Here is a 230686-nt window from a genome sequence, read left to right on the forward strand (position 1 = left end):
GCTGGCCGGCCCGCTTGTTAGCGGCGGCGAGAATACGTACTCATGGAGTGGCACCTATCGCGAAGGTTTGGGACGCTTCGCGGCGTGGAGCTTTTCATGGCTCAACGAGGGGCATCCGCCCGGCCACCATCGTGACGGGCAGGCCCTGCAAGCGTGGGGACGCCAGCCCTTATGGGACGATCGGCTCGAACTCTCGGCAGGAGCCGGTCCATACCGATACTTCGATACCACCGTGGCAAGCGCCGGAGGCGATTATTCGAACACACACGGTTGGGGCGTCGTGGGAAGCGTGCGGGCCGCCTATTATTTCGATCGACGCTGGATCGGCATTGCGCAACTGAACCACGTCCATGCGTTCGGCGGCCCGAACACAACCGCACTCATGTTCGGCGTTGGTTATCAACTGGAAGTGTCGAACGAGCGCGGCCCGCGCGAGCGGCCCCTGCCGCGTGCATCGAACGTCACGAACAACGAGCTGACTGTGATGTTGGGCAAGACGATTCTCAACAGCAACGAGTCAGAGTCGGCCAAGGCAGTGAGCCTCGAATACCGGCGCGGGCTGTGGCGCTATGTCGACGTGAGCGCGTCTTACCTTCACGAAGGCGGGCACATGCAATCGCGCCGCGACGGCCTTGCGGCACAACTGTGGGCGACGCGCGCATTTTTCGACGACAGCCTGACCTTATCGGCTGGCATTGGTCCCTATGTGGCGATCAATCAGACCGACCAACTCCCGCAAGACCGCATGGGCGACGGCCGCGTTTCCGGACTCTTCGCGGTATCGGCAAGCTATCGCTTTGGCTCCCGCTGGCTCGCCCGCGTTACGTGGAATCGCGTAGTAACGCGCTACGACCGCGACACGGACGTGATAGAAGGCGGAATCGGCGTGCGGTTCTAGAGGGCGTGCTGGTGTTGTGATTGCCCGCGAGCGGGCAACCGGTTGGCAGCAGTAGCTCGCCCTCTTGCAAACGTTGTTAACGGGACATCATGTTCATGCTGACGTTATGCATGACCCACACCGTGCCGCCAATCAAAAAGAGCGCGGCCAATGCAGTGTAAGCGAGCGCCATGACATTCCAGCGTTGCCCGGCCGACATGTCGATGTGCAGGAAGAACACGAGGTGCACGACAATCTGCACGAAGGCGAGAACGGACAAGGCGATCATTGCGGTCTGCGCGGGAAGCGCGCCGCGCATGACCAGCCAGAACGCCGCCGCGGTCAGCACGACCGAGAGCACGAAGCCGCAGACATAGCCGCCTGTGCTGCCGTGTCCCGACTCCGCGGAAAGTGATTGCATGTGAGCCATTACAGCACGCTCCCGAGATAAACGAACGAGAAAACGCAAATCCAGACAATGTCGAGGAAATGCCAGAAGAGACTCAGGCACGCGAGGCGCGTGAGCTCGCGCTCCGACAACTTGGGAGCACGCACCACCTGAACCGCCAGCACGGCCATCCACACCAGTCCCACGGTGACGTGCAGCCCGTGCGTACCCACCAGGGTGAAGAACGCCGACAGGAACGCGCTGCGGCCGGGCCCGGCGCCTTCTGCAATCAGATGCGAGAATTCGCGCATTTCCAGCACCAGAAACGCGAGCCCAAGTGCGAACGTAACGGCGAGCCAGCCGAGCACCGCTGCTGATTTGCCGCGCCTTGCGGCCAGCATGGCGAAACCATACGTAATACTGCTCAGCAGCAGTGCAGCCGTTTCCACCGCGACACCGCCGATGTCGAACAGCTCCTTACCCGAAGGGCCGCCCGCGAACTGATTCGACATCACCGCGAATACCGCGAAGAGCGAGGCGAACAGCACGCAGTCGGTCATCAGATACAGCCAGAAGCCGAACACCGTGTCCGACGAACCGTGATTGCCGTGCCCGCCGTCGAGCGGAACGGAAAGTGTTTTGTGCGACATCGATCAGGCCTCCACCGCTTCCAGTTCGCGGTTGTTCACCGCAGCGGCCGCAGGACCGCGCTTACTTTCGATTTCCCGCACGGTATCGGCGGAAATGTAATAGCCGTCGTTATTGCCGAAGCTGCGCGCAATCAGCGTGGCCGCGATAGCGAGGAGCGCCGCGACGGCCAGCCACGTGATGTGCCAGACACCGGCAAATCCAAGCGCGAGGCTGAACACGCCAATGAAGAGACCCGCGCTGGTATTCGACGGCATGTGAATGTCGCTATACGCCGGCGCTTTGGCCTCGGTCCTTGCGGTTTCTTTCATGTACGCATATGCGTCGAGCTCATGCACCGTCGGAATGATTGCGAAGTTGTAGGCCGGCGGCGGCGACGAGGTCGCCCACTCGAGCGTGCGGCCGTCCCACGGGTCGCCGGTCACGTCCCGATACTGCGGTTTGTTGCGGTTGACCACGCTGACCCATACCTGCGCCACCTGGAACACCACGCCGAGCGCGATCAACGCGACACCGCATGCCGCCGCAATCAGCCACGGATGCCACGCCGGATTGTCATAGTGGTTCAGGCGCCGCGTCATACCCATGAAGCCGAGCACGTAGAGCGGCATGAACGAAGCATAGAAGCCCACGAACCAGCACCAGAACGCGCACTTGCCGAGCTTTTCATTGAGCTTGAAACCGAATGCCTTCGGGAACCAGTAGTGGAACCCTGCGAGATAGCCGAACACCACACCGCCAATGATCGCGTTATGGAAATGCGCAATCAGGAAGAGGCTGTTGTGCAGCACGAAGTCGGCGCCGGGAATTGCCATCATCACACCGGTCATGCCGCCAATCGTGAAGGTGATCATGAAGCCGATCGTCCACAGAACGGGCGCGGAAAATTCAAGGCGTCCGCGATAGATCGTGAACAGCCAGTTGAATATCTTCACGCCTGTGGGAATGGCAATGACCATTGTCATGATGCCGAAAAACGCGTTGACGTCCGCACCCGATCCCATCGTGAAGAAGTGATGCAGCCAGACGAGGAATGCCAGCACCATGATCGCGCAGGTTGCATAAACCATGGTCCGGTAACCGAACAGCGGCTTCTTCGAGAACGTTGCAATCACTTCCGAATAGATGCCGAACGCCGGCAGCACGAGGATGTACACCTCCGGATGCCCCCACGCCCAGATCAGGTTCAGATAGAGCATCGCGTTGCCGCCCGCTTCATTCGTGAAGAAATGCATGCCCATGTAACGGTCGAGGCCGAGCAGCGCAAGCGCCACCGTCAGGATCGGGAACGTGGCCATGATCAGCACGTTCGAGCAGAGCGCGGTCCACGTGAACACGGGCATTTTCATCAGCGTCATGCCGGGCGCGCGCATGCGCACGATGGTCACGAAGAAGTTGATTGCAGTTATCAGCGTGCCGACGCCGGACAACTGCAGGCTCCATATGTAGTAGTCGACGCCGACGCCCGGACTGAACTGCAACTCCGAGAGCGGCGGATACGCGAGCCAGCCGACCTGTGCAAATTCGCCGATCACGAGCGACAGATTCATGAGAATCGCGCTGATCGCGGTCATCCAGAAACTGAGCGAGTTCAGGAACGGGAACGCGACGTCGCGCGCGCCGATCTGCAACGGCACCACCAGGTTGAACAAGCCGACCATCAACGCCATGGCCATGAAGAAGATCATGATGACGCCGTGCGCCGTGAAGATCTGGTCGTAATGGTGCGGCGGCAGATAGCCCGGCGAGTGGTATGCGAGCGCGAGTTGCAGGCGCATCATCACCGCATCGACGAAGCCGCGCACCAGCATCAGCACTGCAACGACGATATACATCACGCCAATCTTCTTGTGGTCCACGCTTGTGAGCCACTCGTGCCACAGCCACTTCCATTTATGAAGCCGCGTTAGTGTGGCCACCACGGCCAGCACCATGACCAGCATGAGCGCGCCCGCCCCCATGATGATGGGCTGATCGAACGGGATCGCGGAGAGTGTCAGATTTCCGAGCATGTGCTAACCCTTTGTACGGCAATTGCTGTTCTGCAGATCAAGGACATTGCCGTTGTTGTACTTCGCAATAACGTTGTTGAAGAGCTTGGAATCGACCGACGAGAAATAGCCGACCGGCTCCTTCTCGCTCGGTTGCGCCACGGAGTTGTACGCGTTCATATCCAGCCGGCGCGGCGAAGCCTTGACTTTCTCGACCCACGCATCGAATTGCGCAGGTGTGACGGCGAGCGCGCGGAACTTCATGTCCGAGAAGCCCTTGCCGCTGTAGTTGGCGGAGATGCCGGCGTAGTCGCCCGCATGGTCGGCGATCAGATGCAATTGCGTCTGCATGCCCGCCATTGCATAGATCTGGCTTCCCAATTGCGGAATGAAGAACGAGTTCATCACGGAATCGGACGTGATCCGGAAGTCCACCGGCGTGCCCACCGGGAACGCAAGCTGGTTGACCGAGGCCACGCCGAGCTCCGGGTAGATGAAGAGCCACTTCCAGTCCAGCGCCACGACCTCGACCTTGATTGGCTTGACCGCCGACTGGATCGGCCGGTAAGGGTCCAGCTCGTGCGTGGTGTTCCAGGTCAGGATGCCGAGGAACAGAATGATGAGCGTGGGTACGGTCCACACCACTGTTTCTATCGCGGTGGAATGCGCCCACTTGGGGGCGTATGTCGCGTTGCGATTGCCTGCGCGGTAACGCCACGCGAACACGAGGACCATGATGATCACCGGCACGACGACTATCAGCATGGCCATGGTCGCCGTACTGATCAGCGACTTCTCCGCCATGCCCACGCTGCCCTTGGGATCCAGCACCTCGAGGTTGCTGCATCCCGAAAGACATGCAACGAGCCCCGCCCCCAAAGGTATCAACACCCGTTCAAAGGTCTTATTCACCATATCTGCCTGATTTCCATGGACCGGTCTGAAACGCTACACAATGTTCTTGCCATGAAGACCAGACCACTACTTCATGCGCTGTCGGATTTTAAAAGCGCAAGCCGATCTGAAATATGATCCTGGACAAGCTAAGTGCAATCGCAACGCGCAAGGCGCGCGCGATGACCGCAGCCGGCGTGGACAGAGAAAAGCCGCGACGTCCGGGACGGCGCGGCCTGACTGAAGATGTCGTGAGGTAACGACCGCGCGCCCGTGACGGGCACGCGGCGCGGTTCGCTAAGCGATGGCCGGACTCAGCCTACGTGGTGCCACGCTGCACGATCTCGAAGCCCACGTCGGTCACCTTGTTCTGCGCCGATCCGGCGATCCGGTCGAGCAGGCATCGCGCCGCCGTGAGCCCGATGCGGGTGCCGTCGACGCGTACGGAAGTGAGTTGCGGCGTGGTCTCGGTGGCGAACTCCAGGTCGCCGAATCCGCAGATCGCGAGTTGCGACGGCACGCTGAGCCGCAATTGCCGCGCCGCGCTCAAGGCGCCTATCGCGAGCAGGTCCGAGCCGCAAAACACCGCGTCCAGATCTGCGGCCTCGTCGAGCAAACGCGGCAGTGCCGACTTGCCGAGCGCCACCGAACTCGGCGGCGCGACGAGCACTTCAGGAATCTCGTCGATGCCCGCCTGCGCGAGGCGCTCGCGAAAACCGCGGCGGCGCGCGAGCGCGCGCTGGTCGTTGGCGGACACAAGGCCGGGCTTGCGCACGTTCCTCTGCAGGAAATGCCCGGCGACCGCGAAGCCGATCTGGTAATGCGAGAAGCCCACCAGCATGTCGATGGGCTGATCCGTCATGTCCCAGGTCTCGACAATCGGAATGCCGACGTTTGCGAGCCGCTCACGCAGCGAGTCCGTGTGGGCGACGCCCGTCAGCAGCACGCCTTCGGGACGCCGGCTGAGCACTGCGTCGAGTAAGGTCTCTTCGCTCGAATCGTCGTAGCCGCTCAACGCGAGCAACACTTGGTAACCGGCGCGCGACATGGTCTCGCTGAACACCTGGATGGTTTCCGAAAACAGCGAGTGGGCGATGGTCGGCACGATTGCCGCGATGAGCCGCGAGCGCGACGACGACAGACCGCCCGCGAGCCGGTTCGGCACATAGCCGAGTTTCTGCACGACCTGCCGCACGCGTTCGAGCGTCTCCGGCGCCACCGTCTCCGGGCTGTTGAACACGCGTGACACCGTGATCGGCGCGACGCCCGCCTGCGCGGCGACGTCCGTGATGCGCAAGCCTTTGGGCCCGCCGCGCAGGCGCCGCGCGGGCGACACCGCGTCAGGCGCAGCGGCGCTGGCGGTGGCGGGCGGTTCTTTATTCGGCATGATCGCGGACAGAGGAAGTTAGATCGCTCGCGTATTGTAAACCGCACGACGTCACGCCAAACGGCACCCGGCTACCCCAAAGCGCACCGGGCAGGTCCCAACGTGCGCCACACCGCACACCCCTCAGACCATCGCGCGATATGACGCAGCGGCTCACGCATCTCATTCGGTCACTGCCATGGCGCCTCGGGCCGAGCGCACGTTGCGCTCGCGCCGAAGAATGAACACGGTAATTGCTGCGAACAGCAGCAGACAGGTTGCAGGAATCAGCATGGGCGCTTTCACGCTACCCGTAGTTTGACGAACCCACGGCACAAGATTTTGCGCGATGAAGCCGCCAATGTTGCCAAGCGAATTGATCGCGGCGATTCCCGCCGCCGCTCGAGCGCCAGTCAGGAATTTCGGCGGCAAGGTCCAGAAGCAAGGCAGCAGCAGATACATGCACGGCGCGCCGAAACACAGTGCGATGAAACGCAGCGTGTTGGTCGGCAGAAACACTGCGCTCGCGAAACATGTGACGCCGAGCAGCGCCGAAACCAGCATCGCGATGAGTGCGCGATCGCCCGCACCGCGCAACCTGGAAGGCAACCATGCAAGCACCACGGTCGCCATCAGCCACGGCACGATGTTGAGCAAACCGTTGGTTGTATTGCTCACGCCAAAGCCCTTCACGAGCGTCGGCAACCAGTAGCTCACGCCATAAACGGAAATGGACAGCATCATGTAGTAGAGCGCCATGCCGATCACGCGCGGCTCGGTCAGCACGCTCAGCAGCGAACCGTGCGACGCGACGCTTGCCCTGATCTGCGCGCGTTCCGCCTCGAGCGTGCTGGAAAGCCATGCTTTCTCGTCGGCGGAAAGAAACCTGGCTTCTTTCGGCGACGCCGGCAGCATGAACAGCACCACCACGGTCAACAGCACCGAAGGCAGGCCCGTCACGATGAATACGAGTTGCCAGCCTTGCAGCCCCGCGAACCCACCCTTGTCGAGCAGCCAGCCGCAGATCGGCGCGCCGAGCATATTGCCGAGGCTGCTGCCGAGCGTGAAATAGCCGAGCATGCGCACGCGATGCCGCGCCGGAAACCACAGCGTCAGATAATAGATCACGCCAGGATATAAGCCTGCTTCGGACGCGCCGAGCAGAAAACGCAGCACGTAGAACATGGTCGCGTTCGTCGTGAAGGCAAGCAGTATCGTCACGACGCCCCACGTGAGCATGATGCGCGCCATCCAGCGCGGCGCGCCATATTTGTGCAGCATCACGTTGCTCGGCACTTCGAAAATCAGATAGCCGATAAAGAACAGAGACGCGCCAAGCCCATACGCCACTTCGGAGAGCCCGAGGCTGCCCAGCATCTGCAGCTTCGCGAAGCTGATATTGGAGCGGTCGATATAGGCAACCAGATAGAGCAGCCCGAGTAGCGGCATCAACCGGAGAGCGAGGCGGTTGATCATGCGCGATTCGTCAATAGCGGGGGTCGTGGTGTTCACAGCGTCTCCTACGGCCGCGTTCTTCGCGCGAGCCTGCGTTCTGTAACGGATGAGGCGTGAGTCGGCTCGGCGAATCGGAGGGCCGCGCGGCTTATTGTTGTTGTGCCCGCCACTGCGCATAAGCGGCCATGGTTTCCTCGTTCGGCGGATAGGTGCCGCGCAACGGCCGCCCTTCCTCGATACGCTGCGCGATGAATGCTTCGAGTTGCTCCTGCTCGGCGGCGTCGCGCGCGACTTCGGCGGCCATCTCGCGCGGCACGATGACTACGCCGTCCACGTCGGCGACCACGATATCGCCCGGATACACCGCCACGCCGCCGCACGCAATCGGCACGTTCATATCCACTGCATGATGTTTCGCGAGGTTAAGCGGCGCGCTCGCGCCCGCGCACCAGATCGGCAAGCCCAACGCCGCGATGGTCCCGCTGTCGCGCACCGGGCCGTCCGACACCATGCCCGCGACGCCGCGCTTTGCGAGCCGCAGCGCGAGGATGGAGCCGACCGACGCCACCGCGCGCTCGCCGCGGCAGTCCTGCACCAGCACACTGCCGGCGGGCGCGGTCTCCACGGCCTTGCGCTGCGGATGCTCCGGGTCCTGAAACACGCCGACGTGATCGAGGTCTTCGCGCGCGGGAATATTGCGCAGCGTGAATGCCGGGCCGACTACATTCGCCGCGCCGGGCGCGGGTTTCACGAGCGGCGCGACACCTTGCAAAAACACGTTGCGCAAGCCGCGCTTGAAGAGTTGCGTGGTCAAGGTGGCGGTGCTGACATGCCTTAGCTGTTCGAGCGTCGCTTCGCTCACGACGACTTCAGTTGCGCTCATAAGGACTCCGTTTTGAACTAGTGGATCTCGGGTTCGCCGTACTTCGCGCCCGGCGTGGCCTGTTCCTGCCGCGCCGGCGCGGCGGCGGTCGCCTTCATCGGCTCTTCGAGAAAGTCGAAGTCGCAACCCTTGTTCGCCTGCAGGACATGCAATTGATGCATCACGCCAAAGCCGCGCTCGAACGGAAGCTTCGGCGCCTGCCACGCCGCCTTGCGCGCGGCCAGTTCCTCGTCGCCCACGTCCAGATGCAGACGCCGCGCAGCCACGTCGAGCTCGATCATGTCGCCGTCTTTCACTAGCGCAAGCGGGCCGCCCACGAACGACTCGGGCGCCACGTGCAGCACGCACGCGCCGTAACTCGTGCCGCTCATGCGCGCATCCGAAATGCGCACCATGTCGCGCACGCCCTGTTTCAGGAGCTTTTGCGGAATCGGCAGTTGCCCCCACTCGGGCATGCCGGGCGCGCCGACCGGCCCCGCATGCTGGAGAACGATCACGGAATCCGCGCTAACCTCGAGCTCTTCGGAGTCGATGCGGGCCGCCATGTCCGCGTAATCCTTGAACACCACGGCGGGACCGCGATGCTTGAGCAAGTGTGCTTCCATTGCCGCCGGTTTTATCACCGCGCCGTCCGGCGCGAGATTGCCGGTGAGTACCGCGAGCCCGTCGCTGGCCACGATCGGATTGCTGCGTCGGCGGATGACGTCATCGTTGAAAATTTCGGCACCCGAAATATTTTCTCCGAGCGTCGAACCGTTGACCGTCAGCTGCGAACCGTCGATCAGCTCACCGAGCTCCACGAGCAGCGCGCGCAAGCCGCCCGCATAAAAGAAGTCTTCCATCAGATACTGGCCCGCCGGCCGCACATTGCCGATTACCGGCGTGATGCGCGACAGCTCGTCAAAGCGCGCGGTCGTCAGGTCGATACCGGCGCGACGCGCCACCGCGACCAGATGGACGATCGCATTGGTCGAGCCCGACATGGCGAGCACCGTGGTCACGGCGTTATCGAATGACTTCGCGGTGAGAATGTCGGACGGCTTCAGGTCGGTCCACACCATCTCGACAATGCGCTGGCCTGTCAACGACGCGAACTGCGCATGCCGCGAGTCGACCGCCGGAATAGACGAAAAACCCGGCAGCGTGAGCCCGAGCGCTTCAGCGGCGCTCGTCATGGTGGAGGCCGTGCCCATCGTCATGCAATGGCCGGGCGACCGGGCAATGCCGCTCTCGATGCCTTTCCACTCGTCCTCGCTGATCTTGCCCGCGCGCAGTTCGGCCCAGTACTTCCAGGTGTCAGAGCCGCTGCCGAGCGTGCGGCCGTTCCAGTTGCCGCGCAGCATCGGGCCGGCGGGCAGATAGATGGCCGGCAGGTTCATGCTGATCGCGCCCATCAGCAGGCCGGGCGTGGTCTTGTCGCAACCGCCCATCAGCACGCAACCGTCGAATGGATAGGACTTCAGAATTTCTTCCGTCTCCATCGCGAGGAAATTGCGGTAAAGCATCGTGGTGGGCTTCTGGAACGGCTCGGCGAGCGTCATGACCGGCATCTCGACGGGAAAACCGCCTGCCTGCCAGATGCCGCGCTTCACTTCCTCCACACGCTGCTTGAAATGCGTGTGGCACGAATTGATCTCGCTCCACGTGTTGACCACGGCGATTACGGGCTTGCCCATGTAGTCGGACGGGTGATAGCCCATTTGCGCGGTGCGGGAACGATGACCGAACGAGCGAAGGTCGTTCACCCCATACCAGCGATAACTGCGCAACTGCTCCGGTGTCTTGCGGTTCGCCACTGACGCCTCCATGGTATCGCTACCATCCGCTCATCGTTCTGCGGGGCTGGACGGCAGCTTTCGGAATGACTGCGATGGTAGCGATACCATCCGGCGCTGTCGCTCGGGGAAATCACCAGTTCGCGGGTGGGCCAACGATTGACGCCGCCAGGCGATGAGAATAGCATTGTTCCATCCAACGATTATCAGTTCTATCTGATAGAACTGCACCGGAGACGGCTATGGCCCGCAGCAGCGACACAGCGCGCACGCCGCAAGGCGTCACGTCGAGCGGCATCGACGTGCTCGACCGCGCCGCGTCGATCCTTTTTGCGTTTCGCCGCAACGACGAACCGCTCACGCTCACGGAACTCTCCGAGCGCACAGGGCTTTACAAGAGCACGCTGTCGCGGCTCGCGCAGGCGCTCTGTCATCACCAGCTTCTGATCCGTCACGACGACGGGCGCTTCTGGATCGGCTCAGCTGCGATGCATCTGAGCGCCGTCTACGAGGCCGGCTTCGATCTGCGCGACGTCCTGCTGCCGGCCATGAAAGAGCTCAGCGCCGAAACGGGTGAGGCAGTGTCGTTCCACGTGCGCGAACGCGATCACCGGGTCTGCCTGTACCGCATTGCGTCGCGCCACTCGATTCGCGCGGAAGTGCAGCAAGGCGACACGCAGCCGCTGGAACGCGGCGCGGGCGGGCGTGTGCTGCTCGCGTTCTCGGGCGAACCCGGCGAGCCGTACGACACCGTGCGCTCGCGCTACGTCTATCTGTCGATGGGAGAGCGCGACCGCGAAACGTCTGGCATTTCCGCGCCTGTGTTCCGCGTTGGACAGGAACTGGTGGGCGCGCTCGGCATTGTCGGACCGTCCGCACGCATGGGGATGGAAGAAATGGAGCGCTACCGGCCGCGCCTGCTCGACTTCGCCGCGCGCGTGACGAAGCTGCTGGGCGGCGATCCCGAGCCTTTGCTCACAGCGGCGGGCGCGCTCGACACGGCGTCCAGTCAGGCAGCCAGCGAACGGCCCGGCCCGCAACAAAAACAGCCAGACGCTACCGGCCAAACGCAGGAGAACGAGAATGCTTAAGTGGTACACCGAGCTGACGAAGCCGGAGAAGCGCACCTACTGGGCGTGCTTCAGCGGCTGGGGACTCGATGCAATGGACACGCAGATGTACGCGCTCGCCATTCCCACGCTAATTGCGCTGTGGGGCATGACGCGCGGCCAGGCAGGCGTGCTCGGCACGACCGTGCTGATCATGGCGTCGCTTGGCGGCTGGATTGCAGGCATTCTCGCCGACCGTTACGGACGCGTGCGCGTTTTGCAGATCACGATTCTGTGGTTCTCCGCTTTCACGCTGCTCTCCGCGTTCACCAATTCGTTCGGGCAACTGATGGTCACGCGCGGACTTCAGGGTCTCGGCTTCGGCGGCGAATGGGCGGTGGGCGCGGTGCTTATCAGCGAGACGATTCGCCCGCAGGTGCGGGGCCGCGCGGTGGGCTCGCTGCAGGCTGGCTGGGCCGTGGGCTATGGCGTGGCGGTGCTGCTGTCCACGCTGATCTTCAGTTCGTTGCAACCCGAGTGGGCGTGGCGGGTGCTGTTCGCAACCGGTATTGTGCCCACGCTGCTGGTGCTGTGGATTCGCCGTCACATCAAGGAAGCGCCGGTGTTCGCGCAGATTCGCCGCGAGCATGCCGCGGACCGCCCAAGCATCTGGGCCGTGTTCGACCGCTCGACCCGCGTGACGACTTTCAAGGCGATCCTGCTGACGTTCGGCATCTACGGCGGCAATTACGTGATGATCACCTGGCTGCCCGCTTATCTGAAGCTGGTGCTGCATCTGTCGATCACGAACATCGGCGGCTACCTCGCGATCAACATTCTCGGCTCGTTCGCCGGCGCGTTTCTGAACGGCTGGATGGCAGACCGTTTCGGCCGGCGCCGCACGTTTATCGTGATCGCGTTCCTGCAGGCGATTGCGGTTGCTACTTACACACTCGCGCCGATCACGCTGCCTGTCACGCTCGTGCTGGGCTTTGTTCTGGGCACGCTGCAGTCCGGCACGGCGGCAGGCACCGGCGCATATATCGCAGAGCTCTTTCCCACTCGCATCCGCGCTTCGGCACAAGGTCTGTGCGGCAACGCGGGGCGTGCCATTGGCGCAATCATGCCCGCCATGGTCGGCGTGCTGAGCGCGAAGCTCGAGCTGGGTGCCGCGATGGGCATGTGCGCGTGTGCGTCGTATGCGCTCGTCGTGATCGCCGCGCTGGTGCTGCCGGAAACACGCGGGCGCGATCTGTCCGACGTCAAGTTCAGCGCCGCAAGCAGCGCGGATCAGGCAAGGCAGCAAGAAGACATCACAGCGCAGCGCGCCGACACCGCACTGCCACGCTGAAGCGTTCGCCGTACCGCATTTCATTTCGGAGTACATGCATGATCATCGACATTCACGGTCACTACACGACCGCGCCGAAAGCACTGGAGAACTGGCGCAACCGCCAGATTGCCGCACTCGGCAATCCCACCGACGCACCCAGCCCGTCCGAACTGCAGATCAGCGACGACGAGCTGCGCGAGTCGATCGAAACGAACCAGTTGCGCCTGATGCGCGAGCGCGGCCTCGACCTCACCGTGTTCAGTCCGCGCGCGAGCTTCATGGCGCATCACATTGGCGATTTCAACGTGTCGAGCACGTGGGCCGCTATCTGCAACGAACTGTGCTACCGCGTGAGTCAGCTGTTCCCCGAGAACTTCATTCCCGCCGCAATGCTGCCGCAAAGCCCCGGCGTGGATGTCGCCACCTGCATTCCCGAACTCGTCAAATGCGTCGAGCAGTACGGCAACGTCGCGATCAATCTGAATCCCGATCCGTCGGGGGGCCACTGGACGAGCCCGCCGCTTTCCGACCGCTACTGGTATCCGGTCTACGAGAAGATGGTCGAGTACGACATTCCGGCCATGGTGCATGTGAGCACGAGCTGTAACGCGTGCTTTCACACCACCGGCGCTCATTATCTGAACGCGGATACGACGGCGTTCATGCAGTGCCTCACGTCCGACCTGTTTCGCGACTTCCCTGCGCTGAAGTTCGTGATTCCGCATGGCGGCGGCGCGGTGCCCTACCACTGGGGACGCTTTCGCGGCCTCGCGCAGGAAATGAAGAAGCCGCTGCTCGAAAAGCATCTGCTGAAAAACATCTTCTTCGATACCTGCGTCTATCACCAGCCCGGCATCGACCTGCTCACCAAAGTGATTCCGGTCGACAACATTCTTTTCGCAAGCGAGATGATCGGCGCCGTGCGCGGTGTCGATCCGCAAACAGGCCACTACTTCGACGATACGAAGCGCTATGTCGAAGCGGCGGATATGAATCCGGAACAGCGCAACAAGATCTACGAAGGCAACGCACGGCGCGTCTATCCGCGCCTCGACGCCGCACTCAAAGCACAAGGACGTTGAACATGTACGAACTCGGAGTGGTTTATCGCAACGTCGCCCGCGCGGACAGCCGCATCGCGGACGGCCTCGGCGCGCTCGGCAGCGCAACGGTGCACGAAGCAATGGGACGTGTCGGCCTGATGAAGCCGTACATGCGCCCCATCTACACCGGCGCGCATGCCTTCGGCACCGCCGTCACCGTGCTGCTGCATCCCGGCGACAACTGGATGCTGCACGTCGCCGCCGAACAGATCCAGCCGGGCGACGTAGTCGTGGCAGCCGTCACCGCCGATTGCACCGACGGCTATTTCGGCGACCTGCTCGCCACGAGCTTCAAGGCGCGCGGCGCGCGAGCCCTGATTATCGACGCGGGCGTGCGCGACGTGAGCGTGCTCACCGAGATGGACTTCCCGGTCTGGAGCAAGGCGATTTCGGCGAAGGGCACGATCAAGGCCACGCTCGGCTCGGTGAACATTCCGGTGGTTTGCGCGGGCGCGCTGGTCGCGCCGGGCGACGTGATCGTCGCCGATCAGGACGGCGTGGTCGTGGTGCCGTCGGCCAAGGCGCAAGAAACGCTCGAAAAAGCTAGCGCGCGCGAAGCAAACGAAGCGCAGAAACGTGAGAAGCTCGCCTCGGGCGTGCTCGGCCTCGATATGTATCAGATGCGCGAGCCGTTAAAGCAACTGGGGCTGCGCTATATCGACTGAGTGCGTGTCGCGCGCTCGGCTTCGCTCATTGTCCAACGCAACTACGGAGTGCCCATATGTCCCAGTCGCCCCAACAGTCCGCCGCGCGGATTGCGATTATCGGCTTCGGCGAGGTTGGGCCGATCTTCGCGCGCGCATTCACCGAAGCCGGCCGTGCGGTGTCCACCTTCGACATCAAACTCGCCGACCCGGCCACTCGTAGTGCGATTGTCGAGCGCGCGGAGCAAAGCGGAGCGCAGCTTGCCGACGATCTCGCCAGCGCGTTGCGCGATGCGCAACTCGTCTTCTCCGCCGTGACCGCGAGCCAGGCTGAAGCGGTGGCGAGCGCTGCCGCGGCGCATCTCGTCAAAGGTCAGATTTTCATCGATCTGAATTCGGTGTCGCCCGCCGTCAAGCAGCGCAATAGCGTGACGGTTCAGCAAAGCGGCGCCGATTACGTGGAAGCCGCGGTCATGGCGCCTGTGCCGCCGCAAGGCATACGTGTGCCGATGCTGCTTGGCGGCCGTGTTGCCGCACAGACAGCGGAACTGCTGAACGGACTTGGCATGCGCCCGGAAGCGGTCGCGCAGGAAGTCGGCCTTGCCTCGGCAATCAAACTGTGCCGCAGCATCATGATCAAGGGTATGGAAGCTCTGTGCGTGCAGTCGATGCTGGCTGCGCGGCAATTCGACGTGGACGGCCGCGTGCTCGCTTCGCTAGCGGCGAGCTTTCCGGGCGTCGGCTGGGATGCCGGCTACGAAGCGTATCTCATCGGTCGAGTGGTCGAGCATGGTCAGCGGCGCTCGGAAGAAATGCGCGAAGCGGCGTCGATGCTGGAAAGTCTCGGCATGTCGGGCACGCTCGCAAGCGCTGTCGCCGATGTACAGGAGCAGCTCGCCGCGCGCGCCCTGCCGCTCGTCGAGAAGCTCGACAACAAAGGCGCCCTGCCCGAATGGCGAACGTTGCTGAAGCCCGCGTGACGCACACGCGGTACGCAGTCTGATGCGCGGCGCCTGATGTGTGCGGTCAGCCGTTCGAGCGCCGCCGGCGCTATCACGCCCGCTCCGAAGTCCGCTTCAAGTCCTCGACGATCCAGTCCAGACACTCCTGCGCAAGATCGTCGAGCTGACGGCCTGCAAGCGTGATCACCTGCAGACGTCGTTGCGCGAGCAACGGATTGTCGAAGGGAATGGCCGTGAGATGGTCCACCGCTAAACGCTTTGCCACCGACACATAGCCCGACGGCATGATTGCGTTTGGCACCGCTTGCGCAAAACGGTAGAGCGCCGCCACGTAGCGGCTCGTCATCATCGGCTCTATTTCAATGCCCTCCACGCTGCATGCAATGTCGAACAGTTGCCGGTTGGTCGTGCCCTTGTCCTGCAGCAGCACGGGATAAGCGGGCAGATCCTTCAGCGCGATCTGCGGCCTGCTCGCGAGCGGATGATCGTCGTGCATCAGCGCCATCACCGGCGCGCGCTGCGTGAACTGCACCAGCACGCCCGGCTCCGGCTTGAACGTGAAAGCGAGCCCAATCGACGCTTCTCCCGACAGCAGCATCTGGCTCGCGCGCTCCGCAGGCACTACTTCCAGCCGGATGGCGACGTCGGGTTGCTGCGCGCAGAACGCCCCTAGAGACACAGGCAGAAAGTCGAACGCAAAGCCTTCAGTGCATGCGATTGTCAGCGTGCGCGCGCGCCGCCGCTCGTCGCCCTGAATCTCGTCGAACACAGCCTGCGCGTCTGCCAGCGTGCGCTGCGCGTGACGAAACAGCAGCCGCCCCGCGTGCGACAGCACCATGCCGCGCGCGTGACGCTCGAACAGCGGCACGCCAATGTCGCCTTCGAGCTTTGCGATATGCCGGCTCAACGCCGACACGGTAAGGCCGAGCTTCTCGGTCGCCGATGTCAGCGAGCCCGTTTGAGCGACCACCGAAAAGTAATAAAGCGAAGGCTCCAGCAGTTTGCGCATGACGTTTGTGAGCGAAGCGGGCTTGCAAACCGAACGCGCGTGGAGCGCAGCCCGGTACCGGATTGACAGACGAGCGGCAAAAACAAGCTTTGCGTGTAGCGCAAATGTACCTTGTTTGATTGCGAATACAAAAATACAGGCGGCGGGCTACTCTGGGGACACTCGACTTCGAACGCCCCTCACGACATGTCCCGACAAAGCGCTCTTACCCTTGCCCGTACGCACTTCGACAGCGGCGAATTCCTTGCCGTCCTGAGCCGGCGCGTTGGCCTCGCGACCGAGAGTCAGCGCGCGGACGCGGCGCCGCTGCTGCGCCGCTACCTTTCCGACGAAATCGAAGCCGCGCTCAGCGCACTAGGGTTTATCTGCGAGATCGTGGAAAACCCTGTGCCCGGCATGCCGCCGTTTCTGATCGGCGAACGACTCGAATCACCGTCCCGGCCCACCGTGCTGTTGTATGGCCACGGCGACGTGATCGACGGCGACGCCGCCAACTGGAGCAACGAACGCTCGCCCTGGCAGGTACGCGTGGAAGGTGAGCGCTGGTATGGCCGCGGCATTGCGGACAACAAGGCACAGCATTCCATCAATCTTGCCGCGCTCGCAGCAGTTTTCGCCGAACGCGGGGAGCTCGGCTTCAACGCGAAGATCGTCTTCGAAATGGGCGAGGAAGTGGGATCGCCCGGGCTCGATGCGATTTGCGCGAACTTGCGCGAGCGCTTATCCGCGGATCTGCTGATCGCCTCCGACGGCCCGCGTCAGCGGGCGGCGTCGCCAACGATGTTTTTGGGCTCGCGCGGCGCGTTGCATTTCAGGCTGAGCGTGACGAACGCATTCGGCGCCCGGCATTCGGGCAACTGGGGCGGCGTGCTGGCCAATCCCGCAACCGTGCTTGCGAATGCCCTCGCGAGTCTCGTCGACGGACATGGCCGGATACGGGTGAACGGGCTGCTTCCGCCGCCTATTCCGCCGCAGGTTCGCGAGCGCGTCGCGCATCTGCAGATTGGCGCGGACGCAGACGATCCACCGCTCTCGCCGAACTGGGGCGAGCCTGGTCTCACGCCCGCCGAGCGCGTTTTCGCATGGAACACGCTCGAAGTGCTTGCAATGCAATCGGGCAACGTGGCTAACCCGGTAAGCGCAATTCCGCGTTCGGCGCAAGCCGTTTGCCAGTTGCGCTTCGTAGTGGGCACCGACTGGCGGCGCGCGAAAGAGCTGATCGAGGCGCACCTTGCACGCGAAGGTTTTACAGGCATCGAAGTCACGATCGAAGCGTCCGGCAACGCAACGCGGCTCGACCCGAACGACCCGTGGGTTGCATTCACCGAGCGCTCCATCGAGGCATCGACCGGCAAGCCGGTGACGCTTCTGCCCAACCTCGGCGGCACGATTCCGAACGAGTGTTTCTCCGACACGCTGGGTCTCGCGACCATCTGGATTCCGCACTCGTATCCAGGCTGCCGTCAGCACGCGCCCGACGAACATGTGCTCGCGCCGGTCATGCAAGAAGCGTTGCAACTGATGACCGGTGTGTTCTGGGACCTGGGCGAGCCCGACGTTCCGCACCGCCGTTGACACTGCTTTTCCCACCATATCCGACACGTTGAGCTTCTCGCACGGAACACACATCATGAATTCCACTGTTATCGAAGACCGCGTGCAGCAGACAAGCGGGACGCCCATGCGACGCCTGATCGTCGCGACGAGCATCGGCAATGCGCTCGAGTGGTTCGACTTCGCCGCGTACGGCTTCTTTGCCGTAACGCTTTCGAAGCTCTTCTTCCCTGCTCATGACGAAACCGTTTCGCTGCTGCTGACGTTCGGCACGTTTGGTCTTTCGTATGTGTTCCGGCCGCTCGGTGCGCTCTTGCTCGGCCGATATGCGGACCGGCACGGCCGCAAGGCGGCGTTGCTGGTATCGCTTGCGCTCACCACGATAGGCACGCTGATCTGCGCGGTGATTCCGACCTACGCGTCGATCGGGCTTGCGGCGCCCATTGGCCTGATGACGGCGCGTATTCTGATTTCCTTCTCGACAGGCGGCGAATTCGGCAGCGGCACGGCTCTGATGATCGAGCAGAAGAGCAAACGCAAGGCATTTCTCGCAAGCTGGCAGTTTTCCAGCCAGGGAATGAGCACGGTGCTCGCCTCTTGCGCGGGGCTCGCGCTGAGCACGCAACTATCGCCGGCGCAAATCGAATCGTGGGGCTGGCGCGCACCGTTCATCTTCGGTCTGCTGGTCGCACCGGTGGGCCTCTACATCCGCAAGCATATCGACGACACGTTGCCCGCAGCCGGCCACACCACCGCACGCAATGCGCCGGTGCGCGAACTGCTCGCGCACAGCAAGGGCCGCATTCTGATCGCGGCGGGCATCATGGCGGTATCGACCGCCGCCAGCTATCTGATGATTCTCTACATGCCGACGTATGCGGTAAAGCAACTGCATCTGCCGGCATCGACGGGATTCGCGGCAACAGTGGTCACCGGTACGATCCTGATGGTGTTTACTCCGCTCATGGGCCACTTGTCCGATCGCTACGGGCGCAGCCGCATGATGGTGATTTCCGCAATCGCCACGCTTGTCACGATCTATCCGTGTTTCGTCTGGCTCATCAAAAGCCCCTCCTTTGCGGTGCTGATGGCGATCATGTCGCTCGCCGGCGCATTGAAGGCAATCTACTTCGGCCCGCTCGCCGCTGTATTGTCGTCGCTCTTTCCCACTAGCGTTCGCAGTACGGGACTCGGCTTCAGCTACAACATCGGCGTCATGGTGTTCGGCGGATTCACGCCGTGGCTCGTCACCGCAATGATCGGCGCAACCCACGATCCGCTGTCGCCCGCGTTCTATCTGATGGCATGCGCGGCGCTGAGCCTGGCATGTATCGCGCTGTACCACTTCAAGCTCGTCAAGCACATCTGAGCCGTGGACCTGCCGACCTCACATATGGAAAACCTCGCCATGCACCAACCTGCACCAGCGGACGATTTCAGCGGCTGGTTCATGTATCACTCCGTGGGCGTGTATCCCGGCCATCGCGAGGCGATGACCGCGGCGCTCGCCGGTTTCGCGGCAAGCTGGTGTGCGCCCGACGACCGCCGCTGGGACGCGGCGCTCGCCGCGCGTGCGCGCCTGCTGTCGGACTGGGCCGAACTGATCGGCGCCCAGCCTGCCAACGTGTTCGGCGCGCAAAACGTGACGGACACCTTTGCTCGCTATCTGGACGGCCTCGCCGACCAAACTCTGCGAGGCCGCACGGTGCTCGTCGCCGCGGACTGCTTTCCGAGCCTGCACTTTCTGCTGTCCGGCCTTGCGCAAGCTCGCGGGTTCACGCTGCGCACCGTCGCGTTGCGCGAAGGGCAAGCGTATGTCCGCGACGAAGACTTTCTCGAAGCATGGACAGGCGACGTGGCACTCGCGCTCGTCACATGGGTGTCGTCGCTGACGTCCAGGCGCGTGAACCTCGCCGCGATTTGCGAGCATGCACGACGCCGCGGCAGCCGGGTGGCGCTCGACGTGACGCAAGGCATAGGCATCCTGCCGTTCGACGTCAACACCACACCGTTCGATTTCGTCTGCGGCTCCACGCTCAAGTGGCTATGCGGCGCGCCTGGAACTGGGCTTGGCTACATTGCACCTCACGCGCTCGCGCAAGAGGCCACGCCTGCCGTGCGCGGCTGGTTCAGCCAGCAGAATCCATTCAATTGGGACATCGACGCGTTCGCGTACGCATCGGACGCGCGGCGCTTTGACACCGGCACGCCCTCCGTGCTGCCGTTCGTCGCCTCGCAGCCCGGCATGACGTGGATGCGCTCGCAACCGGCGGGCAGCGTACGTGAGCATAATCTGGCGCTATGCCATCAATTGATCGCGATGCTCGACGAGAAGCGCTACCGGCTACTGTCCCCGCGCAACGACGACGAGCGCGGAGGCAGCATCATGGCCGAAGCGCCCGCGCATCTCGACGCGGCGCAACTGGTTGTGAAACTGAACGAAGCCGGCGTGTTCGTCGATTCGCGCAGCCGCACGTTGCGCTTTTCACCAGGCGTTTGCACGACGCCTGCGGGACTCGAACGGCTTGCGCAATGTTTGCCGCAATGAAATTCGCGCGCCCATTCTCGCGGGCGCCGCGCCGCATTGGAATCGCCTGCGTGCTGACAGGGCCGCCGGTGCGCGCATGCATTACGCGCCGCCCCTGCCCTCTTGACTCGAAAGCGAATTCACATGAACTCCTCTACTCACGGTTGCGCCGACTCTGACGCCGCGATAGCCGGCATCCACGGCTTTGTCGTGCCGATGAAATGCACGGACTTGCCCGCCACGATGCAATTTTTTATCGAGCGGCTCGGCTTTCGCCTTGACGCCATTTTTCCCGCCGACGGACCGCGCACCGCGATTCTTTCGCGCGACGGCTTCAGGATCCAACTGGGTCTGGATGCCCCCGACGGCCTGCGCGACTTGTATGTTCTGTGCGACGACCCCTTGCAACTGCGAGGCGATGCACGCGAATTGACCGCGCCGAACGGCGTGACCGTTCGCCTCGTACATGCCGACCCGCCCATGAAGCTGCCGCCCACGCGCCAACAACTCGTACTGGCGCAGGCAAACGGCGACGCGCACTGGAGCGTCGGACGCGCGGGCATGCGTTACCGCGACCTTCTGCCTGAGCGTCACGGCGGTGCGTTCATCGCGTCGCATATCCGCATTCTGGAGGGCGGTCCGGTGCCGGACTATGTGCACTATCACAAGATCCGTTTCCAGACCATTTTCTGTCGCAAGGGCTGGGTGCGACTCGTCTACGAAGACCAGGGCGAACCCTTCGTGCTCGAGGCCGGCGACTGCGTGCTTCAGCCGCCTGAAATCCGTCACCGCGTGCTGGAAAGCTCAGCCGGCGCCGAAGTGATCGAACTGGGCAGTCCCGCCGAGCACATCACGATGGCAGATCATGAGCTGACTCTGCCGACGCCTTTTTCGAGGCCGGAGCGCGACTTCAACGGCCAGCGCTTCGTGCGACACATTGCGAAGAACGCAAGCTGGAAGCCCTGGACATCGCCGGGCTTCGTCGTTACCGATACAGGCATTGGCGCTGCCACCGGCGGCCTCGCAGGTGTGCGCGTGGTGCGTGCGAGCGGCAATGCCGAGCCGCAGATCCGCCGCCACGACACCGAATTCTGCTTTTTCTTCGTGCTGACCGGGAGTCTCGAAGTCACTCAGGGCGGGCAACGCTGGCAGCTCTTAGCCGACGACAGCATCGCCATTCCAGGTGAGCTTTCCTATACGTTCTCCCAATACAGCGCCGATCTCGAACTGCTGGAAGTCACGCTGCCAGCGGATGTCTTGCTGAGCTGATCGCAGCAGAGCCAAAGGCGCGGCGCGGCGCACAGTGCAAGCGCCGCGCCGTTCCAGCGTCACGATGCACTAGCGGGAAACGCCGATGATGTTTGCCATTTGCGCCCTGTCTGATTGATCCCGAAGCCCGCAATCGCTGCACACGAGAAAGGTATTACCCGAAGTCAATGCTGTTTTTCGTTCGTCCGCCCTGAAACTTCATAATCTTATTTATTTCGCCATGCTAACTATCAGAAAGGCGCTGTCGGGCGCCGCCATTCTCGCCGCTTGCGGCATCTCATCCGCACACGCAAGCTCGGTCACCATTTACGGACTCATCGACTACGGCGTGAACTATCAGAGCAACAGCGGCGGCGGCCGCGTGATAGGCGGCTCGAGCGGCATCATGCAAGGCTCGCGCTGGGGCTTCAAGGGCGTCGAGGATCTTGGCGGTGGCCTCTCGGCGATCTTCACGTTGGAAAACGGCTTCGATCTCGGCAAGGGCACGTCGCTGCAGGGTGGCAACCTGTTCGGGCGGCAGGCGTTCGTCGGATTGTCGAGCGACGCTTACGGCACGCTCACGCTCGGACGCCAGTACGATTCGCTCGTAACGTTCGTCGAATCGCGCATGAATTCCGCGAATTTCGGCGGCGGCACGACAGCGCATCCGGGCGACCTCGACAATCTGAACAACAGCAAGCGGGTGAACAACTCGGTCAAGTACACGAGCCCCAAGATGGGCGGCTTCACGATAGGCGGCGTGTATGGGTTTGGCGGACAGGCCGGCGATTTCGCGCGTAACCAGATATGGTCCGCCGGCGTCGGTTACGAATACGGGAGCTTTTCCGCAGGCGCGGCTTTCATGAACGTACGCAACCCGAACCAGTCGTATTTCACCAGTACGCCCACCAACGTGGCCGGAGCCAACCTGAACAACATGAGCTCGAGTCCGGTGTACAGCGGTTATGCGTCGGCGCACACGTATCAGGCAATCGCCGCCGCGGGGCGTTATACACTCGGCCCGGCAACGTTCGGGCTCGTCTATAGCAACGTGCAGTTCAAGAATCTCGGCGATACGTCGTCGGGCTCCAACCCCCTGCATCTGTCGGGCACAGCAAAGTTCGATACCGCCGAATTCAACCTCACCTATTACTGGACCCCGCTTCTGCTGAGCGAACTGGTCTATAGCTACACGCGCGGTTCTGGCGTTGGCACGATCGGCAGTTCGCGCTACAACAACGTGTCGCTGTCGCTCGACTATTATCTGTCGAAGCGCACGGACGTCTACGTGATCGGCAGCACTGAATTTGCCGGCGGCACGGACTCGACCGGCAAGGCCGCACGCGCGACGCTCAACGCGCTGAGCGCTTCGTCATCGAACCGGCAGACCTTCGTTCAACTGGGAATTCGGCACAAGTTCTGACGCCCGCATACGGCTGGCCTGCTCGAACGCGGTCACAACGGCGTGCCGATGTGACCGCGCGCGTGCCATTGAGAAAGCATTCGAGCACGCGCCACGAGCCTCAATTGTCGGGATGGCTTGCGACGGCGCTCACGAATGCGTTGTAGGTGAGATTGACCGTGACGCCGTCGATCATCACGCCATATGTGGTGTTGCCGCTGTCGAGCTCGTAATACATGGTCGACTGAATGTTCTTGGTCTTTCTGGCCTCGTAGTAGCTCGCATAACGCGAGCTGATGTAATCCGCGCGATAGGCCAGCGTCTTCTCTGGGCCGGTATTCCATTCGGTCAGCAAGAACGGCATACCGTAACGGGCCTTGCAGTATGTAGGCAGATCGAAGCCGGGGCCGGAACCGTCCGAGCCAATGTCGAAGATGTCGCCGTACACGTCATAGTTGTGCCACGTCGTCATGTCCCACCGCACTGTGGGGTGGCCGCTCGTGCCATCCGGTTGCGTGCCGTCCCACAACGCGTCTGCGGCGCCGACATCCGCCACGCAGAAGTTGATTCCACATTTCGCCGCCGGCTGCGCCGCCTTTACGCCGTCCAGCATGCCGCGCATCAGACCGCGCATGATCGGCCAGTTCGCGTTGCTGAAGTCGACTGCCTTCGTGCCTGCATTGGTGGAGTCGAGAATGATCGCGGGATCGCGAGTCAGTTCGTTGCCGCACTCGTACATGACCACACCGTACGGCGCGAGCGCGGCAGCCACCGTCACGCCGCATGAATGGCCGCGGCTGTACGCCGCCGCCTCGCTCGCGAGCAGCGCGCCGTTGGCGTCGCGCATGCCGATCTGGATCAGCACGAAGAGCGTGAGCCCGGCCGACTGGAACGCCTGCGCGAGCGCGACTACCGCGGCGAGCTCCGTGGAGTCGTCGGTCACGCCCACGCGATACGTCGAGCAGCCCATGTTCTGCATGATCGACACGACCTGCGCGGGCGTGTAGCGGTAGTCGTAATGCCCGTTGATGCCGTGGAATGTGCCGCTCGTCGCCGCCACGGAGATGCGCGGATCGGTGCACGGCAGCCACTGGTCGATGTCGTTGCACACGTAAAACTGCCCGCCTGTCGCGCGATACCACAGCTTGCCGCCGTACCACAGCAGCAACGCCACGTTCGAGGTGACGCCGACCGTGGCGTTGTTGCGCAGGACCACGCCGCTCGCGACGGTCCACACCGCGCCCACCTTGTCGATGATGCGCGAGGCGCCGGGAATCGTGGTGCCGTCCGCAGACGTTGCACCGAAACGAGGATCGGCGCACGCATACCAGGCTGAGCCGCTCCAGCCGTAGAACTGCCCGCCGGTGCCTGCGTGGTAGACAATGCCGCCGTACCACAGCACCAACGAAACGCTGTAGGTATTGCCGGCCTTCACACCGTTCCGATACACCGATCCGCCGACGAGTGTCCACACTGCCGACTGGTTGTCGACAATCGATGCCGCCGGAGGAATCGACGTGCCGTCTGCCGAGGCAGGCGTGCTGCTGTTCGAGGCGCCGTTGTTGGCCGTCGAACCGCTTGAAGTCGCATTGCCCTGCGTGCCGCCCGTGCTTCCAGTCGTCGCGGTGCCGGTGCCGGTTGCTCCCGTGGCCCCGCCCGGCGAGCTTGAGTTCGCATTGGTCGTCGCGCCCGTGCTCGTGCCCTTGCTGTCGCCACCGCTTCCGCCACCGCCGCCGCCGCCGCATGCGCTCAGCATGTAGCTGCCGCCGACAGCCGTCAGCAAGCCGAGAAACTCACGTCGTTTAACCATGGCAAGAGAATCCAACGCCGGGGGCGCCCGGACAAAATCCGCGAAATGCGATCTGGGGTTGCGAGTCCGGGAGAAAACCGACGGCACCCAATTCGTTCGCCATCCTTATCAATCGACACTGAGCGCGAATGAGGAAGAGCGTCACGAGTAATGGGGCCCGGTCAATTTTCCCACCGGCAGCATGAACCGCTTCGGGGTGCTTCAAGCGCTCCACGTGCTGCAACCAATGCCTTGGATGTCGGCAAAAAAGCGCGCTTGTGTAGGGCTAGCGGGAAAAAAAGACGTGCCGCGCGCGAGGAAGAGGCGGGGACGGTCCGCGAAAGCCACAGACCTCAGGGAGAAAAGAGAGGAGAGAAAAGCCTGCCGAAGCTGCCCCGCAGCCCGGCAGCTCTGCTAGGCGCGCACCATACCGCTCATCGGCCTGACGCGGGCTGTGCGGCCGAACAGCGCGCGCACCGTGCGCTGCGGATCTAGACCGAGGCCCTCGCTCGTCACGCCGGCAATCAGCGCATCGAGCGAAGCGGTCGGCTTGAGGTCGCGCGCCTCGTACAGATCGCGCGGCGCAAGGCCGGGCCAGTCCGCGAGCACCCGGCCGCCTGCTACCGCACCGCCCAGCACCATCGCGACCGAACCGGTGCCGTGGTCGGTGCCTTCGGTGCCGTTCGCGGCCGCGGTCCTGCCGAACTCGGTCGCCACCAGCACCGTGGTTTCGCTCCAGGCAGCGCCCATGCCGTCGCGCAACGCGGCAAGCATCGTGTCGAGCGCTTTCAACTGATTGCCGAGGCGCGCGTTCTGCGCGCTGTGCGTGTCCCAGCCGCCGGTCTCGATCATCGCGATGCGCGGGCCGTCGTCACGCGCGAGAAAACCCGCAGCGAGCTTGCCAAGGCTCGCGGGATCCTGGCGCGCGCCTGCGCCGCCCGCAAGACCGCGCGCCGTCATCGCCGATTCCCACAACGGGCGCAACTGCGCATCGTCGTCATAGAGTTGCGACACGCGCATCAGCAGATCGTCGGGCGCGGCAGGCAATGCGGATGGTGCATACGACGTGACCGCCGCCGCGCCGCGCAGCGCCATCGGCACAGTGGGCGCGAAGGCGATTGCGGTTTCGCGAGCCGCGGGCAGCAGCGTGGCGAGCCGGTTGAGCCAACCGTCTTTCACCTGATACGGCGACACGCCGCCGGTTTCCAGCACGTTCTGTCCGTCGAAATGCGAACGGTCGCGATACGGCGAGGCCACCGCATGCACGAACAGCGCCTGACGCTGCGCATACATTCCGGCCATTTGCGTGAGCGCGGGGTGCAGCGCAAAGGTTCCATCGAGCCGGTGAGCGCTTGCGGGATCGATCGCAAGCGCGCCGCGCAACGTGCTGTACGCCGGCTCGGCATATGGCACGACGATGTTGAGCCCGTCGGCCGCACCGCGCTGAATGACGAACACGAAGCGGCGCTGTGTGACGACGCGCGCGAACGCAATGCGCGGCGACACGAGAATCGCCCCGGCTCCGGCAGCGGCGACACGCAGAAACTGGCGGCGTGAGGACATGGTTATCTCCGTTGAAAGTCCGGCGAGACGAGCAAAAGTGCAATCGCGGTGGATGCACTTTCGGCGCGCGCTATCGCGACTGTAGTCGGCGCGCCGAGCGATCCGGGCAGCAGCACCTCGCCGAGCGAACGCGCATCGAGCCGATCGCCGACGCGCGCAGCGAAGCGCTGCGCCACCTCCACGCGGCGCACCAATGCATCGGGCGCGGCCCAACTGGCGGCGACATCGTCGTAACCGGAAGGCGAGCCCGGACGCCACACCGGCTGGCCGAGCTGCGCGAAAAGCGGCGCGGCCTGCAGTTTGCCGAGATCTTGCCAACCGAGACCGCGCATCGACGAAATGGCCCATTCCCACGGCGTCTTGAACTTCACGGCGGTGGGCGACCAGGCTTGGTGCAGGTCGAGCAATGCGCGATATACGGTCGGCAGATCACCCCCGCTCGTCTGGAACGCGTCAGCCAGTTTCTCACTCGCGCCCGCGGGCGGCGTGTCGGCAATGAAATGGCGAGCCAGCTTGCCGCCGATGTGTTGCGCGGTGGCCGGGGCAGTGGCGAGGTCATGCAGAATCGCGAGCGCCTGCTCTTCGCCACGCTGATCGTAGCGCCGGCCCATCACCGTACGCACGCCCGGCTCGTGCAGCGCCTCGCGGAAGGCGAACGTACCGGGCGCCGGCGCAGTGCCCAACATGCGGGAAGTGCCTGCGCCTACCGGCGTATTCGCCACGCTCCAGCCCGTCAGTGCTTGGGCGAATTCGGTGACGTCGCTCTGGCTATAGCCGCTGCGCACGCCGAGCGTATGCAGTTCCATGATCTCGCGCGCGAGGTTTTCGTTCAGGCCGCGCCTGCTCTGCGGGTTGCGCGCCCCCGCGCGCAGCGCCGCCATGCTGTCCGGACCCACTGAACGGGTCTGGTCGAGAAACACCTGCATGGCAGGATGACGTTCCACAGCGACCAGCATGTCCTCGAACCGGCCCAATACATGAGGGCGAATCGCCTCGGCTTCGAACGACCCGGCGAGCGCAGCCACCGCCGGTTTTTCCGTCGATACGGCAAAGTGGTTGGCCCAGAAATGCACCAGTCGCTCGACGAAAGGCGTCGGCGTGGTCAATGCGCTCGTCACTCGGGCATTGACCGCGCAACGGTATCTGTCGCGTATTTCGACATGCATGGCTTTCCGTTCGGCATCCTTAGCTTGCTTCGCGGTGCTTTGCGAGGCTGCCGTCTGCTCACTCTGCGTGTTGGCCTGCGTGTTGACCTGCGTATCGACCATTGACGCCCCGCCCGCGTCGCCCGGCTTGCGTTGCCGTTGCTCACGCAACTGGAGTCGCTGCTGCTCCAGTTCACTGGAGAGCGCGAGCGAATCCGGCTGATCGGCCCATGCCGCGGGCCGCGGCTCGTACTGCTCGAGCTGCGCCAGCAGCCACGCTTTCGGCGCGGCAGGCGGCGTGTCGTCCGCGCGCGCGCCGAGACCAAAGCGGTTAAGCGCAATTGCAGCGGGAGTCAGGTTTGGTGAGACTGCCATACCACCCTCTTCGGCATTGAAAATGCTTGAACGCGGAGGCGCTACCCGATCCGTCGCCACCGTTAGACATTTTTTCAGTGGCCCGAAGCCGCATTCAAAGACGCGGGGTTCGCCGGCCCGGCGCTTTTCGGGTTCGCCTGCGGTTCGCGCCACTGCCCGCGCAAGCGCAGGCTCTCCGCGAACTCGATCCGCTCCTGCGGCGACAACGTCGCAGCGAAATCCGCGACATTGCCCTCCACCTTGGCGCGCAGCTCGCTGTCGGCCGCGCGGGTGCGAGCCAGCGCGGCGTCGAGCGCCGAGCGGTCCAGTTGCGGCGCGGCGAGCAGACGCAAGACCTCGCGGCGTCCTTCGCGCGCCTCGCGCGCAAACTCGCGGCCGTCGCGGCGACCGTTCTTCAGGCTGTCCGCAAATGCCTTTTGCCGCTCGGGGGAGAGCGTCTGAGCGGCAAAGCGCAAGGCTCGCTGCTGGGCACTGAGCGGAGCGGCGGCCTCGCGAGCCGCATACCAACGGTAAGCGCCGCCAGCAATCGCACCTAGCAGAAAGACATTCAGGACGAGCGAAACCACAAGCACAATTTTCCAGGCCCGGCTGTTCATTCGCCACTCCAATCGGCGGACGCCCCACCGAAGCTCGACGTCAGGTAAGAGTCGTGCACGGGCGGGACCGCTTCGCTCAGCACGAAGAGCGATACGGCCAAAGCCCCGGCCACGCCGCCCAGCAATCCAACACCCGCGACCGCCGCACCCGACCACCACCAGGCGCGCCGCTGCACATGCGGCCGGCGTACTGGTGCGCTCGCAACGATACGGCGCTGCAACGCCGCGTCCGGCGGCGCGAGTCTGTCCGCCGCGAGCCACGCGTCGAGCCCGGCCGCTTGCGCGAGCCACGCGTCGGCCTGCTGACGATGCGTCTGCGCCCACGCCTGCCCCGCCGCCCGCTCTTCCTCGGGCCAGCGTCGTGGATCGGCACCATAGGCTTCTACGATCTGATGGAATCTTTCGGGCGTCATGGCTTGTCCTTGCTAAGGCCGCTGTCGGCCAGTTGAGCGCGCAGATTGCGACGCGCGCGGGCCAGCAGACTTTCCAGCGCATCGACGGTGATGCCCATCAACGCAGCGGCGTCGATGTTGGACATCTCCTGGTAGTAGCACAGCACCAGCGCCTCGCGCTGCCGTACCGGCAGAGCGGCAAGCGCCTCGCGAATGCGCGCGTCGCGCGAGCGCGCTTCGAGCCGCGCATCCGGCAAGGCGGCCGGGTCGATTTCGTCGGGCAACTCGTCGCGAACCTGTTCGCGGCGGCCGCGCAGACGGTCATAGCAAAGATTGAGCGCAACACGATGTATCCACGTGTCGAACTTTGCCTCGCCTTCGCGCCAACGCGCCGCGTGTTTCCAGATGCGCACGAACACCTCCTGCGCGACGTCTTCCGCTTCCATACGATCGCCCAGCATGCGCGTGGCAAATGCCAGCAAACGCGGCAGCTTGCGCGCGACGAGCGTGCGCACGGCGGCCGCATCACGGCGGCCGACCTGCTCGAGCAACTCCGCGTCGGGGTCGCGTTCGCTCAAGGCACAGCGCTCCCCGGGCCACGTTCGATGCGATTCACGTCGGCTTCAACCTCGCAGGTTCGTTGCACGCGCAACGGTAGATAGATGCGCGCGGCAGTCGGCAGGTGAGGCTCAATACACGACCACCGCCGGACGATAGTAGACCGGCCGCGCCGGGTACACCACACAGCCCGCCAGCGTCGCCGCGAGCAGCAGGATCACAAGTGTTTTCATGAACGATGTCCGGCTGGTTATGCAACGCCTTTATGCCCAATGACCTTCGACCCAGCGCCAGTTCGGCCCGCGCTGCACCCAATGTCCGGGCACCCAGTGATAGCCGGGCCGCACCACCTGCCAGTGGCCGGGTACCCACACATAACGGCCATGATGCCAACGCCAGCGGCCCTGATCCCACACGTACCCCGCGCGCGGCGCCGGCACGACCTCCACGCGCGGCGGCGGCGGTGCCATCGGCGCGACGATCACGGCCTGCGCGGACGCGGGCGACGAACTCAGCGCGGCCGTGCAGGCCAATGCGGCGACGAGCATCAAGCTGCCGATGCGAAGCGATTTTGTCGATGTCATGCTGGTTTCTCCCATTCGATACCGAAGCGCGATGCGGCTTCGTTTCTTCTTGAACGCGGTAGCGCGGCAAATCCGTCGCTGGTTTTGCACAAAAAGAGCCATGAGGCAAACGACAGACAAACGACAGACAAAGTCATCGAACTGTATGGTGCGGCGTGACGCCGGTGTTGGCGTCATCGCATGTTGCGTGCGGCTGCGTGGACATCGACAAGTGCGCAGGCGCGTGCATGCGAAGCTGGGCACGTGCACCGCTATGATCGCTGACGAACCGATCGCCAACCCTGCACTCGATCTAATGACCTGGATGCCCGCGCTAAGCGGTGCCCGCCGATCGGGCGTATGCTGATTCAAGAAAGCCGCGCGCCGGGTTGTCCGCGCGAGGCACGACACGTGGCCCGACGAGCCAGGCGATCGCGGCCCGAGTCGCACTGACTGCACTTGCGGCACCGCATCAAAAGAATCACCGGGCGGCTTATCGGCGACTGGAGGATGACATGCGCGTTGGCGTTCCGAAGGAAATAAAAAACCACGAATACCGTGTGGGACTGACACCGTCGTCGGTCCGGGAAATGGTGGCGCACGGGCACACGGTCACCGTCGAGACAGGCGCCGGCAACGGCATTGGCGCATCGGACGCGGTCTATGAAAAGGCCGGCGCGAAGATCGCGGCGCGCGCGCAAGACGTGTTCGCTATAGCCGAGCTGATCGTCAAGGTAAAGGAGCCGCAGGCGGGCGAGCGCGCCATGTTGCGCGACGGCCAGATCCTGTTCACTTATCTGCACCTCGCGCCCGACCCGCAGCAATGCGCCGATCTCGTGCAGAGCAACGCGGTCTGCATTGCCTATGAAACCGTCACTCAGGCCGCCGGCGGGTTGCCGCTGCTCGCGCCCATGTCCGAGGTGGCGGGCCGCATGTCGATCCAGGCCGGCGCGTTCTGCCTGGAGCGCGCGCATGGCGGCAAGGGAATTCTGCTGGGCGGGGTCGCGGGCGTGCCATCGGCGAAAATCGTCATTCTCGGCGCAGGCGTGGTCGGCTCGAATGCGGCGCAGATTGCCGTAGGCACCGGTGCGCAGGTCGTGGTGATCGACCGCAACCTCGAGGCGCTGCGGCGCATGGACCGCCAGTTCGGCGCGCGCGTGATGACCGTGTTTTCGAATCAGGACAATGTGGAGAAACACGTGCTCGAAGCCGATCTCGTGATCGGCGGGGTGCTGATTCCCGGCGCGGCCGCGCCGAAACTCGTTACGCGACAGATGGTGCAGGCAATGCAGCCCGGCGCCGCGATTGTCGACGTTGCGATCGACCAGGGCGGCTGCTGCGAGACGGCAAGAGCAACCACGCATGCCGAGCCGACTTACATGGTGGACGACGTCGTGCACTACTGCGTCGCCAACATGCCAGGCGGCGTGCCGCGCACGTCGACCTACGCGCTGAACAACGCGACCTTGCCGTTCGCGCTGCAGATTGCAGACAAAGGCTGGCGCAAGGCGTTGCAGGACGACCCGCATCTGCGCAACGGGCTGAACGTCGCGTTCGGCAAAGTGACCTGCCGCGAAGTGGCCGAGGCACTCGATTACATGTGGGAATCGCCGGAATCCGTCATGGCGATGTGAGCGGCGGCGCTAGGCGCTGGGCCGCAATCTCGACCTGATCATTCCCGAACGTTTGCGCGCCGCACACTGGCGCGGTTTCGGAGCGGCCATGGCCAGCGGTGTCACAAAGACCCACGGCCGCGCAACGTTGACGAGCGCAATGCACAAGGAAGGCCGCAAGCTGTATGTAGAAATGACCTTTGCGCTAGTGGTCGATGCAAACGGCAATGCGTGCGGCTCGGTTGCCGGGTCCGCGAAGTCACGGCACGCGTCGAGCAGGAACGCGCCGCCGCGCGTCACGGCGGCCCGATCTAGCCTGCTACTCGACGTGCGCCTTGACGTGCTCCGGCCGTCCGGCCGCATAACCGAACCATGCTGACACGGCGCCCACGCCGCCGCACAGCGCGGCCAGGCTATTGAGCGAGCCGGTTGCATGGAGCAGCGAGCCGGCGATGAACGGTCCGCAAGATGCGATCAGATAGCCGATTCCCTGCGCCATGCTGGACAGTTGCGCGGCCACGTGCGAGTCATACGAACGCAAGCCGATCACGGTGAGCGCAAGTGTGAACGACGCACCTTGCGCCATGCCGAGAAGCAGTGCCCAAACCCAGACGGTCGAAAGCGGCGCGAAGAAACAGCCCATCAGCCCCACGCCGGTCAACAGCAGCGCGCTCACGTTCACCATGCGCTGGTCGCGCAGCCGCGCGAGCAGAAATGGCAGCAATAGCGACGCCACAGCCTGCGTCACCACGCTTATCGACAGCATGAAGCCGGCGTCGACAGCGCTCATGCCGCGCGTGCGAAGCACCGTCGGTAGCCAGCCGAACACGATATACGCCAGCGACGATTGCGAGCCCATGAACAACGTGACCTTCCACGCCAGCGGATCGCGCCACAGGCCACGAACCACGTGCACGCGTTTTCCTGCCTGCGTGGTTTTGGCCGGCAGCTGCACGCCCCACACCAGCGTCGCGAGGCCGACCGGCAACGCCCATAGCGCAAGTGCCCACGCCCACGCGTTCCCGCCCGCGCCGCCCAGAACATGCGCCAGCGCATTGGCGGCCGGCACCGTGGCGGCCGCGGCCGCAGCGGCGCCCGCGCACATCGCGGCGCTGTAGATTCCGGTCATCAGCGCGACATGGTGCGGAAAGTCGCGCTTCACGACGCCCGGCATCAGCACGTTCATCAAGCCGATCGCGAAACAGGCCACGATCTGTCCGATGTACAACACCGGCCATGCGGGAACGATTCGCAGCGCAGTGCCGGCAGTGAGCAGCACGAGCAGCGCCAGCAGCGCGCGCTCGCTGCCAAGGCGTCGTGCCAGCATGGGCGCAAGCGGTCCGAACAGACCGAAGCACAGCGACGGCAATGTCGTCAGAATGCTCGCGCCGGTGCGCGAAAGATTGGTCGCGCGCACTGCTTCGACCAGTATCGGGCCGACGCTAGTAATCGGCGTGCGCAGCGAGAAGGCGATCAACGCGAGGCTGGCCGCAAGCGCAATGCTGCGTCCGCGCGAGTCGTGCGCCGCAGCGGGCGTCGCCCTGGCGTTCGTGTTTGTGTTCGCGTTCATGTTCGGGTTCCCGTTCGCCTCGGCGTTCGCCTCCGCGTTCGCGACAGGGTGCGCAGACTCGCGGTCTCGTTGCGGCGACGCAGGGGTGACGGACGTATCGTGCCGGGCGTGTGCAGGAGTTTCGGAAGATTTCATCAATAGACGGTGAAAGCGGGCCGCCCAAAGCGGGCCTTGTTCGTCTCGGCATTGTATGCGGCAAACGCGTTGCGCACCGGGCAACCGTCACCGATCCCGGCCACCTCGCCCGTATCCCGCACGCAGAGGCATGCCACGTTCTGGCGGCTTGCGCTCGACCTGGCACGGGCTCGCGGCAATTCTCATGCCCTTCGCGGCGTGCGATCACCGCGCGCGCAACGCGTCGACGATATTCATGCGCGATGCGCGCAGCGCGGGCAGAAAGCCGCCGACGAGACCCATTGTCACCGAGAACGCCAATGTCTTCCCGACAATGGCGGGCGTCAGGATGAAGCGGAACGACAGGTCCGCGAAGGTCTGAAAATTGGTTGTCGAGAAAGACGCGAACTGCATGAACGCTGCGCAACCAAGCCCCGTCAGTCCGCCGACGAGCCCAAGCAGCATCGCTTCGACGAGAAACGCGGCGAGCACGTTCGCGCGCTTGAAGCCGAGCGCGCGCAAGGTGCCGATCTCCGCCACGCGATTCGCGACGGACGCGTACATCGTGATCATCGCGCCGATCATCGCGGCAATAGAAAAGATGGCCGACAACGTGAAGCCGAGTATGTTGAGAAACGTCGACAGCGCCCTCGACTGGTCGCTGTAGAAGGTTCGCTCGCGTTTCGCTTCGTCGGCGAGGCGCGGGTCGACGTCGATATCGCTTTTGAAGCGCTCGAACTGATCGCCTTGCGCAAGGCGCACGACCATTGACGAATAACTGGTCCGGCGAAACGCCTGCATCAACTGGTCCGCATCGCCCCAGATCTCCGAGTCGAACCCGCTGCCGCCCGCGTCGAAGGTGCCCACCACGGTCCACTCGCGCTGCGCGAAACGCAAGTGCTCGCCAGGCTGCGTGCCCGCAAAGCCTTTCGCAATGCTGCTGCCCACCACGATCTCCGACGAGCCAGGCGTGAAGAGGCGTCCCGCTGCGAGCCGTACCTGGGGCCGCAAGCCGATGCCGGCCTGCGACACACCGCGTATCACCACGTTCGACGGCTTGCCCGAGCCGATTTTCGCGAGCGAGATCAGCACGACGGACTCTTTCGACGCAAGCCTTCGGCCGTCGCCGCCGACCGCGACGGCGGGATGCATCTCGATCACATTGGCCTGATTGCGGTCGATCGCGCTCTGCACCTCTGTCTCCGCGCCCTTGCGGATCACGACGACGTTGTTCTCTTCGCCCGTCGAGACGAGCGTTTTCTTCAGGCCCGCGTCGAGCATCAGCACCGTCGAGAACACGAATACCACGAGCGCGAGTCCGCCGGCCGTGAGCGCCGTCGTCAGGCGACGGGTCCACAGGTTGCGAGCAATATAGGAAAGCGGAATGGCCATGATGCGCTACCCGATAGCCCGCAGGCCCTCGACGATCCGCACGCGCGCCGCCTGGATGGCCGGAATGATCGCCGCCGCCACGCCGACGACACCCGCACACGCGGCCTGCAACAGCATCGTCTCGCGCGACACGTGAAAGACCGGGAATACACCGCCGGTTGCCTGCCGGAAGATGCTGGCGGCGGGCGGCGTCAGCAGCATGCCGAGCCCGCCGCCCGCAATGCACAGCGTCAACGACTCGCCGAACATGAGGAGCGCGAGAAAGCCCGGGCCGAAGCCGAGCGCCTTGAGCGTCGCGTATTCCACGGTACGCTCGCGCGCGCTCATTGCCATTGCATTTGCCATCACGGCCATGATGATGACGATCACCACATACGACACCACGCGAATGGCCGCGATAATCTGATTCGACATCGCAACAAAACCTAGCTGGAACGCCTGCTCGGTTTCCGTCAGCGTTTCGGCGAGGGAATTCCTGAACACGTCGTCGACGTTGCGCGAGATCGCGGCGGCTTCCTCGGGAGCCTCGATGCCCAGCACGTAAACCCCGACCTGATCCGCGCGCCGCCCAGGCATCTTGCGCACCGATTCGTTCAGATAGTCCCAGTGGAAAATGAGTTGCCGCGTGATCGTCGATTCGTCGCGGCCCTCCATGATGCCGCGCACGACGAACTCCCAGGTGCCCGGATAGATCGTGCCTTTGATAGGGATGACGTCGCCGACCTTGAAGCCGAACTGCGTTGCCAGTTGCCGGCCGACCAGACAGCCCTTGCGGTCGCGCTGGTAATCGCTGCGCTGCTGAGCGGGCACAACCAGCTCGGGATAGAGGTCCAGATAATTGTCCGACACGGCGAACTGCGCGAAAAAGTTCTTCGGCTCGCGATACACGCCGCCGAACCAGCTCGAGCGCGCAACCAGCGTCACGCCTTCCACGCCGCGAATGCGGTTCTCGTAGCTGAGCGGCAAAGAGAACGACAGCGAAATGGCATTACGCGTGACGAGCCGCGCGTTCGAAGCGGCCGCGGCGCCCGCATACCACGCGTCGACTACCGTATTGAGGAGCCCATATGCGAGCACCGCGATCGTCAGCCCGAGCACCGTCAACGCAGTGCGCAGCTTGTGGCGCAGCGCGTTGCGGGTAATCAGCTTCAGCGCGTGCATGGCGTGCCGCCGTCGCGCTGGTCAGCTCGTGTTGCCATCTGACAGCTCCCCTTTGTCCAGATGCACGAGCGCATTTGCGGCACCTGCTGCATTCGCGTCGTGTGTGACCATGATGATGGTCTTGCCCAATTCGCGGTTCAGACGTTGCAGCATCGCGAGCACTTCTTCCGCCGATGCGCGATCGAGATCGCCCGTTGGTTCGTCGGCGACAATCAGCGTCGGGTCGGTGATCAATGCGCGCCCAATCGCAACTCGCTGCTGCTGTCCGCCCGACAGCTCCGAAGGGTAATGATGCGCCCGGTTCGCGAGATTGACCATCTCCAGCACCAGCTCCACGCGCTCGCGCCGCTCCTTGCGCGTGAGCCTTGTGAGCATCAGCGGCAACTCGATATTTTCGAACGCCGTCAGCACGGGCATCAGGTTGTAGAACTGGAAGATGAAGCCGACGTTGGCCGCACGCCATTCGGCCAGCGCCGCTTCGGACAGTTGCGTGATGTCGAGCCCGCCCACGCGCAGCACGCCGCCATCGGGCCGGTCGATGCCCGCAATCAGGTTCAGCAGCGTGCTCTTGCCCGATCCCGACGGCCCCATCAATGCGATGAAGTCGCCTTCACTAATGGAGAGCGTGATGTCGGACAGCACGGGCACAATCTGCGCGCCGCGCCGGTACGACTTCACCAGATGCAAGATCTCGACGAGCGGCGCAGCGCCATTCGCGCGGTTCATAGGTTGCTGCCCGCTCACGTTATGGCTTCGCCACGTTGACGTTGGCGCCGTCCTTCAACTGCGCGTCGGGCGCACGCACGAGCAGATCTCCCGCATGCACGCCGTCGAGCGCGATCAGGTCGCCGAGTTTCGCGCCCGTCGTGACCGGCACCTGATGCACGGTCTCGTCCTTGATGACGAAAACGACGCTGCGTCCGTCGCGCTGAACCACGGCAGCCGGCTGCGCGGCGACGACGGGTCGGCGGTCCTGCGGCGGCACCGGCTTCGACAGGAAGGCGATCTTTGCGCTCATGTCCGGCAGCACGCGTGCGTCGCGATCGACGAAGCGCACTTTGACGAGCACCGTCGCCTTCGAGCGGTCGACGGTCGGCACGATGCGCGATACGCGGCCCGCAAGGCGCAGCTCGGGCAGCGCGTCGAGCTGGATCTCGCACGGTGCGTCGACGGCGATCTTCGCGATGTTCGCCTCCGCCACGTCCGCCTCAACTTCGAGCGTGTCCATGTCGGCAATGGTGACGACGGCCCCTTTGCTGTCCGACGCCTGGGAAAACGGCGTGATGTTGTCGCCGACGTTCGCATGCTTTTCGATTACGACGCCGTTGAACGGCGCGCGAATCACGGTCTGATCGACCGCGACCTGCGCCGCCTGCGCGTTCGCCTGCGCGGACACAATGGCCGCGCGGCTGTTGTCGATGGATGCCTTCGCCTTGTCGTAGCGTGCGAGATCGGCGTCGTACTGGGTTGCTGGCATCGCGCCGCCCGGCACCAGAACCGCGGAGCGGCGCAGGTTGAGTTCGGCGTTTTTCAGCTCGGCAACCTGCAGCGCGAGGTTCGCTTGCGCGACCTTCACCTGCGCCTTTGCCTGCGCGAGCGACGCCTCCACATCCGCGCTTTCCAGCCTCGCGATCACTTCGTCTTTTTTCACCCGCGTGCCTTCGAGCACCCCGAGCCATTCGAGCCGCCCCTGCGCCTTCGACGCCACGGCCGCCTTGCGTTGCGGCACGACGTAGCCCGTCGCGTTCAGCAGCGTGTAGCTCTGCGACGGATAAGCGGAGACGACGGAGGTGGTTTGCACGGTGCGCGGGCTGGCGAAGCGCAAGCCGGCCACGAGCGCGCCCACGAGGACCAATGCGGCCACCCCGTAGCCGGTCCAGTTGCGCCGACGGCGCGCGGTCACGGGCGCACGGTCGATCCTGAGTTTTTTGAGATCGTGTTCAGCCAATTTTTTATCGGTTCGCCAGGGCGACGCTCGCGCTGCCCGGCTACTCGCACTATAGATGGGGCACCCAGTATAGCGCCGCGGCTCGCGTGCAAACCCTCGCGCGCGATAGATCATTACCCCACCGCAAGTAGTGCCTCCATGCATATCGTCAAATTCCGATATATACTTCGTTCAGTAGCGATGCAGACATCGGGCGGCAAGTCGCCGCGAGTCTGTCCGTTGAACAGCATGACGGTAGTTGACGAATGAAACGAACCCCCATCGCGCCCGACATCGACGCGATCCACAAGGCGCTCGCCAACCCGGTCAGGCGCGAGATTCTTGGCTGGCTGCGCGAGCCACATGCGCATTTCGCCGATCAGGAACTCCCGCTCGACCATGGCGTATGCGCGGGCAAGATCGACGCGCGCTGCGGGCTCTCGCAGTCCACCGTGTCGGCCCATCTCGCGGCGTTGCAGCGCGCGGGACTGGTCACGTCCAAGCGGGTGGGGCAATGGGTGTTCTTCAAACGCAACGAGCCCGTCATTCAGGCGTTCCTCGAGCATATGAACTCAAAGCTCTGAGCCGTCCTGCATCGCCACTTCCCTTCGCACGTCCCGTTGTCTCGCAACAATTTTCAGGCCCACGGCGTCCACGCCCCGGTCAAAGGTGAACACTTATGCCGACTCTTTTCGATCCGCTGCAAATTGGCGACCTTACGTTGCCGAACCGCATCATCATGGCGCCGCTCACGCGCCAGCGCGCCGAGGAAATCCGCGTGCCGAACGCGCTGATGGCGAAGTACTACGCCGAGCGTGCCACGGCTGGCCTCATCATCAGCGAAGCGACCTCCGTTACGCCGCAAGGCGTGGGATATGCCGAAACGCCCGGTATCTGGTCGCAGGAACAGGTGGAAGGCTGGAAGCTCGTGACGAATGCAGTGCACGCCGCGGGCGGCAAGATCTTCCTGCAACTGTGGCATGTCGGCCGCATCTCCGATCCGCTGTTCCTGGACGGTGAACTGCCCGTCGCGCCGAGCGCAATCGCCGCGAAAGGCCACGTGAGCCTTGTGCGCCCGGAGCGTCCGTATGTGACGCCGCGCGCGCTTGAGCTCGACGAGATCGCCGGCATCGTGCAGGCGTTCCGCAAAGGCGCGGAAAACGCGAAAGCAGCGGGTTTCGACGGCGTCGAAGTGCACGGCGCGAACGGCTATCTGCTCGATCAGTTCCTGCAGGACAGCACCAACAAGCGTACCGACGCCTACGGCGGCCCGATTGAGAATCGCGCGCGCCTGCTGCTCGAAGTCACCGACGCGTGCATCGACGTGTGGGGCGCACAGCGCGTTGGCGTGCACCTCGCACCGCGCCGCGACGCGCATGACATGGGCGACTCCAACCCGGCGGCCACCTTCGGCTACGTGGCTCGCGAACTCGGCAAGCGCAAGATCGCTTTTATCGCCGCGCGCGAAGCGCTGGGTGAAGACCGTCTGGGCCCGCAGTTGAAGAAGGAATTCGGCGGCCCGTACATCGCGAACGAGAAGTTCACGAAAGAAACCGCGCAGCAGGTGCTCGACGCCGGCGAGGCAGACGCGGTGGCCTGGGGCCAGCTGTTCATTGCGAATCCGGACCTCGTGCGCCGCTTCGCATTGAACGCGCCGTTGAACAAGCCCAATCCCGCCACTTTCTACGCACGTGGCGAAGCCGGCTACGTCGATTATCCGGCACTCGAAACGGTGGAATAAGCGCACCGCACGCTGCTGCCGGCATGCAGTAAAAAGCGGCGGGCGTCGTCGGCACATTGGTGCGGCGGCGCCCGCCGCATTTTTTTTGCTGCGGCGCGCAGCGCGCTTGTCTCATGCGTTGCGCGTTGCGGGTTGCGCCGTGCCCGGTCAGCGAGTCGCGTCAGACGAGATCGCGGCGCATGAATACGCGTCGCGACTCGTCCAGACCTCGCGCGATATGGGCATTACGGCGCGCGACCAGCGCCGGGTCGAGTTCCGCTTCCGCTATATCGCGAAAGCCAAGCCGCCGGTAATACGGCGCATTCCACGGCACTTCGCGATACGTGGATAACACCAGTTGCAGGAGCTTGCGCGAGCGCGCGAGTCTGGCGACTTCGTCGATGAGCGCCGCGCCGATGCGTCGCCCCGCGTGCGAGGTCAGCACGTCGAGCTCCTGAACATAGATGCGCTCGGCTTGCGGCTCGAACATCACGAATCCGGCACAGACGTCGTCGCCATCCACCGCCACGATGATCTCCTGCGCCGCAATCTTGCGCGCGACAAGCGCAACGCTCATGGGCGGCGCATCGGCAATGCCCGCCATCCCGACGCTCGCGAAGCGCGCGCCCGCTTCGAATTCGATCAAGCGGATAGTTTCGACCTCATGTGGCGCGGCAAGGCGAAAGGTAACGTCGACTGGTTGCATGCGCACAGTTTGCCCGAAATGCCGGACACTTGCGACGCCATGCTACTGACTCGCCGAAGCAGCGGACGCGGCGCCGCCCGCCTGGCCGGAAGCGCCCGCAGCCGCATCGCTCGCGCGCCTGGCTGCGTCGCTCTCGCCGCTCGTGCCGTTCGCGCCGGCCGAATTGCTCATTACGCCACTGCTCGCGGAACTGGTGGTGTCCTTGCTGGTGTCGTCCACCTTCTTGCAGGCTGACATACCCGTTGTCAATGCAGCGATGGACACGGCCAGGAGCGCGCTCTTTATCTTCCAATGCATGGTTGCACCTGTCTGGTTTGCCGGCGCGAGGCGCGGCCTGGGTTCGTCGGGGTCGGCGCAGATACCAGTATCTGCGTCGTTGTCGGCGAGAGCGACGGCGCGAGGGCTCACGTGAACTTCTGCGCGAATCCCGGCGCCGTATCAGTATGGATCAGCATCGCCTATGCCTGGCGACGCGCGCACGAGCCCGCACAGGCCCCCGGCAAGTTCTTTGCTGTCATCCAGGTCTCGTCAGGAACGACCACGCGGAGAACCATCATGCTGCTTAGCGACGAAGAACTTGCGCGCCTTAACGGCGTCGCGCCCTTTCTGGAGAGCGAGGCGAAGACCTCGCTGAACTTCGCACCGGACTACGAAGTAACGGCAGAACTCGCGGCGCACCTGCAGCCGGGCTTGCGTCTTCGCGCGCCGGCGCCGGACACGTCCGCTCCAGACGCAGCCGATAAGGACGTGCCGCCCTACCCGCTCAATCTGTTCGTCGGCTTGCCGCTCGAAGAGTTGCGCAAGCTCGCCCGTGCCGACGACTCCGAGCGCGAAGCGCTGATTGCACGCTTTGGCGCCTCTTTCACGCCGCGCCTGCTGCGAGCGATCGAAACCGAAACGCCTGGCGCAGTGAACCTGGACGCAGGCGTGCAGAACGAATCGGGCACCTTGTCGGTGATGCTTGCAGCGCTCTGAACAGGCGCGCAGCGAACACCTCGGCAAGCACGCCAGTCGTGCCGGGAGGGCGGCGCCTACGAACTAACTCAGTCTGTAGTTACTTCCGTCGCTTGCAGATTTGACAGCGGGCGCGCCGCGAATGATGCGCCGCGCCCGCCGCGCGTCACTCGTTGCCCACTCCCTTCGACACTTCCGCGGGACTGCCGTACTCCTGCTCCGGCAGGCGTTCGAGCGCGTCGAGCACTTCGTCATCCGCGCCGTTGCCTTTTGCGGTATCCAGCAAGCTTGCCTTGTCCGCAGGATACGACGCGCCTTTGAGCGCCTTCTGGACATCGATGAATTTGCGGATCTGTCCGCCGTTCGAATTCGAATTGGACGCCATGTGCATCTCCTTGAGGTTCGCCATCGGGTGGCAGACGGTGCAGCATCGCGCGTTCCTCGCGGTCCGCTCGCGTTGCGGCCAAGCCTGGCTGTGCCGCACTTCTTTGCGATAGCAGGAATGAATCTGGCTCGTAACGTCTCAACGGGCCGCTGCAACGAGAGCGGCCCACTTTCATCTTTGTCAGCAAGCAAAGGAACCTTGCCGTGAGCACTGCGGACCGCGAAGCGATACTTGTCAACCAGCAAGCTATTCTGGCGCGGTTCGGCGAACTCGCGCTGCGCTCCGACGATCTGGACGAAATACTCATCGAAGCCTGCCGACTCGTGGCCGAAGCGCTGCAAACAGACATGGCGAAGGTGATGGAACTGCAGAAGGACCGGATGACGCTCCTCGTGCGCGCGGGCGTCGGCTGGCCGCCGGGCATTGTCGGCAAAGCGACGGCGCGCGCGGAACGCGGCTCCTCCGAAGGCTATGCGCTGCAAACCGGCAAACCCGCCATGTCGCCCGACATCGCCCTCGAGAAACGCTTCCGCTATTCGCAGTTCATCGTGGATGCAGGGGTGAAAGCGCTCATCAACGTGGTGATTCTCGGCGGCAAGGACCGGCCCGCGTATGGCGTGCTGCAGGTGGACAGCCGCGCGCCGCGCGACTTCAACGACGTCGACATCGAATTTCTGCGCTCCTATGCGAACCTGCTCGCCGCAGCCGTCGAACGGCTCAGAATCGCGGCGGAAACGCGCAAACACGCCACCTGGCTGCGCGAAAGCGAAGAGCGCTACCGCATGCTGGCCACGCAGATCCCGCAACTCGTCTTCACCTGCACGAGCAGCGGCGAGCGCACCTGGGACAGCCCCCAATGGATCGAATACACCGGCCTCACCGAGCGCATCAGCCGTGGAATCGGATGGCTCGATGCGATCCACCCCGACGACCGCGACGCGACGATGATCGCGTGGAGCACCGGCGAGGTCAAGGGCGAATATGCGGTTGAGCACCGCATACGCCGCGCCGATGGCGCGTACCGCTGGTTCCAGACCCGCGCGCGGCCGGTGCGCCCGGAAGGACGCACGGTGACGTGGCTCGGGACCTCCACGGATGTCGAGGACCAGGCGCGCATACGCGAAGCGCTGGAGCGCAGCGGCGAGGAGCTCGAAAGACGCGTTTCCGAGCGCACGGCCGAATTGCAGCGGGCCCTGGATACGCTGCATCAGGAGACCCGCGAACGTTCGCGTGCGGAAGAACGCCTGCGTCACAGCGAAAAACTGAAGGCGATCGGGCAGCTCACCGGCGGCATCGCGCACGATTTCAACAACATGCTGCAGGCAATCATGAGTGCGCTGAGCCTGATTCGCGTGCGCCTGCAACAGGGCCGGCCCACCGACGTCGTGACGCTGGTGGAACGCGCTGAAAAAGGCGCGGTGCACGCAGCGACGCTCACGCACCGTCTGCTCGCGTTCGGCCGCCAGCAGACGCTGGAGCCGCGGCTCGTCAGCCTCGATGCGATCGCGCACGACATGGAAGACATGATCCGCCGCGTGGTGGGCTCCGGCATCAACGTCGAACTGAAGCTCGGCGACGGCATGTGGCTCGTGCAATGCGACCCGAACCAGATGGAAAGCGCGCTCGTCAATCTGTGCGTGAACGCTCGCGATGCCATGCCCGAAGGCGGCTGGCTCACCATCACCACGAGCGAGGTCATCCTGGGCGAAGCCGAGGTGGCCGACTTCGAGGACGCGCGGCCTGGCCGTTACTGCTGCATCGCCGTGTCCGACACCGGCACCGGCATGTCGCCGAAGGTCATGGAGCATGCGTTCGAGCCGTTCTTTACGACGAAACCCTCAGGCCAAGGCGTCGGCCTGGGCTTGAGTCAGATCTACGGCTTCGTCAGACAGTCCGGCGGCATCGTGCAGATGGAAACGGCGCTCGGCAAAGGGACGACCGTGCGCCTGTGCATGCCCGCGTCGGTGCAGCGCGAAGACGTCGAAGACGAGCACAATGCCCCCGCGAAAACCATCATGCTGGTGGAGGACGAAGAGATTGTCCGCGAAGTCACTGCCGAGCAATTGCGGGAACTGGGCTACCGTGTGCTCGAAGCGGACAGCGGCGCGGCCGCGCTGCGTCTGCTGCATGCGGGAGCCCGCTTCGATCTGCTCATCAGCGACGTCGCCCTGCCCGGCGCATTGAACGGCCGTCAGGTCGCGGAGTCGGTGCGACAGCGCTATTCGTGGATGCCGGTGATTCTGGTCACCGGTTACGCGCCGGGCGATGCGCTCGCCGACATGGAAGTGATCCGAAAGCCGTTTTCTCCCGAAGTACTCGCGCAACGCGTGCGCTCGAAGCTCGAGCAATCGCAGACCGACGTCGACTAAACTAGCGCTGTGCGCGCGGCTATCGGCCCGAAATTTTTCGCCTTACTGTTCACACCATGCCAGTTTACGACTACACATGTGCCGAATGCGGCCACTTCGAAACGGTTCGCCGCATTGCCGAGCGCGATGAACCCGCGCCCTGCCCGCAATGCGGAAATGAGGCCGCGCGGGTGGTGATCGGCGCCCCCTCGCTTGGCGGCGGCACAGCGCAGGCGAGCGAGGAGACCGGCAGTTACGGCATGCGGCACCGCGGGTGCTCCTGCTGCTGATAGAGGGGCAGCGTCACCTTCGCGCACCGGCGTTCGGCACGAAGCGTGCTACCGGAGTTGTATAGAGCAATTCCGGGAGAAATAGAATGAGATCAGCAGAAGCGCGCTCGAGCTCCGACAGCATGGAGACCGTTCCGCCGACGTCGAGCCCCGCCTACGCCGCCAGCAATCCCGTCACGCGCGCCTTCGACGCCTTCGCCAGTTCGGTCACGCGGGTTGCCGGTTCGCCCATCGCCTTCGGTCTCGCGATCATCACCGTGATCGTCTGGGGCGTGACTGGGCCGCTCTTCCACTATTCCGATGCGTGGCAACTGGTTATCAACACCGGCACGACGATCATTACGTTTCTAATGGTCTTTCTGATCCAGCAAAGTCAGAACAAGGACAGCGTCGCGATGCATCTGAAGCTCAACGAACTGCTTGCCTCGCATCGCGCGGCGAACAACCAGTTGATCGGTATCGAAGACGCATCCGAAGACGACCTGCGGCGGCTCGCGGCGGCTTACCTGCGGCTCGCAAGCCGCGTCGGCGCGCACGGCAGGGAAAGTGTCGACGTCGATGCCTGCGTGGAAAAGCCCGCGCCCGACAAGGGAAAGCGCAACGCCACGGAGAACGAAGGGGCGTGAGTTCGGTGGCGGTTTCGGCCCTGTGTTCAGCCGGGATTTCAGCGGCGATTTGAGAGGAGATGAGAGCCGTGACCTGGGTCCTGGCTCTTGTTGTGATGATGGTGTAGCGCGGATTGCAGGCTTCGTGGCCTGCGATCCGCTAGTTTCCTTCGGAACCCACATACCCGGGCAGCCCGAGCGCCGCTTCGCTCTTTGCCAGCTCCATCGCCCGTCCCACCAGCGCCTTGTACTCCGCGTCGTTCGACGGAGGCGGCAGCATCTTGCGAAACAGGTCCGCCCAACGGAATTCCGCCAACGGCACATTCGTCTTGCGATAGCCGCCGGCGTCGCGCACGGCAGCGGCGAGGCTGCGAAACTCATCGTCGATCATGTCCCACACGTGCCGCGGCATGTCCGTGAACGGCACGCGCTGGCCGTGTTGATCGTACGGAAACGTCCAACGATTGTTTTCGAGCGCGAGCCAGAATTCGGCCTGCGAGCAGGTGGACAGATCCCTCACCAGCACGAACGGCACCGACTTGATATCGACATGCCAGAGCGCCGCAGCAACGTGATGATGGTCGGTCGCAAATGCCTCGCCGCCCGGCCCAAGAACAACCGGAATCGGCTTCTCAGCAATGGCCATTTCCAGATCGTGCCCGGACAGCGATTGATAGGCGTGCGTCTTCTCCCTCACCTCGCGCATTCCGTGCGTGACTTGCGTTGGACGCAAGCGCTCGATCTCCAGCGTATTCATCGATCCCTCCCATGCTGCATGTCGTTATGCGCGCCGAACTCGCTGCGTGCGTTGCAAAACTCACGGCTCGGGGTTCAGCAAATCGGCCTCGACCAACTCGGCGCCCTTGCGGGCGGCAGCTTCGCGTGCTTCCAGCGCCGTTTCGAACGGGCCGATGACGGGCGCGCCGTCATACGGGAATATCACACGGTCGTCCGTGGTCCGCACGACCTTCAGATCGCCGGTAAATGTGCCGGTCGCGGTGCGTCGATAGGTCGGGTAGATCCTGTAATCGTCTGCGGTGGCAGGAATACCGGCTGGCGATGCATGGGCTCGCAGCGAAGTATTCTGAAAGTGCAACTTCCTTCTCACCATCTCAATCCCTGCAATTGCTATCGTCGACTGGTTAGGGGCGTTGCGAACAAACGCATGGCGATGGCGCAGATGCGGACACGGCGCGCATCCACTGCGCGCCGCGCTCTTTCCCTTCAGGCGGGCCCGGTCGTCTGGACCCGCACGCCCGTCACACCGTCAGCGGCGAATCAGGGCTGACGCTGCCCGCCCTGGTGCTGCGGCGTCTTCTGCTGATTCTGCTGTTGCTGGCCGCTCTGCTTGCCCGCATTCTTCGGATTGCCAGGTTGTGTGTTGGATTGCTTCGGATCGCTCATGTCAGCTCCTTGGTTTTCCAGAAGTACTCGCATTGACGCAGCCCTATGCCGCATCGCGCCTTACTCGGGACTGTCCTGCTCGTATTCGGTTCGCACGCCTTGCGGCAGCCACGGTTCCTTGCGGCAGCACCACAGTTCGTACGTGGGCTCGTAGAGGCCGACGTTGTCGAAAGCGCCGAGCGGCACGTCCAGTTCGTCGCTGCCCACGTATTCCATGAAGGCCACCGAACCGCACGTGGGGCAAAAGTAGCGCCGTCCTTCAGCAGAGCTTTGCCACACCTGGACGGGACCGGAGAACTCCACAGCGTCGCGCGCGAACATCGCATAGGCGCCAAATGCGCTGCCGTGGATGCGGCGGCAGGTCATGCAATGACAAAGCGACACTCGCCGCGGCTGTGCCTTGACCCGAAACCGCACCGCCTTGCATGCGCAGCCGCCCGTCTGTTCGGGCGCTTCGGCCGCTCCGCCCGCTTCTCCCGCTCTGCCCGCAGCGCTTTCAGTACTCATGCCGCGCCCTCCAGTCCGATGTTGCGACGTCGCCCCAGCGTGTCACTTTTCGCTCTTCTTCGGAATTTTTGCACCCGATTTGCGGGCCTGATTCAGCGCGATGGCCACCGCCTGTTTATGCGGCTTGCCGTGTTTCGTTTCGGTCTTGATGTTGCGCGATACGGTTTCTTTGGATGTTCCTCTTTTCAACGGCATGATCTTCTCCTGTCAGTCGAGGCGTTGATCAGAACGCAGCCGGGGCTTGTCCACCGCTGCCATTGAAACGCAGCACGCCACGTGCCACGTGGCGTGCTGCGAGGCGAACGCGTCGCCCGCATGCCGCAGCGCTGCCGCATCAGAGCGCGGCTGCGTGCGGGACGGCGCCGGGGCCGCGGCTTACTGTTCGGAGACGCCCTTTTTCGAGGCCAGTTGCTGGGCGCGTTGATAGTGCTCCTTGATCGTCGGCAACGCCTTCTGCGCGGCCTCCTTGAGCTTGGCGTTCTGCCCCTCTGCAATTTCCTTTTCGAAGGCGGCAATGGTCTTCTTGTGACCCTCGAGTGCGACCTTCTGGATGTACATCTGGTCGAACTGCTTGCCCTTCAACGGCTTGAGTGCGTCGAGCACACTCGTGTCCGAATTGTCCTTCGGCACTTCCACGCCGTGCGGCGCAGCCATCTTCAGTTGAACGGTCAGCTTGGTGTGGTCGAGCATCATGTGATGCGCAAACGACTTCACGTCCTTGTCGCTGGAATTGCTGGTCGCGAGTTTCGACGCGTCGATTTCCGTCGACGAGGACATCGAGGCCGCCTGAACGAAGTCTTTGTCCACCTGCGCAAGGGGATTGGCGGCGGTCGTGGAGGCAGCTTCGGTCTGCGCGTTCGCAGCGACCGGAACCAGGCTGAAACAACCGCACGCTACTGCAATTACTGTCATCTTCTTCATGCGTTTCCTCTCTGTTGTTCGAAGGGGGTAGCCAAAGTGGCGCAATGTTCGTTGCGACACTGCTTGTGCAGCAACCCGCATGCCGCGCTGCGCAAAACGCGGAAGTTTTTTTCATGCGCACCGCTGTCGCGACGGGCTCTTTCGGGACCGGCCCTTGCTGAATGCCGTTACCTTCCAACCCAACTCAAGGAGAATGCAATGGCGACCAAACCGAACGATCCTGCCGAGTCCGCGCAAAACGGAAGTGCCGACGAATCCGGCGAAGCAACGTTTGAAACCGACGTGTCCGAAACCGGCGATGACGGCACCACCGTCCGGCAAGCCGAAGTGAAGGAAAGCGACCTGTCCGAAGTGAAGAAAGACAAATGAAGAAAGAGGAGTGAATAAATGCAGGTCCGAAAACCTGCCGAGCTGGCCGCGCCCACGTTCGACCGCGATCGCGGACGCGGCTTTCATCCACCCTCATGTCCCGACCGCCTGTGAGAATCGCTCAAGTCGCACCTTTGTACGAAAGCGTTCCGCCTTTTGCCTACGGCGCCACCGAGCGCGTGGTTTCCTACCTGACCGAAGAACTCGTTCGACGGGGCCACGAGCTCACGCTGTTCGCCACGGCCGACTCGACAACCCGCGCGCGGCTCGTGCCGATTTGCGAGCGCGGACTATGGCGCGACAGCGCCGTGTGGGACACTCTCACGCATCACGTGCGGCAGCTTGCGCGCGTCGCGGATCTCGCGCATGAGTTCGACGTCGTGCATTTTCACGGCGATCCGCTGCATTTTCCGCTCACCCGTTCGCTGCCCTGCAAGTCGCTCACCACACTGCACGGACAGTTGTTGCCGATGGATCATGGGCCGCTTTTTCGCGAGTTCAGCTCGGCGCCGCTCGTATCGATTTCGGACGATCAGCGCAAACCGGTGCCGTCTGCGAACTGGCAGGCGACCATCCATCACGGTCTGCCGACCGACGAGTTTCAATTCCAGCCGCTGCCGGGCGACTATCTGCTGTTTCTCGGCCGTCTGATGCCCGGCAAGCGGCCGGACCTTGCGGTAGAAATCGCGAAGCGCGCCGGCCTTCCGTTGAAGATGGCCGGTAAGGTCCACCCGGGCGAGCGCGAATACTTCGCACAGCAGATCGAACCCTTGCTCGAGCGTTCGCGCGACTTCACCGACTATCTGGGCGAAGTGGGCGGAACACTGCGCAAAGAACTGATCGCCAATGCACGCGCGCTGCTATTTCCAGTGGAATGGGCCGAACCGTTCGGCATGGTGATGATCGAGGCGATGGCATGCGGCACGCCCGTCGTCGCATTCGGACGCGGCGCCGTGCCGGAAGTGCTTGAACACAGCGTCAGCGGTTTTATCGTGAATGACGTGCAAGAGGCCGTAAAAGCGGTGGCGCAAATCGGCACAATAGATCGCGCGCGCTGCCGGCGAGCTTTCGAAACGCGCTTTACCGCAGCACGCATGGCCGACGACTATCTGCGCGTGTACCAGCGCCTGATCGCGGGCTCGCGCACTGCCGTGCCCGCATCGGACAGCGATGCAAACGCACAGGTATTCGGCTGAGTGCCCGCCCGACGAATGCCACGGCCCCGCGTTGGGGCCGTGGCATCCGCACAATGAGCAGAACGGCCACACTCAGCCCGGCCGCCCTTAGCCGACGTTCACTTCAATTCGGCGCGGGCGCGCTTCTTCGCGTCGCGGAATGACGAGCTTCAGCACGCCGTCCTGCAGGTTCGCTTCGATTTTCGACGTGTCGAATTCTGCACCCAGCGTAAATGACCGGGAGAAATGCGGTGCGCGGATTTCCGCGTGCTGCAGACGCAAGCCGGCGCGCGTCGGCACGCTCGCTTCGGCCTCTATGTGCAGGTTGCCGTCGTGCACGCGCACTTCCAGCTTCTCTTTCGACACACCGGGCAAGTCCGCCCACAAGGTGACGCCGTGCGCATTCTCGATCACGTCGACGGGCGGCGTGAGCGTCGTGCGCGGTTCGGCCTGTTCGCGTTCGGTACGCGCCACGGGTTGCTGCTCCTTTTGCACCACTTCGGTCGTATCGTTCATGATTCGCTCCATCATCAGTGAGATCATTGGATGGTGATTGCGCGAGGTTTGGACGATTCGCGCTTGCCCACGCTAATCGAAAGGCAGCCGTTGTTGTAGCGCGCCTCGACCTTGTCCGGGTCCGCTTGCTGCGGCAGTTCGATCACGCGGCGGAAAGAGCCGGTGAACCGCTCCTGAGCGTACTGACGCGTGGACTCGTCGGCCTCCGGCGCGACGCGTTTGCGTTCGCCGGCAATAGTCAGCAAACCTTTGTCGATCGACACCTCGAGTTGCGAGGGATCGATGCCCGGCGCGAACGCGACGATCTCTATGGAGTCGTCCGTGGTGCCGATATTGATTTGCGGAAATGCCGACAGGCGGCTCGAGCGGATGCTCGACGGAAAACCGCCGAACAGCGCGGACATCTGCTGCTGCAGACGATCAAACTGGCTGAACAGGTCGGTCGCGAAGTAAAGGTCACTCATGATCGTTTCCTCCTCGGTAGTGCCGGGGCGAGCAGGCGAACGAACTACGCGCTCCACTCCACCTGCCCGCACCCGCTGACAGACAATCGAACACGCAGCGCGCCGCCTGAAAAGGCGTGTCTGCCTGATCGAAACTCACTGAGCGGAATCTAAAATAAATCCGCGCACGACGATTTCAAGACCCCTCCGCGCAAATTTTCGGCCTTGAAAAACAGTAGCGAAACCACATAGTCGTGCGAGATCAAAGTGTCGGAGAAAAGGCATGGAATTCGATTCAGACTGGCTCACGCTCGGGCGGCATCGCGTGTGTCTGCGCTCCCCAGGAGGGTTCCCTACCGAGAGCATGCGCACCGCCGTCGACGTGATACGCATTGCCATCGAGAACAACATGAGCGCCCGCGCACGCCTCGTCGATGTTGCAGTGCGAGAGGAAAAATCGTACGACATATCGGTGGGCACGACCTTCGCGGAAGACCGGCTGTGCGCCCCGCAACTGGAGTCAGCCATTGCCACCGTGCTGGGCCTGCTGCCCGCGCAGGTGCGCATCTTCGTGACGGTGGTCACGCAGGAGGAAGTGGATCTGCACTTCGGCGTGTACGAGCGGATGCTGGCCGAAAAGATAAGCGGATTGCCGCCGATCCGGCGCACCGGTGACGCGCTGTCCGCGCACCTGGACGCGGACGCGCTCACGCGCTGATGTCTGACGCTTTGCGCGTACTACTGGTCGAAGCCGCGCAGCATCGCATCGAGCTCGTCGATGCTGTACGGTTTGCGAAGCGCGCCCCAGCGAAACGGCAACGTGCTCACTGCGGGCATTTCATGGCCGGACGCGAAGATCACGCGCAACGTAGGCCGCATTTGCGTCGCCCGTTCAGCCAGTTCCAGGCCCGGCATGGCCGGCATTGAGAGGTCGGTGAGCAGCACGTCGAACGGCTCGGCCTCCAGGAGGCGCAACGCCTCCTGCGGCGATCCCGTGATAGTCGGATTGTGGCCCACCAGTTTCAGCAACTCGCCCACAGCCTCCGCGGTCTCGACATCGTCGTCGACCAGCAGAAGGCGCAGACTCGCGTCGGCCGCAGGTGCGTTCGGCGCGTTGGGCGCATTCGGTGCGTTGCTCGCGCTCGGCCTATCAGGCGTATCAGGCGTGTCAGGCGCATTCGTCGCATTTAGCACGTTCGGCGCAGGCTGAGCAGACTGCGTTTGCGCGACCGGCCCGCTGCGCGCAAGCGGTGGAACGCCGAGAATCTGCCGTATCTTGTACGCCAGCTGCTCACGGCTGTAGGGCTTGCTGAGCAGTTCGACGCCGGGGTCGAGCCGCCCGCCGTGCACGATTGCGTTTTGCGTGTAGCCCGACGTAAAGAGCACCTTCAGGCGCGGCAACAACTGCACTGCCTGCGCGACCATGGCCGGGCTGCGCAACGGGCCGGGCATTACCACATCGGTAAACAGCAGGTCGATATGCACGCCGCTGCGCACCACGGCGAGCGCCTGTTCTGCGTCGTTTGCCTTCAGTACGCTATAGCCGAGGCCCGAGAGCGTGTCGACCACCGTGGATTGCACGTCCTTGTCGTCTTCCACCACGAGAATCGTTTCCGTGCCGCCCAGCAGCGTGACAGGCGGCGCTGCGGGCGTCTCGATCGCCTCTTCGGTGGAGCGCGGCAGATAGATCTTGACCGTGGTGCCGTGGCCAACCTCGCTGTAAATCCTGATGTGCCCGCCGCTCTGCTTGACGAAGCCGTAGGCCATGCTGAGCCCGAGCCCCGTGCCCTGGCCTTCGGGTTTGGTCGTGAAAAACGGATCGAAGGCGCGCTGCACCACTTCCGGCGGCATGCCCGTGCCCGTATCCGTCACGGCCAGCATCACATACTGGCCCGGCGGCACGTCTGGGAAACCCACTACATACTGGTCGTCGAGCATCGCGTTGGACACTTCCATCGTCAGCTTGCCGCCTTCGTTCATCGCGTCGCGCGCATTGATCGCGAGATTGAGGACCACGTTTTCCATCTGATGAACGTCGACGAACGTATTCCACAATCCTCCGGCCACCACCGTCTCGATCTCAACGGTCTCGCCGAGCGCCCGGCGCAGCAGGTCGTCCATGCCGCGAATCGCGGACGCCAGATTGATGACGACGGGCCGCAACGGCTGCTGTCGCCCGAACGCGAGTAGTTGCGACGCGAGTTTCGCGCCGCGCTCCACCGCGTCAATTGCCTTGTCGAGACGCTCGCGCGTCCAGCCGTCGCGCTTATGGCGGCTTTCCAGCAACTCCAGGTTGCCGCGCAAAATTTGCATGACGTTGTTGAAATCGTGCGCGACGCCGCCGGTCAGCTTGCCGATGGCTTCCATTTTCTGCGACTGCACGAGTGCCACGCGTGTCTCTTCCAGCAGCCGCGTCGCTTCCATTTTTTCGTTGATGTCGCGCGTGATCTTCGCGAAGCCAACCAGCGTGCCGCCCTCGCGAATCGCGTCGATCACCACATGCGCCCAGAACTTCGAGCCGTCCTTGCGCACGCGCCACCCTTCCGATTCAAAGCGCCCGTCACGCGCGGCGGCCGTGAGACCGCGCTGGGGCAATCCTTTTGCGGCATCTTCCGGCGTATAAAAGCGGGAAAAATGCGAACCGATGATCTCGCTCGCCGCATAACCCTTGATGCGGCGCGCGCCCGAATTCCAGTTCGTCACCCGTCCTTCCGGCGACAGCATGAAGATCGCGTAATCGGTCACGCCGTCGACCAGCAGCCGGAAACGCCGCTCGCTCTCGAGCACTGCGTCGTGCACCGTCTTCTTGTCGGTCATGTCGCGCACGATCTCGCCGAAGCCGAGCAGCACGCCTTCCGGCGAAGTCAGCGCGGTAAGCACGGCGCTCGCCCAGAACACCTTGCCGTCCTTGCGCAGACGCCAGCCTTCGGTCTCGAAGCGACCCTCGCGCCGCGCCGTGGCGAGCGCCGTTTGCGGCACCCCTTGGGCACGCTCTTCGGCGGTGTAGAGAACATCCAGCGGCTTACCGAGGATTTCATCCTCGCGAAAGCCGTGAATCGCCTCCCCGCCGGGATTCCACGAGCGAATGCGGCCGTCCTCGGATAACCCGATTACCGCATAGTCGCGCAGAGACTGGACCCATATGTTGGTCCAGTTCTGAACGATGTCATCCGGCTCGTATGCATGCGCCATTAACCTGCTCCAGGGAGAATCGGCCGAGTATCTCAGTTCAATTTGATGCGCGGGCACCGCGCACCGCTTGTTTCTCCTGCATGCCCGCTGCTGTTTTGCTGTTTCGTGCGAAAAGCCCCTGCAAAGATTGGTCCTTGTCAGCTTGATGCGCACTGCGACATTTTATTAGCGAATGGGAGTGATATGAAGCGCTCTTTCCGGTGGCCCAGACCCGTCGCTGCAGGCTTGCGGCGCGAGCGCCGCAACGGCCTGCCGAGAAGGTACAAGGATTGCTGGGCTCTCGCAAACGCCCCCACTCGAGCGACCTCGCGCAAGCATGCACATAGGCCAAGCACCTCAACGCCGGCGCACCAAGACTGCTGGAACGGGACGGCCCGGCGCCCGGTCGCTGTGGGCTGCCGCCTGTTGCAGCAGCCTCGCTTCGACGGCAAGCGCCGCCCCCGCCCAAGATGCGCTCGGTCCCGCCGGCGTGCAGGCCTCGCACATTTTCTCGCTGTGGACGCTGACGCTCACGGTCTGCTCTCTCGTGTTCGCGGCCGTGCTGATCGCGCTGCTGATTGCGATGACGCGCGCGCCGCGCGCGAGCCGCGATGCCCGCGCCGACCTGGGCCCGCTGGAGCACCCGGAAAGGCGCGTGAGCCGTGTGGTGGGCGGGGCGTCGATCGTGTCGGTGCTGCTGCTGTTCGGTCTGCTCGTCGCCGACATCGCGACCGATCGGGCATTGTCCCGCCTGCCCGTTGCCAACGCTGTCCAGTTGGAGATGACCGGGCACCAGTGGTGGTGGGAAGCGCGTTACGCGGACGATACGCCCGGCAGCGGTTTTGCGGTGGCAAACGAGCTGCACGTTCCGGTAGGACGGCCCGTTGTCATCTCGTTGAAAGCCGACGACGTCATCCATACGTTCTGGGTGCCGAATCTGCACGGCAAGAAGGACATGATCCCCGGTCGCGAATCGACCATCGAATTCCGTGCTGATCGCGCCGGCACCTATCGCGGCCAGTGCGCCGAATTCTGCGGCCTCGAGCATGCGTTGATGGCGTTTACGGTGGTTGCCGAGCCTGCCGCCGAATATGACGCCTGGCTCGCGCGTCAGCGCGCACCCGCGCCGCAGCCGGCCAACGCGCTGCAGGCACGAGGCGAGCACCTCTTCACGACCGGCAACTGCGCCGGTTGCCACACGGTGCGCGGCACCTCGGCTCAGGGGGTGCTCGGGCCGGATCTCACGCATGTGATGAGCCGCCCGATGCTTGGCGCCGGCACGTTCGCGAACACGCCCGCCAATCTGGAATCGTGGATCAAGGCGCCCGGCAGCATGAAGCCCGGCACCACGATGCCGCCGAGCCAGTTGTCGGCGCAGGACCTCAATGCCCTTGTCGCATGGATCGGAACCCTTCAATGAGCGAACCTCAATCAGCCGCCGCGCGGCCTGTCGAGCATCTGGTGGACGGCCCCGCTGCCGGCGCGGACGTCGCACAGGCACTTGCGCGCACCTGGAGCGATCCACCGGGATGGCTCGGGCGGCTCTCGGCGATCAATCACAAGACGGTGGCGCGGCGCTTCGTGATCACCACGTTCGCATTCTTTCTGCTCGCCGGCCTGCTCGCGCTTGCCATGCGTTTGCAACTCGCGCGGCCCGGCAATCGCCTCGTCGGTCCCGAACTGTACAACCAGCTCTTTACGATTCACGGCACCACGATGATGTTTCTGTTCGCGGTGCCGGTCATGCAGGCCGTCGCCGGATGGCTCGTGCCGCTGATGATCGGCGCGCGCAGCGTCGCCTTTCCGCGGATGAACGCATACGCGTACTGGGTTTTCCTGTTCGGCGGCGCGACGCTGTACGTTGCATTCGTACTCGGCGCCGGGCCGGACGCGGGCTGGTTCAGCTACGTGCCGCTCGCCGGGCCGGACTATTCGACGGGCAAGGGCGTCGACATCTGGGCGCAGATGATCACCTTTACCGAATTGTCCGGGCTGCTCGAAGCGGTCGTGCTCATTACCACGATCTTCAAGATGCGCGCGCCCGGCATGTCGCTTAACCGCATGCCGCTTTTCGTGTGGGCCACGCTCATTACACAGTTCATGGTGCTGTTCGCGATGCCGGCGGTCATGCTGAGCAGCACGGCGCTGATTCTGGACCGGCTGGTCGGCACGCATTTCTACAACGCGGCCCGCGGCGGAGACGTACTGTTGTGGCAACACCTTTTCTGGTTCTTCGGCCATCCCGAGGTGTACCTGATCTTCATTCCGCCGCTCGGCTTTCTTTCGTCGATCATTCCAACCTTTGCACGTCGCCCGGTTTTCGGTTATCCGGCAATGGTGCTCGCGCTGATTGCCACGGCGTTTCTTGCATTCGGCCTGTGGGTGCATCACATGTTCGCGACCAGCATTCCTGCGCTCGGCAAGAGCTTTTTTACCGCCGCCAGCCTGATGATCGCGATACCGTCCGGCGTGCAGATCTTCTGCTGGATCGCCACGCTATGGACAGGCCGCCTGAATCTGAAGACGCCGTTGTGGTTTGCGCTCGGCTTTTTCTTCATTCTCGTGCTGGGCGGAATGACCGGTATCATGCTCGGCTCCGTCTCGCTCGATCTGCAAGTGCACGACACCTACTTCGTCGTCGCGCATCTGCATTACGTGCTGCTCGGCGGCGCTGTGTTTCCGCTATTCGGCGCGTTCTATTACTGGTATCCGAAAGCCACTGGCCGCCTGATGAACGAAACCCTCGGGCGGCTGCAATTCTGGCTGTTCTTCATCGGCTTCAATGTGACTTTTTTCCCGATGCATATTCTCGGTCTGCACGGCATGCCGCGCCGCGTGTGGACCTATCCTCCCGGAATGGGCTGGGACAACCTGAACCTGATCGCCACGATAGGCGCAGTGACCATCGGCGCAAGCGTGCTGGTTTTTATCGTCAATGCGCTGCACAGCTACCGGCATGGCGCGCTCGCGGGCCCTGACCCGTGGGGCGCCGGTACGCTCGAATGGAGCACCGCAAGCCCGCCGCCGCCGCATAATTTCGACGCGCTGCCCGTGGTGCACGGACGCGACCCGCTGTGGGAACCCGGCGCCGAGCCAGCGTATGTCAGCGGACTCGCCGCCGAATCGCGCGAAGTGCTTTCGACTACCGTGCTGGATGCGCGGCCGGATTTGCGGCTGCTGTTTCCATCGCCGTCGATCTGGCCGTTTATCAGCGCGGTGGCAACCACCGTGCTGTTCATCGGCTCGATCTTTTCGCCTTGGGCAGTGGTGTGGGGCTCGGTGCCCGTCATCGTCGCGATGATCGGCTGGTTCTGGCCCAATCGCGGGCAAAACAAACGCGCGCTGCAACTGGAGCAACGGCCATGACCGAACTGCGCAAGGTGCCGGTCGAGGCGGCTGTGCGCGAAGACGGCGCGGCGCCAGCGTTGATGCTCGACGTCCGGCATTTGCCGAGCTTCGGCTTCGGGCATCGCAGTCTGATGTGGTGGGGCACGATGTGCCTGATACTGATAGAAGGCACCGTGTTCGCCATCGCCGCGATGATGTACTTCTACCTGCGCAGCCTCACTGCAAGTTGGCCGCTCAATGCGGCGCCGCCTGAGCTGCTGTGGGGCACCGCCAACACGGTGATTCTGCTAGTCAGCATGTGGCCGAACCAGTTGGCCAAACAGGCGGCGGACCGACAGCAACGTGCCCGCGCGCGACTCTGGCTCATCGTCTGCCTGCTGTTCGCCGTGGTATTCCTCGTGCTGCGCGGCTTCGAGTTTGCCGCGCTCAATGTGAGCTGGTACACCAACGCGTATGGCTCCGTGGTGTGGCTGCTGCTCGGTCTGCATACCACTCACCTGTTTACGGACGCCATCGACACAGCCGTACTCGGCGTGCTGTTGTTCACGGGGCCGTTTGAAGGAAAGCGTTTTGTCGACGTGAGCGAGAACGCGCTGTACTGGTATTTCGTCGTACTGAGCTGGTTGCCGATCTATGCGGTGATCTATCTGGCTCCCCGGCTGTAATGGAGGTTTGCGATGCGAACCTGGCTTGCGCTTCTTGGTGCACCGTCCGCGGTGCTCGGCGCACTGAGCGCTGATTACGCGCTCGTCACGCCTGCCTGCGCGTGGCGAACGGTCTTGCCGCTCGGCAGCGTAACTGGCACGGCGCTGCTTTTTTCGCTTGTCGCCACGCTGCTCGCATGGCACCGCTGGCGCGAGGCCGGCGTGATCGCTCCGGCGAGCGCGCCCGCACTGCCCGCGCGGCCCGCGATGCTTGCCTGCGCGGCTACATGGGTCGGCATGATTTCGACGCTCGCGCTCATCGCGATGTGGATACCGCAATGGCTCATTTCTCCATGCGTGCAATGAAAAGAACGGGATACCGTCTGCTGGCACGTGTCGCGCATGTCGCGCATGTCGTATATGTCGCATATGTCGCGCGTATCGGTTATGTGACGGGGATCGCGTGCGCGACGTGCGCTTGCGGCAACGTGCAAGCGCATGTGCTCAGTAGCGCCGAACGCAGCGCGCCGCCCGTTCTGCGCTGGACCTTCGAGCCTTGGGTCGTCGCCTTGCTGATCGCGAGTCTCGCCTTGTATGTGGCGGGCTACCGGCATCTGCGCGCGCGCAGCAAACGCGGTCGCCGCATTCGTATGCGTCAGCTCGGGGCGTTCGGGCTCGGGTGGCTCACGCTCGTCATCGCACTCGCTTCGCCGCTGGATGCACTGAGCGCAGCGCTCTTTTCCGCGCATATGGTTCAGCACGAATTGATGATGATCGTTGCCGCGCCGTTACTCGTGCTCAGCAGGCCGCTAGGCGTATGGCTATGGGCCTTCCCGCCCGCGCTGCGTCACAGGATTGCGGCCGCGGTCCGCACCCCGGCCCTGCGCGGACTGTGGCGCACGCTGTGCGCGCCGGCCGTTGCCTGGCTGCTGCATGCAGCCGCGCTGTGGGCCTGGCATATGCCGCGTCTTTTCGAGGCGGCGCTCGCATCGTCCAGCATTCATACGTTTCAGCACGCGAGTTTTTTGTTGAGCGCACTAGTATTCTGGTGGACCGTGTTCGGCGAAAGTGCAGCGCGCGAGCAAAGCGGCTACGCGATGCTGTCGCTCTTCACGACGATGGTGCACACCGGCGCGCTCGGCGCGTTGCTCACGCTTGCGCCGGGGCTCTGGTACCCCGCGTATATCGAGCCTACGTCGGCGCTCGGTTTTGATCCGCTACAAGACCAGCAGTTGGGCGGACTCGTGATGTGGGTGCCCGGTGGCCTCGCATATCTGGTCGCGGCGCTCGCCACCGGCGCGCGCTGGCTGATGCACCGCACGCCGGCGACGCTCATGCCACGGCCCTTTGCCGTGCGCCGGGACAGCAACTCATGACATCGCGTTTGAAACGCGCGGCACTGGCCGCTGCCGCAGTATTCAGCATCTTGCCGGTGCAAGCTGCGCGCGCCCAGCAACCCGACGCACAAGCCGCGCTGGTGGCGCGCGGCGACTATCTCGCGAAAGCGTCCGATTGCGCGGGATGTCACACGGCCGTCGGCGGGCAAGCGTATGGGGGCGGCCTTGGGCTCACGTCGCCCTTCGGCACGATCATGAGCAGCAACATCTCGCCCGACCGCCGCTATGGCATCGGCGCATTCAGCTATGAAGAGTTTGCGCGCTCCGTGCGCGAAGGCGTCTCGCCTGGCAACAAACGGCTCTATCCGGCCATGCCGTATGCGTCGTTCTCCAAAATGTCCGACGACGACATGCGCGCGCTCTACGCCTATTTCATGCACGCAGTGAAGCCCGTGCCTGAACCGGCCCCGCCCACCAAGATCCCGTTTCCGTTCAATCAGCGCTGGATGCTGTTTTTCTGGCAACAGGCGTTTGCGCCACGAGAACCGTATCGGCCTAAGCCCGGACGCGATGCACAATGGAATCGCGGTGCATTTCTGGTTCAGGGCCCCGGTCACTGCGGCGCGTGCCACACGCCGCGCGGCCCCGGCTTTCAGGAACGCGGCTACGACGAAACTTCGCCAACGTATCTGACGGGCGGCGTGAACGACAACTGGTTCGCGCCGAATCTGACCAGCGATCCGGGATCGGGGCTCGGGCGCATCGGCGAAAAGGATCTCGCCGCGTTTCTCAAGACCGGCCATGGCGCGGGGCTTGCCGCTTTCGGCTCGATGGTCGAACAGGTGGAAGACAGCAGCCAGTATCTGACCGACGAAGATGCGCTCGCCATGGCGCATTACCTGAAGTCACTGCCCGCGCAAAAACCCTCGGGCCGCTACGCGCCGCATGCTGTGCCGGACCTGTCGGCGCGTAATGGCAATCGTGTCGATGCGCCGCAGTCCGTAGGCGCCCGAGTCTATAGTTCGTTTTGCGCACAATGTCACGGTGTGGACGGTACTGGCGTGCCGAATGTGTTTCCGCGGCTGGCGGGCAATCCGTCGGTACTGACGGAGGACACCACCTCGCTCATCCGCCTGATGGTAGAGGGCGGCAATAGTCCCGCGACGATCAGCGGGCCGCCGCGCCAGGCCATGCCCGGCTTCGCTCAAACGCTCACGAATGCGCAAATGGCAAATGTGCTGTCATGGATCCGCGCTTCGTGGGGCAACGACGCGCGTCCCATTACCGCGAACGATGTGCAGTCGTTGCGGCAAAAGCTGCACAAGTAGTCCGACTCGCGCAGTGCAGTGCGATGCCACTGCGATTCGCGGGCGCGTTGGATGCGTCAGGCATCGCGCATCGTTTCCTTGCGCTGATTGTCAGGCGCCTGACCGTCGAGGCGCTTCTCATAACAGCAAGCGTCCGTCTTGCTCACATACGGTCCATATGGCGCAATGCGATGGAAGCCGTGTTTCTCGTAGAACTCGATAGCCCGGCGATTATTCATGTGAGTGCCGAGCCACAACGCCTGATAGCCCAGTTCCGCCGCTTCTTTCTCGAGCCGCGCGAGGATTGCGGCGCCTACGCCATCCGCGCCTGGACGCGCATACAGGCGCTTGATTTCCGCAATGTGCTCGCCGAGCGGCCGGAATGCGCCGCAGCCAAGCGGCGTCGCGCAATCGCTTCTCGCCACCAGAAATCGCGAGCGCTCCAGCATCACGTCGTGAATCGAGAAGCGGCTTTGCCCGCCGTCGCCGGTAAACACTGCGAGCGTGGCGCTCAATTCGTCGAGCAGCGTGAGCGCATCGATCGAGGACGGAGCCTCGCGATTGACTACGATTGTGGGAAACATCATGGGCGTCGCCTCCTTCCGTCGCGTGTAATCGCATGTCACGTCGTGCAGTTGCATCCCGTTGCATGCCACAGACGAAACAGCAATCGCTGTACCGATAACGCAGACGCTTGGCATCTGCCGCGGCGCCGCCAAAAAAGGGCCCGCCGGTCTGTGGCGGGCCGAACGAACAAACAACCATGGCGCCCCGGTGAAGGGACGTCGGGATTCAGCAATCAACGTGCCGTTAAGGGGAGCTGCGCGCATAACGGGTATTGCACTTGCTTCGCTTCGCGAAGCACATGTCCACCTTGAAGAAACGAGGACGGAAATGAACATTCCCCGCAGCGTGGTTGGATTCCTGTCGTCGCGCGGTCTCGTGATCGCCACCGCCGAATCATGCACCGGCGGCCTCATCGCATCGTTGATCGCCGACGTGCCGGGCAGCGGCGCCTGTCTCGACGTGGGCCTTGTCGTCTATTCGCCTTCGGGGAAATGCGGCGTGCTCAACGTGCAGGCCAGCACCATTGAAGAGTACGGGCTGACAAGCGAAGAAGTCGCCCGCGAGATGGCCGCCGGCGTACTTGCGCTCGAAGCGTGCTCGGCGCATATTGCGGTGGCGAATACGGGCATTGCGGGGCCGCCGCCCGCAGGCGAGGATCTGGCGCCGGGCACTCAATGTTTCGCATGGCGCTATAAGCGCCGCGACGGCGAGTACATGTTCAGCGAGACGCGCGTGTTCGACGGCGACCGCACCACCATCAGGCAGAACGCGGCGCTGTATGCGCTGTCGCGCATCGAACATTATTTCAACGAGTTGCCCAAAGCGAGGCGCCGCACACCATGACGCGATCATTCTTCAATCTGTACAGCCACGATTTCGCACGCGTCGCGGTTGCCGTTCCCGTGTGCCGTGTTGCCGATCCGCAATTCAATGCGCAGGAAACGCTACGCCTCGCGCAGGAAGCCGCGCAGCAGGGCGCCGCGCTCGTGGTGTTTCCAGAACTGGGAATATCGGCCTATAGCTGCGACGACCTGTTCCATCAGCGTGCACTGCTCGATGCTTGCAAGGCCGCGATTGCGGACATCGTTGCGGCATCCACCAATATTCCCGCGATACTCGTGATAGGCGCACCGCTCGCCGTCGAGCATAAGCTTTTCAATTGCGCACTCGTCATTTCGAACGGCAAGTTGTGCGGTGTCGTGCCTAAGAGCTATTTGCCGAACTATGGCGAGTTCTACGAAGCCCGGCAATTCAGCGCGGCAGAGAACGCCTCCACCAGCGAGATCACATTGTGCGGGCAGCAGGTGCCTTTCAGTGCGTCCCTGCTGTTCGAGGTTCCGCAAGCGCCGCTGTTCCGCTTTCACGTCGAAATATGCGAGGACGTGTGGGTTCCGGTGCCGCCTTCGTCATTTGCCGCGCTGGCGGGCGCAACGGTATTGGTGAACCTTTCGGCGTCGAATATCGTGATCGGCAAGTCGGGCTACCGGCATCAACTGGTGGGCCAGCAATCCGCGCGGTGCCTCTCCGCGTATCTGTATTCGTCGGCGGGCCGCGGCGAATCCACGACCGACCTCGCATGGGACGGCCAGGCGCTGATCTACGAGAACGGCGAAATGCTCGCGGAATCCGAGCGATTTCTCGATACTTCGCACATCATTTATGGCGACGTCGACCTCGAACGGCTTTCGCGCGAGCGGATGCGCCAGACCACCTTCGGCCAGTCGACGCGCCGCCACGCGCAGGAAGTGGCCAGATTTCAGGTGATTAGCGTGCCCGTTTCGCTGCCTGCCGCGCAGCATCTTCCGCTCATGCGTGCGATCAACCGCTTTCCCTACGTGCCGTCCAATCCGGCCACGCGCGATGAACGCTGCGCCGAGGTCTACAACATTCAGGTGCAGGGGCTGTTGCAGCGCCTGGGCGCCGCGAAGATCTCGAAAGTGGTGATCGGCGTGTCAGGCGGGCTCGATTCCACTCAGGCCCTGCTCGTGTGCGCGAAAGCGATGGACCGCCTGAAGCTGCCGCGCTCGAATATTCTCGGCTATACGATGCCGGGCTTTGCAACCAGCAGCCGCACCCTCCAGCAAGCGAAAGATCTGATGCAGGCGGTGGGCTGTTCGATGGAGGAAATCGACATTCGTCCAAGCTGCATGCAAATGCTAAAAGACTTGCATCACCCGTTCGCAGAAGGCGAAAAGCAGTATGACGTCACATTCGAGAACGTCCAGGCAGGCGAGCGGACCAGTCATCTGTTCAGGCTCGCCAACTTTCATCAGGCCATCGTAATCGGCACGGGCGATCTCAGCGAACTTGCTCTGGGCTGGTGCACCTACGGCGTTGGCGATCACATGTCCCATTACAGCGTCAATGCGAGCGTGCCTAAGACGCTGATTACACATCTGGTCCGCTGGGTCGCGGAGTCAGGCCAAGTGGGCGACGCGGGGTCGCGCGTGCTGGAGCAGATTCTTGCAACCGAAATCAGCCCGGAACTGGTGCCGGGCAAAGAAGAGACGGTGATCGACCAGAAAACGGAAAGCATTATCGGGCCGTACGAATTGCAGGACTTCAACCTGTATTACCTGTTGCGCTTCGGTTTCACTCCGTCGAAGGTCGCGTTTCTTGCACATAGTGCCTGGGCTGACCGTGAGCGTGGCGTCTGGCCGGCAGGCCACCATGTCACGCGCAACGAATACACGCTTGCCGACATCAAGCGCAATCTGGCGATTTTTGCCGAGCGCTTTTTCCACACTAGCCAGTTCAAACGCTCGTGCATTCCCAATGCGCCTAAGGTGGGTTCCGGCGGCTCTCTGTCGCCGCGCGGCGACTGGCGTGCGCCGAGTGACAGCGAGGCAACCGTCTGGCTGCGCGACATAGAAAAAATTCCTGACTAGGCGAGGCATAGCAGGAATGCGGAATGCGGTAGGTGGCGCATCCGCGAGCGCCCGCATGCCGAGCTTGCGCATGCCGACAATCCCCAATACCGACGCCCGGCGCCGCGTCATTCTGGAGAACTGCCATGCCCGATAGCACATCCTCGATGTCCCCGACCATTACCGCGATGATCCGCCTCGATCATATGCATGTATTGACCGCATTTCATCGCTATCACGCCGACAGTCCGTGGTGGCGCAAGCGCGCCATTGTCAATTCCGTGTGCGCCGCGCTCGAAATTCATGCACAACTGGAAGAAGAGATCTTTTATCCGGCACTGAGCGGCGTACTCGCCGACGATCAGACGCTCGAAAAAAGCCGGCCGGAACACGACGAAATGCGCGCCACCATTGCCAAGCTGCGCGCGAGCGGGCCGGAAGACGCCGCGTTCGACGGCCTGTTCCAGCAATTGATGCGCGAAGTCATGCACCATGTAGCCGACGAGGAAACGGTGCTGCTGCCCACCGCCGAGCGCGCTTTGAAAAACGAACTACGTTCGCTAGGTGCGAAGATGACCCGCCGCAGACTTCAGCTTCTCGGCGAACGTCCGCGCGAAATCGCCGTGAATACCGCAGGTACTTTTCCGATTGCGACTTTCCTGCTCGGCTCCCTGCTTGTAATCGGCGCCACGCATTGTCTGCCGAAAACGCGCAGAATGCGCTACGCCGATTAACCGGCCACCAGTCCGCATGAAAGCGGGTTGCCGGGCCATTTACTGATTGGCCCGGCGTCTCGCTCACGCAGAGGCGGACGCACCGGGCTTGTCGACAATCCTCACCGGAATTGATTTGGCGCCCGGCACTTTGCTCTCTTCGGCGTAATGCCAAAGCGGCAACAGCGGGTTGCATTCAGGGTAATAGCCTCCAATGCACCCGGCCGGAATGTCGTATTCCTTCACCGTCAGGCCGCTTACGCGCCGATCGAAGCCATCGTCGGCAATGGTTTGCAGGCTGATCCTGTCACCTTCGGAAAGACCGTTGGCCGCCATATCGTCTTTATTCATCAGCACAATCATGCGGCTGCCTTTGACGCCGCGAAAACGGTCGTCAAGTCCGTATATGGTGGTATTGAACTGGCTGTCGGAGCGCAGCGTCATGAGCCGCAGAGCGTCTGCGCCGCGCTCGGGCATATCCGGATCTTCGCCCAGCGCCTTCGGCACCATGAACTCCGCCTTGCCGCTCTTCGTTTTCCACTGCCGTTCGCGTGCCGGCAACGGCTTCGGAAAACCGCCCGGCTGCCACATGCGTTGATTGAAGTCGTGGAAGATTTCCGGGTACGTCTTCGCGATTTCATTGCGCACTATCGAGTAGTCGTCCCGCCACCCGTCCCAATCCACATTGAAGCGGCTACCCAGCGTCGCCTTCGCAATACCGGCGATGATGTAAGGCTCGGAGCGAATGTTCTCACTGGCGGGCTCGGCTACGCCGCGCGAGCCATGCATGCAGGAAGTGCTGTCTTCCATCGAAACCGCCTGCTCGCCACTGGCCTGCCGGTCTATCTCAATGCGGCTCAAACACGGCAGAATGTACGAGACCTCGCCGTGCACGAGATGGCTGCGGTTGAGCTTGGTCGCAACGTTCACGTTCAGCCGTAAACCGCGCCAGGCCGGCTCGATGCGCAAACGGTCAGGCACGGAACGTACAAGATTGCCGCCCAGATTGAACACGCCCTTGACTTCGCCCTTGAGCATTGCCTCGAATGCCTCGACGGTATTCAGGCCTTTCTTGCGCGGCGGTTCAAACGAGAACTGGGTTGCAAGCTTGTCGAGCGGCGCAAGTTCGGGTTTCTCGGTAATGCCCACCGTGCGCTGCCCCTGCACATTCGAGTGGCCGCGCACGGGCGAAGGGCCGGCGCCGGGTTTGCCGATATTGCCGCGCAACAACAGCAGGTTGCACACCATTCGCACGTTCTGCACGCCCAGTCTGTGCTGGGTCAGGCCCATGCCGTAATGAATCATTACCGCGTTGGCCTTGATGTACTCGGCGGCGGCAGCTTCCATCGCGTCGCGCGGCAGGCCGCTCACGTTCTCGATGTCGGCCCACGACACTTCCCGCGCATAGTTCGCAAACGCTTCATAGCCGGTGGTGTGCTCGCGAACGAAATCCACGTCGATGACGCGCGGCCGCGCCTGCTCGAGGGCAAGATCGTCCGCCGCAATCACCGCCTTGCAGATACCGAGAATTGCCGCCGTATCGCCGCCGGTCTTTAACTGATGATATTGCGTGCTGATCTGCGTGTTGTCCGGCGTGAGCATTTGCACCGGCGACTGTGGATTGGCAAAGCGCACGAGGCCCGGCTCGCGAAGCGGGTTGAACGTGATGATCGGCACGCCGCGTTTGCGCGCGTCCTGCAACTGATGAAGCATGCGCGGACTATTCGTGCCGACGTTCTGCCCGAAGAAGAACATCAGGTCCGTCTTCTCGAAGTCTTCGAGCGTAATGGTGCCGACACCCACGCCAATTGCTTCCTTCAAGCCCACGCTCGTGCTCTCGTGGCACATGTTGGAGCTGTCCGGCAAGTTGTTCGTGCCGTACATGCGAGCGAAAAGCTGGTACATGTACGAAGTTTCGAGCGAGGCACGGCCCGACGCGTAGAACACCACGCTGTCCGGCTCGAGCTGGTTGAGCCCCCGGCCGATCTCGTCGAATGCCTGTTGCCACTCGATCTGCACGTATTTGTCGGTCGCCGGGTCATAGCGCAGTGGCGCGGTGAGACGGCCTGCCTCCTCGAGATCGTGATCGTGCCATGACAGCAGTTCGGTCACCGTGTGCAGTTGAAAGAACTCGGGCGTCATTCGCTTTGACGTGAGGTCCCACGCGGTCGCCTTCGCACCGCTTTCGCAAAACTCAAATACATGCGGGTCGGCTGGCTTGGCCCATGAACAGCTCACGCACATGAAGCCGTCGGGCTTGTTCTGTTTGGCGAGGGCCGCGCTGTCCTTCACACTCACGTGCTCCTGCGTGAGAATCGTCGTGACGGCCCTCAACGATCCCCAGCCGCCGGAGGCAAATGGGTAATCTTTTGTCGTGTCCTTCTCTTTCATCACCGTCTCCCGCAATCGAGAATGCATAAGCGGGCAGCAATGCATGTACCTGTTTGTCGACCCGCATGCATTGCTGACAACCGGTTTACAGTTTGCTAGCGGCCTCGTCGTGCGCAGCGCGGGCACTTGCCGATTCACGCAGCCGGGCCACGGATTTGCTACCCTTGATGAGCGCGTCGCGCCACAAGCGTCGTTTCTCTCTGCGCCTTTCACGTCTTGTACACGAGGTATCGCGATGCCACCCTCGCTTGACGCACTCTTTCTCGCCCGGACGCAATTCGGTTTCACCATCGCCTTCCACATCATTTTCCCAGCCATGTCGATCGGCCTCGCCAGCTACCTCGCAGTGCTCGAGGGCGCCTGGCTCGTGACTGGCAAGCCTGTCTATCTGGCGGTATTCCGCTACTGGCTGACCATATTCGCCGTGGTGTTCGGCGTGGGCGTGGTGTCCGGTCTCGTCATGTCGTATGAGTTCGGCACCAACTGGGCGGGCTTCGCCTATCGCGCCGGTCCCGTGGTGGGCCCGCTAATGGGCTACGAAGTGCTGACTGCTTTTTTTCTCGAGTCCGGCTTTCTTGGTGTGATGCTGTTCGGCATGAAGCGCGTCGGTCCCAAACTGCATTTTCTTGCGACCGTACTCGTGGCGGTCGGCACCTTGATGAGCGCGTTCTGGATTCTGGCCGTCAATTCATGGATGCAGACGCCGCAGGGATTCACCATGGTGGACGGCCGCTTTTTCCCGGCCGACTGGCTCAGCATTATCTTCAATCCGTCGTTCCCCTACCGGCTCGTGCACATGGTGCTGGCCGCATATCTGAGCGTGGCGTTTATCGTCGGTGCGGTCGGCGCGTGGCACCTGCTGCGCGATCCGGGCAACGAGCCCGCGCGCCTGATGGCTTCAATGGCGTTATGGATGGCGTGTATCGTCGCGCCGATCCAGATCGTCGCCGGCGATCAGCACGGCGTGAACACGCTCAAGCATCAGCCTGCCAAGATCGCCGCGCTAGAAGGCGACTGGGAATCGAAACCGGGCCAGCCGCTCATATTGTTCGGCATGCCAAACATGAAGACCGAGACCACAGACTATGCGCTCGAGATCCCGCACCTTGGCGCGCTCATTCTCACCCACACCTGGAACGGTTCGATCAAGGGACTCAAGGAGTTTGCGCCCGCAGATCGGCCCTATTCGCCTCTCATTTTCTGGGCTTTTCGCATCATGGTCGGCCTTGGCGTGCTGATGGCGCTGACCGGCTTTGCCAGTCTCGCGCTGCGGGCCCGGCATTCGCTCTATCGCGCGCGCTGGCTGCATCGGCTCATGGTCGCCATGGGTCCGTCCGGGCTGATCGCATTGCTGTGCGGCTGGACCGTCACAGAAGTGGGCCGCCAGCCATACACCGTGTACGGCCACCTGCGTACCGTGGACAGCGTGTCGCCGATCGCCGCGCCTGGGGTGGCAGTATCGCTGGCGGCTTTCGGCGTCGTGTATCTGATCGTGTTCGGCGCAGCCATGGTGTTTCTTTTGCGGCTGATGGCGAGGCCGCCGTCGCTTTCCACCGAGGGTCCCGCGAAGGACAAACCGCATCGCAGCGCGGGCATTACGCCGGGGCCTGCGCAGCGGCAGCCCACATCCGTCAGCAACGACCACTCTCTTTCGCAGGACCCGCGCCATGACAGCCGCCACGATTGATTTGCCGCTCATTTGGGCCGCCATTCTCGCGTTTGCCGTGCTGGCGTACGTGCTGCTCGACGGCTTCGATCTGGGCGTCGGCATCCTGTTCGCGGTCGAGCGCAACCGCGAAGACCGCGATCTGATGGTCAATTCGATCGCACCGGTATGGGACGGCAATGAGACGTGGCTGGTACTCGGCGGCGGCGGGCTGTTTGCGGTGTTTCCGCTTGCCTACTCGGTCATTCTCCCCGCACTTTATCCGCCTATCATCGCGATGCTGCTCGCGCTCGTGTTCCGCGGCGTCGCTTTCGAATTCCGTTTTCGCGCAACAGGATCGGGCCGCGCGTGGTGGGACATCGCGTTCTTCACGGGATCCGCCGTGGCTGCGTTGTGCCAGGGCCTCGTACTAGGAGGGCTGCTGCAGGGCATACACGTGGAAGGTGTTTCGTATTCGGGCGGCTGGTGGGACTGGCTCACCGGTTTCACCGTGCTGTGCGGCCTCGCGGTAATTGTCGGCTATGCATTGCTGGGTTCATGCTGGCTGATCTGGCGTACCGAGGGGGCACTGCATGAACGCTGCCGCCGTTACGCCCGCACTATGGCGGTCGCCGTTCTCGCATTGATCGTCGTGGTCACGCTGTGGACGCCGATGCTGCAAAGCTCGCTAGCCGAGCGTTGGTTCCGCTGGCCCGCCGTTGCATTGACGGCTCCGGTGCCGGTACTGCTAGTACTTCTTGCCGCCGGCTTCTGGCGCAGTCTGTCCGCGCGTCGGCATGCAATGCCCTTGCTGTTCGCCTACGGCATCTTCATTCTTTGCTACGCGGGCCTGTTGATCAGCCTCTATCCGTACCTCGTGCCGCCCGCCATTTCTTTTCGCGATGCCGCCGCGCCGCACGCGAGCCTGCTCTTTCTTCTGGTGGGCGCCGCGATCACCGTTCCGATGATTCTCGGCTATACCGTCTACGCGTATTCCGTTTTCAAAGGGAAAATGCGGCCTGGCGAGGGGTATCACTGACATGTGGCGGCGCTTCGCATGGTTCGTTGGCCTATGGATGCTGGGCGTTGTAACGCTAGGCCTGGTAGCAGGCGTATTGAAAGCTGTATTACACGTGGCGGCGCATTGATCCGCTCGTAGTACGTTGATGGACGGCTCGTCGGCTGAAATGTTTGCTTGCCGACGCGTAACGTTTGCAACGCGTACCGACAACCCACGCAAAAGCGCGCCGGCAATGCGGATGATCTCCGCATTTGCCGGCGCGCGTCGCTTCTCAGTCTACCGTCGTCTTTCAGGGCAACGTATAGGCGACTACATAGTCCCCCTGCTTGGTGCCGAGCGAGCCGTGGCCGCCTGCCGTGACGAGCAGGTACTGCTTGCCGTTGCTGTCCGCATACGTCATCGGCGTGGCCTGGCCGCCTGCGGGCAAACGGGCCTGCCACAACCGGTCGCCGGTACGTACATCGTAAGCGCGCACATAGTAGTCGAGCGTGCCCGAGAGGAATGCGACGCCACCGGCCGTGGTCACCATGCCGCCGAGACTCGGCACACCAAGGGGCATTGGAATCGGCAACGGCGCGCTGTCGCGGATCGTGCCGTTCTTGTGCTGCCACGCGATCTGGTTGGTGCGCAAATCCACGCCGGCCACGTAGCCCCACGGCGGCGCCTGGCACGGAATGCCGAGCGGCGAGAGAAACGCGTTGATCTCGAACCCATACGGCGTGCCGCGAGCGAGCTTGATGCCGCTCGTTTCGCTGCCCTTCTTCTCGCCGTTATCCACGGGAATTTGCGAACGCGGTATCAGTTTCGACGTGAAAGCCATGTAGCTCGGATTCGCAATGAGTATTTGCCGCACGGGGTCGACCGCGACACCGCCCCAGTCGAACACCCCAAAATTGCCCGGGAACACCAGCGATCCCTGTTCGGAAGGCGGCGTGAACATGCCGTCATAGCGCAGCGACTTGAACTTCACTCGGCACCATAACTGGTCGAACGGATTGGTGCCCCACATGTCGCGCTCGCGCACTTTTGGCGGCTTGAAGTTCAGTGCCGAGAACGGCTGCGTCGCCGACGTGTGGTCGCCGGTCGCCGCACCTTGCGGCACGGGTTCTTCTGTGATCGGCACAATGGGCTTGCCGGTTTCGCGGTTCAGCACGTAAATGCTGCCCTGCTTTGTCGACGCGATCAGTGCGGGCTGCACGCCGCTCGGTGTCTGCAAGTCGATGAGCGAAGGTTGGCCGCCCACGTCCATGTCCCACAGATCATGATGCGTGAACTGATAGTTCCAGCGCATCCGGCCGTTGGAAAGGTCCAGTGCGACAACGCCGGCGGCGACCTTTTCGGACGCGGGCGTGCGCGCGCCGCCCCACTGGTCGGGCGTCTGATTGCCAAGCGGCAGATAAACCATCCCGAGCTTCTCGTCGACGCTGAACACCGACCACATGTTTGGCGAATTGCGAACATAGGTCTGATTCGGGGCGATAGGCTGCGTTGCGTCCGGATTGCCCGCGTCCCAATTCCACACCAGATGCCCGTCATGCACGTCGAACGCCCGAGTAACGCCCGAAGGCTCGTTGTTCGACTCGTTATCGGTCACGTGGCCGCTGATGATGACGAGGTTGCGCGTGACCGCCGGCGGCGAGGTCGAGTAATAACCGCCGGGCGTGAACGGGCCGATGTTCGTGCGCAGGTCAATCTGACCGTTATTGCCGAAGTGTGTGCAGGGTTGGCCCGTATCGGCATTGAGTGCGATCAGGCGCGCATCGGCAGTGGGCAGGAAGATGCGGCGCGGACATTCGGCGCTCGCAGCGGCGCTGGCTGTCTGCTGGGTCGCCGTTGAAGCGTCGCTTGCCGCGGTCGCGGCCGAAGCATCGGCGGCTGCCGCCGTGCTCGTCGATGCCGCATCCGCAACCGCTGCCGAAGCAGGCGCCGCAGCGCTCGCGGCAACCGGGCTGGACGATGCGTCTGCAGCCACACTCGAAGCAACGCTTGAAACCGCATCAGAAGCTGCATTGCCTGCCAGACCCGCCCCGCTCTCCGACGCAGCAACCGAAGCACCAGCCGCGCTGTCCGATGATGCAGCCGGCGCATTCGCCGGATACATCGCGTCGTCGTGATAAGACACGCCACGGCATGTCATATGTTCCCAATGCTTGAAGCCGACGGGGCTCTGAATATGCGGATCGTAGCGCCACAATTCCTTGCCCGACGCAGGGTCGAGTGCGATCACGATACTGTGCGGCGTGCACAGAAAGAGCTTGTTGCCGACCTTGATAGGCGTGTTTTCGGCAGTCGTCTCCGTCGGGTCGTTCGGGCCCGGCTTGTCGCCTGTTTCGAATTGCCACGCCACCTTCAGTTGCCGCACGTTTTCCGGCGTGATTTGCGTGAGCGGCGAATAGCGCTGACCAAGCGGCGAGCCGCCATAATCGGTCCAGTCGCCGGCCTGGCGGTTTGCATCGCCGGCAAGCGGGGTGCTGGGCGCGGCCGCGGTGGAGGCGAGCGTGCCGGGGTGATCGTACGGGTGATTGAACGCGGTGCCGATACCCAACAGCACCGTCACGATGACAGCGGCAGCCAACGGTACAACGCCCTCGCGATGCGCGGCCGGCGGCCCGAACACGAGTTTGCGCGTGACAGGCGGCAAGAGGAGCCACAAGGCCAGCACGAGCCACACCCATAGACGCGGCAGCAATTGCCAGAAGTCGAAGCGCGCCTCCGCGACCGCCCAGATGGTCGAGCCGAACAGGATCAGCGCGAACAACCACAGCGCAGAGCGCCGGCGGATGCTGAGAAGCACGCCTGTCAGCGCGATTGCGACACCTGTCACGACGTAGTACCAGGAGCCGCCAAGCGTGACGAGCGGAACTCCGCCCGCGGCTAACGCTAAACCAAGAATGATAAACACGACCGCGGGGACCGCGAGCGCGGGTGGAAACCGATGCGGCTTCGACATATTCGCCACCTCTACAGACAATGATTCAAATTGAATTGCAAAAAATAGCCCGCTGCGCAAGGCTGGCAAGCGCTGCACTGCGAGTAGCATTTGTGGTTCCCGGACGAGCGGCGGGAAGGCATATCGCATGCTTTGTAAGGTCGCCCCTCTTTGCCGGATATGTCATGAAGCACCGAGCCACCGTTCTGTGTCTGCGCGCCAATCGCATTCTGCTCGTCGCGAGATCCAATGGAAGATGGGCGCTGCCCGGCGGCCGTTGCAAAGCAGGCGAGCCGATATCCGCCGCGGCCGTGCGCGAGCTCGTGGAAGAAACGCAATTGAATGACCTCGCGCTTCACTACATATTCGAGTTCTGGGGCGTACGCACTCGCCACTATGTATTCGCCGCGCGTATCCCCGATGACATGGAGCCAGTACCCAGCCACGAAATTCGCCGATGCCGCTGGGTCCGCGCGAAAGACATTCAATCCGCATGGGTTAGCGTCTCAACGCGTGGCATCGTCCAGGTGCTGTTCGAAAACAATAGCCCCGTGGGTCCCGCTCGACAGGCGAGCCCATTGCGGCCTTTTTTCGAACGAACCTGACACATGAAACGAAGCGGCTGGCACAAGCGTTGCATCGCCGTGAGTGTTGCGTACTCACTCACGGAGTTTCCAAATGGCAGGAGATAATTCGTTCAAGCCTGGCGAAATAGTCAGGACATCTGGCATTTATGCCGTGGTTCATGAAGATGGAAAGGACACATTCGAAGTGACATGCGTGGAGGGAGAACATTTTCCGCCGACACGCAGCGGCAAAGGCGCGCACTTCGAGCTGAAATACGCGGCCACACACGCGCATCGGCATGGCGAGCTGAAAGGCACCGAAGCCCGGCAGGCCTGAGGGTCGCGCATCACTAAACGATCGCTTCCTGCGCCCGCAAGGGCGCGAGCACGGTGCCCAAAACTTCCATAACGCCTTTCGCGCTTGCTGAACGCGCGATCATCAGCCTGTACGACGGCGGCGTGCTATCGCCCGCCGTCCTTGAACGTCTACTAGTCACGTTTGCCGCTGCGAAACCCGACTGGGACACGGAGCCGACCGAGCGCTCAGTAGACGGACGATCCCTTCATGAAGTCGTCGCTCTGACGATGCTACCGGGCGAATCGTTGCGTGCTGCCCGCAAGTCGTTCATGTCCGTGATCCAACACGTTGCCGGCGCGACAAGAACAGAAAAGGCCAGCAGAGCGTCACGTAAAACCGGAGAGGTTGAACAGGAGAAAGACGAGCCGGCAGAAGACGACGAGAGTGCGGAACTCGCCGAGCAATTGACCGGCAGCACACGCGGCGCTCCGTCTAGCCGCAAACGCGGTGCCGCCAAAGCGAACAAGCCCGATACGTCCGCAGAAAGGCCCGCGCGAACCGCCGGATTCAATCCGCTCGTCAACGCCACTGCGCCGCGCAAGAGCCGGAGCTAGGCGCGGCTGGAACACACCCCGTACCGCAGGCACAGTGCTTGCATTGTTTCGCTCGAATGCGCCGCCGCGCGGCGGCGCCCAACATGGAGAGCGACATGCCAGAAAAACAACCGACCCCCAACACGAACGACGCACTCGAACTGCTTATCGCGGATCATCGCGCGGTAGAGAAGCTCTTTACCGCGTTCGAGAAAGCCGAAGAAGACGATCTGGAAGCGAAGGCAACTCTGGCCCAGCGCGCGTGCGAAGAACTGACCATTCACACCATCATCGAAGAAGAACTGCTTTATCCAGCCGCGAGCGAGGCGCTTCCCGAAAGCGATGTGGTCGATGTCGAGGAAGCGTACGTCGAACACTTCCTTGTGAAGACGCTAATTAGCAAATTCGAAACGCTGAAGGCCGGGGACAAGGGTTTCGATGCGACCTTCAAGGTCATGAGCGAAATGGTTCAGCATCACGTCGAGGAAGAAGAAAACGAGCTTTTTCCTGAACTGCGCAAGGCTAATCTCGACGTCAACGCACTTGGCGAGAAGATTGCAAAGCGCAAGATGGAATTGCAGAGCAAACTCGACCAGGTGGGAAGCCACGCTGTCGGCGATAAAACCTGATTCACCTTGCCGTTCATTGCGTGAGCGCGGGCTGACCAGCAATGCGCCGCCCGCAAAAAATACCCGCCCAGTCATGGGCGGGATCGGCAACATCAACACGCCTGCGTTCATTCCGCCGCGGTCCAACCCGGCGGAATTTCACTTTACTTCTGCTGCTTCGCCTTTTCGTTGCCGGCCCGCTCGGCGAACTCGGTGAGCTTCAGGTCGGTTGCCTTTTCTTCTTCCAGCGTTTCCTTCAGCAGATTCACGGCTTCGGTAAAGCCCAACTGCTTGCCGATCGCGCACAAGCTGCCATAAGCCGCAATTTCGTAGTGTTCGACCTTTTGCGCGGCGGCAACCAGACCGGCGTCGAGTACCGCACCCTTTTCGATTTCGTCGATGAGTTCCTGCCCTTCCTCGATCAGGCCTTCCATCGCAACGCACTTCATTCTTTTCAACTTCACGCCGCTCGTTTCTACAACCTTATCGATTCTTTCCACCTGCCCCTGTGTTTCTTCGAGGTGGATTTTGAACGCCTCGCTCAGTTGCGGATCGGACGCAGCACGTGAGAGCTTCGCCAACGCCTTGGTTAATTGCTTCTCCGCGCTGTAGATGTCCGACAGCATGTGAACGAACAGATCGTCGACGGTCTTTCGCTGTGTCATGTGCAACTCCCAGGTAGTGTGATGGAGCCCAGCATCGCGCAACGGGTGTGCCCGAAGGGATCGACGCATTCCAGTAGAGCGTAGCGCGTCCCATTCGCACCGGGAACGGCGCATGCGGAGAACGTCACGCAGTCCGTATTTCCCCCAACCATACTCAACGGAGAAGCCATGTTCGTTCACAACAAGCGACTTCAGTACACCGTGCGCGTCGCAGCGCCCAACCCAGGTCTTGCCAACCTGATGCTCGAGCAATTCGGCGGGCCCCAGGGCGAGCTGGCAGCGGCGTGCCGTTATTTCACTCAGGCCGTTGCCGAAGACGACCCGGGCCGCAAGGATTTGCTGTTCGACATTGCCACAGAAGAACTCAGTCACCTGGAAGTGATCGGTTCGATCGTCGCCATGTTGAACAAGGGTGCGAAGGGCCAGTTGGCCGAAGGTGTGGAGCAGGAGGCAGAACTGTATCGCTCGCTCACGGGCGGCGGCAACGACTCGCACACCACCGCGCTGCTGTATGGCGGCGGACCTGCGCTGACCAACTCTGCCGGCGTGCCGTGGACAGCGGCGTACATCGACACCATTGGGGAGCCCACCGCGGACCTGCGCTCCAACATTGCTGCCGAAGCACGCGCGAAGATCGTCTATGAGCGGCTCCTGAATGTCACGGACGATCCGGGCATCAAGGACGCCCTCGGTTTTCTGATGACGCGCGAAATCGCTCACCAGAAGTCGTTCGAAAAAGCACTGCATTCGATCCAGCCGAACTTCCCGCAAGGCAAGCTGCCAGGCGTGCCTGAATTTACAAACGTGTACTACAACATGTCCGCGGGCGAGGGCGACGCACGCGGCCCGTGGAACGAAGGGCCGGAATGGGAGTTTGTCGAAGCCCCGCAACCGGCAGTGGACGGCGGCGACGGCCTACCCTCCGTCAACGTCACGCAAGCGGATGTCGAAGTACTCGGCGCGCTGGCTTCGCGGACCGCTTCGAATACAGCGACAGACCCGGTGACGGGCGCGGACCTTGGCTCCGGTCAGCAACCCGGCTGAGTGTTTGCCCGCTGCACAGGAAAGTCGCTATAAAAAAGAATGCCGCGAGGCTCTTCGCGGCATTCACCACCGCCCTGTAGCCGGCGGCAAAAAGCGGGCGGTTTTGCTACTTCGCCGTCGCTATGTGCGTCTTCACCTTCACCGGGGGCGCATTGTGGAACGGCGGTTGGGGCACGAATCTGTCGATTACGCCCGGCTCGAACACAAGGCAGCAAGTAGAGCCGCCGTATTGGAAGAAGCCAATCTCGTCGCCTTTCGCAACCCGTTGCCCAGGCAGTGCTTCGATCATGCACGACGAGACATCGGCCATGCCGACGAATACGCAACCCACCTGTCCGATGGCGGGATCGTCGCTTTCGATCACGATCACGGCTCGCGCCGCGATAGCCGTAATGTAGCCCTGCGAGTCGTTCAGACCGCCCGGGTCGCGGCCTTCTGCATCGGCATCTGAATAGTATGTGCCGTCGAGCGCGTAGGCCTTCTTGATCACGCCGCTAATCGGCGCATGCCAGCGGTGGTAATCGAATGCGCTCAGAAAACACTGATAGATCGAACCGCCGACGAAGCGCTGTGCCAGCTCGCGCTGGCTTGCTGAAAACATGTCGAGCAGCGAGTAAGGCTGCGCTTTGATCCAGAAGCTGTCCGTCAGTTTGACATCGCTCTCGATGTTGTAGGGTGCCGCCTCGCAAGCGCTGACAATAATCTTGTGGTTATCCGGCTCGTCCACGGGCCTTGCGCCCTCGCGAAAGCGGCGCGTGAAAAAGTCGTTCCATGAAGAGAAGCCCCAGTACGGCTTGTCCGGATCGCAGCAGAACTGCGACAGATTGATCTTCTTGTCGGCCTCGGGCGAAAACCAGCCGTTCGGTGCAGAGGCATTCAGATGTTCACGCGAATGCGGCCCGCTCAAAAAGCCGCACCAGCAATCAAGCACATGCTTGAGCCGCTGATTGAGCGCCGGGTCGCGAAAAAGCGCGTAGCCGGAGGGCATGCACATCGGCCAGTCGAGCACTGCGTTCAATGGACAGTGGATCAAACTCGTTTCGCTGAACGGCGGCGCATAGGTCATCACATAGTCGATGATCGTCATCAGCTCTTCTATCGACGAATAGCCGAGTACATAGCCCTCGTCGAGCGCCTGGTTGATGGCCCGCGTCATATCCATACGAAGCACCGGGTCGCCGTTCAATAGCGCCGCGAGATGGGTCACCGCCTCGGTACGCGGTGCGTGCGCCGCGCGGGCGCGAGCTTTTTCCGCGAGGTCGGTGCGGTAGCGCGCGAGATGCTCTTCGTTGCTCGGCAGCCAGCCACCGAGCCGGCGCCGCTCGGCCGATTTCTTGTCTGTCATGCTCATCCCTCGATATTGCGTTCAAAAAGTTCAAGAAAAATGCCACGGGCGTTCGGGCGTATGTCCAGCAGCGCGGCGCCGCACTCGGCTACTTCGCGCGCGGCGTGGGCAGCGCGTCGCCTGGTTGCTTGTATCCACTGCGTATCTGCTCGACGCATTCGGCCACCGCCTGCGCCACGTTCACCACTTCCTGCTGCATATCCTCGTCGCGATCGAGCGTTGCGTGACTCGTCGCGTACGGCTCGTAGTAGCCGATAAAGCGGTCGAGCCGCGACTTCGGACCGCACTCGATCAGGCCCATCCAGCCCAGCCAGTCGCTCAACGCGCGACGCGAGCCCTCTATGCCGGCGACATCGCCGTGCACGACCATGCCATAAGCCCTGCCGGCCAGGTGCTTCGGATAATCCCACCCGGCAAGCTCCAACCTCTTCGCTTCCTCAGGCTTCTTGCCGTGCGTGGAAGTAGGATCGGGATTGCCGCCGTCCGCGCAAACCAGGCGATCCATCAGCAGCTTCAGTGGGCTCGTCACCTGGTACCAGTACACGGGTGTGACGAAGATCACGCCGTGAGCAGCCGCAAAGCGCTCGTAGATCTCGTTCATCCAGTCGTTGACGAGTCCCAGCGAATGATTCGGATAGCAACTGCATGGCCAGTGGCAAAGCGGCATTGCTGTCGAAACACAGCCTTTGCACGGGTGAATGTGCAGATCGCGGTCGGAGTTCAGGCGCGACAGATCAAGAAAGTCCACGTTGAAAGCACGCCGCTCCAGCGTGCCTTGCGCGATCTTCGCAAGCCGGAAGCTCTTCGACATTTCGCTCGGACACGTATAGTCGTTGCGCGACGAAGCATTGACGATCAGCACGCGCGACCGGCTAGCCGGATCGCGCTGCCGTGCCTGCGCGGCGTCGATGCGCTCCTTCGCGGCACGCCATTCGACGGACAGATCGTAGTCAGGATCGGCGTAGCCGTCGCCCGCCTTCGCGGTGACCGGCGATTTGCGCGACTGCGAATAAGCGTCCCACGCAATAGCCTCTAGCCGCGCGAGCGCCTCGTCTTCCGCGCGGAAGGCAGGATCGTAGAATCGCGCCATGAAGCGTTCGCGGAAAATGTCGCGCGGCAGTTGCTCGGTGACCTGCCCCCGGCGCACTTCGATGGGCACAGCAGCTATCGATACATTTGACGGATTCTTCGCTTTACTCACGAGGCGGCACACGTAAAACAATATGGCGATAAAGAAGCAAAGCGCATTCCACGCTGAATGCCGCGAGCCGAATCGCACACCAGGCGCGCGATTTGCTAGCTTGACAGGTCTCGTACTCCAGCACGGCAATCCATCACAACATGATGCACTCACGCGACCGCCTGCTCGTCATCTCGCCTCATCTTGACGATGCGGTATTAAGTTGTGGACTACTGCTCTCTGCGAATCCGTCAGCAATTGTCTGCACGGTGTTCACAGCGCCGCCGCGTGAAAACATGTCGACGGAGTGGGACCGCAAGTCGGGCTTCAAAGACGCCTTCGAAGCCATGCAAGCCCGTCAGCGGGAGGACGCCGCAGCCCTGGAAATGCTGGGGGCGCAACCGGTCCATCTGCCCTTTTGCGATGCGCAGTACGAGCAAACCCCTTTGCTCGACGAACTGGCCGAAGCGCTGCTCGACACCGTGCGAGCGCACCGTCCGGACAAGGTCATCGTCCCGCTGGGTCTCTTTCATTCGGATCACACGCTGGTCTCCGATGCCTGTCTGCAACTGGTCACACAAATGCGCGACACGGCATTCCACGCCTATGAAGACGTACCGTACAGACAGATGGACCAAGCCGTTCCCCAGCGCATTGAAGAACTGACGAAACGTGGCTACCGGCTGAGTCCCGCCGAGGACCTGCCCGCCACCGTCAGTCAATCCGTTTCGCATGAACAGATGAAGCGCGAAGCAATTGCCGCATACACGAGCCAGTTGCGCGCATTCGGCCCCGGCGCCGAAACCACGCTCTATTCGACCGAAAAGTATTGGCAGCTGACAAAGCGGCAGGCCGGAACCCAAGCTGCCTGAAAGCGAACGGCACATCGTTTGCTTGACCGGGGCATCGCCTCGTTAAGAACAAACAACAGCATGGAAAAAAAACCGCTTTCCCGGCGCATTTCGGTCGTCGTTCTGACACACAACCGCGCCGACGAGCTTGTGGCTACCCTCGAGCGCTTACTTGCCCTACCGGAAAACCCGCCTGTTTTCGTGGCGGATAACGGCTCGAGCGACAACACTGTCGCGTTGGTGAAAGCGCTCTTTCCCACCGTATGCATCGTCGAGTGCAATGCCAATCTGGGCGCGGCTGGACGCAATCGCGCCGCAGCCTGCGTCGGCACGGACTACGTCGCCTTCTCCGACGACGACACCTGGTGGGAACCCGGCGCGCTCGAACGCGCGGTCCAATTGCTCGATGCGTGGCCGAACGTCGGCATTCTGAGTGGACGCGTGGTAGTGGGCGAGGAGCAGATTACCGACCCCATGTGCTCGATCATGCGGGCTAGCCCGCTCGGCAGCGAAGGCTTGCCGGGCCCGGCTCTGATTGGCTACATGGCGGGCGCAAGCGTTTTTCGCACATCGCTGTTCCGCAAGCTGGGCGGCTACGAGCCGCGGCTTTTCATCGGTGGAGAAGAAGAGCTCGTTGCACTAGACGTACTCGCGTCCGGGCACGCTATTGTCTATTGCGATCAGTTGACAGTGCATCATCATCCGTCGCCGTCGCGCGACAGCGGCTTGCGGCGGCGCACGCTCGCGCGCAATGCCGCGTGGATCGCGTGGCTGCGCCTGCCGTGGCCCGAAGCGTGCCGCGCGACAGCCCAGGCGCTCGCAACCTTCTCGCGCGAAGGTACGCTCGCTCGCGACGGTCTGCCGTTCATGCGCGGCCTTGCGTGGGCGTTGAGAAACCGCAAGCCGGTGCCACCGCATGTCCTAAACCTGCGCGAGCGCGTGAGGACCGGCGAACGCGAGATGGCAGCGCCTGCGCCGAGCACGCGCACAAAGCCGGCGGTAGGCAAAGCCGACGTCAGCACCTGAATCATCAGACGCGTTCGGCGCGTGAGCGCCTGAGCGCCTGAGCGCCCGAACCCTAGGCGCCCGCGCGTGCGGACGCCATCGCGAGGTTGCGAATCTCGCCTATCAGCTTCTCGGGCGCAACCGGTTTCGTCAAATGTGCCTGAAAACCGGCCATTTTGGCTCGCATGCGGTCCTCGCTCTGCGCGTAACCCGTCAACGCGATGGCCGGCACGCGGTCCTGCAACGGCAACTGACGCTCCGCTTCGAGCCGCCGCAAACGGCGCAGCACGTCATAGCCGTCTTCGTCGGCGAGCACGATGTCACATAGCAATGCATGCGGCCATTGCAGGGTCGGCGTCTGCGCGAGCCAGTCCAGTGCTTCCTTGCCCGACGACGCGGTGCGCACGCGCGCGCCGCTCGCGGTGAGCACCGCTTCGAGCGCGTCGAGCGCATCTTCCTGATCGTCGATGGCCATGACGAAGAGACCTTCCAGCGGCGCCGCTCCGTTCTCATCCGCAGGGGGCACTACCTGCGTTTGAGCGGCCGTATCCGCCACGGGACGCAGCGGCAACATCGCCACATACGCGAGCCGGCCGTTGAGGGGCATCAGCGTGAAGCTGCCGCCGGCGGCGGCGAGTGCCTCTTCCATGTAGCGCGCCGCTGCCTGCGACAGCTCCGCGGGCTTCTCGCTCATGCCGAGCACGGTCACCCACACCTGATTGTTATGCCGCTCCACGCGCAATTCGATACGCTGCCCTGGCTTGGCGTGCACGATCTCATTGCGACACAGCTCGGCAATCAGCGGTTGCAGCACGCTCGGGTCGCCGGTCACGCGCAGATCGTTGTCGCTGATCTGCGGATACAGGGTCACGCGTTGGGCCGCAATTTCGTCGTGCAACGCGTCGATCACGCCCGCCATCAACGCGGCGAGGCTGACCGATTGCGCGGTGAGCTTGCGCTGCGCATGCTCCAGTTCGCCCTGCTGCCATTGCAGCGACCACATCTTCGCGTACACGCCGTCGCGCGCGAGCAGTTCGCGATGCGTGCCCTGCTCGACCACCCGGCCATGTTCCATCACGAGAATCCAGTCGGCGTCGACGACGGTCGAGAGTCGGTGCGCAATCACAATCGACGTGCGGCCTTGCGCGAGGCGCGTCAACTCGGTTTGAATCGCGCGCTCGGAACGCGTGTCGAGCGCGGAGGTGGCCTCGTCGAACACGATGATGCGCGGGTCCTTCAGAATTGCGCGCGCAATCGCAATGCGTTGCCGCTCGCCGCCCGAGAGCCGTACGCCGCGCTCGCCGACGCGCGTGTCGTAATGGTCTGGCAAACGCTCGATGAATTCGTCGAGTTGCGCCGCGCGTGCCGCCCGCACCACGTCCGCACGAGTTGCCGATGGCCGCCCATACGCGATGTTGTACGCAATCGTCTCGTTGAACAGCACCGTGTCTTGCGGCACGATGCCAATAGCTTCACGCAAGCTCTTTTGCGTGACCTGGCCGATGTCCTGTCCGTCAATGCGAATCGTGCCGCTGTTCGGCTGATACAGGCGGAACAGCAGCTTCACGAGCGTGGACTTGCCCGAGCCGCTTCCGCCCACAATAGCCAGCGTCTTGCCTGGATAGGCATGAAAATCGACGTCGCGCAGAATTTGCCGCGCCGGATCGTAGCCGAAGTCCACGTGCTCGAACGAGATCTGACCGGCACTTACCACCAGCGGCCTGGCAGCGGGTTCGTCGATATCTTCGCCCACGCGCCCGCGCGCGGCCAGTATCTCGAACATGCGCTCCACGTTCACCATTGCGTCGTTGGTCTCACGAAACACGAAACCGAGCGTATTGAGCGGCATGCAGATCTGGATGATGTACGCATTCACCAGAATCAGATCGCCCACGGTCATGGTGCCGGACACCACATGCTGCGCCGCGAGCAGCATGATCGCGCCGATGCCGAGCGCGATCACCGCGCTCTGCCCCACATGCAATGCGGTCAGTGCGCGCTGGTTCGCAGTCCTCGCATGCACCCACTTTTCGAGCACTGCCGAAAGACGCCGGGTTTCGGTTTCTTCGGTGGCGAAGTACTTGACGGTGTCGTAGTTCAGCAGACTGTCCACCAGCCGGCCGTCCGATTGCGCTTCGAGCGCATTCACCGCGCGCTGGAATGCCACGCGCCGCCGCGTGAAGATGAACGTGTACACCGCATAGCACACGAAGGTCGCGGCGATCGCGATCATGAACTCACGCGCATAATTGTGAACCATGATCGCGACGATGGTCACGATTTCGAACGCGGTCGGCACGATAGTAAACAGCGCGACGCCTAGCAAAAACCCGATACCGTCCGCGCCTTTCTGCACGTCGCGCACGATTGCACCGGTCTCGCGCTTCGTATGAAAGCGCGCGCTCATGCGATGCAGGTGCGCGAAAGTCCGCTCGGTAAACGCGGCCACCGTGCGCTGCGTGACGATGCTGAACACCACGTCGCGCGCTTCGTTGAGCGCATCGCCGAGAAAACGCAGCAACGCATAGGTCAGCACCAGGAACACCGGAAACAGCGCCTGCGCGACCGGGTGCCCCAATTCGTCCACCACATGCTTGAGCACGAGCGGCATCAGCACGGTGGAGAGCTTCGCCGACACCATCAACAGCAAAGCGGCGAGCGTCTGGTTGCGGTAACGCCAGACCGCGCGCATCAGATCGGCGGCAATGCGGCGGGTCAGCTGGGAGCGGGGCAGCGTTGCGGGATTCGGCATGGGGTCCCTGTGAGAGCCGCTGCAGCACCTTCGCTGCAGGCGGACATTTCGATTCCACTACGCGGGCTGGCAAGCGGCGCGACGAAAAGCGCCAAATGGCGAGCGCGCGCCGAGGCCAGTGACGAGCAAACCCTGCGCCCGCCATCGGACAAAACTTAGCACACAGCGCACGCTCGCGACAGGCGCCATTCGTCTTGCATCGCTCAAGGAAAAAATTCGCTTTGTCGTGCAAGCGCTACTCGAATTTACATGACGGCTTGTAGAAAAAGGGAACGCCACACCGCTTCCCCGCCAGTAATAGGGGCACGCTACAGCGCTTGTGCCTACGCACCGTCGCATTGACGTTGCGCGCGTGCCTTGCCGCGCATAGGCACAGCGCATGCTGTGGCCGGTTAACAGCGTCGTATCGCGCGACATTGCATAAGAGTACTCAGCAACGCGCGCCATGCACGCCCTGCCAATGCCTACCTCGCGAAGGAATGTCAATGAAGATCGCCCTCATCAGTGAACACGCCTCGCCCCTCGCCGTCGCCGGAGGCGTCGACAGCGGAGGACAAAACATTTACGTCGCGAACGTCGCGCGTGAACTCACCGAGATGGGCCATCAAGTGGATGTGTTCACGCGCCGCGACCGGGCGCTGCTGCCGCTCGTCTCCGATATGGAAGGCGTGCGCGTGATCCACGTACCGGCCGGACCACCCATGCAGTTGCCCAAGGAACTGCTGCTGCCCTTCATGGACGAGTTCGCCGCATTCCTGATCGAGTTCTTCCGCCGCGAGAAGCAGCCGTATGACGTGATGCACGCGAACTTCTTCATGTCGGGCCTCGCGGCGATGAAGGTGAAAGCAGCGCTCGGCGTGCCGCTCATCACCACGTTTCATGCGCTCGGTCGCGTGCGCCGGATCCATCAGGGTGCGAACGACGGCTTCCCCGACGAGCGTTTCGCAATCGAGGACGACCTCGTCGCGCAGTCGGACGTGGTGATCGCGGAATGTCCGCAGGACGAAGCGGACCTGATCGAGCATTACCAGGCCGACCCCGCACGCATTGAGATCGTGCCCTGCGGCTTCGACGCGGACGAGTTTCATCCAATGGACCGTGCGACTGCGCGGGAAGCGCTCGGCTGGGAGCAGGACCAGTTCACCGTGCTGCAACTCGGCCGCCTCGTCGAGCGCAAGGGCATCGACAACGTGGTGCGCGGTGTGGGCGTGCTGAAGAAGGCTTTCAGGGCGTCGGCGCAACTGTATGTGGTGGGCGGCAACTCGGACGCGCCCAATGAAAAGGCCACGCCGGAAATCGCGCGTTTGCGCGGCATCGCACGCGAATGTGGCGTGGCGGAACAGACGCACTTTGTTGGCCGGCGCGGGCGCGCGCAACTGCGCTACTACTACAGCGCCGCGGACGTGTTCGTGACGACGCCTTGGTACGAGCCGTTCGGCATTACGCCGGTGGAGGCCATGGCCTGCGGCACGCCGGTCATCGGCGCGGATGTCGGCGGCATCCGCTATTCGGTGGCCGACGGCGTCACCGGCTTTCTGGTGCCGCCGCGCGATCCGGCCGCGCTCGCGGCGCGGCTCAACCAGTTGCGGCGCGATCCCGCCCTCGCGCGGCGCATGGGCGAAGCAGGTCTCGAGCGCGCGAGGAAGGAGTTCACCTGGCGTGGCGTGGGCGAATCGCTCGCGCACATTTATATGCGCACCGCGCGGCTCATGCCTGCCAAAAGTGCGGAAGAACGTGTGGAGGTTCGACTGCGCGCGGCCGCCGGCGCATCGTTCCGCTAGCACGCCGCGCCCCACTGCTGCGCTCCCAGCACGATTTGTTTCGCCGAGCCGGAGCGGATGAATTATCCGCCTGCGGAGAACCATTCACGTTTTGAGCACCGCCATCATCATGCTGCAACCCGCTGTTTTTCTCGACAAAGACGGCACGCTGCTCGACGACGTGCCCTACAACGTCGACCCTTCGCTGATGCGCCTCGCACCCGGCGCTCGCGAAGCGTTGACCCTGCTCGCGAGCCAGCCGTTTGCGCTGTTTGTGATCAGCAATCAGTCGGGCGTAGCACTCGGCAAGTTTCAGCGCGCGGCGTTAAAGGACGTGGAGGCCGAACTCGCACGCATGTTTGCCGAATGCGGCGCGACGCTCGCAGGCGCGTATTGGTGTCCTCATCACCCGGACGGCAGCGTGGCGCCCTACGCGACCGCCTGCGATTGCCGCAAGCCCGCGCCTGGTCTGCTGCTGCGCGCGGCGCGCGAGCATCGGCTCGATCTCGCGCGGAGCTGGTTCATCGGCGACATTCTCGACGACGTGGAAGCGGGCAATCGCGCCGGCTGCCGCACGATTCTGCTCGACAACGGCCACGAGACCGAGTGGATCGAGGGCCCGCAGCGTGTGCCGCACGCGCGCGCCGCGGATCTGCATGAGGCGGCCCGCATCGTCATGGGTAGTGCCGAAGCAGCGCTACGGTCCGCGCCTGCGGGCGAGGAAGCCGCTCAATGAATGCGCCGCTATTGATCGCTCAACCCATGCTCGCGCACGCTCGCGTGCCCGATAGCCCGCAGCTTGCGCATTGGGGCGAGGACATCAAGCGGATCCTGTGCGTGCGGCTCGACAACCTCGGCGACGTGCTGATGACCACGCCGGCGCTGCACGCGTTGCGCGAGTCCGGTCCCGGGCGCCACATCACGCTGCTCGGATCGCGCAGCGGCGCCGCGCTCGCGCCGTATCTGGACGATGTCGACGACGTGATCGAATACGACGCGCCGTGGGTCGCGAATCCGTCCACGAGCTCGCGCTCTCTTGCCGACGATCAACGCATGCAGGAGCGCCTGCGGCGCGGCAATTTTGATGCGGCGGTGATCTTCACCGTTTACAGTCAGAGCCCGTTGCCCGCGGCGATGCTGTGTTATCTCGCGGGCATTCCGCGGCGCCTCGCGCATTGCCGCGAGAACCCGTATGCCTTGCTCACCGACTGGCTGCGCGAACCGGAGCCGCAGCAGCGCACACGTCACGAGGTTGAACGGCAGCTGGACCTGGTCCGCCAGGTGGGCGCACATGCGCCCGACACCCGCATGCGCTTCGCGGTGCACGAGTCGGACCGGCGCACGCTGACGAAGCAACTCGCGGCGCGCGGGCTGCAGGTCGATGCAAACGGCAGCGCGCCGTGCATCGTGTTGCACCCCGGTGCAACCGCCGCCTCGCGCCGCTATCCGCCCGAGCGTTTCGGTCAGGTGGCGACGCGGCTCGCGCAGGAAACCGGCGCGCCCATTCTGATCACCGGCGGCGCAAGCGAGCGGGATCTCGTCGAGGCTGTGATTGCCGCCGCCGCGCCGCGCGTGCGGGCGCAACTGCACGATATGAGCGGCGCGCTGACGCTCGGCGAACTGGCGGCGTTAATCGAGCGTACGAGTGTGCTGGTTTCGAACAACAGCGGCCCGGTGCATCTCGCATCCGCGCTGGGCACGCCCGTCGTCGATCTGTATGCGCTGACCAATCCGCAACACACACCGTGGCAGACACCACATCGCGTGCTGTTTCGCGATGTCGAATGCCGCTGGTGTTATCGCAGCGTGTGTCCGCAACATCATCACGCGTGCCTGCTCGGCGTGACGCCTGGCGAGGTTGTGACAGCCGCGCTCGAGCTGCGCGCCGAAGCCCAATCGCGCGCCGCGTCCCCGCGTCGTGCTTCCAATAACGAAACCGCTGCCGATCACACCGACGCGGCGCCGCCGTGCGCCGGTCAACCGGTGGTGCCCTGACAACCCACTCCTACAGCGAACGCTCATGTACACACTCGGAATCAATGCCGTCTACCACGACAGCGCCGCAGCCCTGCTGCGCGACGGTGTGGTGCTCGCCGCCGCCGAAGACGAACGCTTCACGCACGTCAAGCATGCGAAGCGCCCCGTGCCCTTTTCGACCTGGCAACTGCCGTTCGACGCGATCGACTATTGCCTGAAAGCCGCCGGCATCACGCTTGCCGACGTCGATCATGTTGCGTACTCGTACGATCCGAGCCTTTTCAGCGGCATGCCCAAGCGCCCCGGCGCGACCATCGAACTGCCGTTCGATCCGGCCAACACGCGGCTGTCCGACCCGTCCGCGTCGCCGTGGGACCCGCTCTTTCTCAGCTACATAGCGAATGCCAAGGGCCAGTTGCTCGACGGCGCGCCGCATCATCTGCGCAAGCGCTTTCAGGGCGTGGATCGCGATAACGGCTTCAAGTGGCATTTCGTCGAGCATCATCTCGCGCACGAAGCCAGCGCGTTTCTCGCCGCGCCCTACGACAACACCGCCGTGCTCACGATGGACGGCCGCGGCGAAGGCGTGACGACCAGCATGGGCCAGTTCGTCGACGGCGAATACACGCGGCTCAAGCAGGTCGAGCTGCCGCATTCGCTCGGTCTTCTTTATGAAGCCGTGACCGACTGGCTCGGCTTTCTGCATTCGTCCGACGAGTACAAGGTGATGGCGCTCGCGTCGTACGGCAAGCCGGAATATGTCGACGTGTTCCGCGACATCGTGCGCTATCGCGGTGACGGCAGCTATACCGTGGACGCCCCGCGCCTTGTCAAACGCTTTGGCCCGGCGCGCGAACGCGGTGGTCCGCTCGAGCAGCGTCACTTCGACATTGCGCATTCATTGCAGCGCGTGCTCGAAGAAACCGTCCTGCAACTCGCGGGCTGGCTGCATGAGAAGACCGGTCTGCGCAAGCTCAGCATGGCAGGCGGCGTCGCATTGAACTGCGTGATGAATTCGAAACTGCGCGACGCGGGTCCTTTCGACGAAGTGTGGGTTCAGCCCGCAGCCGGCGACGCGGGGACCGCCCTCGGCGCAGCGCTGTGGATCGACTACCGCGAACGTTGCGAAACGGGCGATCGCAAGCGTCATTGGACGATGGATCACGCGTACCTTGGCCCTGAGTACCCGGAAGAGGAAATCGAACAGTTCCTCAAATGGTCGAAAGTGCCGTACAGGAGGCTCGACGATATTGCCGGCGAAACGGCGGACCTGCTCGCAAGCGGCAAGGTGATCGGCTGGTACCAGGGGCGCACCGAATTCGGTCCGCGTGCGCTCGGCGCGCGTTCGATTCTGGCCTCGCCGGTCGACCCGCACATGCAGGCCAAGCTCAACGAGATCAAGGACCGCGAGGACTTCCGCCCGGTCGCGCCAGTCGTCATGGAAGAGCATGCGAGCGAATGGTTCGTGAACGGCAACGTCGCGCCCTTCATGCTGTTCGTGTTCGACGTGCGGGCGGACAAGGCCGCGCGCATTCCCGCCGTGCGGCATGTGGACGGCACGGCGCGCGTGCAGACCGTCAACCGTTCGCAGCATCCGCTCTATTACGATCTGCTCGCCGCGTTCAATCAGCGTACCGGCGTGCCGATTCTCGTGAATACGTCGTTCAATACGCGCGGTGAGCCGATGGTCAATTCGCCGCGCGACGCGGTCGAGTCGTTCTGGACCTCGCCGCTCGACGCACTGGTGATCGGTCCGTTCCTCATCGACAAGACGCGGGGCAGCGCATGAGTTCATCCGCTACGGGACCCCTCGACGTACGAGGCAGCTTCGGCCAGCCGCACAGCGAGGCAGAGCCCCTTGTGGCGGGCTATCCTGGCGCGCTGCTCGCGCACCTCGACATCTCCGTGGTGGTGCCGACTTACCGGCGGCCCGACATGCTGGCCGCGTGCCTGCGCGCGCTCACCGAGCAGGAGTTTCCCCCCGGCCGCTACGAGATTGTGGTGTGCGACGACGGTCCGGACGAAGCGACGCGCGCCTGCGTAGCCCGCATCGCAGCCGAACAGGCGGAGCGCGGCCTCGCGGTGCGCTATGTGCCGGTCACTCGCACGCAAGGTCCGGCAGGCGCGCGCAACGCGGGTTGGCAGCAGGCGCGCTCGCCGGTCATTGCTTTCACCGACGACGACACGCTGCCGGATCGGCACTGGCTGCAAGAAGGGCTCGCGGCGATTCGCGAGGGCGCGGCCGCCGCGGCGGGCCGCATCGTCGTGCCGCTGCCCGCGTCACCGACCGATTACGAGTTCGATGCGAGCGGCCTCGAGCGCGCCGAATTCGCCACCGCCAATGTGTTCGTAGCCCGAAGCTTTCTCACGATGACAGGCGGCTTCGACGAACGCTTTACAGCGGCATGGCGCGAAGACTCGGACCTGCAGTTCACGTTGCTGCAAGCCGGCGGCAAGATCGTGCGCGCCAACGAGGCGCTGGTCGTGCATCCGGTACGCCCGGCACGCTGGGGCGTGAGCATTTCGCAGCAGAAGAAGAGTCAGTTCGACGCACTGCTCTATAAGAAGCACCCTGAACTCTTCAGGACGCGGATTCGCTCGTCCCCGCCCGTGCTCTATTACCTGATTCTGTGCGCCTCGTGCGGTGCGCTGATCGGCGCGCTGGCGGGCGACGCCACCACGTTCACGCTCGGCCTGCTTGCATGGTTCCTGTTGACCGCCTACTTCTGCGTGATGCGTTTGCGTGGGCGCGACCGCAGTTGGCGGCACATTGCCGAAATGGCGTGGACATCCATTCCGATTCCCTTCCTGTCGATCTACTGGCGGCTTTACGGCGCTGTACGTTACAAGGTGCTCTTTCTATGAATGCAGGCTCATTGCTCGCATCGCTCGCACCCCGGCGCATAGCGGTTTTTCGCGCGCTACAACTCGGCGACATGCTGTGCTCGGTGCCCGCATTGCGCGCGCTGCGCGAGGCCGCGCCGCAAGCGCATATTGCACTCATCGGCTTGCCGTGGGCGCAGTCGTTTGTCGAGCGTTATGCGGATCTCGTCGACGAACTGATCGTGTTTCCCGGTGCAGAGGGCTTTCCTGAGCAACGCGAATCCAACGACGGCCTGCCCGCGTTCCATGAACAGATGCGGGCGCGGCGCTTCGATCTCGCGATCCAGTTGCACGGCAGCGGCGGCGTGGCGAACGACCTGCTGCTGCAGTTCGGTGCAAGCAGCAACGCTGGCTTTGTCCAGCCACAGGAGCAAGCGCGCGATGGCGTGTTCATCGACTGGCCGGACGATCTGCCGGAGCCCGAGCGCTATCTCGCGTTGATGAGCGCGCTTGGCGCCGAAACGAGGGACCGCCAGTTGTGGTTTCCGCTTAGCGAGCGCGACGGCGAAGAATATGCGTCGCTCGTTGCCGCCCACGGTATCGAGGCGCAGCGCCTCGTGCTGATTCATCCGGGCGCGCAATTGCCTTCGCGCCGCTGGCCCGCCGCGCGTTTCGCGGAAGTCGCGGACCGTCTCGCCGCCGGCGGCTGGCAGATTGCGATTACAGGCACGGCCGCAGAAGCATCGCTGACCGGTGAGGTGCTCGGCGCGATGACCGCGCCCGCGTTGCATCTGGCCGGCGCGACGTCGCTCGGCGGACTGGCTGCGCTCGTCGCGCATGCGCGACTCGTGGTCTGCAACGACACCGGCATATCGCACATCGCCGCAGCGACCGCTACCGCTTCGGTGATCATCGCTTCGGGTAGCGACACGCAACGCTGGGCGCCGCTCGATCACGCGCTGCACCGCGTGCTGGCGGATTATCCGCCGTGCCGCCCGTGCATGTTCCGTGAATGCCCGTATGGTCATCCGTGTGCGCTGAACATCGGCGTCGATCTGGTGGTCGAGACGGCGCTCGCGCAACTCGCCGGCGTTCATGGCGCGCATCCCGCCGCACCGTACGCATTGCACACCCAGGCCGAAACGGGGCCCTTCGAGGAGTTGAATCATGCTGCGTAATTGCCGCCGTCTGCGGGTGCTGACATGGCACGTCCACGGCAACTATCTTTATTACCTGACCCAGGCGCCGCACGATTTCCATCTGGTCACGAAGCCCGGCAATCCGCCCGGCTACGCAGGCAAGGTCGGCGTGCTGCCCTGGGGCGACAATGTCCACGAAATCAATGCGGACGACGTGCCCGATCAGGAGTTCGACGTCGTGCTCTATCAACACAAAACTCACTGGGAACACGACCGGGAGCACGTGCTGAGCGAAGCGCAACGGCGCCTGCCGCGCATTTATATCGAACACGATCCGCCGCAGGAAAACCCGTTCCAGCAGTGGCATTGGGTCGACGACCCGGACACGCTGCTGGTGCACGTCACGCACTTTAACCAGTTGATGTGGGATTGCGGCGTGACGCCCACTCGCGTGATCGAGCACGGCGTGGTGGTGCCCGAAGGGGTGCGCTACAGCGGCGAACTGGAACGCGGCATTGTGGTCGTGAATCACCTGGCGCAGCGCGGACGGCGGCTCGGCGCCGACGTATTCGCCGACTTGCGCACGCGTGTGCCGCTCGATCTCGTGGGCATGGACGCGCAGCGCCTGGACGGCATTGGGGAAATCGGCAATCTGGATCTCGCCGCGTTCACCGCGCGCTATCGCTTCTTTTTCAATCCGATTCGCTGGACGAGCCTCGGCCTTGCAATTGTCGAGGCGATGACAATCGGCATGCCGATTGTCGGCCTCGCGACCACCGAACTCGCCACCGTGATTCGCAATGGCGAAAACGGCTTCGTGCACACCGACATCAACGCGCTGGTCGACGCCATGCACGAGTTGCTGCGTGACCCCGCGCAAGCGCGACGCCTCGGCGAAGGCGCCCGGCGCACCGCGCTGGAGCGATTCCATATAGACCGCTTCGCGCAGGACTGGCACGACGCCCTGCTGCAGGTCACCGCATAAGCCGCCAGTCGAACCACCACAAGGACGACGCAACATGAAAGAACTCACCCGCAAGCGGATTCTGGTTACCGGCGGCGCCGGCTTTCTCGGCTCGCACCTGTGCGAGCGGCTCGTCACGCAAGGTCATGACGTGCTGTGCGTGGACAACTTCTATACGGGCACGAAGGACAACATTGCGCATCTGCTGGACTGCGCGAACTTCGAACTGATGCGTCACGACGTGACGTTTCCGTTGTACGTGGAGGTGGACGAAATCTACAACCTCGCGTGTCCGGCGTCGCCGATTCACTATCAGCATGATCCGGTGCAAACCACCAAGACGAGCGTGCATGGCGCAATCAACATGCTCGGCCTCGCCAAGCGCGTGAAGGCGAAGATCTTCCAGGCCTCGACGAGCGAAGTGTACGGCGATGCGCTCGTGCATCCGCAGAAAGAAGACTACTGGGGCCACGTCAATCCGATTGGCCCGCGTTCCTGCTACGACGAGGGCAAGCGCTGCGCCGAAACGCTCTTCATGGACTACCGCCGCCAGCATGGCTTGTCCATTCGCATCGCACGGATCTTCAACACGTATGGCCCGCGCATGCACCCGGCCGATGGCCGCGTGGTGTCGAACTTCATGATGCAGGCGCTGCGCGGCGAGCCGCTCACGCTTTACGGCGACGGCTCGCAAACGCGCTCGTTCTGCTACGTGGACGACATGATCGACGCCTTCATTCGCCTGATGAATTGCGCCGACGATCCGGGCGGCCCGGTCAACCTGGGTAATCCGCACGAAGTGAGCATGCGCGAAATTGCGGAGCGGATCGTCGCAATTACCGGCTCCAACTCGCCACTCGAATTGCATCCGTTGCCAACCGACGACCCGTGGCATCGGCAGCCGGACATTTCGCGCGCGCGCGAGTTGCTCGGCTGGCAGCCGCAAACCTCGCTCGACGAGGGGCTCGAGCAGACCGCGCGCTACTTCCGCGCGCGGATCGAGGCGGGCTTCGGAACGAGTTCTGAAGTGGGCCCGGAAGCGCGGACTGGCGCAGGCGCTGGAGCTGGCTCGAGAGCCCACTCCAACGCGGGCACGGTCGTCTCGCCCTCGCCTCAGCGCCCCGCTCTCACGTAGCTCGCGAGAAAGGTGCGCGTGCTGCCGTCCGGGAATTGCACAGCCACCTGTTCGCCGCTCGCGAGCGCGACCTCGCCCGCGCCGTAGCGCGGCACGCGCACTGCATCGCCGGGCGCCCAGACGCGCGGTTCGCGCGGCGTATTCTTCCTGCGCGGCGCGACCTCGTGCTCTGACGTTGCGCCTGCAACGATATCCTGCGGCGTCACATCGATCTGCGGCGGACGCACACAGTTATCGCACACTCCGCAGCGCTCGACGGCAGGCGTATCGCCGTAATAATCGAGAATCGCGCGCCAGCGGCACTGGCCTGTTTGCGCGTAGTCGATCATTGCCTGCAGCGTTTCGCGGTCGTGCGCGCTCATCTGTTCGAATTGCGCCGCAGCTTGTGCGACGGTGTCGCGCGCCGGCTGCCGTACGTCGTCGCGACTGCGCAGCCGGTAACGACGCTGACGATCGCGGCCCGCCACGCGCGCATCGACCAGCATGTTTAACGCGACTTCAAGCTTGCCCGCGCCCACATCCGGCAACGCGTCTTTGAGTGCCTTGAGCGTCGCGCCCTTCGGGTCTTGGTCGACTAGCGCCGCCAATGTGTCGTATACGCGTTGTGCGAGTTCGACGCTCGGATAGCGCCCGGCAAGGAAGAACTGCTGGATACGCTTGTCGTTCAGATCGAACAGCAGCACGCAGTCGGCAGGCTCGCCATCGCGACCCGCGCGGCCAGTTTCCTGGTAGTACGCATCGAGGCTGCCCGGAATCTGGTAGTGAATGACGAAGCGAATGTCCGCTTTGTCGATGCCCATACCAAACGCATTGGTTGCGACCATCAAACGCGTTGCACCGGACATGAACTGCTCCTGCGCCTGTTCCCGCGCGGCCGCTGCCATGCGCCCGTGGTAGCGCGAGACCGATTCGCCTGCTTCCGCCAGCCAGCCGTAGATGCGATCGACGTCGCGCACGGTGGCTGCATACACGATGCCGGTGCCCGCAAGCGACGCGATCAGCGTGGACAGCTGCTCGCGCTTTGCAGCCATCGCACGTGCAGCGCCGTCCTTGCCGCCTGCCGTGCTGACCTGCACCACCCGGTAGTGCAGATTCTCCCGATACGTGCCGGTGCGCACCACGCGCGGCTCGCGCAACGCGAGCGAGCGCACGATGTCGTCGATCACGCGCGGTGTCGCGGTGGCAGTCAGCGCGAGCACGGGCGGCTGTCCCAGCAGCTTCACCGCCGCCGCGATCTCGAGAAACGCGGGGCGGAAATCGTGGCCCCAATGCGATACGCAGTGCGCTTCGTCCACCACCACGAGGCCGACGCGATTTTCCGGGCGCGAGCGCAACGTTTCGATGAACGCCGGCTGCGCGAGACGCTCCGGCGTCACGAAGACAATCCCGCTGTCGCCCGCGGCGATGCGTTGCAGCGCTTCGCGCTCGGCACGGCTCTTGAGCGTGCTGTTCACCAGCGTGCAGTCAATGCCCGCCGCGAGCAGCTTGTCGGCCTGATCCTTCATCAGCGCGATCAACGGTGAAACGACAAGCGTCGTGCCCTCCAGATGCAGCGCGGGCAACTGATAACACAGCGACTTGCCCGCGCCGGTCGGCATCGTGGCAAGGGTGTCGCGGTGCTCCAATACGCTGCGAATAATGTCCTCCTGGCCGGCTCGCAAACGCGCGATACCGAACATGTCGCGCATAGTCTTGCGCATGCTGCGAAGCCGTTGGTCGAGTGTCATGGTTAGAAGCAGGTGTCCTTGCGGGCAGGCTCGCCCGCGGTGAGGTGAAAGTTCACAGCAATCCGCGTGCAGCGCAGCGCGGGTATCGCGCTTGCTCGATCCACGATGTGCATGAACGAATGCGTGAACGAATGCGTGAACCAACCAGAAGGAGGAAGCGATGAATCAGGAACCGTCCGATCCGGTCGAACGCGCGAACCAACGGCGCGAAGAGCTTCGCGATGGCGACGTGAAGGTGAAGTCCGACGGCAAGGTCGAACAGCGCCCGCACGGAAACATGGACGCCACGCTCATTCCAAAAGGGAAAGATCATCCGGAAGAAGGACCCTACACGCCGGAGCACGATCACGTCGATCCGGATCTGGAGCCCGGCGGCGCGAAGGGGCATCCCGCCAGTAAAGACGACCTGGAGGCGTAAACCAGCCCGCGCTGCGATACGCGCGGAGCGCCGCAGTTCGTTCAGGAAGCCGAACGAAGCCTACCGGCCATAGCAACCGGTACGCTTCATCCGTTTCATGCCCCGTTCGTCGCGTTGCCGGCTCGGCCGGCTCCCGCCCGCATCGCTGAAGCGTCGCTGCGCGTGTACGGCGCGAGCGCCTCGGGCGTACGCATGTCACGCGGTATCTCGAAGTCCGCAAGCGCGGCACCGCGCATCTGCTCCGGCGATTGTGCAAAACCCGAGCGGTCGCCGTAGTCGGCCGACGGCGCGCGCGGCGCACTGGACGCGCACTTCGCGGCATACACGTCTAGCGCCGTCACACACGCAACGTTGAGCGCCGCAACGCCGGCGCGTTGCCGCTCGCGCGCACTCAATTTGTTCGACGACAGCGCCAGCGTGCCGAGGTCCAGCGCATCGCCGCCCACACGCGCCCATAAGAACGGCCGCGGGTTGCGCGACGCCAGAATGCCGACGCCGCACGCGAGCTCGCGCAAGCCATAGAAACGCATCGCGCCGGCGCCCGTCTCCACACCGGCGACGCGGGCCATGGTGCGCGGCGCGACGAGTTCGGCGACGCCCAGCGCAATGCTGAACCAGCCAAGGCCGCGCGCAACCGAGTCGGCTTGCGGCAGCCTTTCCTTCAGCGCACGAGCGCCCTCCTTGAAGTCACTACGAGAATCCATTTGCATCACCTTCGTTCTTGAGAGCCGCGATCGGCGCGGCTCCGGTGGCTAAAAAACGCTGCGCTTTGCAGGTTCGATCATCCGCAAGCCGGAGCACTCCGCTACCGGCCGTTGTCATCGTGAAGGATCGTCAAGGCTTCAGCACCACCTTGATGCAGCCGTCTTCCTTGTCACGAAATGTCTTGTACATGCGCGGACCTTCATCCAGCGAAACCGTGTGCGTGATGACGAAAGACGGATCGATCTGCCCTTGCTGGATGCGCCGCAACAGGTCGTCGGTCCAGCGGTTCACGTGGGTCTGTCCCATGCGCCACGTGAGCCCCTTGTTCATGGACGCACCGAACGGAATCTTGTCCACCAGCCCGCCGTATACGCCAGGCACAGACAACGTTCCGGCAGGACGGCACACGTAGATCATTTCGCGCAGCACATGCGGGCGGTCCGTTTCGAGCATCACGGCCTGCTTGGCGCGGTCGTATATTGCGTCGAGCGAGCGTGTGGCGTGCGACTCCATGCCCACCGCGTCGATGCATTTCTCCGGGCCTTTGCCGCCCGTTAGTTCTTTCAGGCGCTCCAGCACGCTTTCTTCCTTGAAGTCGATCGTGACGGCACCGCCCGCGCGCGCCATCGAAAGACGCTCGGGCACGCAGTCGATCGCGATCACCTGCTTCGCACCGAGCAGCACGGCGCTGCGAATCGCCATTTGCCCGACAGGTCCCGCGCCCCATATCGCAACCGTGTCGGTCGGTTCGATATCGCATTGCACCGCGGCTTGCCAGCCGGTCGGGAAAATGTCGCCGAGAAACAGCACCTGTTCGTCGGTGAGACCATCGGGAATTTTCACGTGCGTCTTGTCCGCGTATGGCACGCGCACGAACTCTGCCTGCCCGCCCGGATAGCCGCCCGTGAGATGCGTATAGCCGAACAGACCCGCCGTTGTATGGCCGAACACCTTGTCGGCGACGTCCTTATTGCGGTTGCTGCGCTCGCACACCGAGAAGTTGCCGCGCTTGCACTGGTCGCATTCGCCGCAAATGATCGTGAAGGGAACGACAATACGGTCGCCCACTTTGAGCGCCGTGTTCTCCTTGCCGACTTCCACGACCTCGCCCATGAATTCGTGACCCATGATGTCGCCGGATTCCATGCCGGGCATGAAGCCGTCGTAAAGGTGGAGATCGGAGCCGCATATCGCGCAACTCGACACCTTGATGATCGCGTCGCGCGGATGTTCGATCTTCGGATCGGACACGGTGTCGCACCGGATGTCTTTCTTGCCATGCCACCTGAGAGCCTTCATAACTTCCTCCACACTGTACGTACGGTTCATTCGGCTCGCGGCTCAGTTGCACACATTGGTCACACTGCACCGAGTGTTCCAATGTGCCGCGCGAACGGCGTCACGCGATAGTTGCTACATCGCGCGTGTAAATTCGCGGCGCGGGCATCGCCGCGCCGCTGTGCGCTAGCGCTGAAATACACTTCGCGCGGACCTGGTGAGCCAGGCCATCACGCTGGTGCGTGCAAGCGTTCCGATCGCCTTGCGCGGCCCGAGCAGGACCGCGGCAAGACCGGCCGCCAGCACGAGCGCCACATAGGGCGTATCGGCGAGCGAAGTCATTACGTTGACGGCAGGCACGCCCGCTCTGATCGCCCTATGGGGCGTGCGCAGCGCCAGATTCGCGGACAGCAACTGCGCCCGCGTCATGGCCATGCGCTCAAGAATGACCGCACGGTGTTCCTGATGCCTGCGTGGATCGTGTTTCATTTGAGGGCATCCTTCAGGGCTTCGAGGTCGCTCGACACTTCGTCGCGCAGCACGTGCAACGGCTCGACGGGCTTTTGCATCTTCATCATCGCGAAGGTGGCAATGGATATGAGCAGCCACGCGCCCGCCACGCCCCACGCAACAGCCACGACGTAAGGCGTATTCCACGCCGTGACGATGATGGCCACGCAAAGAAAAGAGAGGGTGAACATGGCGGCAACCGCCAGCACGACCATCGCGATGACTTCGCGCACCAGCCGTGCTTTGGCCTCGTCCAGCTCCAGCGCCAGAAGCTCGGCGTAATCGACCGCCCGACTGGAACAGAAGCGCGCGACGTTGCGCCACTGGCTGACCTTGGTATGTATCGACATCGTGTATCTCCCGCCAGCAATTGCCGTCACAGACGCTCGCCGCCGGAGGTGCCGGCCGGCGGCGAGCGCTTCATCGGAACGATGCAATCGGCTCCGTGCCAACCGTCTCTAACGGTAATCCCTGTCGCCGCGAACATCGCGCGCGGTCGCTGAACGCAGTGCGCCGAGTATGAAGCCGGCCGCCGCGGCAATCGCGAGCGCGGTAAACGGCCGCTCGGTGGTGGTCTCCCGCACCACGTCGGCAAGGTCGGCCCATACCTGTTGAGCCTTGCCGCTCAGTTCCCGCGCGGTGCCGGCCATTTGCGTTCCGGTGTCGCCGAGCATGTCGCCGGCCGTCTGTTCCAGCTTGCCGCCGATTTCCTTCACCTTTCCTTCCACTTTCCCTGTTTCCATGTCTTTTCTCCGTGGTTTGCGCGCACAAGAGTGCACTGCACTGGTCGCGCTGCCGGAGCTCCGGCATGCGTTGCCGTCACGCCGCAAGAAGCGCGCCTCGCGAGCAGTTGTCAAAACGCGGGAGAAGAATGAGGACGTGGCCGCGCTGCTAGTCAGGCCAACGCGGGCAGAGAACAACAGAGAAGTGAACTAGCGATCGTCGAAAGGAGACGGCGGGGTCAGGCGCAAGCGACGGCTGCACTGCCGACGGTGCAAAAGCACGGCCGTGGAAAAGCCGTGCTTCGCGGCTCGCGAATACATCTGCGATGAATTCGCGCAACCAGGGTAACTCGCGACGTGTAACTGCAAAGGCCAGCCGCACGCAGTAACGCGTGATAACAGGGTTAACCCGGCGGCATCGCGCCGTTGAGAATGCGCTGCAAGCTGTCGATCTTGCGCAGATGCACGCCCCATAGCTGGCCGCCGTCCTTGATACGCCGCAGGCGGTCCTGCCAATAACTAAGAGGCAGCGCCGAGTTTTCGCGCGCACTAGCGGGGCAGGACAGCAGCACGTGCTCGATATGGGCAAGATCACGTTCGATCATCGCCTGTCGCATGGAGCCCAGTGCTCCCGTCGGGTAGGTCTGTCGCATGAAGGTGGCGCGTTGCGGTAAAAAGAACAAAGAGAGCAAGCCGCATGCCGCGCACCGCCGATACACCTGTCCAGGAGCGCCGAAATCCATGCAACACGCGCTACAGCAGCCTCCGCGATCGTCAGGAGCCCGTCTGCGATCTCGTCTACGGGCGCCTTTTCATCGTCGCAAAACGCCTTTGTCCACGCGCTTTTTTACAACGCCGGCGTCTGCCGAAGCACGCGTTACCGCAGCCGTTGCACTCAAGCTTCCCCGCCGCCAGCCGATAACAAAAAGGTAACGATCCAATTTGTAAGGAGCGTTCGCAACATAAATCGGTTGTCATGGCTTTAACCCCGCGCGCTTCCTATTCCATTACGCACCGCCTCGTCGCTTACTCGGTCGCTGGACTGGCAACGCTGTGTTCGCCGGCCGCATTCGCCGGCAACGAGTGGGACGAGAACATCACGGTGCCCCCGGACACTGCCGAGCTGGCCGCGATGCCACTGGAGGCGCTGATGCAGGTCACGGTGAATACCGCGTCGCGTTTCGACCAGTTCGTCACGGACGCGCCCGCCGCAGTGGTCGTGCTGACTGCGGAGGACATCCGTCAGTTCGGCTGGCGCACGCTCTCTGACGCCCTTGCGTCGCTGCCCGGCCTCTACGTGACGAACGATCGCACATACGAATACCTCGGCTCGCGCGGATTTCAGCGTCCGGGCGACTACAACAGCCGCTTCCTGCTGCTGATAGACGGTATCCGCACCAACGACGGCGTATACGGGCAGGCGCCCATCGGCTCCGACTTTCCGCTCGACATGGACCTGGTGAAGCGCATCGAGTATGTGCCAGGCCCCGGTTCGTCCATGTACGGCGCAAACGCGCTCTTTGGCGTTATCAACGTGATCACCAAAAGCGGCAGCGACCTGGCCGGCGCCGAAGCCGCCGTCGCGGCGGGTAGCTTCGGCGAAAAGAAGGCGCGTGCGTCATACGGCTGGCACGGCGCGCACGGGGCCGACATTCTGCTGTCCGCAACGGCGTATGGTCGAAATGGCCAGGACCTTTATTACCCCGAGTTCGACACTCCCGGGCAGAATCGCGGCATTGCTAACCGGCTCGACTACGAGCGGGCGCAGGACTTTCTTGCGCGGGCCGCTTATGGGGACTTCCGGCTGAGCTTCATCTACGGAAACCGCACCAAGGGCATTCCCGACGCGCCGTATGGCGCGGTGTTCAATGCGCCGTTCAGCGTGTCGGACACCCACAGCTATCTTGACCTTTCTTACCAGCATGCGCTTTCCGACAGCGTATTGCTCTCGTCGCAGGTGTACTGGGGCCATTACGACTACCGGATGCCGGCGATAATCGATGCCGATCCGTACGTAATGAACGTCGACGGAAGCCATGCGCTGTGGTACGGGGCCGATGTGCATGCAACCATCTCGTCGTTTGCCCGGCATCGCATCGTGATCGGCACGGACTTCGCGAGAGATGGTCGCCTCGACCAGTACAACTACAACGTCGCCCCCTCGTCGCAGTTCCTCGACGACCATCACAGCGGCAATCGCGGCGGTGTATATATCGAGGACGAAATCACGCTGCCCGCGCATTTCACGTTGAACGCGGGCTTGCGTTACGACCAGCAGACGGCCGCGGGCGGCAACCTGAGTCCGCGCATCGGGCTCATCTACAAACTGACGCCGCGCGACACCTTCAAGTTGCTGTATGGCGAGGCGTACCGTGCGCCCAACGCCTATGAAATGTACTACGCGATAAACGGCCCGGACGGACAAATAGGAAACCGGTCACTGAAGGCCGAGCATATCGCGACGACCGAACTCGTCTATGAAAGAGCAGTATCCGCGACAGGGCGTGCAACGCTTTCATTGTTCCAGTACAACGCGCGCGATCTGATTAGCGAGACCCAGGACTCGTCCGGCCTCTTCATGTTTCGCAACGTGAACCGCGCGACGGCACGCGGCGCGGAACTCGCTTACGAGCAGCGTTTCGCGCGCGCGCGTTTGCGCGCGAGTTACTCGTATCAGATCGCGCATGACTCCGACACCGGCGCGGCGCTGCAAAATTCGCCGCGGCATCTGGCAAAGCTCAATCTGGCCGCGCCGTTCTTCGCCAATGCTTTGATGACCGGACTCGAAGTGCAGTGTACGTCGTCGCGTCTCGCCCAGACCGGCGAGGCGGGCGGCTTCTGTCTCGCGAACCTCACGCTCAGTTCAAGCCGGCTGATTCGCGGGGCTGAACTGTCTTTCTCGATCTATAACCTGACCGACAAACGGTACGCCGACCCAGTGGGGCCCGGCTTTACACAGGAGACTGTTGCGCAGCAAAGCCGGACCTTCCTCTTCAAGGCCGTTTACGGGTTCTGATATGGAGCGCGTTCGCATCCGGATCATTGCGGCGTATGTGCTGTTCGCGTCGCCGCTGATCGTGCACACAGCTGTCGATGCGCAGGTCGACCTGCCTGCGCTCGAGGCCGCGTACATCTTCAACTTCGCGCAGTTTGCCGACTGGCCCGCGGGACGCCCCGCCGACAACATGCTGTCGGTGTGCGCCGATCCTGAAAGCCCGCTTGGTCAGGCGCTCGCACGATTGGACGGCAAGCGCGGAGGCAAGCAGGCGTGGAGGGTTCGTCCGTTGCCGCGCGCGGAAAAAGCAGCGGATTGCCAACTCGCGGTGCTGACGGCAGGCACCGCTGTCAGTTCGGCGATCAAGGCGCTGCTCGCTTCCGACGCGCCGGTCGTGATCGTCAGCGAGGCGGACGCGATCGACCACGGCTGGGTGATTCGCCTCGTGCGCGAGGGCGATCATCTGAAGTTCGATATTAACGTTACAGAGGCTTCACGCCGGCGCATCACGCTGAGTTCGAAACTCATGCGGCTGGCAAGGACGGTTCTATGAAAAGTATCCGGCTGTGGCGTACATTTGCATGGCCGCGCGAACACGTGAACCTGGTCGGCGTGGCGATCGCGCTGCTTATTTCGAGTGTCGTGCTGCTCGTCTATCAGGCGCTTGCGCTGCGCACTTCGTTGACCAACGACGTCAGCATGCAGGCCTCCGTGCTCGCCGAAAATCTGACTGCATCGGCAATGTTCGGCGATCGCGATGCGACAGCCGAAGTGCTCAGCTCGCTACGTAAAGTCCCGCACGTGGAAAGCGCGAGCGTATATACGCCGGCCGGCGACCTGTTCGTGCGCTACACGCGCCCGGGCTTGAACCGCGTGGAGTCCGAGGAAGGTACGCTGGCGAACATCGGCAGCTCGCCGCGTCTTTCGCTGGAAGATATTTTCGTCGCGGCGCCGATCATTCATAACGACCGCTTGCTGGGCAGCATCGTGATCGTGGCAACGACAGACGCGATCCGCATGCAGCTCGTGCAGTATGGCTGCTTCCTCGTGGGCGCATCGTTGTGTTCGGTGTGGATCGCCTCGCTCGTCATGCGGCGCATGCGCGAGCGCGTCTCGCGCGCGGAGAAGGACCTCGAATACCTCGCGTCGACCGATCCGTTGACGGACCTGCCCAATCGTCGCGCGTTCTACGACGAACTGAAGGCGCGCCTGCACAGGGCGAGCGCGGCCGACAAACGCGTCGCGCTAATGATGGTCGACCTCGACAACTTCAAGACCGTCAACGACACGCTCGGTCATGGCGCAGGCGACGAACTGCTCAAGCAGGTTGCCGAGGCGCTGCGCAATGTGGTGCGGCCCAATGACCTCGTGAGCCGCATCGGCGGCGATGAATTCGCTGTGGTGATCGGCCCCGACGCCAGCCGCGTTCGCGCACGCGCCACGGCGGGGCGCATTGCGCGCAATCTGTCGCGCCCGTTCGTTCTGCACGGCAGCGACTCGGCTGTGACGGCGAGCGTGGGTTTTAGCGTCTACCCCGAGGACACCGGCGAAATGGCGGAACTCGTCAGCAACGCCGACATCGCACTCTATTCCGCGAAAAGCAGAGGCAAGAGCATTGCCGTGGAGTTTCAGAGCGAGATGACGGCGGAGGCGCAGCGGCGCGCCCGCATCGAGGCGGAACTGCGCCGGGCTGTCGATCAGGACGGCCTGGAAATCGTCTACCAGCCGCAATTCGACTGCCTGTCGGGGCGGCTGCTTGGCGCGGAAGCGCTAGTGCGCTGGACGCATCCCTCGGAAGGACCTATTTCGCCGGCGGAATTCGTGCCGATTGCCGAGAACAGCGACCTGATCGTGGCGCTCGGACGCTGGGTGCTGTGGCGCGCGTGCCGCGACGCTGCAAGCTGGAACGCGGGCCGCCAGGCCAGCGTGCATGTGGCGGTCAATATTTCGGCCCGGCAGTTGCGGGACGAAGGCTTTACCAGGGAAGTGTGCGATGCGCTGCAAAAAAGCGGCTTGCCTGCTTCACTGCTCGAACTGGAGCTCACCGAAAGTCAATTGATGTCCAACATGTCGGTGGGCATTCAGGCGATGCAGGAGTTGCGAGCGGCGGGCGTGCGCCTCTCTCTCGACGACTTCGGCACTGGTTACTCGTCGCTGTCGTACCTGCAGTCTTTTCCGGTGCACAGCATCAAGATCGACCGCAGCTTTATTTGTCCATTGCCGAACGGCGGCCAACCCATCGTCACGGCCATCATTTCGATGGCGCATAGTTTCGGGCTGCTGGTGGTTGCCGAAGGCGTCGAATACCCGGCGCAACTGGAATGGCTCTGCGATGCGCGCTGCGACGTGGTGCAAGGCTTTCTCACTGGCCGCCCGATGTCGCTCCAGCAACTTCTCGCAACCATTCGCGCGGAACAGGCGCCCGAACAGGACAAGCCCGCGGGCCGCCGCGCGCCGCTCGAAGCCCGGCCGCAACGCGCCCCGACCGCCTGATCCCGCACTTGACCGCCGCCATATACGAAGGTAACCTACGCAGGTGAACCTTCGTATATTGTTTCGGCGCGCATGAGTAAGAACGATCCGCCGCTCGACCCCGACTCCCTGCACGTATTGGCTGAAGACCTGCGTGTGCTGACCGGCAAGCTGCGCCGCCGTCTGCGCGAGGAGGCGCACCTCGGCGACTTCACCCCTTCGCAAATCCAGGTCCTCGGTCTGCTCGAACGCGACGGCCCGGCAACGGTTACCGAACTCGCGCGTGCACAGGGCATGCGTTCGCAGTCCATGAGCGAGACTCTGTCGGTGCTCAAAGCCGCCGGCCTCGTGAGCGGCGCGCCCGACCCGAACGACGGCCGGCAAACCGTGCTGTCCCTTACTCCCGCCTTCCGCAAGAAAGTCAAGGCAAGCCGCGCCGCGCGCGAAGACTGGCTTTTCCGCACCATTCAGACGCGCTTTTCGGCGGCCGAGCAAAAGCAGCTCGCCACCGGCGTCGCATTACTCAAACGCCTGATCGAGTCGTAACGCATCGGGCGGCAACCTCACCAGGAGCACGCATGGCACTGACGACACTGGATGCAAGAACCGCACTGGTCGTGATCGATTTGCAGCAAGGCATCGTAGCAATGCCCACCGCGCATCCCACCGCAGAGGTGGTGCAACGCGCGGCCGCTTTAGCCGACGCATTCCGCCGCCACGGTCTTCCCGTGGTACTCGTCAACGTGGCGGGCGGGGCGCCGGGGCGCGCGGAACAGGCGCGCCCGACCGGCAACTTTCCGCCGGGATTTACGGACCTCGTGCCCGAACTGAACCGGCAAGCGTCGGATCACCTCGTGACCAAGCACACATGGGGTGCGTTCACCAACACGGATCTCGAAGCGTATTTGCGCGAGCAAGGCGTGACGCAAATCGTGCTGACGGGTGTGTCCACCAGCATCGGCATTGAATCCACCGCGCGTTTCGCGCACGAGCTCGGCCTGAACATCGCATTCGCCGTGGACGCAATGACAGACCTGCACCTCGACGCTCACACCAACAGCCTCACGCGCATTTTCCCGCGGCTCGGCGAGACGGGTACGACACAGGAAGTACTCGACATGCTGGAACAGACTCGCGCGTCGGCATGAGCATAAGCATGGGCAAGACGGTGCGCCTGCGCTGCGCGCCGCACGGTACTCATGCGCATGCGGGCAACAGCTTGCCATGAGCAGCACGTTCCGTTCGCTGCGCAACTTCAATTACCGGGTGTGGGCAAGCGGCGCCATCGTCTCGAACGTCGGCACGTGGATGCAACGCACCGCGCAGGACTGGCTCGTGCTCACGGAACTCACGCAGCACAATGCGACTTCCGTGGGCATCGTCATGTCGCTGCAGTTCGGCCCGCAAATGCTGCTGTTGCCGCTCACCGGCTATGCAGCGGATCGCTTCGACCGCCGCAAGCTTCTGCTGGTCACGCAGGCAGCCATGGGCAGTCTCGCGCTCGGCCTCGGCCTGCTCACCATCACCGGCCTCGTGGAGCTCTGGCATGTGTATGTTTTCGCGGGACTGCTCGGCTGCGTGACCGCGTTCGATGCGCCCGCGCGGCAAACCTTCGTGTCCGACCTCGTCGGCGAAAGCGATCTGTCGAATGCGGTCGCGCTCAATTCCACGTCGTTCAACGCAGCGCGAATGATCGGTCCGGCGGTGGCCGGCTTGCTGATTGCGTCGGTCGGAACCGGGTGGGTGTTTCTGATCAATGCGTTGTCGTTCATCGCGGTGCTCGGCGCACTGCGCATGCTGCGCGTGCGCGAACTGCACGCAAAGCCCCTCACGGTACGCTCGCGCGGCAGTTTCGTGGAAGGCTTCAAGTACGTATGGAAGCGTCCCGATCTGAAAGCCGCGCTGTTGATGCAGTTCCTGATCGGCACGTTTGGGCTCAACTTCCCGATCTTCATTTCGACCATGTCGGTCAGCGCTTTTCATGCGGGCGCGGGCGAATACGGCGTGCTGAGTTCGACAATGGCTGTTGGTTCTGTCACCGGCGCGCTGCTCGCCGCACGCCGCGCGAGGCCGCGCATGGCATTGCTGCTCGGCGCTGCAGCCATTTTCGGCGTCGGTTGCACCGCCGCTTCGCTAATGCCGAACTATGTGCTGTTCGGCATGGTCCTCGTCTTCATCGGCGTGTCGACGCAAACCTTCAACACGTCGACCAACAGTCTCGTGCAACTTTCCACGGAACCCGCGATGCGCGGCCGTGTGGTCGCCATTCTGCTGGCCATTGCACTTGGCGGCACGCCGCTCGGTGCGCCCGTGGTCGGCTGGGTTGCGGATCGTTTTGGCCCGCGCTGGGCGCTCGGCGTAGGCGCGGCGTCGGGATTCGCAGCCGCGCTGGTGGGCCTGCTGTATCTCGTCAGATACCGCGGCCTGCGTGTGTTTGTCGACGGCGGACGGCTGCGCTACAGCATCGACGAGCCACGCCAGGCGCCGCCCTATGTGAGCCCCGCAACGGCCGTACAGAACGCGGTTCTCGACGAGGCGGAAGAAGAGTCGTCGTCGGGTGTTTGAAGCTGCGATAAAAAAGCCGCGGCTTGGAGTTTCAGCCGCGGCTTTTTTGTTTGTGCGAATTGCGCTGGTTGCGCTGGTTGCATCAGTTGCACCGCTCGCGCTGCTGGCGCGCAAACCGCGCAACTGCGTTTTCTGCGAGATTCGCTCGACTCGCTCGCCTCGCAAATTACTTCGCCACAGGCATCGTAAACTCGGCGCCCTTCGCGATGCTGTCCGGCCAACGCTGCATGATGCTCTTGTAACGCGTGTAGAAGCGCACGCCCTCTTCGCCGTACGCATGATGGTCGCCAAACAGCGACCTCTTCCAGCCGCCGAACGAGTGCCATGCCATAGGCACCGGAATGGGCACGTTGATGCCGACCATGCCCACCTGAATCTGCCGTCCGAATGCGCGCGCAACGCCGCCGTCCGAGGTAAAGAGCGACACGCCGTTGCCGAACTCATGCGCGTTGATCAACTCGACCGCACTCGCGAAATCGGGCACGCGTACCACGGCGAGCACTGGACCGAAGATCTCTTCCTTGTAGATCTTCATCTGCGTGCCAACGTTGTCGAACAGCGTTCCGCCGATGAAGAACCCCTCTTCCTGCGCGACCGGATGCGCGCGGCCGTCCACGATGAGCGTTGCGCCCTCTTCCACGCCGGACGCGATATAGCCGGCCACTTTCGCCTTGTGCTCCGCGGTTACGAGCGGACCCATTTCGGCATCCAGGTTTTCACCGTTCTTGATGACGAGCGACTTCACGCGCGGCACGAGCTTTTCGATCAACTTGTCGGCCACATTGCCGACCGCCACCGCCACCGAAATCGCCATGCAGCGCTCGCCGGCGGAGCCGTAGGCGGCGCCGATCAACGCATCCACGGCCTGGTCGAGATCGGCGTCCGGCATCACCACGAGGTGATTCTTCGCGCCGCCCAACGCCTGCACGCGCTTGCCGCGCCTGGACGCCTCCGTGTGAATGTACTCCGCGATCGGCGTCGAGCCGACGAACGACAGCGCCGCTACGTCCGGATGCTCGATCAGTGCGTCAACCGCCACCTTGTCGCCGTTGACCACATTGAATACGCCGTCCGGCAAACCGGCTTCCTTCAGCAGTTCGGCAATGCGCAACGACGCCGACGGATCGCGCTCTGACGGCTTCAGAACGAACGTGTTCCCGCAAGCCAGCGCGACCGGGAACATCCACATCGGCACCATCACCGGGAAATTGAACGGCGTAATGCCCGCCACCACACCAAGCGGCTGACGCAGATTCCAGTTGTCGATGCCGCCGCCAATCTGGTCGGTAAAGTCTGTCTTCAGCAGATTGGGAATGCCGCATGCGAACTCGACCACTTCGATACCGCGCACCACCTCGCCTTGCGCGTCGGTGAACACCTTGCCGTGTTCACGCGTGATAAGCATGGCGAGTTCGTCGTGGTGCTGGTTGAGCAGTTCCTTGAACCTGAACAGAATGCGGGCACGCTTGAGCGGCGCGGTTTCACTCCATGCCGCAAACGCCGCCCTGGCTGCTTGCACTGCCGCATCCACCTCTTCGACCGAGGCAAGCGCAACCGCGCCCGTCACCTTGCCGGTGGCGGGATTGAACACGTCCTTGAAGCGGCCACTTGTCGGCGCAACCACGTCGCCGCCGATGTAGTGACCCAACTGCTGCACGGACAGCTTGTCCTGCTCGTTGACTGCATTCATTGCTTACCTCATGTTCGGAAAGGGCCGGGCGCCGTGCGCCGGGCAGACGGGCGGATTCGAGACCCGCCAACTGTATCGACGCTGCGCCGCTAATTCCCTATACAGCAAAACAGAACCGCACCTCACTGTATTGTTTTTTGTGTCGCAACTGTATTGGAACGCCGCGCGGCGGCGCATCCAGCGCACAGGAGAGAAGCCACGCAAGCGGGTTGAGCAACGTCGCGATGTGCCGTTGCATCGCCGTATAAGTCCTGGGTTGCATAGTCGGCGCGCCGGACGCCAAATAAAGCCGCCGCGCGGGCTTTTGATAGCACCCGTCGAGGAGGCGCGACATGGCAACGAACACAGCGGCGAGTGGCCGCAAGCATCGCGGACAGGCCGGCAAGGCAACTGCCAGCGGCTGGATCGGCTCGGCCCTCGAGTACTACGACTTTTTCATTTACGCGCAGGCAGCGGCGCTGATCTTTCCCCAACTGTTCTTTCCGTCGGGCAATCCGAAAATCGCGATCGTCGCCTCGCTTGCCACTTATGGCGTCGGCTACGTCGCGCGACCCATCGGCGCGTTCGTACTCGGACACTGGGGCGACACGCACGGCCGCAAGAACGTCCTGCTGCTATGCATGTTCCTGATGGGCTTTTCGACGATGGCTGTGGGCCTTCTGCCCACGTATCAGCACGCCGGCCTGCTCGCGCCGACGCTGCTCGTCGTGCTTCGTTTGATTCAGGGCTTTGCGGTTGCCGGAGAAATTTCGGGGGCAAGCTCGATGATTCTCGAACATGCGCCGTTCGGACGACGCGGCTATTACGCGAGCTTCACGCTGCAAGGTGTGCAGGCCGGCCAGATTCTCGCCGCTGCCGTGTTCCTGCCGCTCGCCTATTACATGGAAGAAAGCTCGTTCAATTCATGGGGTTGGCGCATTCCGTTCCTGCTGAGCGCGCTGGTGCTGGTGGCGGGCTACATTATCCGTCGCGAGGTGGACGAAACACCGGCTTTCACGCAAGAGGACAAGAGCGGCGGCGTGCCGAGGTCGCCGATTGCCGAGGCCTTCCGCTATAACTGGCCCGACATGCTGCGCGTAGTCGGTTGCTCGCTGATGAATGTCATTCCCGTGGTTGCGACGATTTTCGGCGCTGCGTATGCAGTGCAAGCCTCTTACGGCATAGGCTTTTCGAAGAGCGTGTACTTGTGGATTCCCGTGATCGGCAACATCGTCGCGGTGCTCGTGATTCCCTATGTGGGCAATCTGTCGGACCGGATCGGGCGGCGCCTGCCGATCATCGTGGGCGCACTCGGCGCGGGTCTGCTTTCTTTCGCGTACCTGTACGCGATCAGCATTCACAACGTAGCGCTCGCCATGGTGATGTCGATCCTCATGTGGGGCGTGATCTACCAAGGCTATAACGCGACGTTCCCGAGCTTCTACCCCGAACTGTTTCCGACCCGCTCGCGCGTCTCCGCAATGGCGATCGGGCAGAACATCGGCACCACGATCACCGCGTTGCTGCCCGCATTGTTCGCTTATGTGGCGCCGCCGGGCTCGCACAACGTTCCGGTGACGATCGGAGCGATCACCTTTGGTATCACGATCATTGCGGCGGTCACCGCGTGGAGCGCACGCGAAAACTATCGCGTGAGACTCGGCGATCTTGGCCAGCCCGATGCAGTGCCGCTCGACAAGACAAGCTATGACCAGTTGCGGGCCGAGACCCTGGCTCATGCGAAAAAAACCGCTGCTTCGTGATGCCTGTTGCAAGAAGCTTTCTGGCGCTTAGCGCCATTGCGCGGTCAGCTCGTTCGCAAGCACCATTTTTTCGCGCACCCGTTCGACAAAGGCCGCGTCCACGCCGCTTTGCATTTTCAGGAACTTGAGCGCCGCCGAATGAACGCTACGCATCGCCAGGCCGTCTATTGAGCTCATGCGCGCGGCGCTGCGGCGCGTTTCTTCCAGCAGATCGCGCGCGCTGCTGAAATCCGGCGACAGTGCGCTATGCGCTTCAAAGCCGGCTCGCAGGCCGGCCGCGTATTCGCGCGACTGTCCAAGCAGATCCATATCCACGACGAGGTCGACGCCTTGCCCCATCCGGTACGCACCTAGCACCCACAGCGCGACAAACGCGCGATAAGCGTTGTTGCCTTCCGCGCTGCGTGCATAGTGTTCGCACGCTAACGCGTAGGCGTCGTCGGAAGCGGGCGCCGCCGGCGGCAACTTCACATCGCATAGCTCGATAATTTGCCGGACCAGCGGTTCCGTGCGGTTCAAGCCCAGCACGCGAAACGGCGCGGCCACGAAAAACGGATTGCGCCACTGCTGGTTCAGAAGCCAGCCGGACGCGAACTGCGACGCGGGATTGCGCAGCACGCCCACATGCATTGCGTCGGCAAACGCATGTCTGAGCCACTGCACTCTCCCGGACGAACGACAGAACTTGAGAACCGGCACCCTGCCCTGTCGAGTCGAGTGTTCGCAAAGGCTGCGCAAATAGATCTGTAGCGCGGGAAATTCGGCGTCTGGCTGCTCGCTGAAACGGTCGGTACTAAAGGTTCTCCGGTATCCGCTCACACCGCGCGTGCCTTCGCGCAAGAACGCCTTGTATTCGTCGAAATAAGGCGCATCGAGCGGCGGGTGTCCCGATGTCAGTGTGGGGCGGCTTGCGGCCACCTCCGCGAGACTCAGATCGGCGAGCACGTTGCTGAGCGGCTCGTAAAAACCTGTCGCACCGTCGAGCGCACGAAGACGCGACCACACCCAGGTGCCCGCGCTGCGCCAGCCGGTATGCAGGAATATGGCCTTTTTCAGGGTACTTTTCGATGTGGCGTCGGCCTCGGGTGACAAGGGCATCGGACTCTCTTCAATCAAAGCGGTAATAAACGATGTAACGGTACTTTAGCGTTTCTCAGCGCGGCGCGGCCAATCATGAACTGCGCGCTTCTTCAGTCTTCTTCCTGCTCGAGACCCGCCAGCAGATCGTCTACGGCGCGATACACACGTTCGACAATCTCGGGTCCCACCTTGCGCTCGAGTTCGCGGTACTGCGCCTCCAGGTCTTTCGAAAGCACCTGCACCAGTTCCACACTCGCATCGGTTAGCGAGACCAGCACGCGGCGCTGGTCTTCCGCGAAACGCTCCTTGGTTATCAACTCCATGCTTTCCATGCGTGCGAGCACGCCGGCCATGCTCGGGCTCGAAATCGTGCAGATGTCGGAAATATGGCGCGGCTCCATCGGGCCGTGCTCATTGAGTGCGCGAATTACGCGCCACTGTTGCTCGGTCAAACCATGCGCGGTGATCAATGGACGAAAGCGCTCCATCATTTTTTCCCTTGCGCGCAGCAGCAGCATGGGCAGGTTGCGATGCAAAACTCGTGTGGAAGCGGACGAAGACATATTGGACGATGATTGAAAGCAGCCGTCGAAAACTTAAGGGAAAACCCGCGATCAACCGACTGGCTATTGACCCTGGATCATATCAAGCGCAATACTACTAACATGTTAGTGTTTATGTCGAGTCCCCGCTCAGAGGCATAGCCCCGTCATGTTTGCACTTGCCGATCATCTGCTGCACCCGGAAGGCGACGCGTTGCCTCGCGATGTGGATGCGCACGCCGCGGCCGCGCTGCTCGCACGCGGCATCGCGTGCCGTCCGCCCGTCAGCGGTTCTGTCTACGCAACCTTGCTCAACGACCGTGCGGCGCTCGCGGCGCTCGGCGACGCCATGCATGCCGCGCCGTACAAGGCGCCGCCCAAAGCGCCGGTCCTGTATCTGAAGCCGCGCAATACGCTGGCCGGACATTGCGCGAAAGTGGCCGTGCCCGACAACGACGTGGGCGTCGAGGTCGGCGCGTCGCTCGGCATCGTCATCGGGCGCACGGCAACGCGCGTGAGCGCCGCGCGCGCGTTGGACTACATTGCAGGCTATACGGTGGTGGCCGATCTGAGCGTACCGCACGCAAGCGTGTATCGCCCTTCGGTCCGATTCCGGGCACGCGACGGTTTTTGCGTGGTCGGCCCGGCCATTGTCGCGGCACGCCACGTTGCCGATCCAGACCAACTTCCCATTGCTGTGTCGCTCAACCGGGAGCAGACCTTCGCAGCGAGCACGGCGTCGTCGGTCCGCAAGGTGGCGGCACTTCTCGCGGATGTCACCGACTTCATGACGCTCGCGCCCGGCGACGTCCTTACGACAGGCGTGCCCCACGGCTCGCCGATTGCGCATATCGGCGACGAGGCGACGCTGTCAATCGGCGGTTTGCCGCCGCTACGCGTGTCGTTCGTCGGTGCCACGCAAGCGCACGGAGATCAGCCATGATGCGCGGCCGTGTAGCGTATGCAGGTGCCATTCACGAAGCCTATCCGCACGCGCAAGGCGTGCAGCTTGCGGACGGACGCGTGTGCCGCGAAGACCAGGTGGTGTGGCTCGCGCCCATCGAAGTCGGCACCATGTTTGCACTTGGTCTGAATTACGCCGAACATGCGAAGGAGCTGCAATTCAGCAAGCAGGAAGAGCCGCTCGTATTTCTCAAAGGACCGGGCACCGTGCTCGGTCATCGCGGCTTCACGCGCCGTCCTGCCGATGTGACTTTCATGCACTACGAGTGCGAGCTCGCTGTCGTGATCGGACGCACCGCGCGCAATGTTCAGCGCGACAACGCAATGGAGCACGTGGCCGGCTACATGATCGCGAACGACTACGCGATTCGCGATTACCTCGAAAACTATTACCGCCCGAACCTGCGCGTGAAGAATCGCGACGGCGCCACGGTGCTGGGCCCCTGGTTCGTCGATGCAGCGGATATTCGCGACGTTGCGCAACTGGAATTGCGCACTTTCGTCAACGGCACGCTGCAGCAACGCGGCAACACGCGCGACCTGGTAACCGATATCCCGGCGTTGATCGAATACCTGAGCGGTTTCATGACGCTCGCGCCGGGCGACGTCATTCTCACCGGCACGCCCGAAGGCGTTGTGAATGTGAATGCCGGCGACGAGGTGGTGTGCGAGATCGACGGCCTTGGCCGCCTCGTCAACACGATCGCATCGGACACGGATTTCGGCCGTACCTGAGCCGCCGTACCTGAGCCGTAGGCGCAGCGCAACAGCGAAGTACAAACGCAAGGACCACGCAATGCGAATAGAACATCTGATCAACGGCAAGACGGCCGGTGCGAAAGACTACTTTGAAACCGTCAACCCGGCGACCCAGCAAGTGCTCGCCGAAGTCGCGCGCGGCGGCGCAGAAGAAGTCCACGCCGCAGTGCGCGCCGCCAAAGAGGCGTTTCCCGCCTGGGCAGCAAAGTCCGCCCCTGAGCGCGCGAAGCTTGTTCGCAAACTCGGCGAGCTGATTGCGAAAAGCGTGCCGGATATTTCGGAAGCCGAAACGAAAGACACCGGTCAGACGATTTCGCAAACGCGCAAGCAACTGGTGCCGCGCGCAGCCGACAACTTCAGCTATTTCGCCGAAATGTGCACCCGCGTGGACGGCCACACTTATCCGACCGACACGCACCTGAATTACACGCTGTTCCAGCCGGTGGGCGTATGTGCACTGATTTCGCCGTGGAATGTGCCGTTCATGACGGCGACATGGAAAGTCGCCCCATGCCTCGCGTTCGGCAACACCGCGGTGTTGAAAATGAGCGAGCTGTCGCCGCTCACTGCGTCGATGCTCGGCACGCTTGCGCTGGAAGCCGGCATTCCTGCGGGCGTACTCAACGTGGTGCACGGCTTCGGCAAAGAGACCGGCGAGCCGCTCGTCGCGCACCCGGACGTGCGCGCGGTGTCGTTCACCGGCTCCACTGCCACGGGCAACCGGATCGTGCAAACGGCCGGGCTCAAGAAGTTCTCGATGGAGCTGGGCGGCAAGTCGCCATTCGTGGTGTTCGACGACGCCGACTTCGAACGCGCGCTCGACGCCGCCCTCTTTATGATCTTCTCGAACAACGGCGAACGCTGCACCGCCGGCTCGCGCATTCTGGTGCAAAAGTCCATCTACGCAGAGTTCGCGCAGCGCTTCGTGGAGCGAGCAAAGCGCCTCACGGTGGGCGATCCGCTGGCCGAGAGCACGATTATCGGGCCGATGATCAGTCAGGGGCATCTGGCCAAAGTGCGCAGCTATATCGAGCTCGGCCCCAAGGAAGGCGCCACGCTCGCGTGCGGCGGCCTCGACACACCGGATTTGCCCGACGCCCTGCGCAAAGGCAACTTCGTCATGCCAACGGTTTTCGTGGACGTGGATAACCGCATGCGCATCGCGCAGGAAGAGATCTTCGGCCCGGTCGCCTGCCTGATTCCATTCGACGACGAAGCCCACGCGATCCGGCTCGCAAACGACATCTCTTACGGTCTGTCGAGCTACATCTGGACGGAGAACACCGGACGCGCGCATCGCGTCGCAGCCGCAGTAGAAGCCGGCATGTGCTTCGTCAACAGTCAGAACGTGCGCGATCTGCGCCAGCCGTTTGGCGGCACCAAGGCATCGGGCGTGGGACGCGAAGGCGGCACGTGGAGCTACGAGGTATTCCTCGAGCCGAAGAACGTGTGCGTGTCGCTCGGCTCACATCACATTCCGCGCTGGGGCGTCTGATTCGCGGTCCATATCGCGCGCGGCGCCATGCGTCTCGCAGCACAAAAAGGAGGAGGCCAGGATGGGCAAGCTCGCACTGGCAGCGAAAGTGACCCACGTACCGTCGTTATATCTGTCCGAGCTCGACGGTCCGCATAAGGGTTGCCGTCAGCCCGCTATCGACGGTCACCATGAAATCGGCCGGCGTTGCCGTGAGTTGGGCGTGGACACGATTGTCGTGTTCGACGTGCATTGGCTCGTCAATAGCGAGTACCACATCAATTGCGCGCCGAATTTCGAAGGTGTTTATACGAGCAACGAGCTGCCGCATTTCATCAAGAACATGCCTTACGCGTATCCCGGCAATGTCGGGCTCGGACATCTGATCGCGGAAGTCGCCAATGAAATGGGCGTGAAAAGCCGCGCGCATAGCGAAACCACGCTCGAACTGGAATACGGCACTCTGGTGCCCATGCGCTATATGAATAGCGACCAGCATTTCAAGGCCGTGTCGGTTGCCGGCTGGTGCATGTGGCATCAGCTCGAAACGAGCGCACGTTTTGGCCTCGCGGTGCGCAAGGCAATCGAAGAGCGCTACGACGGCACGGTGGCAATTCTCGCGAGCGGCTCGCTCAGTCATCACTTTGCCGAGAACGGCACAGCCGAGCAGTTCATGCACAAGGTGTGGAGTCCATTTCTCGAGCAGATGGACCGCCGCGTGGTCGAATTATGGCAAGCCGGCGACTGGAAAACCTTCTGCGCAATGCTGCCGCTTTACAACGAAAAATGCTGGGGCGAAGGCGGCATGCACGACACGGCCATGCTGCTTGGCGCGCTGGGTTGGGACCGCTACGAGGGCAAGGTGGAAGTCGTCACGCCATATTTCGGCAGTTCGGGAACCGGTCAGATCAATGCGATTTTTCCGGTCACGCCGCTGCCTGTCTGAACCGAAGTGCGAATCGACAACGGAGAACTTATCGTGCCGCATCTGACACTCGAGTACAGCGCCAATCTCGCTGACAATAAAAGTATTGGCCGCCTGTGCAAGACGCTCGCTCAATGTCTTGCCGAACAGAGCGAAAACGGGCAGCGGGTTTATCCGCTCGGCGGCATTCGTGTGCGCGCGCTACGCTGCGAACACTATTGCATTGCCGATGGACGCGCCGACGCCGCCTTCCTGCACGCGAACCTGAAGATCGCCGCCGGACGCTCTGATGCCGTGAAAAAAGCTACCGGCGACGCCATATTCATGCTCATCAAGGAGCACTTTGCCGATCAATTCGAACAGAATGGGCTCGCTTTGTCGCTGGAATTGAACGAATTCAGCGAGGCCGGCACCTGGAAACACAACAACCTCCACGCGCGGCTCAACGCGCATTAGAGAGACGATGCGCACGCGTTACGGCTCTATTGAGAATTCATCATGTTAGACATCCAAACTATTCGCGACCTGGCTGCGCAACTCGATCATGCCGAGAAAACCCGCACCCAGTTGCGCCACTTTTCCGCCGCCTATCCGCAGATGACGGTTGAAGACGGCTACGCAATCCAGCGCGAATGGGTGAAGCTCAAACTTGCCGAAGGCCATGCAATCAAAGGGCGCAAGATCGGCCTCACGTCGCGCGCAATGCAGCGTTCGTCGCAAATCGACGAGCCGGACTACGCGCCGCTTCTCGATAGCATGTTTATCGAAAACGGCCAGGACATTCGCGCGGATCGCTTCATTGCGCCGCGCGTGGAAGTGGAACTGGCGTTCGTATTGAACAGGCCGCTTAAAGGCCCCGGTGTCACGCTGTTCGATGTACTGGATGCCACAGCGTACGTTACGCCCGCCGTGGAAATTATCGACGCGCGCATCGAACAATTCGACCGCGAGACGCGTGCGCCGCGCAAGGTGTACGACACGATTTCCGACTTCGCGGCCAATGCCGGCGTCGTGCTGGGCGGGCGCCCCGTGCGTCCGCTGGATGTCGATCTTCGCTGGGTCGGCGCGCTGCTGTACAAGAACGGCGCCGTCGAGGAAAGCGGACTCGCGGCGGCCGTGCTGAACCATCCGGCCACGGGCGTGGCGTGGCTCGCGAACAAGATTGCCCCATACGACGAAATGCTCAACGCAAACGACGTGATTCTGAGCGGCTCGTTCACCAGTCCGATTGCGGCGAGGGCAGGCGACACGTTCCATGTCGACTATGGTCCGCTTGGCGGCATCGCTTTGAACTTCATTTGAGTGCGCTCATGTCTTTGCCGCAAAACACCTTCAAACATGCGCTACGCGAAGGCAAGCCGCAATTCGGGCTGTGGGTCGCGCTGGCCGACGCGTACGTCACTGAGTTGCTGGCCACCGCCGGTTTCGACTGGTTGCTGATCGACAACGAACACGCTCCGAACGACGTGCGCAGCACGCTCGCGCAATTGCAGGCGGTCGCGGCCTACGCATCGCATCCAGTCGTGCGACCGGTACGAAGCGACAGCGCCTTGATCAAGCAACTGCTCGACATCGGCGCGCAGACGCTACTGCTGCCGATGATCGACACCGCCGGCGAGGCCGCAGCCGCAGTCGCGGCAACGCGCTACCCGCCGCACGGCATTCGCGGGGTGGGCAGTGCGCTGGCGCGCGCGTCGCGCTGGAACCGTGTGCCCGACTACCTGCATCGCGCGGCCGACGAACTGTGCGTGATCGTGCAAGCCGAGACGGTGCAGAGCATGCAGAACCTGCCGGAGATTGCGGCAGTGGAGGGCGTCGACGGCGTGTTTTTCGGGCCTTCGGACCTGAGCGCGTCGATGGGCCTGCTCGGCAAGCCGGGCGATGCAAGCGTGCGTGCGGCGATTCGCGACGGCATACAAACCGTGCGGCGCGCGGGCAAAGCAGCGGGCGTGCTGGCGCCGGACCGCGCAATCGCCGAAGAGTATCTGGCCGCGGGGGCTGTGTTTGTAGCTGTAGGAACCGATACCGGTTTGTTGAGCCGCGCGGCGGGAGAACTGGCGGCATCGTATAAGCGGGGAGCAGGTTCGGATAGCGCGATAGCGGGTGGGTATTGACTGCACGTCTCCGACGAAGACATCGCCATCTGCAATTACCCCAAAGACGCAAACGCGGGTAATCGCACACTCCACGGTGCACTACCGCGAATGAAGCCCGGCACCCTTGCGCGTTCGGCTGTCTGTCACTCCCCCGCCGGCCACGGCAGCCCTTGCGCGGACCAGTCCAGCTCCACGCCGATCACCGAGCGCTCATCCGCGAACTGCACGGCGAGCGTAACCGCAATGCACGGCCGGCCGCTCGCGAGAGAAAGGTAAGGATTACTGGCGACTGGCACACCCGGCAGCAGCACCGCATTGCGATAATACGGCCGATGGTCCCAGCGCGCGTCGCGTGGATTGGCCACTGGCTGCAACGACGCGCCGTCTCTCACCCATGCCGGGCCCGGCACCTCCGGCCCGACCTGCCGCCCCGAATCGTCGAGAATAAAACAGCTCACGGAACGCTCGTACGTCGCGAGCGTGGCGAATGCACGCGTCATGTCGGCGCCCGCCTGCAACGCGGCTGCGGCCTCGCGCAATGCGACGCGATACGGCTCCACCTCGGATTCGAACAGCGCATGCTGATGCGCGCGGCCTTGCGCGATCACGTCGAAAGCATCGTCTATACGCACATGCACCGAACCCGGCGGTGTGATCTCGGGGGCTGGCCGCCCGAGTAGATAGCCTTGCGCGAAGTCCACGTTCGATTCGACCGCGAGTATCAGTTCCTCGGTCGTCTCCACGCCCTCCACCACCACCAGCATGCCGGCCTGATGCAACAGCGACACGAGCTTCGGCAAAATCGGTTGGCCTGTGCCGTGGCCTGTCGCGCGTATCAGTTCGCCGTCGAGCTTGACGATGTCCGGTCGAATGCGCAGCAGCCGGTCGAGGTTCGATTGGCCCGCGCCGAAGTCGTCGACCGCGATCACGAACCCGTGCTCCCGGTACAAGGCCGCCGCGCGCGACATGTCGTCGACGCTGCCGCCGTGCGATTCGAGAATCTCCAGCACCAGTTGCTCCGGCGCGAGCCCCACTCTTTGCACGATGCCGGCCAGTTCATCGGCATAGCCTTCGGCGACGAAGGTGGCCGGCAGAATGTTGAGGAACAGCCAGCCTTCGCCGGGCAACGAAGCGCGCGCATTGGCCAGATGCACGGCGTGGCTCGCGCGGTCGAGCACGCCCTCGTCGCTCGACGGCTTGGGTGCGAACAGCACGGCCGGCGGCAGCAGCGTGCCGTCTTCCAGTTCGCCGCGCAGCAGCGCCTCGAAACCAATCTGCTTCTGATGCGACAGGCTGAAGAGCGGCTGAAAATGCGAGGTCAGGTAATAGTCCTCCCATTTATGCCGCGAGCCCGCCGTGCCCGCTGCGCCGCACGCGTCCTCGATCAGCAGTTGCAGCGGGGCGTCGGGTAGCGGGCGCTCGGCGCACACGCGGTTGCGGCCGGAATGCTTGGCGCGCAGCAAGGCTTCGTCGGCGCGATCGAGCAGCACCATGATGTTCTCGCCAGTGCGGTGCTCGGCCACGCCGAAGCTCGCGGTCAGATTGCCGTCGGGACGCTCCAGCGCCGCAATCGCGCCGCGCAATTGCTCGGCGAGCTCGAGCGCGCCGCGAAGCCCGTTGCTCGACAGCACCGCGAACTCCTCGCCGCCGATCCGGCTCACGCTGTCGGTGCGCGAGGTGCCATCGAGCAGAACCTGGGCGACCTGACGCAGAGCGAGGTCGCCCACCGCATGTCCAAAGCGGTCGTTCAGCGACTTGAAGTTGTCGATGTCGAGAAAGATCGCGCTTACCTGCCCGCCCTGTGCGACGTCGGCAAGACGACGCTCTGCCTGGGTCACGAATGCACGGCGGTTTTGCAGGCCGGTCAGCGGATCGGTAGCGGCCAGTTGTGCCAGTCGGTCCTCGAGCAGGAAGTGATTGCGCCGGAACCAGTAAAAGCCGAAATGAAAAACCACAGCGGTCGGCATGCCGATCGCCGCGACCCACATCCACACCACGATATTCAACTCGGCCGTGCGCGGCGCACCGAGCAGCAAACCAGCCGCCGCTGCGTAGAAGAACGCGCTGCCGACGAAGAAATGCGTGGGCGTGAGCCACAACGGCGCGGCGCAGACCGGTATGACGACCAGAGCCGGCAAGCTCCACAACAGCGGCTGTTGCACGCCTGCCACGTTGAGCGCGAGGCCAACCACCAGCGTGAGCGAGAACGCCACGCCGATCGCGCCGAAGGTCCACGTGGACCGCGTGCGCGGGATGGCGAGCACCAGCAGCGCCAGCACCAATGCGCAGCCGAGCCGGTAGGCAAGCGGCTTCGCCGGCTCGCCGGCGAAGCCGCGCGCCACCACGAGGCAAAGAAAGGCGACGACCGTGAACGCCATGGTCACCGTCGAAAGCGGACGCTGGTGTTCGAGCGAGCGCCGGTGAAAGCGCTCGCGCAGGCCGGCATCGGCGGATTGCTGCGGCAAGGTCAGGAGCATGGGATGGCTAGGGGCAGGTCCGGTCACTCTACCTATGTATATCGGCAAACATCTGACGAATATTTAGCCTTACGACATGATTCGGCAATTAATACACGGGAAGGCTTTTGGCAGGCGAGCCGCCGGGTTGTCATGCAGCCGACATCCGGTTATGCCGATTGCGGCCCACATTGTTAAAGATCATACATTCAGCGCCCGGAAATTAATTCCGAAGGTATTATTGCGCGCTGCATTTTCACGACGGTCCGCGCGTGGCAAGCAAAGCCTCAAACAACCGGCTCCGCCCCGCCTTCATGCGAGTTCAACGCTGCGAACTGCACGACGGGCGGCTTCGCAAGGCGTCGACACGGCGCGGCAAGCTGGCCATGTGCTGATCGAGCGACCGTTTCGCGCGTATCGGACAGGTGACCGAAAGTGGCTAAAAGTTAATGTCTTAAGTAGACTGCTCCAAACTGTGCGGAAGCGCCTGGTTATTGCGGCAAAAATAACTTGCGTCTGCGTGCAACGCGCGATTTATACGAACACCTTTCTCCTGCACCCGGTCGTCGGCATCTGCGGTATCAGTTTCCCGCGACGGCCATTCTCCAGACAACATGGCTGCAATCCTCGATTACCTGCTCGAACGTCAACTGTCACCGCAATGGCGAGGCATGCTTTCTGCACTGGCCTCAGAGTTCGAAGCGCAGATTGGCCCCGCCGAGCTGCGTCAGTTGATGCACCGGGTGGGTAGCCGCTTTGCGGCCGCGCATCCGCTGCCTGCCTGCGACTCGACGGCGGACCTCGCGCGTACGCTGAACGCGCGCTGGCAGGCGATCGATTGGGGCTACGTTGAACTGGCGGACGAACGCGAGTCGCTACGCATCGTCCATTACTGCGCGCCGCTGCCCGCATTCGGCGACAGCGCGCTCGCGTGGACGCCGGCCTTTCTTGAGGGTGCGTACCAGACATGGTTGAGCGCGCTCGGCGCGCAGGGCCTGTCGGTCGTGCAGACAGGCGACTATGCGGACGATACCGCGCTGGAATTCCGGCTCGGCCGTCACGCGTTGTGACGTAACAACAGCGGCAAACAATAACAATGACAAAGGCTGACGGCGCGCAGGACCGGTGCGCGCCGCCAGCCGGTTGGTAATCGGTTTGGGTCTGCGGCGGCTGCGCATGAAGACCGGGTAACGCGGGTCATGACAAGAATGGCGGCATCATGAGTTCATCAAGCGACATCGAAAAATTATTCGATCATTTCGGCGGCGACGCCAACGCGTACCAGGAAATCGGTCGCGAAAACGAAGCGCATACGGCGCGCACGCGCTGGCCGCTGCTGGTCACGCTGGATCTGCGGCAACCGCCGATTCCCGCTATCGGACAGCACGCGCAGACGAGCGCGAAGCCCGAGGCCGCCGACGATGAGCCCGCCGCAGCAGCGCCTGCCGCCGCGCGCCAGGACGCCGCGCCGAAAGACGCCGTTTCCGTCATGCGCGCTAAAGCGCCGCTTTTCACACGATCGCCGCGGCGCGACATTCCGCCGGTTGTCGCGGCGGTGGCTGCGCCGGCCGGGCCGCGCGGCGCGGCGCGCTTTGGCACAGTGGATACGAGCGGCACGACGGCGCGGGTGTCGCCTTCGAGATCGGCGGCTGATTTGCCGCCCGCGTCGGCAGACTCGCGCATTCAGGCGCAGACGGATTTGCATGCGAAGGCCGGGACAGCGGGTCCCGCGACAGCGACAGTGAGGACCGTCACGCCGGCTGTGGCACCGATGTCGGCGTCATTGCTGGCGGCGAGATCCGCGGCGACGTCGGCGGCGACAGCAAGGTCCACGTTGCCGCCGGTGTCCGCCTTCACGTCGGCGTCCGCATCGGCGTCCGCGCCCGCGTCAGCGGCAACCCCCGAGTTCGAACCCACGCCAGCCGCAACTCACACATCTGCACCGCCCTCAACTTCGATCCTCGGCAAGCTTTTCAGCCGCCAGGATGACTCCGCGCCCACCCGCGCCGCCGCGCCGGCGGCGCAACCCGTCGCGCTGCAGTCGCTCTTCGACCGTCTGCGCGGCACGCCGCACGGCACCGCCGCCTCCGCGCGCGCGCCCGAAGCCGCGGCGCCTAACTCGTGGCTCGTCAACGGCCCGCGTCGCTCATGAAGGTCATCGCGGTGGTGTCCGCCAAAGGCGGCGTCGGCAAGACCACGCTTGCCGCCAATCTGGCTTCCGTGCTGGCCGCGAGCGGCCGTCGCGTAATCGCGCTCGACCTCGATCCGCAGAACGCGTTGCGCCTGCACTTCGGCGTGCCGCTCGACAGCATCGACGGCCTGTCGCGCGCCACGTTGACCGGCGACGCGTGGCAGTCGGTCATGTTCGACGGCGTCGACGGCGTGACCGTCCTGCCCTACGGCGCCGTGCTCGAGGAAGACCGCCGCCGCTTCGAGGCACATGTCGACCAGGACCCGCTGTGGCTCGCGCACGCGCTGCGCAGCTTGCGGCTCGACGCGTCCGACGTGGTGATCGTCGATACGCCGCCGGGTTCCTCCGCGTACGTGCGCGCCGCGTTGTGCGCGGCCACCTTCGCGCTGAACGTGGTGCTGGCCGACGCGGCGTCTTACGCGGCCATTCCGCAGATGGAGCGGCTGATCGACACCTACGCGGCGCCGCGCTCGGAGTTCGGCGGCGTCGGTTACGTGGTGAACCAGATCGACCAGTCGCGCCAGTTGACCAAGGACGTGCTGAAGGTGCTGCGCCAGATGCTCGGCGACAGACTGTTCCCCGGCGTGATCCATCTGGACGAAGGCGTGAGCGAAGCGCTTGCCTGCGACACCACGCTCATCCATTACGACCCGTTGAGCCAGGCCGCCGCCGACTTCCGCGCGTGCGGCACCTGGCTCATGGCGGCGGTCGACGCGATCGCCGTCTCGCCGAGGAACGTCGCATGAGCACGCCGCAATCGCAGCCCATCGAAGCGGTGGAACCGTCGCGGCTCGAACGCTTCGTCGACGCGCGCTTCTGGAATAGCCGCATCGTCACCGCGCTCGTCACGCTGCTCGCGCTCGTCACGCTGTACTTCGTGTTCACGGTGCCGCTCGCGTTCTACGAGCAACTCACGTTCGCCACCTGCTGCTTCGTCGCCGCGCTGCTGTTTCGCCGCCTGCAAGGCCGTTACGCGACGATGGTGATGATCATGCTCTCGGTGGTCACCTCGGGCCGTTATATGTACTGGCGGCTCACCGCGACGACCTACTGGGAGCATCCGCTCGACGCCGCCTGGGGTTTGCTGCTCGTGTCCGCCGAAGTCTATTCGACGCTCGTGCTGATGCTCGGCTACTTCCAGACGGCATGGCCGCTCAAGCGCAAGCCGATGCCGCTGCCCGCCTCGCGCGACGCGTGGCCGACCGTCGACGTGTTCATTCCCACCTACAACGAACCGCTCTCGGTGGTGAAGCCGACCATCTACGCGGCGCTCGCGCTCGACTATCCGGCCGACAAGCTGTCCATCCACGTGCTCGACGACGGCCGCCGTCCCGAGTTCAAGGCGTTCTGCGAGGAAGTCGGCGTCAACTGGACGATCCGCACGCACAACCGCCACGCGAAGGCCGGCAACATCAACGAGGCGCTCAAGATCACCAGCGGCGAATACCTCGCCATTTTCGACTGCGACCACATTCCGACCCGCTCGTTCCTGCAGATCGGCCTCGGCTGGTTCCTGCGCGACAAGCTGCTGTCGATGCTGCAAACGCCCCACCACTTCTTTTCCGCCGACCCGTTCGAGCGCAACCTCGGCACCTTCCGCAAAGTGCCGAACGAAGGCGAGCTGTTCTACGGGCTCGTGCAGGACGGCAACGATCTGTGGAACGCCACGTTCTTCTGCGGTTCGTGCGCGCTGCTGCGCCGGAGCATGGTGGAAGAGATCGGCGGCATCGCAGTGGAAACCGTCACCGAAGACGCGCACACGGCGCTCAAGCTGCACCGGCTCGGCTACACCACCGCTTATCTGGCGATTCCTCAAGCCGCCGGGCTCGCCACCGAAAGCCTGTCAGGCCACATCGGCCAGCGCATCCGCTGGGCGCGCGGCATGACGCAGATTTTCCGCATCGACAATCCGCTCACCGGCAAGGGGCTGAAGCTCGGTCAGCGCCTGTGCTACCTGAACGCGATGATGCACTTCTTCTACGGCATCCCGCGTCTGGTGTTCCTGACGGCGCCGCTGTCGTATCTGTTCTTCGGCGCGCACGTGATCGAAGCCGCCGCGAGCACCATTGCGATCTACGCGCTACCGCACATGATGCACGCGAGCATTACCAATTCGCGCATGCAGCGCTCGTTCCGTCATTCGTTCTGGGCCGAGGTGTACGAGTCGGTGCTGGCGTCGTACATTACCGCGCCCACGCTGCTCGCGCTAATCAACCCGAAACTCGGCAAGTTCAACGTGACGGCCAAGGGCGGCCAGATCGAAAAGAACTATTTCGACTGGGCAATCTCGCGGCCGTACCTGTTCCTGTTGTTGCTGAACCTGATCGGCTTCTGCGTGGGCATCGCGCACATCTATCTGAACTGGCACACGCGCAGCGTCGTGCAGACCACGCTGCTGAACCTCGGCTGGACCGTCTACAACATGCTGATTCTCGGCGCGAGCGTGGCCGCGGCCAGAGAGCGGCGGCAGATTCGCGCGGTGCACCGCGTCGCGATGGAAATGCCGGTCATGCTGAAGTTCTCGACCGGACGCACGCTCGCGTGCCGCACCATTGACTATTCGGAAGGCGGCGTGGGTGTCGCGCTGCCGGCCGCGATTCAGGTGCCGATGCACGAGCGCGTCACCGTTTCGCTGTTTCGCGGCGACGAGGAATACGCGTTCCCCGCCACCGTCGGCTTCACCGCGCCGGGCCGCGTGGGACTGCGCTTCTCCGCGATGACGCGCGAGCAGGAGTACGAGTTCGTCAAGACCACCTTTGCACGCGCCGACGCCTGGACCGGCTGGGCCGAAGGACGCCAGCAGGACACGCCGCTGCGCGGCCTCTCGCACGTGCTCACGGTCGGCGCGCGCGGCATCGCGGGTCTCTTCGAACATCTTTACAGCGACCTGCGAAGCTCGCTGAAAAGCCGTCCGGTGGACGTCAAGAAGCTAAAAACCAAAGACTGATCTATGCGCAACAGGATGGCGAAGGGAAGCACCAAACGCTCGAAGCACGAGCGCAACGACACGCGCAGCGATACAGACGGCCAGCCGCGCGGCGCGCAACGCAGCCGCGCTTCGCGCCTGGCGCGCGGGCTCGCTTGCTGGCTCGCGCTGCAAACCGCGATCTCGGCGCCGCTCGCCTCGGTGGCGCAAGCGGCGGCTGCGGCCGCCGGTCCGACCAGCGGGGCGGCCGTCGCCACAGGCATGGGCAACGTCGCGCCGCCGAGCCCCGCCGTGCCCTACGATTCCTCGATGATCGCGCAGGCGCCGCTCGCCATGCCGACGCCTGCGCTCGCCGCCTCGGCCGTAAAGGCACTCGGCGTCAAGACCCCCACCACGGCCGAGCCGGGCACACTGGTGCCGGGCGGCCGCCGCCAGACGCTCACGTTCGCCGACCTTGGCGCGCTCGACCCGCTGCAACTGCGCGGCACCGACGGCCAGAACGGCGTGGCATTCTCGGTGCGCGGCGACGAAGTGGTGACCGGTGCGGTCCTGCATCTGATCTATAGCTATTCGCCCGCGCTGCTGCCCAACCTCTCGCAGCTGAAGGTGCTGGTGAACGGCGAGGTTGCCGCCACGCTGCCCGTGCCGCGCGAGCAGGCCGGCATGACGGTGGCACGCGACGTTTCGATCGATCCGCGCTTCGTCACCGAATTCAATCACCTGAACATCCAGCTGATCGGCCATTACACGACGAACTGCGAAGACCCGGCGAACTCCTCGCTGTGGGCCACCGTCAGCAATGCGAGTTCGCTCGATCTCACGTATGCGTCGCTTGCCAGCAAGCCGGATCTCGCGGCCTTGCCGCAGCCGTTCTTCGACCGCCGCGACGTGCGCCGCCTCGAATTGCCGTTTGTATTCCCGCAAAAGCCCAGCGCCGGCACGCTCGAAGCGGGCGGCATCGTGGCCTCGTGGTTCGGCGCGCTCGCCGGCTATCGCGGCGCGGTTTTCCCGGCGCAGCAGGACAACGTGCCGCTGTCGGGCAACGCCGTCGTGTTTGCCACCGACGATCAGCGTCCCGCCGGCGTGAAAATTCCGCCCATCTCGGGCCCGACCGTCGCGGTAGTGGAGCGCGACGCGCCTGCGCGCGGCAAGCTGCTGCTCGTGCTCGGGCGCAGCGACGCCGAGCTGAAGGTCGCCGCGCGCGCGCTCGGTATCGGCCGCAACATGCTGACCGGACAAAGCGCCACCATCACGGGCCTGACCGAACTCGCGAAGCGCGTCCCGTACGACGCGCCGAACTGGCTGCCGACCAACCGGCCGGTCCGCTTCGGCGAACTCGCCGACGCGAGCGACCTGACCGTGTCCGGCTACGACGCCGACGCGGTCCACGTGAACCTGCGGGTGCCGCCCGACCTGTTCATGTGGCACACCAAGGGCGCGCCGATCGACCTGCGTTACCGCTATACGCCCCGGCCGCTGCGCGACCGCTCGTCGCTGAACGTCAGTGTGAACAAGGGCTTCGTGCAGTCGCTGCCGATTCCGGCGGAGTCGAGCTCCATGTTCGAACTGAGCCATTACTTCGCGCGGGTGCTGCCCGACAAGACCGCCGAGGCGCGCCGCACGGTGCATATCCCGCCGCTTCTGCTGACGCCGCGCGCACAGTTGCGCCTGCACTTCTATTACGACATTCCGAATACCGGCGAATGTCATGGCCGCCTGCTGCAAAACGTGGTCGGCGCGGTGGACCCGAACTCGACCATCGACCTCTCGTCGTTCCCGCACTACATGGCGCTGCCGGATCTGGCCGCGTTCGCGAACAGCGGCTTTCCGTTTACGCGCATGGCCGATCTGTCGGAGACTGCGGCGATCCTGCCGCAGGACGCGGACTCGAGCGACTACAGCCTGTATCTGCTGACGATGGGCCGCATGGGCGCCTCGACCGGCTATCCGGTGGCGGGCGTGACCGTGAGCACGGCCGACGACGTCGACAAGTACGCCGACAAGGACCTGCTGATTTTCGGCGCGCCGGGCAAGCAGCCGCTTTTGCAACGCTGGGCGAAGTCGATGCCCTTCTCGAGCAACGGCGACTCGCACACCTTCCAGATCTCCGACATCGTCTTCAAGCTCGAGGACTGGTGGCACGGCGAACGCGGTGTCGAGCGCCTGCCCGCGCGCGCGGACCTGACGCTCGTCAGCTCGAACGGCGACGCGCTCCTCACCGGCTTCGAGTCGCCGCTCAGGAAGGGCCGCAGCGCGGTCGCGCTGATCAGCGCGGCCGGCCAGTCGGACGCCGATCTGTCCGCCGCGCTGCTCGACGCGGACATGCTGCCGGAAATTCAAGGCGCGATGGCCGTGATTCACGGCCGCACGGTGACCATCGCCTCGAACGGCGAGGCCTACTATGTCGGCCATCTGTCGCCGCAGGAGTACCTGCGCTGGGCGCTGTCGTCGCATCCGCTTCTGCTCATGCTGGGCGGCGTGCTCGCCGCGCTGATCATCGCCGGGCTGTTTTACCGGATGCTGCGCTCCATTGCGGCGCGCCGTTTGAAGGATTCACAGGACTGATATGCAGTTTCGAATCAACAGGAAACAGGGCCTCGCGCTGGCGCTCGGCCTGACTTTGGGACTCACGGCATCGGCGGGTTTCGCGCGGCTCGTCAAGGCTGCGCAGCCGGCTGCCGCGCCGGGCGCCTGCGGCGACTGGAGCGGCTATCGCACTTTCGTCGAACGCTTCGTGCAGGCCGACGGCCGCGTGATCGACTACTCGACGCCGACCCAGCAGACCACCTCGGAAGGCCAGTCGTACGGCCTCTTCTTCGCCCTCGTCGCGAACGATCGCGCGACCTTCGACCGGCTCCTGAACTGGACGCGCATGAACCTCGCGGGCAATCAGTTCGATCCGCAGAACGTGCGCCTGCCGGCCTGGCTATGGGGCAGGAAGGCGGACGGCTCGTACGGCGTGCTGGATCCTAATTCGGCTTCCGACTCCGACCTGTGGATCGCCTACGACCTGCTGCAAGCCGGACGCCTGTGGCACGAGCCCGCTTACACGCAACTCGGCCAGGCACTCGCGGCCCGCATCGCGCGCGACGAGATGACCAACCTGCCGGGTGTCGGTCCCATGCTGCTGCCCGGACCGCAAGGCTTCAAGGACGGCGGCGTCACGCGGCTCAATCCGAGCTATCTGCCGCTGCCCGTGCTGCGCGCACTTGCGCAGGAGTTGCCCAACGGCCCGTGGGCGAAGCTCGCCGAGAGCGCCTACAGATTGATCAGGACCACTGCGCCGCAAGGCTTTGCGCCCGACTGGGCCGCGTGGCAGAACGGCCAGTTCGTGGTCGATCCGAAAAGCGGCGACACCGGCAGCTATGACGCGATTCGCGTCTATCTGTGGGCCGGCCTCGCGGCGCCCGCCGATCCGCTCGCGAAGCCGTGGCTCGCGGCGCTCGGCGGCATGCGCGCGCGCGTCGCGCAAAACGGCTTTCCGCCCGAGAAAGTGTCGTCGACCAGCGGCAACGCAAGCGGCGAAGGTCCGCTCAGCTATTGGGGCGCGCTCGCGCCGTACTTCAAGGCGCAAGGCGACGCGCACGGGCTCGGCCTCGCGCGCACGCACCTGGCTGCGCTCGACGCAAGCGTGCCGGGCCATGAGCCGGTGTACTACGACAGGGTGCTGGGCCTGTTCGGCACGGGTTTCATCGACGGGCGCTATCGCTTTGACGAAAGCGGCCGTCTCGTGCCGAACTGGAGAAACGCATGCGACTGAGCGCCCTCGCATGGTCGCTGCGCTTTGCGCTGAGCGCGCCGCTCGTCTGCTGCCTGGCCGCAGCCGCGCCCGACGCGCTGGCGCAGGCGTCCAAAGATCCAATGAGCGTGCTGATCGACCAGGGCAAGTACTGGCAGTCGCATCAGCGTGGCGACCTTGCGGAACAGGCGTGGCTCAAGGTTCTGCGCATCGACCCGAAACAGCCGGACGCGCTGTTCGGCATGGGCATGGTGCTCGCGGACCGCAAGGACGGCGCGGGCGCGCAGCAGTACCTGTCACGCCTGAAGGCGGTCGCGCCCGACTACCCGCGGCTGGACGACCTGGGCCGGCGGCTCGGCGAATCGAGCCTGCGCGATCAGACCGTGAACGACGCGCGGCGGCTCGCGCAAAGCGGTCAGAGCGCGAGCGCGGTGCAGGAGTATCAGCGGGCTTTGACCGGCAAGCCGGCCACGCCCGAATTGCAGCTGGAATACTACCAGGCCCTCTCGGCGACGCCGCAAGGCTGGGACCAGGCGCGCCGCGGACTCGAACAGCTGGCGCGCGACAATCCCGACGATCCGCGCTACGCGCTCGCTTACGCGCAGCATCTGACCTATCGCGACGTCACGCGCCGCGACGGTATCGCGCGGCTGCAAAAGCTGGCGGGCGACAGCACGGTGGGCGCGTCGGCGAAAAAGAGCTGGCGCCAGGCGCTGCTCTGGCTCGACGCGCGTCCCTCGGATGCCGCGCTGTACCAGGCCTACCTGCAGGGCGCAAGCGACGACGCCGCCGTGAAGGCACGTTTCGATTCGATGGTGCAGCAGGATAAGGCTGCGCGTGAGCGCGCGCAGGAAAACGCCAGCGTGGACGCGCGCGGACGCCTGATCGCCGACGGTTTCGCCGCGCTCGATCACGACGACCCGGCCAGCGCGCGCGCGAAGTTTTCGTCGGTGCTGGCCAATAGTCCAAACGACACCGACGCGCTCGGCGGCATGGGCATTGCCGCGCTGAAGCAGGAGCATTTCGCCGAGGCGCGCAACTACCTGGAGCGCGCGTCGCGCAACGGCAACCCGGCGCGCTGGAAAACCGCGCTCGACAGTGCGACCTACTGGACCTACACGAGCGACGCGATCGGCGCGCGCAGCAACGGCGAGTTCGCGAAAGCCAAAGCGCTGTTCGAACGCGCAATCGCGCTGAATCCGTCCGACGTCACCGCGCAGGTGCTGCTCGGCGAAATGCTGCTCGCCAACCATGACGCCGCCGGCGCCGAACAGGCATACCGGATGGCGCTGCGCCGCCAGGCCGACAACCCCGACGCGATTCGCGGACTGGTCGGCGCCCTTGCCGCTCAGGGCCGCGGCGACGAAGCGCTGCAGTTTGCCAATCAGTTGAACGCGGAACAGCAGTCGAAGGCGGGCGGCATCAACCGTCTGCGCGGCGAAGCGCAGGCCGCGCAGGCTCGCGCGGCCGAAGCGCGCGGCGACCTGGGCAGCGCGCGCAGTCTCTTCGAAGACGCGCTGCTGAACACGCCCGACGACCCGTGGCTGCGCCTCGACCTCGCGCGCATCTACGTGCGCCAGGGGGCGGTCGCCAACGCGCGCAGCATGATGGACGGTCTGCTCGCCGCGCATCCCGACATGACGGATGCGCTGTACGCGAGCGCGCTGCTGTCCGCGGAAACGCAGGACTGGTCGACCGGTCTCGCGCAACTCGAACGCATACCGGCGGCGCAACGCACCGACGCGATGGCGTCGTTGCAGCATCGCCTATGGGTGCATCAGCAGGCGGAACTCGCGACTCGTATGGCGCACGCCGGCCAGACGCAACAGGCGCTGGCGACGCTGCGCGCGGCCGAACCGGTGGCGGGCAACAGTCCCGAACTGATCGGCGTGCTCGCGGCCGGCTACCAGCAGGCCGGCGACCCGAACCGCGCGCTGACGCTCGTGCGCGGTGCGATGAGCGCGGCGCCCGGCAACACCGACCTGCTGCTGCAATACGCAGGCATTCTGTCGGCCACGCAGCAGGAATCGGAACTCGGCATGGTGATGCGGCGGCTCGCGTCAATGCCGCTGACGCCGCAGCAGCGCACGGATTTCGGCAACCTGAACGTCGGCATCGTCATCAAGCAATGCGACCTGGTGCGTCGGCGCGGCGATCTCGCCAGCGCCTACGACGTGATCGCGCCGTGGCTCGCCGCGATGCCGGACAACCCCGATCTGCAAGCCGCGCTCGGCCGCCTGTATGCGACTGCCGGCGACGACCGCAACGCGCTCGAAAGCTATCGCGTCGCGTTGCGGCGCAAGCCCGACGATCTGAATCTGCTGCAGGCGGCCATTTCCGCTGCGTCGGGCGCAAAGCAGTTCGACTACGCGGAAGCGCTCGCCAAAGACGCATTGAAGGCGGCGCCCGACGACCCCGGTGTGCTCGCCACGGTCGGGCGCATGTATCGCGCCGAGGGCAAGCTCTCGCTGGCGTCGACGTATCTGCAACGATCGCTCGTCGCCGCAAACACACCGTTGATGGCGAACGCGCCGCGCACCAGCGCCACGAGCAACGTGCCGCGCGGCTGGGAGACGGCGATGCGGCGCATCGGCGCTACGCCGCTGCCAGGCACCAATCCCTTCGAAGGAAAAACCGCGACGGTCGCGCCGACCGATGCCGATAATGCCGCGCTCGGCTTCAATGCTTCGGCGAATGCCGCGCGCGCTTCCCTTCCGTACTCGCAGTCCTCATTGCCGACACAGACCGTGCCGAACTATCCGCCGCCCACGCAGCCTGCGCCGTATGTAGCGCCGTATGTAGCGCCGTATGTAGCGCCGTATGTAGCCCCGTATGTCGCGCCGTATGGCTCTTCTTCCGTCGCGCCTTATGCGGCGCCTGCGCAACCGTATACGCAGCCAGCTTCACAGCAAACCTCGCAGCCGTACGTGCAACCAACCTCCCAGCCGTACCTGCAGCCACGCACGCAGCCTTATGCGCCGAACGGCGCGCCTGCCGCGCTGCCGTACAACGCGCCTCGCCAGAATGCCGACGCCGGCGGCTATGGTCAGGAGAGCAACGGTTCGAGCCAGTCGGGCGCGCCGTTGCAGCCCTACCCTGGACAGGGCCGCGAAGCAGGGGCGTCGCAAATGCCGGGCGCGGCGCCGATGCAGCAGATGCCGGCTTCGGCGCCGATGCAGCAGCCGTACAACCCGGCTTATGCGCAGCAGCAGGCTCCGTATGCGCAGCAGTACGGCCAGCAGCAGGCGCCCTATCCGCAGCAGCAGTACGGCACACCGGACGGCTACGTTCCTACGCCGTGGCCCATGTCGCCGGCCGCGCGCGCGGCGCAGGCCAACGCCGGCGCCATGCAGCCTTATGGGGCGCCCACGAGTGGCGCGGCCAACGGCAAGCGCACTACGGGGAAGAAGCAAAGCGCGTCGAAGAACAGCCGCAGTGCAGCGGGATACGCGCAACAGCAGCCGTACTACGGTCAGCAGGGTTACGCGCAGCAAGCTTATCAGCCGTATCCGCAGCAGCAGGCGCACGCGCAGCAACAGCCTTATGCGCAGCAGCCTTATGTGCAGCAACAACAGTATGGACAGCAGCCCTACCAACCCTACCCGCCCCAGCAGCAGGCTTACGGCAATCAGGGCTACTACGCGCAGCAGCAACCCTACATTCCGCAGCCGCCCACCGGCTACGCGCAAGCGTATTACCCGCAGCAACCGGGCGTGAGCGGCAACGGTGCCAATTACGCGCAGCCGAATGTCGCCAATGCGCAGACGCTCGGCGTGGCCGAGGAACTGGCGCAGGTCAATCGCGAGCAGGCGAGCACCGTTTCTGGCGGTATCGTGTTTCGCAATCGCAGCGGCGAGGACGGCCTGTCCACGCTCACCGACATCGAGGCGCCCGTGCAGGGCCGCATCAAGGCGGGCAACGGACATGTGGTCGTGACGGCGACGCCCGTCACGCTCGATGCGGGGACGGCCGCGGGCAACGTGTCGACGCTCGCGCGTTTCGGCGCGGGCCTGTCGAACAGCACGTCTGCCGCGGCCGCCGTGGCAGGCACCAACAACTATGGCAGCCAGACGGCGAGCGGCGTCGGGCTCTCTGTCGGTTACGAGGGCCGCTCGCTGTCGGGCGACATCGGCGTGACGCCGATCGGCTTTCGCGAGACCAACCTTGTCGGCGGCGCGCAGTACAACGGCGGCATCAGCGACAAGGTGTCGTATTCGCTGGCCGTCGCGCGCCGCGCGGTGACCGACAGCCTGCTGTCGTACGCGGGCACGCGCGACGCGGCATCCGGTCTCGAATGGGGCGGCGTGACGTCGACGGGCGGCCTCGCAAGCCTCGCCTGGGACGACGGCACCAACGGTCTGTACGTGAACGCGGCGTACCAGTACTACCAGGGCCACAACGTCGCGAGCAACAACGCGGTGAAGGGCGGCGGCGGGGTTTATACGCGCCTCCTGAAGGACGCCGATCAGACGCTCACGGTCGGCGTGAACACGACGCTCATGCGTTACAACAAGAACCTGTCGTACTTCACGTATGGCCAGGGCGGTTATTTCAGCCCGCAACAATATGTGATCCTGAACCTGCCGATCGAATGGACCGGCCGCAACGGCGCCTTCACGTATGACGTAAAAGGCTCGATCGGTGTGCAGCATTATCGGCAGGACGCGTCGAACTACTTCCCGCTCGGCGACTCGGGCGGCCTGCAAGCGGCGGCTGCGGCGAACGCCACGCTGATCGGCAACAGCGTCGACAGCAACGCGCAGTATCCCGGCCAGAGCAAGACCGGCGTCTCGTACTCGCTTAGCGCCGTCGGCGAATATCAGCTCGCGCCGCAACTGGCGTTCGGAGCAACGGCATCGCTCGGCAATGCTTATCAATATCGCGAATGGCTTGCCGCCGTCTACATGCGCTACAGCTTCACGAAGCAGACCGGCCTGCAGCCGTTCCCGCCGACGCCGCTCAGCTCGCCGTATCTGTCGCTGTCCAACTAGCGCGACGAAGGCGCGCTGCGCCTTCGTCGCTTGTTTGTCGCTTCTTCATCGGTTCTTCGTCGCTTCTTCCTCACGACCCGGGCGGGCCACCGATTATGCGCCGGCATTGCGGCGCTTTCATCGGCACGCAGGCAACGCGCCTTCAAGCTAACGTCAGCGCTTTCCTCTGAAGGATTCTGTAAGGACGTGTGCAGCGTTTATTGCCGCTCGCGCAAGCCAGCCCGCGATCCGCAGAGGTAAAAGTTGCGCGCGTCCCGGTGCGTGCACAACTAATCCGCATGCATCGCCTGTCCGCCCTTTACGCGGACCATATGAAGCGGCAGACTGGAGACCCCACTCAACAACGCGATCTCGTGGAGCGCAGCATGCCCTTTCCGGCACACGATCACGGCTGCCCCGGCTGGAGCGGCGAGATGGCGCGGCGCATCGGTGAATTCGACTGGTCGGCCACCGGTATCGGCGCAATTGCGGATTGGCCTCGCAGTCTGACCGCCACGGTGCAGTTGCTGCTCGCTTCGCCAGTGCCGCTCGTGCTGCTGTGGGGCAAATCCGGCTACATGATTTACAACGACGCATACGCGGTTTTCGCCGGCGGGCGGCATCCTTATCTGCTTGGTTGCCCGGTCGAACGAGGCTGGCCCGAAGTCGCGGACTTCAATCGTCATGTGATGCAAACCTGCCTCGCCGGCGGCACGCTCTCGTATCGCGACAAGGAACTCGTCTTGCTGCGCGAGGGCAAGCCCGAAGACGTGTGGATGGACCTGTACTACAGCCCGGTCGCCGACGACAGCGGCGCGCCCGCGGGCGTGCTGGCCGTCGTGGTAGAGACGACCGAGCGCGTGTTGACCGAACGCTGGCGCCAACGCGCCGAAGCCGATCTGCACGAAACCAACGAACGCCTGCAACTCGCGCTCAATACCGGCGCCGTGCTGGGCACCTGCGTCGCCGACATGCAGACCGGCAAGATCACCGGTGACGAGCGTTTTGCGCGCACCTTCTCTTTCTCCGTGGAAGAAGCCGCCCGAGGCGTCGATCACAGCGCCGCGACGCGGATGATTCATCCTGACGATCAATCGTTGCTTGAACGTTTGCGCAGCGAGGCGCTGCAACCAGGCAGGCCGTTTCGCGCGGAGTACCGCATTCGCCGGCCCGACGGCGCGTACGTATGGGTACAGGCAAATGGCCGGTGCGAGTTCGACGAACACGGCCAGCCCACCCGCTTTCCCGCGGTGCTGATCGACATTCACGAGCGCAAGATCGCCGAGCAGTCGCTGCGCCAGTTGACCGAGACGCTCGAGCAGCGCGTTGCCGATGCGGTCGCCGCACGCGCAATCGCTGAAGAACAGTTACGTCAGGCGCAGAAAATGGAAGCGATCGGCAGCTTGACGGGCGGCGTCGCGCACGACTTCAATAACGTGCTGCAAGTAATCAACGGCAATCTGCAGATGATGGCCGCCGACGCGGGCGACAACCCGGCCACGTTACGCCGTTTGTCGGCGGCAACGGAGGCGGTCAAGCGCGGCGCGAAACTCGCCGCGCATCTGCTCGCGTTCGCCCGGCGCCAGCCGCTCTCGCCCACCGTGCTCAACCCGCGCCGCCTGCTTGCCGGCATGAGCGAGATGCTGCATCGCGCGCTCGGCGAAACCGTGCGGATAGAAACCGTGTTGAGCGATAACCTGTGGCACGTGCAGGTCGATCGGAATCAGCTCGAAAACGCGCTGCTCAATCTGGCCATCAATGCACGCGACGCGATGAAAACCGACGGCACGCTGACCGTGTGCGCCGCGAACCGCGTGCTCGATGCGGCCTTTTGCAGCGACAAGCCCGAGCTTACGCCGGGCGAATACGTGGTCTTTTCGGTCACGGATACCGGCGCGGGCATGCCGCCCGAAGTGCTCGAGCACGTGTTCGAACCGTTCTTCACGACCAAACCGCACGGGCATGGCACCGGCCTGGGTCTGAGCATGGTGTTCGGTTTCGTGAGGCAAAGCGGCGGCCATACACTGATAGAAAGCACGGTGGGACATGGCACGACGGTGTCGCTGTTTTTCCCGCGCTGTTGCGAGCCGGAAACCGCCGAACCCCCGGACGAGACCAGCGCGCCCGGGGGCGGCGGCGAAACGGTGCTGGTGGTCGAAGACGACGCGGACGTGCGCCTGACCGCCGTCGAAATGCTCGTGCAGCTCGGCTACAAGGTGCTGACTGCGTCGAGCGGCGACGCGGCACTCGAGTTCATTCACAGCGACGTGCCGATCGATCTGTTGTTCACCGACGTGGTGATGCCCGGCAAGATAAAAAGCGTCGAACTGGCGCGACGCGCCGCGGCACGCTCGCCGGCCGTGCCGACGCTGTTCACGTCGGGCTATACGCGCGACGAGATCGTCCATCATGGCAAGCTCGACGCTGGCATCACGCTGCTGTCCAAACCGTATCGCCGCGACGACCTCGCGCGCAAGGTGCGCGGCGTGCTGCGCGCCGCGCGTGCGCCGGCTGCCGGCGCCGCGTCGGTCGGCAAGATGACCGACAGGGAAATCGCCGCCTGCGTGCCGAGCGTCGCGTACGACCCGCCACGCAGTGAGATGAACGACAGCGAAGTGACGGGCGAGCGCGAGCTTCAGCGCGAGGCGGCGCCGCAAGCCGCGCCCACGCGCGCACCGGCCCACGTGCTGCTGGTCGAGGACGACGCCGATTCGCGCGAGGCGCTAAGCCTCCTGCTCGGCACGCTGGGGCTCGACTGTACATCCGTCGGCAGCGCCGAAGAAGCGCTGCCGCTCGTGCCGGCGCAACGCTACGACATACTCTGCACGGACATTACGCTGCCCGGCATGTCGGGCGACAACCTGGCGCGCGCGGTGCTGCACGCGCAGCCGGACGTGCATGTCTTGCTGGTATCCGGCTACGGCGCGCATGCGTCCATCGGCGAGGGCATTCCCGGCGCGCGGATACTGGGCAAGCCGTTCGACCTCGCGCAGTTGCGGCATGAACTTGCGCGCTGGGTCGATCCGATCGAAGCCGCGTCCTGACGCTGCGTGCGCGCTTGGTTCACGTGCACTTTCCGGCACAGCAGGCCGGAATGCGGCATATATTGGTTGATGTCGACGCGATCACAGCGGCGCGCAATGCGTTGCACGCGTGGCCCCTGGTATGATGCTGGCGTGCGCTTTTGTTGCGGCTGTGCCGTTGTTGCCGCACATGTTGCCCGTCGTTGCCGTTGCGCTGGTTGCAGCAGTTGCAGCAGTCTCCGTAGCGGCGCTTGAATGCGCGCCTTACTGTGCACCGCTTTTTTGTCACGAGATCCATCATGCCTGCCCAACACGATCCCGCCCCCGCCGCGAGCCCGAGCCCCGCGAAAGCGAGGCGCAAAGAGCTATCCATTACCGTGCGTAATGTTCTGATGGTAGCCGTCGGTGTAATCGTCTTCGCGATTGTCGCGGGCGTCGTGCTGTATCAGCCCATCGTCTATGGCGATCAGATTCCGAACTTCGGCATCATCCTGATGCTGACCGTGCCGGTGATTGCGGGCGTCGCGTTCCGCGTGGGGCTGGATGCGTGGCTCGATCGCCAGTGACGCCCGCAAGGCCGTAGTTTTGCGCTGTGGCGTTCGCGCCCTCGCCGCAACGCCTTACTGGTGCCCGCCGTTTGCCACATGCGCGAATGATCCGGCTTTCGCCGGCAGCACCACCCACACTTCCAGTCCACCGCCTGCGCGGGCATGAAACTCCACCCTCCCGCCGTGCAGCCGCGCAATCCGCTCGACAATCGCAAGCCCCAGCCCCGTGCCGCCGCTATGCGAGCGCGCATTCGGCCCGCGCTGGAACGGCGCCTTGAGCTGCTCGAGCTCTTCCGCCGATAAGCCCTTGCCCCGGTCGCCAACCGCCACATATACGAACTCGCCGCTTGCCCAACTGCGCACCGCAAGCCCGCTGCCGCCGTAGACGATGGCGTTCTGCATCAGATTCATCAGGAGCCGCATCATGCTCACCGGCCGATAGTCGACGAGCGGCAGGCGCGCGAGCGACAGCTCGAACTCATGACCGAGCCCCGCGAAATCGCCGGCAAGCCGCTCTATCAGCGCATTCAGATTGCCGGGCTCGGCAGGCTCGCGTTCGCCGCTGCCTGCGTAATCCATGAACTGCTGCAAGATGGTTTCGATCTGATCCAGATACGACTCCGCTGCCACCACGAAACTGCTGTCGCTGCTCTCGGGCATCGCCATAGCCATCGAAAGGCGAAGCTTGGTGAGCGGCGTGCGAATGTCGTGCGATATGCCGGCGAGCATGAGCGCGCGCGTCGCCTCCGCCTGCTGCAATGCCTGCGTCATCTGGTTGAACGCGCTGCTTACCGCGGCTATTTCCACGGGTCCGTCGGTCGGCAGCGGCGGCGGCGTTTCACCGGCACTCAGGCGCCGTGCCGCATCGGTCAGCTCCTGAAGCGGCCGGCTCAGGTGAAGCTGGATCGCATAGCCGGTCAAGGCCGCGAGCGCCGCCAGAGCGAGCGACAACAGAATGGCCGCGTCGAGGCCGTTGCCTTGTGCGTCTTCGGGAATCGGCAGCGCGATCCAGTATGGTGCGGAAGGTGCCGCGGCGCCGACGGGCGCGTGCATGCGAATCCAGAGCCGCTGTCCGCCCTCGGTCTGCCAGCGCGCTTCCATGTCGGCGGGAAGATGCGTGCGCAAGCTTTCGAGGAACACTTTGCGTTGATAGCTGCGATATGCGTGCATCAAACCTGGCGGCGGCTCTGTTCGCGCGCTGTCAGGAAGCTGCGCATGTGCGTAGAGGCGCGCGGTTAGCGCATCGCGCGCGGCGTTGGGCGTGGTCTGCAACAGATCGTCGAGTGTCTTCACGTAGGTGGCGAACACTGCGGCCGCGCGCTCCACACGCGGGCGCTGCACGTAATGCAGCAACACGCCGAGCGAACACACCTGGCTCAGCATGACAAGCGCGATCAGCAACGCGATATTGCGCGCGAGCAGCGTGCGCGGCAGCAGGCTGCGCAACAGCGGGCGCCTCATGAGCCGACGTCCGCGATCAGCATGTAACCTACGCCCCACACTGTCTTGATAAAGCGCGGCTTGGACGGATCGTCCTCGATGATCTGCCGCAGGCGCAGCACCTGCACGTCTATGCTGCGATCGAGCGCGTCGTGATCGCGGCCACGCGCCCGCGCGAGCAGATTGTCGCGGCTCACCGGCCGGTTCGGCGACGACGCAAGCGCAACCAGCAGCAACATTTGCGCTGAATGGATGTCGAGCAGCGCGCCGCCGCGCGTGAGTTGCTGCTTGCCGACATCCAGCGTGAATTCCCCAAAGCGCACGCACTGCGAAGTCACCGTGACATCCCCTGAAGCGATTTTCTGGCGCCGCAACAGCGCGTTGATTCGCGCGACCAGTTCGCGCGGCAGAAACGGCTTGGCGAGGTAGTCGTCGGCCCCGGTCTCCAGGCCGAGCACTTTGTCGAGCGGGTCGCCTTTGGCGGTCAGCATGAGAATCGGCAAGGTCTGGCCTTGTGCGCGCAGCCGCGAGCAGATCGCGAGTCCGTCTTCTTCGCCGATCATCAGATCGAGCACCAGCAGGTCGAACGGTTCGCGTTCGAGATAACGGTCGAGGCGCTTGCTGTCTTCCGCGGCCCGCACGTCGAAGCCGTGCCCCCGCAAGAAACGCTGCAGCATGTTGCGCAGCTCGATTTCATCGTCGAGAACAATGATCTTTGCGGGCCGGTCCATGCAAAAACTCCCTGTTTTCAGGCTTTCTGTTGCGCCTTGCGCGCGGCCTGCCGTTCGGCAATGCGCTGCAACAGCACGTAGAACGATGGGATGAACAGCACCGCGATGCAGGTGGAGGCGAGCATGCCGGAGAACACCGCAATGCCGAGCGAGCGGCGCGCGCTCGCACTCGCGCCGGTTGCTATCACGAGCGGCACGACACCCAGTATGAACGCGAACGAGGTCATCATGATCGGCCGGAACCGCAACCGTGCCGCCTCGATAGCCGCCTGTGGGATGTCCACGCCTTGCAAACGCAGATGCCGTGCGAACTCCACGATCAGAATGGCATTCTTCGCGGACAAGGCGATGAGCAGCACGAGACCGATCTGAGTGTACAGATTGTTCGCCGCGCCGAGCAAGGCGAGCGTGCCCGCCGTGCCCAACAGCGCGAGCGGCACCGCGAGCACCACCGCGACCGGCAGCAGCCAGCTCTCGTATTGCGCGGCGAGCACGCAGAACACGAGCAGCACGCCGACCGCGAACACCCAGTATGCGGAATTGCCCACCAGCTTCTCCTGATACGACATCGCGGTCCATTCATAGCCTACGCCCGTCGGCAGAATGCGCGCCGCTTCCTGTTCGAACGCGCGAATCGCGTCACCCGTGCTGTAGCCGCTTGCCGGATTACCGTTGATGGCCGCCGCCGGCGCCAGGTTGTAGAGCGATGCGACCGCGGGCCCAACGCTCGTGCGTGCGTCGATGAAGGTCCCCAGCTCGACCATATGGCCGCTGTTGCTGCGGATTTGCAAGCGGCGAATGTCGTCGGTCTCGCGGCGAAACGTGCCGTCCGCCTGCACGAATACAGGGAAGGTATGGTTGAACGTGGTGAACTGATTGACATAGCTCGACCCGACGTAGTCCTGCAGCAGATCGAACACATTGCCGACCGGCACTTGCAGCGACTCTGCCTTCGCGCGGTCCAGCGTTAGTTCGACAGTCGGCACCGCAGCACGGAACGGACTGAAAACACGCTGCAACTCGGGGCGTTTCGACATACTCGCAATCAGCGCATCCGTTGCGCTTTGCAGGCGTTGATAGTTCTGCGAGCCGTCGGTCAGCATGACCTGCATCTGCACGCCTGCGCTGTTGCCGAGCCCCTGGATAGGCGGCGGCACGATCACCACCGCGCGCACGTCCGGCAGTTTCGCCAGTTCGCTGTTCATGCGCAGGTATAGCGAGCGCAGGTCCTCGCCTTTGCCGCGCTTGCTCCAGTCGTCGAGCGTCACGTAGATGAGCGCGGCGTTCGCCAACGACGCATTGTTATCGAGCGGCGAAATACCGCCGATCGACACCACGTGGCTCACGCCCGGAATTGCGCCGATGCGCTTCTCGATCTGCGTGCTCGCCTCGCGGGTTCGGCGAAGTGACGCGGCATCGGCAATTTGCGCGGCAATCAGCATGTAGCCCTGGTCCTCGAGCGGAATGAAGCTGGTCGGCACGCGCGTCAGCAAATAGGCGGACGCTGCGCCGAGTACCAGTGCGATGACGAGCGCGAGCTTGCAGCGCGCTACGAACCACGACACCACGCTCGCATAGCCCTTTTCGACGCGTGCATAAGCGCGGTCGAACCCGCGGTACACCACGTTCGGCTTGCCTGGCCGCTGGTGCCGCAGCCAGCGCACGCTCTGCACCGGCTTGAGCGTCACCGCATTGATCGCGCTGATCACGGTGGTCGCGACCACCACGAGAGCGAACTGCCGGTACATCTGCCCGGTCACGCCGCCAAGAAACGCCGAAGGCAGGAACACCGACACCAGCACCAGCGTGATACCGACAATCGGTCCGAGCAGTTCGTGCATCGCGTCGATGGCAGCCTGCTTCGGCGTCTTGCCCTGCTCGATATGCTGCGTGATGCCCTCGACGACGACGATCGCATCGTCCACGACAATGCCGATGGCGAGCACAATCGCAAAGAGCGTCAGCAGGTTGATCGAGAAGCCCATCATATAGATCGCGCCGAACGTGCCGATGATGGTGACGGGTATCGTGGTGGCCGGCACCAGCATCGCGCGCCAGTTCTGCAAAAACAGCAGAATCACCGCCAGCACGAGCAACGCCGCTTCAAAGAGCGTCTTGTACACGTCGATCACGGACTGCCGCACGAAGGTCGTGGTATCGAACGGCAATTGGTAGGTGACGCCCTTTGGCATGTCTTTCGCGAGGCGCGCCATGGTGGCCTTCACCGCATTGCCGACTTCCAGCGCATTTGCTTCGGGTAACTGATAGATTGCGATGCCTGCCGCCGGCTTGCCGTCCAGATTGAAGAACTGGCTGTAGCTCGACGAGCCGAGCTCCGTATGGCCGACATCGCGAATGCGCACGAAATGGCCGCCGTCGTTCGAATCGGCCTTGACGATAATGTCGTCGAATTCCCGCGGCGTGGAGAGCGCGCCGCGCATGCTCACCGTGAGCTGGAACGCCTGGCCGCCCGCGTTCGGCTCCGAACCGAGCTGGCCCGCGCTCACGTCCTTGCTCTGGCTTTGAATGGCCTGCATGACGTCCGCGGCGCTCAGGTTGCGCTCGCTGAGTTTTTGCGGGTCGAGCCAGACGCGCATGCTGTACTGCCCTGTGCCGAACACGGTGACGTCGCCGACACCCGGCAAACGCGCGAGCGTGTCGCGCAGATAAATCACGGCATAGTTGCTGAGGAACAGCGAATCGTATTTTGGGTCCGGCGATTGCAGCGTATACAGCTGCAAAATCGCGGTGGAGCGCTTTCTGACGGTCACGCCCTGCTGCTGCACCGCTTGCGGCAACTGCGCGGTGGCGGCGGACACACGGTTCTGCACGAGCACTTGCGCCTTGTCGACGTCGGTGCCCACCGCGAACGTGACCGTGAGCGTGTAGGTGCCGTCGTTGGTGCTGGTGGACTGCATGTACAGCGCGTTTTCCACGCCGTTGACCTGCGTTTCGATCGGCAACGCCACGCGGTCGATCACCGTCGCTGCGCTCGCGCCAGGAAAGTGCGCGACGACCTGTACGGTGGGCGGCGTGATCGGCGGATATTGCGCGACCGGCAGGTTGACTAGCGCAACCGCGCCGAGCAGCATCACGATCAGCGCAATCACATTGGCAAATACCGGGCGCTCGACGAAAAAGCGGATCATGAGCGACCCTGCACGGCGGCGTCTACTGTCTGTACCTTGATGCCGGGCGCCACCGCGAGACCCCCGCCCGTCACCACGCGGTCCGTCGCCGCGAGGCCCGCTGTGATCGCGCGCAGCGAACCGTACAGACCGCCGGTCGTCACCCCGCGTTTCTCGATCACGTTGGCCGCATTCACGACCAGCACCGAGGCGCCGGCCTGCTCGCGCAGCAACGCGGTATCCGGCACGAGCAGCACGTTTTGCGGCGCGCTCGCCGGGATGTGCACCTCTACCGACATGCCTGGAATCAATCGACTGTCGCGATTGGCGATATCGGCACGCAGCTTGATCGCGCCGCTGGCGGGGTCCACCCGCGTATCGACGAACTCCAGCGCCGCGTCCTGAGCCTGCTGCGGTGGCGCGCCCGGCAGGTTCACCTGCACGGTATGCGGCGCTTGCGTGAACAGGCCGATGCGGTTCGCGTCGCGTTCGTTCAGCGTGAAGTTCACATACACCGGTTGAATGCGGTCGAGCGTGGCGAGCCTCGTGGAGTCCGATGCGCCCACCACATTGCCGACGTCGAAAGCGCGTGCGCCAATGCGGCCCGCAAACGGCGCGCGTATCTCCGTATAACCGAGATTGATGCGCGACATGTCGCGTTTCGCGAGCGCCTGGTCGCGCGTGGTCTGCGCCTTTTGCAGCGACGACTCCGAGGTGGCGTTGTCCGACGTTAGCTGTTTCTGACGCGTGAGTTCCTGTTCCGCGTTATCGAGCGCCGCCTGATCGTAGACGAGCTGTGCGCGGTACGTGTCCGGTTCGATGCGAAACAGCAGTTGCCCTTGCCTGACGTTCGCGCCGTCCGTGAAGCCGATCTGCTTGAGCACGCCCTGCACGCGCGCAACCAGCGTAACGGTCGCCGAAGGCGCGACGCTGCCCATCAGATCGAGTTGCTCGCGCACTTCGCGCGGCTCGGGCCGCATCACGCTGACTTGCGGCAACGGCGCATTCTGCGCGGCAGGCGCGTTGCTTTCGTGGCAGCCGCTCAAGACCGCGAGCAGTGCGAGCGCGGACAGCGCTCGCAGCGGCATCCGATACGCAAGGCTTCGCGGCGTTTCGTGCCGCCTCGCATTTGCGCTCCACCCGCTTGTTCCGGTTCGTCTGGCCATGTTGTTATTCCCCGCGCTGTCATTTGCCGTCAGGCCGCGAGTCCGCGCCCGCGCGCGCCAACGCTGACCCGGCTGGCGGATTGAGCAGACGGCCCCAGTCCGTGCGCCGCGCCATCTCTTCGGCAATCCGTTCGCTCACCACCTGCTGGCCCTGCGCGACTTCCCAGCCGCCGCCGAGCGCGCGATACAGCGACACCGCCGCGAGCGCGGCGATGCCCTGGTTTTGCGCGAGCGCGTCGCCATCGCGCAATGCCGAGCGCGATGCGTCGAGCACCGAGTCGTACGTGACGGAGCCCGAGCGATACTGCGCGTTGGCAAGCCGCAACGCGCGCTGCGAAGCGTCGGACGCACGCACGGAGGCGGCGAGCGCATCCAGCGACGTGCGCAGCGCCGCAATGGCGTCCTCCACTTCTTTCTGCGCCTGCAATACGGTGTTCTGATAATCGAGCACCGCCTCCTGAAACGACGCGTCCTGAATGCGCACCGCGTTCTTCAGTTGCCCCCGGTCGAAGATGGGCAGCGAAATGCCCGCCGAAAAGAGCCCGATCGTCTTGCTGCCCCACTGCGATAGTCCAATGCCATGCTGTTCGCCGGACGACAAACCGAAGAGCCCCGTCAACGACAGCGACGGATACAGCTTCGCCTTCGCCGCGCCGATCAATGCCGACTGCGCCGCGGCATTGAGCGCGGCCTCGCGCACGTCGGGGCGGCGGCGCAGCAGATCGGCCGGAATACCCACGTCGATCTGCGTCGGCGCGACTGGAATTGCGCTGCGGCCCTTCAGTTGCGCGTCGACGGCGTCGGGCGGATCGGCAAGCAGCACCGCGAGCGTGTCGCGATCCTGCGCGCGCGCCTTGATGAGCGGCGGAATCTGCGCCTCGGTTTCGGCGACCAGCGTGGCGGCCTGTTCGACGTCGAGCTGGCTCGACGCGCCGCGCTTGTAGCGCGCCTGCGTGAGCGCGAGGCTGTCCTGTACCGACTTGAGATTCTGCTGCGCCACCACGATGCGCTGCTCGAGCGCGCGCAGGTCGATGTATGCGTTGGCGACATCGGCGAACATGGACACCAGCGCGTTATCGTAAGCCGCTTCGGACACGCGCAACTGAGCGCGATCGGCTTCGATCTGCCGGCGGTATTTGCCCCAGAAATCCAGTTCCCAGCCGGCATTCGCATGAAAATGCTCGGCCCATAAATGCGTCGGCGGCAAAGGCCCGACGCCGCTCGTATTGATATGGTTTGCGCCGACCGACACGCTGCCCGTTTGCGGCAGAAGATTCTCCGCGCTGATTGCAAGCTGCGCGCGCGCCTTGAAGATGTGCAAACCCGCGACCTGCAATGACAGATTGCGCTGATAGGCCCGCTCTTCGAGCGCGCTCAGCACCGGGTCGTTGAACGCCTTCCACCATGCGGCCTGCGCGGGGGGCGCAGCCTGTGCGAGCGGCGGCAGGCTCTCCAGCCACTGCTTTTCCAGCGTGAGCTCAGGCTCCGCGAAATCCGGTCCCACGCTCATGCAGGCGGCGAGCGCCGCGCTCATCGACACGACGATCGATGCACGCGCAAGACGCAAGCGGCGGGACGTGGCAGGTTTCATTGCGCGTGGGGGGCGTGGGGGCTTGGGGGCTTGAAGGGCTCAGTAAGTGATTCGACGAGGACAAGGTTGCGGGCGACGCCGGCATGCTGCCAACGCGCGCACACTGCTCGGCTTAGCGCGTGGCCGCGCGCTCGCGCATGAATTCCTCGATCTGCGGCAGCGTGACGTAGCCGGCCTTTTGCGTGTCGATCTCGTCGAAGTGGCTTGCCACCATCGGCATGCCGGCCGCGGCCTGCTCTTTCGTGAGCTTGCCGTCGTGCGTGGTGTTGGCGTTCGCAAACCGCGATTGCAGTTGCGCAACCATGCGCTGGACGCGCTGCGGGTTGGCGCCTTGGGGAGCCGCCTGCGCGAACGTGACGGTGGTTGCGCAGCACAGCAGGATGGCAGCGAGCAATTTTTTCATGACCGACTCCTTACATAGAGCCACCGAGCGCCGCCTGCGGGTGCCGCGATCCGTCCGATGACAGGTCGAATTCTTGTGGAAGCGCTGCCGCAAGGCAATTGCAGAATGATGTCGCCCGATGTCATGAAGCGGCCGCCTGCCGCCCCAAGCGCCGGACGCCGCGCCACCTATGCTGCGGCCGCCGCAATTGCCCTTGCTGGAGGATAGGACATGGCGACGGCGAGAACGCCTGGTGAATTCCCGTTGTCCTGAAGAAATGCGGAACGGCGATTGCTCCCCATGAAGTGACGCGCAACAGCCGCCCTGACTGCCCCGCAATGCGGTCTCCGCCTTATCGCCTGATATCGGACATTTCACATGAGCTACCAGAACCTGGACAGGGAGATCGCCCATCTCGAACTGGTGTTCGGGCGCCTCTCGGTGAATGATTCTCTTCCGCTTTCCTACTGGGACAGCCGTTTGCGCGAGCTGTCGGACGCGCCGCTCATGCCGGCGCAGCGAGCCCGGGTCGCCCGTCTCGCAGCTACGCTTGCCGCACTCCGGGAGCCGGAGGAAGCGGTCTGCGACATGCCCCCCTCACGCTGGAAGGAGGCTCGCTGATGACCGAAGCGACGCGCGACAAGCCACGCCAGCCGTCCGCCGAAGCGGCCCACTCACAAGCGCCGCGCGCCGAGGACGCGGGCGCCGATTCTCCGCATCTGAACGAGGGCGAGCAGGATCAGGCGGCGCACCACACCGCCCCGCACGCGCTCGTGCTGCACGAGATAGTCCGCGCCGAGGGCGAAGCGGCCCTCGAACGGACCCTTGGCGCGCTGATCTGGTCGTCGCTCGCAGCAGGGCTTTCGATGGGCTTTTCGTTTCTCACGCAAGCGGTGCTCGAAGCCGGCCTGCCCGATACCGCGTGGCGTCATCTCGTGTCGAGCTTCGGCTATTCGATGGGCTTCGTGCTGGTCATCATGGGGCGGCAGCAGCTTTTCACCGAAAGCACGCTGACGGTCGTGCTGCCGGTGTTGACGCGGCGCGATCCGGGCACGCTGCTGCGGGCCATGCGGCTATGGGCTGTCGTGCTGTTCTTCAATCTGGTCAGCACATGGATTTTCGCCGCGATGCTGCGCATTCCCGATGTATTCGCGCCCGCCGTGGTCGATGCGTTGGGCGAAGTCTCGCGCGCGGCGGTCGGCTCCGAGCAGATGCTGCCGACCATGGTGAAGGCGGTATTTGCCGGCTGGCTGATCGCGTTGATGGTATGGCTATTGCCGAGCGCGCGTTCGGGCCGCCTGTTGACGGTGCTGCTGATCACCTATGTGGTCGCCGTGAGCCATCTGTCGCACATCATTGCGGGGTCGACGGAGGTGGCTTATGCGTTCCTGAGCGGCGACGCGAGCGTGCGTGACTATTTTCTGCGTTTTCTCGTGCCTACCCTCGTGGGCAACACGGTGGGCGGCATGTCGCTGGTAGCGCTGCTCAACCATGCGGCAATTGCGCCGGAAATCAACGGCCCGCGCTGACTCTTGCAGGCGGGGCCGCTCTGCACTCGCGCGGCGGCCCTGCGCGCCGCCGGCGGTTAGTCCATGAGCCGATCCGTCGATCAGCCGATCAGAATGCGCGCACCGAGCGCAAGCACTAGCGCGGGCAGCATCACGACCACGCCCACCTTCAGGAACTTCATGAAGCTCACGTCTTCGCCTTCGCGGCGAATCGCATTGAGCCAGAGAATGGTGGCAAGCGACCCGGTAATCGACAGGTTGGGGCCGAGGTCGACGCCGATCAGCAGTGCGTCGATCACCCGCTCGGGGCTGTGGGCCTGCATCACGGTGGAACTCGCTATCAGGCCGGCCGGCAGGTTGTTCATCAGATTGCTGCCGATCGCGATAGCGGCGCCCGCCCAGCCCGCGGTGCCTGCTTCGTTGTGCGCGGCCGCGTCGCGCGTCAGCGCGGCGAGCAGGTTGATCACGCCGGTATGGTCCAGCATTTCGACCAGCACGAACAGCGCGGCCACGAGCGGCAGCACGCTCCACGATATTTCGCGGATCATCGGCACGGGCGACTTGCGTTCCTGGACCAGCACGACCACGGCGGTCAACGCACCGAGTATGGCCGTGGGCAGGCCGAGCGGAACGTCGAAGGCGGAGACCGCGAGCAGCACGATTGCCGTCACGGCAATGCCCGCCAACGCGACGCGGCCACTGGACGAGAGCCGCAGCGGCTCCAGATTCGCCTCGCAGGTGCCGGCAAGGGCCTCGCGCTGGGTCCAGCGCAGCAGCACGTAAGTCGCGCCGATCGACAGCAGCGACGGCAACGCGAAACGCATCAGCCACGGCCCGAGCGCGGGCGTGTGATTGCCGTACAGCACGATGTTGGCCGGATTGGAGATCGGCAGCACGAAGCTGGCCGCGTTGGCAATGAACGCGCAGACAAAGAGCAGCGGCAACGGGTCGGTCTTCGCTTTCTTCGCGGCGGCAAACACGGCGGGCGTAAGGACGACCGCGGTGGCGTCGTTAGAAAGAAAGGCCGTGATTACCACGCCGACCAGATACACGAGCATAAAGAGCTTGCGCGGCGAGCCCTGCGCGTGATTGACCGCGAGCACCGCGACCCAATCGAAGAGCCCTTCGCGGCGCCCTACTTCCGAGAGCAGCATCATGCCGAACAGGAACAGATAGACGTCCGTGCCCTTGCCGACGGCTTCCATCGCCAGATTCAGCGGCAACAGCCCCAGCGCCACCAGCAGCACCGCGCCGGCCACCGCCCATACCGCCTCGGGCCACTTGAAAGGACGGGTGATCACGCCGGCGGTCGCGAACGCGGCGATACCCCATGAAAGGAAAATCGAAGTCACAACAAAAACCTTGAATAGATGGTTGTACGCAGGCAATGCCCGGTGCGCAGGATAACCCATGCCGGCGCGACTCCCGCATTTCTGCCATTTTCGCGGCAGCCGGCAAGCCCCAATGCATTCACTTTGCCTTTGATTTTGCCTTTGATTTTGCCTTTGATTTTGCCTTTGATTTTGCCTTTGATTTTGCCTTTGACTTCACCATTGGCATCACCAGTAGAACAATGTGTTCTCTCGCCTGTGCCTATTCGGTTCTCTTTGACATCCCTACTATTCGCACTGAACACGGCAACGCACTAACGGCCCGTCAGAGCTGATTCGCTACGACCCGTTGGCAATCAAATTCCCCGCTGTGTGCAATTAACGCACACGAGTTCGATAGGATGCGTACCACCATGAAAACCCTACTCCAACACACCGTTCTCGCGGGCGCCGCGGCCCTTGCGCTGCTCGGCACGAGCCTCGCGCATGCCGACGTCGACACCAGCAAAAGCACCGTAATCGCGACCACCAAGCAGATGAACGTGCCGGTTGACGGCAAGTTCAGGAAATTCTCCGCGCAACTGTCGTTCGATCCGGCGAAACCGACGGCGGGCAGCGCCAGCGTGTCGATCGACACGCGCAGCTACGACCTCGGCGCGGACGACTACAACAAGCAGGCGCAAGGCAAGGAATGGTTCGACAGCGCAACCTATCCGGCGGCGACCTTCGTGTCGAGCGCAATTGCTCCGGCGGGCGGCAACCAGTACAAGATCACCGGCAAGCTCACCATCAAGGGCAAATCGCAAACCGTGGTCGTGCCGGTCACCATTGCGAGCCAGGGCTCGACCCAGACCTTCGACGGCTCATTGCCGATCAGGCGCTCGCAATTCGATGTGGGCACCGGCGAGTGGAAAGACACCTCGGTGGTCGCGGACGAAGTCGTCATCAAGTTCCACCTCGTCGCCTCGAAGAACTGATAAGCAGCCTCGAAGCAGAAAACCCAAGCAGAAACCCAAGCAGAACATCCAAGCGTCACAGCAATTTCAAAACCTGGAGAACATCTTGAAGAAGCAATTCCTGCTCGCCGCGGGCGCACTGGCCGCCGCATTGTCGTTCAACGCGATGGCCGCCGACACCTATCAACTCGACCCGACGCACACGGCCCCGAGCTTCGAGGCTGACCACTTCGGCGGCGTCTCGATCTGGCGCGGCAAGTTCAAGAAAAGCAGCGGCAGCGTCGTGCTGGATCGCGCGGCAAAGACCGGCACTGTGGACGTGACGATCGACATGAGCTCGGTGGATATCGGCAACGACAAACTCGACGCGGAACTGGTCGGCGACAAGTTCTTCGACGTCGCGAAGTACCCGACCGCGACCTACAAGGGTACGCAGATCCGCTTTGAAGGCGACAAGCCCGTTGAAGTGATCGGCACGCTGACCATGCATGGCGTGACGAAGCCGGTGAACCTGAAGATCGAGTCGTTCAAGTGCTTCGTGAACCCGATGCTCAAGCGCGAAGTGTGCGGCACGGAATCCACCGCCACCTTCAACCGCGACGATTTCGGCGTGGACTTCGGCAAGACCTACGGCTTCAAGATGCAGACCACGCTGCACATTCAGGCCGAAGGCATCAAGCAGTAAATTTGCAGGCGGGCGCAGCCGCGCCCGCCTCGCAGCACGGTTTTACGCTCAGGCGCCTGCCAGCGAGCGGAAATCGTCGATGGTTTCGGTGTAAGTCGCCGTCTTGCCATTCGACGTAACGGTGATGATCACCGTCGACTCGTCCTTAGGCGTGATGCTTTCTACCGTGTCGCTTGTGGAAAGCTCGATCACGCCGCCTTGCACCTTGCCGCCGTTTATCGTGACCGGCGTCGGCGTCGACACCGCAAAGGAGATCGTCGCGTCGGCCGCGTTCACGCTGATATTGCCGCTCGTCGCGAGCGTATCCGTGACCGGATCGGCGCCATGCAGGCGCGAATACATCAGCCCGGTGATCGTGATCTGCCCGCTAATGCTGCCGGAACCCGCCGTTTGCGTGCGGTCCAGCGTCACTGTCGGGCTGCTCGCGGTGGTCGTGGTGATGCCGGTGGCGGCGTCGTAGCTCATCGTATAGTTGACCGTCCCGTTGACCACCGTCTTGCCGTTCGTCGAAACCAGCGTCAACGCATTGGCCGTTTCGATCGCGCTATACGACCAGTTGTTCGACGCATTGCCGACAATCCCCTGCACGTTCTGAATCTGCACGCTGACGGTGCCGGTGATCGACGCACTGCTCGACACACCCGGTGCCTTCACCTGCCCCACGCATTGATTGAAACCGACCGTCGCGGTTTCCCCGGTTTGCAGGCCGTTCTGACCGGCGCCCTGCGTGACGACGCTGATCGAGCCGCTTGCGGGACAGGCCGTCGTGGTATTGGCCGCGCCGGCTGTCACGTCCGTTACGAGCGATTGCACGACCGACGTGTAGATCGCCGCAACGCCCGGCCCCGACAGCATGCCAAACGCGCCTGCGTAACGCGCGACGTGCTCGCTCTGCAGCGCGGACGACAACTTCAATACACTGCTCCCGCCGCTGCTGCTGCTCGAGCCGCCGCCACCGCATGCGCCGAGCGCAACGGTTGCGGCAAGCGCGAGCGCGGCGCCGAATGATCGGAACATAGGGGAGGAAAACATAAAACAACTCCAGATTCGAAAAGGCGGCCGCGTGAGTCGCGGCTTGGGTAACGGATGGACGGGGCGCCAAGGCGCCGCGTTGGTTCGGCTGGGTAAGAAGCGGTTGCACGCTCATGGGCGCGGCGAAGTGCTCTTGAATGCACGCATTATCGAAGCGAGCCGAACTGCACGATTCACCGAATAGCCCGTGAAAACAGGGCTATTCTGTCGAGTCGCACCGCTTGGCCCTATTGATCGGCACAAGTTACGGGGCGTTTTTTCCGCTTTTTGCCGGCGACGAACTTGAGCAGGAAGAGCCGCCACAATTGCCCGTTATTCATGCATTTGAACTACATGGTCAAACCGTAAAGTCCCCGCATGCAATTGATTTTTTTGTCGGGAGACAAACGGTGTTGAAGGTGAAACGGCAGGTAAAAGGTGCGGCTGCAGCGGCGATTGCCGCAATTGCCGCGTTCGGCGGCGCGGCTCACGCGCAGGAAATTTATGTGCACGGCGGCACGCTCGGCGCGGGCCTTGGCGCAGCCATGCCGCTCAATTCATGGACGGGCGTGCATGCGGAACTGGAGGGGCTCGGCTTCTCGCATTCGGTCACCGTCAACGAAAATCAGTACGACGGCCACCTCAAGCTGCTGCAAGGCGGCCTCTATCTGGACGTATTCCCGTTCCGCTCGAGCGGCTTCCGGCTCACCGCCGGCGCGCTGATCAACGGCGACGAACTGTCGGCCCATGCGGTGCCGAACGCGCAAGGCAACTACAAGATCGGCGACGACTACGTGCCGGCTGTCGGCCCGGCACCGTCGGCCACGGTTACGCTGCCGCGCGTAATGCCGTATGTGGGCATCGGCTACGGGCATAAGCCGGTGGCGAAGGGTTTCGGCCTCACCTTCGACGTTGGCGTCGCGTATGGCCGCCCGCGCACGCACTACAACGTGCCCGCCATTTACTCGATGTTCACTAGCCAGGCGAACATCGACGAGCAGGAGCAGAAGATCAACGACAAGGTCGAGCGCTACAAGCTCTACCCGGTCGTGCAACTGGGCGTGACCTATCGCTTCTAGGCGGCACCCGGAAGGCCGGGCAAGGTACTATTACGGGTGCCATCCGTTCTAGCCTTCCATGAGTTCAGCAAGCCGCCGTATCGCGCATCTCGACATGGACGCGTTCTACGCGTCCGTTGAGCTATTGCGTTATCCGGAACTGCGCGGCAAGGCCGTGGTAATAGGCGGCGGCCGCAACAGCGCGCCCGAAGCCCTGCCAGACGGCAGCCGCCGTTTCGCGAGGCTGCGCGATTATGCGGGGCGCGGCGTGGTCACCACGTCCACATATGAAGCGCGTGCGCTCGGCGTGTTTTCCGCGATGGGCATGATGAAGGCCGCGGTGCTCGCGCCGGATGCCATCCTGCTGCCTACCGATTTCGACTCCTATCGCCATTACTCGCGGCTTTTCAAGGCCGCGGTGGCCACGTTTACCGACCGTATAGAAGACCGCGGCATCGACGAAATCTATATCGACCTCACGGACTTGCCGGGCGAGGCGCGCGACATTGCCGCGCGCATCAAGCAGGCGGTGAATCAGGCCACCGGCCTCACCTGCTCGATCTGCGTGGCACCCAACAAGCTGCTCGCGAAAATCGGCTCGGAACTCGACAAGCCAGACGGCCTCACGATTCTCACGCCTGCCGACGTACCGCTGCGCGTGTGGCCGCTGCCGGTGCGCAAAGTCAACGGCATCGGCCCAAAGGCAGCGGAAAAACTCACGGCGCTCGGCATCGCCACGGTCGGCGATCTGGCGGCAGCGGACGCGGGTTTGTTGCAGGACCACTTTGGGCGCAGCTACTCCGCGTGGCTCACGCGAGTCGCGCAAGGCGAGGACGAACGCCCGGTGGTGGTCGAATCGGAACCGAAATCGATGAGCCGCGAAACGACCTTCGAGCGCGATCTGCACCCGCGTCACGACCGCCCGGCGTTGTCGAGTTCATTCACCGGATTGTGCGTGCGGGTCGCCGAAGATCTTGTGCGCAAGGGCTATGTGGGCAAGACGGTCGGCATCAAGCTGCGCTATGACGATTTCCGCACGGTGACTCGCGACCTCACGCTCGACATGCCCACGGCCGACGCCGCCGAAATACGCCGCGCGGCCACCGAATGCCTGCGGCGCGTCGAGTTGAACCGCAAGCTGCGCCTGCTCGGCGTGCGCGTGAGCGCACTGAGCCTCGCGAGTGCGCAGCCGCCGCAGCGGCGCCTGCCGGTTCAGGCGGACTTGCCCTTCGCCAGCGACGAGTAGGAAGCCGGGGCCGGGCCGGATGCGCCGGCCGGGTTCACAGCATTTGCTGCTGTTTTCACAGGTGCATTCACAATAGCGCTGTCCGGCGCACTCCCAGCCGCAGCCGCATCTGCACGCAAAGGCTGCGCAGCCACCTCGTCGTGCGAAGCGGCAACCGAAAACGCAAAGGTGTTCACGCCATTTTCACTGCGCACGGACACGCTGCCCCGGTGCATCTCCGCAATCGCCTTGACGATCGCAAGGCCCAGGCCGTGATTTTCGCGGCTATTGGTGCGCGACGCTTCCGCGCGATAAAACCGGTCGAACAGATGCTCCAGCACGGCGGCCTCGATAGGCTCGCCGGGATTCGCGACCTCTATGCGCACCTGCTGCGCTTCGCGCACGATCCTCACGCTGATCTGCGCGCCGGGCCGGCAATGCTGGATCGCGTTCATCAACAGATTCGCGCAGGCACGCCCGAAGAGCGACCGGTTCACGTGGGCCACCGCGTCGCCATGCAGGCACGCATGCACTCGCGCCTCCTCGAGCGGAATTTCCAGAAACTCCAGCGTATGCGCAACCTCCGCTGCGAGCGACACCTCCATCAGGCCGGTCGCGCGTTCGCCCTGATCGGCGCGCGCGAGGAACAGCATGTCGTTGATGATCGCGCGCATGCGTTCGAATTCCTCCAGATTCGATTGCAGGGTGTGGCGCAAATCGTCGACAGAACGATTGCGCGTCAAGGCGACTTCGGTCTGGCCGATCAGAATCGTCACGGGCGTGCGCAGTTCATGCGCGACGTCGGCATTGAACGATTCGAGCCGGCAATATGCGCCGTCGAGCCGTTCCAGCGCGCCGTTGAACGAGTTCGCGAGGTCGTTCAGCTCGAGCGGCAACGACGCGGTGTTAAGCCGCTGCGAGCGATTGTTGGGACTGACCGCGGACGCGTCACGCGTGAGGCGCGTGAGCGGCGCAAGGCCGATGCGCGCGACGGAGTAACTAAGCAGCAGCACGGCGAGACTGCCGAGCGCCGACAGGGCCGCGAGCGCAAAGCCGAAAGCGCGCATGGTGCGAATGTTCGGCAGGTAGCTCGATGCCACCTGCAACTGCATTGGCGGACGCGTCGAATAGCCGGGAATGAACACGGTGGTGGTCAGCATGTCCGCGCCGCCGCCCGCCGGCCTCACGCGCGCGTAGCCGCCAGGCAAGGTCTTGACCGTCGTGCCTTCGATGGGCTTGCCGTAGTTGTACGACGGCTCGCTGCTGGTCACCGCGTAGACGGTACTGCGGTCATGCGGCGTCATGTCGGTCAGTTTTTCTCGCGACATGCGCCACTTTTCGGGCGTCAGCCCGTGATTGCAGATGAGCCGCGCGATTTGGGCGCGGTCGTCGAGCGACTCGCGCAAGTGGCTTTCGAGCTGTGAGCGCAACACGGCAAAAAGCCCCGCGCCCACGAGCGTGAACACCGAAAGCGCGACGAGCGCGAACATCAATGCAAGGCGCCGCGCAATGGAACGGTTCATGACTGCTCCGCCTCTTCGCGCACTTCAAGCACATAACCCATGCCGCGCACGGTATGCAGCAGCTTCGACGGAAACGGGCCGTCGAGCTTCGCGCGCAGTCGTTTGATGGCCGTCTCCACCACGTTCGTATGGCTGTCGAAATTCACGTCCCACACGAGTTCGGTGATCGCCGTCTTCGACAGAATATCGCCTTGCCTGCGGGCCAGCACGCTTAGCAACTGGAATTCCTTCGCGGTCAGATCGAGCCGTACGCCGTCACGCGTGGCGCGCCGCCCGATCAGATCGACGAACAGATCGCCCACGGAGATCAGCGTGGATTCCTGTGAACGCGTGCGCCGCGCCAATGCATGCAGGCGTTCGACCAGTTCGAGAAAGGAGAATGGCTTGGTGAGGTAGTCGTCGGCGCCTTCGCGCAGGCCGCGCACGCGGTCGTTCACATGGTCGCGCGCGGTCAGCATGATGACCGGCGTCGACTTGCGCATGCGCAGAGCCTTCAGCACGCTGAAGCCGTCGCGCTTGGGCAGCATCACGTCGAGCACGATGACGTCGTAATCGAATTCGGTAGCGAGGTGCATGCCCTCCTCACCGTCGAGCGCGACATCCACGACCCAGCCCTGCTCTGTCAAACCGGAGCGCAGGTAGTCCACCACCTTGTGCTCGTCTTCAACAATCAGCAATTTCATGCGCGCCTCCTTGTTTCTGGATTATACGAAACGCCTTGCATGGCTTTTTCGACCGGTTTTTTCAAAGGATTCCTGCTTCTGGCATCGCGCTGTTTGTCACGGCGCCGCAGCGCGGGCCTGCATCGTGCCGCCCGTGTGCGCATCTTGCCGCCCGGTGCCGGGTGCGGCATCGACCTGTGCTGCGTCCGCTTGCCAGCCGCCGCCCAGTGCCTTGACGAGCGCGACAGACAGCGTCATCTGCTGGCCGCGAATCTGCGCGTCCTGGCGCTTGCTGTTGAGCAGCGACTGCTGCGCGGTGATCACGTTCAGATACGCGACAAGGCCGCCCGAATAGCGATCGTTAGCGAGCGCGAGCAGGCGTTGCGCGTCCGCCACCGCGTCCTCAGACTGCTTCGCCGCGCCGTCCAGCACCGCAAGACCCGTAATGCCGTCCTGCACCTGCTGGAATGCGTTCAGCACCGTCTGACGATAGTTGGCCTGCGTAGCCTTGTAGCCTTCGCTTGCGAACTGCACGTTGGCCGCGCGGCGGCCGCCGTCGAACAGCACCTGGCTTGCTGCCGCGCCGAGCGTCCACATCAACGTCGGCGCGCTCAGCAAGCTCGCGAACTGCGTGGCCTCCCAGCCGATGCCCGGCGTCAGCGTGAGGCTCGGAAAGAACGCAGCCTTCGCCACGCCGATCTGCGCATTGGCCGCCGCCATCGCGCGCTCGGCAGAAGCAATGTCGGGCCGGCGCTGCAGCAAGTCGCTCGGCACGCCGAGCGCAATGGCCGGCACCTGGAAGCTCAACACCTTCGGTGCGATTGCGAATTGCGGAGCGGGCACGCCGACGAGCGCGGCAATTGCATGCTCGAATTGCGCGCGCTGGTTCAACAGGAGTTGCGCCTGCACGCGCGTCGTGTCGAGCAGCGACTTTTGCTGCAAAACGTCGAGGCCCGATACAGCGCCAAGATCGTGCTGCGCGTTCACGTAGTCGAGCGCTTTTTGCTGCAGCGTCACCGATTGGTTCAGCACGTCGATCTCGGTGTCGAGTTCACGCAACGCGAAGTAGTCGGTGGCAACCTCGGTGGTGAGAATGAGCCGCGCGTTCGCGAGATCGTCCGCGGCCTCGCCCGCGGAAGCCGTCGCGCCTTCCACCTGACGGCGGATGCGGCCGAACAGATCCGTGTCGTAGTTGATGGTCGGGCCGAGTTGCAGGTTGTTCTGCACGGTCGAGACAGTGGGCGTTGCGTAGTTGGTGCGCGGCCTGTCCTGCGAGATGCGAAAGCGCGCTGCCGATGCTGCGAGGTCCACTTCGGGAACCTGTTGCGCGCGCGTGTTGGCGAGCGTCGCCTTTGCCTGCTGATAGTGCGCGTCGGCGGCGACGAGCGTCTGGTTCTGCGCGAGCGCCTGCACTTCCAGTCCGGCGAGGGTGGCGTCCTGATACACATTCCACCAGTCGGGATCCATCGGCGCATGCGAGGGCGCGGCAACGCGCCAATACGAATCCGTGTTCCATGTCGGCGGCACCTCGGCCTGCGCTCGGGTATAGTCGGGCCCCACGGCACAGGCGGCCAGCATGACCGCGCTCGCCGCCACGGCTAGTGCAGGTGCGGCCCGGCCGATGCGTGGCAGGTTCACGACGCCTCCTTGGCGTTCTTCTGCGGCTGCGCGATCTCGACATGGTCGCCATCCGCAATCGAATCGCTCGGGTTGATGATGACTTTGTCGTTGCCGTCGATTCCGCTTTCTATTTCGAGCGTCTGCCCGAGGTCCTGGGCGATGACGACCTTGCGCAACTGCACGTTGCCGTTCGCGTCGACCACGGCAACTCGCGGCCCCTCGGCGCGAAACAGCAAGGCATTGCCGGGCACCATCCATTGTGCTCGGGCGACGGAAGGCAGCGCGACCTGCACATATGCGCCGGGACGCAGCGTATTGTCAGGGTTCGGCAAGGTCACCTCGACCTGCAACGAGCGGGTGGGCACGTCGATCGCGCCAGAAATGTGCGTGACGGTGCCATGAAACTGCTGGCCGGGCAGTTCCGCCTGCGTGACGACCACCTTCTGCCCGACCGACACATTCTGCGCATACGCCTGCGGCAACTGCACATAGACACGCAGCGGGTCGGACTGCGCAAGCGCGAACAGCGCGCGGCTCGTGCCGCTGCCCGCGTCGATGAGATCGCCCACATCCACATTGCGTTGCGTGATCACGCCTGCAAACGGCGCGACTATCCGCTTGAACGATTCGAGCTGGCGCAAGCGCTGCACGTTCGCGTCAGCGGCGGCGAGATTGGCGACGCCTTGCGTATAGGTACTTTGCCGCTCGTCGAGCTCCTGCTGCGATACGGCATCGCGCTGACGAAGCTGCTGCCAGCGCTCGAGCGAGCTCTTCGCCAGTGCGAGACTGGAACTCGTCTGCTGGCGCTGCGCCAATGCCTGCGCGAGCTCCTGGTCGATTTCAGGCGTATCGAGTTCTGCGAGCAACTGCCCCTGCTTCACTCGCGTGCCGATATCCACATACCAGCGCAGCAGATAGCCGGTGGAACGCGCATAGATCGGCGATTCGACGCTGCCGCGCAAGGTGCCAGGCAGTGTGGTCGTGCCGCCACCTTCGGCGGGCGTCGGGCTCACCACGTTCACGTACTGCGTGGCGTTGAGCTTCGTCGTTTGCTCGACGGCGCGGTTTTCCATGAGCCTGGCAATCACGGTACGCAACGCGCCGAGTGCGAGCAGGACCAGCACGATGCAGATGGCGATCTTCGCGCGCTTCCATTCGCGATTGCGCGGCGGCAGTGCGTGGCCGCTTTCCGTCTCTCGCGATGGAATCGCCAGCGATGCATGAGTTTTTTCGGTCATCTCAGTTAGTAAATCTCGGTTAGCCAGCTCCGTCAGTGGGGGCTGCCGTTCCTGTTCAGGTCGTCTTTCGCTGCGGGTTTCGTTGCGGGTTTCGCTCTATCAATCGAGCCTCAGGCCGGCGCGCCGGCGCTGCCTTCGTGATCGTTGCGCTGCCGCCGTGCGAGCCTCGTGTGAATGCCCGCGAATACGAGCGGCACGAAAAACAGCGTGGACACCGTTGCAAACAGCAATCCGCCAATCACCGCGCGGCCGAGCGGCGCGTTCTGCTCGGCGCCTTCGCCCAGACCGAGCGCCATCGGAACCATGCCGATGATCATTGCAAACGCCGTCATCAGCACTGGGCGGATGCGGCTCGCTCCCGCTTCGAGCGCGGCCGTGAGCGGCGGCGCGCCGGCCGAAAGCCGCTGTCGCGCGAACGCGACCATCAGAATGCTGTTCGCCGTGGCGACGCCCATCGTCATGATCGCACCGGTGAGCGCAGGCACGCTCAGATGCGTGCCGGTCAGAAACAGCATCCACACAATGCCGGCGAGTGCCGCGGGCAACGCGCTCACGATAATGAGCGGATCGACCCACGACTGAAAATTCACCACGATCAGCAGATACACCAGCACGATGGCCATCGCCACGCCGAGCCCAAGGCCTATGTACGACGTGCGCATGGTCTGCACCTGGCCGCGCACCGTGATCTGACTGCCGCGCGGCAGCGTTGCGCGGGCCTGCTGCACGAGCTTGTCGACCTGATTGGCGACGCTGCCCAGGTCGCGCTTGTCGACGCTTACATACAGGTCGATGACGGGCCGGATGTTGTAATGCGTGACCACCGCAAACTGGTTTTGCGCAGCCACGCGCACCAGGTTGCCGAGCAGCTGCGTCGGGCCCGTGGCGGCTGCCGATACCGGCGTGCGCAACAGATCGTCGATGGAAGAAATGCGGTACTGCGGCGTTTGCACCGCGACGTTGTACTCCACGCCGTTGCGGTCGTTGTACCAGAAGCCGGGCGAAGTCTGCGAGCTGCCCGATAGCGAAACCAGCAGATTTTGCGCGACGTTGCTCGCGGTGAGATTGAGCTGCTGCAAACGCGTGCGGTCCATCTGCAGGTTGATGGCGGGTTCGTCCAGTCTCTGCTGGATGTGCGTGTCGACGGTGCCCGGAATCAGACGCACCTGCTTGAGCAGCTTGCGCGCGACTTCGAAATTGCCTTGCTGATCGGCGCCGGATATCTGCACGTCGACGGCGGCGGGCAGGCCGAAGTTGAGAATCTGCGTGACGATGTCGGCGGGCTGGAAGAAAAACTCCACGCCCGGAAAACGCTGCGGCAGCAGAGCACGCAGCTCTTCGACGTAGCGCTGCGTAGGCTCGTGGCCTTCCTTCAGCGCGATCTGTATCTCGCCGTCGAGCGTGCCGATGGTCCCCGCGTTGCTGTATGAGAGGTTGATGCCGCTGTACGGCAAACCGAGATTGTCGAGAATGGTGCCAAGCTCGTTTGCGGGCACCACTTCGCGAATCACCTTCTCGACTTCGTCCGCGAGACGCGCGGTTTCCTCGATGCGCGTGCCGGTCGGCGCGCGCATATGCAGGCGGATATTGCCCGCGTCGACGCTCGGGAAAAAGTCTTCGCCAAGCGCGAAGGCGAGCGCCATCGACACCACGCAGAAACCGAGAAAGATGCTGCCGAAGCGGCCGCGGCGCACCAGCAGACTGCTGAGTATCACGATATACGCGGCCCGCATGCGCTCGAAGCCATTGTCGAAACGCAGGTAAAGGCGCTGGAACAGACTCGGCTTTGCATCGGGCTTCGGCTTGTGCGCGTGGCCCATCAGCAGCATGGCGAGCGTGGGCACCAGCGTGCGCGAGAGGATGTACGAAGCCAGCATCGCGAATACCACGGCCTCCGCGAGCGGCACGAACAGGTAGCGTGCCACGCCGGTTAGAAAGAACATCGGCACGAACACGATACAGATGCACAGCGTGGAGACGAGCGCGGGAATCGCGATTTCGCCGGCGCCTTCGAGAATCGCATCGTGCAGATTGGTGCCCATATGCAGATGCCGCTCGATATTCTCGATGGTCACCGTCGCGTCGTCGACGAGAATACCCACCGCCAGCGCGAGGCCGCCGAGCGTCATGATGTTGATGGTCTGCCCGAGCGCGTGCAGCGCGATCAGCGAAGAGAGAATCGACAGCGGAATAGAGATTGCGATGATGCAGGTGCTGCGCCAGTTGCCGAGAAACAGCAGGATCATCGCGGCCGTCAAGGCAGCCGCGACCAATGCCTCGCGCACCACGCCCTCGACCGCTGCCTTGACGAACACGGACTGGTCGAAAAGCGTCGTGATGTTCAGGTCCGGCGGCAAGGCCGCGCGCGCGGCGGGCAGCAAACCATGCAGCGCGTTGACGATGGAAAGCGTCGATGCACTGCCGTTCTTAAGCACCGAAATCAGCACGCCGCGATGACCGTTCTGCCGCACGATATTCGTTTGCGGCGAGAAGCCGTCGCGCACGTGAGCGACTTCGCGCAGATAGGTCGTCGCGCCGTTCACGGTGCGCACCGGAATATCGTTGAGGCCCTCCAGCGTAGACGGCGAGCCGTTCATGTTGATCGTGTATTCCTTCGGCCCGATCTTCGCTGTGCCGGTGGGCAGGATCAGGTTCTGCGCGTTGAAGGCGCTGACCACGTCGAGCGGCGTGAGGCCCTTGGCGAGCAACGCACGCGTATTGAGGTCGACGGAAATCAGCCGCGATTTGCCGCCATACGGATATGGCACGGCCGCGCCGGGAATCGTCACGAGTTGCGGGCGCAGAAAGTTCAGCGCCGTGTCGTTGAGCTGCTGCTCGGAGAGCTTCGTGCTCGACAGACCCAGTTGAATCACCGGAATGCTCGAGGCCGAATAGCTGATGACAAGAGGCGGCGTGGCGCCGGGCGGCATCTGCTTGAGTTGGGCCTGCTCGACGGCCACGGTTTGCGCAATGGCGGTCTGGATATTCGCGTTCGGCTGCAGGAACACCTTGAGGATCGTAATGCCCGCGAGCGATTGCGACTCGATGTGCTCGATGTCATTCACGGTCGTGGTGAGACTGCGCTCGTTGACAGAGGCGATCCGGTGCGCCATGTCTTCGGCAGACAGGCCGTTATATGTCCAGATAATGCTGACCACCGGAATGTTGATTTCCGGCAGTACGTCGACCGGCGTGGTGAACAGCACGAAAGGCGTCGCCAGCACGATCAGAATGGCCATTACGATGAACGTGTAAGGCCGCTTAAGCGCAACGTTGACAATCCACATGAAACGCGCCTGAGTGAAGTGCGGGTGACTGCAAGTGAGCAGAGGGACGGTGAACTGGCGCTTATGCTAGATCGCTCGTCCCAACACCTGCATGGCGCGAAAATGGCACGCTTGTCAGGAAGGATTTTGTAAGGAAAAAGCCTTGCAAGGCGGCCGTGCGCAAGCGTAGGCCGCCATTTTTATTTCAGTTTGCCTACGGATTTGGTGCGCTTTTACTTCGCGAACAGCGACGCCATGTCGGCAAACGCCTTGAATTCCAGTGCGTTGCCCGACGGGTCGAGGAAGAACATGGTGGCCTGTTCGCCTACTTCGCCCTTGAAACGCACGTGCGGCTCGATGATGAAGTCGATGCCCGCCTGTTGCAGCTTGTCGGCCGCAGCCTGCCATTGCTCCATGGAAAGCACGGCGCCGAAGTGGCGCACCGGCACGGCGTCGCCGTCCACCTTGCTGGTTTGCCGGTGGCCGACCTCTTCCGGCGCAAGATGCGCGACGATCTGGTGCCCGTAGAAATTGAAGTCGACCCACTGCTCTGAGCTACGGCCTTCGGGACAGCCGAGCAGTTCGCCGTAGAACTCGCGCGCGGCGGCAAGGCTGTGGACGGGAAACGCCAGATGGAACGGCGGCAACGCGGTTTGAGTGACGCTCATGATGAAAGGGACTCGCTGTGAGTAATGCGGTTGACGGATAAGGCGCTTCGTTACGGCGCTTGCTTTCCGCCAAGTCTAACTACAAGAAAAAATGATGGAAAACGATATATATTGGAGCTGACCACCACCGAAATCGATCAATCGAAAACATGCTTGCCGAGCTCCGAACCCTGATTGCCGTCAGCCAGTACGGTACGTTTTCCTCCGCCGGTGCGCGCATCGGACTCACTCAATCCGCAGTGAGCGCGCAAATGCAGCGCCTCGAGGACGAGCTCGGATTTGCGCTCTTCGACCGCACCGGCCGCTCGGCGACGCTCAACGATGCCGGGCGCGAAACGCTCGCGCTCGCCGAGGAAATTATCGCGATGTACGCGCGCCTCTCCGAGCGCGGCGCGGTCGCGGCGGAGAGCGGCATGCTGCGCGTGGGCGCGATCGCATCGGCGCAAGTGTCGTTTCTCGCCGACGCACTGGCACGTTTTCGCGAGGACCGTCCAGGCTGGCGCATTCGCGTGGTGCCTGGCGTATCGCTCAATCTGCTCGGCCAGGTGGACTCGGGCGAGCTCGATCTTGCCGTCATCATCAAGCCGCCGTTTGCCTTGCCCTCCGAACTGGAATGGCGCACGCTCGTCACCGAACCGTTCGTGCTGCTGGTGCCGAAAACGCTCGCGCGCGGCAAGCGCTCGTGGCGCGAGCTGCTCAAAAGCGAGCCGTTTATCCGCTATGACCGCACTTCGTTCGGCGGGCGGCTCGTCGAGCGCTTTTTGCGGCGCGCGCGGCTCAACGTACAGGACGTGCTGGAACTCGACGAACTGCAGGCTATCGCACAACTGGTCGCGCGCGGTGTCGGCGTGGCGCTGATACCGGACACCGCCGGCCTCGGCAAGTGGCCCGCCGGCGTGGCCGCGTTACCGCTGGATGAGGCGACCTTTCACCGCGAGATCGGGCTCGTGCAGCGCCCACGCCACAATCGGCAAGCGGTGGCCGAAGCGTTGGCCGAGTGCATTGGGGGCGCGGCGCGGCAGTGAGGGCGGCTGGGCTGTCGGGCCGTTGAGCCGTTGAGCCGTTGAGCCGTTGAGCCGTTGAGCCGTTGAGCCGTTGAGCCGTTGAGCCGTTGAGCCGTTGAGCTAGCGTAACGCTGTAGCGCTTCTGCCTCTTCTGCCCATCTCCACCTCAACCGCCGAATTGTGCCGACCGACACTCGCGCAACTGTATCTGTGCGCTCGCCACGGCAGCGCGCAGAATCGTCATTCCCTGCCCGCGTGCGAGCTTCGAGCCCATGACGCCCACCGCCTTTCTCACCGCCGACGTTCTGATCGCCTACAGCGCCTACTTCGTCGGCACGGCGAGTCCCGGTCCGAGCAATCTGGCCATCATGTCCCTCGCAATGAGCGCGGGCCGCCGCCCAGCGCTCACGTTTGCATTGGGCGTCGTGTCGGGCTCGTTTTTCTGGGCGCTGCTTGCGTCACTCGGGTTGTCGGCGGTGCTGGCCGCTTACTCGGAGTGCCTCGTCGCCATCAAGATCGCAGGCGGGCTTTATCTGCTGTGGCTCGGCTTCAAATCGGCGCGATCGGCGTTTGCCCCGGCGAACTTGCCGCATGCGCACGCGCGAGCGGACGAACCGCTCAAGCGGCTATATCTGCGCGGCCTGCTGCTGCATCTCACCAACCCAAAGGCCATTCTGGTGTGGATGTCCATCGTGTCGCTCGCCATGTCGCCGGCGGGCGGCGGCACGCATACCGCGCCCGTGGTGCTGGGCTGCATGTGCATCGGCGTGTCGGTGTTTAGCAGCTATGCACTGCTGTTTTCGACGGCATCGGCGCGCCGGGCTTACATGGCGGTCCGCCGCTGGCTCGACGGCTCACTCGCAATCATGTTCGGCATTGCCGGCATCAAATTGCTGAGTTCGAAAACTTAGAGCGCGCTATTTGCTGACTGGGTCCGCCACTTCTGCGGCACGCAGCGCTTCGTGCAAGGTGCCGAAAATACAGCTTGTGCCGACAATCGGCGTAATGCCGTGTCGGTCCATGTCGGCGCGCAGATAGCGGTTCACGCGCGCGAAAATGACCTTGATGCCGCTGCGTTGCAACAGGCGGCACAACTCGCCGACGGAGCGCGCCGCCGAATAATCGAGGTCCGTAATCGCGCTTGCGTCGATCACGAACCAGCGCACCTTGCTTGGCGCGTGCTCGATCAGGTTGCGCGTATCGTCGACGAAAAAATGGTCGTTTGCATAGAACAGGTCCGCCCCGAAGCGATACACGATGAGCCCCGGCGCGGTCTGCGTGCCGGCAACGGCGGGCACCGGCACCCACATGCCGTCGTCGCCCGGCGCGAGAATCATCGTATGCGGGCGGTAGCTGTGGCGCACGTGCCGCAGCAGCGACACGGCCACCGCAATCAGAATGCCGTGCTCTACGCCGATCAGCACCACGGCTGCGGCAGTGAATACAGCGAGTGCGAATTCGCCCGGACTTTCGCGGCGAATTGCAAACAGCGTCTTCAGGTCGACGAGGCCCACGGCAATCGTGAATACGATGCTCGCCAGAATGCAGCGCGGCAGATGCTGCAGAAAGCGGCTGAAAAACAGCAGCACGACAACCACCACCAGCGCGAACACAATCTGCGCGAACTGGCTGCGCGTGCCGGCGCGGTCGGCCATTGCCGTCTGCGTCGGACTGCCGTTCACCACAAAGGCTCCGGAAAACGCGGCTGCGGCGTTGGCCGCCGCAATGCCCAGCAAATCCCGATTGGTGTCGGCCGCTTCATGATGCCGCTCGGCGAATACGCGGCTCGCGGCGGCGCTCTGTGCGACGATCATCACGAAACACGAGGCGGCAACCGGCACGAGATCGAGAAACTGTTGCCACGTAACCGAAGGCACGCGCAGCGCGGGCAGCCCGCCCGCCACCGGACCCAGCACGGCAATGCCATGCGAGGCCCAACCGTACATGTCGCTCGCAGCGATTCCCGCCACGACGGCAATCAACGGCACCGGCAGGCGCGGCAAGACGCGTTTGCAAAACAGCACGGCGGCCACGACGAGAACGGAAACGAGCAGCGTCGGCACATTTACTTGTGCGGCCTCGCGCACCACAAGAAGCAGTTGGTCGGTGCTGCGCGCCGCATGACCGGGTAGCCCGAGCATATCGCCCAGCATCGCGATACCGACCTGCACCCCGACTCCTGCGAGAAAGCCCACCAGCACCGTGCGCGACAGGAAGTCGGCGAGAAAGCCCAGTTTGAAAATACGCGCGACGAGCAGCAGCACGGCGGTCAGCAACGCGACCATTGCGGCAAGCGACGCATAATCGGCGCTCGAAATGCTTGCCATGCTCGACACACGGCTCGCGAAGATGGTGGCGGTGGCGGAATCGGCGGCGACCACGAGGTGCCGCGACGCGCCGAACAACGCGAATGCGAGAAGCGGCAGAAAGACGGTGTAAAGGCCCGTAACGGCAGGCATGCCGGCAATGCGGGCGTAACCGAGCACCTGAGGAATGTCCATCGCCGCGAGCTGTACACCCGCCAGCGCGTCGCGCCATGCAGCGGCGCGGCTCAACGGCAGCACGCCCTTGAGCACACCGGCGCACACCGTCATCTTGAGCAGGTCCGCCCGCACCGTCCAATTCGCCAGAAAGTCTCGCATACGCGATGCCGCTTCAAACCCAGGTTATTGCGCATCGTGCCGTGACACGGCACATCAACGCAAGACCTGCGGCCCCGCACGGCGATGCGGGAAGGCAACTGCCGGCTCCATTCGGCTGCCGGCTGTGCGCGAAATTGCGACGTTGAAGATCAACGCTTGAAGTGACCTGTCTGCGGATCGACATGCCGCGCGAAACCGAAGAGCGCCGCAATGCAGATCGGACAGGCGATGAAGAAAACGGCCAACATCCCGCACCCCGTAACCATTTGTTGTTACTGGCAAGTCTACGCCATAAGAAGGTGAATTGAATGAGGGAAAACCGCAAAGCACTGTTGCTGCTTATTACACCATCGTCAGGCAGCGGCGCGTTTGAGGCGCTGAAATAGCGGGTAAGCGCGATGAGCCGGCGGCAAGATGCGGGCAGCAAACGCGTGTTCGAACGCGCAAACGTTGGCGGGCCGTTTTGCTTCAGAGCTGCCACCTCCTGGTGCAAGGCACGGTCTCGCGTCGCATGCGTCGAGCGCCTGGTCGACCAAGCCTCGCGCTTGTCGCGCACAGTGCTACACAGCGAATGCACCGCTGTCGTACGCCTCGCAATAGCTTTTCCAGTCCGCCGCGACTTGCGCCGCGCACTGCGTCGCCCGTTCAATCAACGGTGCCTGCCAGTCCGCGCGATTGCCGAACGCAATCATCTCGTCCGCAATCGACGAGCTCTGTCGGCCGCCGCTGCGCAAATGCGCCCAGGCACTCAACTCCGCCATACTGCCCACCACGCCTTCGAGCCGCGGCAACTTGCCGTTCCAGTCGCGCAAGGCGACGCGGTCTTCCGACGGCTGCAGGCTGCGCAGCACATACGAGCGCTCATTGAAGTCCACCGCGTGCAAGAACGCCTGCGAAACCGCCTGATTACGCCGCTGGATTTCGACCACACGCTCGGCCTCGCTACGCCATGCCGGTTGCGGCGTGCGCAGATGCGGCACGAGCGAAGAAGGCAGCGCTTCCTTCAGGTCGATCAGATAGTTGCCGTCCGGCGAGCCTTTGCCTTCCACCAGAATCACATAACGGTCTACGCCAAGACTTCCTGTACCCGCAATGCGGCGCGCGACATCGAGCACGCGGTAAAAGTCCGGATCGCTTTCGCCGGCCGCAAACCGCTGCATGAAGAACGTGACCGCCGCGCGCCGTTCATCGCTTACGGGCAGTGCTTTTTTGCCGTCCACTTTGAGCTTGCGCGTTTTGCCTTTCAGGACGGTGCGGCGCTCGAGGTGTGCGACGCGCGTGCGGCTCGCCAATGCATCGAACAGGTCGCGCACCATACCCGAAGACGTCTCGCGCTCGACCCAACGCGCCTTACCGTAGGCAAGCGCCGCGCCATACGAGTGCGCGGCTGTATGACAGAGCGCGAGCGCCTGCGCGCGGCTCAGCTGGAGATCGGCCGCGCCGACCAGCACGCTGGTCAGCAAACGCACCAGTTCGTACAGATTGGGCGCGAGGCACGCTTCGTCGAAATCGTTGTTGTCGAAATAGACAAGGCCGTTGTCCGCCTTGTAGCTGCCGAAGTTCTCCAGATGCATGTCGCCGCAGATCCACACGGGCGGCGCGGCGTCGAACAGCGGATCTTGCGGCAGGCGCTCGTAGAACAGATGACAGGTGCCGCGCAGGAACACGAAAGGCGAGGTGCGCATCGCGTTGTACTTCATGGTCAGCCGTTCGGGATCGCGGCCTGCGTTAAAGCGTGCGATGGTCTGTGCGATGTCGGTCATGTAGGTTCCTTGCAGACGACATGGTGCGCCGTCGCGCCGGGAAAAATGTGGCACGCCGGCGCCGTTAGGCGATTGGGGGCGCGCCGAACTTCTTGCGATACGCCCCTGGGCTCGTGAGCGCAATGCGCCTGAAATGACGACGCAGCGACTCTTCGGAGCCGAAGCCCGCGAGTGCCGCGACGCGTGCCATCGGCAACGGTTTGGGCGTCTCCAGCAACTCGCGCGCCACGGCCACGCGCTCGCGCACCAGCCACTCGTACGGCGCCATGCCTGTGGCGTCATGAAATTGCCGCTGCAATGTGCGCGGACTCATAGCCGCCCGTTCGGCCAGCGAGCGCAGCGTGTGCGGCAGTGCCGGGTGAGCGCGCACCCAGTCCATCAGGCGCGCGAGGCGCCCGCTTTCGTCTTGCGGCATGGGACGCGGCACGAATTGCGCCTGACCGCCTTCGCGATGCGGCGGCACCACGAGGCGCTGCGCGACGCGGTTGGCGACGGCGCTGCCATGATCGCGCCGCACCAGATGCAGCAGCATGTCGAGCCCCGCAGCCGATCCGGCCGACGTGATGATCTGCTGCTCGTCGACATAGAGCGCGTCGGGCTGCACTCGCAGATGCGGATAGCGCTCCTGCAACTTCGCGGCGTAACGCCAGTGCGTGGTGACCGTCTTGCCGTCAAGCACGCCCGCAGCCGCGAGCACGAACACGCCCGAACAGATCGAGCAAAGGCGCGCACCGCGCTTGTACGCGGCGCGGATTTTCTTCAGCAGCGGCTCGGGCGGTAGTCCGTCCGCATCGCGCCAGCCGGGTATCACGATGGTATCGGCGCGATCGAGCAGTCTGAGCGTGTACGGCGCTGCAATCGTAATGCCGCCCGCCGCGCGAATCGGCCCCGACTCTGCCGCGCAGACGGCGAAGCGATACCAGTTCACGCCGAGTTCGGGCCGTTCGAGCGCGAACACTTCGGTCACACAGCCGAATTCGAAAGTGCAAAGCCGGTCATAAGCCAGCGCGACGACAAGATGATTGTGCATGGCGTGATGTTACCGGAGATTGACGATTGCGCCACTTACCCGTTGCAGGCCGAGGCAACACAATGGGGTGTCTTGATTGCAAAGCAGCCGGCGCGCAAAGCAGTCGCCACACTTTACTCACACGCCTTCAAGGAAAACTCATCATGTCGGGGTTCAACGCCATCGATACCATCGGCAACGTCGATCCGGGCCGCAGCACCAACGCAGTGACGGCCGTGCCCGCCGCGCCGAGCGCCGCGGCTGTTGCGCATTTCGAGTCCATGTTTGCATTCGAAACGGATTGCGCCGACGTATTCGCCGCGCTGCAAAGCGGCACGCCGGGCTTTGTGCTGCTGGACGTGCGCAGCCCCGCGCTCTTCGCAGCGGGGCACGTGCCTCACGCGGTGAACCTGCCGCATGGCAAGATCGTCGCGTCAAAGCTCGCCGGCTATCCGGACGACACGCTCTTCGTCACCTATTGCGCGGGTCCGCATTGCAACGGCGCCGCCCGCGGCGCGCTACGGCTTGCGCGGCTCGGACGCCCCGTCAAGCTGATGGCCGGCGGCGTCACCGGCTGGCTCGACGAGGGCTATGCGCTCACCTCCGCTGATTCGGAAGAAGACCGCTAGCCGGTCTCGCATGGCCGCGCGTCTTCAGGGTCGACCAACTTTTTTGTCAGGTCTGAGCCAACCATCGCGATATGGAATGTGGGCAGCCGTACATAGCGACGCTGCGCAGGTATGCTAACTGCTCCATTGCGGCAGTAGACCGCAATGGGTCACAACCTGTCGCGAACGGATCACGGAGAACACGCCATGCGCCTTGATGATGAAATGGAAAGCCAGAACGTCGAAGACCGGCGCGGCGGTGGAATGCGCGTGGGCGGCGGCATCGGCCTTGGAACGATCGTCATCGCGCTGGCCGCGTCGTACTTCTTCGGCATTAATCCGATGACCATTATCAACGGTGCGCAAGTGCTGCAAGGCAATGCGCCGCAGGCCAACGCGCCGACCAACGCGCGTCCCGCCGACGACGCAGGCAGCCACTTCGTGCGCCGCGTGCTCGGCAACACGGAACGGACCTGGCAGCACATTTTTCGCACGCAGTTCAATCAGGACTATCCGGCGCCCAAGCTCGTGCTGTTTAGCGACGCCACCTCGACCGCCTGCGGCACCGGCCAGTCAGCGATGGGCCCGTTCTACTGTCCGCCCGACCGCACCGTTTATATCGACCTGTCGTTTTACCGCGAGCTGCGCGAGCGTTTCGGCGCGGGTGGCGACTTCGCGCAAGCCTATGTGATCGCCCACGAGGTGGGACATCACATCCAGAACGTGCTCGGCATCTCGGACAAGTACGAAGCCGCGCGTGCGCGCGTCTCGCAGGCGCGCGGCAATGCGTTGTCCGTGCGCCTCGAATTGCAGGCCGACTGTTTCGCCGGCGTGTGGGCCGCAGTCGCGCAACAGATGAACGCAAAGCTCATGGAACCGGGCGACTTCGAGCAAGGGCTCAATGCAGCCGGCGCGATCGGCGACGACCGGTTGCAGCGGCAATCGCAAGGACGCGTGGTGCCGGAGGCATTCACGCATGGCACGAGCGAGCAGCGTCAGCGCTGGCTCAAGCGCGGCATGACCACGGGCGACGTTCGCCAGTGCGATACGTTCTCTGCGCAGTCGCTTTGAGCTTCGCGGCTCGCCGACTCGCAGAACGAGCACCCTCGGACAATCACTACCCACAAAAACCTAACATTACATTCAACTTTCAGCTATAAAGGCGAGACATGCGGTGAACAGCCTTGTCTCGCTGCATGCCTCAGCCCGCCGGCCTTGTCGGCGGGCTTTTTTTGACTTTTTGCATCAGTCGCACGCACTCCTTCATTTCCCTTTCATATCAGGAAAGTTGTCAGCAAACGTCGGGTTTCTTTCGCTTGACTTACTTAATATATCACATACTGTATCGATTCGACCACCGACTTCAACACGCATCGAAGACGTCCAAAGGTCGTTGCAAAGCGTCATCGCTTCGCAATCACAAGACAAGGCATGTCAAAGGAGACAGTGATGGAAACGGATCGTCAGGAAGGAGCGTCGTGGGTAGCGTCACCGTGGGTGCAACTCGTGTTCGGCGTCATCTGCATGGCAATGATTGCCAACATGCAGTACGGCTGGACATTGTTCGTCAATCCGATCAACGAAAAGTACCAATGGGGGCGTGCGGCCATTCAGGTCGCGTTCACGATCTTCGTGGTGACCGAAACGTGGCTTGTGCCCGTTGAAGGTTATCTCGTCGACAAGTACGGGCCGCGTCCGGTGGTGGTCGGCGGCGGCCTGTTGTGTGCGCTAGCGTGGGCGCTCAACTCGGTCGCGTCGTCGCTGCCGCTGCTTTACGTCGCGGCGGCCATTGGCGGCGTCGGCGCGGGCGCGGTCTACGGCACCTGCGTGGGCAACGCGCTCAAGTGGTTTCCCACCCGTCGCGGCCTCGCAGCGGGGATCACGGCAGCCGGCTTCGGCGCGGGATCGGCGGCTACCGTCATTCCGATTTCGAACATGATCAAGAGCAGCGGCTACGAAGCGACCTTCCTGTGGTTCGGCCTCGGTCAGGGGCTAATTGTGATCGTGCTGGGACTTGCTCTGCTTGCGCCGCCCGCCAGCCTGCTCGCCACCGCGAAGAGCGCCGTGCGTCGCGTGGTGTACAACGCGACGCCGCGCGAAGTGGTCAGCTCGCCGGTGTTCTGGGTGATGTATCTGATGTTCGTGATGATGGCTGCCGGCGGTTTGATGGCGACCGCGCAACTCGGGCCCATCGCCAAAGACTTCGGCTTGCACGAATCGCCCGTTTCGTTGCTCGGCCTGACCTTGCCGGCGCTTACCTTCGCACTGACCATCGACCGTGTGCTGAACGGTTTGACGCGGCCGTTTTTCGGCTGGATCTCGGATCGCATCGGCCGCGAAAACACGATGTTTCTTGCCTTCGCGATCGAGGCAATCGGCATTCTGGCGTTGTCGAAATACGGCCATAGTCCAGTGGCGTTCGTCGTGCTGACCGGCATCGTGTTCTTCGCATGGGGCGAAATCTACAGCCTGTTTCCGGCGACCTGCGGCGACACCTACGGGCCGAAGTTCGCGGCTACCAATGCAGGTTTGCTCTACACGGCAAAAGGCACGGCCGCGCTGCTTGTTCCGTTCACGAGCATCATTACGGCGGCAACCGGCAGCTGGCACGCGGTGTTCATGCTCGCGTCGGGTATGGCGGCCGCGGCCGCCCTGCTCGCGCTCTTCGTGCTCAAGCCGATGCGCCGCGCCCATGCCGCGCGTCACGCGAGCCCGGTCAGCGAAAGCCCTTATAGCAGCCCGATTATCAGCGAATCGGCGCGCGTTTCTGTCGACGGAGGTTGATGAATGTGAGCCAGCGGGCGGCAGCGGCGATGGCAGGCAACTGCGCGCCTGCTGTCGCGCGGATTGGTGATTCGCGACTGGTGATTCGCGACTGGTGATTCGCGCCTGCGGACGGCGACGTAGATCGACCGCTAACATGTTGAAAATCAATTAAATAAACGCGCTGAAGTGTCGATAACAAGTTCAGCCGCATTTCCCTCGCGGTTGGACTTCACATGCAGAGCTCATACAATCCCTGGCTGGTCGTCATGTCGTTTTTAGTGGCGACCCTTGCGTCGTACACGGCACTCGATCTGACCGGCCGCATCTTCGTGCTGGCGTCGCCACGATTGCGGCAGGTCTGGCGTATGGGCGGCGCAGCAGCGTTGGGCATTGGCATCTGGTCGATGCATTTCGTGGCCATGCTCGCGTTTTCGCTGCCCATTCCGCTGGGCTACGATTTCGCGGACACAGCATATTCGCTCGCGCTTGCCATCGGCGCATCGTATCTGGCGCTCTGTCTGACCACACACGCACGGTTGACGGCCACACGCCTTGTGGCCGGCGGCGCTTTCATGGGTCTCGGCATTGCGGGCATGCACTACAGCGGCATGGCCGCGTTGCGCATGTCGCCTGGCATCAGCTATCAGCCAATGTGGTTCGCGGTCTCGCTCGCGATTGCGATTGCCGCCGCCACTGCCGCGTTGTGGATGGCGCGCTCGCTCAGCAACGACGACGCCCGGCATGTGCTGAAAAAGCGCTTGGGCGCAGCGCTCGTGATGGCGGTTGCAATCAGCGGCATGCATTACGCCGGCATGGCCGCGGCTGAGTTCGCCCCTGGCGCGATCTGCGGCGCGGCGGCCGGTGTGCATGCCGGGTGGCTCGCGACCTCTGTGATTCTCTTCACACTTGCGATTCTCAGCATCACGCTGCTGCTGTCGCGTTTCGACGCGCGCACCAGTTTCCTCGTGGGCGCCGTGTCGAAGCTCAACGGGCAGATTGTGCGGCTTGCCACGCTCGACACGCTGACCGGACTACCGAACCGCGCCACGCTGACCGAGCGTATCGAGCACGCGATTCATGCAGGGCGTCGCCAGCGGTCGCTCTTCGCGGTCCTCTTCATGGACATTGACGGCTTCAAGACGATCAACGACTCACTCGGTCATTCGGCCGGCGACCAGGTGCTCTCCGCGTTCGCGCAACGTCTGTTGCAATGCGTGCGCGCGGGCGACACGGTGGCGCGCCTCGGCGGCGACGAATTCGTGGTGCTCGCGGAGCAACTCGCATCGCGCAATGACGCAGGAGCACTCGCGGAAGGCGTGCTTGAACGTATGCGGCGCGACACGTGGGCCGATTCGCAGCCTTTGCAGGTCATGCCGAGCATAGGCATCGCCGTGTTTCCCGAAGACGGCGACACGGTTGAAACGCTGCTCAAGCACGCGGACGCCGCGATGTACGAAGCGAAGCGAGCGGGCCGCAGCACGTACCGCTTTTTCGAGCGGCGCATGAACGAAGCGGCGGTGCGCACACTGCAGATTCAGAACGCGTTGCGCGAGGCGCTTGCCGAGCAACATTTCACGCTGCATTTCCAGCCGAAATTTCATGGCAAAAGCGAGTCGCTCGCGGGAGCGGAGGCGTTGATCCGTTTGCACCATCCGCAACTGGGCACGCTTGCGCCACTCGAATTCATTCCGATTGCCGAGCGTTCTGGACAGATCGTGCAGATCGGCTACTGGGTATTGCGCGAGGCGTGCCGGCAGATTCGTCGCTGGACTGCGCAGGGTCTGCCGGCGATCAAGGTGGCGATCAACCTGTCGCCGCGCCAGTTGTTGCAGGCCGATCTCGTGCCGACCATGCTCGAGATCGTGCACGACGAGGGCGTGAGCTGCGAACAGATCATGTTCGAGATTACCGAAACCGTGGCCATGCAGGACGCGGCGAGAACCATCGAGATGCTGCGCGAATTCCACGCGAGCGGCTTTGAAGTTGCCATTGACGATTTCGGCACCGGCTATTCGAGCCTCGCGTATCTGCAACGATTCCGCGTGAAGCAGTTGAAGATCGACCGCTTCTTCACCAACGGTCTGGACGCGCACGGACCGGAAGGCAGCGCGATTGTTTCGGCGATCATCGGGCTCGCGCACTCGCTCGAAATGGATGTGGTTGCCGAAGGCGTGGAGACCGAATCGCAACTTCATATGCTGAAGGCCATGCGCTGCGACGAGATGCAAGGCTTCCTGCTTGGCAAGCCGCTCACCGCGGAGGCCTTCGGCGATTTGCTGCGAGAACGGACCGCGACTGCAGACGCCTGCTGACTGTTTGCGCACGCACGGCGCCACGATGCGGGAAGAACCGCATCGCATAGCATGCGCGACGCGCCGGGCACGTGCGCGTCACGCGCTTGCGCAAACGTTGTCGCGCGGCCGTCCGCTCGAACAATAAACAATAAAAGCTGCACAGGTGTTGGAGACTTTATGAAATTCGACGTAGCAACGTTTACCTCGTTGTGGCTGATCACGTTTCTGTGCTGCGCACTCATCGCCACGGTGCTTGCGCGAATGTTCGCGCAAGTCGGCGCATTCCGCTTGTGGGCAGCAGCTTTCTATCTGGTCGCCGCGGCGGCGGCATGCTTCGCGCTGCATCTGACATGGCAGACCAACATCCTTCTTTTTGCAACCGCGACGCTCGCACTGCAAAGCCGCATTCTGATATGGTTCGGCACGCGCTCATTGTTCGGCATCCGAATCAAATGGCGCGGTGCGCTCATCGTGATGGGCCTATTTTGCGTGATGTACGGCGGCGCGCTGCTCCTGCAGCTTCCCATGCTCGCACGCGCCGCGCTGCTCGCGCTGTTTTTTGCGCCGTACCGCGCAGCCACGCTATATGAGGTCTGCCGCCGACGCCGTCCGCACCTGGGCCTTGCCCGCACCGTTGCCGTGATCGGCGCCGGCATCGCTACGCTGAGCGCGATTGTGCCGCTTACGCTGGTGCTGCTCGACCGCGCGAATCTTGCGCTTCTGATCGGCAACCCGCAGACCACGTCCGCGGTTTACGCGGTGGTGTTCGCAGGCGACGTGCTGCTCGCGAGCGGGCTGATCGTGCTGGCATTCAAGCTGCTGATTCTCGAACGCGACATGCTCGCGACGCTGGACCGCAGCGCGAGCGAACGCCTCGCCCTTTCGTGGAAGACGCGGGCCGACGCGGGCCAGGCAGCAGATCGCGACACGCTCTCGGGCCACGGCGAACCCGGACAAAGCCGGTCGCTGTCGGGCATGGTATGAGCCTGGCGGGCGGCCGCGTTCGCTTGCGCTGCCGCGCGCCGCGGGTGCAGTTTGCATGCGCTGCGGCGCGGCTGGGCTGTCGTTTGGCTGCTGGTGGCGTTGGCCGCTAGTGGCGTTGGCCGCTGCTAGCGTTGGCTGCTGCTGGCGTTGGCCGCTGCTTGCGTTGGCCGCTGCTTGCGTTGGCCGCTGCTTGCGTTGGCCGCTGCTTGCGTTGGCTCCGCCCGCCGACGCAGGCATCGCCGCCTCACGCCGGCCCCTCCGCTCAGGCGCTCTTCCACTCAGCGAGACGCTCCACTAACGTTTCGCTTGCGCGTGTCATCGGCAGACGAAGTTCGTCGCGTATCAGACCTTGCTGCGCGAGCCACGCTTTCACCGGCGCAGGGTTCGGCTCGGCGAACAATGCGTGGATCAGCGGCACCAGCGCCTGAAAAATGCGCCGCGCTTCGTTCAGCGCGCCCGCCGCGAGCGCGCGATAGAGCGCCACGAACTGTTCCGTACGCACGTGAGCAGAAGCTGCAATCGCGCCACTGCCGCCAAGGCAAAGCGTGTTGAACATCTGCACGTCTTCGCCTGCGAGCACCTGCAAGCGGCCGTCGCGAATCAGCGCGAGCGTGGTGTCGAGCGAACCGGCGCAATCTTTTATCGCCTGAATCCGCGGATGCGCCGCCAGCGTGAGCAGCGTATCGAGCTCGAGCCGCACGCCGGTGCGGTATGGAATGTCATACAGCACGACCGGTTTTTCGCTGGCATCGGCAAGCGCCGTGAAATGACTGACTATGCCGGCCTGCGAGGGCCTCACGTAGTACGGCGCGGCCATCAGCACACCGGCAATGGGCAGCGCGTTCAGTTGCTCGATGCGCTTGCGCATGCTGTCCGTGTAGTTGCCCGATACGCCCACCACCACCGGCAACGCGGGCTTGGGCTCCGCGCTTTGGTCGCTCTCTGCCCCGGCCGCCTCGAGAACGGTTGCGAGCACAGCGTCCTGTTCGAGAGCGTCGAGCGCGGCCGGCTCCCCGGTCGTGCCCAACGCGACGATGCCGGCGACACCCGCGTCGGCATAGCGGCGCACGAGCGCGCGCAACGCGGCATGATCGACCGCGCCGTCGGCGAAAGGCGTGATGAGCGGAATCCAGATACCCGAAAAAATAGACATGTCCTTCCTCTTGCTTCGATGAGCGACCGTATCGAATCCGGCAGCGTGCGAAGGACAAAGACAGGAAGGACCGCTGAAGCGCGTGACCCGCTGTTCCGTCGCATCTGACGGAACAGCGTGCTCCGGTCAGATGAGCGGCTGTTTTTTGGCTTTGGCGCCGGACTCCGGGCGGCCGTGCGCGTCGCGCTGCGTAGCGGCGAGCGAAGCGCGCGCACGTGCAGCCGCGCGTTCTGCAAATACAGAACGAGGCGCAGTAGACAAGCAGAGTCGGAAAACGGGGCCGTAGAGCATGAAGCGCAGTGTAACCGCGCCGACTGCCAATTGGCAAAGTGCATCCCGAAATTGCTTGACTTCTGCGGCAGCCGAACTAATATACGCACCGCGTATATCCGGCGCATACATTTCGGCAGGTACCCTCATGAGCGTCCCGCAACAAGCCTTCCTCCGCGACGCCATGCGGCGCCTGAACATGACCCGCGACACGTTCGCGGGCCGCATCGGCGTATCCCGCCGGGCGCTGGATACATGGCTGCTACCCGACGATTCGCAGGAATCGCGCGCCATGCCCGAGATTGTCGAGCGCTTCGTCTCGGAAATCGTCGTGCACGGCGAGCCGGGTGAAAAGTATACGCAGAGCGTAGACTCGCAATCTTTGGCGAGTCAGATGCTGTGGGAAGGCAAGCCGCAGTTGCTGTCCGTCGACCAGTTCTCGCGCGACTCGGTCGAGGCGCTCTTTCGTGTCGCGGACATCATGCAGCCCATCGCGCGCCGCCGCAAAATCTCCCGTGTACTGGAAGGCGCGGTGCTCGGCAATCTGTTTTTCGAGGCCAGCACGCGCACCCGCGTGAGTTTCGGCGCGGCGTTCTGCCGGCTGGGCGGGTCCGTGTGCGACACCACCGGCTTCACGTTTTCGTCTATGGCCAAGGGCGAATCCATCTACGACACGAGCCGCGTGATGAGCGGCTACGTGGATGCGCTGGTGATCCGTCATCCGGAGCAAGGCTCGGTGGCCGAATTCGCACGCGCGACCAACGTGCCGGTGATCAACGGCGGAGACGGCCCCGGCGAACATCCGAGCCAGGCGCTGCTCGACCTGTACACCATTCAGCGCGAGTTTTCGCGGCTCGGCAAGATCGTGGACGGCGCGCACATCGCACTGGTCGGCGATCTGAAATATGGGCGCACGGTGCACTCGCTCGTCAAGCTGCTGGCGCTTTATCGCGGCATCAAGTTCACGCTGATCTCGCCGCCCATGCTCGAAATGCCGGGCTATATCATCGAGCAGATTTCGCGCAACGGCCATGTGATCGAACAGACTCACGACCTGCCCAGCGGCCTGCGCGGCGCCGACGTGGTGTACGCCACGCGCATCCAGAAAGAGCGCTTTACCGACGAATCGTTCGAAGGCTACACGCCCGACTTCCAGATCAATCAGGCACTAGTGGACAGCGTATGCGGCAGCGATACGCTGATCATGCACCCATTGCCGCGCGACAGCCGGCTAGGCGCGAACGATCTGAGCGTGGACCTCAATCACGATTCGCGGCTCGCCATTTTCCGGCAGACCGATAACGGCATTCCCGTGCGAATGGCGATATTCGCCGTGCTGCTCGGCGTCGAAAAACTGGTTCAACATTCGATGCGCGACGCGGCCTGGCGCCCGCCCGCCTATCTCGGTCCGGACGACGCCGTGTTTCATGGCATCGACTGAAGTTTTGCAGTTAGTTCGCTTACCGAAGTAAAAGCCGCAAGCGTCCAGGCCATCGCGCTACCGCCGTTGCATGCGCGCCACGACTATTTGACGTGCACACGCAGGCCCTCACGGCCTGGCGCGATGTCGTCCTTCAGCGTCAGTGCGGGAATTTCGTAGTCGCCGCCGTTTTGCGGACGGAATGCTATGGGCGGCGTTTTCCACAGATTGTCGAGGCGCTCGCCGAGCGCGTCGCGCACCTGCAGGTACTTCTGTTCGTCTATGCGGCTCGTGCGATACACCACGAACGGCGGCAGCACGTCGAAGCCCGGGTAATACAGTATGCCGTGCTGGATCGGGAACAACACGTCGTCGATCGGGCCGTTGATGCCGCGCGCACTGTAGTGCGATTCCCAGCCGCCCGTGGTGACCAGCAGCATCGCACGCTTGCCGGCGAGATTGCCCTCGCCGTAGCGGTCGCCCCAGCGCGCATCGGAGTGCTCGCCCACGCCATACGCGAAACCATAGGCGTAGACGCGCTCCACCCAGCCTTTCATGATGGCGGGCATTGAGAACCACCAGAGCGGAAATTGCAGAATGACCGCATCCGCCCATTTGAGCTTTGCCTGTTCAGCGGCGATGTCCGGACTTTGCAGCCCGTTCTCGAACGCATGCTTCGACGCGCGCGACGGATCGAAGCGCTCACCGGTTGCGGGAGCGAGGCTGTCATGCGCGTCGAGTGCAGCCTTCCAGTTCATTGCATACAGATCGGAAACCTGAACCGTGTGCCCCGCCTCCTGCAGGCGCCTGACGGAGAAATCCTTCAGCGATCCATTCAACGAGCGCGGCTCAGGATGAGCATAAACAATCAGAACGTTCATTTCGGCTTGCCTTCTATCATGTGGGAACGACACCACGATAGGCGCAGCCACGGTATATTGGAAATGAATTGCCAACATGCCAGGTATAAGCGTGCATAATCGCCTACGTAACCTCGACCTGAACCTGCTCGTCACACTCGACGTATTGCTCGCGGAACTCAACGTGACGCGTGCGGCGGAACGTTTGAATTTCTCGCAGCCTGCAGTGAGCGTGCATCTCGCCAGGTTGCGCGAAGTACTGGGCGATCCGCTGCTGCTGCCGGGGCCGCGAGGCATGCGCGCGACGGCACGCGCCGAGGCGCTGCGCGAGCCGCTGCGGCAGGCGCTCGAAGCGTTGGAGCAGGCCGTGGCGCCAGCGCAAGCATTCGACCCCGCAGAGGCCACGCAAACCTGGCGCATTGCCGCGACGGACTACGCGGAGTCCACCATCATTCTTCCGGTGCTGCCGAGGCTGCGCGCGGCAGCGCCTGCCACGCGCCTCGCGGTTGTCGAGGCCGCGCCGCCGCGCCTCGCGAAGCAGGCGGAAAGAGGCGAGATAGACCTCGGCTTTCATACGAGCGAGGGCGCGCCTGCCGGCCTGCGCCGGCGAGTGCTGTTTGCAGAGCGTTATGTGCTGGCGTGCCGGGCGGATCATCCGCGTCTGAAACGGCGGCCTACGTTGGCGCAGTTCTCGAAGTTCGAGCACGTAATCGTGTCGCCGGACGGCGGCGGCTTTACGGGCGTGACGGACGAAGTTCTGGCCAAAGCCGGTCTCACGCGCCGGGTCGTGCTGTCCGTTCCGCACTTTCTCTTCATGATCTCGGCGCTTGCCAGCACCGATCTCGTCGCGATGGTGCCCGCCCGGCTCGTGCGCGACCACCCGGCGCTACGCGTGGTCGAGCCGCCCGTCGAGGTGCCCGGCTATGAAATGGCCATGCTGTGGCATGAGCGCTCGCATCGCGATCCGGCGCACCAGTGGTTGCGCGCGCAGATCGCGGACGCGGTGTGAGGCTTCACGCTGCGCTGATCTGGCGATGGGCGTGAGCCTTTGCATGCTGGCCTGCTCGCGTGTCGGCTTGCGTGTCGGCTTGCGTGCCCGCTTGCGTGCCTCGCACCAGCGTCATGCCTGAGCGTCGGCACGGCCAACCGCGTCCAGTTGCGCAACAATCTCGCCGCTCAACTCCAGCTTCGCCGCCGCGAGATTCTCACGCAAGTGCGCAACCGACGACGTCCCCGGGATCAACAGAATGTTCGGCGCGCGCTGCAGCAGCCAGGCGAGCGCCACTTGCATCGGCGTGGCTCCGAGCGTTTGCGCAATGTCAGTGAGCGCTGAAGACTGGATCGGCGTGAAGCCGCCAAGCGGAAAAAACGGCACGTAGGCAATGCCCTTGCCTGCAAGGTCGTCGATCAGCGCGTCGTCGGCGCGGTGCACGAGGTTGTAATGGTTCTGCACACAGACAATCTTCGTGATGCGCTGCGCCTCGGCAATCTGCGCAGCCGTCGCATTGCTCAGGCCGATGTGGCGAATCAAGCCGCGCTGCTGAAGCTCGGCAAGCGCAGTCACCTGCTCTTCGATGGAGCCTTCGCGAGGCGCATGCACGTCGCCCATCAGCCGCAAGTTGACGACCTCGAGGGCATCGAGGCCAAGGTTGCGCAGGTTGTCGTGGACGCCGCGCTCGAGATCCTCCGGCGCCTGCGCGGGCAGCCACGCGCCGTCGCTGCCGCGCACCGCGCCCAGCTTGGTGACGAGCAAGAGATCGGCGGGGTACGGGTGCAACGCCTCGCGAATCAGCTGGTTGGTGATGTGCGGGCCGTAAAAGTCGCTCGTGTCGATGTGGTTGACGCCTTGCGCCACCGCTTCGCGCAGCACGGCAAGCGCGGCGTCGCGGTCCTTTGGCGGGCCGAACACGCCCGGTCCCGCGAGTTGCATGGCGCCGTAGCCCATGCGCCGCACCGGGCGCCCGGCGAGAGCAAAAGTTTCGGTGATGTGTGGATTCGGCACGTCGTTCTCCTTGCTGTTTGATGGAAACCAGTATGGCCGGGATTGCATCGTTCAATAAAGAGGACTAACGTGCACGGGTTGTTCAAATTTTCGAACAGTGACAACAGCGATGGAATTAAGCGACCTGACGGCTTTCATTTCCGTTGCGCGCGCGGGCGGCTTTCGCGACGCGGCGCGCAGCAGCGGCGTTTCCGCGTCGAGCCTGAGCGTCGCCGTGCGCCGGCTGGAAACCCGGCTCGGTTTGCGCCTGCTGAACCGAACGACGCGCAGCGTGGCGCCGACCGAAGCGGGACTGCGTCTGCTGGAAAAGCTGACTCCGCTCTTCAGCGAAATGGAAGCGGCACTCGACGTGCTCAACGTATTTCGCGAGCAGCCAAGCGGCACGCTCAAACTGAACGTACCGGCGAGCGCCGCGCGCATTGTGCTGCCGGGTATCATCGCGCCGTTTCTGAAGGCCTATCCCGACATTCGCGTCGAGGTGGTCGTCGAGGACGGCTTTGTCGACGTGCTGTCCATAGGCTGCGACGCCGGCATCCGCTACGACGAACGGCTCGAAAAGGACATGATCGCGGTGCCGATCGGCCCGCGCGTGGAGCGTTTTGCGACCGCCGCCGCGCCCGGCTACCTCGACGCTCGCGGACGCCCGCAACATCCGCGCGAGTTGCTCACGCATGCTTGCGTACGGGTTCAGTTCGGCGGCGGCGCGACGCCAATCTGGTACTTCGAGCGCGACGGCGAAGTGGTGCAAGTCGATCCGCCGGGGTCTCTCGTCGTGCGGCCGGGCGCCGCGATGGACTTGCTGATCGAAGCGGCCGTCGCAGGCGTGGGGGTGATCCAGCTGTTCGAAGACATACTTCGCCCGCATCTCGACAGCGGCGCGCTCGAACCGATACTGGAACCGTGGTGGCAACGTTTTTCCGGCCCATTCCTTTACTATCCCGGCCACCGTCACGTGCCCGCGCCGCTGCGCGCGTTCATCGATTTCGTGAAAGAGCGCAACGGATGAACCCGCCAGGCCGCAAATTCGACGCCACGCCGTCGATTTGCGGTGATAATGAACTGCCGTTTTGTGGGCACGCGCACAACTCCGAAACTTCATCCACCGCGCTACTATGAATGAGACACTCGTAAGCCCGCTTCGCAATTTCGCCGATTTTGTTCGCGCCGAACGGGTTCGATTGACAGAGCAATGGATGGACGCGGTTTTCGGCGACGTCGACCTGGTGGAAGCCGACAAGCTCACTTACCAGCAGCTCGCCGACCATCTGCCGGAAATTCTCGAGGGCCTGTGCTCGGCGCTCGATGTCGAAGACCTGGAACGCGTCGAGTCCGACATCGAACGCGACGCGCGCAAGCATGGCATGGTGCGCTGGCGTCAGGGTTACCGAATCGAAGAACTCGTGCGCGAGCTGGATCTTTTCCACCAGGTGCTGGCCGACGCGCTCGACACCTACGCAGCGCGCGACAACGCGTTCACGCCCCGCCACGAAAGACGCGCGCGCCGCATGATTGCGGAAACGCTCAGCATGGTCACGCTCACGTCGATCAGGGAAGTGGTCAGCGAACGTGACCGCAAGATCGACGAATACACCGGGCGGCTCGAGCGCGCCAATCATGAGCTGGAGCTGAAGCAGCGGCTTGTCGGCGAATTGTACGAGTCGCGCATGCACATCACGCGCAGCGTGGTTCACGATTTGCGAAACTTTTTAAATGCGTTTTCGATGGCGCTGCAACTCATTGCTCGCGCGCCGGCGAAGGCCGACACCGCGTTGACGCTCGCCAACCGGCAGGCGGAGGACATGAAAGCGCTCGTCGAGCAAATGGTCGAGTACTCCGTGATACTCGGCGACGGCGCGCCGCTCACGCTCGAGCTGGTCGATCTGCGTGAGCTTTACGAAGAACTCGTGGCGTCGTCGCGGCCCTCGATCGAGGCGAAGGGACTGACGTTGCGCACCGCGTTCGATCCCGCGCTTTCGGCCGTAACGTCGAACCGTTTGAAGCTCAAGCAGATCGCCGTGAATCTGCTTTCCAACGCGATCAAGTACACGCAATCAGGTCAGGTCGAACTGCACTTCGCCGCGGCCGGCCCGGAGCATTGGTCGATCCGCGTGTCGGACACCGGTGTGGGCATTGCGCCGGGGGATGCGGATCGGGTATTCCACGAATTCGAGCGCGCCGCCGACGAGAATATTCCCGGCACAGGGCTAGGACTCGCGATCGTCAAGGAACTGTGCCGGGTGCTGGGCGGACAGATCGACTTCGCGTCGCGCGAGGGCGTGGGCACCAGTTTCACGATTCGCTTTCCGTTGACGCTCGCGGCGGAGCTGTCGTAGCGACCCTGCTACCGTACCGAGCCACTAAGGCTCAGGCGCGGGCATTCACCCATCGCGCTGCCCGCGCCGCCATTGTTGCCAAGGCCGCGCATCACCACGTCGCGGTACGTACCGTCGCGGCGCGCCAGCTCCGCCAGATCCAGCAAGGCGGCGTAGCGCGCCGGGCAATTCGTCGCCCCTGCCAGCGCACGAAGTTCGCGGGATTCGTCGGCATCGGCGGCGAAGCGTTGCACGGCAATTGCCAACGCCGCCGCCACGATAATCGCTACCCATGCGCCTGCTTTGCGAGTGCCGGAGTCCTGCGCTGCGTCGCGAGGACGCCGATCCAGCATCGCAAGCCGTGGTGGGCCGTGTTCTGCGCGGTTTGGCTGAAACTGCGCGGTGTCAGAACGGCAGGCCCGATCGGCACAGCTTGAGCGAGAGCAATGCGTTTCGCGGCTGCCACCGTCGGCGCGATTGGCGGGAGTGAAGCGTATTCTGAATCGCATGATGCTGCTCATCAGGACCAGTGAGCGGGCACATACAGATTGCCGACCCAATGCCCCGGCACCCACACCGCCGGACGCGGCGCTGGCGCGACGTAGACCCGGCGCGGCGCCACGTAGACCACGGGCGGCGGCGCATACACCACGCGCGGCGCCACATAAGCAACCGGCTTCGGCGCCACGACAACAGTCGGCGCGGGCAACGGAGGCGGTACATAAACCACCGGCTTTGGCGCCACCACGACCGGCGGGGGCGGCGGAGGAACATACGCCACCGGCGGCGTGACCACAACGGCAGGTGCCGGCGGCGGGGGCGGCACATAAGCAACCGGTTTCGGCGCCACCACGACCGGCGGCGGCACATACACCGCGGGCTTCGGTGCCACGACGACAGTCGTGCTGCCCGTTGCAACCACGCCAGTACTCACCACTGTTCCGCTCGACGTCACGGTATTGCCGTGCGTGCCGGTCACGCTGCTCGACGTGGTCACTACTCCAGGCGCTACGCGCGTCGCGCTACCCGAGTGCGCGACGGTCCCGCCATCGGCGCCCGTCACCGTGCCGGAGCGCGAGCACGTACCACCGGCGCAATTCGTCGACGCCGAATGATCGATCATGTTGCCGTTAGCGCCCGTCACCGATCCGGACGACGAGTACTGTCCCGGACCCGTCTTCGTCACTTCTCCGGATGTGCTGGCGGTCTTGCCGTCCGGTCCTGTGAGCGTGCCGGTGTGCGAGCAGGTGCCGCCCGCGCAACTGGTGTCGCCCGCGTGCTGCACCGAATTTCCGTAGCGGCCGGTCCCCGTGCCCGAGTTCGAGAACTGGCCGGGCGCATTGCGCGTGAGCGTGCCGGTGTTCGTCGCGAGGCCGCCGTACGGACCGACGACGCCTCTTGCATGTGAACAGCTGCCGCCGCCACACGAACCGACGTGGCCTTCGCTGTAGACGCCGCGCGACGTATAAGCCGTGCCGTGCTGCGACCACGCGAATGCGGACGCGCTGCCGAAGGCCAGCATCGCGGCACCCGCGCCGAGCACGAGCTTGCGCAACGCGCGCTGCGCGCGCAACGAGGTGGCGGCCGGGGAATGGGCACCGGTGGCCGGGACTGCGAACGATGGAGTTTTCACGGTATGTCCTTTCGATTCGGGCCACCTGGTGCGACTGCTGCTGCGCTGCGTGGCGATGAACCGACTATAGGAGGACGCTCCGTAACAATCATCAGCGAAGATATGTCGCGCTGTTTCACCGCGAGAGAAGCTTGCTGGACAAGGCATCGCGGGCCTCCGTGAGGCGCCGTGACATCAATCGACATAATCTGATGCGCGGGGCGCGCGGAGTGTGCATCGCTGCGCGAGCAAAGCGCCCGGCACCACAGCTACGGAAAAACAGCGTCGGAATTCTGTTGACAAGGTCTGCGGCAAAACGGCACACTCGATTCATGTTGACGCACACCTCCATCGCCGTAGCGATTAATCACCCGAAGCGAGCCTTGATCGGCTGGCCTATGGGAGCATGTGCGCGTTAGCAGTCTGAGTCTGTAAAACAAGACCCCCAAGGCCCCGCCGGTAACGGAAGGGGCCTTTCGTTTTGTGGGCGCCTCCGTCAGCCGGCTCATACCGGAGAGCATGATGGATCAGGCAAGCACGCAGTGCATGGACGACGACGCACCTCGTTTTGCGTCCCAGCAAAACGAGCGTCTACCGAAGGTGGTGGTGCATTTCCCAGTCGCGCCCGGCACGACGCTGACCTGGCGCGTGGAGGCGCACAGCACATTGGCGGTGAACGGTGCGCGTCTTTGGCTCACGCGCGTCTGCTCGCCTTACGACTACTGGCTCGTGCCGGGTCAGACGATCAACCTGCAGCGCGGCGAGCGCATCTGGTTGAGCACGGACGGCGAGCGCACCGCGCATGTCTCGCTGACTTATCTGTTGCCCGCGCGAGGCTTTTTCAGGCGTTGCTTGAGCCGGCTCGCGTCTCTGAGCTTGGGACCACCGGCGCCGCGTTAAGCGTTGTCAATCGCAAGGGCATGTAACGGGTTTCTCGTCGCATGCCGTGCGAAACTCATGAACGAAATCCACGGCGCGGCGGCAAGCAAGGCGATCGCGCCGTGGACCTGAACGGTGCGCTACTGAACGGCGCCTTGCGCCGCCGCTTGCGGTGTGATCTGCACAGCCGCGGCGGAAACGAATACCGCGTGGATCGTGTCGCCAACCTTCACACCGCTGAGGTCGACTTGCGGACCTGCTTCGAGCGTCTGCGTCTGGTACGCGCCGCGCAGCGTGACGAGGCGCCGCTTGCGGTCGATTTTCTGCACGGTGGCCAGCACTTCGATCTGGCGCGCCGATTCAAAACCGCCGGAGGCCGGCGTGTATGTCTGCGTATCGACCCGCTCGCGAACGCCCTTGCTCTTGCCGGTGACACGCTCGGCCTTCACGAGCAGTGCATTCTTGTAAAGCGCATCGACACGGTCGCCCACTTTGAGCTGATCGAAGCCGGCAACTTGCTGGCCGACAAGCACGATCACCACGTTGCCGCCCTCGCCTTTGAGCGTCAGCGCGCGGGTTCCTGGATCGATGCCCACAATCGTCGCCTTCATGTGTATCGGCTCGACTGCGCCGACAACGCCTTGCGCGGCGCTTGCCAGCGAATCTTGCGCCCATGCGGGCTGGGCCGTGGCGAGCATAGCTGCCACGCATGCTGCTCCAATCGTCGCTGCCTTCATTTACGCTCTCCTTGATGAGTCGCCGTGTATGACTGCAGATTCGCATCACACCGAACCCGCACTTATTGAGGACGCTTGAATAAAGGTAAGGCGCTTAATTCTACATCTCTGGTCACGCGTGCCAATCCCGCGGATCGTCGCATGCAAACTGAATATCCCTACCTCTTAGGACCAGGCAGCGCACAAAAACAAACAGCCTCTTCGCTTTCGCGAAGAGGCTGTTGCCGTTCTATTACATGGCGCCCTATGCAGATGCATCCAACCGCATCTGCGCGGCACCGTCAAACGCGTTCGATGGCGATCGCGATGCCCTGTCCCACGCCAATGCACATCGTGCACAGCGCAAAGCGCCCTTGCGTGCGCTGCAATTGATACATCGCCGTGGTCACGAGCCGCGCACCGCTCATGCCGAGCGGATGGCCCAGCGCAATTGCGCCGCCGTTCGGGTTGACGCGTGCGTCGTCGTCGGCCACGCCGAGCGTGCGCAGCACCGCAATGCCTTGCGAGGCGAACGCCTCGTTCAGCTCGATCACGTCGAACTGATCGATGTTCATGTTCAGGCGCGCCAGCAGCTTTTGCGTGGCCGGCGCCGGACCCATGCCCATCACGCGCGGCGCGACACCCGCGGTTGCAATGCCCAGCACGCGGGCGCGCGGCGTGAGGCCGAAGCGCTTCGCGGTCTCTTCGTTGGCGAGCAGGAGCGCCGCCGCGCCGTCGTTGACGCCCGACGCATTACCCGCCGTCACCGTGCCGTCCGGGCGCACCACGCCCTTGAGTTTGGCGAGCGCCTCAAGGCTCGTTTCGCGCGGATGCTCGTCTTGCGACACGGTAATCGGATCGCCCTTCTTCTGCGCGATCGTCACTCCGACAATTTCCTGCGCGAGCGTGCCGTCCTTCTGCGCGCGGGCCGCTTTCTGCTGGCTGCGCAGCGCGAATGCGTCCTGATCGGCACGGCTGATCTTGTAGTCGGTGGCGACGTTCTCGCCGGTCTCGGGCATCGAGTCGACGCCGTACATCTGCTTCATCAACGGATTGACGAAGCGCCAGCCAATGGTCGTGTCGTAAATGTCGGCCTGGCGCGAGAAGGCGCTCGCTGCCTTGCCCATTACGAACGGCGCGCGGCTCATGCTTTCCACGCCGCCCGCCACCATCAACGCGGCCTCGCCCGACTTGATCGCGCGCGCGGCGATGCCGACCGCGTCCATGCCCGAGCCGCACAGACGGTTTACCGTCGAGCCCGGCACGCCTTGCGGCAAGCCGGCCAGCAGCAGCGACATGCGCGCGACGTTGCGGTTGTCTTCGCCGGCCTGGTTCGCACAGCCGTAGATCACGTCGTCGACGGCGTTCCAGTCGACGTTCTGGTTGCGCTCCACCAGCGCCTTGAGCGGCACCGCGCCCAGATCGTCGGCACGAACCGACGACAGCGAGCCCGCGTAGCGGCCAATGGGGGTGCGAATCGCGTCGCACAGGAATGCTTCGGTCATGTGTGTCTCCAGTGATGTGCTGCGTGCGCCGCGTCGTCTACATGGGATGCGCGCGTCACGCGCCGCTTCGGACGGATAAGGCGGGCAACGGCCGGACGGGCTCGACGAGGGGTGGCCTCATACGGTTTCAGCTTAGCGCAAGACAATCAGCAATGCGTTTGCGCCGCCGGACGATTTGTTCTCCATACGAACAATAGGTCGTATATCGAACATCAAGACTCGATAATAGGCGTGTGGCGGAAACGTTGTCAAGCGTGCGCTTGTCCAGAGCAGGCAGCAGGCAGCGTCAGGAAAGACGCGCGAGATGCGGGCAGTGCCGCAATGCGCCGGACGAAAGAAGCGCTCGCGCCGTGCGCCTTGTCCACCAAGGCCGCGGCGCGAGGCTGGGGGAAGTCTCAAGGCGTCTGAATGCCTTCGTCGGCGATATAGCCGCGAATTACGTCGGCGAAATTGCGGTCGCCGCGCAGGCCGAGCTGTTCGGCACGAGAAGTGTCCCAGCGGCCGGGCCAACTGCCGACAATCTTTGTCACGCGCTCGTCCGGCTGCCAGACAATGCGTTTAGCGACTTCGTCGCCCGCCACTTCGCGCAGCGCCGCGACCATTTCGTCGACGCTCACGGAAATGCCCGGCAGGTTCAGCACCCGCTGGTTGCCGAGCGCCGCGGCGTCCAGTTCGAGCCCCGCGATCAGACACTCAATTGCTTGACGCGGCGACAGCAGCCACAGGCGCGTCGCGCCGTCGACAGGGCACACGGCCTCTTCGCCGTTCAGCGGCTCGCGGATAATGCCGCTCGCAAACGAAGACGCCGCCGCGTTGGGCCGGCCCGGCCTCACGCTGATGGTGGGCAGGCGCAGCACGCGCCCGTCGACAAAGCCGCGCCGCGAGTAGTCGTTGAGCAGCAATTCGGCAATCGCCTTTTGCGCGCCATACGACGACTGCGGATTGAGCGCCGTATCGTTCTGCACGACCTCGGGCAGGTTGCCACCGTACACCGCGACTGAACTGGTGAACACAACGCGCGGCCGGTGTCCGCGATGGCGGCATACATCCAGTAACAGCCGCGATGCGTCCAGATTGATGCGCATGCCTAGATCGAAGTCCGCTTCGGCCTGCCCGCTGACAATCGCGGCCAGATGAAAAATGGCTGCCGTATCGCTGTCGATCACGCGCTCGAGCACGCTGCGCTCCGCGATATCGCCCACTTCGGTCCGCACGCGGCTGTCGCCGAAATCGTGCGCCTCAACGACGTCGAGCAGCACCAGTTGCGTGAGTGCTTGCGGCATGCCTTGCGCGTCTTTCAGCGAGCCGCGCGCGAGCAGTTCGCGTGCGAGACGCTGGCCAAGGAATCCCGCGCCGCCGGTAATCAGTACTTTCATGATTCGATTGTGCCCTCGTGTTGGTCGTTTGCTGTCAGGCTGCGTTCAGATAGGGCTTGAGCCAGCCGAGCCCCGCCGAAGTCGCGGCGCGCGGCCGGTATTCGCAGCCGATGTAACCGTCGTAGCCGAGCGAGTCGATCACCTCGAACAGATATGGATAGTTGATCTCGCCGGTGTCGGGCTCGTGCCGCTCCGGCACGCCGGCAATCTGAATGTGGCCGATGCCCGCGTAATCGCGCCTGAGTTTCATCGCCAGATCGCCCTCGACGATCTGGCAGTGGTAACAGTCGAACTGCACCTTCAGATTCGGCGCGCCGACCTCCGCGCAAATGGCCTGCGCCTCGTCCTGCCGGTTGAGAAAAAAGCCCGGCATGTCGCGTGTATTGATAGGCTCGATCACGATCGTCATGCCCTCGGCTTGCGCAGCTTGCGCCGCATGCGCAAGGTTGCGCAGATAAACCTCGCGATGCCGCTCGCGGGACTGGTCCGCAGCAATCAGACCCGCCATGACGTGCAGTTTGCGGTTGCCGATCACTCGCGCGTAGTCGAGCGCCGTGTCGATGCTGCGGCGAAACTCGTCTTCGCGCCCTGGCAGCGTTGCAATGCCGCGCTCGCCGCTTGCCCAGTCGCCCGGCGGCGCGTTAAAGAGTGCCTGCGTGAGGCCGTTTGCATCGAGCCGTGCCTTGATTTCTTCGGCACGAAAATCGTACGGAAACAGGAACTCGACTGCTTTGAAGCCGTCTTTCGCGGCGGCGGCAAAGCGGTCCAGGAACGCGTGTTCGTTGTACATCATCGAGAGATTCGCGGCGAAGCGAGGCATGGCGGCAACTCCTTTAAAGCGAGGTTCGGTGCGCGGCACGCAAAGCCATGACCGCCATGCGTGCGCCGCGCACCATGTGATTAACGATTGACCAGTTTCGCGGGCGTGAGCCATGTGGCGAACGCGCCGATCACCAGCATGCCGGCCAGCACGTACATGCCGGTTTGCGTGCTGTGCGTGAGGTCCTTCAGATAACCGATCATATAAGGGCTTGCGAAACCCGCCAGATTGCCGATCGAGTTGATGATCGCAATGCCGGCTGCGGCAGTCGCGCCCGACATGAACGCCGTCGGCAGCGACCAGAAAAGCGGCGCGCAGGTCAGCACGCCGGCTGCGGCTAGCGAGAGAAACGCAATGGACACGATCGTGTTGCTCGCAAACGATGCCGCCACCGTGAAGCCCACCGCGCCGAACAGCGCCGGCACGATCAGATGCCAGCGGCGTTCGCGATGCTTGTCCGCGCTATGACCGAGCACGTTCATCACGACGATCGCGCAGACAAACGGAATCGCACTCAGCAAGCCGATGTTAAATGCGCCGCTCACGCCTGTCGATTTGATGAGCGTCGGCATCCAGAACGTGAGCCCGTATTGGCCGGTCACGAACGCGAAGTAGATCAGCGACATCCACCACGTGCGCGGATCGCCGAACACCGCGCGCAGCGAATGCGCGTCGGCCTTTTCCTTCGGCTGCGAGGCGGCGATTTCGTCGCAGAGCAAGCGCTTTTCAGGGTCGCTCAGCCATTTCGCGCTGGCAATGCCGTTGTCGAGATACAGGATCGTCGCAATGCCGATAGCGACCGCCGGCACGGCCTCGATGAGGAACATCCACTGCCAGCCCGCGAGACCCGAGTTGTTGTGGAACGCCTGCATGATCCAGCCCGAGAGCGGATTGCCGAAAATGCCCGACACCGGAATCGCCGACATGAACACCGCAATGATCTTCGCGCGCCGATGCGACGGAAACCAGTAAGTCAGATACAGGATCACGCCCGGATAAAAACCGGCTTCGGCAAGCCCGAGCAGAAAGCGCAAGATATAGAACTGTGCCGGCGTCTTGACGAAGACGAACAGCGCCGACATCACGCCCCACGTAATCATGATCCGCGCAATCCAGATACGCGCGCCGATCTTGTGCATCAGAATATTGCTTGGCAGTTCGAACAGAAAATAGCCGATGAAGAACACGCCCGCGCCCAAACCGAACACCGTCTCGCTGAACGCGAGATCTTGTGACATCTGCAGCTTGGCGAAGCCCACGTTCACGCGATCCAGATAAGCGACCACGTAGCACAGCATCAGGAACGGGACGATGCGCCAAAACACTTTCCTGTAGGTACGCTCGACTTGCGCGGCGCCGGGTTGCCCCGTGGCCGCCGCAATCGGCTGGGCCGATACGGCCTGATACGAACTCATGCAATGTCTCCTTGATTGGAAGGGTGATGCGTCGCCTGCGGCGATCTGGGTTTGTGTGGCTCGGACGTGGCGGGTTGAGGCCGGTTGACGCAGGTTAAGGCCGCTTTTGCTCCGTCGTGATCCGTCGTGCCTGGTCGCGACAGGGGGCAACAACCAGCGGGCAACTACCAGCGGGCGCCGAACACATCGCGTAACTCGGCAAGTGCGGCTTCGTCTAGCGGTGCGGGCCGCGGGTTCGTCATGAGCCACAAACGCGCGGTCTCCTCCAGCTCTTCGAGCGCATACGAGGCCTGCGCAACCGAGCGTTCCCACACCACCGGCCCGAGGCGTTCGAGCAGCACGGCGCGCACGCTGTCGGCCAAAGCCTCGATTTGCGCGGCGACCTGCGGATCGCCCGGCCGCCTGTAACGAATCAGCGGCACGTGGCCCACTTTCATCACGTAATAGGGCGTAACGGGCGGCAGTACGTCGTGCTCGCTCCAGACGCCCGCGAGCGTCAGCGCAACCAGATGGGTCGAATGCGTGTGCACGATGCCGCGCGCTTCTGCGTTGCGGGCATAGATGCCGCGATGCAATGCCAGCGTTTTCGACGGCTTGCCGCCCGACACCGCATTGCCCGATAAAGCCACCTTCGCGATATCGGCGGGATCGAGCCGGCCGAGACAGGCGTCGGTTGGCGTGATGAGCCAGCCGTCGTCCAGCCGTGCGCTGATATTGCCCGCGCTGCCCACCGTATAGCCGCGCTCGTAAAGACTCGCGCCGCTCACGCAAATCTCCTCGCGCACGCGCGCTTCCTGCGTCGCGTGAATGGCGGGCGTGCCTGCCTTTGCGCTCTCCATTGAGTTGCTCATTGAGCGCCTCCGTCCAGATGGCGCAGCGCTTTTTCGAAGAAGTCGGTGGTGCCGAAGTTGCCCGACTTGAGCGCAAGCGCAAGCGGTTGTGCGCCGGTTGTCGCCGTAGCGGGTACGCCCGGGTCGATCTGCGCGCCGATGCGCAAGCTGCGCACGTTCAGCGCCTGCACGACGGCTCCCGAAGTCTCGCCTCCCGCCACCACGAACTTGCGCACCCCACGTTCATACAGGCCGCGCGCAATGGAAGCCAGCGTGGCTTCGACCAGATGCCCTGCCCGATCGACGCCGAGTTGGTTCTGCACCGCCTTCACCTCGTCGGGCGTGGCGGTGGCGTAGATCAGCATCGGCTCGGCTTTGTCGAGATGCGTCTGCGCGAATGCAAGCGCCTGTTCGACCACTGCTTCGCCGCGCGCCGCCGCGAGGGGATCGACGCGAAACGCGGGCCGCGTTTCGCGCCATGCCGCCACTTGCGCATTGGTCGCTTTGGACGCGCTGCCCGCCAGCACCGCCGACAAGCCCTCGACGCGCGGCAGTTGCGCGGCATTCTCACGCGACTCGAGCAAACCCGCGCGGCGGAAATTGGCCGGCAGACCCAGCGCGATACCGGAGCCGCCTGTGATCAGCGTGAGATCGGCGCATGCTTCACCGAGCACGTGGAGGTCGGCGTCGCAGACCGCATCGGCGATAGCCATGCGGACACCGTCTTTGCGCAAGGCGTCGAACGAGTCGCGCACCGCATCGACGCCTTTCGCGACGGCGTCATAACGCACGAGCCCGACCTTTGCTTGCGTCTGACGCTGCAGCACACGCACGAGGTTCGCGTCACGCATCGGCGTGAGCGGATGGTTTTCCATGCCCGACTCGTTGAGCAACGCGTCGCCGACGAACAGATGCCCGCGAAAAATCGTGCGGCCGTTCTCGGGAAACGCCGGACATGCAATCGTGAACGCGCTTGCCTGGTCGCCGCCGCCGAGCGCATCGAGCAGCGCATCCGTAACCGGGCCGATATTGCCCGCGTCGGTGGAATCGAAAGTGGAACAGTATTTGAAAACGAACTGGCGGCATCCTTGCGCACGCAACCAGTCGAGCGCCGCGAGCGATTGCGCGACTGCTTCGGCGGCAGGGATGGTGCGCGACTTCAGCGCGACGACAATCGCGTCGGCCTCTATCCCTTCGCCTTGCCCCGGCACGCCAATAGTCTGGACGGTGCGCATGCCGCCGCGCACCAGCATGTTCGCGAGATCGGTTGCACCGGTGAAGTCGTCGGCGATGCAGCCTAGCAGCGCGCGTTGTGTCGTAGCTGTCATGACAGCGCTCTCCGTTACTTCGCCGCCGGCACTTCAATGCCGGGGAAAATCTTGATGACCGCGGAATCGTCCTCGCCGCCGTGACCGGCTGTAGACGCCATCATGAACATCTGGTGTGCCGCCGCCGAAAGCGGCAACGGAAACTTCGAGCGGCGCGCGGTATCCAGCACGAGGCCGAGGTCCTTGACGAATATGTCCACGGCCGACAGCGGCGTGTAGTCGCCATTCAGTATGTGCGGCACGCGGTTTTCAAACATCCATGAATTGCCCGCGCTGTGCGTGATCACGTCGTAGAGCGCGTCCGGGTCCACGCCTTCGCGCAAGCCGAGTGCCATCGCCTCGGCCGCCACCGCGATATGCACGCCCGCGAGCAACTGGTTGATGATCTTCACCTTCGAGCCGGCGCCGTGCGCCGAGCCGAGGCGGTACACCTTGCCCGCCATCGCCGCGAGCACGTCCTCGCATGCCGCGTAAGCGGCCGCGGGGCCGGAAGTCATCATCGTCATTTCGCCGGACGCCGCGCGCGCCGCGCCGCCGGAAACCGGAGCGTCGAGCATCTGCAAACCGGCGGCCTCGATGCGCTTGCCGAGTTCGATCGCGAAGTCGGGTGCCACAGTCGCGCTTGCGATCACGACGCTGCCCGGCTTCATCGCCGCCACCGCGCCCTGCTCGCCGAACAGCACGGCTTCGGTTTGCGCCGCATTCACGACCAATGTGACGACCACCTCGCATTGCGCGCCGAGTTCCGCGGGCGATGCACAGCCCACGCCGCCTTCGTTGACGAACGCCTGCAGCACTTCGTTGCGCAGATCGCAGGCGTGAACGCGAAAGCCTGCGCGCAACAACGAGCGCGCGACGCCCAGGCCCATTGCGCCAAGACCAATGACACCGACATTTCTGGACATGCTTGAACCTCTCTGGAATCTGTCACGCGCTCGCACGCAGTGGCGCGAGACGTGCGGAAAGCGCGGCGTGCGCGGCGTACCGAGGGCCGTGGCGACCCATCAGCAAATGCCAGCTTCCGCGAGCCGCCGCGCCGCGTTGTACATGTGGGTGCGCGCCGCATTGCGCGCGGCCATCGGGTCGCCTGCGCGGATCGCAGCGGCAATGGCCGCATGCTCGTCACGCACCTGGCGCGAGAAGTCCTCGCGCAGTGCTTCGTTACGACGGGTAACCACCGTGCCCGCCTCGAGATACTGGTTCAGGAACGTCAGCGTCTTGAGGAAGTACGGATTGCCGGTGGCCGCCGCAATCGCACGATGGAATGCGACGTCTTCGGTCACGCCGTCCTCGCCTTCGGCGACGGCCTGATCAATCTTCGCGAGCGCCGCGTCGATGGCGACCATGTCCGCGTCGCTGCGGCGCATCGCGGCCTCGGACGCCACCTCGGCCTCAATCGCCCGCCGCAGCGCGAGAATCTGCACGACCGAGCCCGGCTCGACCGCTTCCGCGTAGTCGATGCGCAGCGGCCGCACCGTCCCGTGCGCTGCGACGAACACGCCGCTACCCTGACGCGGCTCCACCACGCCTTCGTTCTTCAGCCGCGAGATCGCCTCGCGAATCACCGTGCGGCTCACGCCGAACTGCTGCGCGAGCACCGCTTCGGTCGGCAGCTTGCCGCCGCGCTCGAACGCGCCCTTGTCGATCTGCTTGAGAAGCTGCTGCGCAACCGTGTCGCTCAACGCGCGCGCTGGAATCTTGTCGAACATCCATGCCTCGTTGTCATGTCATCGGGTCATCATACAAATTTTGGATGCTGCCTGCATCCGCGCTAACCCTGGGTTCTCGCGGACGAGCGTCCGAACGCCCGCGAAGTTGGCGAAACTGAGGGCTTAAGCTATCGTCACGCCTTCATGCACCGCTGCGACGATCCGGTCGGCGCACGCGGTGTCCGAGTCTTCGAACGCATTTTTCCAGGTCCATGAGCAAAGCCTTGCCGCCGTCTTCCGACGTTCCCGCCAGCGCCGAACCGGCCCCGGACAAACCGGGCGACTCCTACGTACAGTCGTTCGCACGCGGCCTCGCGGTGATCCGCGCGTTCGACGCGAAACGCCCGGAACAGACGCTCACCGACGTGGCCGCCGCCACCGGCCTCACGCGAGCCGGCGCGCGGCGCATTCTGCTCACCTTGCAGACGCTCGGCTATGTGGAAGCCGAAGGGCGCCTCTTTCGCCTCACGCCGAAAATTCTCGACCTGGGCTTTGCGTACCTGACGTCCATGCCGTTCTGGAACCTCGCCGAACCCGTGATGGAGGAATTGTCCGCGCAGGTGCACGAGAGCTGTTCGGCGGCCGTGCTGGACCGTACCGAGATCGTGTATGTGCTGCGCGTGCCGACGCACAAGATCATGACGATCAACCTGTCGATCGGCAGCCGCTTGCCGGCCTATTGCACGTCGATGGGCCGCGTGCTGCTCTCCGCACTCGACGACGAGACGCTCGACGCCACGCTGAACTCGTCACCGCTTTACGCGCACACACCGCGCACGGTGACCGACAAGGAAGAGTTGAAGAAGCTGATCGCACAGGTGCGCCGCCAGGGCTGGGCTATCGTCGATCAGGAACTGGAAGGCGGCTTGATCTCGCTGTCCGCGCCAATCCGCAATCGCCAGGGGCGGGTGATCGCGGCCATGAACATCAGCGGCAACGCGCAGCGCAATTCGGCCAAGCAAATGGTCAAGGCGTTTCTCGAGCCGCTGCAACAGGCGGCGCAAACCGTGTCCGAGATGGTGGCGCGGCGCGGTTGATGCTGCCGGGGCCTGCGCCGCAACATCAAGAAAGGCCCGCATGCGCGGCCGGCGCCGCGCCCGCTGCGCGCTCTAACGGCTCAGGTACCGCTCAACGAGCCGCGTCCAGAATGCGGCGCCCACCGGCAGGTTGCGGTCGTTGAAGTCGTAGTGCGGGTTGTGCACCATGCAACCGTCTTCACCCACGCCGTTGCCGATACGCAGAAAGGTCCCCGGCCTTTTTTGCAGCATGAAGGCAAAGTCTTCGCTGCCCATCAGTAGGTCGGTCTGCGCGACAACCTTGTCGTCGCCCACCAGTTCGCGCGCAACTTCAATCGCGAAATCTGTTTCGTCATCCGAATTGATGACGACCGGATAGCCTTCGATATATTCGACAACGGCTTTGGCGCCGTAACTCGCCGCCTGTGACTCAGCAAGCTCGGCAATGCGCTTTTTCAAGAGCGCGCGCACTTCCGCGCTGAACGACCGCACGCTCAACTCGAGCGTTGCCGTACCGGCGATCACGTTGCTCGCCGTGCCCGCATGCATGGAGCCGACCGTCACCACCGCCGGTTGCGACGGATCGACATTGCGCGCAACGATCGTCTGCAATGCCATGACAATGCTCGCGGCCACCACGACCGGATCGACCGTCAGATGCGGGCGCGCCGCATGACCGCCCACGCCTTCGATCGTAATGATCGCCTTGTCGCCCGCCGACATGAACGGCCCCTTGCGGAACAGCAGCACGCCGGGCTCCGCGCCCGGGTGATTGTGCAGACCGAACACGGCGTCGCACGGAAAGCGCTCGAACAGGCCGTCTTCGATCATTTTCTGCGCGCCGCTGTCTACGCCGCTCTCTTCCGCCGGCTGAAAGTACAGATGCACCGTGCCCGAAAAATTGCGCGTGTGCGCAAGGCGTTGCGCCGCGCCCAGCAGCATCGTGGTGTGACCGTCGTGGCCGCACGCGTGCATCTTGCCGTGCGTGCCGCTCGCATAAGGCAAGCCGGTCTGCTCGACGATCGGCAACGCGTCCATGTCCGCACGAATGCCGATGCTGCGCTTGCCGTCGCCCACCTTCAGCGTGCCGACCACTCCGGTTTGACCGACGCCGCGCGTCACCTGCCAGCCCCATTGCTCGAGCCTTTCGGCCACGAGCGCAGCGGTTTGCAACTCTTCGTAAGCGAGCTCCGGATGGCGATGAATGTGATGGCGAATCTCGCGCAGGCTTTCGGCGGCGGGAATCAGATCGGCTACTTCAGTGAAACGCGCGGTTTCGCTCATTTTGCAAAAGACTCCGTAAGGGGAAGCTCAAGGCTGGAAGGACGACACGACGACAGAGGAACACGCCTAGCGCCGTTCGGGGGCCTGGAGGAAGGCGATAAACGCATGGCCCGCGTCTTCCAGCTCGCCGGAATTGTCGATGGATTCACAGCGCACGCCGTCGGGCAACGAGAATGGCGCGTGGCGCGCGAGTCTTGCGGCTACCTGTTCCGCCGATTCGCGAGCCCGCGCGCCGAGACGCGCCTCGAGAATATGCGGGGCGGCATCCACATGCACGACTTCGGCGCGCGGATAGCGTGCGAGCGCATGATGCAGATACTGGCGCGAGCCGTTCACGACCACCGTGCAGCCGCGCGCGAGCCACGCGTCGAGTTCTATGCCGATGCCGTAGCGCAGCGAATGGCTGGACCACTCGAGGGCGAAGAGGCCAAGCAGCGAGCGGGCGGCGAACTCTTCGACACTCAGCGCGACATGTTCCTCGCCATTGCCGCTTGGCCGCGTAATGTAGCGATGCGCGAACAGAATCGGCTCGCCCGCAAGACGCTTGCGCGCGAAACCAAGCAAAGCATCTTTGCCTGCGCCGGACGGCCCCATCACATAGACCAGGCGACCTGTCATTGGCCCCTCACCTCGTGGCTGTGAAACGGCACACTTTGCCACAAGACGGCGGATTTTTGGGGCTCTTCATTGAGCGACGCAGCCACTGCACACGTTGGGGGCGCGCAGCGGCAGCAACCTTGAACCTGCTCATAAGACGTGGCGCGTCTTAAGCCGTGGGCTCGGCTTCCTGTCCTTCGGTGGCTCCCTCGCCGGTCTGCGCGTGCACCGCTTCGGCGCGCTCGGCCTGCTCGCGCCGGCGCGCTTCGAGCACGTCCTGATAACGCAGATATGCGCACCGTCCCCCGGATTTCGCCACGTACATCGCGGCGTCCGCATTGAGCAGCAGTTCTTCCGCCGTACCGCTGTCGTCGGGAAACTGGCTGATGCCGATGCTCGCGCCCACCGTCATGCCCTGGCCGTCCATCACGATCTCTTCGTTGAGCGTCGTCATGATGCGCGATGCAACGCCCGGCGCCGCTTCCGCCGAACGCGGCCCTTCTATCAGCACGATGAATTCGTCGCCGCCGAGTCGCGCGACGACATCCGCGGAATGCAGCACCTGCTTGAGCCGCCGGGCCACCGCAACGAGCACCTTGTCGCCGACGGAATGGCCGAACTGATCGTTGATCTGCTTGAAGCGGTCGAGGTCCACGAACAGCACCGCGAGCCCTTCGCGGCGGCGCGTTGCGTCCTGAATCGCGCGCTCCAGCTTCTCCATGAACAGCGTGCGATTCGGCAATCCGGTCAACACGTCATGCGTGGCCAGGTGCACGAGCTCGCGCTGCTTGACGTGCAGCGCGTCCATTTGCGAGCGGATTTCACGGCGCAGGCGATCGAAGCCGCGCGCGAGCACGCCGATCTCGTCGGTGCGCTTGAGCGGCAGCGTTTCCATCGCATGTTCGGCGAACAGATGGGTTGCCGCGTACGCGAGCATATGCAGCGGCCTCGTAAGCGCGCGTGCGAAGAGAATCGCGAGCAGCACGGCCAGCACGCTGAAAATCAGCACCATATGGATAATGCTGTCGCCCAGCAGATGCGCGCCGGAGAGCACGTCCTGGAGCGGCTTGCCGAGCCCCAGCACGATAAAACGGTTGCCCTGGAACGCGCCGAACGGTCTGCGCACAAAGGCCAGCACCTGACCGTCCGTCTGCCGGGGATGCGCGATGTCGTCCACCAGTACCTCGCTTTCCTTCTGGTCGAACAACGGTTTGGTGACGGCGAAGCTATCCTGCATCAACACGCGGCGGCCCACGTCGAAACCGAATGTTTTGGCCGGGTCGGGATGAACGAGAAAGTCGCCCCATTCGTTTGCGAGATAAACCTGATAATCGCTCGGCAGATCGCTTTGCAGGCGCTTTAACAAATCTCCGAGATCCACGTCGATTACCACGACGCCCACCACCGCGCCCTGCGCATTCGTCACGGGCGTGGCGACCCGCAGCGTCGGCTTGCCTTGCGCCGCGTGCGCGCCGTATTCGTGATTGACCAGAATAGGCGACGTGTAAATGCGCCCCGGCGAAAATGCGAGCGGCTCGAATACGTACGGAAACTGGCCTTTTTCCTGCAGATCGACGCCTTGCACGCGCATGAGCCCGTCGGCGTCGCGATCGAAACGAATGATCTCCAGACCATGATGCGCGCGGCTGATCAGACGCACTTGCAGATATTGAACATGGTGGACCATGAAGCTCGAATACACCTGCGCGAGCCGCTCGCGCATCACATTCTTGCCGAAGCCGTCGTCGCTCGCCGCGACTTCCGCCGACGAGGGGAGACTCGCGAGCACGAGCGCGTCCGCGCCGACATCGTCGATCGAGGTGGAAATGCGCTCGCCGAGCAATTCGGTGGAGGTCAGCAGGCTGCGCCCGGCCTCCTTCACGAGCATGGTGCGGTTCGAGTGGTACGCGTAATAGCCGGTCGCGCCCGATGCCAGCACGCCGATGCAGGCGAGCAGCACAGACAGTTTGAAGGTAAGGCCAGGACGGAACATCAGAAGCGCTCCGAGCGGTCACCGGACGCGATTCTGGCCCACAGGTCCTCGCGCCGCTGAATGTTTTCGACCGGACCGATCCACACGATGCGCGCGTTATCGTTACTCGCGGTGGGCGCGCTCAGTGTATTGGCGAGCCCTTGCCGCTGCGTCAGCAGCCGGCTTACGTCCGGTTCCAGCATGTAGTTGATCCAGGCGAGCGCGAGCGCCGGGTCGGCGGCCGCACGCGTCATCGACCAGCAGTCGAGCCAAGCGAGCACACCTTCGTCCGGAATCGCGTAGCCGACATCGGCGCCCGCGCGGCGCAGCAGTTCCACTTGCTGCGTGCCGTAGTTGCCGAACATCAACGCGACCTTATGCTGGATGAAGAACGCAGTGGCCTCTTCGGGCAACGTGTAATAGGTCAACAGATTGCGGCGCAGTTCGACGAGCTTGTGAGCGATCGCCCGCATCTGCTCGTCGTTCAGATTGAAGGGATCGCGATAACCCAACGCCAGCGCCGTGAAAGAAAAGTTGTGCTGCGCGCTGTTGAAGTCGAGCACCTTGCCGCGGTAGCGCGGGTTCCACAGTTCGCGCATCGAGCGCGGCGCAACCGGCACTTGCTTACGGTCGTAAATGAGGCCCATCGACGAATAGGTAAATGGAATGGCGTACACCTTGCCGTCCGTCACGAGCCCTTCTATTGCCGCGCGCGCCTGGAATCGCGGCAACTGTCTTGCGGTATTCGGCAGGCTTTGCAGATCGAGCGGCGCGAGCAGATTGGCGCGCGTATAACGCTGTATTTCGGCGGTGTTCGCAGCGAGCACGTCGAAACGCGGGGCGTTCTTCGCATGCAGTTGCGCCCACAGTGCTTCGTCAGAATCGACGAGCGTGACCTCCACCCTCACGTTGTGGCGCGATTCGAAAGTCCTGACCACGTCGGCATCGGCGTAACCGGGCCATGCGAGAACATGCAGCACCTTTTTCGTGGCCTCGGCCGAGGCTGGCGAAAACATTCCAACGCAAAGACACACGCTCAGCACGAGTCGCAGCAGGATGCCGCAGCCGCTGCGCGCAGCCGACCCTATGCGCCGCGCAGCGGCCGTCATTCGCCGCTGGCCGCGCCGCGCGTTGCAGCACTTTTCATCTGCCGTCGAAATCTTGTGCATACAACACCGTTTAGCAGAAGGCAGTTCAGGCGAGCCTATGTCCGCGTATTAAATCGCGAATGAATACCGGAGAACGTTTCCTCAGACAGGACTGCTGTGCTTTTGCGCTGCATGGCGACCGGCAGGAGCAACGATGATAGCGCCAAGCAATATGTTTTTGGTTTTCTTACTGTGTGAATGCCCATAAATAACTCGGCCTAGGCGGGACATGGCGAGCAATCATCACGTCTTAACGGCACGCGCTTTAACTTTCTTTAATCTTGCGATGAATTAAATGGACGCTGTCAACGTAAACACTCTTTAACGATTCCTATTCAGGGCAGTATCACAACGTGACGGAATGCGACATAACGACCTGAGTCACTGGCGACATATCGATGCGGGATACATCGCCCGCGGCTGCAACCAGGCAGGAGCGCCTTTGTTTTAGAGGCGTCCGTCGTCCGCCATCCGGTGTTTCACTAACTACCCAATCTTTTTGAACTGATAAGCTTGGCGCGCGCTGCTGGCCGCCCCGGCCGGCAGCTTCAACCCAGGCCCGGTCGTGAGTCGCGCCGGGTTTCCCGCCAGCGGCACAACCGCATGCGGGAGTATTTGAACTACACCGAGGAGTTAAACAGTGAAAAAACTGCTAGCGGCTTTGACGGTTGCTCTGCTTGCCACCGTCTCGATTGGCGCACACGCTAAAGATTGGTCCACCATCCGTTTCGGCGTCGATGCCAGCTATCCCCCGTTCGAGTCCAAAGGCTCCGACGGCAAGCTCGTTGGCTTCGATATCGACCTCGGCAACGAAATCTGCGCGCGCCTGAAAGCCAAGTGCGTGTGGGTGGAAAACGATTTCGACGGCATGATCCCGGCGCTGAAGGCCAAGAAGTTCGACGGCGTGCTCTCGTCGATGTCCATGACGCCGCAACGCGCCGAACAGATCGCCTTCTCGTCGAAGCTGTTCAACACGCCGACGCGCCTCGTCGCGAAGAAGGGTTCGGGCATCCTGCCGACGGCTGAATCGCTGAAAGGCAAGACGGTCGGCGTCGAACAGGGCACGATCCAGGAAACCTACGCAAAGACCTACTGGGAACCGAAGGGCACCAAGGTCGTGCCGTATCAGAACCAGGACCAGGTGTACGCGGACTTGCTGTCGGGTCGCCTCGACGCAGCGCTGCAAGACGCCGTGCAAGCTGAAATCGGCTTCCTGAAAACGCCGCGCGGCGCAGGCTTCGACTTCGTCGGCAAAAACCTGGACGATCCGAAGATTCTCGGCAACGGCGCGGGTATCGGCATGCGCAAGGAAGATACGGACCTGAAGGCGAAGGTGGACAAGGCCATCGCCGACATCATCAAGGACGGCACGTACAAGAAGCTCGAGAAGAAGTACTTCGACTTCGACGTGTACGGCAGCTAATACGCCGGACTCCAGGTCCACGCGCCCGCCGCGCGTCTAGCGACGCGCTGAACGGCCCCGGAACGGGCTCTGCCATACGCGGAGCCCGTTTTGTTTTGTGCCTGCGTGATGCTCTGCTTTGTGGCCTGCTCAGTGGCCTGCTCAGTGACCTGCTTGATGGACCGCTTTGTGCCCCGCTCAGTGCCTCGCTCAATACCCCGCCTTGTGCCGGCCAAACACGCGCGTCGCCGTATCGGCTAAGATCGTGCGATCGAGGTGCCGCAGGTTTGCCGCCGGGTCGTGCCGCCGGCGCCTTGCGCCCTACAAGCTTCCCTCTGTAATCAACGACATAGCGGCGCGCCGCCTCCCCCGCGAACTCGACAACCATGCAAACCCAATCCCATCCGCTGATTGCCCCGACGCTCGGCACCGCCCGCAGCCTGACCAGTTTCCATTACGGTCCGGCCGGCGGACAGAAGATTTATATCCAGTCGTCCCTGCATGCCGACGAACTGCCGGGCATGCTCGTTTCCTGGGCACTGCGCCGCAAGCTTGCCTCGCTCGAAGCCGCCGGCAAGCTGCGCGGCGAAATCGTGATCGTGCCGGTAGCGAACCCGATTGGCCTGAACCAGCACTTTCTCGGGCACCTGACAGGGCGCTTCGAAACCAACACCGCGCAGAACTTCAACCGCAATTTCCACGATTTGTCGGCACTGGTGTTGCCGGTTATAGAAGAGCGCCTCACGGACAACGTCGACGCAAACCGCACGGCGATCCGCACGGCGATGCGCGAGGCCCTCGAAGCGCAACAGCCCACCACCGAACTGGAATCGCAGCGTCTCGCGCTGCAAAAGCTCTCGTACGACGCGGACGTGGTGCTCGATCTGCATTGCGACTGGGAAGCCGCCATGCACCTGTACACGAATCCGGACCTTTGGCCTGAAGTCGAGCCGCTCGCGCGTTACCTCGACGCAAAGGCGTCACTGCTCGCGCTGAACTCGGTCGGCAATCCGTTCGACGAAATTCACAGCTTCTGCTGGTCGGATCTGCGCGGCCGTTTCGGCGAGCGTTTCCCCATTCCGAACGGCTCCATTTCGGTCACCATCGAATTGCGCGGCCAGCGCGAGGTGTCCTACGAGTACGCCGAGCGCGACGCCCAGGCAATCATCGAATATCTGACCGGGCGCGGCGTGATCGAGGGCACGGCGGCGCCGTTGCCGCCGCTCGAATTCGCGGCCACCCCGCTCGCTGGTGCGGAGCCCATCGTGGCGCCCATCAGCGGCGTGCTGGTGTATCGCTGTGAAGTGGGTACATGGGTCGACGCAGGCACTGAAATCGCCGACATCGTCGATCCGCTGACCGACCGCGTCGTCACGTTAAAGAGCAGCGTGGCCGGCGTGTTGTACGCGCGGCACCTGACGCGCTTTGCGACCGCAGGCATCGAGTTCGCACGCATTGCGGGCGCAACCGCATTTCGCACAGGGTCGCTGCTGAGCAATTAATTGATTGACCCGCAGCAAATAGAAAAGGCGCCGTGAAGGCGCCTTTTGCACTCGCCTCGCGTCAGAGCGCAGCGTCAGAGCGAAGTGTCATAACGAGGCGTCAAAGCGAAGCATCAGAAAGCAGGAACAATCGCGCCCTTGAACTCCGTGTCGATGAACTTGCGCACTTCGTCGGACTCGTACGCAGCGACGAGTTTCTTCACCCACGGCTGATTGCGGTCCTGGTCGCGCACGGCGATCAGGTTCGCGTAAGGCCCTTTCAGGTCTTCGATTGCAATCGCGTCTTTAGTCGGCTGCAGTCCCGCCTTCACCGCATAGTCGGTATTGATGGATGCCGCAGCCAGATCACTCAGCGCACGCGGCAATTGCGCGGCGTCCAGTTCGACCAGTTTGATCTTCTTCGGATTTTCGGCCACGTCGAGCGGAGTCGCGTTGACGCCATTCGTGCCGACGCCCGGCTTCAGCCGGATCACGCCATACTTCTGCAGCAGCAGCAACGCGCGATTTCCGTTCGAGGGATCGTTCTGAATGCCGACCTTCGCGCCCTCCGGCAGATCTTTCAGCGATTTGAGTTTCTTCGAATAGAAGCCCATCGGCGACACATACGTCAGCCCCACATTGACGATCTTGTAGCCGCGCTGCTTGATCTGGCTATCGAGAAACGGCTGATGCTGAAAGCCGTTGGCGTCGAGATCGCCGGCATCCAATGCGGCGTTCGGCTGCACATAGTCGTTGAATTCGATCACTTTGAGGTTCAGCCCTTCGCGCGCCGCCACCTTTGTCACGACCGACCAGATTTGCGCGTCGGGGCCGCTCATCGTGCCGACCTTGAGCTGCTTGCCGTCCGCATGCGCAAACGTTGTCGTCAACGAAAAAGCGGCAGCGCTCGCCACGGTAAGCAGATTCCTGATGATGATCCGGCGTTGCATGCATTTCCCCATAAGCGGTTGGATTGACAGGCGCGCATCGTCGCACGTGGCGGCTGCGCTCTAAAACCAATCGTTTTTCACACGCTTATATCGGCGAAGCAGAGAAAGCTTATGCACGCATGGCCGCGCTCAATGCGGTGCAATGTTTCGCCGCATTGACTGAACTGTGGCGTATGCGCGACACATCCAAAAATGAATGCGCCTGTCATATGCCTTACCCAGCGTTCCCTTAAATTTCCGGCCATCGCGCGACCTTACCAAAGAGTGCGGCGCCGCGATCGCTTAATTTTTAATCGGAGAACGTCTTGAACAAGAAACTACTGACCGCCGCTACCCTCGCAGTCTTCGCAAGCGCAGCACATGCACAAAGCAGCGTCACGCTGTACGGCGTGATCGACGCCGGTATCAGCTACGTCAACAACTCGAAGACCAGCACTGGTCACGACAATCTCTTCAAATACGACGACGGCGTTGCTCAAGGCAGCCGTTGGGGCCTGCGCGGCTCGGAAGATCTGGGCAATGGCCTGAAGGCGCTGTTCGTGCTGGAAAACGGCTTCAACAGCGGTAGCGGCACGCTCGGCCAGGGCGGCGCGCTGTTCGGTCGTCAGGCGTATGTCGGTCTGTCGCAGAACAACGTCGGCTCACTGACGTTCGGCCGTCAATACTCGTTCTCGACCGATTACCTCGGCGGCGCGTACTCCACCGGCGGCCAAACCGTTGCTGGCAACTACGCCTATCACATCAACGACATCGACCAGTTGACGTCGAGCCGTATCAACAATTCGGTCAAGTTCAGCAGCGCGAATTTCGCGGGCCTGACTTTCGGCGCAATGTACGGCTTCTCGAACCAGGCGGGCGCATTCGCAGGCGCGCCGGCATCGGGCACGACCGCAGCGCCGGTCGCGGGCTCCTCGCGTGCCTACAGCTTTGGTTTGAACTACGCGAACGGCCCGTTCGGCGTGGGCGCGGCATACACGGACATCCACTACCCGAGCCAGGCGACTCCCGCATTCTCGACGACCATCGCGAACGTGACGACGGGCAACATCCGCGATCTGCGCACGTTCGGCGTGGGCGGCCGTTACACGATTGCAGCGGCCACGCTGTGGGCGTTGTACACGAACACGCGCCTTGCGCCGATCACGGGCGGCGCGACCACGTTCGCTGCGTATGAAGCGGGCGCCAAGTACGCGTTCACGCCGGCGCTGACGGCAGGCGCAGGCTACACCTACATGCACCTGAGCAACGCCAACCGCGGCCATTGGAACCAGGTCGACCTGAGCGTCGACTATGCGCTGAGCAAGCGTACCGACGTGTACGCGCTGGGCATCTATCAGATCGCGGCAGGCCGCAACGGCACGCAGGATCTGCAGGCGCAGATCGGTTCGAGCACCAGCTACTTCAACACGTCGGGCACCGGCGCGGACAATCAGCTGGCGTTCCGCGTGGGCGTTCGCCACAAGTTCTAAACGCTCTAAACGCGGCGCTCGGAACCCGCGAGGGTTGCTGACGTAGACAGCGCGACATGTACAAATGCCCCTGCTTTGCAGGGGCATTTTTTATTTGCGATCTGTGCGGCGGCGCACAGAATCACGCGGAAATCAGCCTTGACCGCGCCTGGTGGCGACTCTACCTTGTCATTCACAACGCGCAGACCTGCTCGCCGTTTTGTCATTTGGTCCCGCCGGGAGGCCGTATGGAACGTGAGCCAGAGACTTCTTCCGCAGCCTCGCCCGCAGACAATGTAGAGCCTCCTTCGCCCGAAAGGCTGCTGCACCTGGGCATGGCGTTCTGGGGTTCGAAAACGTTGTTGTCCGCCGTCGAACTGGGCGTTTTCACGCAACTCGCAAGCGGTCCGCGTAGCGCGGCGGCGCTTACCGAATCGCTGGGGCTGCACGCTCGCTCCGCACTGGATTTTCTCGACGCGCTCGTTGCGCTATCGGTGCTCGAACGGCACGACGGCACCTATAGCAATACGCCGGATGCGGATCTGTTCCTCGACAAGGCCAAGCCCTCATATGTCGGCGGCCTGCTCGAAATGGCGAATGCGCGGCTCTATCCCTTCTGGGGCTCGCTGACGGAAGCGTTGCGCACCGGCTTGCCGCAAAACGAAGCAAAGAGCGGCGGAAATCTGTTCGACGCTATCTACCGCGACGAGGCGTCGCTGCGCGGTTTCCTGCGCGCAATGAGCGGCGTGAGCCTCGGCGCCGCGCGTGCCATCGCCCAGCGTTTCCCGTGGAGCGAGTACCGATCGTTCATCGACATCGGGACCGCGCAAGGCGCGTTGCCGGTGCAGGTTGCATTGGCCCATCCCCACTTGAGCGGCGGCGGCTTCGACCTGCCGCTGGTGGGTCCCGTGTTCAACGAATATGTAGCCGCGCACGGACTTTCGGACCGCCTGCAGTTTTATCCCGGCGATTTCTTCAAGGACCCGTGTCCTTCGGCGGACGTGCTCATCATGGGCCATATTCTTCACGACTGGCCGCTGCCGCAAAAACTCGAACTCTTGTCGAAGTGCCATGCTGCGTTGCCGCCAGGAGGCTCGCTCGTGGTCTACGACGCGATCATCGACGACGAACGCCGCAGCAACGCGTTCGGCTTGCTAATGAGCCTGAACATGCTGATAGAAACACCGGGCGGGTTTGATTACACCGGCGCGCAATGCCGCGAATGGATGAGGCAGACGGGTTTCGCAGAAATACGGGTAGAGCATCTGGCGGGCCCGGATTCGATGGTTGTCGGAGTCAAGTGAAGCCGGCCTCGGGCGAATTTGCTTGCTAACGCACTCAATAAAGCCCCTTCATCACTCTTTCCGGCGCATCCTGATCGTACTGCGCGCCGTCGAACGTGCCTCCGCTCAGTCGCCGGTGCATGTCGCCTGCGCTCGGCAAACTCGCGCGGTCGACGTGCTTTTGCGGGTCCCATAGCGCGGAGCGCACCAGTGCCTTCGAGCAGTGAAAATATGCCGCCTCGACATGCACGATGAGCACCGTACGCGGCAATCTTCCGCGGACTTCAAACCGCTCGAGCAGTTCGGGGGCGATGGAGATTTCGGCGCGCCCATTTACCCGCAAGGTCTCGCCGACGCCCGGCACCAGGAACAGCAGAGAAACCCGCGGATCGGTCACAATGTTCTTCAAACTGTCGATGCGGTTATTCCCCGGCCTGTCCGGCAATGCTAACGTGCGCTCGTCCAGTACCTGAACGAAGCCGGCCGCATCGCCTTTCGGCGAACAATCCGTGCCGCCCGGGCCCACGGAAGACAGCACCGCGAAAGGCGACGCGCGCACGAATGCCTGATAGTCGCTATTGAGGCAGTCAATTTCTTTCCACACCGCGCGCTCGTGCGGCTCGCCGTAAATCTGCTCCAGTTGCTCTACGCTTTTCACCGTGAATGTCATGGTCCACGCTCTTGCCTGGAAACGGTTGATCAAATTGGAACATGCAGTATAAGCAGCGCACTCGTGGTTCGCCTGGTCGCTTTGCGCTGGAATCGCGCAGATTCTGCCCGCTGCGGCAAAGCTAGCCGCCCACTGCATAAGGCCGCGTCATCAACTCGAGCAAGTGACCGTCCGGATCGTCGAAGTAAAGTCCCCGGCCGCCGTTGTGCAAATACGTTTCGCCCGCGCGTTGTTTGCCGGGGTCGGCCCAATACGAAATGCCTCGCTCGCGAATCCGCGCAAAGGCCCGCTCGAATTCTTCGTCGCTCATCAGAAACGCATAGTGCTGCGAGGAAATCGGTTCATCGCTATTGAAGAAATCCAGCGACACGTCATTGGCCATTTGCACGATCAGCATTTCTCCGAATGGAACGGGAGCCGGCAGATCGAGAATATCCAGAAGAAACCGGGTCGACGCCCGCTTGTCGCGGCACCAGACAATAGTATGGTTCAGTTGCACGTTCACAATTGCGCCTCCATGCAGTAGTACTTCCCCAATCAATACAGGCGATTGCGGGTCACCCCACCTCCGCCAGGTCCCGCGCGACAAAATCCACGAACGCGCGAATGCGGTTCGACATCTGATGCCGTTGCGAGTAAACGGCGAAGATGTCCGCGTTCGGCGTGTCATAACCGGGCAGCACGACCACGAGCGAGCCATCGGCCAAGTAGTGTTTGATGTCCCACTCCGCGCGCAGCAGAATGCCGTGCCCTTCGAGCGCCCACTTCACTGCTATTTCGCCGTCGTTCGTGGTCAGCGTGCCCTTGATGCGCACCGCTTCGGTCTTCTGCGACGCACCTTTGCCCGATGTCAGGCGCCACACGCCATATGCCTCGTCGCCCTGACGGATGCCGATGCAGTTGTGCCGCGTGAGATCGTGCGGCGTCACCGGCATGCCGTGCGAAGCGATGTATGAAGGCGCCGCGCACAACAAACGCCGGTTGCCCGCGAGGCGCCGCGCGATTACGCGCGTATCGGGCGGCTCGCCAAAACGGATGCAGACGTCGAACGTATCGTCTGTGAGCGGCGGCGGCGTGACCGACAACTGAAGCTGCACCGATACCTGCGGAAACTTCGCGACAAAACGCGAAATGGCGGGCCCGACGTGGCTGCGCCCGAAGCCGAGCGTGGCATTCACGCGCAGCAGTCCCTTCGGACTCTTCTTCGCCGAACCGAGCAACTCGGCGAGTTCGTCGATCTCGTCGAGAATCCTGCGCGCATGCTGCAGATATAACTCGCCTTCGGGCGTGAGCATCATGCGGCGCGTCGTCCGGTTGACGAGCGCGACACCCGCGCGGCTTTCCATCTGAGTGAGCCGCTTGCTGACGGCCGCCGCCGTCAAACCGAGTTCGCGCGCCGCCGCACTCAGGCTGCCAGATGCCGCTAGCGTCGAGAAAAAGCTCAGATCGGCTGGCTGGACGGTATCTGGCATGGGCTGCACTTATGAATTGAAGTTAAAGATGCTTTGAGTCTAGCACCGGTTTTTGCGCGCAGATCTGCGTACAGTCGTCGCAATCGCACAATATTTCCCCGGAGACGCAGCATGAAGACCTATCGCATTGCAACCATTCCCGGCGACGGCATCGGCAAAGAGGTCGTACCGGCCGGCGCCCAGGTTCTCGAAGCGCTGGCGAAAACAACGAAGTCGTTCGCATTCGAATTCGAGAACTTCGACTGGGGCGGCGACTATTACCGCAAGCACGGCGTGATGATGCCGGCCGACGGACTCGATGCGATCCGCGACAAGGACGCGATTCTGTTCGGCTCCGCAGGCGATCCGCACATTGCCGATCACGTCACGCTGTGGGGTCTTCGTCTGAAAATCTGCCAGGGTTTCGACCAGTACGCGAACGTCCGCCCCACACGCATCCTGCCTGGCATCGACGCACCGTTAAAGCGCTGCAAGCCCGAAGATCTGAACTGGGTGATCGTGCGCGAGAACTCGGAGGGCGAGTACTCCGGCGTGGGCGGCCGCGTTCACCAGGGCCATCCGATTGAAGCCGCAACGGACGTGTCGATCATGACCCGCGCCGGGGTCGAACGCATCATGCGCTTTGCGTTCCGGCTCGCGCAATCCCGTCCACGCAAGCTGCTGACCGTGATCACCAAGAGCAACGCACAACGGCACGCCATGGTAATGTGGGACGAAATCGCACTCCAGGTCTCGAAGGAATTCCCCGACGTTACATGGGACAAGGAACTGGTGGACGCGTCGACCGCGCGGATGATCAATCGTCCCGCGAGCCTCGACACCATCGTCGCGACCAATCTGCATGCGGATATTCTCAGCGATCTGGCCGCCGCGCTCGCCGGCAGCCTCGGCATTGCGCCGACCGGCAATATCGACCCGGAACGGCGCTTTCCTTCGATGTTCGAACCGATCCACGGCTCCGCATTCGACATCATGGGCAAGGGACTCGCGAACCCGGTGGGCACGTTCTGGTCGGTCGTGATGCTGCTCGAGCATCTCGGCGAACTCGATGCGGCGAACCGCGTGATGCAGGCAGTGGAAGCCGTGACCGCCGATAAATCGCTGCATACCGGCGACCTGGGCGGCACGGCGACCACGGCACAAGTGACCGCCGCGGTTTGCGCGTTTATCGAACAAGCCGCCTCGAATAGCGCGAATGCATCGAAAGGAATGCCCTTCGGCAACGCCGCGTAAGCGGCGCAGCTTCGCACTCTGCCGCATTCACAAGAGCAAAACGCTCGAGCCTCCAGAGGAGGAGACAATCATGACGGACCTCGAAACCCGGGTGTCCCGCAAGCTGATGCTGCGGATCATCCCGTTCGTGATGCTGTTGTATTTCGTGAGCTTTCTGGACCGTGTCAACGTGGGCTTCGCCGCGCTCACGATGAACAAGGCCATTGGCCTGTCGCCAGCCGCGTTCGGACTTGGCGGCGGCCTCTTTTTCATCGGCTACTTTCTGTTCGAGGTGCCGTCGAACCTCATTCTTCACAAGGTCGGCGCGCGCCGCTGGATTGCCCGCGTGATGGTGTCGTGGGGCATCGTCTCGCTGGCGTCGGCATTCGTCGTCGGGCCGAACAGCTTCTATGCGCTGCGCTTTCTGCTCGGCGTGGCTGAAGCGGGCTTTTTCCCCGGCATCATCCTGTATCTGAGCTTGTGGTTTCCAACCCGTCAGCGCGCCGTCGCCGCCGCGTGGTTCATGGCCGCCGCGCCCATCTCCACCGCCATCGGCTCGCCCATTTCCGGCGCGATCATGAAGCTGCCGTCGGTTGCGGGTCTCGCGGACTGGCAGATGCTCTACATTCTGGAGGCACTGCCGGCGGTAATCCTCGGCTTCTTTGTAATCAAATACCTGACCGACACGCCGTCGCAAGCCCAATGGCTCGCGCCTGAGGAACGCGAATGGCTGATCGCGAAGCTGAAAACCGAAGCCGACGCGCGGCAGTCGCATGCGGGCCACACTGCGGGCGCGTTGAGCGCGCTGCGCGATCCGCGCGTTCTGGCGTTGGCGCTGATTTACTTCGGCACTTCCGCGGGCTTGTACACGCTTGGCTTGTGGGCGCCGCTCATCATCAAGCAGTACGGCTTCGACGCGTTTCAGACGGGCTTGCTGGCGGGCATACCGAGCATCGTCGCAGTAGTCGTGATGATTTTGTGGGCGAAGCACTCGGACCGCACCGAAGAGCGCACCTGGCATGTCGTGATTCCCTGCGTGCTGGCCTGCCTCGGCTTTGTGTTCGCCGGTAACGCGGCCACTGCGCTGATGATCGTGCTTGCGCTCGTGGTCGTGAACGTCGGCATTAGCGCAGCCAAAGCGCCGTTGTGGGCGATGCCGAGCATGTTCCTGTCGGGCGCGGGGGCGGCAGCGGGAATCGCGATGATCAATTCGATCGGCAATCTCGGCGGCTTTGTCGGTCCGTTCGCAATCGGCTGGCTGAAGAACGTGACGGGCGGCTATTCGGCGGGCCTCTATGTGGTCGGCGCGACGCTGGCCGTGTCCGCCGTCGTCACGCTGATGCTGAGCCGGCAATCGAAAGAGCGGCCCGTCGCGGCGGGCCAACGGCACGGCCACTGAAGAGGCACGCGCTTCATCTGGCAACAGGATCTTCCGCCGTGGCACCCAACGCTGTATGCAACGCAGTGTCGGTCAAACGGGAGGATGCTCTCCCCGTCATGCATACTGCCACGCAAGGGTCTGACATAACACCATGTCATGACCACTCCAACAATTGCGGCGTTGCTCCAGCGAAATTGGCTCACTATATTTCCATTCAAGCCCGCACTCCTTGTCGCTTCGGTCGCAAGCCGCAGCGGCGGGAGCGCCGACCTGGAGGATGTCTTTTCGCTTCAACCGTATCGAGGAGAAGTCGTGATCAGCATGCCAAGGTTGCGCCCGTTAGCCATGACTCTGGTGTTGAGCGTCGTGAGCATGGCACCCGCTTTTGCCGCGGGAAAAATCACTTTCGTGTCGCAAGGCGGCACGTATCAGGAAGCCCAGACCAAAGCCATCCTCGACCCGGCAGCGAAGGAGCTGGGCATCACCATCAATCAGGACAGCATTCCGGACGCGTGGCCGCAAATCAAGGCGCAGGCCGCGACCGGCAAGCCGATCTGGGACGTGGTGGACACCCCTACCTCGAACTGTCTGCGAGGCGGCCGCGAAGGTCTGCTCGAGAAGCTGGACTTCTCGAAGATACCCAACGCCGCCGCGATGCCGGAAAAGTACCGCACGCCGTATTCGGTCGCGTATGAGTTCTACTCGACGGTAATCGGCTACAACAAAAAGACGTTGAAGAAGACGCCGCAAAGCTGGGCCGACTTCTGGAACGTAAAGGCTTTCCCCGGCACGCGCGCACTGCGCAACGATCCGCAAACGGTGCTGGAAGCGGCACTGCTGGCCGACGGCGTGCCGCGCGACAAGCTCTACCCGCTCGACGTGGACCGCGCCTTCAAGAAGCTGCAGCAGATCAAGCCTGACATTACGGTGTGGTGGACTTCGGGCGGCCAGTCCGCGCAATTGCTGCATGACGGCGAAGTGGACATGACGATGATCTGGAATGGCCGCGCGAGCGCAGTGCGCAAGGACAACCCCGATGTCGATTTCACGTTCAACGACGGCATTCTGCAGAACACGCAGCTGTGCGTGCTGAAGAACGCACCGAATCTGAACGACGCGGTGCGCTTCCTGAACGCCGCGATCTCGCCCGAACTGCAGGCCAACCTGCCGCTTTATATCGACTACGGTCCGGGCAATCCGGCTGCCTTCAAGACCGGCAAGATCACGCCCAAGCGCGCAAGCGAACTGCCAAGCTCGCCCGAAAATGCCGCGAAGCAGGCATTGATGTCGGAAGACTGGTGGGCATCCGACGCCGGCATCCAGGCCAAAGCGCGCTGGCTGAAGTTCATGCAGTGACGCGGTTTCTCATCCGCAATCGACGCGCCCGCGGGAAGACGGTTCATCGCGGGCGTTCTGCATTTTCGGGCTTGCGTGTGGTGGCGTAGCGCGCGCCGTTTCCATCTCTCGAACGTGATCGATTATCTGATTCTCGGCGGCGGCTCGGCCGGTTGCGTGCTGGCCTCGCGTCTTTCCGAAGACGCCGGCAACACCGTATGTCTCGTCGAGGCGGGCCGCGACATCTCGCAGGCGACCATGCCCGCCGAGATTCGCAGCCGCTACCCCGGGCGTGCGTACCTGGACACCGCCAACATCTGGCAACAGCTGAAGGCACGCATGAGCGCGCCGGCCGCACTGCGCCGCTACGAACAGGCGCGCCTGCTGGGCGGCGGCTCGGCGATCAACGCGTTGATGGCCAATCGCGGCGCGCCTGCCGACTACGACGAGTGGCAAACTCTCGGCGCGCAAGGCTGGAACTGGCAAGCGTGTCTGCCCTACTTCCGCAAGCTGGAAACGGACCGCGACTTTGGCGAGTCCGGCAACGGCGGCCTGCATGGCACGCACGGCCCGCTGCGCATCCAGCGAACAGCATGGCCGCGCATTTCGCCGTTCGTGAAGAGTGTGCTCGATGCTTTGAAGCACGAGTATCCGTTGCGTGCGGACCAGAACGGCCCTTGGGAAGACGGCAGCTTTATCGGCTCCATTGCGGTGAGCGCCAACGGCGAACGCATTCCAACCTCAGTGTGTTATCTCGACGACGCAGTGCGAGCAAGGCCCAACCTGACGATTCGCACCGGCCAGGCCGCAGAGCGCATTCTGTTCGACAAGCAGCGCGCAACGGGCGCGCGCTTGATTCGATCCGACGGTACGCATGATGACTTGCAGGCCCGCTGCGTGATCGTCTGCTCGGGCGCGATCCACTCTCCCGCGCTGCTGCTCAGAAGCGGCATTGGCCCGGCCGATGACCTCGCCGCCTTGGGCATTGAACCGATCGCGCATCGGCCCGGCGTGGGCCGCAATCTGATGGAGCATCCGTCAATTGCAGTGTCGGCCTATCTGCCGCGCGCCGCGCGCACACCATTTCCCGACGAGCACCACGAGCAGGCAATCGTGCGCTTTTCTTCGGGCGTGGCCGGCACCGTGCCAGGCGACATGCACGGCGCGATACTGTCGCGCTCGGGCTGGCATTCGGTAGGCTACCGTCTCGGCACGATGTTCTTCTGGGTCAATAAGTCCTACTCGCGGGGACACCTGAAGCTCAAGTCGGCTAACATATTTGACGAACCGGACGTCGACTTTGCGATGCTCTCCGATACCCGCGATCTCGAACGGCTGAAGCTCGCGCTGCGCTTTGGCGCGAGGACACTCGCCGCACCGTCGATGGCGGCGCATCGCGGCACGCTGTTCCCATCGAGCTATTCTCCGCGCGTGGCAGCCGTGGCCGTGCCTGGCGCATGGAACGCGTTGCAGCGCGGCACGCTCGCTGCGCTGCTGGACATGGCGGGCCCGCTGCGGGCATGGCTGGTGCGGCGCGTGGTCACGCAAGGCGTGACGCTCGACGAACTGCTCGCCGACGATGCCGCGCTCACGCAATTCGTCACGCGTTCGGTGGGCGGCACGTGGCATCCCTCGGGAACATGCCGGATGGGCGCTAGCGGCGATCCGCTCGCGGTCACGGACAGTCGCGGTGCGGTCTATGGCGTGGAAGGATTGCATGTTTGCGACGCGTCGCTCATGCCGTCCATTCCATGCGCGAACACCAACGTGCCCACCATCATGATCGCCGAGCGTATTGCGGATCTGCTGCGGGGCGTACAGCCTGCGCCCTACTCCCCATAACCCACGATACCCTTCACTTCCAGAAACGCTTCGAGCCCCCACTCGCCATACTCGCGGCCATTGCCGGATTGCTTGTAGCCGCCGAACGGCGAGCCCGCGTCCCAGGCCGGATAGTTCAAATACACGCTGCCCGCGCGCAAGCGCAATGCGACGCGCCGCGCGCGGTCAAGGTCAGCGGATTGAACATAAGCGGCAAGGCCGAACGGCGTATCGTTGGCAATCGCAATAGCGTCTTCCTCGTCGCGGTAGGGCATGATGGCAAGCACAGGGCCAAAGATCTCTTCGCGCGCAATCGTCATCGAAGGGTCGACGTTCGCGAACACCGTGGGCCGCACGTAGTAGCCGCGCGCAAGGCCGTCCGGACGTCCGGGGCCGCCCGCCACGAGCCGCGCGCCTTCCTCGATGCCCTTTCGGATCAGCCGTTGCACGCGCGCATATTGCACGTCGCTGACTACCGGGCCCATGGTGGTTTCGTCGTCCTGCGCAGGGCCGACACGCTGTGCGGCTGCCGCGCGCTGCGCGATGCGCACCGCTTCGTCGTGCCTCGCCGCGGGCACCAGCATGCGCGTGGGAGCGTTGCATGACTGACCGCTGTTGCTAAAGCAGGAGTTCACGCCGGAGGTCACGGCGGCTTCCAGGTCCACATCGTCGAGAAGAATGTTTGCGGACTTGCCGCCCAGTTCCTGATGCACGCGCTTCACGGTCGGCGCGGCGAGCCTCGCGATTTCCACGCCCGCGCGCGTCGATCCGGTGAACGACACCATGTCGACGTCCGGATGACTGCACAGCGCGGCGCCTACAGTCGGACCGTCGCCATTGACGAGGTTGAATACGCCTCGCGGCACACCGGCCGCGTCCAGAATCTCGGCGAACAGCACGGCGTTAAGCGGCGACACCTCGCTCGGCTTGAGCACCATCGTGCAGCCGGCGGCAAGCGCAGGCGCCACCTTGCACACAATCTGATTGATCGGCCAGTTCCAGGGCGTAATGAGCGCGACCACGCCCACGGGCTCGTGATTGATGAGCGTCGTGCCCTTCTTGCGCTGCCATGCGAAGCGCTCGCAGGTGACCAGCAGTTCTTCCAGATGACGCTTGCCGAGCGCCGCCTGCCACGCATGCGAAAGTTTCTTCGGCGCGCCGATTTCCCGTGAGATGGTCTCCGCCATTTCGTCATAGCGGGCCATATACGCATCGAGTATGCGGCGTACCAGTGCGACGCGCTCCGCAGGCTGCGTCGACGAAAACGACGCGAACGCGCGCCTCGCGGCAGCCACCGCGCGCTCCACGTCGTCTGCATTGCCTAGTGCGATTTCAGCGAACGCTTCTTCCGTGCAGGGATCGACCACGGCGAGGCGCGCATCGCCCGAAGGTGCCACCCATGCGCCATCGATATAAAACTTCAGTGCATTCGACATCCGCTTCCCGATCGAGTGGAATCAAAAAAACAGCCTACGCCCGCGCGCTCGCCGAACGCCGGCTCACGACCACGATCATCACGAGGCACAAGGTCAGCGCAGTCAGCATCGTGCTGATTGCGGCAATGGTCGGATCGATCTCGTCGCGCAGCGTGACGAACATGCGGCGCGTGAGCGTCTGATTCGTGCCGCCGGAAATGAAGAGCGCCACCACGGTTTCGTCCAGTGCCTGAATGAACACGAACACCGCGCCGGAGATCACGCTCGCCTTGATCTGCGGCAGCGTCACCGTCAAAAAGCTGCGCAGGCGATTCATGCCGAGGCTGCGCGCGACCATCTCCTGCGCGCGGTCGAACGTGCGCAAGTCCGCGCCCACGGAAATCAGTACATAGGGCAGGCCCAGCATCGTATCGGCAACAATCAGCCCGCCCAGTGTATTCACATAACCGGCCTGCGTGAAAACGAAAAACACGCCCACCGCGACGATGATAATGGGCACCATCAGCGGCAACATCAGCAGCGTGCGCAGATAGCGCATGGACCAATGCGTGCCGTGCTGGATAGCGTAGGCCGCAGCAACGCCGAGCGGCGTGGCGAGCAGCGCCGCGCAAACGGATGCGGTGAGCGTCACGCGCGCTGCCTCGATCCATGCGGGATTGTCGAAGAACGCGTGATACCAGCGCAGCGAATACGCGGGCGGCGGGAACGTCATGAAGCGGGTATCCGAAAACGACAGCGGCACGACGATCAGCACCGGCAGCATCAGGAACACGAGGATCAGCACGACGAATGCGCCGAGCACGACCCTGCCGAACGGAATCCTGTTCATTTCGCACCCAAGGTCTTTTCGAGGGGAATCACGCGGCTCGCGGCATAGAAGATCGCGAACACGCACACGAGCAACACGACACTCACCGCGCTCGCCGCTCCCCAACTGTTATAGATCTCGACATTGCGGCTCACCACCATCGAGACCATGATCGACTTGCCTCCGCCCATCAGCTCAGGCGTGATGTAAAAACCGAGGCACAGCACGAAGACCAGCGTGACGCCCGCCACCACGCCGCTCAAGGAAAGCGGCAGAAACACGCGCCAGAAGACGTGCCACGGCGAACCGCCGAGACTCGCGCCGGCCTGCGAGAGATTCGGCGGGATCTTTTGCATCGCCGAATAAAGCGGCAGCACCATGAACGGCAGCAGGATATGCACCATCGCGAGGACAGTGCCGAACTGGTTATAGGCGAGTTGCACGGGTCGATCCACCAGGCCCATTTCGAGCAGCGCCTTGTTGATGAGCCCGGTGCGTTGCAATAGCACCAGCCACGCGTAGGTTCGCACCAGCACACTGGTCCAGAACGGCAGAATCACCATGCCGAGTATCAGCGCACTCCAGCGCGGCGAAACAGAGGCCGCAAAGTACGCGACCGGATACCCGAGCAGCAGCGTCATGCCGGTCACAATCGCGCTGAGCTTGAACGTGAGCAGGAAGGTGTCGAGATAGGCGCCGGTGAAAATGCGCTGGTAGTTGACGAACGTAAAGCCGCCGTCATGCCAGACCGACTGCCACGACAGCCACGCAAGCGGCACCACCAGCAGCACTACGACGACGAAGAGCGCCGGCGCGAGCAACAGCAGCATCGCGCGATCTTCGCGTTGCTGATGGCGCACCGACGGGTCCAGCGCGGCTGTCTGCATCAAGGTAGGTTCCTGAAAAATCCGTTTGGCTGTCGTCATCATGCACCCACGGCGTCGAGAAACTGATACCACGCGGCGACCATGCGAACACCAGGCGCACGCAGCGAATGAAACGGCACGGGCCGCAAGCCTTGCTGACCGAGCAGCGCCAGCTCCGGCGTTTCGCCGAGTGCAAGCGCCGCGGCATGCTGACCGATCAGGCTCGCCATCGCCACACCGGCTCCGTTATAGCCGAGACAAAATGTCGTGACATCGTCGCTTCGGCCAACATGCGGCAAAGCATTGAAGGTCATGCCGACATAACCCGACCACTGGTACTCGATGCGAACCTCGGCAAGATCGGGAAACAGCGCGACCATCGCGCGCCGCAATGCGTCGAAGCCCGTCGCCTGGCCTTCCTTGCCGAACGCATCGCGTCCGCCGAACAGCATGCGGCCGTCCACCTTGCGGAACCACTTCATCATGCGGCGCGTTTCGGTGTAGCTGCGGCGCTCTGTCATCAGACGCGCATCGAGGTCCGCGGGCAGACGCTGCGTCGCGATCATCGCGCTGCGAAACGGCACGAGCTCGCGCTGATAGTCAGCGGTGGCTGACGTGAGATCGGAATACGCGTTGGTCGCGACGATCACCTGCTTCGCATGGACGGTGCCGCCAGGCGTTCGCAGCACCACGCCGCCCGAGCCACGCGCAGCACGTGTAATCTCGACAACCGGCGTCGCTTCATATATCGGCACCCCGCGCGCGGTGAGACCGCGCGCGATACCGTAGACATATTCGAGCGGCAGGATCGTGCCGGCGTCGGCACTCAACACACCGCCGACGAATCCCGCCGAGCCCGTCTCGCGCGTCACCTGCTCGCGCGACTGCACGCTCATCGACGTATCGCCTAGTTGCGTACGCACCCAATCGGCTTCCGCGCAAATCGCTGCGAACGCGCGCTCGGTGTGCGCGCAACGCAGGCTGCCCGTATGTTCGAATTGCGCGCGCTCGAGCCCGAACTCTTCGACGAACGATTCGACCACTCGCACGCCTTCGTGCGCGAGCCGGTGCATACGCCTCGCAGTGTCGAGTCCGTGCAGCTTGTCGATCAACGGAAAAGACAAGCGGAATTTCGACGACACCACGCCGCCATTGCGCCCGCTCGCGCCCCAGCCGACCGGATTCGCATCGAACACCGCGCAGTCGACGCCGCGTTTTTGCAGCGCATACGCAGCCGCGAGGCCCGAGTAACCGGCGCCGATCACCGCCACGTCGACCGAGAGATCGCGAGCGAGCGGCGCGCCCATGCTGTGCGGCGCGAGCTTTTCCGGCGAACGCGCGGCCATTGCCCGCCATAACGAATCGGGCTGCGGGCGCGGCGAGAAGTGGCGAATCGCGGGCGCGAGCATGACGTCAGGCGGCGCGCGCTTCGGCTTCGACGGCGTCCGCGAGCGCACCGAGCGTCGCGAACCGGAAGGTGGGCGTCGTGACCGCTTCCGGGACCGGCGTCGCGCCGAAGCCCTTCATGCCCTGGCGTCGCTCGATCCAGCAGGTCGCGTAACCGAGCTTCGTCGCAATGCCAATGTCGTGATACTGGCTTTGCGCCGTATGCAGGATCTCGTTGAACTTGAAGCCGAACGCAGCCTGACGTCCGCGGTTATAGGCGAAGAACTGCGGGTCCGGCTTCGCGACGCCGGTTTCGTCGCAGCACACGGTGTCGTCGAACGGATCGCCCAGCGTGTGCGCGTAAGCGGACAACGCGACGCGGTCCGCATTCGTCATTGCGACCAGCCGGTAATGCTTGCGCAGGCGTTTGAGCGCCTGCACCGAGTCGTCGAACGCGGGCCATTCCAGCACGTCGCGCTGAAACGCGGCGGCGGACTGCGCGTCGTCAGGCAAGCCAAGCTCTCTCGCGAGCGACAGATAGACGTTCGCCATTTCGTGGCTCGAACGGCCCGGGTATTTCGCGCGCCCGCGCATGTACGGTTCGAAGATCTGATCGTCCGTGAGGTCTTTGGCCGCCGCGCCGCCAAGGCGCCGCACGGACGCCAGCACGCCCTGTTCGAAGTTGATCAGTGTGCCGACGACATCGAACGTCAGGACCTTGAAATCGGTGAGCTTCATTGCATCATCCTTTGCGGGTTGCGCGAGTTTCGAAAGACATACGCCCAAGGCGGGCAGCGAGAAAAGTCAGGCGGGCACGACGATGGTGTCCTGCGGATCGAGCACTACGGTCATTGGCTCGCCCGGCGATGGAATGCGGCGACGCGCATCGTGATTGCCGGGCTGGCGCAGGCTGAGGGAAGTGCCGTCGGGCAGCGCAGCAAATACGCGCAGGCTCTCGCCCTGATACAGCACTTCGGTCACGCGGCACGACAGCCGGTTCGTGGTCATGGTTGTGGTCGCGCCGCCGTCGATCACGAGCTTTTCGGTTTGCACGGCAAGCAGCAGACGCTCGCCGCGCGGCAACGGGTGCGCGGTGCGCAGCAGCGCGTCGCCAAGGCGCACGGCGTCGTCGCCGGCGCGGCTCACGTCAAGCAGCGTCGCCTCGCCGATGAAGCTCGCGACGAACGCGTCGCAAGGCCGGTCGTACAGACGCTCCGGCGTATCGATCTGCACCAGCTTGCCGTTCTTCAGCACAGCCACACGGTCGCTCATGGTGAGCGCCTCGCGCTGGTCGTGCGTCACGTAGACAATCGTCGCGCCGAGCTTGCGGTGCAGTCGCCGCAGTTCGATCTGCATGGTTTCGCGCAGTTGCTTGTCGAGCGCCGAGAGCGGCTCGTCCATCAAGATGAGTTGCGGCTCGAAGACCATCGCCCTCGCAAGCGCAACGCGCTGACGCTGGCCGCCTGAGAGCTGGTTGATGTTGCGCGCCTCGAAACCGCTTAGCTCGACCATTGTGAGCGCGTCGGCCACTTTCCTGGCCCAGCCGGCTTTCGGCTCGCGGCGCGCGCGCAACGGGAACGCGACGTTCTCGCCGACCGTCATGTGCGGAAACAGCGCGTAGTTCTGGAACACGATGCCGATATTGCGTTTGTGCGGCGGCGCAAATGTAATGTCACGCTCGCCGACCCAGACGGACCCCGAACTGGGCTGAACAAAGCCGCCGAGAATGCCGAGCAGCGTCGTCTTGCCCGAACCGGACGGCCCGAGCAGCGAGACGAATTCACCGGGCTCGATGTCCAGCGAAACCTCGTCCAGCGCGACCACCGGACCATAACGCTTGCCTGCCGACCGGATGGAGACTCCTGTTTTCGCTCTTGCGTCCATTGCGTTCTTTCTCGCTCAAGGGCCTGCGTTAGGGAAAATATAGGTCTCAAACTTTTTGGCGGCAATTCCCAAATTGTTGGATCAGGCATAACATCAGGTCATGCCGAATCTACGCAAAAAACTGCCGAGCGCGAATGCGCTGTTCGTCTTCGAAGCCGCTGCCCGCTGCGGCAACTTCACACGTGCCGCGCAGGAACTCTATGTGAGCCAACCCGCCGTGAGCCGCATGCTCGCGCGCATGGAAGACCATATCGGGGTGCGGCTTTTCGAGCGCGTGCGCGGCGGCATCGAGCTGACCGAAAACGGGCGCATTCTGTACCGCAAGATATCCGAAGGATTCAACGGCATAGAAAGCGCGATACGCGAAATCGAGGCGCGCGCCACAGGCGTCGAATCGGTCACGCTTTCGGTGTCAACGGGCTTTACCACGCATTGGCTGATGCCGCGCATGGGCCGGCTCAACCAGGCGTTTCCGTCGATTGATCTGAGGTTTCAGCTTATTTCGGGGCGCATTGGCGGGCCACTGGTCGACGTCGATCTCGGCATGCGCTTTCTGCACGCGGACGAGATCGACGAGAACAGCGTGCTCGTGATACCGGAAACGCTTCTGCCCGTGTGCAACCCACGCTACCAGGAAACGGCGCAAACCGAGGCGGGCCGCGAGCATGGCGATACCGTCATCGTGATGGACGATGAAGAGCGCGGCTGGCACCACCGTTTTGGCGCGTTCGAGCAGCACGGCCGACGCGTCGCGGGCATGCTCAGTTTCAACGACTACGCGATCGTGGTGCAGGCCGCGCTGCTCGGCCAGGGCATTGCGCTCGGCTGGCTGAATGTGGTCTCGCACTGGCTCTCGCAGCGCGCGCTGGTGCCCGCCGAGGAGCAGATCATCGTGACCAACCGGCGCTGCTGCCTGGTATCGCCGCCCAGCCGGCCTTTGCGGCCCATCGTGGCGAACGTGCGCGACTGGATTGTCGAAGAAATGCGCGCCGACCTGCGCACGTTGGAGACCGCTTATCCGCAGTTGGGATTGCGCGGGGCGTTCAAGGCGTGCGGTGTGGCTATTGTTTGATGCGGCGGGGTTGGGGCTGTTTTGCGCTGTTTTGCGCGGTTTTGTTTTGCGCTGTTTTTTTTATGCTTGGGCTGCGTTGTTCGATGCTTTAACGTCTGCCAGCCGCTGCTGTTGCATTCGCAACGCAGCGACGCGCGAGAACGTCGGGTTCGGTCCTGAGCGCCGCGCGTGATTCGGTCGGGCCTGTTAGAGGTCTTCTTTCATCCTGTTCAGCAGGTCACCGAAAGACTGCCGCGTGTTGATTGCGTTGATCGTATCCGCGAGGAACCAGGGGAGAATCAGTTGCGTGTTGGGGTCGGTGACGCCAACGGTCAGGGTTGGCCGGTTCGGTTTGGGTGCGGCGTACTGGGAAGTTTGAGCCGCGAGCGCGCGCTGCTCGACGGTGCTCGTTGAAGGTTGACGCGCTGTTGCCTCACCCGACGGAGGCCAGGCTGTGGAACAGGCGCTCAGCAGGACGGTAACCGCGGCAGTGGCGACAATGGCGGCAATGGCGGTAGCGCGGAACGGGTTCATGATGTGGGCTCCGAGCAGATCGGTCGGTCACATCGGTTTGACAGGGTCGAGCGGTATCGGTTTCGTTGATGCGGTGGAGATTGCCAACGGAGTTGGCAAAGAAACTCGCAACCAGACCGTGAACCAAGCCGCGAACCAAACCGCGAACCCAGCCAGAAACCAGGCCGCAAATCAGAGCCGCAAATCAGCCCACCGCTGGACGACGTACATCGAGCGCGGAGAACATATCGTCGACATTGCCGTTCGAGATCTGCCGCGCGATGGCCGGCAAGTCTGCCGAGTCGGGTTTGCCGATCAGCGCATAGGACAGTTCGTTCTGCCGCCACGAAACGACCTTCATGCCGTCCATCTCGCGCTGTGCGATGGACTCGTCAGGCCGCGAATCTTTCATCACGCACAGCGCCACCGGCATGCCATGCTCGGGAAGATAAACCATCTGGACGAGCGGCTTGCCGTTGTAGCGCAAGCGCTCCACCGTTTTGAACGACAGCCCGGCCGCCTGCAAATCAGGCATACGCAAGCGGATGCCGTCGACCTTGCGAATCGCATCCACAGTTCGAGTAGAAGCGGCGCCATCAGGAACCACATGCGCGACCGTCTCGCGCGTGTACATGCGCTGATAATCCACAGCGACGCTAATCCACGGGCGCGGCTGCACCGCTGCCGTGGACACTGCACGCTCGCCCCACGCACCGGGCCATGCGCCAAGCTGCTGAACCAGGCCAGCACAGAAAGCGCCCGCCACGAAAGCGGCGGCAAGCCACACACGGCGCGCCGAACGCTGTTCCTGCGGCGCAAAATCGCTCGACGCTTGCCGCCCTGCGGCCTGCGCCATCGACTCTATCCGGCGCCGAAGGTCATCCGGCAGCGGCGGCAACTTCTGCGCCGCGAACGCTTCGCGATAAGGAAGCCGCGACGCTTGCAGCAACGCCACGCTCTCTCGCAGATCGGCGGATTGCGCCAGAGCACGCTCGACCGGTTCCGCTTCGCGAGCGCTCAGTTCGCCGTCGGCATACGCGATCAGTTGGCTGTCGTCGGGCTTCATTGGACGATAGGCTAAGGAGAGAAACGGCTGTGTGAGTGTGTAGCGTCAAGGCAGGCACGAAAGCGCGTGCTGCCGCGGGCTTCTATGATACCCGTACTGGCGGCGCGTTCCCACCAGAGGCAAGGGGCGCGTCAATGTGCGCGGGCACGCGCCGCGGCTTCCTCGCTCAGGCGACGCTGCAACGACACGGCGTAGGCGGCCGACCGTGCGGCAAGCAGCGGGTCGGCGGAAGGCGCGATGCCGTCGGGCAGAACCGTTGGATCGAAAGCAATATCGCGGCACGAACCGTCAATCTGCGTTTGCGCGCTGTCTATCACGAGCGTGCCCACATCGATTCGAGGGCGGCGCGGCGAGCTCACCCATTGCCGGGTGGAATCGTCGATCGTGTCGCCGGGCAGCGCGACGTTCAGGATCAGATGCCAGCGCAACGGTCCCTTGCGCAGACTTTTCGACAGGTCGTAGAACAGAAAGTCCGGGTCGCGCAGATCGCCGGCATAGACTGCGCGATAGGGCTTCTCGGGCACGACTTCCCACCGCACGAAGCGCCGGATACCGTGCGCGTCGATAGTCTGGAATGCGCTAACGCCGTAGTACGTTGAGTTGTCATAGCCGGACGACGGCGGATGCTGCTCGATGAAACGCCTGAAAGCGCGAGCCTCTGGATGAGCGTCGAGAAACGCCCGCATCTTCGCAGGATCGCGGCGGCCAGTGCGCGGATCGCGCGCGTCCGCTCGTAGTTGCTCGAGCAACGCCTCGGGTGTGCGCACCGGAAACACAGGCGCGGAGTTCATCGCAAGACGCCATTGCTCGGCGTGCGGCAGCGTGATGCGCAATGCGAGGCTGCGCACCATGCCGGCGGCGTCGTCTTCGCCGGGATCGCCGCCGGGTATCGACAAGCGCCCGACAACCGGATACCGCCCTCTTGCAAACACGCTGGCACGCGACAGCAGCGCACCTTCTCCGTTGCTGTCGAAGTGCCCGGTCACGCAAATTCCTTTCGCATGATTGCGCCTGAAACCGGGGTGCGGCGTCGTGGTCGCCTCAAACGCATTGACGATGCGCCGTGCGCCAAGCCGTGGAGAAAGCCAGCCCACGCACGAAAGAAACAACGCGGCGAGCGCCGCCGGTAATGCGCATATGGCGAACCAGCGCAATGCGCGATGCGATGATCGCGATTGCGCCGGCACATTGCGCGAGTGTCGGAACTTCATGCGCTCGGCGGCCGGCGCCGCGTTCGGTCCACCGCGGCGTGCTCACGCGGCTCTGCGCTGGCCAATGCAGCGGGAGGGGTCAGGCACGCCGAACCGCTGCCGTTTCGTTCAACCGCGCTCGGCATCGGCACCCGTGCGGTTGTCGCTGACGATCGCGGACACCCGGCCGTCGTAAAGCTGTCTGCCAAGCGCATTCAGATCGACAGTACCCGGCGTGCCGATCAGCGCATAGCCCAGTTCGCCGCGCCGCCACGCGACCACATTCATACCTTCCACCTTCGCGTTCGACGGCGCCGCATCGGCCTTCACTTCTTTCAGCACGCACAGCGCGACGGGGTCGCCCTTCTCCGGCAAATAGACGATCTGCACCAGCGGCTTGTCATGAAAGCGCAGCCTTTGAACGCGCTTGAAAGTCAGCCCCTGACTGCGCAAATCGGGAATCTGCATGGGCAGATTGTCGACGTGCTGGATGTCGGCGACAGTGGTAGCCGTGGCGCTCATGTCGGGTTGCAGCAAAGCGACGGTGTCCCGCGTGTACAGCCTCTGATAACCGGCCGCCGCCTTGATCCACGGCGTCATGCCCGAGGTGTCGGAGGCCGTGGTGAGCGCGCCGCCAGCACCTGTCAGTTGCGGCACGAGCCGCAGTGCGAGGCCGCAGCAGAACGCGCCGGCGACGAACGCCACTGCAAGCCTCGGCCACGTCGGCAAGGTTAGCCACTGCGGCAGCAAGCGCCACTGCCGCCGCTTCGCGCGCGGCCTGGGCTGCGGAGCATTGTCGTCAGGCTGTGCGTCGGTGACGCGCGAGTGGTCCGGCCCGGTTGCGTCTGCGCTGCGCTGAGCACCCTCCCGCTGCGCGTGCTGACGGATCAACGCCTCGACGCTCAGACCCAGAGATTGCGGCATGGGCGGCAACGCCTGCTGCTCGAACGCTCTTCGATAAGGCAGTTGCGAGGCGCGCAGCATCGACACGCGGGACGCGAGGTCTTCCGATTCGCGAATCGCCTTTTCTACCTGCTCGCGCTCGGAGTCCGACAACTCACCGTCGACATAAGCCAACAGGCTGGCATCATCGATCTTCATTGCGCCGCTCGCTGGGTTTTCGACGGTCGTGCCGAAGACGTATCGTGGTCGCTGAATTGCGCGCCGATTGTCTGGCGCGCGCGAGAGAGCCGGCTCATGATGGTGCCGATCGGCACGCCGAGCACCTCGGCCGCTTCCGCATAGCTGAACCCTTCCACCGCGACGAGCAGCATCACCGTGCGCTGCGCGTCGGGCAGACGCTCCACCGCCGCGATGATCTCGCTCACGCTGTCAGCAGGATTGCGCGCCGCTGGATCGGGCACGGTTTCGAGAAAGTTGTCGTCCCACTCCATGCTCGAGCGGTTGCGCACATTGCGCGCACGCAGTTCGTTGATCCAGGTGGAATGAACGATGGAAAACATCCAGCTCAGAGGCGAAGTGCCCGCCTGCAACTGATGTGCGCGTTCGAGCCCCCGCACGCATGCGCGCTGGAGCAGATCCTCGGCGTCGTGCTGGTTCCCGCACAGGCGCAGAGAGAATGCCCAGAGCCGCGGCAGCATGCCCGGTAGAAGACTGGGCAGATTCTCGACATCTGCTGTTGACATGGTTGACTGGCTCAAAGCACGGTTACCGCCCGGCGCGCCGGACGCTGACTGACCGTTCCTGCAGGTGAATGGGTTCGCGGATTGTACAGCCTACGTAAAACGTTTGCTTCAGGGCAGCTACGCCGCTTTGCCGCAAAGGGCCGCCGCCTGGTGCGAACACCCAAGAGTACGACTAAACAAGCTGAAACGCGCACTAAACAACTGACCTCGAGCTTTCGTCCCGCCGCTCGAACATGCATCCACGCAATGGTTCGACGGCGCAACCGGCGCCCCGCCTTCACGATGGAATAACCGCTCGCGGCCAGTTGTTCTGTCATAAACCGCAAACACCAACCTGCACCGCGCGAGCGCGCCCGCTGCTTCTCCAGGCGCTCGCGCACGTTCTCATTTTCAGCCCGACATGACCGACTCCTACGCGACGAATGCCCTGCTTTCCCCCATCGACGATGCGGCGCCGGCCGGGCTCAACCTCGAATACGATCCCGCCTTCACCGAGCTCGAACTGCTGGCGACACCCATGCCCGAGCGCGCGATGGGCGACAGTCTGAAAGCCGCTCAGGAGCCGGACTGGGACAAGGTCGCAAGCGCCGCCGGTGCGCTGCTCACGCGCACCAAAGATCTGCGCGTTGCAGTTCACCTCTGTTGCGCGCAAACCCATAACGAAGGTCTGTCCGGATGGGCAGCGGGCCTCGGCCTCGTTCGCGGGCTGCTCGAACGCTACTGGGACCATGTGCATCCGCAATTGGACGCAGACGACAACCACGACCCCACCGCCCGCGCCAATGCGCTGATGCCGCTTGGCGATCCGCAAAGCGCGCTGGGCATTTTCAGGCTTGCTCCGTTCGTGCAGTCGCCGCGTCTTGGCCGCTTTTCGCTGCGCGATCTGCGCGTGGCAACCGGCGTGACCCACGCGTCGCCGTCGCAGGACGGCGCGCCGGCTCCGACGCTCGTCGACCTCGAAGCCTGCTGCATGGATTGCCCCGAGGACCAACTGCCCCAATCCGCCGCAACGCTCGCGCAAGCGCAGGAACATGCCGAGGCCATCGTCGCGCTGGTGCGGGACAAACTCGGCACGGCCGGCCCCGACATGGCGCTGTTGTGCGGCGATATCGCAGAGCTGAAAAAATTCGTCGATGCGCAACTGCTGCGCCGCTTTCCAGGCCGAGCGGACGCGGGTGTCGCCGCACCGTTGGCCTCGCTGCTGGACTTGTCTTCGTCGCCGTTGTCGCTCCACGCGAGCAGCGCTCCCGCAGGCGCCATGCATGAGCCTGCGAACGCCGGAATTTCCAGCCAGGCTGATGTGATCCTGCGGCTCGATGAGATTTGCGACTACTACGAGCGTGTCGAACCGTCGAGCCCTCTACCGATTTTGCTCAAACGCGCACGGCGCCTCGTCGGCAAGAGCTTCGCCGACGTGCTCAAGGACATCGCGCCAGGCGGGCTGTCGGAGCTTCAGGCATTGTCGGGCCCGGAGAGCGAATAAGCGCCCGGAGCGCATTCGGCAAACCACATCCCCGCCAGGCGCGGCCATCACGACGCCAGCATCAACCAGCCGGCTGCGAGCGCGCCGGCCACCGCGACCAACAGCAGCGTCCACAGCGCGGCCCAGCGGCCTTGCGACATCGGCATGCGCGTACTGTCCGCATCGCGCCGCCGAAGCTGCACCGGCTCGCGCCCTGTGTCGCCCGCAGGCATGCGTCGGCGCACCGTATCTCGACCGTCCGAAGATGCTTCGCCGCCGAGCGATTCGAGCAGGCGTCGCCTCCGCTGCCGATACTCGTCGCGTTCGATGCGGCCGAGCCGGTGCATTTCATCGAGCACGCGCAACGCGTCGTTGACCTGCCGCTCGCGCACACCCGGCTCCTCGTGCGCCGTCACGACAAGGTCCGGTTGCATGTCGCGTCGCGCCGCCTGTGTGCTGTGTGCGGCCCGCCGCGTATCGCTGCCCGTCATGCGTTCGCCTGGCTGTGCCGGTTGCTGCGCGCGGGCGGCGCCATTGAAACCGATGCGGGCGCGCTCGCCGCGTCGCCGCTTTCGACCCGCGCCTTGATCTGCTCCAGCAACGCGCTCAAGCCGCCTTGCGGCAACGCGATGCTCGCGCCGATGTCGCGCTCCATCTGCTTCATGGCTTCGGGGTCGGCTGCCTGCGCGGTGTCAAAGCGGGCCTGCAGCGCCTGCAGGTCCGGGTCGGCCATCGGCTGATCGCGCGCGTCGAGAATGGCCGCCGCGAGAAGATAGCGTTGCGCAGCGTCGCCGAGTTTCGGGTCGCCGGAAAGCGCCTCGGCGCCCTGTGCGGCGACGCGAGCGGCTTCGCGCAGATTGCCCGAGCGGGCGAGCGCACGAGCGCTGCCGAGATACGCGTTGACCACGAGCTGCGGCGCGCCGCTCGCGAGAAACGGGTTGTCGGGTTGCAACGCGCGCATCCGCTTGAGCGCGGCGAGCGCCCGCGCTCCGTCGTTGGCGGCAGCGGCGAGCCGCAGCGCGTCCATTTGCGCAGCCGCGTCGCCGCTCGCGGTCAGCTGGTCGATGCGC

The 230686-nt window shown here is 63.6% G+C and carries 203 protein-coding genes and 1 pseudogene (2 of these 204 cut by a window edge); 101 read left to right on the forward strand and 103 right to left on the reverse strand.

Annotated features, from left to right (window positions below):
- Positions 1–898, forward strand: partial view of a hypothetical protein gene (locus JNB89_RS01705; protein ID WP_346656180.1) — the 3' portion only. The gene continues 107 nt to the left of window position 1, outside the view; only the last 898 of its 1005 coding nucleotides appear in the window; the start codon falls outside the window, past its left edge; the stop codon is at positions 896–898.
- 76 nt (positions 899–974) lie between these two features.
- Here JNB89_RS01705 and cyoD read toward each other — a convergent pair whose 3' ends face one another.
- The 8 genes from cyoD to araD all read right to left on the reverse strand — a co-directional run bounded on the left by cyoD (position 975) and on the right by araD (position 10310).
- Positions 975–1307 (reverse strand): cytochrome o ubiquinol oxidase subunit IV, encoded by a 333-nt coding sequence (gene cyoD / locus JNB89_RS01710; RefSeq protein ID WP_013341452.1) that lies wholly within the window; start codon positions 1305–1307, stop codon positions 975–977.
- Positions 1307–1915, reverse strand: a complete 609-nt coding sequence (gene cyoC, locus JNB89_RS01715; RefSeq protein ID WP_220361007.1) for a cytochrome o ubiquinol oxidase subunit III — start codon at positions 1913–1915, stop codon at positions 1307–1309. Before cyoC ends, cyoD begins: the two co-directional genes overlap by 1 nt.
- A 3-nt stretch (positions 1916–1918) precedes the next feature.
- Positions 1919–3925, reverse strand: a complete 2007-nt coding sequence (gene cyoB, locus JNB89_RS01720; RefSeq protein WP_220361008.1) for a cytochrome o ubiquinol oxidase subunit I — start codon at positions 3923–3925, stop codon at positions 1919–1921.
- 3 nt (positions 3926–3928) lie between these two features.
- On the reverse strand, positions 3929–4819 hold the full coding sequence (gene cyoA, locus JNB89_RS01725) for a ubiquinol oxidase subunit II (protein WP_220361009.1): 891 nt from the start codon (positions 4817–4819) through the stop codon (positions 3929–3931).
- Between the two features lie 298 nt (positions 4820–5117).
- A complete protein-coding gene (locus tag JNB89_RS01730; RefSeq protein WP_220361010.1) occupies positions 5118–6185 on the reverse strand; it encodes a LacI family DNA-binding transcriptional regulator in 1068 nt (355 codons plus the stop codon).
- A 162-nt stretch (positions 6186–6347) separates the two neighbouring features.
- Complete coding sequence (locus JNB89_RS01735; protein WP_220361011.1) at positions 6348–7676, reverse strand: MFS transporter; 1329 nt, start codon at positions 7674–7676, stop codon at positions 6348–6350.
- Between the two features lie 91 nt (positions 7677–7767).
- Entirely contained in the window at positions 7768–8502 is a 735-nt protein-coding gene (locus JNB89_RS01740) for a ribonuclease activity regulator RraA (protein WP_220361012.1), read from the reverse strand.
- A gap of 17 nt (positions 8503–8519) precedes the next feature.
- Positions 8520–10310, reverse strand: coding sequence for an L-arabinonate dehydratase (gene araD / locus JNB89_RS01745; RefSeq protein WP_220361013.1), 1791 nt, complete (start codon positions 10308–10310; stop codon positions 8520–8522).
- A 209-nt stretch (positions 10311–10519) separates the two neighbouring features.
- Here araD and JNB89_RS01750 point away from each other — a divergent pair, with 209 nt between their 5' ends.
- Genes JNB89_RS01750 through JNB89_RS01770 form a run of 5 tightly spaced genes read left to right on the forward strand, consistent with a single transcriptional unit; the run spans position 10520 to position 15386 of the window.
- Positions 10520–11368: an IclR family transcriptional regulator gene (locus JNB89_RS01750; protein WP_220361014.1), complete on the forward strand. Its 849-nt coding sequence runs from the start codon at positions 10520–10522 to the stop codon at positions 11366–11368.
- A complete protein-coding gene (locus tag JNB89_RS01755; RefSeq protein WP_220361015.1) occupies positions 11361–12677 on the forward strand; it encodes an MFS transporter in 1317 nt (438 codons plus the stop codon). Before JNB89_RS01750 ends, JNB89_RS01755 begins: the two co-directional genes overlap by 8 nt.
- A 38-nt stretch (positions 12678–12715) precedes the next feature.
- The gene (locus tag JNB89_RS01760; RefSeq protein WP_220361016.1) at positions 12716–13741 is read left to right on the forward strand and encodes an amidohydrolase family protein; all 1026 of its coding nucleotides are present in this window, start codon (positions 12716–12718) and stop codon (positions 13739–13741) included.
- Positions 13742–13743: 2 nt separating this feature from the next.
- Positions 13744–14427, forward strand: a complete 684-nt coding sequence (ligK, locus tag JNB89_RS01765) for a 4-carboxy-4-hydroxy-2-oxoadipate aldolase/oxaloacetate decarboxylase (RefSeq protein ID WP_135891816.1) — start codon at positions 13744–13746, stop codon at positions 14425–14427.
- Between the two features lie 56 nt (positions 14428–14483).
- Positions 14484–15386, forward strand: coding sequence for an NAD(P)-dependent oxidoreductase (locus JNB89_RS01770; RefSeq protein WP_220361017.1), 903 nt, complete (start codon positions 14484–14486; stop codon positions 15384–15386).
- A gap of 73 nt (positions 15387–15459) precedes the next feature.
- Here the strand turns inward: JNB89_RS01770 and JNB89_RS01775 are convergent, their stop codons facing one another.
- A complete protein-coding gene (locus JNB89_RS01775) occupies positions 15460–16377 on the reverse strand; it encodes a LysR family transcriptional regulator (protein WP_013341465.1) in 918 nt (305 codons plus the stop codon).
- Positions 16378–16563: 186 nt separating this feature from the next.
- Here JNB89_RS01775 and JNB89_RS01780 point away from each other — a divergent pair, with 186 nt between their 5' ends.
- The 5 genes from JNB89_RS01780 (at position 16564) to JNB89_RS01800 (ending at position 23129) form a co-directional block, all read left to right on the forward strand.
- Positions 16564–17952: a M20 family metallopeptidase gene (locus JNB89_RS01780; RefSeq protein ID WP_220361018.1), complete on the forward strand. Its 1389-nt coding sequence runs from the start codon at positions 16564–16566 to the stop codon at positions 17950–17952.
- A gap of 55 nt (positions 17953–18007) precedes the next feature.
- Complete coding sequence (locus JNB89_RS01785) at positions 18008–19300, forward strand: MFS transporter (RefSeq protein WP_220361019.1); 1293 nt, start codon at positions 18008–18010, stop codon at positions 19298–19300.
- 39 nt (positions 19301–19339) lie between these two features.
- Entirely contained in the window at positions 19340–20479 is a 1140-nt protein-coding gene (locus JNB89_RS01790; protein ID WP_220361020.1) for an aminotransferase class V-fold PLP-dependent enzyme, read from the forward strand.
- Between the two features lie 123 nt (positions 20480–20602).
- Positions 20603–21727, forward strand: a complete 1125-nt coding sequence (locus JNB89_RS01795; protein ID WP_220361021.1) for a cupin domain-containing protein — start codon at positions 20603–20605, stop codon at positions 21725–21727.
- A gap of 220 nt (positions 21728–21947) precedes the next feature.
- Entirely contained in the window at positions 21948–23129 is a 1182-nt protein-coding gene (locus tag JNB89_RS01800) for a porin (RefSeq protein ID WP_220361022.1), read from the forward strand.
- Positions 23130–23229: 100 nt separating this feature from the next.
- On the opposite strand, the gene JNB89_RS01805 is transcribed toward JNB89_RS01800, so the two are convergent.
- From JNB89_RS01805 to JNB89_RS01835, 7 genes and pseudogenes are all read right to left on the reverse strand, one after another.
- Positions 23230–24918, reverse strand: coding sequence for a hypothetical protein (locus JNB89_RS01805; protein WP_220361023.1), 1689 nt, complete (start codon positions 24916–24918; stop codon positions 23230–23232).
- Positions 24919–25311: 393 nt separating this feature from the next.
- Positions 25312–26460, reverse strand: coding sequence for a DUF1501 domain-containing protein (locus JNB89_RS01810; protein WP_220361024.1), 1149 nt, complete (start codon positions 26458–26460; stop codon positions 25312–25314).
- 2 nt (positions 26461–26462) lie between these two features.
- Positions 26463–27980 carry a DUF1800 domain-containing protein gene (locus JNB89_RS01815; RefSeq protein ID WP_220361025.1) on the reverse strand — a complete coding sequence of 506 codons (1518 nt, stop codon included), beginning with the start codon at positions 27978–27980 and terminating at the stop codon, positions 26463–26465.
- 74 nt (positions 27981–28054) lie between these two features.
- Complete coding sequence (locus JNB89_RS01820) at positions 28055–28576, reverse strand: periplasmic heavy metal sensor (RefSeq protein ID WP_220361026.1); 522 nt, start codon at positions 28574–28576, stop codon at positions 28055–28057.
- A complete protein-coding gene (locus tag JNB89_RS01825) occupies positions 28573–28989 on the reverse strand; it encodes a hypothetical protein (protein WP_220361027.1) in 417 nt (138 codons plus the stop codon). The genes JNB89_RS01820 and JNB89_RS01825 overlap by 4 nt, the downstream gene beginning before the upstream one ends.
- Positions 28986–29549 (reverse strand): annotated as a pseudogene (locus JNB89_RS01830) (RNA polymerase sigma factor); the annotation flags it as partial. The gene JNB89_RS01825 and the pseudogene JNB89_RS01830, both read right to left, overlap by 4 nt.
- A 240-nt stretch (positions 29550–29789) precedes the next feature.
- The gene (locus JNB89_RS01835) at positions 29790–30110 is read right to left on the reverse strand and encodes a YXWGXW repeat-containing protein (protein WP_220361028.1); all 321 of its coding nucleotides are present in this window, start codon (positions 30108–30110) and stop codon (positions 29790–29792) included.
- A 494-nt stretch (positions 30111–30604) separates the two neighbouring features.
- On the opposite strand from JNB89_RS01835, the gene ald reads away from it, so the two are divergent.
- Complete coding sequence (gene ald, locus JNB89_RS01840) at positions 30605–31723, forward strand: alanine dehydrogenase (RefSeq protein ID WP_220361029.1); 1119 nt, start codon at positions 30605–30607, stop codon at positions 31721–31723.
- 298 nt (positions 31724–32021) lie between these two features.
- Here the strand turns inward: ald and JNB89_RS01845 are convergent, their stop codons facing one another.
- The 5 genes from JNB89_RS01845 to JNB89_RS01865 form a co-directional block, all read right to left on the reverse strand.
- Positions 32022–33272: an MFS transporter gene (locus JNB89_RS01845; RefSeq protein WP_220361030.1), complete on the reverse strand. Its 1251-nt coding sequence runs from the start codon at positions 33270–33272 to the stop codon at positions 32022–32024.
- Between the two features lie 339 nt (positions 33273–33611).
- Complete coding sequence (locus JNB89_RS01850) at positions 33612–34778, reverse strand: ABC transporter permease (protein ID WP_220361031.1); 1167 nt, start codon at positions 34776–34778, stop codon at positions 33612–33614.
- A 6-nt stretch (positions 34779–34784) separates the two neighbouring features.
- Entirely contained in the window at positions 34785–35939 is a 1155-nt protein-coding gene (locus JNB89_RS01855) for an ABC transporter permease (protein ID WP_220361032.1), read from the reverse strand.
- A 21-nt stretch (positions 35940–35960) separates the two neighbouring features.
- The gene (locus tag JNB89_RS01860) at positions 35961–36665 is read right to left on the reverse strand and encodes an ABC transporter ATP-binding protein (protein ID WP_220361033.1); all 705 of its coding nucleotides are present in this window, start codon (positions 36663–36665) and stop codon (positions 35961–35963) included.
- 19 nt (positions 36666–36684) lie between these two features.
- Positions 36685–37887: an efflux RND transporter periplasmic adaptor subunit gene (locus JNB89_RS01865; RefSeq protein ID WP_220361034.1), complete on the reverse strand. Its 1203-nt coding sequence runs from the start codon at positions 37885–37887 to the stop codon at positions 36685–36687.
- A 245-nt stretch (positions 37888–38132) separates the two neighbouring features.
- Between JNB89_RS01865 and JNB89_RS01870 the strand changes: the two genes are divergently transcribed.
- Positions 38133–38450, forward strand: a complete 318-nt coding sequence (locus JNB89_RS01870) for an ArsR/SmtB family transcription factor (RefSeq protein ID WP_013341485.1) — start codon at positions 38133–38135, stop codon at positions 38448–38450.
- A gap of 95 nt (positions 38451–38545) precedes the next feature.
- The gene (locus JNB89_RS01875; protein WP_135891797.1) at positions 38546–39607 is read left to right on the forward strand and encodes an alkene reductase; all 1062 of its coding nucleotides are present in this window, start codon (positions 38546–38548) and stop codon (positions 39605–39607) included.
- A 160-nt stretch (positions 39608–39767) separates the two neighbouring features.
- Here JNB89_RS01875 and JNB89_RS01880 read toward each other — a convergent pair whose 3' ends face one another.
- Together JNB89_RS01880 and JNB89_RS01885 are read right to left on the reverse strand one after the other, a co-directional pair.
- Positions 39768–40292: a GNAT family N-acetyltransferase gene (locus JNB89_RS01880; protein ID WP_220361035.1), complete on the reverse strand. Its 525-nt coding sequence runs from the start codon at positions 40290–40292 to the stop codon at positions 39768–39770.
- A 42-nt stretch (positions 40293–40334) separates the two neighbouring features.
- On the reverse strand, positions 40335–40700 hold the full coding sequence (locus JNB89_RS01885; RefSeq protein ID WP_223216668.1) for a hypothetical protein: 366 nt from the start codon (positions 40698–40700) through the stop codon (positions 40335–40337).
- Between the two features lie 147 nt (positions 40701–40847).
- Here JNB89_RS01885 and JNB89_RS01890 point away from each other — a divergent pair, with 147 nt between their 5' ends.
- Positions 40848–41267 carry a hypothetical protein gene (locus JNB89_RS01890; protein ID WP_220361036.1) on the forward strand — a complete coding sequence of 140 codons (420 nt, stop codon included), beginning with the start codon at positions 40848–40850 and terminating at the stop codon, positions 41265–41267.
- 145 nt (positions 41268–41412) lie between these two features.
- On the opposite strand, the gene JNB89_RS01895 is transcribed toward JNB89_RS01890, so the two are convergent.
- Entirely contained in the window at positions 41413–41631 is a 219-nt protein-coding gene (locus JNB89_RS01895; protein WP_220361037.1) for a DUF2795 domain-containing protein, read from the reverse strand.
- A gap of 203 nt (positions 41632–41834) precedes the next feature.
- On the opposite strand from JNB89_RS01895, the gene JNB89_RS01900 reads away from it, so the two are divergent.
- From JNB89_RS01900 to JNB89_RS01910, 3 genes are all read left to right on the forward strand, one after another.
- The gene (locus JNB89_RS01900) at positions 41835–44000 is read left to right on the forward strand and encodes a response regulator (RefSeq protein ID WP_220361038.1); all 2166 of its coding nucleotides are present in this window, start codon (positions 41835–41837) and stop codon (positions 43998–44000) included.
- 56 nt (positions 44001–44056) lie between these two features.
- Positions 44057–44269, forward strand: a complete 213-nt coding sequence (locus tag JNB89_RS01905) for an FmdB family zinc ribbon protein (protein ID WP_013341492.1) — start codon at positions 44057–44059, stop codon at positions 44267–44269.
- A gap of 86 nt (positions 44270–44355) precedes the next feature.
- Positions 44356–44895: a low affinity iron permease family protein gene (locus JNB89_RS01910; RefSeq protein ID WP_013341493.1), complete on the forward strand. Its 540-nt coding sequence runs from the start codon at positions 44356–44358 to the stop codon at positions 44893–44895.
- A gap of 139 nt (positions 44896–45034) precedes the next feature.
- Here the strand turns inward: JNB89_RS01910 and JNB89_RS01915 are convergent, their stop codons facing one another.
- The 6 genes from JNB89_RS01915 to JNB89_RS01935 all read right to left on the reverse strand — a co-directional run bounded on the left by JNB89_RS01915 (position 45035) and on the right by JNB89_RS01935 (position 47706).
- The gene (locus JNB89_RS01915; protein ID WP_220361039.1) at positions 45035–45631 is read right to left on the reverse strand and encodes a ParB/Srx family N-terminal domain-containing protein; all 597 of its coding nucleotides are present in this window, start codon (positions 45629–45631) and stop codon (positions 45035–45037) included.
- Between the two features lie 60 nt (positions 45632–45691).
- A complete protein-coding gene (locus JNB89_RS01920; protein ID WP_013341495.1) occupies positions 45692–45985 on the reverse strand; it encodes a DUF6723 family protein in 294 nt (97 codons plus the stop codon).
- 167 nt (positions 45986–46152) lie between these two features.
- Positions 46153–46278 carry a hypothetical protein gene (locus JNB89_RS31220; RefSeq protein ID WP_006049380.1) on the reverse strand — a complete coding sequence of 42 codons (126 nt, stop codon included), beginning with the start codon at positions 46276–46278 and terminating at the stop codon, positions 46153–46155.
- Between the two features lie 60 nt (positions 46279–46338).
- The gene (locus JNB89_RS01925; RefSeq protein WP_220361040.1) at positions 46339–46785 is read right to left on the reverse strand and encodes a GFA family protein; all 447 of its coding nucleotides are present in this window, start codon (positions 46783–46785) and stop codon (positions 46339–46341) included.
- Positions 46786–46827: 42 nt separating this feature from the next.
- Positions 46828–46980, reverse strand: coding sequence for a DUF6496 domain-containing protein (locus JNB89_RS01930; protein ID WP_167507825.1), 153 nt, complete (start codon positions 46978–46980; stop codon positions 46828–46830).
- Positions 46981–47160: 180 nt separating this feature from the next.
- Positions 47161–47706: a DUF4142 domain-containing protein gene (locus tag JNB89_RS01935; RefSeq protein WP_013341498.1), complete on the reverse strand. Its 546-nt coding sequence runs from the start codon at positions 47704–47706 to the stop codon at positions 47161–47163.
- Between the two features lie 198 nt (positions 47707–47904).
- Between JNB89_RS01935 and JNB89_RS01940 the strand changes: the two genes are divergently transcribed.
- Together JNB89_RS01940 and JNB89_RS01945 are read left to right on the forward strand one after the other, a co-directional pair.
- Positions 47905–48075, forward strand: a complete 171-nt coding sequence (locus JNB89_RS01940) for a hypothetical protein (protein ID WP_220361041.1) — start codon at positions 47905–47907, stop codon at positions 48073–48075.
- A gap of 110 nt (positions 48076–48185) precedes the next feature.
- The gene (locus JNB89_RS01945; protein WP_220361042.1) at positions 48186–49271 is read left to right on the forward strand and encodes a glycosyltransferase family 4 protein; all 1086 of its coding nucleotides are present in this window, start codon (positions 48186–48188) and stop codon (positions 49269–49271) included.
- Between the two features lie 87 nt (positions 49272–49358).
- On the opposite strand, the gene JNB89_RS01950 is transcribed toward JNB89_RS01945, so the two are convergent.
- The gene (locus JNB89_RS01950; RefSeq protein WP_013341501.1) at positions 49359–49766 is read right to left on the reverse strand and encodes an Hsp20/alpha crystallin family protein; all 408 of its coding nucleotides are present in this window, start codon (positions 49764–49766) and stop codon (positions 49359–49361) included.
- Between the two features lie 23 nt (positions 49767–49789).
- On the reverse strand, positions 49790–50230 hold the full coding sequence (locus tag JNB89_RS01955; RefSeq protein WP_135891787.1) for an Hsp20/alpha crystallin family protein: 441 nt from the start codon (positions 50228–50230) through the stop codon (positions 49790–49792).
- A gap of 262 nt (positions 50231–50492) precedes the next feature.
- Here JNB89_RS01955 and JNB89_RS01960 point away from each other — a divergent pair, with 262 nt between their 5' ends.
- Positions 50493–50927, forward strand: coding sequence for a hypothetical protein (locus JNB89_RS01960; RefSeq protein WP_220361043.1), 435 nt, complete (start codon positions 50493–50495; stop codon positions 50925–50927).
- A 20-nt stretch (positions 50928–50947) separates the two neighbouring features.
- Here the strand turns inward: JNB89_RS01960 and JNB89_RS01965 are convergent, their stop codons facing one another.
- Positions 50948–53401: a PAS domain S-box protein gene (locus JNB89_RS01965; protein ID WP_220361044.1), complete on the reverse strand. Its 2454-nt coding sequence runs from the start codon at positions 53399–53401 to the stop codon at positions 50948–50950.
- Positions 53402–53717: 316 nt separating this feature from the next.
- Here JNB89_RS01965 and coxB point away from each other — a divergent pair, with 316 nt between their 5' ends.
- The 6 genes from coxB to JNB89_RS01995 are packed head-to-tail and all read left to right on the forward strand — an operon-like array spanning position 53718 to position 60037.
- Positions 53718–54800, forward strand: a complete 1083-nt coding sequence (gene coxB / locus JNB89_RS01970) for a cytochrome c oxidase subunit II (RefSeq protein ID WP_220361045.1) — start codon at positions 53718–53720, stop codon at positions 54798–54800.
- Positions 54797–56746, forward strand: coding sequence for a cytochrome c oxidase subunit I (ctaD, locus tag JNB89_RS01975; RefSeq protein WP_220361046.1), 1950 nt, complete (start codon positions 54797–54799; stop codon positions 56744–56746). The genes coxB and ctaD overlap by 4 nt, the downstream gene beginning before the upstream one ends.
- Entirely contained in the window at positions 56743–57393 is a 651-nt protein-coding gene (locus tag JNB89_RS01980; protein WP_220361047.1) for a cytochrome c oxidase subunit 3, read from the forward strand. Before ctaD ends, JNB89_RS01980 begins: the two co-directional genes overlap by 4 nt.
- A gap of 12 nt (positions 57394–57405) precedes the next feature.
- Positions 57406–57738, forward strand: coding sequence for a hypothetical protein (locus JNB89_RS01985; protein ID WP_220361048.1), 333 nt, complete (start codon positions 57406–57408; stop codon positions 57736–57738).
- On the forward strand, positions 57711–58748 hold the full coding sequence (locus JNB89_RS01990; RefSeq protein ID WP_223216669.1) for a cytochrome c oxidase assembly protein: 1038 nt from the start codon (positions 57711–57713) through the stop codon (positions 58746–58748). Before JNB89_RS01985 ends, JNB89_RS01990 begins: the two co-directional genes overlap by 28 nt.
- A complete protein-coding gene (locus tag JNB89_RS01995) occupies positions 58745–60037 on the forward strand; it encodes a c-type cytochrome (RefSeq protein ID WP_220361049.1) in 1293 nt (430 codons plus the stop codon). The genes JNB89_RS01990 and JNB89_RS01995 overlap by 4 nt, the downstream gene beginning before the upstream one ends.
- A gap of 56 nt (positions 60038–60093) precedes the next feature.
- Here JNB89_RS01995 and JNB89_RS02000 read toward each other — a convergent pair whose 3' ends face one another.
- Positions 60094–60603, reverse strand: coding sequence for a GNAT family N-acetyltransferase (locus JNB89_RS02000; RefSeq protein WP_220361050.1), 510 nt, complete (start codon positions 60601–60603; stop codon positions 60094–60096).
- Between the two features lie 307 nt (positions 60604–60910).
- Between JNB89_RS02000 and JNB89_RS02005 the strand changes: the two genes are divergently transcribed.
- From JNB89_RS02005 to JNB89_RS02015, 3 genes are all read left to right on the forward strand, one after another.
- Entirely contained in the window at positions 60911–61426 is a 516-nt protein-coding gene (locus JNB89_RS02005) for a CinA family protein (protein WP_220361051.1), read from the forward strand.
- On the forward strand, positions 61423–63471 hold the full coding sequence (locus JNB89_RS02010; protein WP_220361052.1) for an NAD(+) synthase: 2049 nt from the start codon (positions 61423–61425) through the stop codon (positions 63469–63471). The genes JNB89_RS02005 and JNB89_RS02010 overlap by 4 nt, the downstream gene beginning before the upstream one ends.
- A 125-nt stretch (positions 63472–63596) precedes the next feature.
- Positions 63597–64184, forward strand: coding sequence for a hemerythrin domain-containing protein (locus JNB89_RS02015; protein WP_220361053.1), 588 nt, complete (start codon positions 63597–63599; stop codon positions 64182–64184).
- A 63-nt stretch (positions 64185–64247) separates the two neighbouring features.
- Here JNB89_RS02015 and JNB89_RS02020 read toward each other — a convergent pair whose 3' ends face one another.
- Positions 64248–66554 (reverse strand): FdhF/YdeP family oxidoreductase, encoded by a 2307-nt coding sequence (locus tag JNB89_RS02020; protein WP_220361054.1) that lies wholly within the window; start codon positions 66552–66554, stop codon positions 64248–64250.
- A 235-nt stretch (positions 66555–66789) separates the two neighbouring features.
- Between JNB89_RS02020 and JNB89_RS02025 the strand changes: the two genes are divergently transcribed.
- A complete protein-coding gene (locus JNB89_RS02025) occupies positions 66790–68241 on the forward strand; it encodes a cytochrome ubiquinol oxidase subunit I (RefSeq protein WP_220361055.1) in 1452 nt (483 codons plus the stop codon).
- Positions 68222–69238: a cytochrome d ubiquinol oxidase subunit II gene (gene cydB / locus JNB89_RS02030; RefSeq protein WP_220361056.1), complete on the forward strand. Its 1017-nt coding sequence runs from the start codon at positions 68222–68224 to the stop codon at positions 69236–69238. Before JNB89_RS02025 ends, cydB begins: the two co-directional genes overlap by 20 nt.
- Before the next feature lie 271 nt (positions 69239–69509).
- Here the strand turns inward: cydB and JNB89_RS02035 are convergent, their stop codons facing one another.
- Positions 69510–72170: a glucose/quinate/shikimate family membrane-bound PQQ-dependent dehydrogenase gene (locus JNB89_RS02035; protein ID WP_220361057.1), complete on the reverse strand. Its 2661-nt coding sequence runs from the start codon at positions 72168–72170 to the stop codon at positions 69510–69512.
- Between the two features lie 164 nt (positions 72171–72334).
- On the opposite strand from JNB89_RS02035, the gene JNB89_RS02040 reads away from it, so the two are divergent.
- The 4 genes from JNB89_RS02040 to JNB89_RS02055 all read left to right on the forward strand — a co-directional run bounded on the left by JNB89_RS02040 (position 72335) and on the right by JNB89_RS02055 (position 74235).
- Positions 72335–72754 (forward strand): NUDIX hydrolase, encoded by a 420-nt coding sequence (locus JNB89_RS02040; protein WP_220361058.1) that lies wholly within the window; start codon positions 72335–72337, stop codon positions 72752–72754.
- Positions 72755–72827: 73 nt separating this feature from the next.
- Complete coding sequence (locus JNB89_RS02045; RefSeq protein WP_013341520.1) at positions 72828–73052, forward strand: hypothetical protein; 225 nt, start codon at positions 72828–72830, stop codon at positions 73050–73052.
- Positions 73053–73105: 53 nt separating this feature from the next.
- Entirely contained in the window at positions 73106–73627 is a 522-nt protein-coding gene (locus JNB89_RS02050; RefSeq protein WP_220361059.1) for a hypothetical protein, read from the forward strand.
- Between the two features lie 95 nt (positions 73628–73722).
- A complete protein-coding gene (locus JNB89_RS02055) occupies positions 73723–74235 on the forward strand; it encodes a hemerythrin domain-containing protein (protein ID WP_135891772.1) in 513 nt (170 codons plus the stop codon).
- A 143-nt stretch (positions 74236–74378) separates the two neighbouring features.
- Here the strand turns inward: JNB89_RS02055 and JNB89_RS02060 are convergent, their stop codons facing one another.
- Positions 74379–74879, reverse strand: coding sequence for a ferritin-like domain-containing protein (locus JNB89_RS02060; protein WP_013341523.1), 501 nt, complete (start codon positions 74877–74879; stop codon positions 74379–74381).
- Between the two features lie 168 nt (positions 74880–75047).
- Between JNB89_RS02060 and JNB89_RS02065 the strand changes: the two genes are divergently transcribed.
- On the forward strand, positions 75048–75923 hold the full coding sequence (locus tag JNB89_RS02065) for a manganese catalase family protein (protein WP_013341524.1): 876 nt from the start codon (positions 75048–75050) through the stop codon (positions 75921–75923).
- A 106-nt stretch (positions 75924–76029) separates the two neighbouring features.
- Here JNB89_RS02065 and JNB89_RS02070 read toward each other — a convergent pair whose 3' ends face one another.
- Positions 76030–77268, reverse strand: a complete 1239-nt coding sequence (locus JNB89_RS02070) for a phosphatidylserine decarboxylase family protein (RefSeq protein ID WP_220361060.1) — start codon at positions 77266–77268, stop codon at positions 76030–76032.
- 88 nt (positions 77269–77356) lie between these two features.
- Entirely contained in the window at positions 77357–78388 is a 1032-nt protein-coding gene (locus tag JNB89_RS02075; RefSeq protein WP_220361266.1) for a flavodoxin family protein, read from the reverse strand.
- A 224-nt stretch (positions 78389–78612) separates the two neighbouring features.
- Here JNB89_RS02075 and JNB89_RS02080 point away from each other — a divergent pair, with 224 nt between their 5' ends.
- Both JNB89_RS02080 and JNB89_RS02085 read left to right on the forward strand, forming a co-directional pair.
- Entirely contained in the window at positions 78613–79320 is a 708-nt protein-coding gene (locus JNB89_RS02080; RefSeq protein ID WP_223216687.1) for a PIG-L deacetylase family protein, read from the forward strand.
- 60 nt (positions 79321–79380) lie between these two features.
- The gene (locus JNB89_RS02085) at positions 79381–80325 is read left to right on the forward strand and encodes a glycosyltransferase family 2 protein (protein ID WP_220361062.1); all 945 of its coding nucleotides are present in this window, start codon (positions 79381–79383) and stop codon (positions 80323–80325) included.
- Positions 80326–80377: 52 nt separating this feature from the next.
- On the opposite strand, the gene JNB89_RS02090 is transcribed toward JNB89_RS02085, so the two are convergent.
- Positions 80378–83056: an ATP-binding cassette domain-containing protein gene (locus tag JNB89_RS02090; protein ID WP_220361063.1), complete on the reverse strand. Its 2679-nt coding sequence runs from the start codon at positions 83054–83056 to the stop codon at positions 80378–80380.
- A 485-nt stretch (positions 83057–83541) separates the two neighbouring features.
- Between JNB89_RS02090 and JNB89_RS02095 the strand changes: the two genes are divergently transcribed.
- From JNB89_RS02095 to JNB89_RS02130, 8 genes are all read left to right on the forward strand, one after another.
- The gene (locus tag JNB89_RS02095; protein WP_220361064.1) at positions 83542–84837 is read left to right on the forward strand and encodes a glycosyltransferase family 4 protein; all 1296 of its coding nucleotides are present in this window, start codon (positions 83542–83544) and stop codon (positions 84835–84837) included.
- A gap of 109 nt (positions 84838–84946) precedes the next feature.
- Positions 84947–85552 carry a D-glycero-alpha-D-manno-heptose-1,7-bisphosphate 7-phosphatase gene (locus tag JNB89_RS02100; RefSeq protein WP_220361267.1) on the forward strand — a complete coding sequence of 202 codons (606 nt, stop codon included), beginning with the start codon at positions 84947–84949 and terminating at the stop codon, positions 85550–85552.
- Positions 85549–86811 (forward strand): lipopolysaccharide heptosyltransferase II, encoded by a 1263-nt coding sequence (gene waaF / locus JNB89_RS02105; RefSeq protein ID WP_220361065.1) that lies wholly within the window; start codon positions 85549–85551, stop codon positions 86809–86811. Before JNB89_RS02100 ends, waaF begins: the two co-directional genes overlap by 4 nt.
- A 25-nt stretch (positions 86812–86836) precedes the next feature.
- A complete protein-coding gene (locus JNB89_RS02110) occupies positions 86837–88582 on the forward strand; it encodes a carbamoyltransferase family protein (protein WP_220361066.1) in 1746 nt (581 codons plus the stop codon).
- On the forward strand, positions 88579–89658 hold the full coding sequence (locus tag JNB89_RS02115; protein WP_220361067.1) for a glycosyltransferase: 1080 nt from the start codon (positions 88579–88581) through the stop codon (positions 89656–89658). The genes JNB89_RS02110 and JNB89_RS02115 overlap by 4 nt, the downstream gene beginning before the upstream one ends.
- Positions 89655–90794, forward strand: coding sequence for a glycosyltransferase family 9 protein (locus JNB89_RS02120; protein WP_220361068.1), 1140 nt, complete (start codon positions 89655–89657; stop codon positions 90792–90794). The genes JNB89_RS02115 and JNB89_RS02120 overlap by 4 nt, the downstream gene beginning before the upstream one ends.
- The gene (locus JNB89_RS02125; protein WP_220361069.1) at positions 90784–91740 is read left to right on the forward strand and encodes a glycosyltransferase family 4 protein; all 957 of its coding nucleotides are present in this window, start codon (positions 90784–90786) and stop codon (positions 91738–91740) included. The genes JNB89_RS02120 and JNB89_RS02125 overlap by 11 nt, the downstream gene beginning before the upstream one ends.
- A gap of 34 nt (positions 91741–91774) precedes the next feature.
- The gene (locus JNB89_RS02130) at positions 91775–92854 is read left to right on the forward strand and encodes a UDP-glucuronic acid decarboxylase family protein (RefSeq protein WP_220361070.1); all 1080 of its coding nucleotides are present in this window, start codon (positions 91775–91777) and stop codon (positions 92852–92854) included.
- Here the strand turns inward: JNB89_RS02130 and JNB89_RS02135 are convergent.
- Positions 92833–94581 carry a RecQ family ATP-dependent DNA helicase gene (locus tag JNB89_RS02135; RefSeq protein ID WP_220361071.1) on the reverse strand — a complete coding sequence of 583 codons (1749 nt, stop codon included), beginning with the start codon at positions 94579–94581 and terminating at the stop codon, positions 92833–92835. The genes JNB89_RS02130 and JNB89_RS02135 overlap by 22 nt on opposite strands.
- 160 nt (positions 94582–94741) lie before the next feature.
- Here JNB89_RS02135 and JNB89_RS02140 point away from each other — a divergent pair, with 160 nt between their 5' ends.
- The gene (locus JNB89_RS02140) at positions 94742–94999 is read left to right on the forward strand and encodes a hypothetical protein (protein WP_220361072.1); all 258 of its coding nucleotides are present in this window, start codon (positions 94742–94744) and stop codon (positions 94997–94999) included.
- Between the two features lie 95 nt (positions 95000–95094).
- On the opposite strand, the gene JNB89_RS02145 is transcribed toward JNB89_RS02140, so the two are convergent.
- The 6 genes from JNB89_RS02145 to JNB89_RS02170 form a co-directional block, all read right to left on the reverse strand.
- Positions 95095–95703 carry a hypothetical protein gene (locus JNB89_RS02145; RefSeq protein ID WP_220361073.1) on the reverse strand — a complete coding sequence of 203 codons (609 nt, stop codon included), beginning with the start codon at positions 95701–95703 and terminating at the stop codon, positions 95095–95097.
- A 130-nt stretch (positions 95704–95833) separates the two neighbouring features.
- Positions 95834–97003, reverse strand: a complete 1170-nt coding sequence (locus JNB89_RS02150; RefSeq protein ID WP_220361074.1) for a zinc-dependent alcohol dehydrogenase — start codon at positions 97001–97003, stop codon at positions 95834–95836.
- A gap of 165 nt (positions 97004–97168) precedes the next feature.
- A complete protein-coding gene (locus JNB89_RS02155) occupies positions 97169–97471 on the reverse strand; it encodes a hypothetical protein (RefSeq protein ID WP_013341542.1) in 303 nt (100 codons plus the stop codon).
- A complete protein-coding gene (locus tag JNB89_RS02160; protein ID WP_013341543.1) occupies positions 97468–97842 on the reverse strand; it encodes a phage holin family protein in 375 nt (124 codons plus the stop codon). The genes JNB89_RS02155 and JNB89_RS02160 overlap by 4 nt, the downstream gene beginning before the upstream one ends.
- A gap of 108 nt (positions 97843–97950) precedes the next feature.
- The gene (locus JNB89_RS02165; protein WP_013341544.1) at positions 97951–98235 is read right to left on the reverse strand and encodes a CsbD family protein; all 285 of its coding nucleotides are present in this window, start codon (positions 98233–98235) and stop codon (positions 97951–97953) included.
- Positions 98236–98618: 383 nt separating this feature from the next.
- Entirely contained in the window at positions 98619–98957 is a 339-nt protein-coding gene (locus tag JNB89_RS02170) for a hypothetical protein (RefSeq protein WP_223216670.1), read from the reverse strand.
- Positions 98958–99190: 233 nt separating this feature from the next.
- On the opposite strand from JNB89_RS02170, the gene JNB89_RS02175 reads away from it, so the two are divergent.
- The 6 genes from JNB89_RS02175 (at position 99191) to JNB89_RS02200 (ending at position 106246) form a co-directional block, all read left to right on the forward strand.
- Positions 99191–101230 (forward strand): TonB-dependent receptor plug domain-containing protein, encoded by a 2040-nt coding sequence (locus JNB89_RS02175; RefSeq protein ID WP_220361075.1) that lies wholly within the window; start codon positions 99191–99193, stop codon positions 101228–101230.
- A gap of 1 nt (position 101231) precedes the next feature.
- A complete protein-coding gene (locus JNB89_RS02180) occupies positions 101232–101762 on the forward strand; it encodes a YfiR family protein (protein ID WP_220361076.1) in 531 nt (176 codons plus the stop codon).
- Positions 101759–103702 (forward strand): putative bifunctional diguanylate cyclase/phosphodiesterase, encoded by a 1944-nt coding sequence (locus tag JNB89_RS02185; RefSeq protein WP_220361077.1) that lies wholly within the window; start codon positions 101759–101761, stop codon positions 103700–103702. The genes JNB89_RS02180 and JNB89_RS02185 overlap by 4 nt, the downstream gene beginning before the upstream one ends.
- A 72-nt stretch (positions 103703–103774) precedes the next feature.
- Positions 103775–104227, forward strand: a complete 453-nt coding sequence (locus tag JNB89_RS02190; RefSeq protein ID WP_220361078.1) for a MarR family winged helix-turn-helix transcriptional regulator — start codon at positions 103775–103777, stop codon at positions 104225–104227.
- Positions 104228–104259: 32 nt separating this feature from the next.
- On the forward strand, positions 104260–104829 hold the full coding sequence (locus JNB89_RS02195) for an isochorismatase family protein (protein WP_220361079.1): 570 nt from the start codon (positions 104260–104262) through the stop codon (positions 104827–104829).
- Between the two features lie 76 nt (positions 104830–104905).
- Positions 104906–106246 (forward strand): MFS transporter, encoded by a 1341-nt coding sequence (locus JNB89_RS02200; RefSeq protein WP_220361080.1) that lies wholly within the window; start codon positions 104906–104908, stop codon positions 106244–106246.
- A gap of 166 nt (positions 106247–106412) precedes the next feature.
- Here JNB89_RS02200 and JNB89_RS02205 read toward each other — a convergent pair whose 3' ends face one another.
- Positions 106413–107936 carry a CoA-acylating methylmalonate-semialdehyde dehydrogenase gene (locus tag JNB89_RS02205; protein WP_220361081.1) on the reverse strand — a complete coding sequence of 508 codons (1524 nt, stop codon included), beginning with the start codon at positions 107934–107936 and terminating at the stop codon, positions 106413–106415.
- Positions 107937–108268: 332 nt separating this feature from the next.
- Between JNB89_RS02205 and JNB89_RS02210 the strand changes: the two genes are divergently transcribed.
- Positions 108269–109678: an MFS transporter gene (locus JNB89_RS02210; RefSeq protein WP_220361082.1), complete on the forward strand. Its 1410-nt coding sequence runs from the start codon at positions 108269–108271 to the stop codon at positions 109676–109678.
- A gap of 27 nt (positions 109679–109705) precedes the next feature.
- Here the strand turns inward: JNB89_RS02210 and JNB89_RS02215 are convergent, their stop codons facing one another.
- Complete coding sequence (locus JNB89_RS02215) at positions 109706–110776, reverse strand: hypothetical protein (protein ID WP_220361083.1); 1071 nt, start codon at positions 110774–110776, stop codon at positions 109706–109708.
- A 92-nt stretch (positions 110777–110868) separates the two neighbouring features.
- Positions 110869–111276, reverse strand: coding sequence for a homoprotocatechuate degradation operon regulator HpaR (gene hpaR, locus JNB89_RS02220; protein ID WP_220361269.1), 408 nt, complete (start codon positions 111274–111276; stop codon positions 110869–110871).
- Positions 111277–111469: 193 nt separating this feature from the next.
- On the opposite strand from hpaR, the gene JNB89_RS02225 reads away from it, so the two are divergent.
- The 7 genes from JNB89_RS02225 (at position 111470) to hpaI (ending at position 117535) form a co-directional block, all read left to right on the forward strand.
- Positions 111470–112243, forward strand: a complete 774-nt coding sequence (locus JNB89_RS02225; protein ID WP_220361084.1) for a fumarylacetoacetate hydrolase family protein — start codon at positions 111470–111472, stop codon at positions 112241–112243.
- On the forward strand, positions 112240–112998 hold the full coding sequence (locus JNB89_RS02230) for a fumarylacetoacetate hydrolase family protein (RefSeq protein WP_220361085.1): 759 nt from the start codon (positions 112240–112242) through the stop codon (positions 112996–112998). Before JNB89_RS02225 ends, JNB89_RS02230 begins: the two co-directional genes overlap by 4 nt.
- 61 nt (positions 112999–113059) lie before the next feature.
- Entirely contained in the window at positions 113060–114517 is a 1458-nt protein-coding gene (gene hpaE / locus JNB89_RS02235; RefSeq protein ID WP_220361086.1) for a 5-carboxymethyl-2-hydroxymuconate semialdehyde dehydrogenase, read from the forward strand.
- A 61-nt stretch (positions 114518–114578) separates the two neighbouring features.
- Positions 114579–115442, forward strand: a complete 864-nt coding sequence (gene hpaD, locus JNB89_RS02240) for a 3,4-dihydroxyphenylacetate 2,3-dioxygenase (RefSeq protein ID WP_220361087.1) — start codon at positions 114579–114581, stop codon at positions 115440–115442.
- 33 nt (positions 115443–115475) lie between these two features.
- Positions 115476–115877 carry a 5-carboxymethyl-2-hydroxymuconate Delta-isomerase gene (locus JNB89_RS02245; protein WP_220361088.1) on the forward strand — a complete coding sequence of 134 codons (402 nt, stop codon included), beginning with the start codon at positions 115476–115478 and terminating at the stop codon, positions 115875–115877.
- A 42-nt stretch (positions 115878–115919) separates the two neighbouring features.
- The gene (gene hpaH, locus JNB89_RS02250) at positions 115920–116723 is read left to right on the forward strand and encodes a 2-oxo-hept-4-ene-1,7-dioate hydratase (RefSeq protein ID WP_220361089.1); all 804 of its coding nucleotides are present in this window, start codon (positions 115920–115922) and stop codon (positions 116721–116723) included.
- Positions 116724–116731: 8 nt separating this feature from the next.
- Complete coding sequence (gene hpaI, locus JNB89_RS02255) at positions 116732–117535, forward strand: 4-hydroxy-2-oxoheptanedioate aldolase (protein ID WP_220361090.1); 804 nt, start codon at positions 116732–116734, stop codon at positions 117533–117535.
- A gap of 125 nt (positions 117536–117660) precedes the next feature.
- Here the strand turns inward: hpaI and JNB89_RS02260 are convergent, their stop codons facing one another.
- Positions 117661–119994 (reverse strand): bifunctional diguanylate cyclase/phosphodiesterase, encoded by a 2334-nt coding sequence (locus JNB89_RS02260; protein WP_220361091.1) that lies wholly within the window; start codon positions 119992–119994, stop codon positions 117661–117663.
- A 593-nt stretch (positions 119995–120587) separates the two neighbouring features.
- Here JNB89_RS02260 and bcsD point away from each other — a divergent pair.
- The 9 genes from bcsD (at position 120588) to JNB89_RS02305 (ending at position 137388) form a co-directional block, all read left to right on the forward strand.
- The gene (gene bcsD / locus JNB89_RS02265) at positions 120588–121043 is read left to right on the forward strand and encodes a cellulose biosynthesis protein BcsD (RefSeq protein WP_013341564.1); all 456 of its coding nucleotides are present in this window, start codon (positions 120588–120590) and stop codon (positions 121041–121043) included.
- Between the two features lie 149 nt (positions 121044–121192).
- Positions 121193–122125 (forward strand): cellulose biosynthesis protein BcsP, encoded by a 933-nt coding sequence (gene bcsP, locus JNB89_RS02270; RefSeq protein WP_220361092.1) that lies wholly within the window; start codon positions 121193–121195, stop codon positions 122123–122125.
- Positions 122122–122910 carry a cellulose biosynthesis protein BcsQ gene (gene bcsQ / locus JNB89_RS02275; protein WP_220361093.1) on the forward strand — a complete coding sequence of 263 codons (789 nt, stop codon included), beginning with the start codon at positions 122122–122124 and terminating at the stop codon, positions 122908–122910. The genes bcsP and bcsQ overlap by 4 nt, the downstream gene beginning before the upstream one ends.
- A complete protein-coding gene (gene bcsA / locus JNB89_RS02280; RefSeq protein WP_013341567.1) occupies positions 122907–125111 on the forward strand; it encodes a UDP-forming cellulose synthase catalytic subunit in 2205 nt (734 codons plus the stop codon). Before bcsQ ends, bcsA begins: the two co-directional genes overlap by 4 nt.
- 3 nt (positions 125112–125114) lie before the next feature.
- Positions 125115–127655: a cellulose biosynthesis cyclic di-GMP-binding regulatory protein BcsB gene (bcsB, locus tag JNB89_RS02285; protein ID WP_220361094.1), complete on the forward strand. Its 2541-nt coding sequence runs from the start codon at positions 125115–125117 to the stop codon at positions 127653–127655.
- Position 127656: 1 nt separating this feature from the next.
- A complete protein-coding gene (gene bcsZ / locus JNB89_RS02290) occupies positions 127657–128850 on the forward strand; it encodes a cellulose synthase complex periplasmic endoglucanase BcsZ (RefSeq protein WP_220361095.1) in 1194 nt (397 codons plus the stop codon).
- On the forward strand, positions 128841–133820 hold the full coding sequence (locus JNB89_RS02295; RefSeq protein ID WP_220361096.1) for a cellulose biosynthesis protein BcsC: 4980 nt from the start codon (positions 128841–128843) through the stop codon (positions 133818–133820). Before bcsZ ends, JNB89_RS02295 begins: the two co-directional genes overlap by 10 nt.
- A gap of 365 nt (positions 133821–134185) precedes the next feature.
- On the forward strand, positions 134186–136843 hold the full coding sequence (locus JNB89_RS02300; protein ID WP_220361097.1) for a hybrid sensor histidine kinase/response regulator: 2658 nt from the start codon (positions 134186–134188) through the stop codon (positions 136841–136843).
- A 278-nt stretch (positions 136844–137121) separates the two neighbouring features.
- Complete coding sequence (locus tag JNB89_RS02305; RefSeq protein WP_013341572.1) at positions 137122–137388, forward strand: hypothetical protein; 267 nt, start codon at positions 137122–137124, stop codon at positions 137386–137388.
- Between the two features lie 54 nt (positions 137389–137442).
- Here JNB89_RS02305 and JNB89_RS02310 read toward each other — a convergent pair whose 3' ends face one another.
- The 6 genes from JNB89_RS02310 to JNB89_RS02335 form a co-directional block, all read right to left on the reverse strand.
- Positions 137443–138831, reverse strand: a complete 1389-nt coding sequence (locus tag JNB89_RS02310) for an ATP-binding protein (RefSeq protein ID WP_220361098.1) — start codon at positions 138829–138831, stop codon at positions 137443–137445.
- Positions 138828–139541, reverse strand: coding sequence for a response regulator (locus JNB89_RS02315; RefSeq protein WP_218741364.1), 714 nt, complete (start codon positions 139539–139541; stop codon positions 138828–138830). The genes JNB89_RS02310 and JNB89_RS02315 overlap by 4 nt, the downstream gene beginning before the upstream one ends.
- 17 nt (positions 139542–139558) lie before the next feature.
- Positions 139559–142690: an efflux RND transporter permease subunit gene (locus tag JNB89_RS02320; protein WP_220361099.1), complete on the reverse strand. Its 3132-nt coding sequence runs from the start codon at positions 142688–142690 to the stop codon at positions 139559–139561.
- Positions 142687–143835: an efflux RND transporter periplasmic adaptor subunit gene (locus tag JNB89_RS02325; protein WP_220361100.1), complete on the reverse strand. Its 1149-nt coding sequence runs from the start codon at positions 143833–143835 to the stop codon at positions 142687–142689. Before JNB89_RS02325 ends, JNB89_RS02320 begins: the two co-directional genes overlap by 4 nt.
- Before the next feature lie 19 nt (positions 143836–143854).
- Positions 143855–145426 (reverse strand): efflux transporter outer membrane subunit, encoded by a 1572-nt coding sequence (locus JNB89_RS02330; protein ID WP_220361101.1) that lies wholly within the window; start codon positions 145424–145426, stop codon positions 143855–143857.
- 112 nt (positions 145427–145538) lie between these two features.
- Positions 145539–145829, reverse strand: coding sequence for a hypothetical protein (locus tag JNB89_RS02335; protein WP_013341578.1), 291 nt, complete (start codon positions 145827–145829; stop codon positions 145539–145541).
- Between the two features lie 357 nt (positions 145830–146186).
- Here JNB89_RS02335 and JNB89_RS02340 point away from each other — a divergent pair, with 357 nt between their 5' ends.
- Positions 146187–146429 (forward strand): hypothetical protein, encoded by a 243-nt coding sequence (locus JNB89_RS02340; protein WP_013341579.1) that lies wholly within the window; start codon positions 146187–146189, stop codon positions 146427–146429.
- Positions 146429–147337 carry a formate/nitrite transporter family protein gene (locus JNB89_RS02345; protein ID WP_220361102.1) on the forward strand — a complete coding sequence of 303 codons (909 nt, stop codon included), beginning with the start codon at positions 146429–146431 and terminating at the stop codon, positions 147335–147337. Before JNB89_RS02340 ends, JNB89_RS02345 begins: the two co-directional genes overlap by 1 nt.
- A gap of 80 nt (positions 147338–147417) precedes the next feature.
- On the opposite strand, the gene JNB89_RS02350 is transcribed toward JNB89_RS02345, so the two are convergent.
- Positions 147418–148668: an arsenic transporter gene (locus JNB89_RS02350; protein WP_041729527.1), complete on the reverse strand. Its 1251-nt coding sequence runs from the start codon at positions 148666–148668 to the stop codon at positions 147418–147420.
- 35 nt (positions 148669–148703) lie between these two features.
- Here JNB89_RS02350 and JNB89_RS02355 point away from each other — a divergent pair, with 35 nt between their 5' ends.
- The 3 genes from JNB89_RS02355 to JNB89_RS02365 all read left to right on the forward strand — a co-directional run bounded on the left by JNB89_RS02355 (position 148704) and on the right by JNB89_RS02365 (position 150288).
- On the forward strand, positions 148704–148982 hold the full coding sequence (locus JNB89_RS02355; RefSeq protein WP_220361103.1) for a hypothetical protein: 279 nt from the start codon (positions 148704–148706) through the stop codon (positions 148980–148982).
- A 78-nt stretch (positions 148983–149060) separates the two neighbouring features.
- Positions 149061–149624: a YceI family protein gene (locus tag JNB89_RS02360; RefSeq protein WP_223216671.1), complete on the forward strand. Its 564-nt coding sequence runs from the start codon at positions 149061–149063 to the stop codon at positions 149622–149624.
- A gap of 85 nt (positions 149625–149709) precedes the next feature.
- Positions 149710–150288, forward strand: a complete 579-nt coding sequence (locus tag JNB89_RS02365) for a YceI family protein (protein WP_013341583.1) — start codon at positions 149710–149712, stop codon at positions 150286–150288.
- Positions 150289–150336: 48 nt separating this feature from the next.
- Here the strand turns inward: JNB89_RS02365 and JNB89_RS02370 are convergent, their stop codons facing one another.
- Positions 150337–151320, reverse strand: coding sequence for a hypothetical protein (locus tag JNB89_RS02370; RefSeq protein WP_220361105.1), 984 nt, complete (start codon positions 151318–151320; stop codon positions 150337–150339).
- Between the two features lie 389 nt (positions 151321–151709).
- Between JNB89_RS02370 and JNB89_RS02375 the strand changes: the two genes are divergently transcribed.
- Positions 151710–152378, forward strand: a complete 669-nt coding sequence (locus JNB89_RS02375; RefSeq protein ID WP_013341585.1) for a hypothetical protein — start codon at positions 151710–151712, stop codon at positions 152376–152378.
- 58 nt (positions 152379–152436) lie between these two features.
- Positions 152437–153603: a DNA polymerase IV gene (gene dinB, locus JNB89_RS02380; RefSeq protein ID WP_220361106.1), complete on the forward strand. Its 1167-nt coding sequence runs from the start codon at positions 152437–152439 to the stop codon at positions 153601–153603.
- On the opposite strand, the gene JNB89_RS02385 is transcribed toward dinB, so the two are convergent.
- The 6 genes from JNB89_RS02385 to JNB89_RS02410 all read right to left on the reverse strand — a co-directional run bounded on the left by JNB89_RS02385 (position 153570) and on the right by JNB89_RS02410 (position 162559).
- Positions 153570–155105 (reverse strand): heavy metal sensor histidine kinase, encoded by a 1536-nt coding sequence (locus JNB89_RS02385; protein ID WP_220361107.1) that lies wholly within the window; start codon positions 155103–155105, stop codon positions 153570–153572. The two genes, dinB and JNB89_RS02385, sit on opposite strands and share 34 nt — an antisense overlap.
- Positions 155102–155788 (reverse strand): heavy metal response regulator transcription factor, encoded by a 687-nt coding sequence (locus JNB89_RS02390; RefSeq protein ID WP_007176723.1) that lies wholly within the window; start codon positions 155786–155788, stop codon positions 155102–155104. Before JNB89_RS02390 ends, JNB89_RS02385 begins: the two co-directional genes overlap by 4 nt.
- A 96-nt stretch (positions 155789–155884) precedes the next feature.
- Entirely contained in the window at positions 155885–157345 is a 1461-nt protein-coding gene (locus JNB89_RS02395; RefSeq protein ID WP_222858882.1) for an efflux transporter outer membrane subunit, read from the reverse strand.
- A gap of 56 nt (positions 157346–157401) precedes the next feature.
- Positions 157402–158625: an efflux RND transporter periplasmic adaptor subunit gene (locus JNB89_RS02400; protein ID WP_220361109.1), complete on the reverse strand. Its 1224-nt coding sequence runs from the start codon at positions 158623–158625 to the stop codon at positions 157402–157404.
- 110 nt (positions 158626–158735) lie between these two features.
- Positions 158736–161912 (reverse strand): efflux RND transporter permease subunit, encoded by a 3177-nt coding sequence (locus JNB89_RS02405; RefSeq protein ID WP_220361110.1) that lies wholly within the window; start codon positions 161910–161912, stop codon positions 158736–158738.
- A 212-nt stretch (positions 161913–162124) separates the two neighbouring features.
- The gene (locus JNB89_RS02410; protein ID WP_027209730.1) at positions 162125–162559 is read right to left on the reverse strand and encodes a VOC family protein; all 435 of its coding nucleotides are present in this window, start codon (positions 162557–162559) and stop codon (positions 162125–162127) included.
- 149 nt (positions 162560–162708) lie between these two features.
- Between JNB89_RS02410 and JNB89_RS02415 the strand changes: the two genes are divergently transcribed.
- Together JNB89_RS02415 and JNB89_RS02420 are read left to right on the forward strand one after the other, a co-directional pair.
- Positions 162709–163584: a LysR family transcriptional regulator gene (locus JNB89_RS02415; protein ID WP_220361111.1), complete on the forward strand. Its 876-nt coding sequence runs from the start codon at positions 162709–162711 to the stop codon at positions 163582–163584.
- 251 nt (positions 163585–163835) lie between these two features.
- Entirely contained in the window at positions 163836–164474 is a 639-nt protein-coding gene (locus JNB89_RS02420) for a LysE family translocator (RefSeq protein WP_220361112.1), read from the forward strand.
- A 6-nt stretch (positions 164475–164480) separates the two neighbouring features.
- Here the strand turns inward: JNB89_RS02420 and JNB89_RS02425 are convergent, their stop codons facing one another.
- The 3 genes from JNB89_RS02425 to ftrA all read right to left on the reverse strand — a co-directional run bounded on the left by JNB89_RS02425 (position 164481) and on the right by ftrA (position 168998).
- Positions 164481–166205 carry a SulP family inorganic anion transporter gene (locus JNB89_RS02425; RefSeq protein ID WP_220361113.1) on the reverse strand — a complete coding sequence of 575 codons (1725 nt, stop codon included), beginning with the start codon at positions 166203–166205 and terminating at the stop codon, positions 164481–164483.
- A gap of 560 nt (positions 166206–166765) precedes the next feature.
- The gene (locus tag JNB89_RS02430) at positions 166766–167968 is read right to left on the reverse strand and encodes a DUF2252 domain-containing protein (RefSeq protein ID WP_220361114.1); all 1203 of its coding nucleotides are present in this window, start codon (positions 167966–167968) and stop codon (positions 166766–166768) included.
- A gap of 64 nt (positions 167969–168032) precedes the next feature.
- A complete protein-coding gene (gene ftrA / locus JNB89_RS02435) occupies positions 168033–168998 on the reverse strand; it encodes a transcriptional regulator FtrA (RefSeq protein ID WP_220361115.1) in 966 nt (321 codons plus the stop codon).
- Positions 168999–169141: 143 nt separating this feature from the next.
- Between ftrA and JNB89_RS02440 the strand changes: the two genes are divergently transcribed.
- From JNB89_RS02440 to JNB89_RS02460, 5 genes are all read left to right on the forward strand, one after another.
- On the forward strand, positions 169142–169606 hold the full coding sequence (locus JNB89_RS02440) for a rhodanese-like domain-containing protein (protein ID WP_220361116.1): 465 nt from the start codon (positions 169142–169144) through the stop codon (positions 169604–169606).
- A gap of 186 nt (positions 169607–169792) precedes the next feature.
- Entirely contained in the window at positions 169793–170656 is an 864-nt protein-coding gene (gene ypfJ, locus JNB89_RS02445; RefSeq protein WP_220361117.1) for a KPN_02809 family neutral zinc metallopeptidase, read from the forward strand.
- 378 nt (positions 170657–171034) lie between these two features.
- Positions 171035–172369 (forward strand): oxalate/formate MFS antiporter, encoded by a 1335-nt coding sequence (gene oxlT / locus JNB89_RS02450; protein WP_220361118.1) that lies wholly within the window; start codon positions 171035–171037, stop codon positions 172367–172369.
- Positions 172370–172560: 191 nt separating this feature from the next.
- The gene (locus JNB89_RS02455) at positions 172561–174663 is read left to right on the forward strand and encodes a putative bifunctional diguanylate cyclase/phosphodiesterase (RefSeq protein ID WP_346656187.1); all 2103 of its coding nucleotides are present in this window, start codon (positions 172561–172563) and stop codon (positions 174661–174663) included.
- Between the two features lie 159 nt (positions 174664–174822).
- Positions 174823–175629 (forward strand): hypothetical protein, encoded by an 807-nt coding sequence (locus JNB89_RS02460; RefSeq protein WP_220361120.1) that lies wholly within the window; start codon positions 174823–174825, stop codon positions 175627–175629.
- Positions 175630–175891: 262 nt separating this feature from the next.
- Here JNB89_RS02460 and dapA read toward each other — a convergent pair whose 3' ends face one another.
- Entirely contained in the window at positions 175892–176782 is an 891-nt protein-coding gene (gene dapA / locus JNB89_RS02465; protein WP_135891706.1) for a 4-hydroxy-tetrahydrodipicolinate synthase, read from the reverse strand.
- Between the two features lie 418 nt (positions 176783–177200).
- Between dapA and JNB89_RS02470 the strand changes: the two genes are divergently transcribed.
- On the forward strand, positions 177201–178493 hold the full coding sequence (locus tag JNB89_RS02470) for an aspartate carbamoyltransferase (protein ID WP_135891705.1): 1293 nt from the start codon (positions 177201–177203) through the stop codon (positions 178491–178493).
- A gap of 83 nt (positions 178494–178576) precedes the next feature.
- On the opposite strand, the gene JNB89_RS02475 is transcribed toward JNB89_RS02470, so the two are convergent.
- Positions 178577–179353, reverse strand: coding sequence for an NAD(P)H-dependent oxidoreductase (locus tag JNB89_RS02475; RefSeq protein ID WP_135891704.1), 777 nt, complete (start codon positions 179351–179353; stop codon positions 178577–178579).
- Between the two features lie 76 nt (positions 179354–179429).
- On the opposite strand from JNB89_RS02475, the gene JNB89_RS02480 reads away from it, so the two are divergent.
- Complete coding sequence (locus tag JNB89_RS02480; protein ID WP_135891703.1) at positions 179430–180341, forward strand: LysR family transcriptional regulator; 912 nt, start codon at positions 179430–179432, stop codon at positions 180339–180341.
- A gap of 111 nt (positions 180342–180452) precedes the next feature.
- Here JNB89_RS02480 and JNB89_RS02485 read toward each other — a convergent pair whose 3' ends face one another.
- Positions 180453–181334: an aldo/keto reductase family oxidoreductase gene (locus JNB89_RS02485; RefSeq protein ID WP_220361121.1), complete on the reverse strand. Its 882-nt coding sequence runs from the start codon at positions 181332–181334 to the stop codon at positions 180453–180455.
- Positions 181335–181443: 109 nt separating this feature from the next.
- On the opposite strand from JNB89_RS02485, the gene JNB89_RS02490 reads away from it, so the two are divergent.
- Together JNB89_RS02490 and JNB89_RS02495 are read left to right on the forward strand one after the other, a co-directional pair.
- On the forward strand, positions 181444–182340 hold the full coding sequence (locus JNB89_RS02490) for a LysR family transcriptional regulator (protein WP_013341608.1): 897 nt from the start codon (positions 181444–181446) through the stop codon (positions 182338–182340).
- A gap of 106 nt (positions 182341–182446) precedes the next feature.
- On the forward strand, positions 182447–183667 hold the full coding sequence (locus JNB89_RS02495; protein ID WP_135891701.1) for a sensor histidine kinase: 1221 nt from the start codon (positions 182447–182449) through the stop codon (positions 183665–183667).
- A gap of 8 nt (positions 183668–183675) precedes the next feature.
- Here the strand turns inward: JNB89_RS02495 and JNB89_RS02500 are convergent, their stop codons facing one another.
- Positions 183676–184167: a hypothetical protein gene (locus JNB89_RS02500; RefSeq protein WP_135891700.1), complete on the reverse strand. Its 492-nt coding sequence runs from the start codon at positions 184165–184167 to the stop codon at positions 183676–183678.
- On the reverse strand, positions 184167–185279 hold the full coding sequence (locus tag JNB89_RS02505) for a hypothetical protein (RefSeq protein ID WP_135891699.1): 1113 nt from the start codon (positions 185277–185279) through the stop codon (positions 184167–184169). The genes JNB89_RS02500 and JNB89_RS02505 overlap by 1 nt, the downstream gene beginning before the upstream one ends.
- 501 nt (positions 185280–185780) lie before the next feature.
- On the opposite strand from JNB89_RS02505, the gene JNB89_RS02510 reads away from it, so the two are divergent.
- A complete protein-coding gene (locus JNB89_RS02510; protein WP_135892249.1) occupies positions 185781–186158 on the forward strand; it encodes a DUF2917 domain-containing protein in 378 nt (125 codons plus the stop codon).
- A 119-nt stretch (positions 186159–186277) separates the two neighbouring features.
- On the opposite strand, the gene JNB89_RS02515 is transcribed toward JNB89_RS02510, so the two are convergent.
- The 9 genes from JNB89_RS02515 to JNB89_RS02555 all read right to left on the reverse strand — a co-directional run bounded on the left by JNB89_RS02515 (position 186278) and on the right by JNB89_RS02555 (position 195836).
- The gene (locus tag JNB89_RS02515) at positions 186278–186874 is read right to left on the reverse strand and encodes a hypothetical protein (protein WP_135891698.1); all 597 of its coding nucleotides are present in this window, start codon (positions 186872–186874) and stop codon (positions 186278–186280) included.
- A 281-nt stretch (positions 186875–187155) separates the two neighbouring features.
- Complete coding sequence (gene pcaF / locus JNB89_RS02520) at positions 187156–188358, reverse strand: 3-oxoadipyl-CoA thiolase (RefSeq protein ID WP_135891697.1); 1203 nt, start codon at positions 188356–188358, stop codon at positions 187156–187158.
- Between the two features lie 395 nt (positions 188359–188753).
- The gene (gene denD, locus JNB89_RS02525) at positions 188754–189734 is read right to left on the reverse strand and encodes a D-erythronate dehydrogenase (protein ID WP_135891696.1); all 981 of its coding nucleotides are present in this window, start codon (positions 189732–189734) and stop codon (positions 188754–188756) included.
- A gap of 34 nt (positions 189735–189768) precedes the next feature.
- Complete coding sequence (gene otnI / locus JNB89_RS02530; RefSeq protein ID WP_013341617.1) at positions 189769–190554, reverse strand: 2-oxo-tetronate isomerase; 786 nt, start codon at positions 190552–190554, stop codon at positions 189769–189771.
- A gap of 80 nt (positions 190555–190634) precedes the next feature.
- Positions 190635–191969 (reverse strand): MFS transporter, encoded by a 1335-nt coding sequence (locus JNB89_RS02535; RefSeq protein ID WP_220361122.1) that lies wholly within the window; start codon positions 191967–191969, stop codon positions 190635–190637.
- A gap of 164 nt (positions 191970–192133) precedes the next feature.
- On the reverse strand, positions 192134–192820 hold the full coding sequence (locus JNB89_RS02540; RefSeq protein ID WP_220361123.1) for an aldolase: 687 nt from the start codon (positions 192818–192820) through the stop codon (positions 192134–192136).
- Positions 192817–194127 (reverse strand): 3-oxo-tetronate kinase, encoded by a 1311-nt coding sequence (otnK, locus tag JNB89_RS02545; RefSeq protein WP_220361124.1) that lies wholly within the window; start codon positions 194125–194127, stop codon positions 192817–192819. The genes JNB89_RS02540 and otnK overlap by 4 nt, the downstream gene beginning before the upstream one ends.
- 14 nt (positions 194128–194141) lie before the next feature.
- Complete coding sequence (gene ltnD / locus JNB89_RS02550) at positions 194142–195068, reverse strand: L-threonate dehydrogenase (RefSeq protein WP_346656181.1); 927 nt, start codon at positions 195066–195068, stop codon at positions 194142–194144.
- A gap of 63 nt (positions 195069–195131) precedes the next feature.
- Complete coding sequence (locus JNB89_RS02555) at positions 195132–195836, reverse strand: FadR/GntR family transcriptional regulator (RefSeq protein WP_013341622.1); 705 nt, start codon at positions 195834–195836, stop codon at positions 195132–195134.
- Between the two features lie 212 nt (positions 195837–196048).
- Here JNB89_RS02555 and JNB89_RS02560 point away from each other — a divergent pair, with 212 nt between their 5' ends.
- Positions 196049–196873 (forward strand): IclR family transcriptional regulator, encoded by an 825-nt coding sequence (locus tag JNB89_RS02560; protein ID WP_135891692.1) that lies wholly within the window; start codon positions 196049–196051, stop codon positions 196871–196873.
- Positions 196874–196945: 72 nt separating this feature from the next.
- On the opposite strand, the gene JNB89_RS02565 is transcribed toward JNB89_RS02560, so the two are convergent.
- From JNB89_RS02565 to JNB89_RS02580, 4 genes are all read right to left on the reverse strand, one after another.
- Positions 196946–198136 carry a M20 aminoacylase family protein gene (locus JNB89_RS02565; RefSeq protein ID WP_220361126.1) on the reverse strand — a complete coding sequence of 397 codons (1191 nt, stop codon included), beginning with the start codon at positions 198134–198136 and terminating at the stop codon, positions 196946–196948.
- Positions 198137–198202: 66 nt separating this feature from the next.
- Entirely contained in the window at positions 198203–198754 is a 552-nt protein-coding gene (gene phnN / locus JNB89_RS02570; protein ID WP_013341625.1) for a phosphonate metabolism protein/1,5-bisphosphokinase (PRPP-forming) PhnN, read from the reverse strand.
- Between the two features lie 148 nt (positions 198755–198902).
- Positions 198903–200726 (reverse strand): diguanylate cyclase domain-containing protein, encoded by a 1824-nt coding sequence (locus tag JNB89_RS02575; RefSeq protein WP_220361127.1) that lies wholly within the window; start codon positions 200724–200726, stop codon positions 198903–198905.
- Positions 200726–201874 (reverse strand): extracellular solute-binding protein, encoded by a 1149-nt coding sequence (locus tag JNB89_RS02580; protein WP_135891688.1) that lies wholly within the window; start codon positions 201872–201874, stop codon positions 200726–200728. The genes JNB89_RS02575 and JNB89_RS02580 overlap by 1 nt, the downstream gene beginning before the upstream one ends.
- A gap of 619 nt (positions 201875–202493) precedes the next feature.
- Between JNB89_RS02580 and JNB89_RS02585 the strand changes: the two genes are divergently transcribed.
- A complete protein-coding gene (locus JNB89_RS02585) occupies positions 202494–203276 on the forward strand; it encodes an ABC transporter substrate-binding protein (protein ID WP_013341628.1) in 783 nt (260 codons plus the stop codon).
- Positions 203277–203641: 365 nt separating this feature from the next.
- Entirely contained in the window at positions 203642–204757 is a 1116-nt protein-coding gene (locus JNB89_RS02590) for a succinylglutamate desuccinylase/aspartoacylase family protein (RefSeq protein ID WP_220361128.1), read from the forward strand.
- Positions 204758–204870: 113 nt separating this feature from the next.
- On the opposite strand, the gene JNB89_RS02595 is transcribed toward JNB89_RS02590, so the two are convergent.
- A complete protein-coding gene (locus JNB89_RS02595; RefSeq protein WP_220361129.1) occupies positions 204871–205686 on the reverse strand; it encodes a MetQ/NlpA family ABC transporter substrate-binding protein in 816 nt (271 codons plus the stop codon).
- A 305-nt stretch (positions 205687–205991) separates the two neighbouring features.
- Here JNB89_RS02595 and JNB89_RS02600 point away from each other — a divergent pair, with 305 nt between their 5' ends.
- Both JNB89_RS02600 and JNB89_RS02605 read left to right on the forward strand, forming a co-directional pair.
- Positions 205992–207155 (forward strand): porin, encoded by a 1164-nt coding sequence (locus JNB89_RS02600; protein WP_220361130.1) that lies wholly within the window; start codon positions 205992–205994, stop codon positions 207153–207155.
- A gap of 227 nt (positions 207156–207382) precedes the next feature.
- Positions 207383–208438, forward strand: a complete 1056-nt coding sequence (locus JNB89_RS02605) for a methyltransferase (protein ID WP_220361131.1) — start codon at positions 207383–207385, stop codon at positions 208436–208438.
- A 34-nt stretch (positions 208439–208472) separates the two neighbouring features.
- Here JNB89_RS02605 and JNB89_RS02610 read toward each other — a convergent pair whose 3' ends face one another.
- The 3 genes from JNB89_RS02610 to JNB89_RS02620 all read right to left on the reverse strand — a co-directional run bounded on the left by JNB89_RS02610 (position 208473) and on the right by JNB89_RS02620 (position 210559).
- Positions 208473–209087: a pyridoxamine 5'-phosphate oxidase family protein gene (locus JNB89_RS02610; RefSeq protein ID WP_220361132.1), complete on the reverse strand. Its 615-nt coding sequence runs from the start codon at positions 209085–209087 to the stop codon at positions 208473–208475.
- Positions 209088–209208: 121 nt separating this feature from the next.
- The gene (locus tag JNB89_RS02615) at positions 209209–209592 is read right to left on the reverse strand and encodes a VOC family protein (RefSeq protein WP_220361133.1); all 384 of its coding nucleotides are present in this window, start codon (positions 209590–209592) and stop codon (positions 209209–209211) included.
- A gap of 52 nt (positions 209593–209644) precedes the next feature.
- Entirely contained in the window at positions 209645–210559 is a 915-nt protein-coding gene (locus JNB89_RS02620) for a LysR substrate-binding domain-containing protein (RefSeq protein ID WP_220361134.1), read from the reverse strand.
- Between the two features lie 111 nt (positions 210560–210670).
- Between JNB89_RS02620 and JNB89_RS02625 the strand changes: the two genes are divergently transcribed.
- From JNB89_RS02625 to JNB89_RS02640, 4 genes are all read left to right on the forward strand, one after another.
- Positions 210671–211792, forward strand: a complete 1122-nt coding sequence (locus JNB89_RS02625) for a tartrate dehydrogenase (RefSeq protein WP_220361135.1) — start codon at positions 210671–210673, stop codon at positions 211790–211792.
- A gap of 70 nt (positions 211793–211862) precedes the next feature.
- The gene (locus JNB89_RS02630; RefSeq protein ID WP_222858864.1) at positions 211863–213170 is read left to right on the forward strand and encodes an MFS transporter; all 1308 of its coding nucleotides are present in this window, start codon (positions 211863–211865) and stop codon (positions 213168–213170) included.
- Between the two features lie 327 nt (positions 213171–213497).
- Positions 213498–214508, forward strand: coding sequence for an ABC transporter substrate-binding protein (locus tag JNB89_RS02635; protein WP_049789956.1), 1011 nt, complete (start codon positions 213498–213500; stop codon positions 214506–214508).
- Positions 214509–214622: 114 nt separating this feature from the next.
- Entirely contained in the window at positions 214623–216329 is a 1707-nt protein-coding gene (locus JNB89_RS02640; protein ID WP_220361271.1) for a GMC family oxidoreductase, read from the forward strand.
- Here the strand turns inward: JNB89_RS02640 and JNB89_RS02645 are convergent.
- The 6 genes from JNB89_RS02645 to JNB89_RS02670 all read right to left on the reverse strand — a co-directional run bounded on the left by JNB89_RS02645 (position 216317) and on the right by JNB89_RS02670 (position 222688).
- A complete protein-coding gene (locus JNB89_RS02645; RefSeq protein WP_220361136.1) occupies positions 216317–217744 on the reverse strand; it encodes an aldehyde dehydrogenase family protein in 1428 nt (475 codons plus the stop codon). The genes JNB89_RS02640 and JNB89_RS02645 overlap by 13 nt on opposite strands.
- A gap of 34 nt (positions 217745–217778) precedes the next feature.
- Positions 217779–218573 carry an ABC transporter permease gene (locus JNB89_RS02650; RefSeq protein ID WP_220361137.1) on the reverse strand — a complete coding sequence of 265 codons (795 nt, stop codon included), beginning with the start codon at positions 218571–218573 and terminating at the stop codon, positions 217779–217781.
- Positions 218570–219481 (reverse strand): ABC transporter permease, encoded by a 912-nt coding sequence (locus JNB89_RS02655; RefSeq protein WP_220361138.1) that lies wholly within the window; start codon positions 219479–219481, stop codon positions 218570–218572. Before JNB89_RS02655 ends, JNB89_RS02650 begins: the two co-directional genes overlap by 4 nt.
- The gene (locus JNB89_RS02660; RefSeq protein WP_220361272.1) at positions 219478–220827 is read right to left on the reverse strand and encodes an NAD(P)/FAD-dependent oxidoreductase; all 1350 of its coding nucleotides are present in this window, start codon (positions 220825–220827) and stop codon (positions 219478–219480) included. Before JNB89_RS02660 ends, JNB89_RS02655 begins: the two co-directional genes overlap by 4 nt.
- 4 nt (positions 220828–220831) lie before the next feature.
- The gene (locus tag JNB89_RS02665) at positions 220832–221542 is read right to left on the reverse strand and encodes an HAD-IA family hydrolase (protein ID WP_013341644.1); all 711 of its coding nucleotides are present in this window, start codon (positions 221540–221542) and stop codon (positions 220832–220834) included.
- A gap of 66 nt (positions 221543–221608) precedes the next feature.
- A complete protein-coding gene (locus JNB89_RS02670) occupies positions 221609–222688 on the reverse strand; it encodes an ABC transporter ATP-binding protein (protein ID WP_220361139.1) in 1080 nt (359 codons plus the stop codon).
- Between the two features lie 100 nt (positions 222689–222788).
- Between JNB89_RS02670 and JNB89_RS02675 the strand changes: the two genes are divergently transcribed.
- Complete coding sequence (locus tag JNB89_RS02675; protein WP_013341646.1) at positions 222789–223760, forward strand: LysR family transcriptional regulator; 972 nt, start codon at positions 222789–222791, stop codon at positions 223758–223760.
- A 186-nt stretch (positions 223761–223946) separates the two neighbouring features.
- Here JNB89_RS02675 and JNB89_RS02680 read toward each other — a convergent pair whose 3' ends face one another.
- From JNB89_RS02680 to JNB89_RS02700, 5 genes are all read right to left on the reverse strand, one after another.
- Entirely contained in the window at positions 223947–224273 is a 327-nt protein-coding gene (locus JNB89_RS02680) for a hypothetical protein (RefSeq protein WP_220361140.1), read from the reverse strand.
- Positions 224274–224457: 184 nt separating this feature from the next.
- Positions 224458–225318, reverse strand: a complete 861-nt coding sequence (locus tag JNB89_RS02685; RefSeq protein WP_220361141.1) for an anti-sigma factor family protein — start codon at positions 225316–225318, stop codon at positions 224458–224460.
- Between the two features lie 131 nt (positions 225319–225449).
- Entirely contained in the window at positions 225450–226529 is a 1080-nt protein-coding gene (locus JNB89_RS02690) for a catalase family peroxidase (RefSeq protein ID WP_220361142.1), read from the reverse strand.
- Positions 226530–226637: 108 nt separating this feature from the next.
- Positions 226638–227609 (reverse strand): anti-sigma factor family protein, encoded by a 972-nt coding sequence (locus JNB89_RS02695; RefSeq protein ID WP_220361143.1) that lies wholly within the window; start codon positions 227607–227609, stop codon positions 226638–226640.
- Complete coding sequence (locus JNB89_RS02700; protein ID WP_027209672.1) at positions 227606–228154, reverse strand: RNA polymerase sigma factor; 549 nt, start codon at positions 228152–228154, stop codon at positions 227606–227608. Before JNB89_RS02700 ends, JNB89_RS02695 begins: the two co-directional genes overlap by 4 nt.
- A gap of 400 nt (positions 228155–228554) precedes the next feature.
- On the opposite strand from JNB89_RS02700, the gene tssA reads away from it, so the two are divergent.
- The gene (gene tssA / locus JNB89_RS02705) at positions 228555–229637 is read left to right on the forward strand and encodes a type VI secretion system protein TssA (RefSeq protein WP_220361144.1); all 1083 of its coding nucleotides are present in this window, start codon (positions 228555–228557) and stop codon (positions 229635–229637) included.
- 47 nt (positions 229638–229684) lie between these two features.
- Here the strand turns inward: tssA and JNB89_RS02710 are convergent, their stop codons facing one another.
- Positions 229685–230107 (reverse strand): hypothetical protein, encoded by a 423-nt coding sequence (locus JNB89_RS02710; protein WP_223216673.1) that lies wholly within the window; start codon positions 230105–230107, stop codon positions 229685–229687.
- A protein-coding gene (locus JNB89_RS02715; RefSeq protein ID WP_220361145.1) for a serine/threonine-protein kinase crosses the window boundary here: on the reverse strand, positions 230104–230686 show its end. 2276 nt of this gene lie beyond the right edge of the window; 583 of the gene's 2859 nt are visible here — the last part of the coding sequence; the start codon falls outside the window, past its right edge — the gene reads right to left on this strand; its stop codon occupies positions 230104–230106. Before JNB89_RS02715 ends, JNB89_RS02710 begins: the two co-directional genes overlap by 4 nt.

This window comes from Paraburkholderia phenoliruptrix, from assembly GCF_019511605.1.
Lineage (GTDB): Bacteria > Pseudomonadota > Gammaproteobacteria > Burkholderiales > Burkholderiaceae > Paraburkholderia > Paraburkholderia phenoliruptrix_A.

What these genes read in the sequence shown, in the direction of transcription:
- cyoD (WP_013341452.1), bottom strand. Translation starts at nt 1,307, where the DNA reads ATGGCTCACATGCAATCACTTTCCGCGGAGTCGGGACACGGCAGCACA.
- cyoC (WP_220361007.1), bottom strand. Translation starts at nt 1,915, where the DNA reads ATGTCGCACAAAACACTTTCCGTTCCGCTCGACGGCGGGCACGGCAAT.
- cyoB (WP_220361008.1), bottom strand. Translation starts at nt 3,925, where the DNA reads ATGCTCGGAAATCTGACACTCTCCGCGATCCCGTTCGATCAGCCCATC.
- cyoA (WP_220361009.1), bottom strand. Translation starts at nt 4,819, where the DNA reads ATGGTGAATAAGACCTTTGAACGGGTGTTGATACCTTTGGGGGCGGGG.
- JNB89_RS01730 (WP_220361010.1), bottom strand. Translation starts at nt 6,185, where the DNA reads ATGCCGAATAAAGAACCGCCCGCCACCGCCAGCGCCGCTGCGCCTGAC.
- JNB89_RS01740 (WP_220361012.1), bottom strand. Translation starts at nt 8,502, where the DNA reads ATGAGCGCAACTGAAGTCGTCGTGAGCGAAGCGACGCTCGAACAGCTA.
- araD (WP_220361013.1), bottom strand. Translation starts at nt 10,310, where the DNA reads ATGGAGGCGTCAGTGGCGAACCGCAAGACACCGGAGCAGTTGCGCAGT.
- JNB89_RS01750 (WP_220361014.1), top strand. Translation starts at nt 10,520, where the DNA reads ATGGCCCGCAGCAGCGACACAGCGCGCACGCCGCAAGGCGTCACGTCG.
- JNB89_RS01755 (WP_220361015.1), top strand. Translation starts at nt 11,361, where the DNA reads ATGCTTAAGTGGTACACCGAGCTGACGAAGCCGGAGAAGCGCACCTAC.
- JNB89_RS01760 (WP_220361016.1), top strand. Translation starts at nt 12,716, where the DNA reads ATGATCATCGACATTCACGGTCACTACACGACCGCGCCGAAAGCACTG.
- ligK (WP_135891816.1), top strand. Translation starts at nt 13,744, where the DNA reads ATGTACGAACTCGGAGTGGTTTATCGCAACGTCGCCCGCGCGGACAGC.
- JNB89_RS01770 (WP_220361017.1), top strand. Translation starts at nt 14,484, where the DNA reads ATGTCCCAGTCGCCCCAACAGTCCGCCGCGCGGATTGCGATTATCGGC.
- JNB89_RS01775 (WP_013341465.1), bottom strand. Translation starts at nt 16,377, where the DNA reads ATGCGCAAACTGCTGGAGCCTTCGCTTTATTACTTTTCGGTGGTCGCT.
- JNB89_RS01780 (WP_220361018.1), top strand. Translation starts at nt 16,564, where the DNA reads ATGTCCCGACAAAGCGCTCTTACCCTTGCCCGTACGCACTTCGACAGC.
- JNB89_RS01785 (WP_220361019.1), top strand. Translation starts at nt 18,008, where the DNA reads ATGAATTCCACTGTTATCGAAGACCGCGTGCAGCAGACAAGCGGGACG.
- JNB89_RS01790 (WP_220361020.1), top strand. Translation starts at nt 19,340, where the DNA reads ATGCACCAACCTGCACCAGCGGACGATTTCAGCGGCTGGTTCATGTAT.
- JNB89_RS01795 (WP_220361021.1), top strand. Translation starts at nt 20,603, where the DNA reads ATGAACTCCTCTACTCACGGTTGCGCCGACTCTGACGCCGCGATAGCC.
- JNB89_RS01800 (WP_220361022.1), top strand. Translation starts at nt 21,948, where the DNA reads ATGCTAACTATCAGAAAGGCGCTGTCGGGCGCCGCCATTCTCGCCGCT.
- JNB89_RS01805 (WP_220361023.1), bottom strand. Translation starts at nt 24,918, where the DNA reads ATGGTTAAACGACGTGAGTTTCTCGGCTTGCTGACGGCTGTCGGCGGC.
- JNB89_RS01810 (WP_220361024.1), bottom strand. Translation starts at nt 26,460, where the DNA reads ATGTCCTCACGCCGCCAGTTTCTGCGTGTCGCCGCTGCCGGAGCCGGG.
- JNB89_RS01815 (WP_220361025.1), bottom strand. Translation starts at nt 27,980, where the DNA reads ATGGCAGTCTCACCAAACCTGACTCCCGCTGCAATTGCGCTTAACCGC.
- JNB89_RS01820 (WP_220361026.1), bottom strand. Translation starts at nt 28,576, where the DNA reads ATGAACAGCCGGGCCTGGAAAATTGTGCTTGTGGTTTCGCTCGTCCTG.
- JNB89_RS01825 (WP_220361027.1), bottom strand. Translation starts at nt 28,989, where the DNA reads ATGACGCCCGAAAGATTCCATCAGATCGTAGAAGCCTATGGTGCCGAT.
- JNB89_RS01835 (WP_220361028.1), bottom strand. Translation starts at nt 30,110, where the DNA reads ATGACATCGACAAAATCGCTTCGCATCGGCAGCTTGATGCTCGTCGCC.
- ald (WP_220361029.1), top strand. Translation starts at nt 30,605, where the DNA reads ATGCGCGTTGGCGTTCCGAAGGAAATAAAAAACCACGAATACCGTGTG.
- JNB89_RS01845 (WP_220361030.1), bottom strand. Translation starts at nt 33,272, where the DNA reads ATGAACGCGAACACAAACACGAACGCCAGGGCGACGCCCGCTGCGGCG.
- JNB89_RS01850 (WP_220361031.1), bottom strand. Translation starts at nt 34,778, where the DNA reads ATGGCCATTCCGCTTTCCTATATTGCTCGCAACCTGTGGACCCGTCGC.
- JNB89_RS01855 (WP_220361032.1), bottom strand. Translation starts at nt 35,939, where the DNA reads ATGCACGCGCTGAAGCTGATTACCCGCAACGCGCTGCGCCACAAGCTG.
- JNB89_RS01860 (WP_220361033.1), bottom strand. Translation starts at nt 36,665, where the DNA reads ATGAACCGCGCGAATGGCGCTGCGCCGCTCGTCGAGATCTTGCATCTG.
- JNB89_RS01870 (WP_013341485.1), top strand. Translation starts at nt 38,133, where the DNA reads ATGAAACGAACCCCCATCGCGCCCGACATCGACGCGATCCACAAGGCG.
- JNB89_RS01875 (WP_135891797.1), top strand. Translation starts at nt 38,546, where the DNA reads ATGCCGACTCTTTTCGATCCGCTGCAAATTGGCGACCTTACGTTGCCG.
- JNB89_RS01880 (WP_220361035.1), bottom strand. Translation starts at nt 40,292, where the DNA reads ATGCAACCAGTCGACGTTACCTTTCGCCTTGCCGCGCCACATGAGGTC.
- JNB89_RS01890 (WP_220361036.1), top strand. Translation starts at nt 40,848, where the DNA reads ATGCTGCTTAGCGACGAAGAACTTGCGCGCCTTAACGGCGTCGCGCCC.
- JNB89_RS01895 (WP_220361037.1), bottom strand. Translation starts at nt 41,631, where the DNA reads ATGGCGTCCAATTCGAATTCGAACGGCGGACAGATCCGCAAATTCATC.
- JNB89_RS01905 (WP_013341492.1), top strand. Translation starts at nt 44,057, where the DNA reads ATGCCAGTTTACGACTACACATGTGCCGAATGCGGCCACTTCGAAACG.
- JNB89_RS01910 (WP_013341493.1), top strand. Translation starts at nt 44,356, where the DNA reads ATGAGATCAGCAGAAGCGCGCTCGAGCTCCGACAGCATGGAGACCGTT.
- JNB89_RS01915 (WP_220361039.1), bottom strand. Translation starts at nt 45,631, where the DNA reads ATGAATACGCTGGAGATCGAGCGCTTGCGTCCAACGCAAGTCACGCAC.
- JNB89_RS01920 (WP_013341495.1), bottom strand. Translation starts at nt 45,985, where the DNA reads ATGGTGAGAAGGAAGTTGCACTTTCAGAATACTTCGCTGCGAGCCCAT.
- JNB89_RS31220 (WP_006049380.1), bottom strand. Translation starts at nt 46,278, where the DNA reads ATGAGCGATCCGAAGCAATCCAACACACAACCTGGCAATCCGAAGAAT.
- JNB89_RS01925 (WP_220361040.1), bottom strand. Translation starts at nt 46,785, where the DNA reads ATGAGTACTGAAAGCGCTGCGGGCAGAGCGGGAGAAGCGGGCGGAGCG.
- JNB89_RS01930 (WP_167507825.1), bottom strand. Translation starts at nt 46,980, where the DNA reads ATGCCGTTGAAAAGAGGAACATCCAAAGAAACCGTATCGCGCAACATC.
- JNB89_RS01935 (WP_013341498.1), bottom strand. Translation starts at nt 47,706, where the DNA reads ATGAAGAAGATGACAGTAATTGCAGTAGCGTGCGGTTGTTTCAGCCTG.
- JNB89_RS01940 (WP_220361041.1), top strand. Translation starts at nt 47,905, where the DNA reads ATGGCGACCAAACCGAACGATCCTGCCGAGTCCGCGCAAAACGGAAGT.
- JNB89_RS01950 (WP_013341501.1), bottom strand. Translation starts at nt 49,766, where the DNA reads ATGAACGATACGACCGAAGTGGTGCAAAAGGAGCAGCAACCCGTGGCG.
- JNB89_RS01955 (WP_135891787.1), bottom strand. Translation starts at nt 50,230, where the DNA reads ATGAGTGACCTTTACTTCGCGACCGACCTGTTCAGCCAGTTTGATCGT.
- JNB89_RS01960 (WP_220361043.1), top strand. Translation starts at nt 50,493, where the DNA reads ATGGAATTCGATTCAGACTGGCTCACGCTCGGGCGGCATCGCGTGTGT.
- JNB89_RS01965 (WP_220361044.1), bottom strand. Translation starts at nt 53,401, where the DNA reads ATGGCGCATGCATACGAGCCGGATGACATCGTTCAGAACTGGACCAAC.
- coxB (WP_220361045.1), top strand. Translation starts at nt 53,718, where the DNA reads ATGCACATAGGCCAAGCACCTCAACGCCGGCGCACCAAGACTGCTGGA.
- ctaD (WP_220361046.1), top strand. Translation starts at nt 54,797, where the DNA reads ATGAGCGAACCTCAATCAGCCGCCGCGCGGCCTGTCGAGCATCTGGTG.
- JNB89_RS01980 (WP_220361047.1), top strand. Translation starts at nt 56,743, where the DNA reads ATGACCGAACTGCGCAAGGTGCCGGTCGAGGCGGCTGTGCGCGAAGAC.
- JNB89_RS01985 (WP_220361048.1), top strand. Translation starts at nt 57,406, where the DNA reads ATGCGAACCTGGCTTGCGCTTCTTGGTGCACCGTCCGCGGTGCTCGGC.
- JNB89_RS01990 (WP_223216669.1), top strand. Translation starts at nt 57,711, where the DNA reads ATGGCTCATTTCTCCATGCGTGCAATGAAAAGAACGGGATACCGTCTG.
- JNB89_RS01995 (WP_220361049.1), top strand. Translation starts at nt 58,745, where the DNA reads ATGACATCGCGTTTGAAACGCGCGGCACTGGCCGCTGCCGCAGTATTC.
- JNB89_RS02000 (WP_220361050.1), bottom strand. Translation starts at nt 60,603, where the DNA reads ATGATGTTTCCCACAATCGTAGTCAATCGCGAGGCTCCGTCCTCGATC.
- JNB89_RS02005 (WP_220361051.1), top strand. Translation starts at nt 60,911, where the DNA reads ATGAACATTCCCCGCAGCGTGGTTGGATTCCTGTCGTCGCGCGGTCTC.
- JNB89_RS02010 (WP_220361052.1), top strand. Translation starts at nt 61,423, where the DNA reads ATGACGCGATCATTCTTCAATCTGTACAGCCACGATTTCGCACGCGTC.
- JNB89_RS02015 (WP_220361053.1), top strand. Translation starts at nt 63,597, where the DNA reads ATGCCCGATAGCACATCCTCGATGTCCCCGACCATTACCGCGATGATC.
- JNB89_RS02020 (WP_220361054.1), bottom strand. Translation starts at nt 66,554, where the DNA reads ATGAAAGAGAAGGACACGACAAAAGATTACCCATTTGCCTCCGGCGGC.
- JNB89_RS02025 (WP_220361055.1), top strand. Translation starts at nt 66,790, where the DNA reads ATGCCACCCTCGCTTGACGCACTCTTTCTCGCCCGGACGCAATTCGGT.
- cydB (WP_220361056.1), top strand. Translation starts at nt 68,222, where the DNA reads ATGACAGCCGCCACGATTGATTTGCCGCTCATTTGGGCCGCCATTCTC.
- JNB89_RS02035 (WP_220361057.1), bottom strand. Translation starts at nt 72,170, where the DNA reads ATGTCGAAGCCGCATCGGTTTCCACCCGCGCTCGCGGTCCCCGCGGTC.
- JNB89_RS02040 (WP_220361058.1), top strand. Translation starts at nt 72,335, where the DNA reads ATGAAGCACCGAGCCACCGTTCTGTGTCTGCGCGCCAATCGCATTCTG.
- JNB89_RS02045 (WP_013341520.1), top strand. Translation starts at nt 72,828, where the DNA reads ATGGCAGGAGATAATTCGTTCAAGCCTGGCGAAATAGTCAGGACATCT.
- JNB89_RS02055 (WP_135891772.1), top strand. Translation starts at nt 73,723, where the DNA reads ATGCCAGAAAAACAACCGACCCCCAACACGAACGACGCACTCGAACTG.
- JNB89_RS02060 (WP_013341523.1), bottom strand. Translation starts at nt 74,879, where the DNA reads ATGACACAGCGAAAGACCGTCGACGATCTGTTCGTTCACATGCTGTCG.
- JNB89_RS02065 (WP_013341524.1), top strand. Translation starts at nt 75,048, where the DNA reads ATGTTCGTTCACAACAAGCGACTTCAGTACACCGTGCGCGTCGCAGCG.
- JNB89_RS02070 (WP_220361060.1), bottom strand. Translation starts at nt 77,268, where the DNA reads ATGACAGACAAGAAATCGGCCGAGCGGCGCCGGCTCGGTGGCTGGCTG.
- JNB89_RS02080 (WP_223216687.1), top strand. Translation starts at nt 78,613, where the DNA reads ATGCACTCACGCGACCGCCTGCTCGTCATCTCGCCTCATCTTGACGAT.
- JNB89_RS02085 (WP_220361062.1), top strand. Translation starts at nt 79,381, where the DNA reads ATGGAAAAAAAACCGCTTTCCCGGCGCATTTCGGTCGTCGTTCTGACA.
- JNB89_RS02090 (WP_220361063.1), bottom strand. Translation starts at nt 83,056, where the DNA reads ATGCCGAATCCCGCAACGCTGCCCCGCTCCCAGCTGACCCGCCGCATT.
- JNB89_RS02095 (WP_220361064.1), top strand. Translation starts at nt 83,542, where the DNA reads ATGAAGATCGCCCTCATCAGTGAACACGCCTCGCCCCTCGCCGTCGCC.
- JNB89_RS02100 (WP_220361267.1), top strand. Translation starts at nt 84,947, where the DNA reads ATGCTGCAACCCGCTGTTTTTCTCGACAAAGACGGCACGCTGCTCGAC.
- waaF (WP_220361065.1), top strand. Translation starts at nt 85,549, where the DNA reads ATGAATGCGCCGCTATTGATCGCTCAACCCATGCTCGCGCACGCTCGC.
- JNB89_RS02110 (WP_220361066.1), top strand. Translation starts at nt 86,837, where the DNA reads ATGTACACACTCGGAATCAATGCCGTCTACCACGACAGCGCCGCAGCC.
- JNB89_RS02115 (WP_220361067.1), top strand. Translation starts at nt 88,579, where the DNA reads ATGAGTTCATCCGCTACGGGACCCCTCGACGTACGAGGCAGCTTCGGC.
- JNB89_RS02120 (WP_220361068.1), top strand. Translation starts at nt 89,655, where the DNA reads ATGAATGCAGGCTCATTGCTCGCATCGCTCGCACCCCGGCGCATAGCG.
- JNB89_RS02125 (WP_220361069.1), top strand. Translation starts at nt 90,784, where the DNA reads ATGCTGCGTAATTGCCGCCGTCTGCGGGTGCTGACATGGCACGTCCAC.
- JNB89_RS02130 (WP_220361070.1), top strand. Translation starts at nt 91,775, where the DNA reads ATGAAAGAACTCACCCGCAAGCGGATTCTGGTTACCGGCGGCGCCGGC.
- JNB89_RS02135 (WP_220361071.1), bottom strand. Translation starts at nt 94,581, where the DNA reads ATGACACTCGACCAACGGCTTCGCAGCATGCGCAAGACTATGCGCGAC.
- JNB89_RS02140 (WP_220361072.1), top strand. Translation starts at nt 94,742, where the DNA reads ATGAATCAGGAACCGTCCGATCCGGTCGAACGCGCGAACCAACGGCGC.
- JNB89_RS02145 (WP_220361073.1), bottom strand. Translation starts at nt 95,703, where the DNA reads ATGGATTCTCGTAGTGACTTCAAGGAGGGCGCTCGTGCGCTGAAGGAA.
- JNB89_RS02150 (WP_220361074.1), bottom strand. Translation starts at nt 97,003, where the DNA reads ATGAAGGCTCTCAGGTGGCATGGCAAGAAAGACATCCGGTGCGACACC.
- JNB89_RS02155 (WP_013341542.1), bottom strand. Translation starts at nt 97,471, where the DNA reads ATGAAACACGATCCACGCAGGCATCAGGAACACCGTGCGGTCATTCTT.
- JNB89_RS02160 (WP_013341543.1), bottom strand. Translation starts at nt 97,842, where the DNA reads ATGTCGATACATACCAAGGTCAGCCAGTGGCGCAACGTCGCGCGCTTC.
- JNB89_RS02165 (WP_013341544.1), bottom strand. Translation starts at nt 98,235, where the DNA reads ATGGAAACAGGGAAAGTGGAAGGAAAGGTGAAGGAAATCGGCGGCAAG.
- JNB89_RS02170 (WP_223216670.1), bottom strand. Translation starts at nt 98,957, where the DNA reads ATGGATTTCGGCGCTCCTGGACAGGTGTATCGGCGGTGCGCGGCATGC.
- JNB89_RS02175 (WP_220361075.1), top strand. Translation starts at nt 99,191, where the DNA reads ATGGCTTTAACCCCGCGCGCTTCCTATTCCATTACGCACCGCCTCGTC.
- JNB89_RS02180 (WP_220361076.1), top strand. Translation starts at nt 101,232, where the DNA reads ATGGAGCGCGTTCGCATCCGGATCATTGCGGCGTATGTGCTGTTCGCG.
- JNB89_RS02185 (WP_220361077.1), top strand. Translation starts at nt 101,759, where the DNA reads ATGAAAAGTATCCGGCTGTGGCGTACATTTGCATGGCCGCGCGAACAC.
- JNB89_RS02190 (WP_220361078.1), top strand. Translation starts at nt 103,775, where the DNA reads ATGAGTAAGAACGATCCGCCGCTCGACCCCGACTCCCTGCACGTATTG.
- JNB89_RS02195 (WP_220361079.1), top strand. Translation starts at nt 104,260, where the DNA reads ATGGCACTGACGACACTGGATGCAAGAACCGCACTGGTCGTGATCGAT.
- JNB89_RS02200 (WP_220361080.1), top strand. Translation starts at nt 104,906, where the DNA reads ATGAGCAGCACGTTCCGTTCGCTGCGCAACTTCAATTACCGGGTGTGG.
- JNB89_RS02205 (WP_220361081.1), bottom strand. Translation starts at nt 107,936, where the DNA reads ATGAATGCAGTCAACGAGCAGGACAAGCTGTCCGTGCAGCAGTTGGGT.
- JNB89_RS02210 (WP_220361082.1), top strand. Translation starts at nt 108,269, where the DNA reads ATGGCAACGAACACAGCGGCGAGTGGCCGCAAGCATCGCGGACAGGCC.
- JNB89_RS02215 (WP_220361083.1), bottom strand. Translation starts at nt 110,776, where the DNA reads ATGCCCTTGTCACCCGAGGCCGACGCCACATCGAAAAGTACCCTGAAA.
- hpaR (WP_220361269.1), bottom strand. Translation starts at nt 111,276, where the DNA reads ATGCTGCTGCTGCGCGCAAGGGAAAAAATGATGGAGCGCTTTCGTCCA.
- JNB89_RS02225 (WP_220361084.1), top strand. Translation starts at nt 111,470, where the DNA reads ATGTTTGCACTTGCCGATCATCTGCTGCACCCGGAAGGCGACGCGTTG.
- JNB89_RS02230 (WP_220361085.1), top strand. Translation starts at nt 112,240, where the DNA reads ATGATGCGCGGCCGTGTAGCGTATGCAGGTGCCATTCACGAAGCCTAT.
- hpaE (WP_220361086.1), top strand. Translation starts at nt 113,060, where the DNA reads ATGCGAATAGAACATCTGATCAACGGCAAGACGGCCGGTGCGAAAGAC.
- hpaD (WP_220361087.1), top strand. Translation starts at nt 114,579, where the DNA reads ATGGGCAAGCTCGCACTGGCAGCGAAAGTGACCCACGTACCGTCGTTA.
- hpaH (WP_220361089.1), top strand. Translation starts at nt 115,920, where the DNA reads ATGTTAGACATCCAAACTATTCGCGACCTGGCTGCGCAACTCGATCAT.
- hpaI (WP_220361090.1), top strand. Translation starts at nt 116,732, where the DNA reads ATGTCTTTGCCGCAAAACACCTTCAAACATGCGCTACGCGAAGGCAAG.
- JNB89_RS02260 (WP_220361091.1), bottom strand. Translation starts at nt 119,994, where the DNA reads ATGCTCCTGACCTTGCCGCAGCAATCCGCCGATGCCGGCCTGCGCGAG.
- bcsD (WP_013341564.1), top strand. Translation starts at nt 120,588, where the DNA reads ATGGCTGCAATCCTCGATTACCTGCTCGAACGTCAACTGTCACCGCAA.
- bcsP (WP_220361092.1), top strand. Translation starts at nt 121,193, where the DNA reads ATGAGTTCATCAAGCGACATCGAAAAATTATTCGATCATTTCGGCGGC.
- bcsQ (WP_220361093.1), top strand. Translation starts at nt 122,122, where the DNA reads ATGAAGGTCATCGCGGTGGTGTCCGCCAAAGGCGGCGTCGGCAAGACC.
- bcsA (WP_013341567.1), top strand. Translation starts at nt 122,907, where the DNA reads ATGAGCACGCCGCAATCGCAGCCCATCGAAGCGGTGGAACCGTCGCGG.
- bcsB (WP_220361094.1), top strand. Translation starts at nt 125,115, where the DNA reads ATGCGCAACAGGATGGCGAAGGGAAGCACCAAACGCTCGAAGCACGAG.
- bcsZ (WP_220361095.1), top strand. Translation starts at nt 127,657, where the DNA reads ATGCAGTTTCGAATCAACAGGAAACAGGGCCTCGCGCTGGCGCTCGGC.
- JNB89_RS02295 (WP_220361096.1), top strand. Translation starts at nt 128,841, where the DNA reads ATGCGACTGAGCGCCCTCGCATGGTCGCTGCGCTTTGCGCTGAGCGCG.
- JNB89_RS02300 (WP_220361097.1), top strand. Translation starts at nt 134,186, where the DNA reads ATGCCCTTTCCGGCACACGATCACGGCTGCCCCGGCTGGAGCGGCGAG.
- JNB89_RS02305 (WP_013341572.1), top strand. Translation starts at nt 137,122, where the DNA reads ATGCCTGCCCAACACGATCCCGCCCCCGCCGCGAGCCCGAGCCCCGCG.
- JNB89_RS02310 (WP_220361098.1), bottom strand. Translation starts at nt 138,831, where the DNA reads ATGAGGCGCCCGCTGTTGCGCAGCCTGCTGCCGCGCACGCTGCTCGCG.
- JNB89_RS02315 (WP_218741364.1), bottom strand. Translation starts at nt 139,541, where the DNA reads ATGGACCGGCCCGCAAAGATCATTGTTCTCGACGATGAAATCGAGCTG.
- JNB89_RS02320 (WP_220361099.1), bottom strand. Translation starts at nt 142,690, where the DNA reads ATGATCCGCTTTTTCGTCGAGCGCCCGGTATTTGCCAATGTGATTGCG.
- JNB89_RS02325 (WP_220361100.1), bottom strand. Translation starts at nt 143,835, where the DNA reads ATGGCCAGACGAACCGGAACAAGCGGGTGGAGCGCAAATGCGAGGCGG.
- JNB89_RS02330 (WP_220361101.1), bottom strand. Translation starts at nt 145,426, where the DNA reads ATGAAACCTGCCACGTCCCGCCGCTTGCGTCTTGCGCGTGCATCGATC.
- JNB89_RS02335 (WP_013341578.1), bottom strand. Translation starts at nt 145,829, where the DNA reads ATGAAAAAATTGCTCGCTGCCATCCTGCTGTGCTGCGCAACCACCGTC.
- JNB89_RS02340 (WP_013341579.1), top strand. Translation starts at nt 146,187, where the DNA reads ATGAGCTACCAGAACCTGGACAGGGAGATCGCCCATCTCGAACTGGTG.
- JNB89_RS02345 (WP_220361102.1), top strand. Translation starts at nt 146,429, where the DNA reads ATGACCGAAGCGACGCGCGACAAGCCACGCCAGCCGTCCGCCGAAGCG.
- JNB89_RS02355 (WP_220361103.1), top strand. Translation starts at nt 148,704, where the DNA reads ATGCCCGGTGCGCAGGATAACCCATGCCGGCGCGACTCCCGCATTTCT.
- JNB89_RS02360 (WP_223216671.1), top strand. Translation starts at nt 149,061, where the DNA reads ATGAAAACCCTACTCCAACACACCGTTCTCGCGGGCGCCGCGGCCCTT.
- JNB89_RS02370 (WP_220361105.1), bottom strand. Translation starts at nt 151,320, where the DNA reads ATGTTTTCCTCCCCTATGTTCCGATCATTCGGCGCCGCGCTCGCGCTT.
- dinB (WP_220361106.1), top strand. Translation starts at nt 152,437, where the DNA reads ATGAGTTCAGCAAGCCGCCGTATCGCGCATCTCGACATGGACGCGTTC.
- JNB89_RS02385 (WP_220361107.1), bottom strand. Translation starts at nt 155,105, where the DNA reads ATGAACCGTTCCATTGCGCGGCGCCTTGCATTGATGTTCGCGCTCGTC.
- JNB89_RS02390 (WP_007176723.1), bottom strand. Translation starts at nt 155,788, where the DNA reads ATGAAATTGCTGATTGTTGAAGACGAGCACAAGGTGGTGGACTACCTG.
- JNB89_RS02395 (WP_222858882.1), bottom strand. Translation starts at nt 157,345, where the DNA reads ATGCTGGCCGCCTGTGCCGTGGGGCCCGACTATACCCGAGCGCAGGCC.
- JNB89_RS02400 (WP_220361109.1), bottom strand. Translation starts at nt 158,625, where the DNA reads ATGACCGAAAAAACTCATGCATCGCTGGCGATTCCATCGCGAGAGACG.
- JNB89_RS02405 (WP_220361110.1), bottom strand. Translation starts at nt 161,912, where the DNA reads ATGTGGATTGTCAACGTTGCGCTTAAGCGGCCTTACACGTTCATCGTA.
- JNB89_RS02410 (WP_027209730.1), bottom strand. Translation starts at nt 162,559, where the DNA reads ATGAGCGTCACTCAAACCGCGTTGCCGCCGTTCCATCTGGCGTTTCCC.
- JNB89_RS02415 (WP_220361111.1), top strand. Translation starts at nt 162,709, where the DNA reads ATGCTTGCCGAGCTCCGAACCCTGATTGCCGTCAGCCAGTACGGTACG.
- JNB89_RS02420 (WP_220361112.1), top strand. Translation starts at nt 163,836, where the DNA reads ATGACGCCCACCGCCTTTCTCACCGCCGACGTTCTGATCGCCTACAGC.
- JNB89_RS02425 (WP_220361113.1), bottom strand. Translation starts at nt 166,205, where the DNA reads ATGCGAGACTTTCTGGCGAATTGGACGGTGCGGGCGGACCTGCTCAAG.
- JNB89_RS02430 (WP_220361114.1), bottom strand. Translation starts at nt 167,968, where the DNA reads ATGACCGACATCGCACAGACCATCGCACGCTTTAACGCAGGCCGCGAT.
- ftrA (WP_220361115.1), bottom strand. Translation starts at nt 168,998, where the DNA reads ATGCACAATCATCTTGTCGTCGCGCTGGCTTATGACCGGCTTTGCACT.
- JNB89_RS02440 (WP_220361116.1), top strand. Translation starts at nt 169,142, where the DNA reads ATGTCGGGGTTCAACGCCATCGATACCATCGGCAACGTCGATCCGGGC.
- ypfJ (WP_220361117.1), top strand. Translation starts at nt 169,793, where the DNA reads ATGCGCCTTGATGATGAAATGGAAAGCCAGAACGTCGAAGACCGGCGC.
- oxlT (WP_220361118.1), top strand. Translation starts at nt 171,035, where the DNA reads ATGGAAACGGATCGTCAGGAAGGAGCGTCGTGGGTAGCGTCACCGTGG.
- JNB89_RS02460 (WP_220361120.1), top strand. Translation starts at nt 174,823, where the DNA reads ATGAAATTCGACGTAGCAACGTTTACCTCGTTGTGGCTGATCACGTTT.
- dapA (WP_135891706.1), bottom strand. Translation starts at nt 176,782, where the DNA reads ATGTCTATTTTTTCGGGTATCTGGATTCCGCTCATCACGCCTTTCGCC.
- JNB89_RS02470 (WP_135891705.1), top strand. Translation starts at nt 177,201, where the DNA reads ATGAGCGTCCCGCAACAAGCCTTCCTCCGCGACGCCATGCGGCGCCTG.
- JNB89_RS02475 (WP_135891704.1), bottom strand. Translation starts at nt 179,353, where the DNA reads ATGAACGTTCTGATTGTTTATGCTCATCCTGAGCCGCGCTCGTTGAAT.
- JNB89_RS02480 (WP_135891703.1), top strand. Translation starts at nt 179,430, where the DNA reads ATGCCAGGTATAAGCGTGCATAATCGCCTACGTAACCTCGACCTGAAC.
- JNB89_RS02490 (WP_013341608.1), top strand. Translation starts at nt 181,444, where the DNA reads ATGGAATTAAGCGACCTGACGGCTTTCATTTCCGTTGCGCGCGCGGGC.
- JNB89_RS02495 (WP_135891701.1), top strand. Translation starts at nt 182,447, where the DNA reads ATGAATGAGACACTCGTAAGCCCGCTTCGCAATTTCGCCGATTTTGTT.
- JNB89_RS02500 (WP_135891700.1), bottom strand. Translation starts at nt 184,167, where the DNA reads ATGAGCAGCATCATGCGATTCAGAATACGCTTCACTCCCGCCAATCGC.
- JNB89_RS02510 (WP_135892249.1), top strand. Translation starts at nt 185,781, where the DNA reads ATGGATCAGGCAAGCACGCAGTGCATGGACGACGACGCACCTCGTTTT.
- JNB89_RS02515 (WP_135891698.1), bottom strand. Translation starts at nt 186,874, where the DNA reads ATGAAGGCAGCGACGATTGGAGCAGCATGCGTGGCAGCTATGCTCGCC.
- pcaF (WP_135891697.1), bottom strand. Translation starts at nt 188,358, where the DNA reads ATGACCGAAGCATTCCTGTGCGACGCGATTCGCACCCCCATTGGCCGC.
- denD (WP_135891696.1), bottom strand. Translation starts at nt 189,734, where the DNA reads ATGAAAGTACTGATTACCGGCGGCGCGGGATTCCTTGGCCAGCGTCTC.
- otnI (WP_013341617.1), bottom strand. Translation starts at nt 190,554, where the DNA reads ATGCCTCGCTTCGCCGCGAATCTCTCGATGATGTACAACGAACACGCG.
- JNB89_RS02535 (WP_220361122.1), bottom strand. Translation starts at nt 191,969, where the DNA reads ATGAGTTCGTATCAGGCCGTATCGGCCCAGCCGATTGCGGCGGCCACG.
- JNB89_RS02540 (WP_220361123.1), bottom strand. Translation starts at nt 192,820, where the DNA reads ATGAGCAACTCAATGGAGAGCGCAAAGGCAGGCACGCCCGCCATTCAC.
- otnK (WP_220361124.1), bottom strand. Translation starts at nt 194,127, where the DNA reads ATGACAGCTACGACACAACGCGCGCTGCTAGGCTGCATCGCCGACGAC.
- JNB89_RS02555 (WP_013341622.1), bottom strand. Translation starts at nt 195,836, where the DNA reads ATGTTCGACAAGATTCCAGCGCGCGCGTTGAGCGACACGGTTGCGCAG.
- JNB89_RS02560 (WP_135891692.1), top strand. Translation starts at nt 196,049, where the DNA reads ATGAGCAAAGCCTTGCCGCCGTCTTCCGACGTTCCCGCCAGCGCCGAA.
- JNB89_RS02565 (WP_220361126.1), bottom strand. Translation starts at nt 198,136, where the DNA reads ATGAGCGAAACCGCGCGTTTCACTGAAGTAGCCGATCTGATTCCCGCC.
- phnN (WP_013341625.1), bottom strand. Translation starts at nt 198,754, where the DNA reads ATGACAGGTCGCCTGGTCTATGTGATGGGGCCGTCCGGCGCAGGCAAA.
- JNB89_RS02575 (WP_220361127.1), bottom strand. Translation starts at nt 200,726, where the DNA reads ATGTTCCGTCCTGGCCTTACCTTCAAACTGTCTGTGCTGCTCGCCTGC.
- JNB89_RS02580 (WP_135891688.1), bottom strand. Translation starts at nt 201,874, where the DNA reads ATGCACAAGATTTCGACGGCAGATGAAAAGTGCTGCAACGCGCGGCGC.
- JNB89_RS02590 (WP_220361128.1), top strand. Translation starts at nt 203,642, where the DNA reads ATGCAAACCCAATCCCATCCGCTGATTGCCCCGACGCTCGGCACCGCC.
- JNB89_RS02595 (WP_220361129.1), bottom strand. Translation starts at nt 205,686, where the DNA reads ATGCAACGCCGGATCATCATCAGGAATCTGCTTACCGTGGCGAGCGCT.
- JNB89_RS02605 (WP_220361131.1), top strand. Translation starts at nt 207,383, where the DNA reads ATGGAACGTGAGCCAGAGACTTCTTCCGCAGCCTCGCCCGCAGACAAT.
- JNB89_RS02610 (WP_220361132.1), bottom strand. Translation starts at nt 209,087, where the DNA reads ATGACATTCACGGTGAAAAGCGTAGAGCAACTGGAGCAGATTTACGGC.
- JNB89_RS02620 (WP_220361134.1), bottom strand. Translation starts at nt 210,559, where the DNA reads ATGCCAGATACCGTCCAGCCAGCCGATCTGAGCTTTTTCTCGACGCTA.
- JNB89_RS02625 (WP_220361135.1), top strand. Translation starts at nt 210,671, where the DNA reads ATGAAGACCTATCGCATTGCAACCATTCCCGGCGACGGCATCGGCAAA.
- JNB89_RS02630 (WP_222858864.1), top strand. Translation starts at nt 211,863, where the DNA reads ATGACGGACCTCGAAACCCGGGTGTCCCGCAAGCTGATGCTGCGGATC.
- JNB89_RS02635 (WP_049789956.1), top strand. Translation starts at nt 213,498, where the DNA reads ATGACTCTGGTGTTGAGCGTCGTGAGCATGGCACCCGCTTTTGCCGCG.
- JNB89_RS02645 (WP_220361136.1), bottom strand. Translation starts at nt 217,744, where the DNA reads ATGTCGAATGCACTGAAGTTTTATATCGATGGCGCATGGGTGGCACCT.
- JNB89_RS02650 (WP_220361137.1), bottom strand. Translation starts at nt 218,573, where the DNA reads ATGAACAGGATTCCGTTCGGCAGGGTCGTGCTCGGCGCATTCGTCGTG.
- JNB89_RS02655 (WP_220361138.1), bottom strand. Translation starts at nt 219,481, where the DNA reads ATGATGACGACAGCCAAACGGATTTTTCAGGAACCTACCTTGATGCAG.
- JNB89_RS02660 (WP_220361272.1), bottom strand. Translation starts at nt 220,827, where the DNA reads ATGCTCGCGCCCGCGATTCGCCACTTCTCGCCGCGCCCGCAGCCCGAT.
- JNB89_RS02665 (WP_013341644.1), bottom strand. Translation starts at nt 221,542, where the DNA reads ATGAAGCTCACCGATTTCAAGGTCCTGACGTTCGATGTCGTCGGCACA.
- JNB89_RS02670 (WP_220361139.1), bottom strand. Translation starts at nt 222,688, where the DNA reads ATGGACGCAAGAGCGAAAACAGGAGTCTCCATCCGGTCGGCAGGCAAG.
- JNB89_RS02675 (WP_013341646.1), top strand. Translation starts at nt 222,789, where the DNA reads ATGCCGAATCTACGCAAAAAACTGCCGAGCGCGAATGCGCTGTTCGTC.
- JNB89_RS02680 (WP_220361140.1), bottom strand. Translation starts at nt 224,273, where the DNA reads ATGAACCCGTTCCGCGCTACCGCCATTGCCGCCATTGTCGCCACTGCC.
- JNB89_RS02685 (WP_220361141.1), bottom strand. Translation starts at nt 225,318, where the DNA reads ATGAAGCCCGACGACAGCCAACTGATCGCGTATGCCGACGGCGAACTG.
- JNB89_RS02690 (WP_220361142.1), bottom strand. Translation starts at nt 226,529, where the DNA reads ATGAAGTTCCGACACTCGCGCAATGTGCCGGCGCAATCGCGATCATCG.
- JNB89_RS02695 (WP_220361143.1), bottom strand. Translation starts at nt 227,609, where the DNA reads ATGAAGATCGATGATGCCAGCCTGTTGGCTTATGTCGACGGTGAGTTG.
- JNB89_RS02700 (WP_027209672.1), bottom strand. Translation starts at nt 228,154, where the DNA reads ATGTCAACAGCAGATGTCGAGAATCTGCCCAGTCTTCTACCGGGCATG.
- tssA (WP_220361144.1), top strand. Translation starts at nt 228,555, where the DNA reads ATGACCGACTCCTACGCGACGAATGCCCTGCTTTCCCCCATCGACGAT.
- JNB89_RS02710 (WP_223216673.1), bottom strand. Translation starts at nt 230,107, where the DNA reads ATGACGGGCAGCGATACGCGGCGGGCCGCACACAGCACACAGGCGGCG.